The 171,814-nt window shown below is 57.6% G+C and carries 125 protein-coding genes and 1 pseudogene; 62 read left to right on the forward strand and 64 right to left on the reverse strand.

Features of this window, described 5'->3' with window-relative positions; all coding sequences use genetic code 11:
• The 7 genes from ACUNV4_RS19025 to ACUNV4_RS19055 form a co-directional block, all read right to left on the reverse strand.
• On the reverse strand, positions 1-8,962 hold an 8,962-nt coding region (locus tag ACUNV4_RS19025; protein WP_430880183.1), incomplete at its 3' end, for a BspA family leucine-rich repeat surface protein.
• Positions 8,963-8,970: 8 nt separating this feature from the next.
• Positions 8,971-9,876, reverse strand: a complete 906-nt coding sequence (locus tag ACUNV4_RS19030) for an efflux RND transporter periplasmic adaptor subunit (protein ID WP_430880184.1) — start codon at positions 9,874-9,876, stop codon at positions 8,971-8,973.
• Between the two features lie 26 nt (positions 9,877-9,902).
• Positions 9,903-11,915 (reverse strand): preprotein translocase subunit SecA, encoded by a 2,013-nt coding sequence (locus ACUNV4_RS19035; RefSeq protein ID WP_430880185.1) that lies wholly within the window; start codon positions 11,913-11,915, stop codon positions 9,903-9,905.
• Positions 11,915-14,062 carry a biotin/lipoyl-binding protein gene (locus tag ACUNV4_RS19040; protein ID WP_430880186.1) on the reverse strand — a complete coding sequence of 716 codons (2,148 nt, stop codon included), beginning with the start codon at positions 14,060-14,062 and terminating at the stop codon, positions 11,915-11,917. The genes ACUNV4_RS19035 and ACUNV4_RS19040 overlap by 1 nt, the downstream gene beginning before the upstream one ends.
• Positions 14,059-15,528 carry an efflux RND transporter periplasmic adaptor subunit gene (locus ACUNV4_RS19045; protein WP_430880187.1) on the reverse strand — a complete coding sequence of 490 codons (1,470 nt, stop codon included), beginning with the start codon at positions 15,526-15,528 and terminating at the stop codon, positions 14,059-14,061. Before ACUNV4_RS19045 ends, ACUNV4_RS19040 begins: the two co-directional genes overlap by 4 nt.
• A gap of 609 nt (positions 15,529-16,137) precedes the next feature.
• On the reverse strand, positions 16,138-16,668 hold the full coding sequence (locus ACUNV4_RS19050) for a ricin-type beta-trefoil lectin domain protein (RefSeq protein ID WP_430880188.1): 531 nt from the start codon (positions 16,666-16,668) through the stop codon (positions 16,138-16,140).
• A 323-nt stretch (positions 16,669-16,991) separates the two neighbouring features.
• Positions 16,992-17,900, reverse strand: coding sequence for an AEC family transporter (locus tag ACUNV4_RS19055; protein ID WP_430880189.1), 909 nt, complete (start codon positions 17,898-17,900; stop codon positions 16,992-16,994).
• A gap of 828 nt (positions 17,901-18,728) precedes the next feature.
• Between ACUNV4_RS19055 and ACUNV4_RS19060 the strand changes: the two genes are divergently transcribed.
• The 3 genes from ACUNV4_RS19060 to ACUNV4_RS19070 all read left to right on the forward strand — a co-directional run bounded on the left by ACUNV4_RS19060 (position 18,729) and on the right by ACUNV4_RS19070 (position 22,773).
• A complete protein-coding gene (locus ACUNV4_RS19060) occupies positions 18,729-19,190 on the forward strand; it encodes a GNAT family N-acetyltransferase (protein ID WP_430880190.1) in 462 nt (153 codons plus the stop codon).
• Positions 19,191-19,835: 645 nt separating this feature from the next.
• Positions 19,836-22,211 (forward strand): membrane-bound PQQ-dependent dehydrogenase, glucose/quinate/shikimate family, encoded by a 2,376-nt coding sequence (locus ACUNV4_RS19065; protein WP_430880191.1) that lies wholly within the window; start codon positions 19,836-19,838, stop codon positions 22,209-22,211.
• Between the two features lie 196 nt (positions 22,212-22,407).
• On the forward strand, positions 22,408-22,773 hold the full coding sequence (locus ACUNV4_RS19070; RefSeq protein ID WP_430880192.1) for a hypothetical protein: 366 nt from the start codon (positions 22,408-22,410) through the stop codon (positions 22,771-22,773).
• Positions 22,774-23,050: 277 nt separating this feature from the next.
• Here the strand turns inward: ACUNV4_RS19070 and ACUNV4_RS19075 are convergent, their stop codons facing one another.
• From ACUNV4_RS19075 to ACUNV4_RS19085, 3 genes are all read right to left on the reverse strand, one after another.
• Positions 23,051-24,679 carry a family 16 glycosylhydrolase gene (locus ACUNV4_RS19075; protein WP_430880193.1) on the reverse strand — a complete coding sequence of 543 codons (1,629 nt, stop codon included), beginning with the start codon at positions 24,677-24,679 and terminating at the stop codon, positions 23,051-23,053.
• Between the two features lie 170 nt (positions 24,680-24,849).
• Positions 24,850-26,439: an ABC transporter substrate-binding protein gene (locus ACUNV4_RS19080; RefSeq protein WP_430880194.1), complete on the reverse strand. Its 1,590-nt coding sequence runs from the start codon at positions 26,437-26,439 to the stop codon at positions 24,850-24,852.
• 138 nt (positions 26,440-26,577) lie between these two features.
• Entirely contained in the window at positions 26,578-27,168 is a 591-nt protein-coding gene (locus tag ACUNV4_RS19085; RefSeq protein ID WP_430880195.1) for a 2-hydroxychromene-2-carboxylate isomerase, read from the reverse strand.
• 231 nt (positions 27,169-27,399) lie between these two features.
• Here ACUNV4_RS19085 and ACUNV4_RS19090 point away from each other — a divergent pair, with 231 nt between their 5' ends.
• Positions 27,400-28,761: an MFS transporter gene (locus ACUNV4_RS19090; protein ID WP_430880196.1), complete on the forward strand. Its 1,362-nt coding sequence runs from the start codon at positions 27,400-27,402 to the stop codon at positions 28,759-28,761.
• Here ACUNV4_RS19090 and ACUNV4_RS19095 read toward each other — a convergent pair.
• A complete protein-coding gene (locus ACUNV4_RS19095) occupies positions 28,743-29,630 on the reverse strand; it encodes a DMT family transporter (protein ID WP_430880197.1) in 888 nt (295 codons plus the stop codon). The genes ACUNV4_RS19090 and ACUNV4_RS19095 overlap by 19 nt on opposite strands.
• 327 nt (positions 29,631-29,957) lie before the next feature.
• Between ACUNV4_RS19095 and ACUNV4_RS19100 the strand changes: the two genes are divergently transcribed.
• Complete coding sequence (locus ACUNV4_RS19100) at positions 29,958-30,104, forward strand: hypothetical protein (RefSeq protein WP_430880198.1); 147 nt, start codon at positions 29,958-29,960, stop codon at positions 30,102-30,104.
• A 286-nt stretch (positions 30,105-30,390) separates the two neighbouring features.
• Here the strand turns inward: ACUNV4_RS19100 and glmS are convergent, their stop codons facing one another.
• Both glmS and glmU read right to left on the reverse strand, forming a co-directional pair.
• Positions 30,391-32,223 (reverse strand): glutamine--fructose-6-phosphate transaminase (isomerizing), encoded by a 1,833-nt coding sequence (gene glmS / locus ACUNV4_RS19105; protein WP_430880199.1) that lies wholly within the window; start codon positions 32,221-32,223, stop codon positions 30,391-30,393.
• Positions 32,224-32,271: 48 nt separating this feature from the next.
• Positions 32,272-33,630 (reverse strand): bifunctional UDP-N-acetylglucosamine diphosphorylase/glucosamine-1-phosphate N-acetyltransferase GlmU, encoded by a 1,359-nt coding sequence (gene glmU / locus ACUNV4_RS19110; protein ID WP_430880200.1) that lies wholly within the window; start codon positions 33,628-33,630, stop codon positions 32,272-32,274.
• Between the two features lie 327 nt (positions 33,631-33,957).
• Here glmU and ACUNV4_RS19115 point away from each other — a divergent pair, with 327 nt between their 5' ends.
• From ACUNV4_RS19115 to ACUNV4_RS19135, 5 genes are all read left to right on the forward strand, one after another.
• Positions 33,958-34,881 (forward strand): helix-turn-helix domain-containing protein, encoded by a 924-nt coding sequence (locus tag ACUNV4_RS19115; protein ID WP_430880201.1) that lies wholly within the window; start codon positions 33,958-33,960, stop codon positions 34,879-34,881.
• Between the two features lie 242 nt (positions 34,882-35,123).
• Positions 35,124-36,767, forward strand: a complete 1,644-nt coding sequence (locus ACUNV4_RS19120; RefSeq protein ID WP_430880202.1) for a flavin-containing monooxygenase — start codon at positions 35,124-35,126, stop codon at positions 36,765-36,767.
• A 46-nt stretch (positions 36,768-36,813) separates the two neighbouring features.
• Positions 36,814-38,007, forward strand: a complete 1,194-nt coding sequence (locus ACUNV4_RS19125) for a serine hydrolase domain-containing protein (RefSeq protein WP_430880203.1) — start codon at positions 36,814-36,816, stop codon at positions 38,005-38,007.
• A gap of 226 nt (positions 38,008-38,233) precedes the next feature.
• Positions 38,234-38,617 carry a DUF6394 family protein gene (locus tag ACUNV4_RS19130; RefSeq protein WP_430880204.1) on the forward strand — a complete coding sequence of 128 codons (384 nt, stop codon included), beginning with the start codon at positions 38,234-38,236 and terminating at the stop codon, positions 38,615-38,617.
• Between the two features lie 10 nt (positions 38,618-38,627).
• Entirely contained in the window at positions 38,628-40,340 is a 1,713-nt protein-coding gene (locus ACUNV4_RS19135) for a potassium channel family protein (RefSeq protein WP_430880205.1), read from the forward strand.
• 88 nt (positions 40,341-40,428) lie between these two features.
• Here the strand turns inward: ACUNV4_RS19135 and ACUNV4_RS19140 are convergent, their stop codons facing one another.
• The 10 genes from ACUNV4_RS19140 to ACUNV4_RS19185 all read right to left on the reverse strand — a co-directional run bounded on the left by ACUNV4_RS19140 (position 40,429) and on the right by ACUNV4_RS19185 (position 48,926).
• Positions 40,429-40,887: an OsmC family protein gene (locus tag ACUNV4_RS19140; RefSeq protein WP_430880206.1), complete on the reverse strand. Its 459-nt coding sequence runs from the start codon at positions 40,885-40,887 to the stop codon at positions 40,429-40,431.
• A gap of 30 nt (positions 40,888-40,917) precedes the next feature.
• Entirely contained in the window at positions 40,918-41,622 is a 705-nt protein-coding gene (locus tag ACUNV4_RS19145) for an ABC transporter ATP-binding protein (RefSeq protein WP_430880207.1), read from the reverse strand.
• Positions 41,609-42,364 (reverse strand): ABC transporter ATP-binding protein, encoded by a 756-nt coding sequence (locus ACUNV4_RS19150; protein ID WP_430880208.1) that lies wholly within the window; start codon positions 42,362-42,364, stop codon positions 41,609-41,611. The genes ACUNV4_RS19145 and ACUNV4_RS19150 overlap by 14 nt, the downstream gene beginning before the upstream one ends.
• Positions 42,361-43,281 carry a branched-chain amino acid ABC transporter permease gene (locus ACUNV4_RS19155; protein ID WP_430880209.1) on the reverse strand — a complete coding sequence of 307 codons (921 nt, stop codon included), beginning with the start codon at positions 43,279-43,281 and terminating at the stop codon, positions 42,361-42,363. Before ACUNV4_RS19155 ends, ACUNV4_RS19150 begins: the two co-directional genes overlap by 4 nt.
• Positions 43,278-44,174 carry a branched-chain amino acid ABC transporter permease gene (locus tag ACUNV4_RS19160; RefSeq protein WP_430880210.1) on the reverse strand — a complete coding sequence of 299 codons (897 nt, stop codon included), beginning with the start codon at positions 44,172-44,174 and terminating at the stop codon, positions 43,278-43,280. Before ACUNV4_RS19160 ends, ACUNV4_RS19155 begins: the two co-directional genes overlap by 4 nt.
• 141 nt (positions 44,175-44,315) lie before the next feature.
• Positions 44,316-45,515 (reverse strand): ABC transporter substrate-binding protein, encoded by a 1,200-nt coding sequence (locus ACUNV4_RS19165; protein WP_430880211.1) that lies wholly within the window; start codon positions 45,513-45,515, stop codon positions 44,316-44,318.
• Between the two features lie 64 nt (positions 45,516-45,579).
• Positions 45,580-46,467, reverse strand: a complete 888-nt coding sequence (locus tag ACUNV4_RS19170) for an SMP-30/gluconolactonase/LRE family protein (RefSeq protein ID WP_430880212.1) — start codon at positions 46,465-46,467, stop codon at positions 45,580-45,582.
• Entirely contained in the window at positions 46,464-46,673 is a 210-nt protein-coding gene (locus ACUNV4_RS19175) for a tautomerase family protein (protein WP_430880213.1), read from the reverse strand. Before ACUNV4_RS19175 ends, ACUNV4_RS19170 begins: the two co-directional genes overlap by 4 nt.
• A gap of 277 nt (positions 46,674-46,950) precedes the next feature.
• Complete coding sequence (locus ACUNV4_RS19180; RefSeq protein WP_430880214.1) at positions 46,951-47,688, reverse strand: response regulator; 738 nt, start codon at positions 47,686-47,688, stop codon at positions 46,951-46,953.
• On the reverse strand, positions 47,685-48,926 hold the full coding sequence (locus ACUNV4_RS19185; protein ID WP_430880215.1) for a GAF domain-containing sensor histidine kinase: 1,242 nt from the start codon (positions 48,924-48,926) through the stop codon (positions 47,685-47,687). The genes ACUNV4_RS19180 and ACUNV4_RS19185 overlap by 4 nt, the downstream gene beginning before the upstream one ends.
• Positions 48,927-49,277: 351 nt before the next feature.
• Here ACUNV4_RS19185 and ACUNV4_RS19190 point away from each other — a divergent pair, with 351 nt between their 5' ends.
• From ACUNV4_RS19190 to ACUNV4_RS19245, 12 genes are all read left to right on the forward strand, one after another.
• Positions 49,278-50,135, forward strand: a complete 858-nt coding sequence (locus ACUNV4_RS19190) for a hypothetical protein (protein ID WP_430880216.1) — start codon at positions 49,278-49,280, stop codon at positions 50,133-50,135.
• Between the two features lie 187 nt (positions 50,136-50,322).
• Positions 50,323-52,134, forward strand: coding sequence for a PDR/VanB family oxidoreductase (locus ACUNV4_RS19195; RefSeq protein ID WP_430880217.1), 1,812 nt, complete (start codon positions 50,323-50,325; stop codon positions 52,132-52,134).
• 36 nt (positions 52,135-52,170) lie between these two features.
• The gene (locus ACUNV4_RS19200; protein WP_430880218.1) at positions 52,171-52,812 is read left to right on the forward strand and encodes a glutathione S-transferase family protein; all 642 of its coding nucleotides are present in this window, start codon (positions 52,171-52,173) and stop codon (positions 52,810-52,812) included.
• Positions 52,809-54,338 carry an ABC transporter ATP-binding protein gene (locus tag ACUNV4_RS19205; RefSeq protein WP_430880219.1) on the forward strand — a complete coding sequence of 510 codons (1,530 nt, stop codon included), beginning with the start codon at positions 52,809-52,811 and terminating at the stop codon, positions 54,336-54,338. Before ACUNV4_RS19200 ends, ACUNV4_RS19205 begins: the two co-directional genes overlap by 4 nt.
• Positions 54,338-55,405 carry an ABC transporter permease gene (locus tag ACUNV4_RS19210; protein ID WP_430880220.1) on the forward strand — a complete coding sequence of 356 codons (1,068 nt, stop codon included), beginning with the start codon at positions 54,338-54,340 and terminating at the stop codon, positions 55,403-55,405. The genes ACUNV4_RS19205 and ACUNV4_RS19210 overlap by 1 nt, the downstream gene beginning before the upstream one ends.
• Positions 55,405-56,328, forward strand: coding sequence for an ABC transporter permease (locus ACUNV4_RS19215; RefSeq protein WP_430880221.1), 924 nt, complete (start codon positions 55,405-55,407; stop codon positions 56,326-56,328). The genes ACUNV4_RS19210 and ACUNV4_RS19215 overlap by 1 nt, the downstream gene beginning before the upstream one ends.
• A gap of 59 nt (positions 56,329-56,387) precedes the next feature.
• Complete coding sequence (locus ACUNV4_RS19220; RefSeq protein ID WP_430880222.1) at positions 56,388-57,473, forward strand: BMP family ABC transporter substrate-binding protein; 1,086 nt, start codon at positions 56,388-56,390, stop codon at positions 57,471-57,473.
• 26 nt (positions 57,474-57,499) lie between these two features.
• A complete protein-coding gene (guaD, locus tag ACUNV4_RS19225; protein WP_430880223.1) occupies positions 57,500-58,912 on the forward strand; it encodes a guanine deaminase in 1,413 nt (470 codons plus the stop codon).
• A 321-nt stretch (positions 58,913-59,233) separates the two neighbouring features.
• Positions 59,234-59,827 (forward strand): DUF6484 domain-containing protein, encoded by a 594-nt coding sequence (locus ACUNV4_RS19230; RefSeq protein ID WP_430880224.1) that lies wholly within the window; start codon positions 59,234-59,236, stop codon positions 59,825-59,827.
• A gap of 16 nt (positions 59,828-59,843) precedes the next feature.
• Entirely contained in the window at positions 59,844-61,103 is a 1,260-nt protein-coding gene (locus tag ACUNV4_RS19235; RefSeq protein WP_430880225.1) for a TIGR02270 family protein, read from the forward strand.
• A 1-nt stretch (position 61,104) separates the two neighbouring features.
• Complete coding sequence (locus ACUNV4_RS19240) at positions 61,105-62,217, forward strand: DUF2169 family type VI secretion system accessory protein (RefSeq protein WP_430880226.1); 1,113 nt, start codon at positions 61,105-61,107, stop codon at positions 62,215-62,217.
• Complete coding sequence (locus tag ACUNV4_RS19245) at positions 62,214-63,236, forward strand: hypothetical protein (RefSeq protein WP_430880227.1); 1,023 nt, start codon at positions 62,214-62,216, stop codon at positions 63,234-63,236. Before ACUNV4_RS19240 ends, ACUNV4_RS19245 begins: the two co-directional genes overlap by 4 nt.
• Before the next feature lie 120 nt (positions 63,237-63,356).
• On the opposite strand, the gene ACUNV4_RS19250 is transcribed toward ACUNV4_RS19245, so the two are convergent.
• Complete coding sequence (locus ACUNV4_RS19250) at positions 63,357-63,557, reverse strand: CsbD family protein (RefSeq protein WP_430880228.1); 201 nt, start codon at positions 63,555-63,557, stop codon at positions 63,357-63,359.
• Between the two features lie 611 nt (positions 63,558-64,168).
• Between ACUNV4_RS19250 and ACUNV4_RS19255 the strand changes: the two genes are divergently transcribed.
• Positions 64,169-73,561, forward strand: a complete 9,393-nt coding sequence (locus tag ACUNV4_RS19255; protein WP_430880229.1) for an OmpA family protein — start codon at positions 64,169-64,171, stop codon at positions 73,559-73,561.
• 91 nt (positions 73,562-73,652) lie between these two features.
• Entirely contained in the window at positions 73,653-74,339 is a 687-nt protein-coding gene (locus ACUNV4_RS19260) for a cupin domain-containing protein (RefSeq protein WP_430880230.1), read from the forward strand.
• Between the two features lie 8 nt (positions 74,340-74,347).
• Here ACUNV4_RS19260 and ACUNV4_RS19265 read toward each other — a convergent pair whose 3' ends face one another.
• The gene (locus ACUNV4_RS19265) at positions 74,348-74,848 is read right to left on the reverse strand and encodes a DUF4150 domain-containing protein (protein ID WP_430880231.1); all 501 of its coding nucleotides are present in this window, start codon (positions 74,846-74,848) and stop codon (positions 74,348-74,350) included.
• A 345-nt stretch (positions 74,849-75,193) separates the two neighbouring features.
• On the opposite strand from ACUNV4_RS19265, the gene ACUNV4_RS19270 reads away from it, so the two are divergent.
• Both ACUNV4_RS19270 and cueR read left to right on the forward strand, forming a co-directional pair.
• Positions 75,194-77,650: a heavy metal translocating P-type ATPase gene (locus ACUNV4_RS19270; protein ID WP_430880232.1), complete on the forward strand. Its 2,457-nt coding sequence runs from the start codon at positions 75,194-75,196 to the stop codon at positions 77,648-77,650.
• The gene (gene cueR / locus ACUNV4_RS19275; protein ID WP_430880233.1) at positions 77,647-78,036 is read left to right on the forward strand and encodes a Cu(I)-responsive transcriptional regulator; all 390 of its coding nucleotides are present in this window, start codon (positions 77,647-77,649) and stop codon (positions 78,034-78,036) included. The genes ACUNV4_RS19270 and cueR overlap by 4 nt, the downstream gene beginning before the upstream one ends.
• Positions 78,037-78,215: 179 nt before the next feature.
• Here the strand turns inward: cueR and ACUNV4_RS19280 are convergent, their stop codons facing one another.
• The 14 genes and pseudogenes from ACUNV4_RS19280 to mnmG all read right to left on the reverse strand — a co-directional run bounded on the left by ACUNV4_RS19280 (position 78,216) and on the right by mnmG (position 91,848).
• Positions 78,216-79,388: an aminotransferase class V-fold PLP-dependent enzyme gene (locus tag ACUNV4_RS19280; protein ID WP_430880234.1), complete on the reverse strand. Its 1,173-nt coding sequence runs from the start codon at positions 79,386-79,388 to the stop codon at positions 78,216-78,218.
• A gap of 127 nt (positions 79,389-79,515) precedes the next feature.
• A complete protein-coding gene (locus tag ACUNV4_RS19285) occupies positions 79,516-79,935 on the reverse strand; it encodes a F0F1 ATP synthase subunit epsilon (protein WP_430880235.1) in 420 nt (139 codons plus the stop codon).
• A 2-nt stretch (positions 79,936-79,937) separates the two neighbouring features.
• Positions 79,938-81,320, reverse strand: coding sequence for a F0F1 ATP synthase subunit beta (gene atpD, locus ACUNV4_RS19290; protein ID WP_430880236.1), 1,383 nt, complete (start codon positions 81,318-81,320; stop codon positions 79,938-79,940).
• Positions 81,321-81,356: 36 nt separating this feature from the next.
• Entirely contained in the window at positions 81,357-82,220 is an 864-nt protein-coding gene (gene atpG / locus ACUNV4_RS19295) for a F0F1 ATP synthase subunit gamma (protein WP_430880237.1), read from the reverse strand.
• 6 nt (positions 82,221-82,226) lie between these two features.
• A complete protein-coding gene (atpA, locus tag ACUNV4_RS19300; RefSeq protein ID WP_430880238.1) occupies positions 82,227-83,771 on the reverse strand; it encodes a F0F1 ATP synthase subunit alpha in 1,545 nt (514 codons plus the stop codon).
• Between the two features lie 76 nt (positions 83,772-83,847).
• Positions 83,848-84,381 carry a F0F1 ATP synthase subunit delta gene (locus ACUNV4_RS19305; protein WP_430880239.1) on the reverse strand — a complete coding sequence of 178 codons (534 nt, stop codon included), beginning with the start codon at positions 84,379-84,381 and terminating at the stop codon, positions 83,848-83,850.
• A gap of 116 nt (positions 84,382-84,497) precedes the next feature.
• On the reverse strand, positions 84,498-84,968 hold the full coding sequence (locus ACUNV4_RS19310; RefSeq protein WP_430880240.1) for a F0F1 ATP synthase subunit B: 471 nt from the start codon (positions 84,966-84,968) through the stop codon (positions 84,498-84,500).
• A gap of 31 nt (positions 84,969-84,999) precedes the next feature.
• Positions 85,000-85,257, reverse strand: coding sequence for a F0F1 ATP synthase subunit C (gene atpE, locus ACUNV4_RS19315; RefSeq protein WP_088921587.1), 258 nt, complete (start codon positions 85,255-85,257; stop codon positions 85,000-85,002).
• A gap of 63 nt (positions 85,258-85,320) precedes the next feature.
• Positions 85,321-86,166 (reverse strand): F0F1 ATP synthase subunit A, encoded by an 846-nt coding sequence (atpB, locus tag ACUNV4_RS19320; protein WP_430880241.1) that lies wholly within the window; start codon positions 86,164-86,166, stop codon positions 85,321-85,323.
• A 61-nt stretch (positions 86,167-86,227) separates the two neighbouring features.
• Positions 86,228-86,599: an ATP synthase subunit I gene (locus ACUNV4_RS19325; RefSeq protein WP_430880242.1), complete on the reverse strand. Its 372-nt coding sequence runs from the start codon at positions 86,597-86,599 to the stop codon at positions 86,228-86,230.
• A gap of 268 nt (positions 86,600-86,867) precedes the next feature.
• Positions 86,868-88,070: a ParB/RepB/Spo0J family partition protein gene (locus ACUNV4_RS19330; protein WP_430880243.1), complete on the reverse strand. Its 1,203-nt coding sequence runs from the start codon at positions 88,068-88,070 to the stop codon at positions 86,868-86,870.
• Between the two features lie 370 nt (positions 88,071-88,440).
• Positions 88,441-89,220: pseudogene (locus ACUNV4_RS19335) on the reverse strand (ParA family protein); the annotation flags it as partial.
• Positions 89,221-89,237: 17 nt separating this feature from the next.
• Positions 89,238-89,912 carry a 16S rRNA (guanine(527)-N(7))-methyltransferase RsmG gene (gene rsmG / locus ACUNV4_RS19340; protein WP_430880244.1) on the reverse strand — a complete coding sequence of 225 codons (675 nt, stop codon included), beginning with the start codon at positions 89,910-89,912 and terminating at the stop codon, positions 89,238-89,240.
• Between the two features lie 25 nt (positions 89,913-89,937).
• The gene (gene mnmG / locus ACUNV4_RS19345) at positions 89,938-91,848 is read right to left on the reverse strand and encodes a tRNA uridine-5-carboxymethylaminomethyl(34) synthesis enzyme MnmG (protein WP_430880245.1); all 1,911 of its coding nucleotides are present in this window, start codon (positions 91,846-91,848) and stop codon (positions 89,938-89,940) included.
• A gap of 192 nt (positions 91,849-92,040) precedes the next feature.
• Here mnmG and ACUNV4_RS19350 point away from each other — a divergent pair, with 192 nt between their 5' ends.
• Positions 92,041-93,924, forward strand: a complete 1,884-nt coding sequence (locus tag ACUNV4_RS19350) for an ABC transporter transmembrane domain-containing protein (RefSeq protein WP_430880246.1) — start codon at positions 92,041-92,043, stop codon at positions 93,922-93,924.
• A 23-nt stretch (positions 93,925-93,947) separates the two neighbouring features.
• Here the strand turns inward: ACUNV4_RS19350 and ACUNV4_RS19355 are convergent, their stop codons facing one another.
• Entirely contained in the window at positions 93,948-94,655 is a 708-nt protein-coding gene (locus ACUNV4_RS19355; RefSeq protein ID WP_430880247.1) for a helix-turn-helix transcriptional regulator, read from the reverse strand.
• Positions 94,656-94,732: 77 nt separating this feature from the next.
• On the opposite strand from ACUNV4_RS19355, the gene ACUNV4_RS19360 reads away from it, so the two are divergent.
• Positions 94,733-95,326: a glutathione S-transferase family protein gene (locus ACUNV4_RS19360; protein ID WP_430880248.1), complete on the forward strand. Its 594-nt coding sequence runs from the start codon at positions 94,733-94,735 to the stop codon at positions 95,324-95,326.
• Between the two features lie 180 nt (positions 95,327-95,506).
• Here the strand turns inward: ACUNV4_RS19360 and mnmE are convergent, their stop codons facing one another.
• The 5 genes from mnmE to rpmH all read right to left on the reverse strand — a co-directional run bounded on the left by mnmE (position 95,507) and on the right by rpmH (position 99,644).
• On the reverse strand, positions 95,507-96,847 hold the full coding sequence (mnmE, locus tag ACUNV4_RS19365; protein WP_430880249.1) for a tRNA uridine-5-carboxymethylaminomethyl(34) synthesis GTPase MnmE: 1,341 nt from the start codon (positions 96,845-96,847) through the stop codon (positions 95,507-95,509).
• A gap of 57 nt (positions 96,848-96,904) precedes the next feature.
• Positions 96,905-98,743, reverse strand: coding sequence for a membrane protein insertase YidC (gene yidC, locus ACUNV4_RS19370; protein WP_430880250.1), 1,839 nt, complete (start codon positions 98,741-98,743; stop codon positions 96,905-96,907).
• Positions 98,743-99,027, reverse strand: coding sequence for a membrane protein insertion efficiency factor YidD (gene yidD, locus ACUNV4_RS19375; protein ID WP_430880251.1), 285 nt, complete (start codon positions 99,025-99,027; stop codon positions 98,743-98,745). Before yidD ends, yidC begins: the two co-directional genes overlap by 1 nt.
• 3 nt (positions 99,028-99,030) lie before the next feature.
• Entirely contained in the window at positions 99,031-99,435 is a 405-nt protein-coding gene (gene rnpA, locus ACUNV4_RS19380; RefSeq protein WP_430880252.1) for a ribonuclease P protein component, read from the reverse strand.
• A 74-nt stretch (positions 99,436-99,509) separates the two neighbouring features.
• Positions 99,510-99,644: a 50S ribosomal protein L34 gene (rpmH, locus tag ACUNV4_RS19385; RefSeq protein WP_430880253.1), complete on the reverse strand. Its 135-nt coding sequence runs from the start codon at positions 99,642-99,644 to the stop codon at positions 99,510-99,512.
• 556 nt (positions 99,645-100,200) lie between these two features.
• Between rpmH and dnaA the strand changes: the two genes are divergently transcribed.
• The 7 genes from dnaA to ACUNV4_RS19420 all read left to right on the forward strand — a co-directional run bounded on the left by dnaA (position 100,201) and on the right by ACUNV4_RS19420 (position 110,754).
• A complete protein-coding gene (gene dnaA, locus ACUNV4_RS19390) occupies positions 100,201-101,595 on the forward strand; it encodes a chromosomal replication initiator protein DnaA (protein ID WP_430880254.1) in 1,395 nt (464 codons plus the stop codon).
• A gap of 264 nt (positions 101,596-101,859) precedes the next feature.
• Positions 101,860-102,966, forward strand: coding sequence for a DNA polymerase III subunit beta (dnaN, locus tag ACUNV4_RS19395; RefSeq protein WP_430880255.1), 1,107 nt, complete (start codon positions 101,860-101,862; stop codon positions 102,964-102,966).
• Positions 102,963-104,039: a DNA replication/repair protein RecF gene (gene recF / locus ACUNV4_RS19400; protein ID WP_430880256.1), complete on the forward strand. Its 1,077-nt coding sequence runs from the start codon at positions 102,963-102,965 to the stop codon at positions 104,037-104,039. Before dnaN ends, recF begins: the two co-directional genes overlap by 4 nt.
• A gap of 30 nt (positions 104,040-104,069) precedes the next feature.
• Positions 104,070-106,481: a DNA topoisomerase (ATP-hydrolyzing) subunit B gene (gene gyrB, locus ACUNV4_RS19405; RefSeq protein ID WP_430880257.1), complete on the forward strand. Its 2,412-nt coding sequence runs from the start codon at positions 104,070-104,072 to the stop codon at positions 106,479-106,481.
• A 57-nt stretch (positions 106,482-106,538) separates the two neighbouring features.
• Positions 106,539-108,563 carry a M3 family metallopeptidase gene (locus ACUNV4_RS19410; protein WP_430880258.1) on the forward strand — a complete coding sequence of 675 codons (2,025 nt, stop codon included), beginning with the start codon at positions 106,539-106,541 and terminating at the stop codon, positions 108,561-108,563.
• An 8-nt stretch (positions 108,564-108,571) separates the two neighbouring features.
• Positions 108,572-110,029, forward strand: a complete 1,458-nt coding sequence (gene ubiD / locus ACUNV4_RS19415) for a 4-hydroxy-3-polyprenylbenzoate decarboxylase (protein ID WP_430880259.1) — start codon at positions 108,572-108,574, stop codon at positions 110,027-110,029.
• Positions 110,030-110,232: 203 nt separating this feature from the next.
• A complete protein-coding gene (locus tag ACUNV4_RS19420; protein WP_430880260.1) occupies positions 110,233-110,754 on the forward strand; it encodes a hypothetical protein in 522 nt (173 codons plus the stop codon).
• Here the strand turns inward: ACUNV4_RS19420 and ACUNV4_RS19425 are convergent.
• Together ACUNV4_RS19425 and ACUNV4_RS19430 are read right to left on the reverse strand one after the other, a co-directional pair.
• Positions 110,674-113,403 carry a bifunctional diguanylate cyclase/phosphodiesterase gene (locus tag ACUNV4_RS19425; protein WP_430880261.1) on the reverse strand — a complete coding sequence of 910 codons (2,730 nt, stop codon included), beginning with the start codon at positions 113,401-113,403 and terminating at the stop codon, positions 110,674-110,676. The genes ACUNV4_RS19420 and ACUNV4_RS19425 overlap by 81 nt on opposite strands.
• 279 nt (positions 113,404-113,682) lie before the next feature.
• The gene (locus ACUNV4_RS19430) at positions 113,683-114,420 is read right to left on the reverse strand and encodes a uroporphyrinogen-III synthase (protein ID WP_430880262.1); all 738 of its coding nucleotides are present in this window, start codon (positions 114,418-114,420) and stop codon (positions 113,683-113,685) included.
• Positions 114,421-114,502: 82 nt separating this feature from the next.
• On the opposite strand from ACUNV4_RS19430, the gene argH reads away from it, so the two are divergent.
• Positions 114,503-115,969 carry an argininosuccinate lyase gene (gene argH, locus ACUNV4_RS19435; protein ID WP_430880263.1) on the forward strand — a complete coding sequence of 489 codons (1,467 nt, stop codon included), beginning with the start codon at positions 114,503-114,505 and terminating at the stop codon, positions 115,967-115,969.
• Here the strand turns inward: argH and ACUNV4_RS19440 are convergent.
• A complete protein-coding gene (locus tag ACUNV4_RS19440) occupies positions 115,954-116,631 on the reverse strand; it encodes an alpha/beta hydrolase (RefSeq protein ID WP_430880264.1) in 678 nt (225 codons plus the stop codon). The two genes, argH and ACUNV4_RS19440, sit on opposite strands and share 16 nt — an antisense overlap.
• Before the next feature lie 73 nt (positions 116,632-116,704).
• On the opposite strand from ACUNV4_RS19440, the gene lptM reads away from it, so the two are divergent.
• The 5 genes from lptM (at position 116,705) to xerC (ending at position 120,902) form a co-directional block, all read left to right on the forward strand.
• Positions 116,705-116,938, forward strand: a complete 234-nt coding sequence (gene lptM / locus ACUNV4_RS19445) for an LPS translocon maturation chaperone LptM (RefSeq protein ID WP_430880265.1) — start codon at positions 116,705-116,707, stop codon at positions 116,936-116,938.
• Positions 116,939-117,043: 105 nt separating this feature from the next.
• A complete protein-coding gene (gene lysA, locus ACUNV4_RS19450) occupies positions 117,044-118,291 on the forward strand; it encodes a diaminopimelate decarboxylase (protein ID WP_430880266.1) in 1,248 nt (415 codons plus the stop codon).
• A complete protein-coding gene (gene dapF, locus ACUNV4_RS19455; RefSeq protein ID WP_430880267.1) occupies positions 118,288-119,127 on the forward strand; it encodes a diaminopimelate epimerase in 840 nt (279 codons plus the stop codon). Before lysA ends, dapF begins: the two co-directional genes overlap by 4 nt.
• Positions 119,128-119,133: 6 nt before the next feature.
• Positions 119,134-119,913, forward strand: a complete 780-nt coding sequence (locus tag ACUNV4_RS19460) for a DUF484 family protein (protein ID WP_430880268.1) — start codon at positions 119,134-119,136, stop codon at positions 119,911-119,913.
• Between the two features lie 2 nt (positions 119,914-119,915).
• Entirely contained in the window at positions 119,916-120,902 is a 987-nt protein-coding gene (xerC, locus tag ACUNV4_RS19465) for a tyrosine recombinase XerC (RefSeq protein WP_430880308.1), read from the forward strand.
• A gap of 24 nt (positions 120,903-120,926) precedes the next feature.
• Here xerC and ACUNV4_RS19470 read toward each other — a convergent pair whose 3' ends face one another.
• Positions 120,927-122,474, reverse strand: coding sequence for a hypothetical protein (locus tag ACUNV4_RS19470; RefSeq protein ID WP_430880269.1), 1,548 nt, complete (start codon positions 122,472-122,474; stop codon positions 120,927-120,929).
• A gap of 279 nt (positions 122,475-122,753) precedes the next feature.
• Here ACUNV4_RS19470 and hslV point away from each other — a divergent pair, with 279 nt between their 5' ends.
• The 7 genes from hslV to ACUNV4_RS19505 all read left to right on the forward strand — a co-directional run bounded on the left by hslV (position 122,754) and on the right by ACUNV4_RS19505 (position 128,692).
• Positions 122,754-123,293 (forward strand): ATP-dependent protease subunit HslV, encoded by a 540-nt coding sequence (gene hslV / locus ACUNV4_RS19475; protein WP_430880309.1) that lies wholly within the window; start codon positions 122,754-122,756, stop codon positions 123,291-123,293.
• 6 nt (positions 123,294-123,299) lie between these two features.
• The gene (gene hslU / locus ACUNV4_RS19480; protein ID WP_430880270.1) at positions 123,300-124,631 is read left to right on the forward strand and encodes an ATP-dependent protease ATPase subunit HslU; all 1,332 of its coding nucleotides are present in this window, start codon (positions 123,300-123,302) and stop codon (positions 124,629-124,631) included.
• A 24-nt stretch (positions 124,632-124,655) separates the two neighbouring features.
• A complete protein-coding gene (locus ACUNV4_RS19485) occupies positions 124,656-125,009 on the forward strand; it encodes a gamma-butyrobetaine hydroxylase-like domain-containing protein (protein WP_430880271.1) in 354 nt (117 codons plus the stop codon).
• A 115-nt stretch (positions 125,010-125,124) separates the two neighbouring features.
• Positions 125,125-125,871, forward strand: coding sequence for a bifunctional demethylmenaquinone methyltransferase/2-methoxy-6-polyprenyl-1,4-benzoquinol methylase UbiE (gene ubiE, locus ACUNV4_RS19490; protein WP_430880272.1), 747 nt, complete (start codon positions 125,125-125,127; stop codon positions 125,869-125,871).
• Between the two features lie 52 nt (positions 125,872-125,923).
• On the forward strand, positions 125,924-126,604 hold the full coding sequence (locus ACUNV4_RS19495) for a ubiquinone biosynthesis accessory factor UbiJ (RefSeq protein ID WP_430880273.1): 681 nt from the start codon (positions 125,924-125,926) through the stop codon (positions 126,602-126,604).
• Positions 126,601-128,271: a ubiquinone biosynthesis regulatory protein kinase UbiB gene (gene ubiB, locus ACUNV4_RS19500; RefSeq protein WP_430880274.1), complete on the forward strand. Its 1,671-nt coding sequence runs from the start codon at positions 126,601-126,603 to the stop codon at positions 128,269-128,271. The genes ACUNV4_RS19495 and ubiB overlap by 4 nt, the downstream gene beginning before the upstream one ends.
• A 109-nt stretch (positions 128,272-128,380) precedes the next feature.
• On the forward strand, positions 128,381-128,692 hold the full coding sequence (locus ACUNV4_RS19505) for a hypothetical protein (protein ID WP_430880275.1): 312 nt from the start codon (positions 128,381-128,383) through the stop codon (positions 128,690-128,692).
• A gap of 40 nt (positions 128,693-128,732) precedes the next feature.
• Here the strand turns inward: ACUNV4_RS19505 and ACUNV4_RS19510 are convergent, their stop codons facing one another.
• On the reverse strand, positions 128,733-129,383 hold the full coding sequence (locus tag ACUNV4_RS19510) for a carbonic anhydrase (protein ID WP_430880276.1): 651 nt from the start codon (positions 129,381-129,383) through the stop codon (positions 128,733-128,735).
• 203 nt (positions 129,384-129,586) lie between these two features.
• Here ACUNV4_RS19510 and ACUNV4_RS19515 point away from each other — a divergent pair, with 203 nt between their 5' ends.
• The 3 genes from ACUNV4_RS19515 to uvrD all read left to right on the forward strand — a co-directional run bounded on the left by ACUNV4_RS19515 (position 129,587) and on the right by uvrD (position 133,937).
• Positions 129,587-130,426, forward strand: a complete 840-nt coding sequence (locus ACUNV4_RS19515; protein ID WP_430880277.1) for a mechanosensitive ion channel family protein — start codon at positions 129,587-129,589, stop codon at positions 130,424-130,426.
• On the forward strand, positions 130,419-131,414 hold the full coding sequence (locus tag ACUNV4_RS19520; protein ID WP_430880278.1) for a zinc transporter ZntB: 996 nt from the start codon (positions 130,419-130,421) through the stop codon (positions 131,412-131,414). Before ACUNV4_RS19515 ends, ACUNV4_RS19520 begins: the two co-directional genes overlap by 8 nt.
• Before the next feature lie 351 nt (positions 131,415-131,765).
• Positions 131,766-133,937 carry a DNA helicase II gene (gene uvrD / locus ACUNV4_RS19525; RefSeq protein WP_430880279.1) on the forward strand — a complete coding sequence of 724 codons (2,172 nt, stop codon included), beginning with the start codon at positions 131,766-131,768 and terminating at the stop codon, positions 133,935-133,937.
• A gap of 119 nt (positions 133,938-134,056) precedes the next feature.
• On the opposite strand, the gene ACUNV4_RS19530 is transcribed toward uvrD, so the two are convergent.
• The 4 genes from ACUNV4_RS19530 to ACUNV4_RS19545 form a co-directional block, all read right to left on the reverse strand.
• Positions 134,057-134,527: a flavodoxin family protein gene (locus ACUNV4_RS19530; protein WP_430880280.1), complete on the reverse strand. Its 471-nt coding sequence runs from the start codon at positions 134,525-134,527 to the stop codon at positions 134,057-134,059.
• Between the two features lie 21 nt (positions 134,528-134,548).
• A complete protein-coding gene (locus tag ACUNV4_RS19535; protein ID WP_430880281.1) occupies positions 134,549-135,472 on the reverse strand; it encodes a hypothetical protein in 924 nt (307 codons plus the stop codon).
• A gap of 127 nt (positions 135,473-135,599) precedes the next feature.
• Complete coding sequence (locus ACUNV4_RS19540; protein ID WP_430880282.1) at positions 135,600-136,433, reverse strand: DUF6502 family protein; 834 nt, start codon at positions 136,431-136,433, stop codon at positions 135,600-135,602.
• Between the two features lie 254 nt (positions 136,434-136,687).
• Positions 136,688-137,092, reverse strand: a complete 405-nt coding sequence (locus ACUNV4_RS19545) for a hypothetical protein (protein ID WP_430880283.1) — start codon at positions 137,090-137,092, stop codon at positions 136,688-136,690.
• A gap of 505 nt (positions 137,093-137,597) precedes the next feature.
• Between ACUNV4_RS19545 and ACUNV4_RS19550 the strand changes: the two genes are divergently transcribed.
• The 3 genes from ACUNV4_RS19550 (at position 137,598) to ACUNV4_RS19560 (ending at position 142,077) form a co-directional block, all read left to right on the forward strand.
• Positions 137,598-138,695 (forward strand): TRAP transporter substrate-binding protein, encoded by a 1,098-nt coding sequence (locus ACUNV4_RS19550; RefSeq protein ID WP_430880284.1) that lies wholly within the window; start codon positions 137,598-137,600, stop codon positions 138,693-138,695.
• Positions 138,696-138,845: 150 nt separating this feature from the next.
• A complete protein-coding gene (locus tag ACUNV4_RS19555; RefSeq protein ID WP_430880285.1) occupies positions 138,846-139,973 on the forward strand; it encodes a TRAP transporter small permease subunit in 1,128 nt (375 codons plus the stop codon).
• A gap of 1 nt (position 139,974) precedes the next feature.
• Positions 139,975-142,077, forward strand: coding sequence for a TRAP transporter large permease (locus ACUNV4_RS19560; RefSeq protein WP_430880286.1), 2,103 nt, complete (start codon positions 139,975-139,977; stop codon positions 142,075-142,077).
• 206 nt (positions 142,078-142,283) lie between these two features.
• On the opposite strand, the gene ACUNV4_RS19565 is transcribed toward ACUNV4_RS19560, so the two are convergent.
• The 4 genes from ACUNV4_RS19565 to ACUNV4_RS19580 form a co-directional block, all read right to left on the reverse strand.
• On the reverse strand, positions 142,284-143,624 hold the full coding sequence (locus ACUNV4_RS19565; protein WP_430880287.1) for an ISNCY family transposase: 1,341 nt from the start codon (positions 143,622-143,624) through the stop codon (positions 142,284-142,286).
• Positions 143,625-143,855: 231 nt separating this feature from the next.
• Positions 143,856-148,307: a PEP/pyruvate-binding domain-containing protein gene (locus ACUNV4_RS19570; RefSeq protein WP_430880288.1), complete on the reverse strand. Its 4,452-nt coding sequence runs from the start codon at positions 148,305-148,307 to the stop codon at positions 143,856-143,858.
• Between the two features lie 13 nt (positions 148,308-148,320).
• Complete coding sequence (locus ACUNV4_RS19575; RefSeq protein WP_430880289.1) at positions 148,321-150,627, reverse strand: response regulator; 2,307 nt, start codon at positions 150,625-150,627, stop codon at positions 148,321-148,323.
• A 69-nt stretch (positions 150,628-150,696) separates the two neighbouring features.
• Positions 150,697-151,854, reverse strand: a complete 1,158-nt coding sequence (locus ACUNV4_RS19580) for a PhnD/SsuA/transferrin family substrate-binding protein (protein WP_430880290.1) — start codon at positions 151,852-151,854, stop codon at positions 150,697-150,699.
• A 368-nt stretch (positions 151,855-152,222) separates the two neighbouring features.
• Between ACUNV4_RS19580 and ACUNV4_RS19585 the strand changes: the two genes are divergently transcribed.
• Positions 152,223-155,279 (forward strand): response regulator, encoded by a 3,057-nt coding sequence (locus tag ACUNV4_RS19585; protein ID WP_430880310.1) that lies wholly within the window; start codon positions 152,223-152,225, stop codon positions 155,277-155,279.
• 192 nt (positions 155,280-155,471) lie between these two features.
• Here ACUNV4_RS19585 and ACUNV4_RS19590 read toward each other — a convergent pair whose 3' ends face one another.
• Positions 155,472-156,191 carry an LOG family protein gene (locus ACUNV4_RS19590; protein ID WP_430880291.1) on the reverse strand — a complete coding sequence of 240 codons (720 nt, stop codon included), beginning with the start codon at positions 156,189-156,191 and terminating at the stop codon, positions 155,472-155,474.
• A 92-nt stretch (positions 156,192-156,283) separates the two neighbouring features.
• Between ACUNV4_RS19590 and polA the strand changes: the two genes are divergently transcribed.
• Entirely contained in the window at positions 156,284-159,076 is a 2,793-nt protein-coding gene (polA, locus tag ACUNV4_RS19595) for a DNA polymerase I (protein WP_430880292.1), read from the forward strand.
• A 3-nt stretch (positions 159,077-159,079) separates the two neighbouring features.
• On the opposite strand, the gene ACUNV4_RS19600 is transcribed toward polA, so the two are convergent.
• The 3 genes from ACUNV4_RS19600 to ACUNV4_RS19610 form a co-directional block, all read right to left on the reverse strand.
• Positions 159,080-160,291 (reverse strand): MFS transporter, encoded by a 1,212-nt coding sequence (locus ACUNV4_RS19600; RefSeq protein WP_430880293.1) that lies wholly within the window; start codon positions 160,289-160,291, stop codon positions 159,080-159,082.
• A 78-nt stretch (positions 160,292-160,369) separates the two neighbouring features.
• Positions 160,370-161,380, reverse strand: coding sequence for a CobW family GTP-binding protein (locus tag ACUNV4_RS19605; protein WP_430880294.1), 1,011 nt, complete (start codon positions 161,378-161,380; stop codon positions 160,370-160,372).
• 46 nt (positions 161,381-161,426) lie between these two features.
• Complete coding sequence (locus ACUNV4_RS19610; protein WP_430880295.1) at positions 161,427-162,560, reverse strand: zinc ABC transporter substrate-binding protein; 1,134 nt, start codon at positions 162,558-162,560, stop codon at positions 161,427-161,429.
• Between the two features lie 120 nt (positions 162,561-162,680).
• Here ACUNV4_RS19610 and ACUNV4_RS19615 point away from each other — a divergent pair, with 120 nt between their 5' ends.
• From ACUNV4_RS19615 to ACUNV4_RS19625, 3 genes are all read left to right on the forward strand, one after another.
• A complete protein-coding gene (locus ACUNV4_RS19615) occupies positions 162,681-162,971 on the forward strand; it encodes a hypothetical protein (protein WP_430880296.1) in 291 nt (96 codons plus the stop codon).
• Positions 162,972-163,563: 592 nt separating this feature from the next.
• A complete protein-coding gene (locus ACUNV4_RS19620) occupies positions 163,564-164,640 on the forward strand; it encodes a glycoside hydrolase family 16 protein (RefSeq protein WP_430880297.1) in 1,077 nt (358 codons plus the stop codon).
• Positions 164,641-164,810: 170 nt separating this feature from the next.
• Entirely contained in the window at positions 164,811-165,293 is a 483-nt protein-coding gene (locus ACUNV4_RS19625) for a hypothetical protein (protein ID WP_430880298.1), read from the forward strand.
• Positions 165,294-165,388: 95 nt separating this feature from the next.
• Here ACUNV4_RS19625 and ACUNV4_RS19630 read toward each other — a convergent pair whose 3' ends face one another.
• Positions 165,389-166,657: an MFS transporter gene (locus tag ACUNV4_RS19630; RefSeq protein WP_430880299.1), complete on the reverse strand. Its 1,269-nt coding sequence runs from the start codon at positions 166,655-166,657 to the stop codon at positions 165,389-165,391.
• Between the two features lie 552 nt (positions 166,658-167,209).
• On the opposite strand from ACUNV4_RS19630, the gene ACUNV4_RS19635 reads away from it, so the two are divergent.
• From ACUNV4_RS19635 to ACUNV4_RS19645, 3 genes are all read left to right on the forward strand, one after another.
• The gene (locus ACUNV4_RS19635; protein ID WP_430880300.1) at positions 167,210-167,818 is read left to right on the forward strand and encodes an HAD family hydrolase; all 609 of its coding nucleotides are present in this window, start codon (positions 167,210-167,212) and stop codon (positions 167,816-167,818) included.
• Positions 167,819-168,554: 736 nt separating this feature from the next.
• A complete protein-coding gene (locus tag ACUNV4_RS19640) occupies positions 168,555-169,784 on the forward strand; it encodes an IS91 family transposase (RefSeq protein WP_430880301.1) in 1,230 nt (409 codons plus the stop codon).
• 166 nt (positions 169,785-169,950) lie between these two features.
• A complete protein-coding gene (locus ACUNV4_RS19645) occupies positions 169,951-170,883 on the forward strand; it encodes a restriction endonuclease (RefSeq protein ID WP_430880302.1) in 933 nt (310 codons plus the stop codon).
• 337 nt (positions 170,884-171,220) lie between these two features.
• Here the strand turns inward: ACUNV4_RS19645 and ACUNV4_RS19650 are convergent.
• Positions 171,221-171,814: IS91 family transposase (locus ACUNV4_RS19650; RefSeq protein ID WP_430880303.1), on the reverse strand; the 594-nt coding region annotated here is incomplete at its 5' end.

Consider the following 171,814-nt stretch of genomic DNA (forward strand, 5'->3'; position numbering starts at 1 on the left):
TGCTTGAATTGATGCTGAATGCAGTTTGGTCTGCACCACCAGTCACGCTATAAGTCTGTGTATCACCGTCATCCACATCGCTGGCGGCGATCGTGGTCACTGCAGTTTGATTTTCATCCACAGAGACGGTAGCGGTGACTCCAGCACCATCACTGATGATCACTGGCGCTTCATTTACATCGTTGACCGATACTGTCAACGTTTGCACATCGGTAAATCCGTCGCTGTCAGTGACCGTGACTTCTACCTCGTAAGTGCCTTGAGCTTCATGATCTGGCGCAGTAACAAAAGACAATTCACCGGTGCTCGGATTGATACTGAATGCAGTCTGGTCTGCTCCACCGGTCAGACTATAAGTCTGTGTATCACTGTCATCCACGTCGCTGGCGGTAACTGTAGTGACAGCCGTCTGGTTTTCATTCACAGACACAGCGCCAATCTCACCACCCCCATTACTGGTGATCACTGGCGCTTCGTTCACGTCATTGACCGACACGGTCAGCGTCTGAACATCGGTCAGCCCATCGCTGTCAGTGACCGTGACTTCAACGTCGTAGACATCCTGGACTTCATGATCTGGCGCTGTGACAAAAGACAGCTCACCGGTGCTAGAGTTGATGCTGAATGCAGTTTGGTCTGCACCACCAGTCACGCTATAAGTCTGTGTATCACTGTCATCCACGTCGCTGGCCGTAACTGTAGTGACAGCCGTCTGGTTTTCATTCACAGACACAGCGCCAATCTCACCACCCCCATTACTGGTGATCACCGGTGCTTCGTCCACGTCATTGACCGACACGGTCAGCGTCTGAACATCGGTCAGCCCATCGCTGTCAGTGACCGTGACTTCAACGTCGTAGACATCCTGGACTTCATGGTCTGGCGCAGCTATAAAAGACAGTTCGCCCGTGCTTGAATTGATGCTGAATGCAGTTTGGTCTGCACCTCCACTGAGGCTGTAGGATTGCGAGTCACCGTCATCCACATCGGTGGCGGCGATCGTGGTCACTGCGGTTTGATTTTCATCTACAAAGGCGGTAGCGGTGACTCCACCACCATCACTGATGATCACTGGCGCTTCGTTCACGTCATTGACCGACACGGTCAGCGTCTGAACATCGGTCAGCCCATCATCGTCCGTGGCCGTGACTTCTACCTCGTAGGTATCCTGAGCTTCATGGTCTGGCGCAGCTATAAAAGACAGTTCGCCCGTGCTCGAATTGATACTGAATGCAGTTTGGTCTGCACCTCCACTGAGGCTGTAGGATTGCGAGTCACCGTCATCCACATCGGTGGCGGCGATCGTGGTCACTGCGGTTTGATTTTCATCTACAAAGACGGTAGCGGTGACTCCACCCCCATCACTGATGATCACTGGCGCTTCGTTCACGTCATTGACCGACACGGTCAGCGTCTGAACATCGGTCAGTCCATCATCGTCCGTGGCCGTGACTTCTACCTCGTAGGTATCCTTGATTTCATGATCAGGCGCTGTGACAAAAGACAGTTCACCGGTGTTCGAATCAATGCCAAAAGCTGTCTGGTCAGCACCACCAGTCACACTATAAGTCTGTGAGTCGCCGTCATCCACATCCGTGGCAGTGATCGTGGTTACTGCCACCTGATTTTCATCCACAGAGATAGTGGCCGTATCACCACCACCATTGCTTGTGATCACCGGTGCATCGTTGACAGCATGTATTCCAACCATCGTGCTGCCAGTGCCAGTCAGAGCACCGCCGCTACCTTGAACACCACTGTTGTCATCATCAAAGGTCCAATCGATTTGTACGCTGGCTGGTGGAGCTTCGCTATTGTTGCTATAGGCAATTGACTGCACTACATTGTTGACAGAATCATTGTCGGCCGTACCGTTGAATGTCACCGACAAGGTACCGTTGCTGTTGATCGTCACCGTGCCGACCGTGACGCTGTTGTACACAAGGCCAGCACCTTCGGTCAGCGTGCCCAGCAAACCCGTGGCACTGAACACGTCTTGTTGTGACGCACCGCCACTTCGTGCCAATGTCAGCGTGGTGTTCTCAAACGTATCAACACCGTTTGACAGCTCTTCGTCAAAAATCTCGACATCAGCATCCAGAACAACAGGAGAGCCATTTTCCACATAGGCCGTTTCACCCATGAGGCCTGACGCATGAATCACGGAAAAGTTATCCACAGATCCATCCACTCCAGCTGTACCGTCTGACACACCGGCGGTATCTGACGTGTCGGTGAAGGCAATGGTGGTTGTGTCCGAGTCTGCAGTGAAGCTATAGGTGTAGCGAACGAAACTGTTTCCACCGGCGTCCGAGACTATCTGCGGTACCATCAGAAGATTGACGGTTCCATCAACGCTGACTTGCAATGACTGGGTGCGGCTGGTACTCGTATCGCGATAGTCAAATGACATCTCGTAGGTAGTGCCAGCAATGGTAGTGATGGTTCGAGCAGCCGTGTGCGGGCCGACCTGATCACCGGATCCGAATCGCAGCTCTGCCTGCAATACCTGCACCTGACCCGAGGTCATCCAATTGCCCAGACCGGAATCAAAGGTTCCTTCGGGAATGAAGTCGGGCTGGGAAAATATGGGAGCATCATTGATCGCTGTGATATCGATCGTCGTGTTGCCAACAGTACCCAGTGCTCCACCAGTCCCCTGAGCTGCGGTATTGCCGTCACTGAAGGTCCAGTCCATCTGCACACTATCGGGCGACGACTCGTCACTACTCTCGTAGGTAATCTGGCGTAGTACATTGTCAACATCTGACGACGTTGGAATTTCCCCACCCGCATCGGTAAATGTCAGGACCAACTGGCCTGCCGTCGTCATGGTGTCAAAGGTGGCGATGACACTGCCATTCTTGAACAACTCGCCATCAACGAGCGTGATGCCATTGCCATCATTCATCCACAGCATGTCATCGGCAACGACCCCTCCGTTTCGGACCAGAGTCAGTGTCGCCCCGGCATAGTTGCCGTTTCCACCATTGAGAGAATCCAGCTCGGTATCGGTGATTGTGACATCCGAATCAACCACAACCGCCGAGCCGCCTTCAATGAAGTTCGGATTGCCATCCAGCGTACCATTGAATGACGGTGCATCATTGACGGCCGTGAAGGTAATGTCTCGACTTTGCGGAATACTGTTGGACTCTCCGTCATTGACGGTAAAGCTGATGGTTCTTTGCGCATCCGATGATTCGGAACCATTCGTGTAGGTGATGCTGCGCAACGCTGCCTCATACTGTGCAACAGTTGCAGTTCCGGTCAGCGTCAGAACGCCCGTCGCTGCATTCCAGCTACCGCTTATACCGTTCTGATTGGCGAATGACAATACGTCGGCGCTAGTGTCAAAGCCCGATGCGATCTGTATCACAGCCGCTTCCAGAGCGGTATCATCGACATCACCAACCGTGAGCGTCGAACTGATTGCAATGGCTCCCTGATTTTCCGTGTAAGGCAGCGCTGAACTTTCAATGCTGGAAATTTCCGGCGGGTCGTTGACATCCGTTACATTGATGATGGCGGATCTTGTTTGAGCGCTGAAAGCACTTGAGGCACCAACACCGGTGCCGGAAATATCAAAATAGTTTCCGCGGGTTCCACTACTGTGATCCCAGGCTCTGAAGCCAAAGTTGGCAGTTCCTCCGTCCACACCATCAGGCACGTAGCGCACACGGTCGGCTTCCCCCAGCAGTAACGCATTGCCAGCGGACACAGCCCCGAAATCCAACCAGGACGAGCTGCCATTCAGCTGGTATTGCCAGGTACCGGTGAATTCATTGCTGACAATGATCGCAATACCTTCAGGATCACCGTCAACATCGCTAATCGCATCTGCTCCCATACGAGCAACCAGTGTGGCAACTGTTTCTCCGGTATTGTTGACGTCGTCTTCACTGATAGTCGACATCACAGAGTTTGTACCGGACAGCAGCGGTGCATCGTTGACGGCCGTTATGGTGACCGTGGAGGCTGCCCCAACGTACGTGGTATCGTTCACACCATCCAGGTCGGAGTCCGATACCGATGCCAGGGTGACTGTTCTGCTGGAACCACCTGGGGACTCACTGGTATTGTTGTACTGGGCATCGTCGACGAGTGTTTGGGCAGCGAAAGCTGAAATACCGGCCCCGGCAGATATGGTTACAGTTGCCGTCGAACCGGCAATCACCACGGCAACGTCGTACCCCAAAGCAGCCGTTACCACGGAGAAGCCGTCCGTCAGTTCGACGACCTCGCCATCAATGATCAATCGTTCGTTCGCTCCGTCAGCAATATCCTCGACAGTGAAAACCAGTGACGATATCTGCTCGCCCGCTTCAACCGGGTCGATCGACGCAGCGTTGAACAAGCCCACCGGCCCACCGTTCTCTGTCCAGACTGGCGAATCTGTGATTACCGAAACGAGGGGTGCATCGTCCACTGCCTCGACTCGCATGATGAGCGTGTTCGACACCGAATCATCATCACCATCGTTGACGACGAAGCTGATCGTACGATTCGATGTCTCCGGATCGTCACTGGTATTTTCGAAGGTGATCTCCCTTAAAGCGTCCTCATAGTCCTGAAGAGTCACCGAGCCGGCAACGTCACTGCTCAGCGTCAGTGTGATTGTGCCATCACCAGTCAGGGCCGCTGCAGGTATACCGCCGACCGATATCCCCAGCGCGTTCATGGCGGATTCATCAACCCTGAAGATGTCACCGGCCTTGCCACCGGAGAGTGTCACCGTCAGACTTTCAGCATGGCTATCATCGACGTCTGTCAGTGTAAAATCGTCGTCGATGATGGCCGCTGGCACTCCACCTTCCGTGAAGATGGTCGTACCCACCGACGAGGTAATCGTGAAATCACTGAGATTCAACCGGTTGCCAGGACCACTGCCATAGTCATATTGAAAATTCGCCAACACCAACGGACTGATGTAGGCGGTCCCGTGACGGAACAGCGTCTGACTCGTCGCCCCAATATCGATTCCGCCGCCAAGCGTTGTGGAGAAATCGGTGGCAGTCTCACTGATGGAACCATTCGACAGTAACGGATACTGGTAAGTCCCCCCAGTGGGCGACATGTTGCGAACCGCATCCCCGGCAAGGATGGTTGGTCCTGCCCAGGGTGTGCGCAAGGTGATCACATTCCCGACAATGGCATTTGCATCCCACAGGTTGTATTCGACGTTGCGCGTGTAGGTATAGTCGGCATAGGTTTCACCATGACTGTTGGTGTAGCCGTACCAGACGAAGGATCGATTGCCGCCAGCAGCTCCATCGTACCAACCGCTACCATCGGTCAGTACGATTTCCGTTGCTCCGGCTACCAGATCGACAGCCAGGGTGGTATCCACTGCGCCGGCCATCTTGCCAACATGCTGCGCATTGATGCTGTGACCATCGATATCGAAGCTGGAGAATCCCAGATACTGTCGCGCCGCCGGGTCATGGTTGCCGTCCGCACCATCACCGGAAAACGCGGTGACCGAGATATCGTAGGTCTGGCTCGGATCCACCGCTATCCAGTTGCTGGTGGAAAGATTGGAAGTGGTATCGATCGAGATTGACGTCGAACCGGAATACTCCCCGATGAATTCTTCAAACCCGCTTCGGATAACCGGTGCATCGTTGAGCGCATCAACCGTGATGGCAACGCTGTCGATGTGTTCGGTCTGGTCGGATGCCAGAGCCGAGATCTCATTGGCCGACAATGCCCGACTGTAAACGCGGGCATCATCGATCAGTCCATTGAAGTCGAATTCGGTGTCTGAGTAGCCGTGATTCCCGATGTAGGTATCACTTCCCAGCGAATAGGCTATGGAACCTGTTGTAGACGAAGATGCAAGCAAGCCTCCGTTCAGATACAAGGCGTGCGTGTCGTTCGCATCATCGAAGACATAGGCCACATGATTCCATCCTGTACCCGCAATGGTGGTTCCATTGACGAACAACTTGTTCCAGGTTGAGCCGTCATGGTAGAACCCGGTGATTCCCTTGCCACCCGTACCATCAGCACGCAATACGACATTGTCACCCAGACTGATGATATCCGCACCATTCGTATCTGCCGACGTCAGATTGACCCAGGCAGACAGTGTCACGTTGGCCGGATTCGAATAGGTGCCGCTGACGAAAACGCCATCGCCTGTTCCATCGACACTCAGCACCTCTCCGCGCATTCCGTCGACAACACTCGTTGCATCACCCACGAATGCACCATCGTTAACCGTACCGACACTCTGGTCATCAGCGTTACCACCAGCAAAGGTATAGTGCCCCTCAAGCTCGGTGGCGACAGCTGTTGTCATTGTCAACGTAACGCTGCCGTTGAAGTCGGCATCGGGCGTGAATGTCATGCCGTCCAGTGCCACGTTGATGTCAGACTCTGTGCCGTTGATCGTGATGGAAGCGCTGCCCTGGCTCCCTTCTACAAAGGAGATACCGGTGAGCGCTGCAAGGTTCAACACACCATTGTTGGCAGACAAGCTTACCTGCATGAGGGGATCATCTCCCCCTGTCAGCCTGTAGACGGTGATCGCATTGGCGCCCGAGAACGTCAGCACCTCATCTTCATTGATACTCTGTGGACCGGGAAACTGATATCGAGCATCCCCTGTGATGGCCCAACTGTCGTCGTTGATCAATGAGTCTCGTGCGGCGGCGGCCGCTGCACTATAGACAAGATCAGATGCACTCAACGTCACACCGGATTGCACGTTTTGACTTGCCCACCCAATCAGTGCTGCATCGTAGTGGGCTATTGACAAGCCACTATTGTTCAGCATCGAGTTCATGTCGATGACACTTGTCACATCCCATGTGCCAATGTCCTGATTGAAGGCAGCAGCGTTGCGAAACATGTGAGACATCGCTGTGACATTGCCAACATCCCACCCACTGATATCCTGATTGAATGCTGTCGCATCAAAGAACATCGACGTCATCAAGGTGACATCGGAAACATTCCAGGATCCGATATCCTGATTGAAGGCACTTGCTCGGAAGAACATCGAATTTGTTCTGGTGAGACTGTCAGTATTCCACCCTCCGATGTCCTGGTTGAAGGCAGTTGCTTCATAGAACATCGCACTCATCAATATGACACTGGATGTGTCCCACGCACCAATGTCCTGATCAAAATGACTGGTTCTTGCCAACATCCATGACATGCCCGTCACGTTGCCGGTATCCCAGCCGCCAATATCCTGATCAAACACGCTGGCGTTATCAAACATGAAAGCCATATTGGTGACGCTGCTCGTGTTCCATGCGCCGATATCCTGATTGAATGACGTTGCATTCTGAAACATGCCGTTCATGACGAGAACACTGGACGTATTCCAGGAGCCAATGTCCTGATCGAAAGCAGTGGCACCTGAGAACATCAGATTCATGTGGGTAACATTGCCGGTATTCCAGGCGCCGATATCCTGATTGAACGCAGTGGCACCAGCGAACATCGAACTCATGCGAGTGACGCCGGATGTATCCCAACTACCGATATCACCGTTGAATGCAGAGTCCTTGAACATGTCGGATAGATCGGTCACTCCGGTCAGATCCGGTGCATCGCTGGCGTTGTAAACCAGGTTGCTGGCACCATCAAAACCGTCCGACCAGTTCTCAAAAGCCACATTGCCCCACTGCTCGATGCTGGTCAGCTTGTCAACGTCTCCTCCATTGTCAAAGGCAAAGCCTGCGAAATCACCGACAATCGCAATCGTATAGCTACCAGACGACGCGTAGGTGTGACTGATATTGCCACTGATATTCGAATCGCTCGTGCCGTCGCCCCAGAAGACCGTAAAGTCATCACTGCCCGCGTTGGTCAGCAGCTCGATGGTATCGTTGGCACTGGTGCCGGCCAGTGTGGTATCCCACATCGTGACAAACCCCACCGCCTCAGCAGTGGCCTGATCGCTGGCAGATGTGATGGTCACCGTTTGCGTTTCGGTATCAACACCTTCTGACACACGGTAGTCGAAAGACTCCGTCCCATCGGCAACGCTGAGCACCTCCAGCCGACCATCAGCACGCAGCGTGATCGTCATGCCTGAGGCCAGGGTTGCAACATCCCCCGGATTGTTCAACGCCGTGACAGTATTGCCGCTGGCTGTATCGATGATCTCGGTCACACTCAACGGGTCACTCTGTGCATCGCTGTCATTGGCGAGCACGTCCACGACAGTCGGTGCCCCGGTGATGACCGTGGCCGCGTCAGCCAATGCCGTGATGTCGCCAGGCGCCAGTACAGCTACCCAGTCATCCTGCAATTCGGTACTCACGACCACGTCACTCTCGATGCGGCCTTTCCGGTATTCGAGTTCCCAGTCGCCGCCCTTTGCTGCAGAGCCCGTAAGGTCACTGGAGGCCGTCACATCAGCCCCCGTCAGACGTGCCATCGTGTCCACAAAAAGCCGTCCAGCACCGTCCCCGGCGATCTCGCAACCGTATAGCAGAATGTCCGCGTCCGGCGTCAGTGCATCCCGCCAGGCAGAGACCTCCTGCGCTCGGGACAGCAAGTGCACCGTCTCGATACGCTCACCCGCCAGTTCCAGCGTTCCATTGCTACCATGGGACAACAGGTGTACGGCGGTCAGGCCACGCTGCTCTGCCAGAATCCCACTGATCTGGCTCAAGGCATCCGTATCGGCATCCAGCACAAGAATCTGCCGCTCTTCCTGTCCGGCACGCAACAGATCGGCCAGCACCGTGTCCAGATCCGGCAAGCCCGAATCCAGAATCACCAGTTCCCGAGTCTGGACTTCCTCGGCTTGTGCTTGCCCATCAATAGCGATCTCTTCACTCTCGGCGCTCTGCAACACCACCAGCTCCGCCAGGGGTTCCGGGACGAATTCCAACGCCGCCAAAGCGGCATCGGCAGAGAACAGTATTCGCTTCTCCAGGGTCTCCAGATGAAACTCCGGCGGCGAAGTCTGTCCGGATGGATTGAGTCTGCGCGCCATTGCCGTGGCTACTGCTCGGCAGGGTCGGTTTGAGCAGACCTGTCGTCGGAGTTGGCTGCAGCCACGACCGGCTCGAACACGATACGACAGCGCTGGCCGGCCGGTATCCTGTGATCCGGATTGGGGACCTTCAGGCGCACGCCGAAAGTGCCGCTACGCGAATCCAGCATCGCATCCACGACATCCACGGTAGCGGGCAAGGCAGCGTCTCCACCGAGTTCCGGATACAGCTGTGCGATGTCACCAACCGCGATGGTGCCGAACAGCCGGGCTGGCAGCATGACTTCGACACGCAAGGGGTCCAGAGCGGCGATCGTCATCACCGGGTTGTCGTAGACGAATTCTCCGGCGAATGCCAACTGTGCCACCACGACACCGTCCACCGGGCTGGTCAGGATACGTCGCGCGTACAATCTCTCCGAACGCCTGAGTTCCAGTTGCTGGATTCTGCGATTCTCCTGAGCCTGTTTCAGGGTCGCTCTGGCAATCCGGTAACGCGCGGTAGCCTCATCACGTTGCTGAGCCGAGATGATTTTCTGCTGATACAGATCTTCAAGCCGGTCCCGCTCCAGCTTTGCCAGTGTCAGATCAGCCTCGCGTACATCGATTTCGCTCTCTGTCTCCGCGCTGGTCTGGGCCAGTGCCACCTCGGCACTCTCCACACTTGACTCCAGCTGAGCAAGCGGCTGCCCTCGGCTGACACGCTCACCACGATCTACCAGCAGCTTGGCGATCACGCCCTGTACCGGGCTGCCGACATCGGACACCACCCACGGCTCGATCAGGCAGTCCATGGCATCTTGCGCGATGGATTCCGATGCACCGGCTGTGGAAGTGAGGCTGATCAGCAGCAGGATCGAGGCGACAAGCAGCGTTGGTCCAGGGGCCGACCAGTCGACGCCGCTCGCTGTCATGCATTGATGTTGGTTTACAGGATTATTCATGATAAGTGGTGCCGTCGCCCTCCATAGGCAAGTTGACGCTCCAGTGTTTCTCGAGATTGATACAGCGCTCGTCTCTGCTGTCGATGTCGCCACTCCATCCGACGCTGTGCCAGACGAATCAGTACCATGGCAGTTCGATGCCGGTTTCCAGCTGCCAGGAGGCTCGCCAGCTTGCGATAGGGCAAGGGCATCGCTTCCTTCAGATAGACATCGTCCAGATCAGGCAATGCCTGCCAGGACCCTGGATCTCCCTGACGGGCGGCGCGTCCGGCCAGTTGGCGATCCAGGCGTCGAGCATCATTGAAGGCCAGCGAGATCACGTGCAATCCGCCGCGCTCGGCAACGTTATCGCCCAAGGGAATATCGGTACCGCGTCCGGCCATGTTGGTGGCAACCGTTATCTGCCCAGCCTGGCCCGCTGTCGCCACTATCGCGGCTTCGTGGGCGTCCTGATAAGCATTGAGCACCTGATGGTCGAGACCATGTGCCTTCAGCATGGCGGACACACCCAACGATTGTTCCACACTGCGAGTACATACCAGCACCGGCTGTTGCCGGCCATGGCGCAGCTGTATGTCCTCAACCATTGCCCGCAACTGGGTCGAGCGATTCACGAAGACACGCGCAGGCAGATCCACCCGCTGACTGGGACGATGCGAAGGAATACGAACAAGCAATCGATCATACACATGGTGCACCTCGGCGCTCACTTCCTGCAAGGTGCCGCTGATACCGACCAGGCCGATATAGCGTCTGAAAAACTGCTGAAACGGCAGTGAAGCGACGGTTTCCTGTCCGGGTGAGGTCTTGCATTTTTCCTTCAGCTCCAGCATCCGGTGCAGACCATGCGGCAGTCGTCTGTCCGGCAGTGCACGACCCGTATGTCCATCGAGCAACTCCAGAGAGCCATCACGCACGATATAGTCACGATCACGTTCGAAGCCATGCAAGGCCGTCAGCGCCTGCCCAACGCTTTCCTCTCGATACCGGGAAGAGCGCCATAGTTGGGCAATGCCTTCCGCGAGACGTGACAGCTCGGCCCGCCCGCTGTCGGTCAGCTGCACCTTGCGATGGCTCGACTGCACGATGAAGTCCGTGCCTTCCAGTAATTGCTCGGCAAGTCCCAGAGCCACGACAGCCTCGGCGTCTGCCGCCGCACTGTCCTTCTGTGCCCTTGCCAGAACCAGCGGAATGCGCGCTTCATCCACCAGAAGACTGTCAGCCTCGTCGATAATCGCCAGACACAAGCCGCGTAGCAGCGGCGTGCCTGCCGAGCGCGATGCTGTCGGAATCAGCGCACTCCAACTCGCACGCAATGAGTCGGGTTCGGTACCGGTTTGCAGGGAATCATTCAGCCAGTCGAACGCCACCTGCTTTGCCGTGACATAGACGATGTCGGCGGCATATGCCTGACGACGTTCAGCCGCGTCCTGGGTCGGCAGCGCGCAAGCGACTCGCAGCCCCAGATGGCGGTACAAGGCTTCCATACTCGCCGCATCACGCTCTGCCAGATATTCATTGGCGGTCATGACATGCACCGGGGTTGCGCTGAGTGCGGCGGCACTGGCCGCCAGGGCCACACTGAGCGTCTTTCCCTCTCCCGTAGCCATCTCCACAAGATACCCACGCAACATGGCTCGTGCCGCCAGACACTGATTCGCACGAGGCACCAATTGCAAGGATTCTTCCACGGCCAGACAGGCCATGGCCAATGCCTCATCCAGACAAGAGTCGCTGGCTGCCGCGTGACGCATGCGATGGGCCAGAACGATGAGCTGAGCGCGACGCTGATCTGGTGTCAGCTCCGCCAAAGCCCTTGTGCGCTGGGCCAACTGATGCAGCCAGCGGGTAGACCCCTTCTCGGTATATCGACACCTGCCGGGCCAGCTGAGGCTACGGACCAGCACACGATCCAACCAGCTTCGTCGATCCGGCAATTCACGCTTCAGTGGCGATGACCCATAACGCAGACCAGGACGACAGAAGGAAAGGTTTGAGTACCGAGTCATCACGACGCTACCCGCCCGGCAAGGGTTTGTCGCAACTTCGTGCCCATGCGCTCCAGCAGGGGTGCTGGAGCATAGACCAGGCGTACCCCGACATGCGAACCGACAGCTGCGAACTCCGCCACCTGCGGCCATGCCAGTTCGACATCGAATACGGCATTCTTCAGCAAAGTGCCGTCTCCGGCCGGATCGGCCTCATGCATGCCACCACCGTAGGTACTCAAGGCGGCACTGCTCACCATCCGAGTGGCCTTGGGCATGCGGCGCAACACCGCCGTGTCGAATACCCGAGCGCGGCCATGAGGTCCCTGAATACGCAGTTGGACCGCTTGCAGATCCTCGTCGAAACGCGCTATGGCGCGCTCATCGATTGCCAGCCTCACCGTGCGAGTGGTGGGCGGGATGACAAAGGCCACCACATCTCCGCGCGTCAGCGCTCGGCCCTGCAAGGCCGCCGTGCCAACCACATCGAACAGACCATCGAAGCCGGCTCGCTGGGTAATGGCTGCCATGCGTTCCCGGGTGTCCTGTATCGCCGCTTCACTGGCTTGCAGTTCCGCGTCCAGGGTACCCAGTTCCAGAGGATCTCGGGCCGCAGCGCCCGCTCGACGTACCTGCAGTTCGTCGACCCGCGCCACCAGTTCGTGCAAGCGAGCCTGCAGCTCCGGCTCTTCACAGGCAAACAGGACATCGCCAGCCTTGACCTGCTGACCGGGCTGCACGAACACATCATTGATATCGCAGTTGCTGCTGACCCGAATCTCCGCTTCCTCCGGTATCCAGACCACACCGGGTACCACACTGGTATGAGGTACCGGGACCCAGACAGCCATCATCAACAGCAGCAAGGGAAGCGCTATCGCCAGCACAACCGCGCGCCTGCAGTGATAGGCCGGATCCCTGAACAATGCCGACACCGCGCGCCACAGCGGTAGAACAACGGACAGAATGACGACCAGAACGGCCAGCATGACACCCATGAAGAACCATCGGTCGCTGAGCACCCAGGCAATCGACAGCATCAGCAGGGTTCTGTACGTTGCCGAGAAGATTCCGTAGGCATGCAACCAGGCCTTCTCGGCGCGATCCTCGGTGCGTCTCTGTCGTGATGACTTGCCGGTCAGCAGTGATCGCAGACCATCGAGCACGGTACGGCGTGAACGGCTCGCCAGATTGGGAATCTCGATCCAGTCGGCCAACAGATAGTAGCCGTCGAACTTCAGTAGTGGATTGCCATTGAGCAACAGGGTGGAGATGCCGCCGGTCATGAACAGCACCAGCCCGATCTCCTGCAGCAGCCCATCCGTAGTAGCCCACAGCAGCAGGCCGATGGCCGCCGCTGACAGCTCCACGAGAATGCCGGCCGCACTGACCAGCATGCGATCCTGCTTGTCGGGAAACAGGGCACTGGCGCTGGCATCCACATAGGGCAAGGGCAGAAGAATCATCAATGCCATACCCGTTTCGTGCACCTCGCCACCCGCTCGCTTGACCGCCAGAGCATGCGCAAGCTCATGCAGGAACTTCAAGGGTGGATAGACCAGCACAAACAACAGTGTGGTACGGGCACTCAATAGTGTGGCGTCCGTCAAGGCATCCCACAACCGAACACCTTGCGAGAATGCACTGATGCAAGCCACGGCCATCAGCATCAACCACAGCAGGCCCGCCGTGCGGGAGAACAAGCGCTTCGCCAGCGGGGTCAAGGTCGTCAGCCACTGGTCAGGATCATGCAGCGCAAAGCGCAGGTACAGAGGGTTCAGATAGCGTTGTTGTCGCTCGCTGGCGCGATGCTTCTGTCGCCGATCAAACAGTCTTTCTTCCGCTATGTGTCGATCAACCACCATCAGATCGGCCGCGTGCAAATCGGCAAGCAATGCGATCCATTCATCCTGAGTGGGCGCATCCTTGTCACGCTCGACAATCGCCTGATCCCATACCTGACCGACACTGGTTTCACCATCGAGCCGATCCACCAGCTCGAAACCGGCCACATCCAGACGGTGACAATCAGCCGTGTCACGACGGTGCAACACGTACGCCGTGCGGCCGCGATACACATGCCGTGACACCGTGACGTCACTGGCCAGTCGCGGGCACACATCACGAACACGGTGCCATTGAGCGCTGAACAGGGAGCCCTGGCTCATCCGACCCACCGCCACCACAGTTCAGCCAGAGCACGGTTGAACCGGCGGGTCAGTACGCCCATGGCGCTCATGCGACCAGCCTGCAGGCGTGCTACACCACTTTGCCCCGGACGCAGCCGTGATTCGGGTTCGGAAAGACTGGCTTTCACCCGAAAACGATTCCTGCCATCCTTTGCCTCGGCCACCGGGTAGACCGACTCCACGACAATGGGCAGGCTCTGCCTGGGCATGGCGCGCAGGGACAGCGTCCCGAGCTGACCTTCGAATACATCATAGACATCTGCCTCATCCACCAGCACATGGACTTCGAAATCTGCATTGGGAGCGATCTCGAACAGGGTTTCACCTCGGGTTACTGCGCTGCCACTGGTACGGGACGCTTCAGCGGCAATCACGATGCCGTCCATGGGAGAGACCAGCTCGGTACGGCTCAAACGCTGCTCCACACCCTCGCGTCGCGCCCGAGCCTGGGCCAGACGGGCCCTCGCAATGCCGGTGGCCTGACGATCGTAACTGGCCATGGCCGCCCGAAACTCGGCATCCGCCATGGCAATATCGCTGTCACGGCTGGCGATCTCGAGTTGCAGTTCACGTGGATCAAGACGTGCCATCACCTGCCCTTCGTTCACCCGATCTCCGGCGACCACCAGCATGTCGGCGACAAAGCCGTTCTGGGGCGCGGTAACCAGGCGACGCTCATGGGATAGCAGTTCGGCCGAAGCCACGATATGCCAGGGCATGGTCACGACGAATGAGCCGAGCAGCACGATAACGGCCAGACCAGCCAGTGCTCGCATACCGGGGCGTTCGCCACCCAGATAACGTTGCAGAGTTGCACGGCAGCGACGGCGCAAGACGGCCCACCAGCTGCGATCCGCTTGCTGATGCAAGTCGAGCACAGGGGCAAGACCCACGGACAGACGTTCCAGTGCCGCAACCGGAAATGCGCGTCTTTCGCGCCGCTCCAGCAGGAATACCCCAATGAGTTTCTGCTTGTCATACAACGGTACGCTGCAGATCGCGCATGACACACGCCTACCGGCCAATGCGCGATGGGCCGCCAGCACACCGAGTGAATCGGACGTCGGTGGCCAGCACACGATGGATTCCTGCGCACAGGTTTCGCGCATGGCATCCACCAGCAGACGAGCCTCGGATGAAGACGCATCGAGCACCGCTTGCTGCGAGATGGCGGCCAGTGTCAGATCCTTGCCATCCGCCAGGGCGACAGCCACTCGGTCGCAGTCGAACCGTGCCTTGAGCGCTGCGGCCAGGGCATCGAGCGCGCCCTGCAGAGTATTGCTCGCCAGCAACTCGGCCAACACACCCAGCAGCATGGCCTGATGCCCGGCAAGCCTCTCGGCACGCACGGCACGGACATGCAGCGCGGCAATCTCTGGTGCGGGTAACTCCTTCGAGCTTACCGGCGCGGCGTGATCACTGTGCTTCCGAACGTGGCTGTTCATCACGTACCAAACGAGCTCGAATGCAACGAGTCGTAGAAAATGACGCTGTCCATTTCAATGCCTGAAGTCCTGTATTGGTGTCGTGAATGGAACTCATGTGCATACTCGACAGCAACCGCCGTTCCAGCACACATCTCCATTCAGGACATGCGTCACAAATCAGGAGAAAGCCATTCAATTTGAACCGGATTACATGAGCCGTTGTTCGCCGGCAGTCCGTGACAAGTTCGCGAAGCAGAGCATCAAGACCGATTCGCAGCTGCGCGTATGCAGGTGCGACAGACTTCGGCAAGCTCAAGCGAGTCCATTGCTGTTTCAGCAAAGGTTGTTTGCGGGCATGGAAACCCTCGGACACTTCATGCCTCCTGTCAGCTCAGTGGCGTTCGATTCGGTACTGAGGGTGGACAGAACATTGTCTGCCAGACAGACCATGAGCTCCGTCTGATCGGCATTGGCAAAACAGTCGGACGAATACGTGTAATCGTTATTCGTATCTTCAGTGTCACCGGAAACAGTGACATCCGAATCCGATGAGCCGGAGCTGCTGCAGGCTGAAAGCAATACTACAGGGACTGACACACGGAAAAGCAGTGTAATCGGCTTCTGGATTCAGTCATCGGTCTCTCTGGTTCGCCACAACTGCTGCGGAGCCAGTTCGTCGCTACAGGACTCGAGAGTCAGTGCCTTGATCTGATGCTGAGAGCCCTTGCCCATGCGTGTGTCTTGTGCAACCGTCAGACACAAGGCAGGGGCTGCCTTCGCGAAGATTCGTCCATCATCATCAAACACGAACTGCTGCGGCTCGCTACCATCACAATCAGCCAGGCCCACTGTCGCACCAGCCTCAAGACCCGATAATGTGGCACAAACATCGTAATCCGTCATGTACAACTCATTGTCGGCAAGATGTGCGGTATCGAAAATCTGATCGGTTCCCAGAGAGCCTCTGTAGCTGTAACAAGTATGAGCCTGCAGACCCTTGTTGATGTCAACATTTTCATTGCCGCCGGCAATATCAATGCAATAGCCATTGAGGATGCCATCGAGCTCATCGTCCAGCGTGATTTCCACATTCGCAGCATTGACCAGCGATGCGAGCAGGCAGCTGCCAGTGGCAAGCAATACAATGACAGGGCGCATGTATTCTGTTTCCGTAGTCATGAAAGAACGGTGATGTGAGGTAACCCACTTAAGCGTTAGTTGAACGGGCGCGAGTTCGTCCCCCAGGTTATCACCTGCCGTGCGATCAAATTTGCAGATATTGTGAAAGTTCGTCGCGCGATGAATGGCAGCCTTGCTGGTCACATCGAACGACGGTTGACTCTGGCTTGTCTGCTGAAGTCCTGATACGATTTTCAACCATGACGGCCAGCATGGATTCGACCGCACTAGTCATCTCATCGGCCTATCCGACGGGCACTATTCTTTGCACTGGACTGCCAGTGACCCGCTCTTGTATTCTCCTACTCCACCAGACGGGCCGCCAGCGCCGTCCAGACGGGCAAAGTCAGCAAACCCAGAGCGGTTGACTGCATGACCACGATGGCCACACGCGAGCGATCTGCGCCATAGCGAGCTGCCAGCACATGCGCCGCCGACGCCGTGGGCAATGCTGCGAATATCAGCAAGGTGGCCGGCACAATGCCGCGAGCGCCGGTAATCAGTACCACCAGGGATACCAGGCCGGGCAGTGCCAGCAACTTGATGGCACTGATGGCCAGCGAGTAACGATCAGGAGGCCAGATACGTGATTGACGCAAGGCCGCACCCAGCGACAGCAAGACCACCGGTATGGCCGCGTCGGCCAGCCTGCCAATGAATGCCGAGGCACTGGCTGGTACCGTTTGCCCGGTAAGGCCGACCACGACACCCACCAGACTGGCGAGCAAGAAAGGGTTCATGGCGATTTCACCCAACTGCGCCATACGCGAGTGCGACTGACCGCGGGTCAAACCGAATACCGCATACAGATTGGCCAATGGAATGGCCACCCCGACAACAATCGCCAGAATGGCAGACGCTTCCGATGGCAGAGCCGTGATGGCGACGAATCCCAGAGCCGTGTTGAAGCGCCAGGCATTCTGCGAGATACCCGCCTTGTTGGGAGAACCACCCTCACCCGACAGTGAACCGACACTCAATGCCAACACAAAACCGACACTCACCAGCAATGCCGCCAGCAGCCCGATGACCAGCAGTGAATCCAGTTCGATGGGCCGCTGAGATGCGGCGTTGAACAACAGCGCCGGATACAGCAGGTAATAGCACAGCCAGTCAATATACCGCCACCCGTCGTCACTGATCTTCTTACCGACCAGCGCCCCCAACGCAATGACAGCGAAGTCTGGTAGCAATACATGCAGGCTGTTCAATGGAAGAAGTGATTCCGATGGTGATTCAGAGGGAGCCGATGATACCGGAAGGGGTTGAGCGGTGGAGGTTGGGGGTGGGTGATGTGACTGTTTGCGTTCGCCTATTGTTGTAGTGCTTTGGAAATTGACCAGCACAGTGACTGATGACGAGTACCTGGAAAGACTATATCTTGAAGAAAAAGACGGTGTTATTTTCCAAGTTGGAATATGGACAGATTAGTAGGCGAGGATTCCCTGTTTGGAACAATATCAGATCAAGGCACCTTTGCGACCTCCTTACCTCAGGGGACTGCCAAGGGTTCTGCGAGCAGCTACATGTGGCGTGCAATAGTGCAAAACGAATCGGGTAAAGGCTGGTGTCTAGCCAACCCTCCCCACAACATCCTGCATGCGGGTTCGCCCAAGACGCTTCATACTGAACTATAAAGCGATATCCACCCGTGGCGTGGTGAGGTCAAGCGTTCAGCCTTCAAATATTCGCCAGATAACGTCTGTTGCAAACCCGAGAAGCTCGAAGCTACGACAAGGTAATTTACTCGTGTGACCGCACACAGTGGCTGTTTGTATGTTCAACACCCAGCTTCAACAGCTTTCCTGTTCCGGTACGCACCAAACACCACTGTCAGCAGCAGGCCATACGAAGGCGGCGACGAATACACCGATCCAGTTCGATACACTTGTTGTAGCAGTTGGCAATCCCAGAATAGTGTGTTCAGCCACGAATGTACGGGCGGTGAAATCATCTGCGTAGTGATCTGACCAATGGCCGCGTCTTTAAAGTACCTTGTCCACAGGGACAAGCATGCAATTCTACAGTAGCGGAGAAACATGAAGAAATTCGACATTCGAACAGCAACCACCAATGACATCTCCGTCTTGCGCGGGTTCGAACAAAAACTGATTGCTCTGGAACGCAAGTTTGACGCTGAACTCAAAAGCAGTGGTGCAACATACTATGACCTTGAACACCTGATCTCGGATGATGACTCCTATCTGGTCGTTGCGGAATCTTCTGGTGAGGTCATTGGATCTGGCTATGGCCAGTTCAGGGAGTCCAAATCATGTTTTGATACAGGCAAGCACTGCTATCTTGGATTTATCTTCGTGGATGATTCCTGTCGAGGCTTCGGTGTTGCAAAACGAATCATGGATGCAGTCTGTGACTGGTCTGAGGAGCGGGGAGTAAACTACTTCCTGCTTGAGGTGTACAGTGAGAACGAAACTGCAATTAGTGCCTATGAAAAGCTGGGATTCAAAAGTCTGAGCGTTACAATGGAACTCAGACGTTGAGTAGAGAGATTTGGAAGAGACCTTGAGTCAGTGTCTCACAACAGCTTGTGAAGTAGACAGTTGCAGAACCGGTAGCCGGAGGTGTCTGTTCCTCTGCTCAGACAGCACCCTGCAAGCGGCTTTGCACAGGGCGTTTCATGTCGAATGAAACAGGCTGTATCCACCCTTGGTGTAATAACAACACGCCCTGGAACAGTCCTGTGAATACGCTTGTTGGCTGCCAGGGGTCGCGTAACCACGACGGGGCCGTTACTCTGGGCCACAAGCCAAGACTGCTGGTACACCTACACCCAGCTGCAACAAGCTTCCTGTGTTGATACACACCAATCGTCACTACAACCAGCAAGCCACGCACAGACAGCGACGATTCCGGCAATCCATTTCGACACATCTCGTCGTAGAGGTCGGCACTACCCAAAAGGGATACCCAGCCACGAAGATGCTGCCTCAGCCTGTAAATTCGGGATCACCCTGCCCAATATTTACAAGCGAACCACTGTAGCGCCTTCGAAGAGTAGCCTTCGAACTCTCGAGGAACCACTCGATAGTGCTGTGTCTGCGTGGCTGGCTTGCAGAGTTCATTGTCGCTGCAACGCTGCGAGACGCAAGCAGAGTCAATGAACGACAAGCACAGGGTACGCAAAGATGATTCTACTCGCGCTCATTCTTGCATTGATGGGATTGTCCCTGCTCGCCGGCGGTGTCTGGCTGGTAATGTTGGGAGGCAGTATCTACTACGCCCTCGCAGGCCTTGTCTTGCTGGCAACAGCCGCTCTGATTCGCTCAAGACGCAGCGCGGCGCGACTTCTGTATGCCGCCCTGCTCGCCGTTACGGCCACATGGGCCTTGTGGGAAAGTGGTTACGATTGGTGGCCCTTGGCAACTCGTCTGGGAGTACTGCTTTTACTGGCGATTCCGCTGCTGTGGCCGATTCGGAAAGCTGATGACTTGTCCCCCAGGGTACTCCAGGGCGTCTGGTTGCTTGTTGGTGTATTCCTGATTGGCAGCCTCTTCCACGATGCACACCGTGTTGAAGGCATTGCGACAACCAATGCAGTCGTAAGTAATCCCGACACTGGCCTGTCAACCGATGAGGGCGAATGGACGAGTTACGGGCGCAACAACCATGGGCAGCGCTATTCACCACTGGATCAGATCACTCCCGAAAATGTTGCTCAGCTGGAGCTGTCATGGCAATACCAGACCGGCGACCTGCGAGGACCCGAAGACGTCACCGAGACCACCTATGAAGCAACTCCACTGAAGATCGGCAACAGCCTTTATCTGTGCACGCCGCATAACTGGCTGGTTGCTCTCGACGCAGATACTGGTGAAGAACAATGGGTCCATGATGCAAAGGTGCCTGCCCAGAGCCAGCGCCAGCATCAGACGTGTCGGGGCGTCTCCTACCTGCCATCGGCTTCCGCAGATCAGGCCGACACCCTGTCCACGACGAACAATGTGTTTGCGGTTCCCGCCGAGGTATTGTCCGAACCTGCGGAATCCCTACCGCCCATCAGTTGCGATGCGCAACTGTTCATGCCCACCTCCGATGCACGCCTGATAGCCGTAGATCCGACCACCGGTGCGCGCTGCAGCAATTTCGCTCGGGCTGGCGTGCTGGATTTGATGCACAACATGCCCCACACCCAGGATGGCTACTACTACTCCACCTCTCCCCCTGTCGTAGCAGCCGGACTTGTCGTGGTTGCCGGTGCCGTGAACGATAATTACGACGTCAACGCGCCGTCCGGTGTCATCCGGGCTTACGACGCCCGCAGCGGGGAATTGCGCTGGAACTGGGATGCGGCCAACCCTGACGACACTTCGCCGATTGCCGACGATGAAACCTACGCCACCAGCTCACCCAACAGCTGGTCGGTGGCCAGTGCCGACGAAGAGCTGGGCTTGATCTACTTTCCGATGGGCAATCGCACCCCGGATCAACTCGGCATGTACCGCACGCCGGCAGAGGAGAAGTATGCCAGCTCCGTGGTTGCTCTGAGCCTCGAGACCGGTGAAGCGCAGTGGGTACAACAGTTCGTGCATCACGATCTGTGGGACATGGATACACCTGCACAACCCAGTCTCGTCGATATTCAGACAGACAAGGGACTGCGGCCCGGCCTGGTGGTGCCCACCAAGCAGGGTGATGTCTACGTTCTCGACCGCCAGACTGGCGATCCCATTTTGCCGATCTGGGAAGTACCCGCCCCTCAAGGCACCATCGAAGACGACTGGACGGCCCCCACGCAACCGGTATCCGCGCTCAATTTCAATCCGGAACCACTACGTGCTGCAGACATGTGGGGTGCCAGCCTGCTGGACCAGATGATGTGCCGCATCCAGTTTCAGTCTCTGCGTTACGAAGGTCGGTATACGCCCCCTTCCGAACAAGGCACGCTGGTATACCCCGGTAACTTCGGCGTTTTCAATTGGGGCAGTATTGCCGTGGACCCTGAACGACAGCTCATGTTCGGTATGCCGCTGTATCTTGCCTTCACCTCCCGGCTGGTACCCAAACAGGAAGATGCCTCTGCTACCGGGCCAACCAACCAGGGTGAGCAGGGCCTCAATGAAAACGCAGGCGGCGATTACGCCGTGGAACTCAGCCCGTTTCTGTCGCCACTGGGAATCCCCTGCCAGCAGCCTCCCTGGGGTTACGTGGCAGCCGCCGATCTGCGTAGCGGTGAGGTCCAGTGGAAACACAAGAATGGCACTATTCAGGACATGACGCCCCTGCCTTTGAAGATAAAGATGGGTGTGCCCGGTATTGGTGGGCCCATCATTACCCGGGGAGGCGTGGCCTTTCTGGCCGCAACGGTCGATAACTACTTTCGCGCGTATCGCCTGTCCGACGGTGAGCAGCTATGGGAAGCGCGACTGCCGGCGGGTGGTCAGGCAACCCCCATGAGCTATATGAACAGTGAAGGCGAACAGATGATTGTACTGGTTGCCGGAGGACATGGTTCCATCGGTACGACAGCGGGTGATTACGTCATGGCCTACAAGCTGCCCTGAGCAACATGACAGTGGCTGCGCGGCTTCACGGGACAGCGCTCCGACACAGATAGCTTTTGACATATCATCGGCACAACGCCGTGCTGGCGGCACAGCGAACCGGATAATTGTTACACCGGCAGCAATGTGGATGCGTCATTCAGAGAGACTGGTCGACACCAGCAGGCTGCATGCCTGCGAATTGATGGGAGAAGACATGACAGTAACAAAGTCCGACAGAAACACACACGCTCCGCATCTTTCCGACAGCGATCCGGCAAGGCAAGCAGTCCCAGCTGATGACATCCCCGACGATGAGAACCTCGTGGACGAACCATTGGCCGACAAGAGCAATGTCAGCGCTCCGATGCACGATACGGCGGACCCGGCCAACAATAGTCGTCGGGTACCCGGCGTCGATCCCGATCAGCTGGATACGATGCGCGATGAAAGTCGACAAGAACTGGATCTGTCAACAGGTCGTCTTCGGGATGCTGACCTGACGCAAGGCCGTAACGTCGTTGATGCCGAGTTCGATGATCGGGGTCCTGCCACGCATACGCACCCGGACAAGGAAAAATGAGCGGCGCGTCGGTTTTCGAAAGAATCCTGTGAAAACGGTGTACGGATAAACGACGCGCTTCCACTATGCAGACCGTTGGAGTTTCTGCTGACTATAGACTCCGAGCGCTGAAAAGAAGATTCGGCAAGAACCTGACACTCAGCATGCAGATGGAAGTGCGGCCGTTCTTACGGAACAAAGAGGCCGACTTTCGGCGGCCCCTTCAGTGCGCAAGGAAACTTTACCAAGGATCGGCAACCGCAATATCGTGAGTGACAGGTGCTTCGCTCCCGAATTTCTACCGCTGCCACACCCGTATGTAGTCAATCTCGAATAACGCCGGAAAAGGCGTCATGCTGTCTGCCGGTCCGGGAAAATTGCCACCCACCGCCAGGTTGGCAATCAGGTACATCTGCTCGTCCGACACCTGTTCACCTTCCACGCGTCCGGTTTCCACATCATCCACATACCAGACGATGCGCTGTGGTTCCCAGTCCACCCGGTAAGTGTGAAAATCAGCGGAGAAATCGCTGATCGAGGCGCGCATTTCGGTAGATTGGCGATCGGTGAAGAAACCATCGCCATCCAGATCGTCCTGATAGTGATAGGCATGATTCGCCGTGGTGACGCGATCACCAATGGCCTCGATGATATCGATCTCCGGATCTTCCGGCTGGTCCTGCTTGTAGTAGGCGTTGAGCAACCAGAAAGCACTCCATAACCCCTTGCCCGCCGGCATTCGAGCACGCGCCTCGACCCGACCATAGCGAAAGCGCAACGAGTTGTAGCTGGTGATGATGCCGGACAGATAGGGCTGGCGGTTCAACGCAAAACTGTTGTCAGCGGTGTTCAGTACGCGTGTCGTGCGGTCCAGTTCATTGCCATCGGCATCCAGAGCAATGACCAGAAAACGACGATCGACCCCGGGTACCAGGTCATCGATGAACAGGGAGCGACCATCGGTATCAGCTACCAGAGCTCCATTGTCGTGAATCAGATAGCGACGTGCTCCCCGCACCGCATTCCAGCCGATATCGGCAGTGGAGTCCGAGTAGATGCTGGAGCGAACCACCAGACGCTCGCTGGCGGTGACCGGCGGTGTGACGCCACTGCCGGTATTGAGAGTCAGACTCTGTTCGATGATGCGTTCATCGCAGCGGTCATAGGCCACCACGCGATACCGATAGTCACGTCCCTCGACCAGGCCGACTTCGTAAAGGCTCTTGTAGTCACTGCCACTCAGAGAACGATACAAGGCCCCATCGCGATATACCTCGTAACGCGACGCACGATTGGGAGACAGCCATTGCAACTCTGCCACCGTCGGGGAATAGACGCTGGCGGCCAATCCCAGCGTGAATGCCTGCTGCGTGCCCGGCGTGGGCCGGTCTGCCGTATTGACCGTCAACTGCGCGGTCACCAGGACATTGCCGGCGCGATCCAGCGCCCTCACCTCGTAGGCGTAGTCTATACCATCACGCAAGCCGGTCTGCAGGAAGGAGCCGCCACTGGCACTGCCCTGCCTCTGCCCATCGCGGTAGATACCATAGCTCACGGCACCTTCCGGGGCTCGCCACAGCAATTCAATGGCGCTGGAGGAATAGATGGAACGCGTCAGATACAATTGCGAGCGATCAAACGGCGCCTTGTCAGCCTTGATTGTCAGCACACCATCACTCACCGAGAACGGCTCATAGCCGAACTGCCCATCATTGACGTAGTACTGGGATTCGTTGTTGATGATGACGCCGGGCCCCCACAGGAACTCCGTGTCCCAACGCCCGCGATCCAGTCCGCTGCCATCGAAGTTCTCTTCGAATATCAGGCGATAGTCAGCGTTGGCATCGGGAAGGCCGCAGGTATCTGCTGCTGCCCGGGCGGACAGAAACAGTACAACCACGGAAAGCAGAGTACGGGATATCAACATGAAGCTGCACGCAATGGCGATGTACAGCCCCAGTCTAGCGTGGTACCGGCATTCCCGGCCAGGGTAGCAATACCGCTCTGCCGTCAACACAGGAGCAGCAGCACGACTAGCCGGTCAGGTGACACATGAGGCAAGTCGCACCTGCCTCATGTGCCGATCACGTCAGTGGCTCAGTTGACGCTGACCCAACGCAGGATGAAGAAGTTGTCGCTGCGCTGCGTCAGTGAAATGGAATCCTTCGATGCCCAGATCAGCGGCTGCACATACAGGGGAATGTAGGCTGTCTCGTCCTGCATCAGCTGATTGACTTCGTCGATCATGGCCTGACGCTTGTCGGCATCCAGCTCCACCTGGATCTGCGGCAGCAATTCATCGATTCGTGCATTCGAGTAGCCACCGAAATTCCAGCTGCCCAGCTTCTTTTCTTCATTGGGCGTGGCTGCCAGAAAACGAATCGGATGCTCGGCATCGAAGGTACCGGGCGACCAGCCCAGCAGATACATGTCGAACTTGTCCTCACGCAGTTCTGGCCAGTAGTTGCGCACCGGCATGCTGGACAACTTCGCGTTCAGACCCACCTTGGCCATCATGGAGGCAGCTGCCTTGCAGATGGACTCATCGTTGATGTACCGATCATTCGGGCATTGCAGGCCGAAGCTGAAACCGTCCGGATAACCGGCTTCGGCCAACAGGGCCCGGGCCGCCTCCGGGTCATAAGCGAAACGCTCGCTCAGACTCGTGGAGTAGCCACTCATGTCCTCGGACACCAGCTGCGATGCCGGCTGAGCGTTGCCACGCATGATCTTCGCGATCAGGGTGTCCACATCGATGGACTGATAGGCCGCACGACGCACGCGAGGGTCCTGGAAGGGGTTCTTGCCCTGCACGTCCTGCGAGAACATCAGCGCATCGCCATCGTGCTTGAAGCCGAACATGATGACGCGAGCCTCGATGCCTTCATGAACAGTGAAGTCGCTACGCTCCTTCATGCGCGGCACATCCTGCAGCGGTATGGGGGAAACGAAATCGATCTCGCCGGACAGCAATGCTGCCATGGCGGTGGCACTCTGGCCGATCGGGGTGAAGACAGCTTCTGTGATATTGCTCTCCAGCGTATCCCACCAACCATCGAAAGGCGCCAACTCGGTACGTACACCCGGGTCGCGTGCGGTGACCCGAAAGGCGCCGGTGCCGTTGGCGTTGCGCGTGGCGAAGTTCTCGGCCTCCTTGGACGGCCTTTCGGCCTGATTCTTCTCCGACCAATCCCGATCCATGATCATGAAATTGGCAATGGAGCCGGGGAACAGGGGATTGGGCTCACTGGTCAGAAAGTCGATGGTGTAATCATCGACCACACGCACTTCACTGACCGAGGCAAACCATGAGCGCGCGTCCGACTCTTCGGACGATGCGCGCTCGTAAGAGAACAGCACATCATCGGCATTGAATGTGGACCCATCATGAAAGGTGACGCCTTCACGCAATTTGAAACGCCAGCCATTCTCTTCCAGCTGTTCCCATTCAGTGGCCAGTGCCGGCTCCACCTGCATCTGCTTGTCACGGCGCACCAGCCCTTCGTAGACGTTGTTCAGGAAGCCCAGTACGGGGGCCGTATTGCTGGCATGCGGATCCATGGTCTGTGGATCGGTCGTACCGGCCCAGCGAAAGGTCTCGGCCTGACCGGCCAGCGGCAACATCAGCGCCACACCGGCTGTCAGGGTCGCGGTACGTCGCAATGACGTCCTCAGGAATTCAAGCATCGAATTGTGTCCTCTTTTGGGTAGGTCTGCGTGGGTAATCAATGTTGTGTCGTGAAGCCGACACGGCGATGCGCCCCGGCACGGCACTGTCACTACGACCGGACAAGGCACATCGCCCCACAAGCGGCGTCAGCCTGCTCAACCGCGAATGGCGCGCTCCAGAAAGTCCAGTCTGTCCTGACCCCAGAAAAGTTCCCCATCCAGAGCATAGGTAGGCGAACCGAATACGTCCTTGCTGTGAGCATCGGCCGTCACGTCCATCAACTTCTGGCGCATGGCATCATTGTCAGCGGCTGCCAGCAGCGCCTTGCCATCAATGCCGCAGTCGTTCGCAATCTCGACCAGTGTTTGGGGGTCGGCAATATTCTTCTCGTCGCGCCAGACAGCGGTCAGAATGGCATCGCTCAGGGCAGCGGACTGATCGGCCGTGGCGGCGTAAACCATACAGGCCGCCAGCGTCTGGTCCGCCGGAAAATGGGCGGGGGTCAGGTTCATCGGTACATTCAGGTAGCTGGACCAGCGCTTGAGCTCGTCCATGCGGAATCGCTGGCGCGAGGGATGGCGCTTGGCCGGTGGCTGACCACCCATGTTGCCGAAGGTAGAGGCCACATCAATGGGCAGATAATTCACGGTTATACCCGTGCGCGCCTTGAGTTCATTGAATTTGCCGATGGCCAGATAGCTCCAGGGCGATATCAGGAAGTGATAGTAATCGACTGTCTTGCTCAAGTGAATATTCTCCAGGCTGTGAAGGAAAAACGGCATCCGAATCCTGCAGGAGACCCCGGACACCCTTTGCGGGGATAGCCATACCGCCTGCTCCCTGACGGACTGACGATAGCGAGTATACGCATTGCCGTGTCGCAACCAGAACACCGGATTCCCCATTCCGGGGTAATCCCGCTGCCAGCGAGTGTCGTGGACCCGTACAATGTGGGCACATTCTGCCAGACTCCCCTCATGCTGCTCGTACTCAAACATTCCTGGGCCCTGATGCTCGGTGTCCTGCTATTGATGCTGGGCAACGGCCTGCAAGGCACCCTGCTGGGCGTACGCGGTTCGCTGGAACAGATCAACTCGTCCACCATGGGTTTCATCATGGCGGGTTATTTCGTCGGTTTTCTGGGTGGCTCCAGACTGACACCCATCATGTTGCAGCACGTCGGCCATGTCAGGGTCTTTGCGGCACTCGGCTCTCTGGTGTCGGCGGCCTTCATTCTCTATGCCGCCGTGGTGGACCCCATTGCCTGGTGGTTGCTGCGTGTGCTGGTCGGCTTCTGCTTCTCCGGCATCTATGTCGTGGCCGAGAGCTGGCTGAATCACTCCGCGTCGAATGAATCCCGCGGGCAGGCCCTGTCTCTGTACCTGATCGTGCAAATGGCTGGCATGGTGCTTGGGCAGTTGCTGCTCAATGTCGCCGATCCCGCTGGCTATGATCTGTTCGTGCTGATCACGGTACTGGTCTCTGTCTCCTTTGCCCCCATGCTGCTCTCCTCCTCGTCCAGTGCGCCGCGAATCAGCGCGGCCCGGCCGATGTCTCTCAAGGAACTGATCAAGACCTCACCACTCGCCTGCTTCGGCATTCTGTTGCTCGGCGGCGTGTACGCCGTGCTCTATGCCATGTCGCCGGTCTATGCCACCGAACGCGGCCTGAGCATTGCGCAGACGTCCTATTTCATTACCGCCATCTTTCTGGGTGCCATGGTCTTCCAGTTTCCCATCGGCTGGCTGTCAGACAAGATCGACCGACGCCTGCTGATCATCGGCGTAACCGCTGTCGGGGCGCTGGTCTCCATGATGGGCATGTACCTTGGCGACAACTATCTGGTGCTGTTGCTGGCAGCCTTTCTGCTCGGCGGCGCGGCCAATCCTACCTACTCGCTACTGGTGGCCTATGCCAATGACTATCTGGAACAGGACCAGATGGCGTCGGCTGCCGGCGGACTGTTGTTCATCAACGGATTCGGCGCCATGACCGGTCCCGTCATCGTGGGTTTCCTCATGACCAAATTCGGCATCGAGTGGTATTTCATCACCCTGTTCCTGTTGCTGAGTTGCATCTGCCTGTACGGCATCTACCGGATCAGCCAGCGCGCCCACGATGTGGTGCACGAGGCCTCACCCTATCTGCCGATCTCGGCTCGCACCAGTGGCCTGGCAACCGAATTTGCCCTGTCTGCCGCCGAGGAAGAACAACTGGAAGAACTCGAAGATGCCGAAGAGGTCTTCGAATCACGCCTCTATGACGACGAGGTGATACAACGCATGGACGACGGCAGTGACGGCGAAACCCCGAGCACACCTCAGGGCAAGACCGACTGACGCAAGCGTCTGGTCTGCGTGAGCTCCCGATAAAGCGTGAACAGCCCCATCGCGATGACGACCCCCGATCCCAGCAGGGTGAAGCCGTCGGGGACTTCATCGAAGACCAGATAACCGAGCATGATACTCCACAGCAAACTGGTGTAACGATAGGGCACCACATAGGCCACATCTCCGGTTCGCATCGACAGGACGATGAACTGATAACCGACGAACAGAAAGGCGGCGGCCAGGGACAGGATGCCCAGCTGCGGCCACGACATGCCTGTCCAGTTGCCGGCCAGATATACCATGACGAAGCCGAATACGGACACCAGCACGGTAGTGGCGCCACTGACCAGCAGTGAAGGCAGGGATGCCGGCAGGGCGCGGGTAGACAGATCCCGTGCGGCGGCAAACAGTACCGAGATGACCACCCACAGCGATGCCGGTGCAAACCCACCAGTGCCCGGGCGAATGATGATCATGACCCCGGCAAAGCCCACGGCAATGGCCGTCCAGCGCCGCCAGCCGACCGCTTCTCGAAACACCAGTGCCGCGCCCAGAGTTACCGCCAGGGGTAGAGCCTGAAGAATGGCCGAAACATTGGCAAAGGGTAGCGCCACCAATGCCATCAGAAAGCAGTAGGCCGCCGCCAGCTCCATGCTGGCCCGCAATCCGACCAAGGGTGTCAGCGCTTCCCTCAGACGTGGCAACAGACCCCTCTGCCACAGCACCAGACCGATGAGAATACTCAGAATCAGGCCGCGAACCGCCAGTACCTGCGTGGTCGGCAAGGCACCGTCAAGCGACTTGACCAGCGCATCATTGACGGCAAAGCCCGCCATGGACGATACCATGTACAGGCTCGCACGCAGATTGGGGGACATGTCGGTACATCAGCATCAAACAGGGGCATGAATCATAATCCCTTGTCGAGCGACTGGCTGTCTGAAATGCGTCGCTGACACTCGTCAATGCGATTGTGATCGGATCCATACGCCACATTGGCGAGCGGCAGGATTGGGAGGGATGAGCGCATTGCTCTGATTCATGAGCACCGCCAGTACCTGTGCTTCAAAATCTGTCTAGATGCTTTTGCATTTCACCCACTCTTCCAATGATCTTTCGTTTTTCAGGAAGCTGTAACAGCAAATGTTGCATCACTTCCTTGCACCCGCGTTCTTTATTGTGGTTAAGCAACGTATAAGCTGCTTTTGAAAGACAAGTCCGATACTGGTGAGGTGATTCCGGGAATTGGTGGAAATGTGTATCAGCGTCTTGGCTTTGGTGATCAAGAAAGCAAGAACAGATATACACCTGATTTTGTCAAAGAACGCCGAGCTGCAATCCTCAGCGCATAAGCGTTCCTTGTCGACAAGACCAAGAGGCGCAGCTATCGACTACGAGACCTTGACCGAGTAACAAGCGAAAAGCGCACGAGCTTCAACGTTGGGTTCTTTCATGCCCCGACAACTGGAAGTCAGGGCATGGAAAGAGGCCAGATCACATCAACGAAGTGAGTGATTCATACCGACAAATACGATACGACGAAATTCGCCCAAGTGCTTGTGCTTGTGCTTGTGCTTGTGCTTGTGCTTGTGCTTGTGCTTGTGCTTGAGGCAGGATCTCGCTCGACAGCCATCGAACCTACTCCACCGTCACGGACTTTGCCAGGTTCCTCGGCTGATCCACATCGGTCCCCTTGATCAGCGCCACGTGGTACGACAGCAACTGCAGCGGAATCGTGTAGATGATCGGTGCAATCAGCGGATCGCAATGTGGCACTTCCAGCACGGTCATCGTCTGATCACTGACAAACTGAGCCTGCTTGTCGGCGAAGACATACATCAGACCACCGCGTGCACGCACCTCTTCGACGTTGGACTTGAGTTTCTCGACCAGCTCGTTGTTTGGCGCGACAACGATGACCGGCATGTCCGCATCAATCAATGCCAGGGGGCCATGCTTGAGTTCACCCGCAGCATAGGCCTCGGCATGGATATAGGAGATTTCCTTGAGCTTCAATGCTCCTTCCATGGCAATCGGATACTGATCTCCACGCCCCAGGAACAGGCTGTGATGCTTGTCGGCAAAATCCTCGGCCAGATCCTGAATGGCCTCATCCATGCTCAACACCTGCTCGATCTTTGCCGGCAGACTCTGCAAGGCGGCAACCACCTGCTTTTCCTTCTCGGCGCTCATGCCCTTGTGATGCCCGACAGCGGCGGCCAGCATCAGCAGAGCCGACAGCTGTACGGTAAATGCCTTGGTCGAGGCCACTCCGATTTCAGCGCCGGCCTTCATCAGGTAGGTCATGTCGGATTCACGGGTCAGCGATGAGCCCGGCACGTTGCAGATGGTCAGGCTGGTCATGTAGCCCTGCTTCTGCGACAGGCGCAGCGCGGCCAGGGTATCGGCCGTTTCGCCCGACTGGGAAATGGTGACCAGAAGGCTGTTTGGCCGCACGTGGGACTTTCGATAACGATACTCGGACGCAATCTCCACATTGCATGACACACCGGCGAAATCCTCGAACCAGTAGCGTGCCGTCATGCCGGCGTGATAGCTGGTACCGCAGGCAATGATCTGCACATGCTCCACCTGACTGAGCAATTCCTCGGCATTCTCGCCAAAGGCCGTGTCCAGCACCCGGCCCGCTGCCATGCGATCTTCCAGTGTGCGCTGAATGGCCACCGGCTGTTCATGAATTTCCTTCTGCATGAAGTGCCGGTAGATGCCCTTGTCACTGGCATCGTGGGACAGGGTCGATTCTTCCACGGCACGTTCGACGGCATTGCCCTCGACATCCACCACCTCGACACTGGTGCGGGTAATGCGTGCCACATCACCTTCTTCCAGGAACGCAAACCGCCGGGTGACCGGCAACAGAGCCAGCTGATCCGAGGCAATGAAATGCTCGCCCACGCCGTAGCCTATGACCAGCGGGCTACCGGAGCGTGCCACGATGAGCTGATCGGGTTCGGTTCGATCCATGATCACCGTACCGTAGGCGCCCTCGAGCTGCGGTACGGCCTTTTGCACGGCCTCGAACAGGCTGCCCGAGGTTTTCAGTTCATGGTCCACCAGATGGGCAATCACTTCGGTGTCGGTATCGGAGGTGAAGTCATAGCTCAGCGCCTTGAGTCTGTCGCGCAGCTGCTGGTGATTCTCGATGATGCCGTTGTGCACCACGGCGATTCGATCGACCGAGACATGCGGATGGGCATTGGCCTCGTTCGGCTCACCGTGTGTGGCCCAGCGAGTATGGGCAATACCCGTACCACCCATCATGCCGAACTGCTCGACCGCCTCGACCAGTTGCTTGACCTTGCCGACCCGACGCAGCCGGTTGAGCGAGCCATCCCCGTCCACCGTTGCTATACCAGCAGAATCATAACCCCGGTATTCCAGGCTTTGCAGCCCCATCAACAGAATACCTGCCACGTCTCGCTGAGCTACAGCGCCTACAATTCCGCACATAGATTGTCGTCCTGAAAGTTGATCTGCTGGCGTCGCAGCGACGCCTGACTACTTGTTCTTGATGGGTCGAGACCAGTTCTCGATATCGGTCTGCCTGGCACGCGTCAGTGACAGACGATCCGCCGGTACATTGCGGGTGATGGTCGATCCAGCACCCACGGTTGCGCCTTCACTGATGGTGACCGGCGCCACCAGCGCGGAATTCGAGCCAATGAAGGCGTTGTCACCAATAATGGTCTGATGCTTGTTGACGCCATCATAGTTGCAGGTAATGGTGCCCGCGCCCACGTTGACATTCCGCCCCAGGGTGCTGTCTCCGACATAACTCAAGTGATTGATCTTGCTGCCTTCACCCACGTGGGTGTTCTTGGTTTCCACGAAATTGCCGATGCGGATGCCACTCTCCGTGCGAGTACCGGGACGTAACCGTGCGAAGGGCCCGACCGTGGCGTCACTGCCCACTTCTGCATTTTCGAGAACGCAGTTTGCCAGTATCGTGCTGCCATCGGCAATGACACTGCCCGAAATCAGGCAGTTTTGACCGATTTTCACATTATTGCCGATGACGCAGTCACCTTCGAACACGCAATTGACGTCTATCGTGACATCGGTTCCGGTCTTCAACGTACCGCGAATGTCGATCCTGGCCGGGTCTGCCACGGTCACACCGTTGTTCATCAGCTCTTCCGCCAGATGCTGTTGATGCAATCGTTCAAGCCTCGCCAGCTGCACTCGGCTGTTGACCCCATCGACTTCCCATTCATCCTGTGGGTGAACCGCCTGCACGCGCAGACCGTCCTTGACCGCCAGCTCGTGTATGTCGGTCAGGTAGAACTCACCTTGAGCGTTGTTGTTGTCGATTCGACTGAGCAGATCGCGCAGACTGCCACCCTTGATGGCCACGACACCGGCATTGACCTCTGTGATACCCAGTTGATCCGGTGTGGCATCCTTCTGCTCCACGACACCGACGATCGCGCCGCCTTCGCGCAGGATGCGACCATAACCGGTCGGATCGTCCATCATCAGGGTCAACAGGCCAATGGTCTGTTCGTCACAGGCATCCAGCAAGGCCTGGTAGGTGGATGCCCGGGTCAATGGCACATCACCATAGGTAATCAACACGGTATCCGAGTCCTCGATGCCGTCGAGCCCCTCTCTCACTGCATGCCCGGTGCCCAGCTGCTCGGATTGCAGCGCCCATTTCACCGGCTGCTCGATGGTGCTCTGGACCTGATCGGCACCATGCCCGATGACAACCGTGATGCTGGCAGGGTTCAGTTGCAGGCCCGTATCGAGGACATGCCCCAGCAAGGGCTTGCCTGCCAGGCGATGCAATACCTTGGGCATCGCTGATTTCATTCGCGTGCCCTTGCCGGCTGCAAGCACGATCAGTCGAGTGGTCATCAGTCAATCCTGGTTGAGAAAACTGCTCATTATCTCACTTGTTAGCGGGTGTCGACCAAATCGGGTTGAGCCCTGCCCGATAACAGAAATCGTCTGCTTGCTCAAAAGCAGCTTCAGCTCACAGGATCAGAAAGAATCTGGACAGCGATTTGCTTGCGGTGCCAATCGAGCCTGAATTGCACAAGGCGGGGATTCACACCGCCACGAAGGATGACAGAGAGTCACAAAACACTTGAATTGACGGCAAGACAGGGTGACACTACAAGTCGGCCCAAGACCATCAGAGTGGTTCATCACCGAATCCGCGCCGATGACGACTGTTTGATCATGCCCACGCCCTGCAAGCCCGACAAACTGATCTCGCCGGAAGAACTACCTCTTTGGGTACCCGGCGTCGCGACCTGTTCCAGTCACCAGCTGGACTGGAAAGACGTGTCCCAATGCAGTTATCGCTACCAGGGACAGGATGTGGAAATCCCGGCCATGGAGCGCTTCATGGTCGTACGCTACCACGTGGGCGAGACGCCCATGGACCGTCAGTTCGACGGGCAGTGGACCCGCACGAAATGCCAACCCGGCCATTTCTCACTGTTGTCACGTGCCGCCGATTCTCACTGGCACTGGACCGATGACGTCGAAGTCTCTCACCTGTATCTGTCCAATGAATTGATGTCTCGAGTCGCCAGCGACATGCTGGACAAGGAGGTCGGGGAGATTCTGTTACACGATGTTCTCAGAGGCACAGACCCGGTGGTCAATGGTATTGTCGACATGATGACACTGGAGGCAGGCCATCAGAAAAAGGGCAATGCCTTGTACGCAGAGGCACTGGGGGTTCAACTTGCAGTTCATCTGCTGCGCTTTTATGCCAGCTGCGCCGAGCGGGCAAAACCCCGAAACGGACAACTGAGTCCATTGCAGTTATCACGTCTGCGGGAGTACATCGACGCACACTTGCAGGACAGCATCACACTGGCCGAGTTGGCCGAGTTGCTCAATCTGGGTGTCTGGACGTTCGGGCGTCAGGTACAGCGAACACTCGGCTGTACGGCCCAGGCACTGGTCATGCAACATCGCATCGATCGGGCCACGGCATTACTGAGGGCCGATCAATTGCCCCTGAAACAGGTTGCCGCCGCCAGTGGATTTTCCGATCAGGCACACATGACACGCAGCTTCCGCGCTCACCATGGCGTCACGCCGGGGGCATTCCGTAAGTCCCGGCGGACACGACAGCTCACGCAGGATTGAGTTATCAAGCACCACCCGGGGCCTCCGGGAATAGAGCTGCCAACCCCATTCAATGAATTCACCGAACGATTCAATACCAACCCTTCTCGATTGCCTACAGTGACATTCCGCAGGCGCACAAGTGTTGTGACAGGATCTGCCACTTGATCGTGGCAAGCCGCTGATTCTGCCAACACCTGATTCAACGCCAGATCAGTATCCGCTTGCAAGAGCGGTCTCACAGACCATCGAGGAATGTCATCATGAATTCGCACACCAGCACATCGGAAAACGCCTCTGTCAATCTCCCAACGAGAACCCTGGACGCCCTGATCATCGGCGCGGGGGTGGCCGGACTGTATCAGCTGCATCAGTTACGCGAGCAAGGCCTGTCGGTTCGCGCCTACGATGCTGCAGGTGGTGTAGGCGGCACCTGGTACTGGAACCGCTACCCCGGAGCCAAATTCGATTCGGAATCCTACATCTATCAGTACCTGTTCTCCGAAGAGCTGTACATGGGCTGGCAATGGAGCGAACGCTTCCCCGGGCAACCCGAAATCGAGCGTTGGATGAACTATGTCGCCGATGAACTGGATCTGAAGAAGGATATTCAGTTCAACACTCAGATCGTCAGTGCTCACTTCGATGAGAACCGACAGCGTTGGAGCGTCACCACCGACTCGGGCGAGCTTATCGACACGCAGTTTCTCGTCACCTGTTGCGGCATGCTCTCCGCCCCACTCACCGACATGTTCCCGGGTCAGGACAGCTTCAACGGTGAGATATTTCACACTTCACGCTGGCCGCACGACCCGGTCAAGCTGGCTGGAAAACGCGTGGGTGTGGTCGGCATCGGTGCCACCGGCATCCAGGTCATCCAGACCATCGCCGACCAGGTTGATCAACTCAAGGTCTTTGTCAGAACACCACAGTATGTGCTGCCGATGAAGAACCCCAGCTACGGCCCGGAGCAGGTGAGCGATTACCAACAGCGTTTCAGGGAACTCAAGGACACCCTGCCACATACTTTCGCAGGTTTCGAATACGATTTCGAAGTGACCTGGGCTGAGCTGACACCCGAGCAACGCCTTGCTCGTCTCGAAGACACCTACGCCAATGGCTCACTGAAACTATGGCTGGCCTCGTTTGCCGAGATGTTCTTCGATGAAACGGTGAGTGAGGAAATATCCGAATTCGTGCGCGAAAAGATGCGCAAGCGTCTGGGTGATCCGCAACTGTGCGACCTGCTGATACCTACCGACTATGGCTTTGGCACCCATCGTGTTCCACTGGAAACCAACTACCTCGAGGTTTACCTGCGCGATAACGTGGAAGCCGTTCCGGTAAGGGACAACCCCATCGAGCGTGTGTTGCCAGAGGGCATACAAACGGCTGACGGTACCGTGCATGAACTGGACGTGATCGTGCTGGCCACCGGTTTCGACGCAGGCTCCGGCGCCTTGACCCGCATCGATATACGCGGACGTGACGGGCGCTCTCTCAAGGAGGAATGGGGCCGGGATATTCGTACCACCATGGGTCTGCAGATTCATGGCTATCCGAACCTGTTCACCACCGCTGTGCCCCTTGCCCCATCCGCCGCCCTGTGCAATATGGCTACCTGCCTGCAACAGCAGACCGAGTGGATCAGCAACTGCATTCACTACCTGCGACAGAACGCACATCGCGTTATCGAACCATTGGCAGAGACCGAGGAACAATGGGTGCAGCACCATGACGAGACGGCCAATGCCACGCTGATTACCAAGACCGACTCCTGGTACATGGGCAGCAACATACCGGGAAAACCCCGACGCTTGCTCTCCTACTGCGGCGGTGTCGGCACCTACAAGGCCAAATGCGACGATGTCGCGCAACGCGAATACGAAGGTTTTGCCATGCAATAAGGCTCGACTCGAACAGAGCCATTACCGACAACCACGGAGAATCCCCTTGAACAAGACATTCACACAAACTGCTGATGACATTCTGACCAATACCGTCGCCGCCGACCCGGGTGTACCCGGTGTCGTCGCCATGGTCACTGACAGAGAAAGCAATCTCTATGAAGGCGCCGCTGGCAAGCGCTCGCAGGGTAGTGATACGGACATGACGACCGACAGCGCTTTCGCCATTTTTTCCACCACCAAGGCCATCACCGCGACGGCCGCCCTGCAGCTGGTGGAGCAGGGAAAACTGGACCTGGATGCACCGGCCAGCCAGTACGCTCCCGATATCGGCAAACTGCAGGTCATCGAAGGCTTTGACGATGACGGGACACCTCGACTGCGCGCTCCGAAACGGGACATCACCACTCGAATGCTGCTTCTGCATACTGCTGGATTCGGTTATGACTTCTTCAACGAAACCTATCATCGCCTGGCTCAGGAACAGGGCCAGCCCAGTGTCATCACGGCATCGAAGGAGGCTTTGATGACCCCCCTGCTGCGTGACCCCGACGAGCAATGGGAGTACGGCAGCAACATGGACTGGTGTGGACAAGTTGTGGAAGGCATCAGCGGCATGCGGCTGGGTGAGGTGTTTCAGAAACGCATCTTCGACCCCCTGGGTATCCAGGACATGACCTTCGAGCTCAATGATGATCTGCGCGCGCGACTGGCCATCATGCATGCGCGCAACGAAGATGCTTCACTAACGCCCATGGAGTTCGAATTACCGGACAAACCGGATATTCACATGGGCGGACACGGCCTCTACGGCACGGTCGGCGACTACATGCGCTTCATTCGCATGTGGCTCAACGATGGTCAGGGAGAGCACGGTCAGGTGCTGAAACCCGAGACCGTGAAGATGGCAGAACAGAACCATCTGGGTAGCCGCAAGATCTGCGCCCTGCCGGGCGTGATTCCCTCACTGTCCAACGATGCTGAGTTCTTCCCCGGTCAGGAAAAATCCTGGGCGTTCAGCTTCATGGTCAATGATGAAACCGCACCCACAGGTCGTCCGGCCGGTGCCCTGGGCTGGGCGGGGCTTGCCAATCTGTTCTACTGGATTGACCGTCAGAACGGCTATGGCGGTTTCTGGGCGACGCAGATTCTGCCCTTTGCCGATGTCGCCTCGTTTACCGGCTACATGCAGCTGGAAACCGCCTTCTATGATTCTCTGAAAAGCGCTCAGGCAGCCTGATAGCGTAGCCAGGCAACTAACAGGTCTGGTCGATAGACCAGGCCTGTGCCAAGAACGGTAGACGCAATCGCTCGACGCATCGCGTACTACAACAGGGATACAAGGACAGAATGATCCGAGGTTACCCAAAGTCAGCGTCGTTCATCCGCGGGTGTACACTGGCAGTGTCGATGGCGTCATCCACGTCCCACGTGCATGACTTGGCCACGGTCTACGGGGAACAGGCATGAATCTGGAACGGGTAGTCTTCGGTTTTTTCACGATCCTGGCGTTGACCTTCAATCTGGTCTTCGTCATGGGTGAGATCGACAACCCGAATCATCACGATGTCTGGGTACTGACCATTGCCATACTGGTCAACCTGATTGCAACCGGCCTGAAACTCGGAGATCGCTCCCAGATCGGCGCTCTGCTGCTGGCCGCCAGTCTGGTTGCCGACCTGCTGCTGATCACGGCCCGAATCTTCTGGATCGTTGCCGAGAGCGATTCGGCCACCGGACCCAGTGCAGATGCCACGGTGAATATCGTGTCGCTGGCCGCCGGTGCCCTGGTGGCGAATATCGTCTCGGCGGTCATCCTCGTCGGTGATGCGCTGATGTCTCGCCGCTAGGCACACGCCCGTGACCTCGACCTCCGATCTGGACCGAGTCACCATGGTGGTATTGCGCCATATGCGCAAGCCGGTATTCGCCCTGATCATCGTCTACGCCATCGGCATCAGCGTGATGGCGCTGATCCCCGGGGTGGACGCCGAAGGCAATCCGGAGAAAATGAGTCTCTTCCATGCCTTCTATTTCTTCACCTACACCGCGACCACCACCGGCTTTGGTGAGATTCCGCACGCCTTCAGCGATGTGCAACGTCTGTGGGCCGTGTTCTGCCTGTACATGGGCGCCATCGCCTGGTTGTATGCCATCGGTTCCATCATCGGTCTGGTACAGAATCCGCATTTCACACGGGCGGTGAATGAACACGGTTTCGCCCGGCGGGTGCGTCAGCTGCGAGACCCGTTCGTCATCGTCTGCGGTTTTGGTGATACTGGCAGCCTGTTGGCTCGTGGGCTCAGCGACCATCACCGCCGAGCCACCGTGCTCGATCGCGATCCGGAACGCATCAAGGCCTTTGCCGTACGCGACTATCGCGTCAGAATGCTGGGCCTCTGTGCACACCCGGACGTCCCCCGCCACCTGATCGATGCCGGTGTCAGACAGCCGGAATGCAAGGCTGTCGTGGCACTCACCAATGAGGAAGACGCCAATCGACAGATAGCGATTGTCGCCAAATTGCTGAACCCCGCTGTCAAGGTCATCGCGCGCTCGACCTCGGAGCGCCACTGCAAGCATCTGAACGCCTTGCAGGATGTGCAGGTCGTCAACCCTTTTGCCGTATTCGCCGAACTGCTGGACATGGCCATCATCTCTCCACTGTTGCATAACCTGAATAGCTGGCTGGTTGGCGTGCCGGGGGCGCGTCTCGGGCATCCACTGGATGTACCGCGCGGGATCTGGATCCTGTGCGGCTATGGGCGCATGGGGCAGGAGTTGCATAGTCGAATGGTACGTCATGGCATAGAGACCGTGGTGATCGATCCGGAGGTCACTGCCTGTGAATTCCCCGGACGTATCGTTCGTGGTTATGCCGACTACGATACGCTCAGAGAGGCTGGTGTCGAACAGGCTGCCGGTATCGTGGCAGGCACCGACAGTGATTCGGACAATCTCGGCATACTGGTGTGTGTCCGTCACCTGAATCCCGAGGCGTTCACGGTCGTTCGTCAGAACAAGCACGAGAACCAGCTGGCTTTCGATGCAGCACAAGCCAATCTGATTCTGCAGTCCAGCCTCACCACCGCACGCCGCATCCTGAAAACGCTCATTTCTCCGCTGATTCAGGAGCTGATCGAGTATCTCTACGAGCGAGATCAACAAACCGAAGCAATCGTGCAGCGGCTGCGCACAACCGTGGGTGGGCACTCCCCCCATCTCTGGCGGGTCGCCATCACCGTCGAGGACGCATCGGCCGTCATGGAGTTTCTCGAATCCGGCAAGCGCTTGACGCTCGGAGAGCTGATTCGCCACCCCGACCGTCCGGAAGGCACGCTGCCTTGTGTGCCTCTGGTCATCCGGCGACGGCAGGAACTGCTGATGCTGCCAGCTGACAGCGAAGTCGTCTTGCCTGACGACGGCATCCTGTTCTGCGGCAGTGAGCGCAGCGAAAGACTGTTGCAAGCCACCCTGAACAATCCCTACACCCTGCACTATCTGATCACAGGTGTTGAAGAGCCTCGTGGGCTGGTGTTCCAGTGGTTTGCTCGCTGGTCCGGCCAAGCCTGACATCAGGCGACGAGGACCAGCGGCATCGGCAACATCAACATCAACAACGGCAACGGCAACGGCAACGATGCAGCAGGCTGTCTATCGGCTACTTTGCCAACACCCACTGCTCCTCGATTCGGCATCCCGCCTGACGCAGGATGACCGACACTGGGCACTTCCTGCCGACCAGCTCACGCAAGCGCTGCACCGCCTCCTCACTGGCATCCGTGTCGAGCTCGACCCGCAGCCGTACATCCGGAAAAGGCACCGTCACATCTGCCCTGCCGAACACGCCCCGTGTGTCGAAATCCGCGCTGACCGACATCTTCAGGTCGCGCAGCTTCACACCCATTTGTCCGGCCACGAAATGCGTGATGACATTGGTGCAACCCAGAAACGCTGACAGCAAGGTCTCCAGTGGCGTGGCATGAAGATCGGTACCACCGCGTTCCTTGGGCTCATCGGTAATCACCACATGACCTCTGGCGAGCATGTCGGTGCGTGCGGCGGTCACGGCAGCGGCCGTGACATCGATCCTGAACAGATCAGGCATGGATACAGTCATGGATAGTTTCCCTGTGGATAAGGTTGATCATCAGACCGACAGATAGCGCGACACCAACTCGGGTGACTGGCGCAGTTCATCGGATGTGCCTTCGAACTTCACTTCACCCTTTTCCAGGATGTAAACCCGATCACTGAGATCCAGCACGAAGTTCAGGTTCTGTTCGGCAAGCACCAGGGACAGACCTGCAGCCTGGAGGGCAGCAATCTGCTCCTTGAGCTTGTCCACCACCAATGGCGCCAGCCCTTCGGATGGTTCATCGAGCAACAGCAATTCGGGGTTGCCCATCAGACTTCTGGCGATGGTCAGCATCTGCTGCTGCCCACCCGACAGATGCCCACCGCGACGATCCCTGAATCGCTCCAGCTCGGGAAACAGGGCGTACACCTTTTGCTCATCCCACTGCTCGGCATCACCGTGCATGCGCCTGGCAATATCCAGATTTTCCCAGACCGTCAGATCAGGAAACACCCGACGGTCCTCAGGCACGAAACCCACTCCCAGACGGGCAATGTCGGAGGTCGGCATGCCGTTGACCTTTTGCCCCTTCCAGCTGACACTTCCCTGCGAAGGCGGCGTCAGACCCATGATGGAGCGCATGGTCGTACTCTTGCCCACGCCATTGCGTCCGAGAAGGCCAACACTCTCACCCGCCTCGACCCGTACCGAAATATCGAACAGAACGTCCGAGATACCATAGGAGGTATGTATTCCATCGACCTCAAGCAGCGTCATCAGCGTAGCCTCCCAGGTATATCCTGCGCACATCGTCGTTGGCCCGAATCTCCTGTGGCGTGCCACTGGCCACCAGCTCGCCGTGGTGCAGAACCGAGATCCGGTCGGCGATGGTGAAGACCACATGCATATCATGCTCGGTGAACAACAGAGTCAGTTGCCGCTGTTCGGCGATGTCGGCAATCAGCGCAATTGAATCCAGCGTCTCCTGCGGCGACATACCTGCCGTGGGTTCATCCAGCAACAGCAGTTCGGGTTCGGAACACAGGGCTATGGCCAACTCCAGCTGCTTCTGCTTGCCATAGGACATCAGCCCGGCGGTCACGGTCTCGTCCTCGGTGAGATTGACCAGTTCCAGCATCTGCAGGGTCTCCTCCCGGAACAAGGCTTCGGCCTTGCGAAACAGTCGAAAGCTCATGCCTTTGTGAGCAATCATGGCGACCTGCACGTTCTCGAACACACTCATCTGCGGATAGATATTGATACGCTGGAAGGAGCGCCCGATACCACGCCGGACAATACGACTCGGCGAAAGCCCCGTGATTCGGCGCCCCTTGTAACTGACCACTCCCCGGGTGGGAATGATCTGTCCCGTCAGACAGTTGAAGAAGGTCGTCTTGCCCGCTCCGTTAGGCCCGAGAATGGCGTGTCTTTCGCCTTCCTGCAATGTCAGGGATATCCCGTCCAATGCCTGAAAACCACTGAAATTCATGCCCAGATCGTTGATCGTCAGCACACTCATCGTCGCGTTCCTCCTCGACGTCGATTCAGGAAGCCGGCAATGCCCGTTGGCATGAAAAACAGGACAGCCAGTAGAATCACGCCCATGACCGACGGCCAGTACTGCGTGTATTCGGTGACGGTGCGATCCAGAAAGATCAGAACGGCGGCACCAATGACGGGGCCAACAAAGCTTCCCACGCCGCCGAGAATCGACATGATCATCACTTCCGCGGAGGTGGACCACCAGGCGGTTTCCACGAATACCGAGTGATTGAATACGGTAAACAGGGCACCGGCCACACCGGCAAAGGTACCGGCCAGCGTGAAGGCCACCAATTGCACGCGGCGCACATTGACACCGATGAATTCCGCACGGTTGCGGTTCTCTCGTGTGGCCACCAGTGTCATGCCATAGGCTGAACGCACGATGACCCACAATACGCTGGCACACAGCAGAACGACACACAGAGAGAAATAGAAGAAGCGCACCGGTGAATCGAGAAATTCAGGCACAGCCACACCGATGAATCCGGTATCTCCCCCCGTCACACTCACCCACTTGAAAGCGATGGCCCAGACCAGTTGTCCGAAGGCCAGCGTCAGCATGGAAAAATAGATTTCAGTGAGCTTGACGCAGAAGTAGCCGACGAGAGCCGCTGCCAGAGCGGTCACTGCCACCGCCGCCGGAAAGGCAAGCAGAAACGGCCAGCCCAGCGTAGTCAGCAGAATGGCGCTGGCGTAGGCGCCTATCGAGAACCAGGCGGCATGACCGAAGGATATCAATCCGCCATAACCCAGCAGCAGATTGAAACTCAGCGCAAACAGCGCGAATATCTGTATTTCAATGACCAGATAGATCAGATAACGACTCCCTGCCAGCGGCACCAGCGCCAGTAGCAATACCAGCAAAGCCGCTCCCGTAATTGACTTGTTCATCGATAGCCCGCCTCGGGTTTGCCCAACAGCCCCCAGGGGCGTATCAACAGCACCAGCACCATCATCAGATAGATGAGCACTATCTCGAACTCGGGTATCAGCAAGACGCCGAAGGCGTTGAGCAAGCCCAGTATCAGGGAACCGAGAAAGGCCCCACCAAGACTTCCCAGACCACCGATGATGGCGATGATGAAGCACTCCACGACGATCTCGGCATCCATGCCCGGTGCCAGCGCGATCGCGGGTGCGGCCAGCGCCCCGCCCATGCCGGCTATTGCAGAACCGGCCACGAACACCCACAGATAGATGCGCCCGACATTGATGCCCAGAGACTCCAGCATCTCGCGATCCTGCCGCGCCGCCCTGACCAGTCGCCCAGCCCGGGTTCGATTGACGAAATACCACAAGCCCAGCCCCACCAGCACCCCGATGACACACAGCAGGAGACGATAGCTCGGGTAGTAGGCCACACCCAGATTGGTGGCACCGTCCAGACCCGGCGGGAACGACACCGACAGAACCGAACTACCCCAGCCAACCTTGACCAGGTCGCCAATGAGCAGCACCAATGCATAGGTGAAGAGCAATTGATACAGGTGATCCCGATGATAGAGATGACGCAGCATCAGGCGCTCGATGATCCAGGCGAGCGCACCCAAGGCCAGCGCAGAACCGATGACCGCCAGCCAGAATCCCATGGGGCTCATGTCAAAGGCGCCGACCAGCGTGAAGCAGACATAGCCGCCCAGCATGAAGAAGGCACCATGGGCGAAATTCAAGACGCGTAGCACACCCAGAATCAGCGTCAGTCCTGACGAGATGATGAACAGATTCATCCCCAGCGATAGTCCGTTCATCAGCTGGATGAAAAGTAGAACCGGATTGTCGAACATGTACAGGCACTCCGATGGTTGCTTGACCGTATAGGCAGGGGGAGCAGCGACAAGTGGTCGCCGCTGGCCCGCGGGGAGCGGCGCGATGATCATCGCGCCGGCACCGAGTGTTTACCCCGGGGTCTGACCCCGGGGCAGCGGTCAGTCCATCAGGTCGTCGGCCGGCACATACTCGACCGGATTCAGAACCTTGAAGGGGTAGCTCTCATCTTCCGAGTCACTCATCTGCCCCCAGAATTGCCCCCGATTGGCCTGATGGTCGGATGCGCGCATGGTCTGCTTGCCAATGGGCGTATCGATGGTCAAGCCTTCAAGCGCGGCAATCACGGCATCCGCGTTCACATCGCCCGCGGCCCGGACACCTTCCAGAACCCATTTGGCCGCGATATAACCGGTACTGGGCCAGGATGGCGGATGCTCGCTACCCAGATAGGCCTTCAGCTCCTTCACATAGGCGTTGTGCTCAGGAGTATCCGGGTAGTAGAAGAGCTCGTAGCTGTTGGTCCAGATGCCTGCCGGCATGTCCTTGCCCATGTTCTCGGATACCAGCGGGGCACCCACTTCGCCGGCACTGACGAATTCCAGCTGATCGAAGAAGCCGAACGGTTTGGCCTGTTTGGCAAAGGCGGGGAAGATGCCACCCCAGATATTGGAGAACACCCCGTCACAACCGGCCCCCATGGTCTTGGTGATATAGGCGGTGTAGTCTGTGGTACCGAACTTGGGCCACTCCTGATTGATGATCTGCGCATCAGGGCGAATCTTCTGCAGATGGGCCGTGAAGGATTCATCGAGACTGTAGCCATAGGAGTAGTCCAGCAGCAGGGTACAGACCTTGTCCCAGCCCAGCTTGTCGACAATGATGGCTGCCGATTTTCCTTCGGTATTGGTATTGGCAGCTGCCCGGAAAAGATGTCGGTGAAAATACTCGGGGCTTGTCATTTCGGTGGTCTTGGGAATCGACGCGACATAGATCACGCCTTCCTGTTTGGCCACTTCCGAAATCGCCTGCCCTTCCGAAGAGCTGATGCCACCGACCAGGAAATCCACCCCGTCCTTGGCAATCATGTCACGGGCAGCAGCCGTGGCCTCTGCAGGGTTGCATTTCGAATCCCGATGAACCGTGACCACCTTGCGCCCATCAATGCCGCCTTCGGCATTGACCTTGTCAACGAGCATCTGGTGCCCCTTGAGTGCCGACTCACCAAATATCAGACAGGGTCCAGAAGTGGCATACAGAGCGCCTATCCTGATTTCCTGCTCCTCCGCCAGGGCGGGATGTGACGCCATCGCAGCGGTAACTGCGGCGCACACGAGAAGTGCTGTCGTTTTCTTCGACATGGTATTTTCCTCCATTATTATAAGGATATTGATGCTGAGCTCGCGCCAGCGCCTGCCAGCAATTTCAGAAAGCCGGCAGACCTGCAGTGCGCGTTTCGCAGCGGTACAACGAGGTGGATGAGGTAAAGAACAGTTGTCGCAGATCCTCACCCCCCCAGGTGAAGTTCGCGGTCAGCTCGGCCATCAGAATGACCCCGAGACAAACCCCATCCGGTGTGAACACATGCACTCCCCCGGGGCCCGTGCAGTAGAGATTGCCGAGGGAATCGATCTTCATGCCGTCCGGATGACCTTCGGCTTCCCCGTCAAGGGTCACCCAGACATCACCACCACTGGCGTCACCCTGTGCGTTCACGTCGAACACGCGCACATGGGACCGCTCGGTATCGTTGACATAGAGACGCTGCTGATCGAGCGACAGGCACAGGCCATTGGGTTGTGCGAAATCATCAGCCAGCAAGGACAGGCCGCTACCGTCAGGCTTCACGCAATAGACTCCGCGGAATGACAACTCCGGTTCTCGAGGGACACCGAAGAACTCCATACGCCCATAGGTGGGATCGGTGAAGAACACCAGACCATCTCGACGCACCACGATGTCATTGGGGCTGTTCAACTCCTGCCCATCGTAATGCGAAGCAAGCACCGTGATGGATTGATCGGCTTCGGTGCGGGTGACGCGACTGGTGGCATGCTCGCAGGTGAGCATACGACCCTGTGCATCGTAGGCATTGCCGTTGGCCATGTTGCTGGGTTGGCGCAAGGTGGTCACACCGGTACTCGGCGACCAGCGACGCATGTGATCGGCCGGCATGTCCGAAAAGGTCAGATGATGCTCTTGCGTATGCCAGATGGGCCCCTCGGTGAACGTGAATCCACCGGCCAGTCTTTCCAGCTCAACCGTATCGCCGATCATCTCGCGGAAGCGTTCATCGCGTATCTGAGCACTCACGATTGCGCCCTGAGTTCCTTGACGCGTTGACCCCCGGAAAACCAGTCGGATTCGGACACTTCATCGAATACGATCCAGACATTGCTGGCGGGAATTCCTGCAGCCTCAGCGATGGATCGTGTCACGTCCTCATTGATTCTTGCCTTGATTCCCACCGGATCTGCAGCAATGACTTCCTTGACAATTCGAATGTTCACAAATGGCATGGCGCTCTCCGATACGTGGTTGCCGAACCGGAATCTGTTCGGTTGCCAGCAGTCTACGGATGACGTTCTGGCGGTATACGCAGAGGTACGCAGACTATGCACGGAAGGCCGCACATCGGCTGCGGGAACCCGCAGGTGTTGCTCGGCCATGGGTGTAGGGGCCTGAGCTGCATTGAGCCGCACCCTGCTCGATTCGAAGCGGTCCGGCTTGCGTTGACTCGACGAAGCTGCAACAACATCAGCAACGCTGGCACCGTCCGCGTACCGCCACGCAAACTCAGTCCTGTCGCCCCTCGCGCCTGAACCATTCCTGCAGCAAGGCATCCTCGTTCTTCAGCGAGTCCGAGTTCAGCAGGCCGCGCGACATGGCCAGAAAGACAGCCCGCGTCCGCGCGTTGTAGCAGGGGCCGTGAGTTCCGGAAGGAATCTCGGAACGATCCAGACCCAGCTTCAGATACAACTGTTGCAGACGACTCTGAGCACCTCGCAGCGAGACATTGCGCCGGGCTGCCATGACCTTGTCGGTCAGGCCCAGACTCAGATCCACCAGTGCCTCGTATTCGCACTCCGACAAGCCGGCATGCTGATCACGACTGCGACGCTGAACACCGCGCACTTCCCTGTCCACGATGCATTGCTCCTCGAGAAACACGCCCTGGATAGCCAGATGCAGGCGATCCTCGGAGGCGGACTTCAGAATATAGCCGTAGACTGCCTGTTCCGGCACGATGCGCGTGATGCCCCGAATGTAGGCCTCTTCGGCATAGTTCGACCAGAACAGAATCCGTGTCTCCGGTCGGCAGCGCCAGATATGTCTGGCAACATCCACGCCGGTGACCTTCGGCATCTGCAAGTCGAGAATCACGCGATCGTGGTGGTAGCGGTCGAAGCTGCGCATGGCCTCGGCACCATCGGCCGTTTCCTCGACATGCTGCAGATCGGGCAGAACCGTCAGAGCGATCGATTTCAGAAATGTGCGATGCAGGGCATCGTCCTCCGCGATGAGCAGACTCACCGGGCAACCTCCAGCGTCTCGAGCATGTCGGCAGGCAACGGCATGCAGAGCTCCACCTGTGTACCGCAGCCCTGGTCGACTTGCGTGATGCTGACCGTGGCAAAGACCAGCGCCGCGCGGGTGTGGATGTTGGCGATGCCACCGTGCTGGACATGTTCAGGGCTGGCGATGCCGATGCCATCATCGCGTATGCGGATATACAGACACGGCGCCTCCACCACAAGCTGTACCTCGATACGACGCGCCTCGGCGTGTTTCACCGCATTGTTGATCGCTTCCTGAACCATCCGATACAGCGACACGGTGACCGACTCGGGCAGGGTGTCGACAATCCCCCGGCTGGCATCGATCAGCTGGGTCTCCACTGCGGACTTCAGATTGGCAGTACAGCGCTGCAGATGCGCCTCGATGGCATCGGCAAAACCGAACAACTGCAACACGCCGGGTTTCATGTCTTCGACAATCCCTCGCAGCTCCACCAGACTGTTCTCCAGATCGTGTTCGATCGAGAGCAGCATCTCTTCATCAAATCGCCCGGCGGATCGCACCTTGGCCAGTCGTCGCGAGAGCCTGGCCAGATCGGCCAAGGTCTGATCGTGCAGGTCCATCCCCAGACGTTGTCGCTCCTGCTCCATGCCTTCGGTCAGATTCTGGGCCCCCAGACGCAAGGCTTCCTCACGGCCGCGCGCTTCACTCTCAGCGACCGCCGCATCCCGCGCTTCACGACCTCGCTCCAGCGCGAACAGATAGGCGGCGACCAGATCAGCGGCTCCCTGGGCGATCTCCACCAGGCGCTCGTCATATTGCGCCGTGCGATGACTGCTGATGGCCAGCGAGCCGGTGATCTCGCCCTTGACCCGCAGGGGAACGATGATCCGGCTGTGCAGATTCGCCTCGAAAATGGGGGCATTATCCGCCCCGTCGAAATGAAAGCGATCATCCTGCCAGGCATCGTCGGTCAGGATATGGTCCGCATTCCCCCACAGGACGTCTCGAATCGGACTGCACTCGGTGGGCTTCAGACGGTTTTTCAACTGGCTCCAGGACGTGTGCAATCTGGCCTCGTAGCAGATCTGGATACCCGAGGCATGCAGAAGGACGATGTCGAGATGATCATGCGGTATGAGGCTGCGCAAACCGTTAGCGAAATTTCTGAGAACCGTGTCATATTCCGTCGGCCCGGCAATGGTGCGGGCAATCGACAGAAAGCAGGCCAGTGCCTGGGCAGGATCGGGCAAGGTACTCTGCCTGTCGTCCTGCGAGGACCTTCGTGCGCTTGTCAGCTTTCCGGACAATGGTGCCAATACCTCGTTCAGACAGTGAAAACGACAGGACATCTGCCTTCGGCGGCAGCACTCGTCATCGTCGACAGGCTCGTGCAGCTGCTGCGAGCACCACCCAACACGGCGCGAGTACGCAGAGTCACAGCTCGGACTCTGGTGGTAAAGCGTAGTTTACGCCAAACTCTTGCGGGAACCCGCAGAGCGGCCCTGCCCTGTTGATGCGGGCTGGTCGACAGTGTTTGACAGATGCCAGACCAGTTGGCACAGTCTGAAATCTTCCTGTTGCCGACCGTCTGACAGCCTACGATGAGCACTCCCTGTAGCGACCCCGTGGCCCTCGGGCTCTGGCATCCACTGGCTGCCATCGAGGATATTCCGCCATCGAGCGATCAGCACACCCGGCTACTGGGTCAAGCGCTTCGCTACCGCAAGGATGCCGGCAATCAGGTGGCGGTATTTGACGGAGATCGCCCCTTGCCGGTGACACAGGCCTACGGTTATGCCTGGACCTGTCTCGGCACGCCGGCCAGACCGCTTTTCGATCTCCCTGAATACGCAGAACCTGACCGACGCAACGTCTGTGCGGCCACGGTGGGCGTTCGAGTCTCCGCACCCCGCGCCGTCGAGAATTTTCTGGACATGGGACATTTTCCGTTCGTGCATACCGGCATTCTGGGTGTCGAACCACACACCGAAGTGCGTGAGTACCGCGTTGAATTGAACGAGGAACGAGACGAGATTCTGGCCACCGAATGCATCTTCTATCAGCCCCAGGCCGCCGCAGGTGCCAGTGGTGGCATCATGGCCGACTACATCTATCGGGTACCGCACCCCTACTGCGGCGTCTTATACAAGTCCTGCCCCACGGACGAATCCCGCCTGGATGTCATCGCCCTGTTTCTGCAGCCGGTGGATGAAGAAACCGTCCGGGCCCACGCCCTGGTCAGTGTCATCGACAGCCAGAGCAGTGATCTGGACATTCGTCTGTTCCAGCAGACCATCTTCGGCCAGGACAAACCCATTCTGGAGAACCAGCTACCCAAACGCCTGCCACTGGACCCCAGAGCCGAAACCCCCATTCGTGCCGACAAGGCGGCAATCGTCTATCGACGCTGGTTGCGCGCCAAGGGTCTGCAATACGGGGTCATCCCGGCGGCGGCCTGAGCCCTCGACTGAACCCTCCAGCCGCGCGCCGCAAGCGCCGCAGTCAGGCTGTCGAACCGAATCTGTCGTGCCGGATCGACGACAGATTCCCATTGATTCAGGCGCCGATTTCTGGTTACCTAGATAGCTGTTCGAGAATTTCCCGAACCCGCCAAACTACCCGGAACATGCTCCAATTCAGTGCCGTATGATCGATCTTGAAGCAGCTCGTTATCTCTGGCACCCGATTGCAGCATCATCGGATCTCGTGCCACGTCATGTCTTCCATGCCCAGATTCTGGGACGGGAGCTGGCACTGTGGCGCGCCGACGACGACAACGTCAATGCCTGGGAGAATCGCTGCTTGCATCGCGGCGTGCGACTCTCCATTGGCATCAACGATGGTACCGAACTGCTGTGTCAGTATCACGGCTGGCGCTACGCCAATCGCACCGCGGGCTGTACCTACATACCGGCTCATCCGGCGGATGCTCCAGCGCGTACCATCTGCAACAACACCTACCCGGCGATGGAGCAATACGGTCTGGTCTGGAGCGGTGAGTCGCCCGAGGGCCCATTGCCGGTGCTCTCCACCGTGGACACCTCCTTTTTCACGCCACTACGCGCGGTCACCGTCAATGCCGCCAGTCAGGACCTGCTGCTGCCTCTGATCCAGGGCTACACAGCCCAGTTACCGGCAACAGGTGACAGCAGTCCGCGTTATGGTGCCGACACACCGGATGGCTTCACCATCATCCTGCGTGTCGCTGACCGAAGCCAGTCCGGGTCGACGCCTGTTCCCGATATCGCCTTCTTCCTGCAACCGGTCGACGCCGCCCGTACCACCATCCGCGGCATTCTGTGCGGCATCGATGAACACAACACGGATTCGCAGACGTTGAACGACCTGTTGCGATTTCACAATCGTCTGTTGTGCAACATCCGAGACCAACTGGAAAGCATGCTGGCAGATGAATCGACGCCCGCCCCCTGGATACCGATCATTCCCTCGGTCAGCGAAAATCAGGCGTCACTACCTGCATTGAGCCATTCCGGCGACAGCACCCCTCTGCGTGTACGTGTCGCGTGCATCGAATCGGTAAGTCCGAGCGTCCGCCAATTTCGGTTCGAGCCGCTGGGCGATCTGCCGGAGTCGCAGCTACCAAATGCGCAACCCGGCGCTCATATCGACGTACAGCTGCCCAACGGCCTGGTTCGTCAGTACTCTCTCATCAACGGACCGGGAGAAACCGATCACTACGCCATCGCCGTCAAGCGCGAGGCCAGCTCCGGTGGCGGCTCACAGGCGCTGCACGAGCATCTGCGAGTCGGCGACCTGCTGGCTACCTCCGTACCCCGCAACAATTTCACCCTGCGACGCGATGCCGAGCACACCCACCTGATTGCCGGCGGTATCGGCCTGACGCCACTGCTGGCCATGGCCAGAGCCTTGCACCACATGGGACGCGCCTACACGCTGCACCACTTTGCGGCTCAGGAATCCGAGCTTCTGTTCCGGTCGGAGCTGCTGGCCATGAGCGGTGAGTACCAATGCCATGTCGGCCTGACGCCCTCGCAGACGGCCACCAGGCTGGAAGAACTACTCGCCACGCCGGACGCGCACCAGCATCTGTACCTGTGTGGTCCTGCGCCCATGCTGCAATGCGCGCGCGACACAGCCGCTGCTTGCCAATGGCCCGAACGCAATGTGCATTTCGAGTATTTCAGCAATCCGGAGGCACGTGATGATTCATTGGCATTCGAGGTGGACCTGGCTCGCTCCGGTCTGAGCCTGAACGTGCCAGCCGGGCAGAGTCTGTTGAGCGTGTTACGCGAAAACGGCGTCACCCTGCCTTCGTCCTGTGAACAGGGCGCTTGCGGCACCTGCCGCGTCGCCGTGCTCGACGGCACGCCGGATCATCAGGATGTCTACCTGAGCGAGACCGAGAAGGCGCGTGGGGATTGCCTGATGAGCTGCGTATCCCGCGCCCGTTCGCAGAAGCTGACCCTGGACCTGTAGCCACACCATGCACGATACCCTGCAACAATCGCCCTCATGATGACACTGTACGACTACGAACTCTCGGGCAATTGCTACAAGATCCGGCTGTTGCTGAGCATGCTGGGCATCCGTCATGAGAAGCACGCCATCGAGTTCTACCCGGCAGCAGAGCATCGCCGGGAAGCGTTTCTGGCCATCAACCCGCTGGGCGAGTTGCCGGTGCTTCAGGATGGTGACCTGACCCTGCGTGATTCCCAGGCCATCCTCGTCTATCTGGCCACCGAATACGATACCGGGGGCAACTGGTATCCCCTGCTGGAACCGCGAACACTGGCGACGGTCACGCAATGGCTGTGCTTCGCCAATGCAATCACTACCTCGGCCGGCGGTGCCCGGCTGGCCGATGGCTTCTTCCATCCACTGGATGCCGATGCCTGCCGGAGCGCAGCACACCGCCTGTTTCGTGTGCTCGATGAGCACCTGTGGTTTCAGGAACGGGAGCGGCAGGACTGGATCGCGACCGCCTCCTCTCCCAGCATTGCCGATATCGCCTGCTTTCCCTACATCATGCTGTCCGAAGAAGGCGGTATCTCTCGCATCGACTACCCGGCGATCCGTCGCTGGACCGACCGTGTGAAACGCATTCCGGGCTTCGTCGTCATGCCGGGTGTGTTCCCGGCAGGACCCGGCCTTTGAGCGCGCTGCTGCGCCTGCGGGGGATCACCAAGGTCTATCCCGCTGTGGTTGCCAGCGATCGTATCGACCTGGATATCCAGCCCGGAGAGATCCACGCCATTCTGGGTGAAAACGGTGCTGGAAAATCCACCCTGATGAAACTCATCTACGGTGTCAGCCAGCCGGATGAGGGCGAGATCCAGTGGCAGGGTCAGACCGTGCATATCAAGAGTCCTGCACAGGCACGACAGCTCGGTATCGGCATGGTGTTCCAGCATTTTTCCCTGTTCGAGTCATTGACGGTTGCCCAGAACATTTCCCTGGCCGTGAAAGGCTCCATTCGACAGCTCTCGGCGCGCGTCGAGGAAACCGGAGCCAGGTTCGGTCTGCCGATCAAGGCCGACACGGTCGTGCACTCCCTGTCGGTGGGCGAACGGCAACGGGTAGAGATCATTCGCTGCATTCTGCAGAATCCGAAACTGCTCATCATGGATGAACCGACCTCCGTTCTTCCGCCCCAGGGTGTTCAGCAGCTGTTCGAAACCCTGCGCAGACTGCGGGATGAGGGTTGCAGTATTCTCTATATCAGTCACAAGCTCGAGGAAATCCGCCAATTGTGCGACAAGGCCACGGTACTGCGAGCCGGCCGGGTTGTGGCCAGTACCGATCCGGCCAGTCACAGCAATGAGTCGCTGGCCAACCTGATGATCGGTCGCGCCATCGAACCGCCACCCCATGCACCGGCCAATGCCGGGGACGCCAACCGACTGCTGATACAGTCACTCGACCATGTACCGACCGACCCATTCGGCACCGTTCTGAAAGGCATTTCCCTGCGCGTTTCACCCGGTGAGATAGTCGGTATTGCCGGTGTCTCCGGTAATGGTCAGAACGAACTGATGCGACTGGTCTCCGGTGAGGAACTGCACAGCATCCACCATGCCGGCGAACTGCGCATCGACGACACCCGCGTCGACCGGCTCGACCCACTGCAACGCCGGGCGAAGGGTCTGGGCTTTGTTCCCGAAGAACGGCTTGGCCGAGGCGCCGTGCCCGAACTCAGTCTGTCACTCAATGGCCTGTTGACCGCCTACCGTCACGGCCTCACCCGGTTGGGCATGATCCGCTTCGGTGCTGCACGCAAGTTTGCCCGCCAGTGCATCAGCAACCACGATGTGCGCTGTGGCGGTGAACAGTCACTGGCAGGCAGTCTGTCGGGCGGCAATCTGCAGAAGTTCATCGTCGGTCGGGAGATTGCCTTGCAACCGAGCCTGCTGGTCCTGTCGCAGCCCACCTGGGGGATGGATGTGGGCGCTGCAAGCAATATTCGTCGTGCCCTGCTGCAACTGCGGGACAGTGGTGCCGCCGTGCTGGTGGTCTCCGAGGAACTGGAAGAACTGTTCGAGATCAGCGATCGGCTGTATGTCATGTTCGATGGTCATCTGTCGCCCTCTCTCACCACGCGAGATACCAGTACCACGCAGATCGGCCGCTGGATGAGCGGTGAATTCCTGCAAGAGACGATTACCGGAGCCTCTGATCACTGATGGCCTATCGACTCGTTGCACGAACAGAGACCTCCTTGCGTGCCCAGCTGCTGGTGCCACTGGCAGCGATCACCCTGACCCTGCTGGCCGGTTCCGTATTGTTCAGCCTGCTGGGCAAGAGCTCTCTGGCAGCCTTTCATGCCTTCTTCATCGAACCGCTGAGCACACGCTACGGCATCGGGGAGGTCCTTCTCAAGACTGGCCCACTGCTGCTGATTGCCCAGGGTCTGGCCATCGGTTTCCGGGCACGCGTCTGGAATATCGGCGCCGAGGGTCAGCTGCTGGCCGGTGCCATGGCAGCGTCGGCTCTCGCCTTGCATTTTGACTCCACGGAATCTGTCTGGCTGCTGCCAGCCATGGTGTGCATCGGCACTCTTGCGGGTGCCGCCTGGGCAGGTATCGCCGCCTGGCTACGCACCTCGTACAACGCCAACGAGATTCTGGTGACCTTCATGTTGTCGAGCATTGCACTGCAATTGCTCTATTACCTGGTCAGCGGTCCATTGCGCGATCCAATGGGATTGAGCTTTCCGCAATCGGCCCTGTTCAGTGATGCGGCCATGTTTGCACCACTGCTGGAGCACACCCGGGTCAACAACTCTCTCTACCTGTCCTTCGGCGCCACGATCCTTGCCTGGATCTTCGTCCAGCGCAGCCTGTCCGGCTACAAGCTGCTGATCGGTGGGCTGGCACCCCAGGCTGCCCGCTATGCCGGTTTTTCCGAGAAGAAGGCCGTCTGGCTGGGATTGCTGATCGGGGGAGCTGCCGCCGGCATGGCCGGTGTGGGCGAGGTGGCAGGTCCGCTGGGTCTGCTGCAGCGAAGCATCTCACCCGGCTACGGCTTCGCGGCGATCATCGTTGCCTTTCTGGGAGGCTTGCATCCGGTTGGCATTGTATTCGCCGCCTTCTTCATGGCCCTGATCTATGTTGGCGGGGACATGTCGCTGGTATCAGTGGGTCTGCCCAACTCTTCTGCCACCATCTTTCAGGGCATGCTGCTGGTCTTCTATCTCGCCTGCTACCTGTTTGCCAATCACCGCCTGCAGAAAGTGGAGATCAGACACTGATGCTCGACTCCCTCATATTCCTGCTCGCCGGCACCCTGGCGGCGGCCACTCCCCTGCTGTTCGCTGCCATGGGTGAAGCCGTGGTCGAAAAGGCCGGTGTACTGAATCTCAGCATCGAAGGCATGATGGCCATCGGTGCAGCCACCGGTTTTGCCGTGACCACAGCCAGCGGTTCCTACATCGGTGGTTTTGCCATGGCCGCGTTGGGCAGCGCCATCCTGTCATCGGTGTTTGCGATACTGGTTCTGTTCTTTCTGGCCAACCAGGTGGCAGCCGGATTGGCTGTCGGCATACTCGGTCTCGGCTTTTCCGTGCTCATCGGCAAGAACCACGAAGGTCAGACCATCAAGGCCATCTCGGATCTGGATATGGGCTATCTGGCCGAACTGCCATTTTTCGGTGATGTACTGTTTTCCCACGATCCCATGCTCTATGTGGGTATCGGCTTGATCTTTCTGGTGTGGTGGGTGCTGAGCCATACACGGCTCGGCCTGATCATTCGCGCCGTGGGTGAATCGCCCGATGCCGCCAGTGCCATCGGCTATCCGGTCATTCTGATCCGCTTCCTGGCCATTCTGTTCGGCGGCGCCATGGCCGGTCTCGGTGGCGCCTATCTGACTCTGTCGTATACCCCTCTGTGGGCAGAAGGCCTGGTCGCCGGTCGCGGCTGGATTGTCGTGGCTCTGGTGGTGTTCGGCATGTGGCGGCCTTTGCGTATTGCCGTTGGTGCCTATCTGTTCGGCGCTGTCTCTCTGCTGGAACTGTTCATACAAGGGCAGAGCTACTCCATCCCTTCGCAGCTGCTCTCCGCCTTGCCCTACATCATCACCATTGTCATTCTGGTCATCATGTCGCGCAACCCACGACTGATCCGACTGAACCATCCGGCCTCTCTGGGGCAGAGCTGGCATCGCAGTGCCTGAACCTGCCACCGCTTGTATCACCGGCTTCTTTTTCCTTCACTGACAGGTAGACCATGATCATGAAATTCCAGACACGACCCTTGCGTAACGCCGCCCTGGCATTGGCGGCAACACTGACCCTGGGAACCGCACAGGCTCAGGAGACCTTCCGTATCGGTTATATCTACCCCTCACCGGCTGCCGACGTCGGCTGGGCCCACGAACTCGATGAAGGTCGCCGAGCCGTGGAAGAGCACTTCGGCGACAAGGTGGAGAGCATCATCGTCGAGAACATTCCGGATGGACCCGATGCCGCACGCATCATGAATCAACTGGCCGCACAAGGTGTGAACATGATGATGCTGGGCTCATTCGGCTACATGAACGACGGTCTGAAAACGGCGAAACGCTACCCGGACATCGACTTCATCCATGCCAGCGGCTACAAGACTCTCGAGAACATGGGCAACTTCCTGACGCGCAACCACGAGAGTGCCTATGTGTCAGGGATGGCAGCCGGTTACGTCACACAGTCGGGAGTCATCGGCATGGTCGCCTCTTACGCCATTCCCGAGGTCATCGGCATCATCAACGCCTTCACACTCGGCGCCCAGGAAGTCAATCCCGATATCAGCGTCAAGATCGTCTGGCTGAACTCCTGGTTCGACCCCAGCAAGGCACAGGAGTCAGCGCGCTCACTGATCGCACAGCAGTCCGATGTGATCTTTTCCATCTATCAGGACACCCCCTCGGTTGTAACCGTAGCCGAGGAAGAAGAGGTGTACGTGGTCAACACCAGCTCCGACATGAAAGCCTACGCACCAAAGTACCTGCTGGCTTCCATGAAGGTCTCCTGGGGCGACTACTTCATCGAACAGGTACAGGCCTCCATGGATGACAGTTTCACCGGCTCCTCGTTCTGGGGTGGCATGGCCGACAATGCCGTCAGCGTCGAATCCATCAGTGACGACCTCAGTGAAGAACAGCGCGCAGCACTGGACGAGAGAATAGCGGCCATCACCGCCGGTGAATTCCAGCCGTTCGCCGGCCCTGTCGTGGGACAGGATGGCAAGGAAATCGTGGCCGCAGGCGACACGCTCAGCGATGCGGACTTGCTGGGTATCAGCTGGCTGGTGCAGGGCATCGAAACCAGATTGCCGCAGTAAGGGCATACACCACCAGAGACGGTCGAATGAGACATTCCACGACACACTCGGAATCACCGATTGTCAGCTGGTATCGAGGACTGTTCATGCACATGCCGTGCATGGACAGTCTCGATGTTCTGGAAGAGACTTTGATCGGGGTGGATCAGAACGGTACCATCGCATCGATCCTCTCCCCCACTGCAGACAACTATCAGCAGACACTGCAGATGGTTCGGCAGAACGGCAGCCTGCAGCAGATGACACCGCGTCAGCTGATGATTCCCGGCCTGACAGATCTGCATGTTCACGCGCCGCAGTGGCCTCAACTGGGAATGGCACTTCACCTGCCACTACAAGACTGGCTCGAACGCTACACCTTTCCGCTGGAGGCTCGCTACAGTGACCTCGACTTCGCCCGTCAGGTCTATGCCTCTCTGGTGAGCACCTTGCTGGCCAACGGCACCACCACGGCCATGTACTTTGCCACGCTGCACGAAGAAGCGACCGAACTGCTCGCCTCGACCTGCCTGGAACTGGGGCAGCGAGCCCATGTGGGCCGTGTGGCCATGGACCACGCCGGCCAATGCCCGGATTATTACCGCGACGCCGATGCACGAGCGGCCATCGCCGCCAGTGAACGCAGTATCCGTGCGATACGAGGACTCGACAACAATCGGTCTGCACTGGTCAAGCCGGTCATCACACCCCGCTTCATTCCCAGTTGCACCAATGAGCTGCTGACAGGGCTTGGTGAACTGGCGTCGGACACTCACTGTCATGTCCAGACACACTGCTCGGAGAGTGACTGGGAACACGATCATGTCCTGCAACGACTGGGCAAGAGCGACACACAGGCCCTCGCCGACTTCGGCCTGTTGACTCGGCATACGGTACTGGCACATTCGAATTTCATCAGCGACCACGACATGGCCCTGATCCATGAGGCTGGCGGTGGCATTGCCCACTGCCCCCTGTCCAACAGCTACTTCGCGAACAGTGTCTTTCCCCTGCGCAGAGCCCTGCAGAAGTCCCTGCGTGTCGGTCTGGGTACGGACATTGCCGGCGGTCACAGCGCATCCATGTTCGACAGTTGCCAGCATGCGGTAGCGGTCTCGCGTCTGCTGGAAAGCGGCGTGGATACTCGTCTGCCCACCACTGAGCGCGGAAGCAGCGCAAGCCGTATCGATTTTCTGGAAGCCTTTCATCTGGCAACTGCCGGCGGCGCAGAGGTGCTGGACAATCCGACAGGCTCTTTCCAGGTTGGCAGGCAGTTCGATGCTCTGCTGCTGGATCTGGACAATCCGGATAACCGACTGGATGAATTCCAGCATGCTGCCAGTTGGGAGGATCTACTCGGCTGTATCATCCACAATGCACAGCCTTGCAATATGCAACAGGTATGGGTGGCAGGTCATTGCGTAGCCGCCGGTTCCGGCGACGGCTTCGCCAGATCCTGATTGATGCATCGGCGGCATGACGCATTGGTGTTCGATCATACGGCCAGGATCTGACGAATACATGCAAGGTGTGCCTTGTCGACAGCGCCTGATCAGCGAAATTGTGTCACAAATGTTTACCGCTACTTCGAGCAAAGCGCTGAGCCTGAACTGGTCAGACCGGTTGTACGTGCACGACAGACTCCGAAGGGGCAGGAGAAAAAATGTAAGGATTACCGGCAACAGACGCGATCACTAGCCTTCAGTCGGGGGTACGATGCACTGTCTCTGATGGCCTGACTGTGGTTATATGAGTGTCATTGATGTCAAGGGAGCCAGTTCATGACAAATGCTGAGGACAAGGATAAGCGCGACTCGGCCAGTTCAGGCGATAAGCGCAGTGACAGCGCCGAGTCGGGAATGGCTGTTCCCCGGCAATCGATTCATGGCCTGCTCGTCGGAAAACTGTTGAAGTTGAACAACGAGGGTCTGCCACAAGTCAGTTACCCCGGGAGTCTTTCCCCACCTGTGGCAGCTCGATCGATCATTCAGCTCTCAACCAGTATCGTCGGAAAAGAAGTCGCCCTGCAATTCGAGAATGGGGATATCGATCGTCCCATCGTCATGGGTGTTTTGCAACATTCTGCATCTGCAGACGCCCTCGAGGAGCCAGACACTCGCTCCTCGGAAGACGCTGTCGAGGAATCCGGTGATTCATCCATTGTTCTGCAGGACACGATTTCATCGCCAGACAGTGAGCTGATCATCGATGGCCGCAAGATCGAATTGCAAGCCCGCGAACAGATTGTGCTGCGATGTGGAAAATCCAGCATTACTCTGACCCGCGCCGGCAAGGTGATCATTCGCGGTGCCTATATCAGCAGCAAGTCGTCGGGGGCCAACCGGATCAAGGGCGGCTCGGTGCAGATCAACTGATCACCCATTGCGAATCATGACCCGCATCATCGACAATATCGTTTACCAGCATGCCGAGAATGCCTGCGCTCTGCTGTGGCAATGGCAACGAGCCCTGAGCGAGCCACATTACGACTTCAATGACCTGTGCTTGCTGGAAAACAGCATTGATGCAAACCTCGATGGTCTGACACTTGCCGGCGATGCGGCTACGCCGTTCATTCGGGAAATGCATGATGCCGGTGACGAAGGCGCCGTATTCGTCTCAGCCATGCAAGCCCTGTGTACGGACAAACCCTGCGCCTTCATGGACCAGGTAGCTGCCTGTCAGGAATCGGAACAGACAAGGTATGAATTGAGCCTGGCGCTGACCTGGATGGCTGACCAGGCGACAAAACCCATCCTCGACAATCTGGCGGAGCAGCCCGGGCCGACAAGTCTGTTATTGCGCCTGTCCGTCGGCCTGGCTCATCGGCAAGTCCCCGACCACCTTGTCCGCTCAGGGCTGTCGCACGAGGATACGCGGGTCAGAACCGCTGCACTGCGCGCCGTGGCCGACCTGCCCGACCAGCGTCTACGGAACGATCTGCCCGCGCAGGCAAGTCACGAACCGCGAGAATGTCTGCAGCTGGCCCGCGCCCTTGTGTCTCAGGGGGAGCACGGCAGGGGATATGATCTTCTCGAGTCACTGGCCCTGAGTGAGACAGAACAGGCGTCGGATGCCGTGCGATTGGTCATGCTGGGAGCCGAGCCCGAGCGATCGCGCAAGCTGCTACAGCAGCTCGACACCCTGGGTGATCGTCAACGTGATGTCATCCGGGGACTCGGACTGTTGGGCGATCCCGGCAACCTGGACCGACTACTGCAAGCGTGCATCAATCCCCAGCTGGCACGTCTCGCCGGTGAATCCATCAGCATGATCACCGGTGCCAGACTGTCAGAACATGATCTCGATCGTGACGACGAAGTGGGCATGGCGACATCGTTACTCAACGACGATCCGACAGATGACAACGTGCGTCTGGATGAAGATGAAAATCTTCCCTGGCCGGATTCGGATCGTCTCGCTGACTGGTGTCTGTCCGCCGTTCGTGACACAAGCGCAGACATGCCCCTGCTATGCGGCTATCAGCGCACAGCTGAATTACTGCAACACGTGTTGCAGCAGGGACTGCAAAGGCAGCGCAGCGTTGCTGCCGATCTGATGAAGAGCCGGCAACCCGGTAAGCCCTATTGCAATACCTGCCTACCGACCAGCAGGCAGAGACATTTCATGACAGCCATGGACTATTGCTGACATGCAGCTCATCAATCACACACCACTGCTTGCCGGTTGTACCCAGAGCATGGCACCCAACGGACAGGAATCCCTGGTCGTGGCCATCAAGGGCAGCTTTTCCATTCCCGCCACGATGGGCAAGGCGGCCACGTTGCTGGAGCAGCAGTTGCCACTGCTGGAATCCGACCGGTTTCTCGAACAACCCGGATTCTCCTCACCTCTTTATGAAGCCGACTACGCCCCATTCAAATCCCGATGTGATGTGACCGTCGTCGGTTCCGCCTACGCGCCTGCAGGCAAGGCCAGCGAATGCGTGGCTGCCCGACTCGAGCTCGGCCAGATCAGCAAACGCTTGCATGTTCTCGGAGATCGCCACTGGGTCGCGAATGCCAGCGGCTTCAGCATCAGTCAGCCAGAAACCTTCGAAGTACGGGCAATTACCTATGACATCGCCTTTGGTGGTACTGACAGCGCCCATGAGGATGTCCGAATGCACGGTAGCTATCTTGCCAACCCAATCGGCATCGGTTTTCACAAGAGCATCGATGCAACTCTTGTGGATGGTAGTCCGGCTCCCTCGACTGAGGAACCCGGCATACCGGTCCTGCATCCCAACGGCGTCTACCGCCCCATGTCCCTGGGTCCCATTGCTCGTGGCTGGAGCCCCAGAATCGACTACGCCGGTACCTACGACGATGACTGGATGGATGAACGATTTCCGTTCCTGCCACAGGACTTCGATACCCGCTTCTACCAGAGCACTCTGGAGGACCAGCAATGCGATTACCTGGTCGGCGGCGAAATTGTCAGGCTGACGAACCTGACGCCTCAGGGGCACTGCGAGTTCACTGTGCCAGTGCTGGAAGTCCCGGTCTGCTTTTTCCGGAGAAAATCGCAGCGCTTGCTGGTCAAGGCGGTCATCGACACCCTGGTCATCGAGCCGGATGAACAGCGTTTTTCACTGGTCTGGCGCACACGGCTGCCGCTGCGGAGAAATCTGTTCGAAGTGCCCGAGGTGAGGATAGGTACTGCCAGTGCAGGCCGAAACCCCTGCCGGGTAACACCGATGTTCGAGAAGTCGCATCCATCAGATCAGACGGTCGCCGGGAAACCGTTGAGCGACAAGCCATGAGTGCCTACGTCGCGATCACAGGATCCGGTCTGGTCACCTCACTGGGCAACGATAGTCCATCAACCTGTGCGGCTATCCGCTGTCATCTGGACAACATACAGGAGACACCGTATACCGACTCCTCCGGCCAGGCCATCAGAGCCAGTCTGGCCACGCTTGTTGGTGATATCCAGGGAGAGCAGCGCCTGATCTGGCTTGCGGCGGCGGCATTGCAGGAGTGTCTGGACACGGATACCACCATCCACGTCCAGTCGACCCCGCTGATTCTCTGCCTGCCCCAGCGGGAGAGACCCGGTCGCCCGATCGAGAACGATGACGATTTCCTGGTCAGCATTCAAGACCGGCTGGGCAGGCAATTTTCACCACACTCGCGAATACTCGATCAGGGACATGTCGCGGTGGCAATGGCTCTGCGAAACGCCCGCCAGTTACTCGACAATGATGCGTCAATCCAGCATGTGCTGATTGCCTCTGCCGACACCTTGTGTAATTCGGAGAGTCTTTCCCATCTGGAGGAGCACGACCGACTGCTGACCCACAAAAATTCGGACGGTCTGATTCCCGGCGAAGCGGGTGCAGCACTCATCGTGAAGCGTACCTCTGCAACAACAACATCCATGCATTGTCTCGGCCTGGGCTTCTCCATGGAACCTGCACCCATTCTCTCGGACAAGCCCTGTCGCGCTGATGGTCTGGCCACGGCAATACGCGGCGCTCTACAAGAGGCGCAGATACCCATGCAGGATCTGGCCTATCGCATCACCGATCTGTCTGGGGAGCATTACTACTTTCGTGAAGCCTCGCTGGCCCTGTCCAGAACACTACGAGTAGTTCGCGATGACTTCGATCTGCTTCACCCTGCGGAATACACCGGTGATACCGGCGCTGCACTGGGGCTCATCATCCTGGCCTACCAGCAATACATCTTTCTAATACAGCCACCCAGACTCCCGCAGGTACTCGTGCACCTGGCGAACGATGACGGCAGGAGAGCTGCCATTATACTCGGCAGTGAGTAAGCTCGATCACGGTTGTGAACGGCAGTGCCGACTATCAGCACTGCCGTTGGCAACCGACCGGCAGGCCAGTGAGTCGATACTCGACTACAACCGGCATGCCAGTTTCGTACGCAGCCTTGATCAGGCTTCTTCTTTCATCAGGCGGTCCACTTCTTCCCTCGCCTCTTCCTTCGATTTACCGTAACGCTCCTGAATCTTACCTTCGAGCACTTCACGGTTACCGTCGATCTGATCAAGATCATCATTGGTCAACTCACCCCATTGGGCTTGAACGTTGCCTTTGAACTGCTTCCAGTTACCTTTTACTTGGTCCCAATTCATACGAATTCTCCTTACTCTGGTTTCAGTCCAGTTCGGACAGGGAACATTATTACCGGGTAAAACGGCACCGCATGGCGGCTGAAATTTCTGCCAGTCGGCAGTGTAAATGCTGCAACTCTCCAACTGGCAATATTGTCAGGACGACTGTTCACAGAACCTCGGCCAGACGATGAACCCGACAACCCTGTGGGCTGTTGCTCATTCGAGGTTATATCTGAAACAGGTTATTTCCTAACCTGTTCGGCAAAGGCATACGCATTGCTGAATCACATCGAGACTTCATGCCCAGAGCCGACGATTCGGATCTTCGGGCAGGGAGCTGACGGGACGATCCAGGACGGGAGCATCTCGCGCACTGCGTACGTGTGACGAAACCGGTAGCAAGCGAGCTGATCAGCTGGCAGGAGGCAAACGGTTTCCAGTTTGACATGCAAGACAACCTTGGCCCCGACAGGAATATGACGATCTGCTGGCACATGAGAAAGGTGAATCGTCCTGGCAAACCCATGAGCGATTGGCCCGAAATAAATCCGATGAAGTCGACAGAAGACACTACGATTCATACCAATTCGAAGCTGTCCCGCAAAGGATTTTCACGCCCAGGATTCGGTTTGAAGATTCTGCTTTGGTTTGCAGTTGTATTGTTCACTCTGCACATGCCTGCGCAGGTCATGGCAGCGGATCCCGATGGGGACGGTATAGACAGCAGCCGCGATCTGGATGACGATGACGACGGCATTCTGGATGAAGACGAGATCGCCTGTACAGCCTTCGGCAACCTGGACTGGGTTTACGATTCTCTGTTGGGCGCATTGCTGGGCAGCGCCAGCATTGAGGCATCCATTGGCAGTTCGATCACGGCTGCCGCCGACATTTCCTTCGGACCAGGATTTCAGGAGCTGAGCAGTCTGACCGAATATCTGCTTCTCGGGGGCGGTTCAAGCACCTTGGTCAGCGCGAAAGCCAACGACGAATACGTTGAAGTCGGTATCAACGTCAACACCCCCACTTATCTGTTGGGAAGCGGCACCAACCTCATTTCGTCCTTGCTCGGCAGTGTCGTCGCGGCCGACTACGAGATTGCAGCAGAAATCTCCGCTGATGGATTCACCTCTTCCACCCTGCTGTTCGATGATGGTTACCTTGCGGGTTCCATCGATCTGAATCTGGGGTCGAGCCAGGAACGATCATTCAGCCCCTATCGTCTTGAACCCGGCATCAACTACACCTTGAGGCTGTACCTGTTCAATGAGCAGAACAGTTTTCTGACACCCGGAGTCATGAGCTTCGGCAACCTGTTTCTCGAGCTGGGAACCAACTGCAATTCGGATAGCGACTCGGATTCGATCTTCAACAGCGATGATATCGATTCGGACAACGACGGCATTGTCGACAACAGGGAGGCGCAGACAACGGCAGCCTATACAGCACCCGCTGGAATCGATACCGATCAGGACGGCATAGACGATAGCTATGATGCTGACAACGGTGGCACGCCCCTGACACCTGTGGATACGGATGCGTCAGGTGCGCCAGATTACCTGGATACCGATAGTGACAACGATGGCGTGCCTGACTCGATCGAGGCCTTCGATGCCAATGGTGATGGTATCGCAGAGATTCTGCCTGCCGCCAATGATGCCGATGCGGACTCGGACGGATTGAACGACAACTATGACACCATTGCGGCTCCGGCGTCCGGAAACGCAACCGGTGCCAATACGCTGTTTCCCAACCGCGACGGTCTGGATGCGCTGGATTGGCGTGACACCGATGACGATAATGATGCGACGCTGACCCTGGCCGAGGATGCCAACAACAATGGCAGCCCGATCGACGACGATTCCGACAACGACGGCAAACCGGACTACCTGGAATCATCCAGCACCGATGTCGATAGTGATGGCAGCGTGGATCAGAACGATGGCGATGACACCGACGTCTGCGTTCCCTCCACCTTCGCCACGGGTTGCACCACCGACACGGACGACGACGGTACACCCGATAGCGTCGAGACTGAAACCGCCGACAGTGATAACGATGGCACCGCCGACTATCTGGAATCCTCCACGGCGGACGCAGACGGCGACGGTACGAACGATCAGAGCGATGCCAACGACAGTGATGCCTGCCTGCCTTCGCAGTTCGGCACCGGTTGCACCACCGACACGGATAGCGACGGTACACCTGACAGTGTCGAGACCGAGAACGCCGACAGTGATGGCGACGGCACGGCCGACTACCTGGAGTCCTCGTCAGAAGACGCGGACGGCGACGGTACGAGCGATCAGAACGATGCCAATGACGGCAACGCCTGCCTGCCCTCGCAGTTCGGTACCGGCTGCACCACCGATACCGATAGTGATGGTACACCCGACAGCGTCGAGACCGAAACCGCCGACAGCGACAATGACGGCACCGCCGATTATCTGGAGTCTTCCGACGATGATGCAGACGGTGATGGCACAGTTGACCAGAACGATGGTGACGACAGCAATGTCTGTCTGCCCTCACCCTTCGGTACAGGTTGCACCACCGATACGGATAGCGACGGAACACCCGATAGCGTCGAGACTGAAAACGCTGACAGTGACAACGATGGCACCGCCGACTACTTGGAGTCTTCCAGCGCTGATGCAGACGGCGACGGTACCAGCGATCAGAACGATGCCAACGACAGTGATGCCTGCCTGCCCTCACAATTCGGCACCGGCTGCGCTACCGACACCGATAGCGACGGTACACCCGATAGCGTCGAGACCGAAAACGCCGACAGTGACAATGACGGCACTGCCGACTACCTGGAGTCCTCGTCAGAAGATGCTGACGGCGACGGAACGAGCAATCAAAACGATGCCAACGACAGTGATGCCTGCCTGCCTTCGCAGTTCGGCACCGGTTGCACCACCGATACTGATAATGACGGCACACCCGATAGCGTCGAGACCGAAACTACTGATAGCGACAGTGACGGCACCGCCGACTACCTGGAGTCCTCCACCGCAGATGCTGACGGCGACGGAACGAGCGATCAAAACGATGCCAATGACAGTGATGCCTGCCTGCCTTCGCAGTTCGGTACCGGCTGCACCACAGACAGCGATGCTGATGGCATCCCGGACAGTGTCGAAGGCGAACTGACCAACAGCGATGGTGATGCCCTGGCCGATTACCTGGACAGCGACAGTGACGGCGATGGCATTACCGACCTGGCCGAGACCCAGGGTTCAGCAGGTATTCTGGACAGCGATGCCGACTCCGTACCCGATCATCTGGATATCGATGCCGACAATGATGGCATCACCGATAGCGTCGAAGGGCAGAGTATCGCGAACTTCACGACACCGCTCGACAGTGATACCGACAATGACGGTCTGGATGATGCCTTCGATACCGACAACGGAGGCACCGAACCGGCGCTTCCGAACTCGGACAATACCGACCAACCGGACTATCTGGATACCGACAGCGATAATGACGGTGTACCCGATGCCGTGGAAGCCCATGACGCCAACGGCGACGGGGTGGCCGATACACTGCCGGCAGCCAACAATGCCGATGCGGACAATGATGGCCTGAATGACAACTACGACACCGTCGTGGCTCCGGCCAACGGCAATGCCTTTGGCAGCAATGCCGCCCTGCCGGACCGGGATGCCCAGGGCGACGGAGACTGGCGTGACAATGACGATGACAACGACGGCACCCTGACCGCCGCCGAAGATGGCAACGGTAACGGTAATCCGCTGGACGATGATGCCGATGCCGATGGCAAGCCGGATTACATCGAGTCCTCCATTGCCGATACCGATGGTGATGGTACGGTGGATCAGAATGATGGCAATGACACGGATACCTGTCTGCCGTCCCAGTTCGGTAACGGTTGCAGCACCGACACCGATGGCGATGGCACACCCGATAGCATCGAGACCGAAACGGCTGACACGGACAACGACGGCACGCCGGACTATCAGGAGTCTGCCAGCGCCGATGCCGACAACGATGGCGTCACGGATCAGAACGATGCGGCCAACAACGACGTCTGCATTCCCTCGACCTTCGCCACCGGCTGCACCACCGATACCGACAGTGACGGCACGCCCGACAGTGTCGAGACCGAAACCGCTGACACGGACAATGACGGTACGCCGGATTACCAGGAATCTCTGCTGACCGATAACGATATCGATGGCGCCCCGGATCAGATCGATCCCGATGATGCCAATGCCTGTGTACCCAGTACTTTTGGTGCCGGCTGCACGGAGGATAGCGATAACGACGGTCTACCCGATCACCTGGAAACTGTCGGTGCCGACAGCGACAACGACGGTAAACCCGACTATCTGGAATCCTCCACGGCGGATGCAGACGGCGACGGTACGAACGATCAGAACGATGCCAACGACAGTGATGCCTGCCTGCCCTCACAGTTCGGCTCCGGTTGCACCACCGACACGGATAGCGACGGCACACCTGACAGTGTCGAGACCGAGAACGCCGACAGTGATGGCGACGGCACGGCTGACTACCTGGAGTCTTCCAGCGCCGATGCAGACGGTGATGGCATTCCTGATCAGAACGATGCCAATGACAGCAATGCCTGCCTGCCCTCGCAGTTCGGTACCGGCTGCACCACCGATACCGATAGTGACGGTACACCGGACAGCGTAGAGACTGAAACTGCAGACAGCGACAATGATGGCACCGCCGATTATCTGGAGTCTTCCGACGATGATGCAGACGGTGATGGCACAGTTGACCAGAACGATGGTGACGACAGCAATGTCTGTCTGCCCTCACAATTCGGTACAGGTTGCACCACCGACACGGATAACGACGGTACACCTGACAGTGTCGAGACCGAGAACGCCGACAGTGACAACGATGGCACGGCTGACTACCTGGAGTCTTCCAGCGCCGATGCAGACGGTGATGGCATTCCTGATCAAAACGATGCTAACGACAGCAATGCCTGCCTGCCCTCGCAGTTCGGTACCGGTTGCACCAACGACACCGATAGCGACGGTACACCCGACAGCGTCGAGACTGAAACCGCCGACAGCGACAATGATGGCACCGCCGATTATCTGGAGTCCGATACCGCTGATGCAGACGGTGATGGCACAGTCGATCAGAACGATGCCGACGACAGCGATGCCTGCGTCCCTTCCACCTTCGGCACGGGTTGCACGACCGATACGGACAATGACGGCACGCCCGATAGTGTCGAGACTGAAAATGCCGACGGTGATGGCGACGGCACGGCCGACTACCTGGAGTCCTCCACCGAAGATGCTGACGGTGATGGCACGGCCGATCAGAACGATGCCAATGACAGCAATGCCTGCCTGCCTTCGCAGTTCGGTACCGGCTGCACCACAGACAGTGATGCTGATGGCATCCCGGACAGTGTCGAAGGCGAGCTGAGCAACAGCGATGGTGATGCCCTGGCCGATTATCTGGACAGCGACAGTGACGGCGATGGTATCCGCGATATTGTCGAAGCCAATGGTTCCGGCGGCATACTGGACAGCGACGGCGACTTCATACCTGACCATCTGGATATCGACAGCGACAACGATGGCATCACCGACCTGCTTGAAGCACAGAGCGATGTCGCCCTTGTTCTGCCGTTGAACAGTGATACGGACAATGACGGACTCGATGACGCCTACGACACTGACAACGGTGGCACGGAACCGGCGCTTCCGAACTCGGACAATGCCGACCAACCGGACTATCTGGATACCGACAGCGATAATGACGGTGTACCCGATGCCGTGGAAGCCCATGACGCCAACGGCGACGGGGTGGCCGATACACTGCCGGCAGCCAACAATGCCGACGCGGACAATGATGGCCTGAATGACAACTACGACACCGTCGTGGCTCCGGCCAACGGCAATGCCTTTGGCAGCAATGCCGCCCTGCCGGACCGGGATGCCCAGGGCGACGGAGACTGGCGTGACAATGACGATGACAACGACGGCACCCTGACCGCCGCCGAAGATGGCAACGGTAACGGTAATCCGCTGGACGATGATGCCGATGCCGATGGCAAGCCCGATTACATCGAGTCCTCCCTTGTCGATACCGATGGCGATGGCACTGTTGATCAGGCAGACGCGGATGACAGCAATGCCTGTGCACCTTCAACATTCGGTAACGGCTGCAATACCGACACCGATGGCGATGGCACGCCCGATAGCATCGAGACCGAAACCGCAGACACCGACAACGATGGCACACCGGACTATCAGGAGTCTGCCAGCGCCGATGCCGACAACGATGGCGTCACGGATCAGAACGATGCGGCCAACAACGACGTCTGCGCACCCTCGACCTTCGCCACCGGCTGCACCACCGATACCGACAGTGACGGCACGCCCGACAGTGCAGAAACCGATTCAGCCGACAGCGACAAAGATGGTACAGCAGACTACCTGGAGTCCGACACTGCCGATGCAGACGGTGATGGCACTGTCGACCAGAGAGATGCTGATGACAGTGATGCCTGCACACCGTCAACATTCGGCACAGGCTGTACAGTCGATACCAATGCCAATGGCATTCCTGACAGCGTTGAAGGTGAGTCGACGGATACGGATGGTGATGGCACCCTCGACTATCTGGACAGCGACAGTGACGGCGATGGTATTCCAGATGTGGTCGAAACCAATGGATCGGTCGGCAATCTGGACAGCGACGGCGACTCCATACCCGACCATCTGGATATCGACAGCGACAATGATGGCATCACCGATCTGATTGAAGCCCAGAGCGATGTCGCCTTTGTTTTGCCACTGAACCGTGATACGGACAATGACGGACTCGATGACGCCTATGACACTGACAACGGTGGCACGGAACCGACCTTACCCAATACCGACAATGCCGACCAACCGGACTATCTGGATACCGACAGCGATAATGACGGTGTACCCGATGCCGTGGAAGCCCATGACGCCAACGGCGACGGGGTGGCCGATACACTGCCGGCAGCCAACAATGCCGACGCGGACAATGATGGCCTGAATGACAACTACGACACCGTCGTGGCTCCGGCCACCGGCAATGCCTTCGGTAGCAATGCCGCCTTGCCGGACCGGGATTCTCGCGATGGCGCTGACTGGCGTGATGATGATGATGATGGCGATGGCGACCCGACAGCGGCGGAAGATGCCAACAGCAACGGCATCCTGCTGGACGACGACTTCGACACGGATGGCAAGCCGGATTACGTAGAGTCATCCTCGGCTGACGCCGACGGTGACGGGCTCACTGATCAGAACGATGTCGACGACAATGATCCTTGCACCCCTTCCTCTTTCGGGATGGGATGCACGATCGACTCGGACAACGATGGCACACCCGACGTGGATGAATCATTCGACGCCGACTCTGACCTGGACGGCATCCCCGACTACCTGGAGTCTTCAACCGAGGATGAGGATGGCGATGGAGTTGTCGACGAGCTCGACCCGCAAGAACAATCAGCCTGCGACTTCGGTGATTCACAAGACGGATGCACGCTGGACTCGGACGGCGATGGTATTCCTGATGTACTGGAATCCGACTCCGATACGGACGGCGATGGCATCGCGGATTATCTGGACGATGATACCGACAACGATACGATTCCTGATGCCATTGAAGGTGCCATCGACACCGACGGGGATGGCTTTGCCAACTACAAGGACCTTGATTCGGACGGTGACGGCATCTCCGACAGAGCTGAAGCCGGTGCGAACCCGGCCACTCCTGCCGACAAGGACAGGGATGGTCTGGCCAACTACATCGATCTGGATAGTGACAATGACGGCCTTACCGATGAAACGGAATCTCTGGGTTCCACGCCGCTGGCAGACAGCTTCGATGATGCAGGTAACGAGGGATCACCCATGATCAATCGTCTGACTACCAGAGCCGTGACGGATTCACCCATTGATTTTGATGATGACATCGTTCCCGACTATCTGGATCTGGACAGCGACAACGACAGTCTCAGCGACCTGGTGGAATCTCAGGGTACAACTGCGGACGCTAACGGCGATGGCATGGTGGATGATTTCATCGACAGTGACGGCGATGGCCTGGACGATGTCATCAAGCGATTTCCGGTAACAGCGTCAGACAATGACCGCGATGGCATGCCCGATTATCTCGACCTGGATTCCGATGGCGATGGCACGCTGGATCTGGTCGAGGCCGGTGGCACCGATGAGAACGGGGATGGAATCGTTGACGCCATGGCTGATAGTGATCGAGATGGCATACCCGACCTGGTCGATGTTGATTCCACCGGCGGTCATGATGCCGATGGAGACGGTATCGATGACAGTGCCGATATCGATTTCGTTACCGGTGCACTGGACTTCGACGGCGATGGCATCATCGATCAACGCGATCCGGACGTGGATGGTGACGGTTTTGCCGATTCCTTCAGCGATCGGGCCGTCTCACAGTTGCCTGATACCGACGGTGATGGAATTCCCGACTTTCAGGAGGCCAACCCCACCGGGTTCGCGCGAACCGGCATCGAGGGTAGTGGCTGCTCGATAACGACGCGCTCCTCGGCGAAGGATCCGGTATTCCTGATTCTGATCATCGCTGCCCTGATGTATCGGTGTCGTCGACGCATGGCCCTGCCCATACTGGCATTGTCCGTGAGCGCTGGGCTGGCCACCCTTGATTCCGCTCTGCATCCGGCCCTTGCCCAGAGTGGCGAGCTCGATGATCCGATCGTATCCGACTCGCCAGACACGACCACGGTCGATGACACAACGCCCTCAACCAGCGAGAAACAGCGCAAAGTTCAGGCGATCAACACCGGCTCCAATGCCGATACCGATACCGATGCCGATGCCGATGCCGATGCCGATGCCGATGCCGATGCCGATGCCGATGCCGATGCCAGTGATGGTGATGGTGATGGTGATGGTGATGGTGATGGTGCCGACATTGACGGCGATGCTGCTGGCGAAGCGGCGGCCGAGCACCCCTTCCGTCGTCGATTTCATGCCGGCGTCGGTTTCGGTTTCAGTCAGCTGGAACCGGATACCCGTGATCTGCTCGACAACGATACCAATGACACCTCCGATATCGGAGTACAACTGTTCGTCGGGGCTGATCTGAGCAAATGGCTTTCCCTGGAAATGCATTTCAGCAATCTGGGGGCAGCCGGTTTCGACAATGGCGCGAAGATCGATTATCGAGTATTCGGTGCCAGTGCTCTGGTGCATGTCGGCAAGAGCCGTCAGCGACCCGATCGTCGAGGGTTGACAGCCTATGGCCGGCTCGGCTTCGGCGTACTGAAAAACAGCTCGAGCGGCGATATCGATTACAGACAGATGGAATCCAACCATATCCTCTACGGCGCAGGCCTGGAGTATTCAGTCAAACACCAACTTGCCATACGACTGGAGGCCGTCGGTTTCGATGCGGATGCGCACGCTGTTCAACTCAGCCTGTTGAGACGTTTTGGCAAACAACCCGATCAAGGAACCGCTGCGGTAGTGCAACAGACCAATGCCGAGGAACCGGTACTGGCGAAAGCTGCAGAGACAGTAGCAGACGCAACCGCCAACGACGAAGTCCGTGACCTCGAGATGGCCTGTCTGGACAAGGGCATGACATACCATGAAGACAGGGGCGTCTGTGAGCAACCGGTAGAAACCCTGCATGGCGTCACGTTCCACTCGGGCTCGGCGTCGTTGCGTCAGACATCACGCTATATCCTGGACAAGGTGGCCTTGCAGATGAAAGAGAATCCGAGCAGACGGTACGTCATATCGGCACACACGGACAGTCAGGGCGCTGCCGCGTTCAATCTGCAGCTATCCAAACAACGTGCAGAAGCCGTCGCTGACTATCTGGTTGCCGCTGGCGTGAAAGGTTCGCGATTGAAAACCGTGGCACTTGGAGAAAGTCAGCCCGTGACCTCGAACGCAACGAAGGAAGGTCGTGCCATCAATCGGCGAGTCGAACTCCAGATAGCACAATAGCCAATCGAATCAGGTCGGCTGTCTTGAATGCAAGGCCACCAGCGCCAACATTAAACGGATCATCCGTCGAACGCCACAGGAGCCCTCCTTCATGGAAATCAATGCCGATTTCTCGCAACGTTCACTGTTGCATACACCCCAGCTGGACTGGCAGGACTCCCCCATGAAAGGTGTTCGTCGCCGTGTTCTGGACCGGGTTGGCAACGAGGTTGCCCGTGCGACGACCATCGTCAGCTACGCGCCGGAGAGCCATTTCTCATCCCATGTACACACGGGAGGCGAGGAATTCATCGTGCTTGAAGGAGTCTTTCAGGATGAACATGGGGACTTTCCCGCAGGCCATTACGTTCGCAATCCGCCGCAGTCGAGCCATACGCCCCGGTCAGACAAGGGCTGCACCATTTTTGTCAAGCTCTGGCAATTCGATTTGCAGGATCGGCAATCGGTCGCCATCGACATGAACACAGCCCCGCTGGAACCCGACAATTCCCGGCAAGGCGTGCAGTTCAACACGCTGTTTCAGGATGATCGTGAAACCGTACGGCTGGAACAATGGCAAGCCGGTGCCATGGTGAGCCTGGATACCAGCGGCGGAGCCGAACTGCTGGTGCTCGACGGCCACTTCAGCGACGGCGATGACAAGGTCGAGACGCTCTCCTGGTTACGCCTGCCGGTCGGCTCCGACATTCAGGCCATAGCCGGGCCGACCGGCGCACGAGTCTGGGTAAAGACCGGGCACCTGCGCTTCACCGAGCAGGAAAAGGCGCGACTGCCCTGAGCCCATCGTCATTGATCGTGGTGGCCGGGACTGCCGTCCAGGTCTTCCGGTTGCCGGCCTTCGTGATCCGACAGATCCAGATAGGGCAAGGGCGGTGTATTGCCCGGCACACTCGCCCTGTGATTGCTGGTTGTCAGATCCATATGTCTGACCACGTTACGGCCTTCAATCCTGACATTCATCGACCACATGGCAAAGTGGGCCCTGCCCCGATTGGTACCGCTGAGCAATCCTTTCCGGCTGGCGACACCGGCTTCGTCCCCTGTCGATTGCCTGAAGAATGACTGATTCTTCAGCATGATTTCCTTGCCGCCGATCTTGACCGTCTTGCTGCCTCTGGCAGTACTCGATGCTTTCGTTGTGTTCGGATAAGGCACTGGCACACCGGGCGGCGTGGCCGGTATCTGTTCAGGGGGAGTGAAGCACACATCAGGGAAGGCACAGATGAGCTTGCCTGCGGCTTTCTTGCAGGCGATCAATCTGCCATTCGCGTAGACCCTTATCGTCATCCCTACACCCCCTGCCGCTGGCAGCAGTATCCTTCCGCTTAGCCGCTCTGACTATTCGCTGACATCCTGCTTTTCGAAATGATCATCACATATTCCCCACTTGATCCGCAAACCGGCCAGCACCGCTTGTTACAACTTGACGCCGCCCGAGGCCGCCCGAGGCCAACCGAGGCCGCTTTTTACCGCTGATTGCTGCTTGTTGCCGCTTGTTGCCGCTTGTTGCCGCCAGCCGGCATGTCCGAGGGGTAACGACACTTTTCGCAAGTCTTTTCCACACAGCCCTTGACCTTCCATCCACTGGAACACCCATGATGCAGTCAGTGGCGCAACGGGGAAATCAGCGTGATGGCTGCCAGACAGTATTCCATCAACATCAAGGGGATGAATTGCGCCTCCTGCGTCGGTCGGGTGGAAAAGGCCCTGCAGGCCGTAGTCGGGGTGGACACGGCAACTGTCAACCTGAGTAGCGAGCGTGCCACCATTGTCGGACATGCACGGATCGAGGACATCCTCCAGGCGCTGGAAGGTGCTGGTTATCCGGCAAGGCAGGAGACACGGGTGCTGAACATTCGTGACATGAGCTGCGCCTCCTGTGTGGGTCGAGTCGAAAAGGCTCTGCTGGACCAAGCCGGCGTTCTCGATGCCAGCGTCAATCTGGCCACGGAATCGGCCAGTATCACATTCCTCAACGGCACCATCACACCACAGGATATCGCTGCCATACCCACAGCCATGGGCTATCCGGCGAGTTTTGCCGTGGCAGAACAGTCGGACCAGGCCGCGCACAAGGAGATCGAGGCGCATCAGCTCCGTCAGATGACACTGATTGCCGCATTACTCACGCTGCCCGTGTTTCTGATGGAAATGGGTGGTCATCTCTTCCCCGGCGTGTCGGTATGGATAGAGCGTTCGATAGGGCTGCAGACCAGCTGGATACTACAGTTCTGTCTCAGTTCAATCGTCATGGCCTGGCCCGGACAAACCTTCTATCGCAGAGGCCTGCCGGCGTTGTTCAAGGGTACACCCGACATGAACAGCCTGGTCGCCATCGGCAGCCTCGCGGCCTGGGGATATTCAACGGTAGCCACCTTCCTGCCGTCGTTATTGCCTGAAGAATCGCGTGCGGTGTATTTCGAGGCGGCTGCGGTCATTGTGACGCTGATCCTTCTCGGCCGTTATCTGGAAGCTCGCGCCAAGGGTCGAACCGGTGAGGCCATCCGATCCCTGATCGGCTTGCAGGCCAGATCCGCACGGGTGGAGCGCGACGGCGAGGTGACCGAGATCGATATTGACGACATCAGATCCGGCGATCTCATCCATATCCGGCCTGGTGAAAAGATACCGACCGATGGCCAGCTGATTCGGGGCCACAGTTATATCGACGAGAGCATGATTACCGGCGAACCGGTACCGGTGGACAAGTCTGTCGGGGACGAGCTGGTAGGCGGCACGATCAATGGTACCGGAGCCCTGCAGATGCGGGCCGAAAGAGTCGGCGCCGACACCATGCTGTCCCAGATCATCCGCATGGTGGAACAGGCCCAGGGTGCCAGGCTGCCGGTACAGGATCTGGTCAATCGGGTGACAGCGTGGTTCGTACCTGCTGTACTGGTGATAGCCGTTCTGACCATGCTTGTCTGGCTCGTCGTCGGCCCCGAACCGACACTGACACGAGCACTGATCGCCGGAGTCTCGGTATTGATCATCGCCTGCCCTTGTGCCATGGGCCTGGCAGTACCCACGTCCATCATGGTGGCCACCGGTCGAGCGGCTGAAATCGGTGTCCTGTTTCGGCAGGGCAGCGCCTTGCAGACGCTGGAAAATGTCAGCGTCATCGCTCTGGACAAGACAGGCACCGTGACCCAGGGTCAGCCTCGACTCACGGATCTGCAAGTCGTCAATGACATGAACGAGGATGAGCTTCTTGCCATGGTGGCAGCGGTCGAGGACAACTCGGAGCACCCGATAGCAAGAGCCATCGTGCAGGCAGCCCGCACACGTGAACTGACGTTTCCAGCCGTCACCGACTTCGTATCACACACCGGCATGGGTGTTTTCGCCACTGTCTCAGGCCAGCAGATTCTGGTGGGAACACACAGGCTCATGAGCGCGAATGACATTTCCCTGGGCTCATCACCCGATGACGTCCAACGATTTGCAGAAATGGGTAAAACACCTTTGTATGTGGCTATCGATGGCAAGCTGGCAGCGTTACTGGCCGTTGCCGACCCGATCAAACCGAGCAGTCCGGCGGCCATCAGGGCATTGCATGCCCTGGGACTCAAGGTCGTCATGATCACCGGTGATAATCAGGCCACCGCAGACCATATCGCTCGTGAGTCGGGTATTGATGATGTCGTAGCGCAAGTCATGCCCGATGGCAAGGTCGATGCCATCAGGAAGCTGTCCGCCAGTGGTGCCACTGTTGCATTTGTTGGTGATGGCATCAACGATGCACCGGCACTGGCTGCAGCCGACGTTGGTATCGCCATCGGTACCGGTACTGATGTGGCGATTGAAAGTGCGGACGTGGTGTTGATGTCCGGCGATCTTCTGGGCGTCGTCAATGCGTTGGAAACCAGTCAACGCACCATGAAGAACATTCGGCAGAACCTGCTGTGGGCCTTCGGCTACAACGTACTGCTGATACCGGTAGCCGCCGGGGCACTCTACCCTCTCAATGGCATGACCTTGTCACCGATGCTGGCAGCACTGGCCATGGCCCTGTCCAGCGTATTCGTCCTGAGCAACGCCCTGCGGCTGCGCTGGATCAAACCTGAGCACACGGAGACCTACGCATGAATATCGGTAAAGCAGCAGCGCAATCCGGTCTGCCGGCCAAGACCATTCGCTACTATGAAGACATCCGGCTGATCGCCCCCAGACGCGACGACAACGGCTATCGAGACTTCTCGGATGCAGATGTCCACAAGCTGGGGTTTCTTAGCCGTGCCAGAGCGCTCGGCTTTACCATCGAGCATTGTCGTGCGCTGTTGGGCCTCTGGGAAGATCAGTCGCGTGCCAGTGGTGACGTCAAGCGTATTGCAGCGGAGCATCTGGCCGTGATCGAATCGAAAATCGCCGATCTGTGCGAGATGCGCGATACGCTGGATCATCTGATGAACACCTGCCAGGGCGATGATCGTCCGGATTGCCCGATCATCAATGAACTGGCCGCTCGCGATTGAGAGAATGGTCGCGGCACGGGTCGGGCAATGATGTTCGTCGATAGACTGATTGCTAAAGTTCGAGCGGACCAGCACCTTGACTCACGAGGGCATGAGCTTTACCGACAGGCTTTAGGCGCAAGATCAAGCAAGTTGGCACCGGTGCCTGTCAGGCACCGTTTGCAGCTGATACGAGACGGTCAGTCCCTGAGTGTGTTCAAGGCCTGAATCAGTACATCGATCTCGTCAGACGTGTTGTAGTAATGAGGCGCCACTCGCAGCAGCGCCGGAAGGTTTCGCGATTCCGCATCCAGACGGGTGCTGGATGGCTGCGAGGCACCGATATTGATGTGCTGAACACGCAGTGACTGCACCGTCTCGGCAGGGTCCAGGCCGTTGATGGTGAAGCTGACGATTGCACAGTGGCGTTGCCCGAGATCATGGACCGTGGCACCAGGGATATCTGCAATTCGGGTTCTGGCGTAATCCGCCAGCTCCCAGGCACGTTCCTGTATACGTTCCAGACCTACCGACATGGCGTGACGAATGGCCGCACCCAGACCGGCCCTGAGGGCATAGGAATTTTCCCAATTTTCGAAACGTCTCGCATCCTCACGCAATTCATAGCGATCGCTGGCAACCCAGGGTGCAGCAAAATGGTCGATCATGGCCGGCTCCAATCGGCTCACCCATGGTTTTCTGATGTACAGAAAGCCTGTGCCCCGTGGTCCGCACAGAAACTTTCGCCCGGTTGCCGAAAGAAAGTCACAACGCAATGCCTGCACATCCACCGGCATCTGGCCAATGGCCTGACAGGCATCCAGCAGATAGGGAATACCTCGTTCACTGGCTACCCTGCCCACCGCTTCTGCCGGATTGACCAATCCACCATTGGTGGGTATCCAGGTGATCGCAATCAGTTTCACTCGTTCGTCGATCATCTGCTCCAGTGCCTGCACATCCAGTTCACCGCTGGCAGTACCGGGGATGACATCGATCACGATGCCATCGCGCTTCTTCCTCTGCAGAAAGGCCACGTAATTCGCGGCATACTCAGCCTCACAGGTCAGAATCCTGTCGCCAGCCTTCAAAGGCAATGCATAGAACGCCTGGCACCAGGCTGCAGTCGCATTTTCCAGCAGTGCGATCTCCTCTGGTTGGGCATTCAGCAGAGATGCCACATCTGCATAAACGGCATCCAGCTCATCTGCTCTCGCCGCATGCGCTTCGTACCCACCCAGGCGTTGTTCCAGTTCCAGATGCGCTGACATCGCTGCCGTCACAGGCAATGGCATCAGACCGGCTCCCGAGGCAATCAGGTGAGTCACCGAGGAGGTGCCGGGGAACTGTGATCGTATCTGGTCGATGTCCATGTGCTTGTTCGTTCCGTTGATGGTTTCCTGGTAAAACTTCCCTTTTCGACGTGTCGAATACCGGGCAAAAAAAAGCCCGGACACCTTCGCAGGCTCCGGGCTTCTTCTTGCTGTCTGCAGTCGAGAACTAGCGACGCAGTTTCTTGATCAACTGCAACTGAGCAGAGGCTTCTGCCAGCTGCGCCTGTACGGCCTTGAAATCGATCTCGCCAGGCGTTCCGCCGGCCAGAGCCGCTTCGGCTTCGTCCTTGGCTTTCTGCGCAGAGGCTTCATCGAGTTCTTCGACACGCAAAGCGGTATCGGCCATGATGGTGACGATATGCGGCTGGACTTCCAGAATGCCACCGGATACGTAGATATCCAGCTCTTCACTGTTGTCCAGAGGCTTTACCCGAACCTCACCCGGCTTGATGCGGGTGATGAACGGTGCGTGGCCAGGCGCAATACCAACCTCACCCATCTGGGCAGAAGCGCTGACCATCGAGGCCTCGCCACTCCAGATCTCGTTCTCGGCGCTGACGATCTCGACTCTGAGAGAGGAGGCCATGATTACGCGGCCTCTTTATTATGCTTCTCAAGCACTTCTTCGATCGTGCCCTGCATGTAGAAAGCCTGCTCTGGCAAATGGTCGTACTCACCGGCAACGATGCCGTTGAACGCACGAATGGTGTCTTTCAGTGAAACGTACTTGCCAGGTGAACCGGTGAATACTTCTGCCACGAAGAATGGCTGAGACAGGTAACGCTGCACCTTACGGGCACGGGATACGACCTGCTTGTCTTCCTCGGACAATTCATCCATTCCCAGGATCGCGATGATGTCACGCAGTTCCTTGTATCGCTGCAGCGTGTTCTGAACACCACGAGCACAGTTGTAGTGTTCTTCACCAACAACCAGAGGATCCAGCTGACGAGATGTGGAATCCAGTGGATCCACCGCAGGGTAGATACCCAGCTCGGCGATGTTTCGAGACAGTACAACCGTTGCATCCAGGTGAGCAAAAGTGGTTGCTGGAGAGGGGTCGGTCAAGTCATCCGCCGGTACGTATACCGCCTGGATGGACGTGATGGAACCAGTCTTGGTAGAGGTGATACGTTCCTGAAGAGCACCCATTTCCTGAGCAAGTGTTGGCTGATAACCTACCGCAGAAGGCATACGACCCAGCAGTGCCGATACTTCGGTTCCGGCCAGTGTGTAACGGTAGATGTTGTCGATGAACATCAGAACGTCACGACCTTCGTCACGGAAGAATTCCGCCATGGTCAGACCTGTCAAGGCAACTCGCAGACGGTTGCCCGGTGGCTCGTTCATCTGACCGTATACCAGGGATACCTTGTCCAGTACGTTGGAATCCTTCATTTCGTGATAGAAGTCGTTACCTTCACGAGTTCGCTCACCAACACCTGCGAAGACCGAGAATCCGGAGTGCTCGGCAGCGATGTTACGAATCAGTTCCATCATGTTGACGGTCTTGCCTACACCGGCACCACCAAACAGACCAACCTTACCGCCCTTGGCGAACGGGCAAAGCAGATCGATTACCTTGATGCCGGTTTCCAGCAGTTCGGTAGAACCTGACTGTTCTGCATAGGTAGGTGGCTCTCTGTGGATCGGCATGCGCTCTTCGGTGGCAATCGGACCCGCTTCATCAATGGGCTGTCCCAGAACGTTCATGATTCGACCCAGTGTCGCCTCACCGACCGGAACCGAAATGGGAGCACCCGTGTTGCTGACTTCCAAGCCACGCTTGAGTCCGTCAGAGGTACCCATTGCGATGGTTCGCACAATACCGTCGCCCAGCTGACCTTGCACTTCAAGAACCGTTTCGTTGTTGGCAACGGTCAGTGCATCGTAGATCTTCGGTACGGCATTACGCGGAAATTCGACGTCGATGACCGCGCCGATGATCTCCACTACTTTTCCTGTACTCATGCTTGTTTCCGCCTGTAATTTATTCTGTAGTCGGATCTAGACAGCCGCAGCGCCGCCGACGATCTCGGATATCTCTTGGGTGATAGCCGCCTGACGAGCCTTGTTGTAGACCAGCTGCAAGTCGTCTATCAGCTCACCTGCATTGTCCGATGCACTCTTCATCGCGATCATGCGAGCAGCCATCTCACAGGCCACGTTCTCGACAACGGCCTGGTAGACCAGCGACTCCATGTATCGCTCCATCACATGATCGAGGACTTCAGCCGCATCGGGCTCGTAGATATAGTCCCAGCCGTAATCCGTGTGGCTCTCCAGAGTTGCCACTGCAGGAAGCAGTTGCGTCACTGTCGGTGTCTGAGTCATCGTGTTGATGAATTCGTTCTCGACGATGAACAGTCTGTCGATCTCACCGGCATCGTACTTGTCCAGCATGACTCGAATGGCACCGAGAAGAGTCGCCAGTTCGGGGGCATCGCCCAGATCCGTCGTGCTACCCACGATATTGGCACCAATACCTCGGAAGAAATTCTGAGCTTTCTTGCCGATGGTGCAGATATCGATTTCGATGTCCTGCTCACTCCACTGTTTCATGGAGTTCACCGCTGTCTTGAATATATTGGTGTTCAGACCGCCGCACAAACCGCGGTCGGTCGACACGACGATATATCCAACACGCTTCGGCTCAGGACGTTCGATCAGGTAGGGGTGCTTGTATTCGACACTGGCCGATGCAATATGACCCACTACCTTCCTGAGCTTCAACGAGTAAGGCCGGTTCGCACGCATGCGATCCTGGGCCTTGCGCATTTTCGACGCAGCTACCATTTCCATGGCTTTGGTGATCTTCTGAGTATTCTGGATACTCTTGATCTGCGTGCGTATCTCCTTACCGGAAGCCATGAGCGCTTACCAGCTTCCGCTAGCCTTGAACGCATCAAGACCCTTCTTGAACGCTGCCTGGATATCGTCGTTCCAGTCACCGGATGCATTGACCTGATCAAGCAGCTCCTGATGGTTGGAAGCGAAGTAGTCATGCATTGCTTCTTCGAATGACACGATCTTGTTGACGGCCACGTCGTCGAGGTAACCTTCGTTGGCAGCGAACAGAGAGACACCCATCTGCCCGATTGACAGAGGCGCATACTGCTTCTGCTTCATCAGTTCGGTCACTCGCTGACCACGTTCGATCTGCTTTCTGGTCGTTTCGTCAAGGTCGGATGCGAACTGGGCAAATGCCGCCAGTTCACGATACTGGGCCAGTGCCAGTCGAACACCACCACCGAGCTTCTTGATTATCTTGGTCTGTGCTGCACCACCAACTCGCGATACCGACAGACCAGCGTTGATCGCTGGGCGAATACCGGCGTTGAACAGATCGGTTTCGAGGAAGATCTGACCATCGGTGATGGAGATGACGTTGGTCGGTACGAAAGCCGATACGTCACCCGCTTGAGTTTCGATGATCGGCAGAGCAGTCAGAGAACCGGTCTTGCCTTTCACTTCACCGTTGGTGAATTTCTCGACGTACTCGGCATTGACGCGTGAAGCACGCTCAAGCAGACGTGAATGCAGGTAGAAAACGTCACCGGGATAGGCTTCACGACCTGGAGGACGACGCAGCAGCAGAGATACCTGACGGTATGCCCAGGCCTGCTTGGTCAGATCGTCATAAACGATCAGAGCATCTTCACCGCGGTCACGGAAGTATTCACCCATGGTGCAACCGGCGTAAGGAGCGACGAACTGCATCGCTGCAGAATCCGCTGCGCCTGCTGCAACAACGATGGTGTTCTCCAGAGCACCATGCTCTTCCAGTTTCGATACCACGTTGGCGATGGTTGACTGCTTCTGTCCGATGGCCACGTAGACACATTTGATGCCTGTGCCTTTCTGGTTGATGATGGCGTCGATGGCAACTGCCGTCTTACCTGTCTGGCGGTCACCGATGATCAGCTCTCGCTGTCCTCGGCCAACCGGTACCATCGCATCGATGGCTTTCAGACCGGTCTGTACCGGCTCATCAACCGATTGACGGTCGATTACGCCCGGTGCAATCTTTTCGATCGGGGAAGTCTGTGCGGCGTTGATGGGGCCCTTGCCGTCGATGGGCTCACCCAGAGCGTTGACCACACGACCGAGCAGTTCATTGCCGACCGGTACTTCCAGTACCTTGCCGGTGCAACGTACCTTGTCGCCTTCTTTCAGGTGTTCATAGTTACCGAGTACAACCGCACCGACAGAGTCACGTTCGAGGTTCAATGCCAGACCATACAGGCCATCATCAAACGCGATCATCTCACCGGACAGTGCATCCGTAAGGCCATGGATTCGAACGATACCGTCATTCAGACTGACGATGGTACCTTCGGTTCGAACGTTGGCAGCAGTATCGGTATTACCGATTTTCTCCCGGATCAGGTCACTGATCTCGGATGGATTCAGTTGTTGCATGGGTCTATTTAGTCTCTTGAAATCTGCAGGGTCGGGTCAGCGTGCGCCATCGGTCAGTTGCCTGACATCAGGTGCATCAGCTGGCGACGGATTGTTCCAGTGCTGCTAGACGGCCGCGAATGGATCCGTCGATGACCAGGTCTCCGGCACGTATGACGGCACCACCGATCAGATCAGGATCAACCTCGCTGGTGATCTTGACCTTGCGTGAGAGCCTTTTACCCAGCGCTTCTTCAATGCTGGAGGCCTGCTCATCGGTCAGTGCGTACGCGCTGATGACATGGGCTTCCTCTTCACCCTGAGCTTCGCGCCGGAGCTGCTCGTATTGTTGATACATGTCCGGCAATGAAGCCAGTCGGTCGTTTTCAGCAAGCATCTTCAGCAAGTTGAGGCTGTCGCCATCAAGCCCGTCAGACACCTTCGCGATGAGATCGGCTTTCGCCTGGGCAGTGATGCCAGGCTCAGCCAGTCGAGTACGAATGGCCTCGTCCTGAACGACCGATGCCCAGTAACCGAGACGGCCTGACCATTCGTCATAGCCACCGCGCTCTGAAGCCAGTTCGAAAATGGCTCTAGCGTAGGGTCGTGCTGTTGTCGATTCGGATGCCATGTTTCGTACCTGCTTGTCGTTGCCGCTGTTCTGTGACGCTATCTCGTGCTACCCGGTTTACAGACGAACTCCCCGGGTCGCGATTCAGTAGTGCCTGCGCTGTTGTATCGGTCGATCTAGATCTGCTTGACGAGGTCGTCGATGACCGCGTTGTGCTTTTCCTGATCAACTTCACTGCCAAGAATTCGTCTTGCTCCTTCTACAGCGAGCAAGCCAACCTGCTTGCGCAGACCTTCTTTTGCACCGACCACTTCCTGATCGATTTCTGCCTGGGCACTTTGCTTGAGTCTTTCACCTTCGGTGCGTGCTGCATCCTTGGATGATTCGACCATCTCGTTACCACGTTTGTGTGCTTGAGCCACTATCTCTGCTGCTTGCGCCTTGGCGTCCTGAAGCAATGCAGCGATTTCAGCCTCTGCTTCTTCGCGCTTCTGGGAGCTTTTTTCAGCATCAGCCAGTCCGCCCGCTATCATCGCCTGCCTTTCGCGCAGGCCATTGATAATCGGTGGCCAGACATACTTCATGCAGAAGAGAACAAACACGGCAAACGAAATGGCCTGGCCGAGCAATGTCAGGTTCAGGTTCATATGCCTTGCCTCTCGTTAGTCGATTGTTTGATCAGCCTGCGATCTGGCCGACAAACGGGTTAGCGAATACGAAGAACAGGGCGATACCAACACCGATCATGGGAATCGCATCAAGCAGACCCGCAACGATGAACATCTTGACCTGCAGCATTGGCACCATTTCAGGCTGACGAGCTGCACCTTCGAGAAAGCGACCACCAAGCAGCGCGAAGCCGATAGCAGTACCCAGAGCAGCTAGGCCGATCATGATCGCGACGGCGATGGCAGTTGAGGCTACGACAGTTTCCATGAGAACTCCAAGAGATTTAAAGGGTTAAAAAGTAAAGAGTAGGACTGGTGGAAAAAACTACGTTTAATGATGCTCGTGCGCCATGGCCATGTAGACGATGGTCAACATCATGAAGATGAACGCTTGCAGGGTGATAACAAGAATGTGGAAGATCGCCCAGGGCACTGACAGCATCCACTGAGCCCAGAAAGGCAGCAACGCTATCAGAATGAAGATCAGCTCGCCCGCGTACATGTTACCGAAGAGTCGAAGCGCCAGAGAAATGGGCTTCGAAATCAGACTGACACCTTCCAGCAACAGATTGACCGGGACGAGAATTGCCTGGATGACAGGATTACTGCTGCCAAACGGCATGAGCGTGAGTTCCTTGACGAAACCCATGGCGCCCTTGACCTTGATACTGAAGTAGATCATCAGTGCAAAGACCGACAACGACAGGCCCATGGTGACGTTGACATCAGTGCTCGGTACGATTTTCAGATAGGGGATACCAATGGCTTCGCCCAGACGTGGCACGAAGTCCACCGGGATGAGATCCATGAGGTTCATCAGGAAGATCCAGACGAAGATCGTCAGCGCCATCGGCGCGATCATGGGGTTCTTGGCGTGAAACGTATCGCGCACATTGGTATCGACAAATTCGACAATGACCTCGATGGACGCCTGCAGCAGTCCCGGGACACCGGAAGTGAAGCTGTCAGCAGCCTTCTTGAACAACCAGATGAAGAACGCGCCCAGAACGATGGAGAAGAACATGGAATCCAGGTTGATTGCCCAGAACCCCATCTCCGCGGCTTCAGTGCCACTGTGGGCAATGCCCAGGCCGTTTTCAGGGTGATAGCCGAACACCAGATTCTGCAAATGGTGCTGAATATACTCTGTGGATGTTGGTGCGCTGTTGCTGGCCATGGTTTCGTTGCTTGAGTCTGGACTGGAGTCTATAACGGCTACTGAATTCTACAACTACAACTTATTTTTCTGAAACACTCAAACTGACTTCGGCAGCTTCCTGCCTGCTTATGACCAACGGCACGACCCAGCTGAGTGTCTGCACCAATGCGAAGCCGATGAATACTGCCGGAGCATTCAACGGGTTCAGGTTGATGAACACCAACGTGAACATACCGGCTGTAAGCAGCATCTTGCCCGCAGCCCCTGCGTAAAACGACCGCACAATCAATCGTGCAGCTCTTGCCACTCGATACCGGAAGGCACGATAGGCAAAATAGGAATTTGGCAGGACGACTGTCAACCCACCCAGGAATGCCGCAAGAGCCACATCCCGATTCCAGAAAAAACCTGCTAAACCTACTACCACTGCACCAACGAGTTGCCAGATCAAGATTAGCCTGATAACGCGCAACCGCCGTTCAGCCTGTTGCATTACACCGCCCTGGGTATCTGCTTTGGTTCAGGACCTGACGTGAAGTCCTACACCTGATTTCGAACAGCGAAATTATAACAGCGTTTTCAAACAGAAGGACGCAATTCGGGCTAATTGTTGATCATAGCCTGCGTCAATACAAGGCGTGGCAAGCACTGCGCTGCAGGCATCAGTGCATGAAAATACCTGACGCTGGCAAGGGTGTCACTCCGGTGGCGCCTGACCACTACTTGATATGGGCGAGTATGCCTTGCAGTTCGGACACCGAGGCGTAATTGATCTCCAGCTTGCCGCGGCCGCTGCTCTTGTGCTGTATGCGTACGGTCGCACCCAGTGTCTCGCCGAGCTTCTTGCTCAGCCGCTCGATGTCGGGATCGGCCATGGTTGCGGATTTGCGAGCCTGCGCCTTGTCGCCTTCCTCGGTCATCTCACGAACCAGTTTCTCAACGGCTCTGACCGTCAGACCACGCTTGATCACATCCTTGGCCAGTCCATGCTGGCGATCCTTCGGCGCACCCAGTATCGCTCGGGCGTGTCCCATCTCGAGTTCACCCTTGTCGACCAGCACCTTGACCTCGTCATGCAGCTCCAGCAATCGCATCAGGTTTGTCACGGATGCCCGCGAACGCCCTACAGATTCGGCCACCGCCTTGTGCGTCATGCCGAACTCATCGCACAGGCGCTCAAAGGCTGCAGCTTCCTCCAGCGGGTTGAGATCCTTGCGCTGAATGTTCTCGATGACGGAGACCGCTGCCACGGACTTGTCCGGCATGTCGCGAATGATGGCAGGAATCTCCGCCATGCCTGCCAGTTGTGCTGCCCGCCAGCGCCGTTCTCCGGCCACCAGCTCATAGGCACCGGCAAAGGGTCGTACGATAATGGGCTGGATCAGACCTTCGGCCTTGATCGAGTCAGCCAGCTCCTGCAACAGTTCCTTGTCGAACAGTCGTCTGGGCTGGTAGCTGCCGCGACGGATCTGGTCCACACCGACCATGCGAAAGCGATCATCGGTACCGGCAATGACTTCCTCTGCCACGGCCCTCGCGGCGTCGTGGTTCGACTTGGCAACTGCAGCTTGCGAGGCGGTCTCGGCCGCTGCCGCGGAATTGTCCACGGCCTCGGACTCAGCCGGCTCGGCCACAGGGGTAACGGTCGCCTCGGCAGCTGTTTCCTCCTTCGGTGCCGTGGCTGGCGGCGTCAGCGCGAAATCTGCTGCATCCGCCTGAGGGTCGGTGAGCGTGCGGTCGGTTGCAGCGCCATCGTTAGCCGAGCCTGTCTGATCAGCCTGCTCCGTGATGGTATCGCCGGAATCATCGGCACGCTCCGTTGCAGCAGCTTGCGCTGCACTGGATTGTCTGCCTTTTCGCTCGCGAGTGGACCCTCCCAGCAAGGCATCCAGATTGCGGCCCATGCGGGGTCGTTTAGCCATCGGCGGATTCGGTATCTGGCTTCAAGGTAGCGTGTCTGGACGAATCTGTGGCGTCTTCTTCCCGGGAACCGGTCTCGGACTGATCCGGCACACCGATATCGATGTGTTCGGCATTGGCGAATGCCGACTCATCATTGTCAATTTCTGCCGATTGCGGATAGTCCTCCGCGGTCGTATCGCCAGCGGCCGGGTTCGCAGCGTCGTCCACCGCTGGTTGTTCCTGCCCGCCCGTGCCCTGCCCGGCCTCTCCATCCGGTTCGGCAGCCGAGTCGTTCTCCTTACCCGGTGGCTGGATCAGCTGAGTCTGGTCGGCTTCGGCATCGCTCTGCGTGCCAGCAGCCACTGCCGCTGCGGCTGTCTCAGTACTGGTTGCCGACTGGGCAGCGCGGCTGCGATTACGCAGGATTTCGCCAGCCAGGGCCAGATAGGCCAGAGCGCCCCGGGAAGTGCCATCGTATTCCATGATCGATATGCCATGACTCGGCGCTTCGGCCAGCCGCACATTGCGTGGTACCACGGTACGAAAGACTTGCTCGCCGAAATGTTCGATCAGTTGTGCCGAGACTTCGCTGCCCAGACGATTGCGACCGTCATACATGGTTCGCAGCAGGCCTTCGATGGCCAGATCGGGATTGACGCTTTCGCGAACCCCTTCGATGGTCTCCAGCAGCGCCGACAGACCTTCCAGTGCGTAGTATTCGCATTGCACCGGCACCAGTACGCTATCTGCCGCCACGAATGCATTCAAGGTCAGGATATTCAGGGACGGAGGGCAGTCGATCAGCACGAAGTCGTAATCCTGACGAACGGCTTCCAGGGCCTGATGCAGACGTTGTTCACGCTGCTCCATGTTCATGAGCTCGATTTCAGCCGCGGTCAGATCCGAATTGGCGGGCAGCACGTCACAGCCGTTTTCCGGTGATTTCTGGCTGGCCTCGGGCACCGACATGCCATCGACCAGTACTTCAAAAATTCCCGCCTCGACCTCGTACTTGTCAATGCCACAGCCCATCGTGGCATTGCCCTGAGGATCGAGGTCGATGAGCAGCACGCGCTTTTGCATACTGGCAAGCGCAGCAGACAGATTGACTGTCGTTGTGGTTTTTCCAACCCCACCCTTCTGGTTGGCTACGGCGATGATTCGACTCATTGGCGCAGTGTAATCCATTATCCGTACTGTCGTTGGCACAGGGCGACATGTCGCGCCGAATCCGTGCCAGGGACCGCGACTTCCACCAGTTCCCGCAACTCGTAATGAGGCTGCAGGCTGTCAGGCAGGCGTTCGGCTCGTCCCAGCATGACGGCAACCTTGCCCTCGGGCACACACAGCGCCTGCGCGATACGCAGAAAATCCACCGGCGCCGTAAAGGCTCTGGAGAGAACCAGCCGTGCGCGATCGTTCACGTTCTCGATGCGCTCCTGCAGCACGGTGACATTGGTCAGTCCCAGTTCGAGGACGGCCTGTTGCTGGAATCGGGTTTTCTTGCCATTGGATTCCACCGACAGAAAACGCAGATCCGGGCGAACCAGCGCCAGTGGCAACACCGGCAGACCGGCCCCGGTCCCCACGTCCATGACGTCGTACACCGCTGGATCGCCTGCCTGCGCATCCGGCAGCCAGCGAGTCATCACCAGACTGTCCAGCAGATGCCGGTCGACCATCTGCCGCGCATCCCTGACCGCTGTCAGGTTGTAGACCTTGTTCCACTTGCCCAGCAATGCCACCAGCCGGATCAGACGATCGCGCTCCTGTTCGCCGATATCCCCAACCGGCGTACCGGCATGGGCCAGTGTCCGCAGACCTCGATCCAGTGCTTCACGCAGATGACTGTCAGGACTCACGTTCGGTTTCGATCCGCCAGTGGTTTCAGGCACTTTGCTTCAATGACTGCTTTTTCAGATGCACCAGGAGCAGTGAAATGGCCGCCGGGGTGACACCGGAAATACGCGACGCCTGACCAATGGTGCCTGGACGGTTCTCGCTGAATTTCTGACGCACCTCGTTGGACAGACCGACCACGTCGCTGTAATCGAGGGAGTCGGGCAATCGGATTTCCTGTTGTGTCAGTGCCTTGTCGATATCCGCCTGCTGGCGATCCAGATAACCGGCGTACTTGCCCTGAATCTCGACCTGTTCCACCACCTGCGGCGGCAGATCGGACAGCTCGGGGGCAGCGATGTCCAGCAGTTCGGCCAGATGAATTTCCGGCATCTTCAGCAATTCGGTGAACCGTCGTTCTCGCGCCAGTTTCATGCCGGTGCGCTCGATCAGCGTAGCTGCCTCCGGTGTACCGGTACGTACCCAGCGGTCATGAAGAGCCGCTTTCAGCGATTCGATGGCCTCGGCCTTCTCGCTGAAGGCCTGCCAGCGATGCTCATCGACCAGACCCATTGCCCTGCCGAGCTCTGTCAGACGAAGATCGGCATTGTCTTCACGCAGTTTCAGACGATATTCGGCGCGACTGGTGAACATGCGATACGGTTCACGTGTGCCCCGGGTGATCAGATCATCGATGAGAACACCGATATAGGCCTCATCGCGTCTGGGCGTCCAGGGCGCTTCGTCCCGCACCTGCCGGGCGGCATTCAGACCAGCCACCAGACCCTGTGCGGCTGCCTCTTCATAACCGGTGGTGCCATTGATCTGCCCGGCAAAGAACAGACCATTGACGGTCTTGGTCTCCAGGGATGCACGCAAGCCTCTCGGGTCGAAGAAATCGTATTCGATGGCATAACCGGGACGTGTGATGTGGGCCTTTTCGAACCCGCGAATGGATTGCACATAGTCGATCTGCACATCGAAGGGCAGACTGGTGGAAATCCCGTTGGGATAGACCTCATGGGTATTCAGGCCTTCCGGTTCGATGAAGATCTGATGCGAATCCTTGTCGCTGAAACGCACCACCTTGTCCTCGATGGACGGACAGTAGCGTGGTCCGACCCCTTCGATATCGCCCGAGAACAACGGCGAGCGATGCAGGGCACCCTGAATGATGTCGTGGGTACGCTGGTTGGTTTCGGTGATGTGGCAATGCACCTGCTCGGGATGATCAGCGGTGCTGCCCAGATAGGAGAACACCGGTCTTGGTGAGTCACCGGGTTGTGCCTGCAGCGTGCTGTAGTCGATGCTGCGACCGTCGATTCGCGGCGGCGTACCGGTCTTCAGGCGACCGATCTCGAACGGCATGTCGCGCATGCGTTGTGCCAGCGTCATTGCAGGCGGATCTCCGGCACGGCCAGCGGCATGATTGGCCTCGCCCACGTGAATCTTGCCAGCCAGGAAGGTACCGACCGTCATGACCACGCTGCGCGCCTGAAAATGCACCCCCAGCTGCGTGATGACGCCCGTGACGCGTGCGTCACCGGAACCGGCAGCGGACTCCGGGCTCATGATCAGATCGTCCACGGCCTGCTGGAACAGAGTCAGGTTCGGCTGGTTCTCGATGATCCTGCGAATGGCTACGCGATACAGCTGGCGGTCCGCCTGTGCCCGTGTGGCACGAACCGCCGGCCCCTTGCGCGAATTCAGCGTTCTGAAATGGATACCGGCCTGGTCAGCCGCCTTGGCCATGGCCCCGCCCAGCGCGTCTATTTCACGAACCAGGTGGCCCTTGCCGATACCACCGATGGCCGGATTGCAGCTCATCTGGCCCAGGGTATCGATATTGTGGGTCAGCAGCAGTGTGCTGGCGCCCGAACGCGCAGCCGCCAGAGCGGCCTCTGTGCCGGCATGGCCACCACCGACCACGATCACGTCAAAAACTGTTGGGTACTGCATGTCAGTGCTCACTCGCTACAGCCTGCCATTATAAGGCCAAGGGGGCTGAAAGAAAGCGCTCCGGGCACGCGGAACCTTGCCACACCTCGCACAGCCCCCATACTCTGCATGTTTTGTCACCGACATCCACACCTGATGCACCCGTGTCGGCGAATTTCAGGCGGAGGCCCGTCAGCAGGCACCGCACCAGTCATGCTCCATAACGAGTGCCCGCATACCGTGTCAGACGTCGATGAAAACAACAGCAGGGAGGCGTCAGCGGCGTCGCATCGCTCTGCGTGGAAAACCCTGTTCCGACTGCAGCCCTTTCTGGCACCTTACCGCGGGCGCGTCATGCTCGCAGGCACGGCCTTGCTGATTGCGGCCGCTGCCACGCTCACCATCCCCACCGCATTCCGCTTTCTGATCGACCGTGGTTTCAGCCAACCGGACGCCGCGCTCGGGAGCGCCATCGATGCCGGGCATGTCAACAGCGTGTTTCTGGCACTGTTTGCGGTGGCTCTGGTTCTGGCCGTGGCCACAGCCGTGCGCTATTACTGCGTCGCCTGGCTGGGTGATCGCATCACGGCCGACCTGCGCCAGGCGGTCTATGACCAGGTATTGCGGCAAGACCCGGTGTTCTTCGAAACCCTGCGCACCGGTGAAGTCCAGTCTCGCTTGTCGAGCGACACCACCCTCATTCAATCGCTGATCGGCTCCAGCATTTCACTGGGCTTGCGCAACAGCCTGCTGTTCATCGGCGCCTTGCTGATGATGATCTGGTCAAGCCCGCAACTGGCCAGCATCATCGTCGGGCTGCTGGTGGTCGTGGTCGTGCCCATTCTGGTGTTCGGTCGCCGCGTTCGCAAACTCTCCCGCGACAGTCAGGATCGTCTGGCAGATACCGGTGCGCTGGCCAATGAAACACTCAATGCCATGTCGACCGTGCAGAGCTATGTGCGCGAGGACATGGAAAGCAGTCGTTACCAGGTTGCCACGAATGCCGCTTTCCACAGCGCGATCCGGCGCAATCGCAACCGCTCCTACCTGACCGCATTGGCCATCACTCTGGTTTTCGGCTGCATCGTCTTCGTGCTGTGGCTGGGCGCTCAGGCGGTGCTCGAGGGCCGCATGTCACCCGGCCTGTTGACGCAATTCATGCTGTATGCCGCACTGGTTGCCGGCTCCACGGGTGCGCTGGCCGAGGTTCTGGGTGATGTGCAACGCGCTGCCGGTGCCACCGAGCGCCTGCTGGAATTGCTGGATGCCCGACCAGGCATCATATCCGGCAACCGTCATCTGGAAAAACCTGCGAATGGCGCAGCCGGTGCCAGGATAGCGTTCAATGAAGTGTCGTTCAGATATCCCAGTCGGCCAGACGAGCTGGCACTGTCCGATCTGGACTTCACGTTGGAACCGGGCCAGACGATCGCACTGGTCGGACCTTCGGGTGCCGGCAAGACAACCGTATTGCAATTGCTGCTGCGTTTCCATGACCCGCTGACGGGCAGCATCACGTTCGATGGCACGCCGATCGCCGACTTGCAGTTGCACGAACTGCGCGATGCCATCGGCTTCGTGTCACAGGATAGTGTCGTGTTCTCGGAGGATGTTGCCACCAATCTGCGTTACGGCAAGCCGGATGCCAGCGACGAGGAAGTCAGGCAGGCGGCCAGCGATGCGCAGGCACTGGAATTCATCGAGCGTCTGCCGGCCGGTTTCAACACGTATCTGGGGGAGAAAGGGGTGCGCCTCTCCGGTGGCCAACGGCAGCGATTGTCGATTGCGCGGGCCTTGTTGAAGAACCCGCCGCTATTATTGCTCGATGAAGCGACCAGTGCTCTGGATGCCGAAAGCGAGCGCAAGGTGCAGATGGCACTGGATCGAGCCATGAGTGGTCGGACCACGCTGGTGATCGCTCATCGCCTTGCCACCATCATCAATGCCGACAGGATACTGGTACTGGATCAGGGCCGAGTCATCGAATCCGGCACGCATCGTGAGCTGTTGAACGGCAATGGGCTGTATGCCAGACTTGCATCCATGCAGTTCGATGCCTCGAAGTCCCTGAAGGTCGCCGAGGCTGGCATTGGATGATCAGGCGGTGGGGTCGCTGCGTATCACAATCTGGCTGAATCCTCACGGCTGGCCAGTTGCTGCAGGTATTCGCGCAGCAAGCTTGCGCGGCGGGGTTGAAAGCTCTCGTCGCTGGGTGCGACATCGAGAATGCGTGAGACGCGGAACATGCGGAAATCTCGACGCAATCTGCACCAGGCAAGCAGCATGATGGACTCTTCGAGATAAACCACCGACAGTGGAAATATGCGTCTTTCGGTACGCTGCTCCGTAGCCGATAGATAACGCATGTCCAAGGCCATTTCCGACCAGCTGGCTTCCCGAATCAGTTCCAGCGTAGGCCCGTCCGGCTCTTCCAGGGCCGGACAGGGTCGATAGACTTTCAGTACCGCGTGCGCTACCTGCCTTTGCAACCGCTCCGGCAGGGTTGCAGTAATCTTGGACAGTGCCAGCTGCCCGGCTTCTGCCAGTGCTGCGTCACCGCGTGAACGCACATAGCCCAGACCCAGTACCAGCGCTTCGATTTCCAGTCTGGAGAAATTCTGCGGTGGCAGCGAAGGATCTTCCGTCAGGCAATAACCGTAGCCGGGAGAACCGTCGATCAGGACACCCGACAAACGCAGGCTGTTGATATCCCGGTACAGGGTACGTTCCGACACACCGGTTTCCCGAGCCAGAACGGCCGCAGTTACCGGCGGTGGAAAGGTTCGTATTGCCTGTAGCAGGCGCAATAGTCGATCGGAACGGGCCATGCGGTTACTGACAGAAATTGACAGGAGGCTGCTGCATACTGTACCTGCATTCACACCATCGGGAGAATCGGATTGCCATGCTGACCTTGTTTCATTCGCCAATGTCCCGCTCGACGCGGATCATGCAACTGCTGCACGAACTCGATGCGCTCGATCAGGTCGAGATTCGACAGGTCACGATTCCGCGTCAGGATGGATCCGGCCAGGTCGATCCCGACAACCCACACCCGGAAGGCAAGGTGCCAGTGCTGGTTCACGATGGCTGCATCATTCGTGAATCCAATGCCATCATCCTGTATCTGACCGATCTGTTTCCATCGGCACTGGCCCCGGTAGTCGGCGCTGCCGGCAGAGGCAGCTACCTCAGCTGGCTCGCCTACTACGGCAATGTGGTTGAACCCGTGTTGGTGCATCACTTTGCCGAACTGAGTCACCCGGTTCTGGACAGTACGTTTCGTGGTGTTCCGGAACTCAAACGGCAATTGGAGAACACGTTGAACAGCAACGACTTTCTGTTGGGATCCGAGTACTCTGCCGCTGATCTTCTGGTCGCTTCACCCTTTGCCTGGTTTCCGGATCTGGCCCCGGATGTACCATCAATCCAGGGCTGGTTGAAACGGTGCGAAGCTCGACCATCGAATGCCGCCGCTGCGGCTTTCGATGGACAATAAAGACAGCGCTGCCACACAATCCGGCTGAAGCCCAGCTGACAAGGCGAACAATGCAATGTCGGGATTGCGCCCGACTTGCCAGACTTGCCAGACTTGCGTTATCAAGGGCCGGCCAGGCAGTCAAGGCGAGCGCCACCAGCGTCGATCGATCATGGACCGGTATCGACCGTGGCAGCTCCCTTACTTGCCGATGCAGAAGTCGGAAAATATCCGACCCAGCAGATCCTCACTGTCGAAACGCCCGGTGATCTGATCCAGTGATTGCTGCGCCAGGCGCAATTCCTCTGCGGCCAGCTCCGGCATGGTGGATTCTCGCAAACGGTACAGGGCGGCATCTGTTGCCTCGCGGGCGTGATACAGCGCATCGAGATGACGCCGACGTGCGCTGTAGACACCTTCAACCGCACTGTCGTGTCCGGCCAATGACAGCAGGTGCGCCTTCAACGCATCCAGACCCTGCCCGTGTTTGGCTGAAATGCACAAGCTGGCACCGTATTCGTCCCGCAGCGCGCTCAGCCTGTGCTCATCGACCTGATCACTCTTGTTGATGATGACGCTCTGAGCGACCCTGTCGGGCAGTTCGACTGGCGGCAATTCGGGTCGTGTTGCATCGATGATCACCAGCACGTGATCGGCATTGTCCATCTGTACACGGGCTCGCCGGATGCCTTCCAGCTCGACCAGGTCCTCGGTGCTGCGCAGGCCGGCCGTATCGACCACATGCAGCGGAACACCGTCTATGGATATTTCTTCGCGCAGCACATCTCGGGTTGTTCCTTCGATATCCGTGACGATGGCCGATTCGACTCCTGCCAGTGCATTCAACAGGCTCGATTTTCCCGCATTGGTGACACCAGCAATGACGATGGTCAGACCGTCGCGCAAACGCTGGCCCTGCTCCGCTCTGGCCAACAGACTATCGAACTGGCTGATCAGATTGATGGTTCGCTGCTGCAGAACCGGTTCCGCCAGAAAATCGATCTCCTCCTCACTGAAATCCAGTGCGGCTTCCAGCCAGACGCGCAGCGCTATCAGTTCTTCCTGAATGATTGCCACATGCGCGGAGAATTCACCGCTCAGGGATCGTACGGCGGCTCGCGCGGCAGCCACACTGCTGCTGTCGATCAGATCGCTGATGGCCTCAGCCTGAGCAAGATCCAGTTTCTCGTTGAGAAAGGCCCGTTCCGAAAACTCGCCCGGCCTGGCAGGACGTGCGCCGAGTTGCAGCGCGCGCTGCATGATCATGTCCAGCACCACAGGACCACCATGTCCCTGCAATTCCAGCACATGTTCACCGGTAAAGGAATGGGGAGCCTCGAACAACAAGGCGATGCCTCTGTCCAGCACCTCGCCATTGTCGGCCAGAAACGGCAGATAGCAGGCTTCTCGAACCGGCAAGTCCCGGTCACAAATGCTCCTGCCCATCGCCGGAGCCAGTGGCCCGCTGATACGGACCACTCCGATGCCAGCACGTCCTGTGCCGCTGGCAATGGCAGCGATCGTATCGCCGCTAGTGCTCACCGCGCGAACCAGACCGGGGAACCAGCCGGATGGCTGCCCCGGTTCCGGAACCAATGACTACCTGGACGGCTTGTCGTCCTTGTCGGAATCATCGGTAGAAGGCTCGCTGTCGGAATCGTTGGCGCTGACTTCCGGCTTGTCGACGTCAAGAGCCTTTGTCTCCGTGTCGGACTTATCGGACTTGTCGGACTTCTTGCCTTTCTTCTTCGTTTTCTTGCTGTCCGTATCGTCAGCCAGAACATGCCGCGTGATGTAGTACTGCTGGGCAATGGACAGACTGTTGTTGACCACCCAATACAGCACCAGACCAGCCGGGAAGAAGGCAAAGAATACACCGAAGATCAGTGGCAGGAACTGAAACACCTTGGCCTGGATGGGATCAACCGGCGCCGGATTCAGCTTCTGCTGGAAGTACATGGTGGCTGCCATGATGATGGGCAGGATGAAGAACGGATCACGCAGGGACAGATCCTGGATCCACAGCATGAACGGGGCCTGACGAAGTTCGACACTTTCCAGCAGGGCCCAGTACAGTGCGATGAACACCGGTATCTGAATGATCATCGGCAAGCAGCCACCCAGTGGATTGACCTTCTCCTTCTTGTACAGCTCCATCGTCGCCTGGCCCATCTTGGTGCGATCGTCGCCATAGCGTTCCTTCAGTGAAGCCAGTTTGGGCTGCAGCAGCTTCATCTTGGCCATGGAGCGATAACTGGCTTCGGAGAGCTTGTAGAACACCGCCTTGATGATGAAGGTGGTGAAGATGATGGCCCACCCCCAGTTGCCGATGAGACCATGGATGGTCTTCAGCAACCAGAACAGCGGCTGGGCGATGATGGTCAGCCAACCGAAGTCGACAGTGAGTTCCAGATGCTCGGCGGCAGCAGACAACTTGTCCTGCACCTTCGGACCGATATACGCCTTGGTTTCGAACGTACCCTGCTGACCCGCCGGTACGACCTGGCTGCCGGACACCATGCCGATCAGGTAATGGTTCTCTTGCGCAAGGTAACGACTGTATGCGGTGTTCTGCTCACCCGCCTTGGGAATCCAGGCCGCGGCGAAGTAATGCTGAATCATCGCAACCCAACCATCGGTTACCGATACATTCAGATTCTCGTCTTCCATGTCGCCGAACTTGACCTTGCTATAGCGCTCTTCGTCGTTGCTGACTACCGCACCGATATAGGTATTGACGAACTGTTGCTTCTCATCCTTGGTACCCGGCTTTCGCTTCAACTGGCGATACTGATTGACCGTCCAGTCCGAGTCCGAGGCGTTGTTGATCAGATAGTTGACGCCAACCTCGTAACTGCCGCGGGTGAACGTCAGCGTCTTGGTGACGGTAATGCCGTTTCCGGAATCCCAGACAAAAGGTATTTCCAGCGTGTTCTGCCCATCCTCGAGGTTGTAACTGTCCTGTGCTGCCTGCATCAGTTCACGATGCGTCGGTGCGGGTTCATTGGCACGCGCCTGCAACCCCGATTCAGCCACCAGGTAATGCAGTGGATCGTCGCTGACCAGAGTGAACGGCGTATCTGGCTGTTCGATGGACACCGGATAGTCTTTCAGATCGACACCGGTGATGGTGGCACCCAATGCGCTGATGGTCGCATTGAAGACATCGGTACTCACGGAAACCACCGGTACATCCGCTGCGGCCGTTGGCGCTACAGGTGTTGCTACTGGTCCGGCCACCGCCCCGGGCATGTCGTTGGCATTGGCCGCCGAACTGTTTCCGGGCAATCCGTCAGCAGACGTGGGTGTGGCTCCGGGCGTATCCGTCGAGGTTTGCACCACGGGTGCCGGTGTGTGGTAATCCTGCATCCACGTCTGATAGATGATCAGACTCAGAAAACCGAATGCGAGGTACAACAGCAGTCGTTGGGTGTCCATTAACTCTTGAATTGGTCGAGTGAAGGGGAATCGGAATCGGCAGGACGAACAGACTCTTCTTGTCCCACCAAGTGATTTCTGGTTTGCGGAACCGGGTCAAAGCCACCCGGATGAAAAGGATGACAGCGACACACTCGCAGCACCGCCAACTTTCCGCCCCGTAGTGTACCGTGAGTTGCTATCGCTTCCGCAGCGTATTCTGAACAACTAGGCACAAAACGGCAGCGAGGTGGCAACAATGGGCTCACCCATCGGCGATAGAAAGCGATGAGCCGGAGAATCACGGATCAGTTATCCGTGGGAACCGTGAGGTGTCCATGCCTGGGTGCCGTGCGGGCCATCTTGCTCAACAGGCGGTCGATTGCATCACGCAGATCGCGAGCAGAGGCATGACAGGCGGCATCCCGGTTCATGACAACCAGTTCCAGTCCTGACAATGATGGTCGCTGTTCACGAAAGGCTTCTCTGGCAACTCGTTTGATCCTGTTTCGATCAACCGCTCTCTTTGCCCGTTTCTTGGCGATGGCCAATCCCAACCGTGACAGCCCACTTTCATTCCGCCTGACCAGTATGGTCCAGTACTTGTCGGAGTAACGCTTGTTCTGTTTGAAGACCTGACTGTAGTCAGCTCCGGTCAACAGCCGTGCAGAACGAGGAAAGGATCGATCGACACTATTGCGGGAGGCAGTCACTTCAGCCTCCCGCCTGACATATGCTGAAGAGTCGCAAGCTGACACGTCGTCAGTTTGCGACGTCAACATACGACTCAAGCGCTAAGGCGAGCCCTGCCCTTGCGGCGGCGTGCTGCCAGCACTGCACGTCCACCACGAGTGGCTTTGCGTGCGCGGAATCCATGGGTGCGAGCACGCTTGATCTTGCTCGGTTGATACGTTCTTTTCATGTCGGCTGTACTCGAATAGCAGCCAGTGGGCTGCGCGTGTCGTTAACGAACCCCCAATCATAATCTGACTTTGTCTCTGGGTCAAGCCATGTCTGGGGAATATCTTCACTACACCGTCTGCAGCGGCTCGGGGTCCGGAAAAGTCGGTGCGACAAGTGTTCTCGGGGGGTCTCCCGAGCGGCTGCCTTGCATGCAATGGCAACGCCAGTCGCCACCGCACGGCACGATCCGATCGGCGACTTGCCGTCTGCGTCGCATTTCAGTTCCGCCACGATGCTCAGACAGTCGAACAGAGCTGACAGTCATGGTCTGGACCGAAGAAAAGGAACAGCGACACAATGACCCCTTGTCCGCCTTGCGGACAAAGCCTGTGCAAAGATCGGGAAATCACGGATCCTTTGGTGCATCAGGCGTATTCATCGTCAAAACATCGAGTAAGATTAGACGTTGAATATTGGATTGCTCTTACGTAGAGTTCACTCCCCCCTGCAGACAAACCTCGGTCAACCGAGCATTGCCGTCTGCCTACCCCTGTCATGCCTCGGAGATCACACAGTTGAGAGCACCACTTTGGGATCGCTGTCTGTTGAAGCTCGAAGAAGAGCTATCCGACCAGCAACTCAACACCTGGATTCGTCCGCTGCAAGCCTGGCATGAATCAGACCAGCTACGCATACTGGCCCCGAATCGATTCGTGCTGGACATGGTGCAAAGCAGTTTCCACGCCCGCATCCAGGAAATTGCCAGTGCTCTGACGGCACCGGAAGATATTCAGGTCAAGCTGGTCATCGGATCGGGTCAACCGAACGAGGCGCAGCAAGCCTTTCAGGAAAAGAACGAGACGACCACGTCCTCTCGCGCCAGTGAACGCGAATCGGGACGAATGTCCGCCCCCGCTCACTCACAGGTGGCCAAGAGCACGCCGCCAGTCGACTCTCATCTGAAACCCGAGTTCAGCTTCAACACGCTGGTCGCAGGGAAAAGCAATCAGTTGGGTCGCGCCGCTGCCCTGCAGATCGGTGGCAGTCCGGGCACAGCCTACAATCCCTACCTCATCTACGGGGCCTCCGGACTGGGCAAGACCCACCTGATGCAGGCCATCGGTAACGAAATTCTGGCCAACAAGCCCGATGCCAGAGTCTCCTATATCAATTCGGAAACCTATGTGCATGAGATGGTCCATGCACTGCAGCATGGCAAGATGAATGAATTCAAGGCCTATTACCGGGGGCTGGATGCCTTGCTGATCGACGATATCCAGTTTTTCGCAGGCAAGGAACAGACTCAGGAAGAGTTCTTCCACAACTTCAATGCGCTGTTCGAGGGAAATCAGCAGATCGTTCTGACCTGCGATCGTTACCCGAAGGAGATCAATGGTCTCGAAGAACGTCTCAAGACCCGATTCGGCTGGGGACTGTCCGTGGCGATCGAACCGCCGGAACTGGAGATGCGAGTCGCGATTCTCAACAGCAAGGCCGAGCAGCGCGGTGTCACCCTGCCCTCGGAAGTCAGCTTCTTCATCGCCAAACGCATTCGCAGCAATGTTCGTGAACTGGAAGGTGCGCTGAAGCGTGTCATCGCCAACTCACAGCTGATCGGCACCCCCATTACGCTCGACTTCACGCGCGAAGCCCTGGCAGATCTGCTGGCGGTACAGGCCAAGACGGTCAGCGTCGAGAACATCCAGAAGACCGTAGCCGAGTATTACAACATCCGCCTGGCGGATCTCTCCGGCAAGAGCCGGTCTCGATCCGTTGCCAGACCCCGTCAGATTGCCATGGCCCTGGCCAAGGAACTCACCAGCAAGAGCCTGCCAGAGATCGGCAAGGCATTCGGTGGCAGAGACCATACGACCGTATTGCACGCCTGTCGCAAGGTGGTAGAGCTGCAGGAATCCGATGAAGGCATTCGCGAGGACTACAGTAATCTGCTGCGAACTCTTTCCAGCTGACGTTAGCTACCCTTTCAGGAACCCCTGTCTTCCGGTATAACCCTGTGGATAACTTATCAGCAATGTGTGCAAGCTATCAGAGGCTCTGACTTATCCACATTTCTCTCACAGGAAGAGCGTGTTGAGTCAAGCCAGTTATACAGACCGAATTTTATCCACAAGCGATTGTTTTAATTACTAAAAAAGCGGTTATCCACAGACTTTGCCCGCAGTAGTAGTAATAAACATAAACACACAATACAAACACACCTTTTTCTATCAGCCATGAAATTCAGTGCACAACGCGAGACTTTGCTGACGCCTTTGCAGCACGTAGTAGGCGCTGTTGAACGCAAACAGACCTCTCCAATACTTGGCAATGTCTTGATGGTTGCCGACGATGGCTACCTGACTCTGACGGCTACCGATTCGGAAATCGAAATGCAGGCAAGAGTCGAAATGCATATCGATCAAACCGGCTCTACCACGGTGCCTGCCAGAAAATTGCTGGAAATCTGCAAACATCTGCCGGATTCAGCTCGAGTGGATTTCAATTTCCAGGGTGACAAGGTCATCTTCAAATCCGGTCGCAGCAAGTTCACGCTCGCTACATTGCCTGCCAACGAATTTCCTCATGTCGATGCCCTTGACGCACCGCAACAAGTGATTTTGACGGCCTCTGTTTTATTGCAGTGCATCAAGAACACAGCCTTCTCCATGGCACAACAGGATGTGCGTTTCTATCTGAATGGCATGCTGCTGGAAATCGGTGCGGATCGACTCTCCTGCGTTGCCACTGATGGACATCGACTGGCCTATGCTCAATGCGCAACGGATGCCGAACCCGAAACCCCAGTCAGAGCCATCATTCCTCGCAAGACAGTCGGTGAATTGCAACGCCTGTTGGCCAGCGTCGAATCCGAAGATCCCGTGACCCTACTGGTAACACCTCAGCATCTTCAGGTTCAGGTGGGTGGGGTTCGATTGACCACTAAACTGATCGACGGTCGCTTTCCCGATTACAACCGCGTCATTCCCATAGATGGCAACAAGGAATTGCTGATCGATTGCCAGACCCTGAAGCAGTCACTCACTCGTGCATCGGTATTGTCCAACGAGAAATACCGCGGTGTGCGAATCGCACTTCAAAGTGGCACCCTCACTATTTCCAGCAACAACCCTGAACAGGAAGAAGCCATTGATGAACTGGAAGTCGACTACTCCGGGGATTCTGCAGAAATCGGTTTCAACGTGACCTATCTGCTGGATGTCCTGAACTCGCTGGAAAGTGTCAACGCGCGAATTCTGCTCAAGGACGGAAACAGCAGTGCCTTGATAACACCGGAAACCAACAGTGACAGCAAGTACGTTGTCATGCCGATGCGTTTGTGATTCTCGGCAAACTGGACGTCAGTGATTTCAGAAACATTCAGACACTGTCACTGACTCCCCACCCTCGCCTGAATCTCATCACTGGAAACAACGGATCAGGCAAGAGTTCAATACTCGAATCCATCCAGTGCCTTTCAACCGGACATTCATTCCGCACTCGAAAGGCACGCGAGTTGATCAACCGAGAAGCTCAGTCATTTACCTTGACTGCCCTGTTCTCCGATCCTCAAACCTCACGCGAACACAGAACCGGATTATCACGACAGCGCGATGGATCTGTAGAGCTGCGTCTAGACTTCGAAGAAGTCAAAAGCATCGCCGAAGTCACGCGATTACTCCCCGTAAAGTCTCTGACTCCTGATAGTCACAAACTGATTCAGGACGGTCCCGACGAGCGTCGTCAATTTCTGGATTGGGGTGTGTTCCACATGGAACATGGCTTTCTCGACACCTGGAAACATTTCAAGCGTTCTTTATCCCAACGGAATCAGTTATTGCGTGACACAGGTTCTTCCGCAGAACTGAAAACGTGGGATTCCCTGTTTGTCGAATCATCCGAAGCCATTGATCAATTTCGCAGTCGCTATGTCAGCGAACTATCCGTTGCTCTGACACAACGAATGCAGGACATGGATGCCAGGTTCCACGTGGAACTTGGCTACCGTCCCGGTTGGTCAGACGATTTCTCTTTGGCAGAACTGTTGACCAGAAATCTTGATTATCACCGGCGCATGAAGACCACCACCGATGGCCCCCACCGAGCCGAGATGACCCTGACCACTGAAGGAACAGCCGCCAAGCAGATATTGTCCAGGGGCCAGCAGAAGGTCCTGGTCTATTTACTGCATCTTGCGCAACTGGATCTTCTTGAACAGCGGAATGCCCGCCAGGCTGTTGTCCTTTGTGACGACCTGACTTCTGAACTGGATTCGGAACACTCTCGTGAAATCATCAACCAGCTTCTCAAATTGAACGGGCAGGTGTTCGTGTCCGGTGTCGACCTCGATGTACTGCGTCATCACGATCACTCAGTGTTCCACATGGAACACGGTAGTCTCAAAAACGTAGTATGATTAACAAGTTACGCTACGAAGACCGAACGAATGAGCGACTCTCCCAGTTATAACTCCACCAGTATCCAGGTCCTCAAGGGACTCGACGCTGTTCGCAAGCGTCCGGGGATGTACATAGGCGATACCGATGATGGAACCGGCTTGCACCATATGGTGTTCGAAGTCGTTGACAACTCCATCGATGAAGCCCTGGCAGGACATTGCAGTGCCATCAATGTCACGATCCACAGCGACGAATCAGTCAGTGTCTCTGATGATGGACGCGGTATCCCCGTCGATATTCACGAAGGAGAAGGAAAATCCGCTGCAGAGGTCATCATGACGGTGCTGCATGCGGGTGGAAAATTTGACGACAATTCCTACAAGGTGTCTGGTGGTTTGCACGGCGTGGGCATATCAGTCGTCAATGCCTTGAGTGAATGGCTGAAACTCACCATTCACCGCGACGGATTCATTCACACGCAGGAATACCGGGAAAGCAAGCCACTTGCGGATCTTCAAGTCGGAGAACCGACTGATACGACAGGCTCGAAAATTCACTTCAAGCCCAGTGCCGACACCTTCAGCAACATTCACTTCGAGTACGAGGTTCTGCGCAAGCGTCTGCGTGAACTCTCGTTCCTGAATAGTGGTGTTCGCATCATCCTCACCGATGAACGAACCGATCAGACAGATACCTTCGAATACGAAGGTGGAATCAGTGCATTCGTGGAGCATCTGAACCGCAAGAAGACGCCGGTTCATGGCACTGTGATCCATACACTGGGCAGCAAGGATGACGTCGCGGTGGAAGTTGCTCTGCAATGGACCGACAGCTACCAGGAAAACATCTTCTGCTTTACCAACAACATTCCGCAACGCGATGGCGGTACGCACCTGGCGGGTTTCCGCACAGCCATGACGCGTACGCTGAATCAGTACATGGAAGCAAGCGGTGTGAGCAGCAAGGCCAAGGTCTCGGCCACGGGTGACGATGCTCGCGAGGGACTGACTGCCGTACTGTCCGTCAAGGTACCGGATCCCAAGTTTTCCTCACAGACCAAGGAAAAACTGGTGTCATCCGAAGTGAAGGGCATCGTGGAATCCGTGCTGGGCGAATTCATGCATGACTTCCTGCAGGAAAACCCCAACGAAGCGCGTGAAATCACCGCCAAGATCATCGACGCCGCACGCGCCAGAGAAGCCGCTCGCAAGGCTCGGGAAATGACCCGTCGCAAAGGCGCTCTGGACATTGCCGGATTGCCCGGAAAACTGGCGGATTGCCAGGAAAAGGATCCGGCCAAATCCGAGATCTATCTGGTGGAAGGAGACTCGGCAGGTGGGTCCGCGAAGCAGGGGCGTGACCGACGACGACAGGCCATATTGCCGCTCAAGGGCAAGATCCTGAACGTCGAGAAGGCCCGATTCGACAAGATGCTGCAGAGCGCGGAAGTCGGCACCCTGATTACCGCACTGGGATGCGGCATCGGTCGTGACGAATTCGATGTCGACAAGTTGCGCTATCACTACATCGTCATCATGACCGATGCCGATGTCGACGGCTCACACATCCGGACCCTGCTGCTGACTTTCTTCTATCGCCAGATGCCAGAGCTGATCCGTCGAGGTCACATCTACATAGCTCAACCACCTCTGTTCAAGGTCAAGAAGGGCAAGCAGGAGCGATACGTCAAGGATGATGCCGAACTCAATGCCTACCTGCTGCAACTGGCGCTGGATGGTGCCCGGCTGCACGTCACCGCGGATGCACCCACCATCAGCGATACCGGCTTCGAATCGCTGGCCCAGGAATACATGCGGGTGGGACTGCTGATGAACCGGATGGAGCGCCGCTTCAACCGTGACGTGCTCGAGGCCATGATCAATCAGACACCCATCTCGGAAGACGATCTGACATCGGCTGACAAGGTGGCAGAATACGGACGCCAATTGGTTGACACCTTGAATGGCCAACTGTCAGTCACATCGCAGTACTCATCGTCACCTGTCGAACGCGACGGCAAGCACGGCCTGCAACTGGTCCGACGGGTCCATGGCAATGACAAGGAAATTCAGCTGGATCCCGGTTTCTTCCAGTCGCCGGATTACCGCACACTGGCAAGACTCGCCGAGAAGCTGGTCGGCATGCTGGGAGAGGGCGCCTATGTTGCCCGCGGTGATCGCGAGTTGCCGATCAGCAGTTTCAAGGAAGCCATGGACTGGCTGATTGCCGAATCCAAACGCGGTCTGACCATCCAGCGATACAAGGGACTTGGCGAAATGAATCCGGAACAGCTGTGGGAAACCACGATGGATCCGGAAGCCCGGCGAATGCTGCAGGTCAGCATCGAGGATGCCATTGCCGCCGATGAGGTCTTCGATACGCTGATGGGGGATCAGGTTGAACCCCGACGTGATTTCATCGAACGCAATGCCTTGTCGGTCTCCAACCTCGACGTCTAGAAAACCGGCCTGCCTGGTGCAGTCCCTGCCATTCACTCGATAGCCTGATTCGTTCTCATGTCTGATTTACTGGTGCAACGCCCCGACTTCTCGGCCATTGATGTCGAGACCATCGAACAGCAACTGGATGATCATCTCGCCGCCTGCCAGACCGTTGTCGATACCGTTTCAGGCATCGACAAGCCGGACTGGGAGTCGCTGATGCAGCCCCTGAGCGAAGTTCACAATCGTCTCTCGCTGTTCTGGTCGCCCATCAGTCATCTGAACTCGGTGATGAACAATGATCGTTTGCGCGACGTCTACAATCGCTGCCTGCCAAAGCTGAGCGCCTATTACACGCAACTGGGACAGAACAGCGCGCTGTACAACGCCACGCTGGCCTTGCGGGACAACCCGGATTTCTTGCAGATGTCGGCTGAACGGCAACAGCAGGTGCGTCATGAATTGCGGGATTTCGAACTGGGTGGCGTATCACTCAATGCCAGCGACAAACAGCGTTTTGGCGAGATCGCTCAGGAATTGTCCAGGCTGACGACCCGCTTTTCGGACAATGTTCTGGACGCCACCAATGCCTGGCACAAGTCGATCGACTCGGCCGAGCAACTGGATGGACTGCCCGACTCCGCGATTGCGGCAGCTCGACAACGCGCAGAGAGCAAAGGGCAGGCGGGCTATCTGCTGAACCTGGAGTTTCCCTGCTACATGGCGGTCATGATGTTCGCCAACGACCGGGGACTGCGTGAAGAGATGTATACCGCCTTCAGCACCCGAGCGTCCGATCAGGGGCCACACGCCGGGCAATTCGATAATTCCACGCTCATCCAGGACATCCTGTCACTGCGAGCGGAAAAGGCCGCCTTGCTCGGATTCGAATCCTATGCCCATCTGTCGGTGGTGCCCAAGATGGTCGAAACGCCGCAACAGGTTCTCGATTTCCTGGAGGACCTTGCGGTACGCGCGCGCCCCGCCGCCAAGGCCGAGTTCGATGAATTATCTCGCTTTGCTCGTGAGTCACTGGACCTACCTGAGCTGGCTGCCTGGGATGTGGCCTACGCCAGCGATCGACTCAAGAAGCAACAGCACGATCTGTCCGACGAGGAACTGAAACCCTACTTTCCGGCCGACCGTGCCATCCCCGGCATGTTCAAGGTTGTCGGCAAGCTGTTCGGTCTGCAGATCGAGCCGGTTGAGGACGCCGCGGTCTATCACCCGGACGTGAAGTTGTACGCCATTACCGATGAGCAGGGCGAAGCTCGTGGCGAGTTCTACCTGGACAACTACGCGCGTGAAAACAAGCGCGGAGGCGCCTGGATGGACGTCTGCGCAACCCGTCAGCGAGTCGCCGATGCCGTGCAGCAACCCATTGCCTACCTGACCTGCAACCTGACGCCGCCGGTTGGCGATGACCCGGCACTGCTCACACACATGGAGGTCACGACACTCTTCCACGAGTTCGGTCACGGCCTGCATCACATGCTCACCCGGGTGGAGACAGCGGGGGTCTCCGGCATCAACGGTGTGGAATGGGATGCTGTCGAGTTGCCCAGTCAGTTCCTGGAGAACTGGTGCTGGGAACGCGAATCCATCGACATGATCAGTGGCCACTACCAGACCGGTGACGCCTTGCCCGATGAGCTGCTGGAGAAGATGCGCAATGCCCGCAATTTTCAAAGTGCCATGCAGCTGGTCAGGCAACTGGAATTCTCCCTGTTCGACATGCACCTGCATCTGGAATCGAGCAGCGACAAACCGGCCGATGTGCAGGCAACACTGGATCGTATCCGGCAGCAGGTGGCCGTCGTACCGGCACCGTCCTTCAACCGTTTCCAGCACAGTTTTTCGCATATCTTCGCCGGTGGATACAGTGCGGGATATTTCAGCTACAAATGGGCTGAAGTCTTGTCGGCTGATGCGTTTTCCCGATTCGAGGAAGAGGGCATCTTCAACGAGGAAACGGGACGCTCCTTTCTGCAGAACGTGCTGGAGGTGGGCGGCTCGCGCGATGCCATGACATCGTTCAGTGCCTTTCGTGGACGTGAGCCGGATGTCGCCGCCTTGTTGCGCCATTCCGGTCTGACCTGACTGACATCATGAAATACAAGGATCTGCGCGATTTTCTGGCCGGGCTGGAAGCGCAAGGTGAACTCAAGCGTATCAGTGAGCCGGTGGATCCGAATCTGGAAATCACGGAGATCTGCGATCGCACCCTGCGCAGTCAGGGACCTGCGCTGCTGTTCGAGAATCCGATCGGTTCCGACGTGCCCCTGCTGGGTAATCTGTTCGGTACCCCGCAAAGAGTTGCACTGGGGATGGGTGAGGACTCCGTAGAGGCCTTGCGAGAGGTCGGCAAGCTGCTGGCCTTCCTGAAGGAGCCGGATCCGCCCAAGGGCATCAAGGACGCCTGGAATTCCTTGCCCATCTTCAAGAAGGTGCTGGACATGGCGCCCAAGACAACACGCTCACCCGCCTGTCAGGAAGAGAGCTGGGATAGCGTCGATCTGTCTCGTCTGCCGGTACAGACCTGTTGGCCGGGTGATGCCGGTCCGCTGATTACCTGGGGCCTGGTCATCACCCGCGGTCCTCACAAGAAGCGGCAGAACATGGGCATCTACCGCCAGCAGGTGATAGCGCCAGACAAGACCATCATGCGCTGGCTGAGTCATCGCGGCGGGGCACTGGATTTTCGCGAGTGGCAACAGGAACACCCGGGTGAACCGTTTCCGGTGGCTGTGGTTCTCGGTGCCGATCCGGCAACGATCCTCGGCGCCGTGACCCCGGTGCCTGACAGTCTTTCCGAACACGCCTTCGCAGGTCTGCTGCGCGGGGAGCGCACCGTGCTGGGCAAGGCGATGTTGTCGGATCTGCAGGTTCCTGCCTCCGCGGAATACGTGCTGGAAGGCTATCTGTATCCCGGGGAGACGGCACCGGAAGGCCCTTTCGGTGACCATACCGGCTATTACAACGAGGTGGATGAATTCCCGGTCTTCACGATCGAGAAGGTCACGCATCGTCGCGACCCCATCTATCATTCGACCTATACCGGCAGACCACCGGACGAGCCGGCCATTCTGGGGGTGGCACTCAACGAGGTGTTCGTCCCCATCCTGCAAAAGCAGTTTCCCGAGATCGTGGACTTCTACCTGCCACCGGAAGGGTGCTCCTATCGCATGGCGGTGGTCAGCATGAAGAAGCAGTACCCCGGGCATGCCAAACGCGTGATGATGGGGGTGTGGTCCTTTCTGCGGCAATTCATGTACACCAAATTCGTGATCGTGGTGGACGACGATGTCGATGCGCGTTCCTGGGAAGATGTGATCTGGGCTATCACGACACGTATGGATCCGGCGCGAGACACCACCCTGATCGAGAACACGCCTATCGACTATCTGGACTTTGCTTCCCCCGTCTCCGGGCTGGGCTCCAAGATGGGGATGGATGCGACCAACAAGTTACCTGGTGAAACGGATCGGGAATGGGGTGAACCCATCGAGATGAGCGCAGCGGTGAAAGCCCGTGTCGACGCGCTCTGGGAACGACTCGGCATCTGATTGAAGCCTCCGGCAAGGGGCAGGGCAACTCTGCTGAGCTGCGATATGCTGCTGCTTCGTATTACGTCGTTTTACCTACCCGTTTACCTGCTGATCCATGCCTGTCGTAACATGCCCTGGCTGCCGTTGCCGCGTCCTTGCTGGCGACAATCACGGCAACGGTTGTCGATGTCATTTCCTTGGGTCACCAACTAGAGGTCTGGATGGAAGGTAGGGCTGCGTGGTTACATCAACAGCAATCCTGCATCGGGTTTGATGAACTGACATCCATGGTGTCCGAACTGATGAGTCTGTTCGTGCGAGAACAGGACCATGCCTGTGTCAGCAGTGGGGCCGCCTCAGCGGACTGGGTCTCACCCAGCGGGCTGACTCGCGTGATTCGTCACGGCAGCAGTGCCGCCTTGCACAGCGTGCTCAATCAGGTACCTGATGCCATCGCGGCGGAATTCGAAGTGATTCACTGTGACATCCCGGAATTCTCGTGGTGCGAGTACCTGTGGCCCCATCTGCAGCGCAGCAATGCCTGTCAGAGGCAATCGATGCAGATCAGTCTGCCGGCGACCTGTCTGGTCGAATTGATGAATTTTCACGAGCAGCACCAGACGTCATGGTTGCGTCGCTACATGATGGCCAATCCGGAAAGCTCACTGACGGTTTCCAGACGTCGTGCCCAGGTCAACAAAATTGGCATAGTGGCTGAGCCTGACCGGTTCCAGTTGCTTTAGGCGAGCAGCCATCTCACGAGCCGGCAGCGGTTGCGAGAAGTGATAGCCCTGGTAGCCTTCGCAACCTTCCATGGCGAGCATGGGCAGGATCTCGCCATCTTCCACACCTTCGGCAATCACCCGGATACCCAGCGTTCTGGCCAGGGCGATGATGCTCTTGATGACCGTGATGGCATGCGGAAAACGCGATATATCGGCAATGAAGGAGCGATCGATCTTCAGATGGTCCAGAGGCAACTGGCTCAGATACGCCAGGGAAGAATAGCCGGTACCGAAATCATCGAGTGATATCTGAACTCCCAATTGCTTGATATCATTGATGATATTGGTTTCTATCGTTTGCACCAGAGCCGACTCGGTTATTTCCAGAATCAGGCTGTCCGGCCGCATGGAATGCTTGTCCAGAATCGCCGCCACCCGTTGTGCAAAATGTGGCATTCCCAGTTGACGCGCCGACACATTCACCGACATGGTCGTTGCCGGTCCGATCAGTCCCTTGCGCAGCCAGATGCGGTGCTGACCACAGGCCTGACTGATGGCCCATTCCCCCAGCTCACCGATCAGGCCGGTTTCCTCGAGAACATCGATGAAGGCGCCGGGACTGACATGTTCGCCGGTATCCTGCGGCCAGCGCAGCAGGGCTTCAAAGCCCAGCAGGCGTTGTTCCCTGATCAACAGCTGCGGCTGGTAGAACAGTTCGAAGTCCTGGCGGTCGACCGCTCGGCGCAGGCTGGTGATCATGACAGAGCGATCACGCTGTGCCTGGTCCAGCTCCGGTGTGAAGAATACATGTCGTGAGCGACCGGAGAGCTTGGCTCTGTACAGGGCCACGTCGGCCTGCTTGATCAGACTGTTGGCATCCTGGACACCTCTGTTTTCCATACCGGTTGCCAGAGCGATGCCGACACTGGCAGACACATAGACCTCTTCCATCTGCAGCAGGAAAGGCTGCTTCAGCACGTGGACGATGGCGTCAGCCACGATGCTGGCATCCTGGCTGTTGTCCAGCGTGCGCAGGGTGACGGTGAATTCGTCGCCACCGAGTCGCGCCACGATATCGTCTTCACGAACCGTGTGGCGGATCCGGTGAGCCACCTGTTGCAGCAATTCATCGCCGGCATCATGCCCGAGGGTATCGTTGACGGCCTTGAAACCGTCGAGATCGATGAACAGCAGCGCAAGGATTCCATGGGGCTTGCGTTCTTCCAGCGAGCTGTGCAGCTGGTCGAGAAAACTGGTGCGATTGGGCAATCCGGTCAGCGCGTCGTGGTGTGCAATCTGCGTCAGTCGTCTTTCAGCCAGATACTGCTCGGTGATGTCCATGATCACGACCAGACTGCCAGTCAGCATCTGCAGGGAATTCATCAATCCGGTGGCATTCATGCTGACCCACAGCGAGCGCTGGTCCGGAGGGGTCAGTCTCACTACCTGACGATAGGTCTGACCATCGAGCAGTGCCCGACGCATGTCCATCAGGGTCTGCGGTCGCTGGTCCTCGTGCAGGGCATCGATCCAGCCGCTGCCCATGTTCTTTTCCAGCGACTGTCCCGTCAGCTGGCACCACATGTCATTGGCGTAGTCACAGGTCCATTCCTGGTTGAGCTTGACGATGCCTACCGGCGCCAGTTGTGTCAGCGTCTGGTACTGCACGGCAGCACTCTGCAGTTCGTGAGCTGACTGGACACGGTCGCTGATATCGTTGAATACCAGCGTGGTGAAGACGCTGTCCTTGACGCGGGTATGAAACATCGACAGCTCCACGGCGAAGCTGTGTCCATCGGCCCGGCGGGCTGTCACTTCGCGGATCACGAAGGGACGTTCATCATGCGATTGCAGACTGTTGTAGTACGTGGCAGCCCGGCGAGTCAGTGTTCCGATGACATCCTCCGGCAGAAACACGCTGACGGGTGAGCCCAGTGTCTGATTGATGTCTACACCGAACAAGGTCTCGCAGGCCCGATTGAATGCCGTGATCCGGCATTGGTCATCCACGGTCATGACACCATTGAACGTGGCATCCAGCAGTGTCACCAGCTGTCGACTGGTTTCTCCGATATCGGCAATGACATTGTTGATACCGCGGTTGACGATACTGTTGATGTGCACCCGCATGAAGGCATCGAGCATCGATTGCAGGCGGTTGACCAGTACCAGGTCGAAGCGCAGGCGGGCATTCGCCACGAACAGCAAGGCTCGCAGCTCCGATTTCTCGCAGATCGGCAGCAGGGCATAGGAATGGATACGCGGATGGCAGCTGGGCAGGTTGATGCTGACCTTGTCTTCTGCCGCATTGCTGAACACCGACTTGCCGGTATCGATGACGTCCTGCAGCAGCTCGTCAGCCTGACGATGCAACAAGGTGTCGTGTTGTCGTGACAGCACACTGCTGGCATCCACCGATACCACGGCGTCGAGTATGACTCGGGTTCTTGCCTTGGCATCCGATGGGGAGGTATCGATTCGCAGTACGCAGCCGTAGGCTGCATCCACCAGCCGCAAGGCTTCGATGATCAGTTCTTCACCCAGATCGCGCGGTGACAGGCCCCGTGCCACACGGTCTCCGACGCGATTCAGAAATCGTTTCTGAATGTTGTCTACCGCTTGCCGTACTTCGAAATCAGCACGCCGTTCTGTTTCGATTTCGCTCACACGAATCAGTATTCCTCGACTCCGCGGATGCGGGTTTGCAACTCCCCGGAGCCGGGAACACCATTCGGCTGATACATGGATTTCGGGGGCATGGCCTACTCTGAGTGGATAGTGTAGTTCACGCAACTTATTGTGGGCTGAGGAAACCCGTTATGCAGCTATCAGATATGTACTGTCGCCAGAGAGCAAAATGAACTAGCCGGTTTTCCCGGTCGGCTTGAACAGCGAAGATCTGTACCACCAACGCAGGTTGGCAGGCAGTGCGCCCTGCAGAAGGACTCAGCGGTGCAACCAGCGACGGATGCAGTCAAGCTGACCCTGATCACCCGGTGGAACGGCAATCATGGCGGCCTGGCGGAATCCCAGTTCCTGGGCCAGTTCGGCGGCTCGGGCACTGTTGACCACCAGGGGCAGTGCCTGCAGTCGGGGCAGGTGTGCTGCCGCCAGGGTCACCAGATTCTCCAGGGTTTCGTTGCTGGTGATGCTGATCAGGTCGGGTGGCTGGCGCTCGACAATTCGTGTCACCTGCGCTGCGGGTATACGGGGAAGTCGGCGTCGATAGACTTCTGCACTGGCAACCTGCCAGCCCAGTTTCTGCAAGCCGGGGCCCAGCAGACCACGACCGGCACAGCCCTTGACCAGTAGCAGCCTACCCGCTCGGCAGGTGCTTATCTGCGCCAGAAAGGATTCACTGTTGTAGGGAGAGTCCGGCAGGAAGGCCAGTGGTTGGCCAAGACGCTGCAGCGCTGCTCCGGTGGCCGCCCCGATGGCATGAACGGCAAGCCCGACCCAGGGCAGGGGACGCTGCCGGTGGGCCTGTCTGACCGCGTTGACACTGGTGAACAACACGCTGTCATAGCGTTCGGCCAGGTCCGTATCCAGCGTGGTATCGCGCAGGGCTTCGATTTCCAGACAGGGAAGATGGCTGACCGACAGGCCCAGAGCCTCCAACTGCTCGATGAAGGGCTGCTGCTGGCCGAGCGGTCGGGTGATCAGGATATGGGGCGTGGCGCTCATGGTGTCGATAGTCTACCTGCGCTATCCGAGTCCGGCGCTTCCCAGTACACTTGCGTGGTTTTCTGCACACGACGATTTCATCATGAGTTCTAAAGATTCATCCAGTGGCACCCCTGCGGCAGCCGGTGTCGACGGGCAAGGCAAGGACAAGGCAGCAACCAATACACAGTGGGGCGGCCGCTTCAGTGAGTCCACCGATCAGTTCGTCCAGGCTTTCACCGCCTCGGTGCAGTTCGATCAGCGCATGTATCGCCAGGATATCGAGGGCTCACGTGCCCATGCGGCAATGCTGACCCGTATCGGCGTACTCGATGAAACCGATCTGACAGCGATTCGCCAGGGGCTGGATGCGATCGAGAAAGAAATCGAAGCCGGCAATTTCGACTGGTCGGTGGCCCTCGAAGATGTGCACATGAATATCGAAGCGGCGCTGACAGCGCGCATCGGTGATGCGGGCAAACGTCTGCACACGGGTCGCTCGCGCAACGATCAGGTGGCCACCGATATTCGCCTGTACATGCGTGATGCCTGTGACGCGGCGGCGGCAGAGTGCACACGCCTGCTGGAAGGCTTGTTACCTCTGGCACAGACGCATGCTGCGACGATCATGCCCGGTTTCACCCACTTGCAGACGGCGCAGCCTGTGACCTTCGGCCACCACGTCATGGCCTGGTTCGAGATGCTGCTGCGTGATCTGGAGCGCCTTGGCGACACGCGCCGACGGCTCAACCGCATGCCGCTGGGCGCTGCTGCGCTGGCTGGTACCTCCTATCCCATCGATCGGCAGATCACCCGCGAGCTGCTGCACTTCGATGCCGTTTGCGAAAACTCCCTGGATGCGGTCAGTGATCGCGATTTCGCCATCGAATTCTGTTCGAACACTGCCATCTGTCTGATGCACCTGTCCCGCATCGCCGAGGAACTCGTGCTGTGGATGTCGGCCCAGTTCCGCTTCATCGATCTGCCCGATCGCTTCTGCACGGGTTCATCCATCATGCCGCAGAAGAAGAATCCGGACGTGCCCGAGCTGGTGCGAGGCAAGACCGGCCGCGCCTATGGCAACCTGATGTCCCTGCTGACCCTCATGAAGAGCCAGCCTCTGGCCTACAACAAGGACAACCAGGAAGACAAGGAGCCACTGTTCGATTCAGTGGACACCCTGTTGGGCAGCCTGCGCGCCTTCGCCGACATGCTGCCGGCCATTCAGGTTCGTGAGGCAGAGATGCGGGCGGCGGCGCGAGATGGATTCTCCACGGCCACCGATCTCGCCGATTATCTGGTGCGCAAGGGCCTTGCGTTTCGTGATGCCCATGAGGTCGTCGGTCTGGCAGTAGCCCACGGCATCCGCCATTCACAGGATCTGGCCGACATGTCGCTGGAAGTCCTGCGAGGCTTCAGTGATCACATCGAAGCCGATGTCTTCGATGTACTGACGCTGGAAGGGTCGGTCAATGCCCGCAGCCATATTGGTGGCACCGCCCCGGCCGCCGTGAAGGAGGCCATCGAGCGTGCCCGCGGGCGACTGGCCAGTGCCTACATGCCGAACTGAAGCTTCAGCCAGTTGGAGACGTCGGCGACTTCGTCGGCGCTCACACTGTGCGGGATGGGGTAGCTGTGCCATTCCAGCGCCACCTTGTGTTCGAGCATCACATCGCGTGATTGCTCGGCATGGCGAATCTGGATGACGTCGTCGTAGAGCCCGTGAGCCATGAAGACCGGGACCGACTGGCGCTCTGGAGTGATCGCCGGCAGAGAGGTTTCCTGAATGGGCAGATAGGTGGACAGGGCCAGAATGCCGCCGAGGGTGTGCTTGCCGGTCAGGCCTTCGTACAGGGCAATGGCGCCGCCCTGGGAGAAACCGGCCAGGGTGATGTTGCGCGCCGGTATGCCGGCCTCGATCTGGCTGTCGATCAGTTCACTGACCAGACTGGCGGATTCGGTGATACCGGCCGTGTCCTGCTGGCGACTGCCGAAGTCCATGGAGTTGATGTCATACCAGCCCCGCATGGCCGCCCCGCCATTGACCGTGATGGGTCGGACAGGCGCATGGGGAAACAGGAAACGCACGCCGGGGCGTTGCAGCAACTGCAGTTCAGGGACAATGGGCTCGAAGTCATGACCACTGGCACCAAGTCCATGTAGCCATATGACGGCGTATTCCGGTTGGTCGGCGGTGTTGATCTCGATGCAGTCGAGCAGTTTCCGGGTCATGGGTGCTGGCGGTTTCAGGGTATCGAGTGGGCGAGGCGAGTATACTCCAAAGCCCCCGATCGAAAGTGCCGGCATGATTCTGCAACCACCGATAACACTGATTTCCAGCCTCGTCGTGCTGTTGGCCCTGTCCGGCTGTGGCAACAAGGGAGACCTGTACCTGCCGGATGATCCGGTCATTCAGCAGGATATGGAACAATTGCAGCGTGTCCTGGATATCGACGAAGTACCGGTGGCGGAGCCAGTGGAAGTGGACGATGAGCAGATCGAGGACAAACCGGCAAAGAAGGATACCGCGAAACCCTGAACCGACAGGCTGGACGCCGCGGCGGCCGCCAACCCGAATACCGACGCCTCGACTGTCGATCGGCAGACTCGAGCCCAAACCGATTTCACCTGAAGACCCCATCGCATGACTGCCTTCTACCGTCAATCCGGATCGATGATGAGCGACCGGAAATCCCTGAGTTCGCTGGCTGATGAGTTCGGCACACCCCTGTATGTCTACAATCGGGGTGCCATCGAGCATGCCTGGCAGGAATTCGAAACGGCCCTGCAGGGGCATCGTCATCTGATCTGCTATGCCGTCAAGGCCAACAGCAATCTGGCCATCCTGAATATTCTGGCCCGCCTCGGATCAGGTTTCGACATCGTCTCGGTGGGCGAGCTCAGACGGGTGCTGGCAGCCGGCGGACAGGCCGATCGCATCGTGTTCTCGGGGGTGGGCAAGAGTGCTGCGGAAATGGCCGCCGGACTGGAAGCGGGCATTCGCTGCTTCAATGTCGAGTCCGATGCCGAGCTCGATCGCCTGGCCGAGGTGGCGGCGGCTCACGGTGTCGTGGCACCCGTTTCCCTGCGCATCAATCCCGACGTCGATGCCCAGACACACCCCTATATCTCCACCGGTCTGAAGGAAAACAAGTTCGGTATCGGCATGAGCCATGCCATGGACAGTTACCGGCGCGGTGCGGAGCATGCCAGCCTGGCGATCAAGGGCATCGACTGTCACATCGGCTCCCAGTTGACGAGACTCTCACCCTATGCCGATGCCGTTGCATTGCTGATCGACATGGTCGATCGACTGGCCGATGAGGGCATTCGACTGTCACACCTCGATGTGGGGGGCGGCCAGGGTATAGCCTACTCCGAGGACGAGGCCAGCCTGGATATCGGTGCCTGGGCGGATTGCGTGATCCAGGGCATCGGCGACAGGGATCTGGAAATCATGGTGGAGCCGGGGCGTTACGTGGTCGGACAGGCCGGCGTGCTGCTGACACGGGTGGAATATCTGAAGAACAATGAAGATCGCCATTTTGCCGTGGTCGATGCGGCCATGAACGACCTGATTCGCCCGGCCTTGTACAGCGCCTGGCAGGCCATCGAGGAAGTGGAGACACTGCCGCGAGAGTCACAGGTGTATGACGTGGTGGGGCCGATCTGCGAATCTGCCGATTTTCTCGGCAAGCAACGTTCGCTGGCCATTGCACAGGACGATCTGCTGTGTGTGCGATCGGCCGGTGCCTATGCCGCAGTCATGAGCTCCAACTACAACACGCGGGCACGTGCAGCCGAAGTCATGGTCGATGGTGACGATGCCCATCTGGTGCGTGCCCGGGAAAACATCGAGGACTTGTTTGCCAACGAGTATCTGTTGCCATGACAGCGATCACCTTCACCAAGATGCACGGCCTGGGCAATGACTTCATGGTCATTGACAATCAACAGCAGAACATCCAGTTCGAGCCCGAGCTGATTCGCAGGTTGTCGGACAGGCATACCGGCATCGGTTTCGATCAGCTGCTGGTGGTCGAGCGTCCCTCGGTGGCAGAAGCCGAGTTCGACTATCGGATCTTCAATGCCGATGGCGATGAGGTGGAGCATTGCGGCAACGGCGCGCGCTGCTTTGCACGTTTTGTCAGCGATCGAGGCATGACGCAGAGCCGTGTCATCCAGGTCAACACCAGCGGCGGTCTGATCACCCTGCGGCTGCAGGACGACGGGCAGGTAATGGTGCAGATGGGGGTACCGGTCTTCAACCCTGCCGGTGTGCCGTTTCTGTCCGAGGACGTGGAGGCCGCCCTGTATCACGATCTGCAGGTGGGTGGGGAGCTGTATCGGGTCGGGGTGGCCAGTATCGGTAATCCGCATGTACTGCTGCAGGTCGATGATGTCGACCTGGCTGATGTGGAAAGACTGGGACCGTTGGTGGAGAGTCACCCGCAGTTTCCGCGACGCGTCAATGTCGGATTCATGCAGATCATCGATCGCCAGCATGTGCGTCTGCGCGTGTTCGAACGCGGTGTCGGCGAGACGCAAGCCTGTGGCAGCGGAGCCTGTGCTGCCGTGGCCATTGCGCATCGTCAGGGCCTGCTTGACAAAACGGTGTCCGTGACCTTACCCGGTGGTGAGTTGAAAATACATTGGCCAAATGAAAACTCATCAATTGAAATGACGGGCCCATGTTCTACAGTCTTTGAAGGACACACGAGAATGTAGAAAAAAATGCAATCCGAACAATCTGATCTGGGCCACGCTTTGAGCGATGAAGACGTGCTTCGGTATCTGGGGGGCAACCCCGAGTTCTTCGTCAACAACCAGGACATCCTGCCCAGGCTGCGAATTCCCCATGAGTCCGGCAAGGCCGTTTCTCTGATAGAAAGGCAAGTGAGCGTACTGCGTGGCAAATGCAGCACGCTGGAAAACAGTCTGCGGGATCTGATTGCGGTTGCCCGCGAAAACGAATCCCTGCATCAGCGGTTGCATCTGCTGCTGCAGGAAATCATCTCCACTCGCTCACTGGACCAGATCGTCACGCTGACCCGCAACAGTCTGCGGGAGAATTTCAATGCCGATGATGTGCATGTGCTGCTGTTCGCCAGCAAGCCCAGGGCACCGAGAAAGTCGGCCAGCAGCAAGGCCGGTGGCAAGAGCACCACGCCTCGAACCCGCAAACAGAAGCCGGTGGAAGGCATGCAGATCATCGCTCACGATGATCCATCCATTGCGCTGTTCGATGAGCTATTTGCCGGTACGGACACGCTGTGCGGATTACCCAGTGAAGAGCATCTGGCCTGTTTCGTCGGTCAGGACTACGCCAACATTGCCTCGGCGGCGATGATTCCCCTGCAGCACAAGAACCGACTCGGTGTGGTCATGCTCACCAGTCGTGATGAATCACGGTTTGCCTCCGGCAAGGGGGTGATGTTCCTGAATCAGCTGGGACAGCTGCTGAGCCGGCGGCTGCAGACCTACGGCACCATCGTGCCAGTGACGCCCGAGTGAAAATGGACAGCGGCGAGCAGTCTGGCGGCGGTGTCACGGCGGACCTGTCGCCCGACGGCGCCGAGTCCGAGGCGGTATCGGTGTTCGATTCAGCGATCGAGCGATACCTCGAGGAGTTGCGAGTTGCCCGGCGCAGCTCGCCACATACGGTAAGCAATTACGCTCGTGACCTGCGAGCTGTCGCAGGCTCGGCGCTGAGCAGGGGAATCGACGGCTGGCAGTCACTGCGCAGCGATGACGTGCGGGCCATCATTGCCGAGCAGCATCGCAGCGGCATTTCCGGACGCAGTCTGGCGCGTCGCCTGTCAGCGTTGCGCGGTCTGTACAACTTCCTGCTGGGAGCCGGTGAGTGTGATCTGAACCCGGCCCAGGACATCCTGGCCCCCAAGGACAAGAAAGCCCTGCCGTCCACGCTCGATCCGGAGGAAGTCAGCCGACTGCTGGCGCAGAATCTCAATGATCCGATGATCTGTCGGGATCTGGCCATGTTCGAACTGATGTACTCCTCCGGTTTGCGACTGGCCGAACTGGTCGGCATCGACCTGGCCGATCTGGATCTGAGCGTTGGTCAGGTTCGGGTCACCGGAAAAGGCGGCAAGGTGCGTGATCTGCCCGTCGGCGAACATGCGGTCAAGGCGATCAACAAGTGGCTGGGCTATCGTCGCAGTCTGCCGGGCGCTGATGAACGGGCTGTCTTCCTCAGTACCCGCGGCAAGCGCATTGCCCCCAGAACCGTGCAGATGCGACTGAAGAAGCTGGCCGAGTCCCAGGGACTGGATCGAGACTGCTATCCGCACATGCTGCGTCATTCCTTCGCCAGTCATCTGCTGGAGAGCAGCGGTGATCTGCGCGCAGTGCAGGAGCTGCTGGGCCATGCCGACATCAGTACCACCCAGATCTACACCCATCTGGATTTCCAGCATCTGGCGCAGGTGTACGATGAAGCGCACCCGCGGGCACGGCGCAAGAACGTGAAGGAAGACAGCTGACCGAGCTGGACGGCGTTGGAACGCTCAGCCGTCGGTCAGTGAGAACTGGCTGAACAGACCGTTGGTCTGCAGGCACTTGCGCAGCTGTACCTTGCGCGAGCGTCCGCCCTGGGAGGCGGTGAGGCGATCGCCGGATTGATAGAGATAGCAGGGCAGCAGAATGGTCTGCATCACGGCCCGCTGCACCTTGCAGGCAATGATCAGTGCATTTTCCCCGACTGCACGGGAGTCGACTTCGTTCAGAGCACTCGATGATGGCGGCTGAATGCCGGCATCCCGTGGACGTTCCCGGGTGACATTGACCGGCAGAACGCTGATGGCCAGTATCTCCACGCCCATGCTGATACCTTCGGTGCCGCGGGCATGCACCCATCGCACGACCCCCAGCAGCGCATTGATCTTGCTGCTGTTGCGCTCTTCCGGCGTTCTGAGTGGCTTGTTGGGTTCGGTGATGCTGATCAATTCGCCCACCTGAACCAGTCCTGCCCGACACTGTTCATTGATCAGGGACATGCCTTGAGATGACTGGTTGACGACTATCCAGCCGGACTGTTCCTGACTGGGGGTGTCGTCAGGGCGGTAGAGCAGGTGAGCGCAGACTTCCTTGTGGCCGAACACGACTCGGCGCGGTGCATGCTGGATCTGCCTGGCAGTGCGACGATGCCGGGCACGTGACAGGGCCACATGCAGACGGGCCAGCGACTGTCGCTCGAGCACATCGCTGCCCAGAACACCGGTCGGGTTGGGACGAATCCGGGCGGAAAACTTGTCGATCCGGTACAGCAGAGGCGCCACGCTGAACCAGCGCAGCTGTTCCGGATGTTCCGCCAGCAGACTCCTTGCCGGTTCCGGTCTGGATCCCTGAATCAGATTGACGGCAAAATCGGTCGGTTGCAGCGTGTCGCTGCTGCGTCCTTTCTCGATATGAATGTCGGCCACGCTGCTGCGCAGGAAATCCAGCACCAGTTGCAGCTGACGGGCTCGTTGCTGGGTCAGGTCGGCCACGCTGACCAACAGGATGAAACGGTAGTGATCCTGCAGCGACAGCAGTTCGGAACCCTGACGAGCCGACAGCAATCGGTGCTCTTCGGCCAGTGCGTAGAGCTGATGGGCATCCTGGATGAGGGCATCGGGGATGCGCCGGTAGGCGTGTGCAACGGACTCTGCCTGTCGGGCAAGAGCCTGCATGGCACGACGTGCATCATCGGCCAGCGGTGCTTCACTGTCAGAGAGCAGGATCTTGAAGGCAAAGGCCTCTTCGCGCAGCAAGGCATCACGCAGCCGGGCATTGCGGGAGAATTCGCGAGTCAGCGGCAGGGGCTGGGCATGACTGAGTTCGCTCAGATGCACATGCAGCTCACGCAGCACCGGTATGAAACAGCTGATGACAGCGCGTCGCTGGTCGACATCGTTGTGCAGGCGGTTACTGTGCTTGAGTCCGCGATACACTTCACGGGCATCCGATTCCGCCTCCAGAGGACGCAGATCCTTCAGCCAGGCGGCCACACCATCGGGATTGACCGGAAAGCTGCCGGTATCGGCTACCGTGCGGTGTGGGACAGTGAGTTGCATGGCGATGAGGCTATCACACGCAACAGTGCCTGGTCCGGCACCAGAACACGCACTTGTGTGAGCTTGTCGGAATATTCTGCACTGGCCGGCCTGATGCCGCGACTCTGGTGTCCTGTCCGAGGCAGAAATGGCGGATCTGGCCGGTTCGGACAGGGTGTCGTGCAGTTTCGCTTGCCGCTGTCCGGGCGAGCAACAGGTACACTGCACGTACTTGCAGCAGTAGACTGCCAACGACTTGCGCATTTTCGTCCGAAAATGTGCCCAATGAGGATTGATGCAGTGGAACAGTTCCGCGGAACCACGATCTGCTCCGTACGCCGGGGCAACCAGGTGGTCATCGGTGGCGATGGCCAGGTGAGCATGGGCAATGTGATCATGAAAGGCAACGCCCGCAAGGTGCGACGCCTGTATCGCGACAAGGTGCTGGCAGGCTTCGCCGGCGGTACGGCCGATGCCTTTACCCTGTTCGAACGCTTTGAAGCCAAGCTGGAAGCACACGGAGGTCAGCTGACGCGCGCCGCCGTGGAGCTGGCAAAGGACTGGCGAACCGATCGCATGCTGCGTCGGCTGGAAGCCCTGCTGGCGGTTGCCGATGATACGGCATCTCTGGTGATCACCGGTAACGGTGACGTGATCGAACCGGAAAATGGCCTGATTGCCATCGGCTCGGGGGGAGACTATGCCAAGGCTGCGGCACGAGCCCTGCTGGATCACACCGAATTGTCTGCACAGGAGATTGTGCGCTACAGCCTTGAAACGGCGTCAGACATCTGTATCTATACGAACAACAATCTGACGATAGAAACTCTGGATTTTTAGATCACCATGTCCAACATGACTCCGCGCGAGATCGTACAAGAGCTCGACAAGCACATCATCGGTCAGGCCAATGCCAAGCGTGCGGTGGCAATTGCCTTGCGCAACCGCTGGCGTCGGCAACAGCTGGACGAGACTCTCAAGAACGAGATCACGCCCAAGAACATCCTGATGATCGGGCCGACCGGCGTTGGCAAGACGGAAATTGCCCGACGTCTGGCCAAACTGGCGAATGCCCCGTTCATCAAGGTGGAGGCCACCAAGTTCACCGAAGTGGGCTACGTCGGACGCGATGTCGAATCGATTATCCGCGATCTGGCCGATGTCGCGCTCAAGGAAACGCGCGAGCAGGCCATGCAGAAGCAGCGCAATCGCGCCGAGGATGCAGCCGAGGAGCGTGTACTGGATGTGCTGCTGCCGCCGGCCAGCAATGTCGGATTCAATGTCACCGAGACCCCCGAAAGCAGCACGCGGCAGAAATTTCGCAAGAAGCTGCGCGAAGGCGATCTGGATGACAAGGAAATCGAGATAGAGATCAGTCAGCCACAGAGCGGCGTGGAAATCATGGCACCGCCGGGCATGGAAGAGATGTCGCAGCAACTGCAGGGCATGTTCCAGAACCTGGGCGGTGGTCAGACTCGCAAGCGCAAGCTGCCGATCCGCGAAGCCATGAAGCATCTGGTGGAAGAGGAAGCCGCCAAGCTGATCAACGATGAAGAGCTCAAGGCACAGGCACTGGAGAACATCGAACAGAATGGCATTGTCTTCATCGATGAGATCGACAAGGTGGCACGCGGCGGCGAGCGTGGCAGCGGGGTGGATGTCTCGCGTGATGGGGTGCAGCGCGACCTGCTTCCCCTGATCGAGGGCAGTACCGTGTCCACCAAGTTCGGCATGGTCAAGACCGATCACATCCTGTTCATCGCCTGTGGTGCCTTCCACTTGTCCAAGCCCTCCGATCTGATTCCCGAACTGCAGGGACGGCTGCCGATCCGGGTGGAACTGGAAGCACTCAGCAGCCAGGACTTCCAGCGGATACTCAGTGAACCCGATGCCTCCCTGACCGAACAGGCTGTGGCCTTGCTCGGTACCGAGGAAGTCGGACTGGAATTCACCAGCGATGGCATAGCGCGCATTGCCGAGGTGGCCTGGCAGGTCAATGAAAGTACCGAGAACATCGGTGCACGGCGTCTGCACACGGTCATGGAACGACTGCTGGAAACCGCCTCCTTCGAAGCGTCCGACTCTGCCGGTACGACCATCAAGGTCGATGCCGACTATGTCGACGGTCATCTGGGAGATCTGGTGCAGGATGTCGATCTGAGTCGTTACATCCTGTAAACATCGCCGAGCAATTCAATCGACATGGCAAGACCTACCGACATCAAGCTGCATCAGAAGAGCCGGGTTCTCGAGTTGCATTTCGACGATGGGTTCGAGTGCAATCTGCCCTGCGAATATCTGCGGGTGCACTCACCTTCGGCCGAAGTGCAGGGTCATGGGCCGGGACAGGAGGTACTGCAGCATGGCAAGCAGGATGTCGGTATCTCGGCTCTGACGCCCAGCGGCAACTATGCCCTGAAGATACACTTCGACGATGGTCACGACTCGGGGCTGTTTACTTGGGAGTATCTGTACGGACTGGGCAGGCACTACGAGGAAAACTGGCAACGCTATCTGCAACGATTGGAAGCGGCTGGCAAGACCCGTCAGAGCTGAAGACTGGTCTGGCGAGATGTCAGGCCCGTATTCGGATACAAGACGAACAACATTTGGCTGAATAGCCGGACATACCAGCCATGATGCTGGTCTTTCAGGACAGGGTGGGCAGGGCGTGAGCGATAACAAGACACATTTCGGCTATCAGACTGTGGACGCGGAAGCCAAGGCGGGCATGGTCGGACAGGTCTTCGACTCGGTGGCTGCCAAGTACGATGTCATGAACGACCTCATGTCCTTTGGTGTGCACCGTGTGTGGAAGCGCTTCACCATCGATCAGTCCGGTGTTCGGCTGGGACAGAGTGTTCTGGATATAGCCGGTGGTACCGGGGATCTGGCTGGCAAGTTTTCCCGTCGGGTCGGCAAGGATGGCCTGGTGATACTGGCCGATATCAATGCCTCGATGCTGAACGTCGGACGCGACAAGCTGATGGATGGCGGCGTCGTGGGCAATATCGACTACACCCAGGCCAATGCCGAGTGCCTGCCCTTCGAGGACGATACCTTCGATTGCATCACCATCGCTTTCGGTCTGCGCAATGTGACGGACAAGGACAAGGCGCTGGCGTCGATGAACCGGGTACTCAAACCCGGTGGCAGATTGCTGATACTGGAATTTTCCAAACCGGTGCTGCCATTGCTGAGCAAGGCCTACGATGCCTATTCCTTTTCGGCCCTGCCGATCATGGGCAAGCTGGTTGCCAACGATGCTGACAGCTATCGCTATCTGGCGGAATCCATCCGCATGCACCCGGATCAGGAAACGCTCAAGTCCATGATGGACGATGTCGGCTTCGGCATGACGAGTTATCACAATCTGACGGGCGGCATCGTGGCCCTGCACAAGGGCTTCAAGTTGTAGACAGACTGCCAGATCAACCCTTCCTCGACACCTGCACCCGGCCCTCCAGAGCATGTCACTGCCCACACCGCTGAATGTCGCCATCGAACAAGCCATAGAGGCGCTGCTGGTACTCGATCCGGAAACTCGGGCCAGATTGTCCGCCATCGAGGGCAAGCTGATCTGCATCAGGGTGTCCGCGCCTGCACTGTCTCTGGCCCTGTCCGTGGTGGACGGCAAGGTGCATGTCGTGGGCGACGCCGATGACGCTGCCGATACCACCATCAGTGGCAGTGCCCGGGCGCTGCGTTCGCTGACGGCAGGCAATGAGGCGCTCTACCGGGGGGAAGTCAGCATCGAGGGAGATCTGCACACCGGTCAGCAACTCAAGGACATTCTGGCCGGTCTGGACCCTGACTGGGAAGAGTTCATGGCACCGGTGCTTGGCGATGCCGTGACGCATCGTCTGGGCACGCTCGGTCGACAGTTCGGTGGCTGGCTGACGAGAACCCGCTCGTCCCTGCAGCAGAACAGCCGGGACTATCTGCAGGAGGAATCACAGTTGCTGGCCGTCGACACGCAAGTGCGCGATTTCTGTTCGCAGGTGGACGAGGTCCGGGCGGCGGTGGATCGTCTGGCTGCTCGCGTGCAGCGACTCGAACGTCAAGGGAATGCGACGGGCACGATATCCATCTCCAACGAGTCTGACGAAGGCTCGACCGGTTCGCCTGCTGCGCCGGAGTCCGGGGCATGATGGTGAGAATTGCCCGACTGGCGCGTATCGAACACGTGATGGTCAAGTACGCGCTGGAAGAGCTGTTTCTGGAAAATACGGCAGCGCACCCTCTGCGTCATCTGTTTCTGCTGTCACCCACGCGCTGGATGAACAGCGAGACTCGTGCCCTGCCGCGGGGCCAGCGTATCCGTCTGGCACTGGAAGAGCTGGGTCCGGTATTCGTCAAGCTGGGTCAGGCCTTGTCGACCCGACGCGACCTGTTGCCGGATGATATCGGTGATGAACTGACATTGTTGCAGGACAACGTCAAACCCTTTGCCAGTGAGCTGGCTCGTATCGAGATCGAACGGGCACTCAACGAGAAGGTCGAGGTCTTGTTCCAGAGCTTCGAGGATCAGCCGATCGCATCGGCCTCGGTCGCTCAGGTCCATGGGGCCGTCATGCACGATGGCAGTGAAGTGATCGTCAAGGTTCTGCGCCCGGGTATCAGTGAAACCATACGCCGGGATGTCAGCCTGATGTATCTGCTGGCCGACATCGCAGCCGCAACCCTGCGTGACGGCAAGCGCTTGCGCCCGCGTGAAGTCGTGGCAGAGTACGACAAGACCATTCACGATGAACTGGATCTGGTGGCAGAGGCAACCAATGCCGTGGTGCTGCGCAACAACTTCAAGGACTCAGATACGCTGTATATTCCGGAAATCCACTGGGATTACACGCGCAGTTCGGTCATGGTGCAGGAGCGCATCAGTGGCATCCCCATTCGGGATATCAAGGCCATGGAAGCCATCGGCATGGACATGAAGAAACTGGCCGAGCATGGGGTGGAAATCTTCTATACCCAGGTGTTCGATCACAACTTCTTTCATGCCGACATGCACCCGGGCAACATCTTCGTGTCGCGGGAGCATCCGGACAATCCGCAATACATTGCCGTCGACTTCGGCATCGTCGGTTCGCTGACCGATGAGGATCAACGGTACATGGGCGAGAACCTGCTGGCCTTCTTCCAACGGGATTATCGTCGGGTGGCACAGTTGCATATCGATTCCGGCTGGGTACCACGGGGGACGCGTGTCAGCGAACTGGAAGCGGGGGTGCGCGCCGTCTGCGAACCGATCTTCGAAAAGCCCCTGGCCGAAATCTCGCTCGGCGATGTGCTGTTGCAGCTGTTCAATATTGCACGTCGATTCGACATGGAGGTACAGCCGCAGCTGGTCCTGCTGCAGAAGACCCTGCTGAACATCGAAGGTCTGGGGCGACAGTTGTATCCCGACCTTGACCTCTGGGCCACCGGCAAGCCGTTCCTGAAACGCTGGGTGGTCAAGCGCAACAACCCGCAGACCATCCTGCGCCGCTTTGTCGACCAGGCGCCGCAGATGCTGAAGGCGATGCCCGAATTGCCCATGATGGTGCATGATCATGTCGATCTGCAGAACCAGCTGCTGCGCAGGGAGCTGGCGTCCGGGTCCGTGAAGCGCGCCCCCGGAACCGGCTGGCGCCAGGGGGCTGATACCGCGGACAGAGGCCTGCGCTACAGCATCACCGGAGCTGCCATTGTGCTGTCAGCGGCGCTGCTGGGCAGTGCAAACGTCATGGCAGGGTCCGACACGGTTCCCTGGTGGGTGCTGCTCACGGCACTGCTGGGTGCTGCATTTCTCATGGCGGGATTGCGTCGCCGCTGATAATCGCTACCTGTCCACACTTCCGGACACGGGGGCCATTGCCGGCAGGGTACTGGCAGCATGTTTGCTGCGTCTTCGACACGACCAATTGCCCATCAGTGAAAGACGCATGCAGCAACCTCAGCTTGACCCGTTGTGGGACGAAGGAATCTCCTCATTTCTCTATGGGGAATACGAGAAACGTCAGCAGGCCCTGACGATCGATGATCTGCAGATGTTCGCCAATGAACACGCCGTTCGTATCGGCGATATTCTGGAGACTCTGTTTCTGATGGCGATCTATGGCGAATGGATCTATGCCGACGCCGAGGGCAGGGAGCGGGTGCTGGATGAAGATGCACTCAACGAACTGTATGCCAAGGGCCGTCTGGGACCAGAGGATCTGAGCGCCTTTGACGGGGTCTGGATACCGATTTCGTGACAGTGGCGGAAGGCAGTCAGCCTGCCTTCCACCGGTAGCATCAGTGTTCGATGACGGGCAACTGATCCGTACCCTCGTCATCGGTAAAGAAATCGACCTTGCCGGTCTGCAACGAGTATTCTGCACCGACGATTCGCAGGCCATCATTGGCCACCAGATTTTCCAGAATCTGTGAGCCATGTTTGAGGTGTGCCACGGATGCGCGGATGTTGGCACGGGTGGCCAGCTTGGTCAGGCGCTCATCATCGTGCCCCAGGCCGGCCTCCATCAGCGTCTGCACCGAAGGCTGGATGCGATTGACAATGGATTGCAGGTTGGGTGAACGATTGGCCGAGGGCTGCTTGAGCTCACTGATCGTTGCCTGTATGGCGCCGCACAGGGTGTGGCCCAGTACGACAACCAGTCGGGCACGATGTTGAACGGCCGAGAACTCGACGCTGCCGAGCAGCGAGGGTGCAACGATATTGCCGGCGACGCGAATCACGAACAGGTCACCCAGACCCTGATTGAATATGATTTCGGCGGGCACGCGAGAATCGGAGCAGCCCAGAATGATGGCGAAAGGTGTCTGGGCCTCGATCAGATTGGCACGACGACTCTGATTGGTCAGGTCCGCCAGATCGTGTTTGTCGGCGACGAACCGGTCATTACCGGTCTTGAGTCGCTTCAGGGCTTCATCTGCAGATATCATGTCGATTATCGTATCGGTATGGACGGGTCTGTTGAACCAGGCAGGCCAACTCCGATCGCATGGGCGAACCCGGTGATGGGAGCGTGCTGCCGTTCTACGGGCTATTCTGACTGTTTTTCGCTGTCCGTGGTTCGACTAGCTGTGTTTCCGGTAAAACTGCATCATGCAGATGGGTCGGAGAAACGAGAGCTTGCAGGAATGAAATGACCTACGCCGTTCTACAGAACCTGTTGGCTCATCGCGTGACGCTGACCATTGTCATCATCCTGGGCGCCTTGCTGTTGCGCGGTCTGGTCATTCGCCGGATTCGCCGCACCCGCACTATCCTGACGGTGTCGGAACACCGTGCCATGTCGACCGTGCATGTCACGACCGTGATGGTGATCCTGCTGACCGTACTTGTGTTATGGCTGCCTCAGATCCAGGAATTCATCCTGTCCATCACGGCCATCGCCGTGGCAATCGTGATTGCAACCAAGGAGCTGTCTCTGTGCCTGCTGGGAGCATTCGTGATCCGTACCAGCCGGGCATTTGCCATCGGCGACTGGATATCTCTGGGGCCGCATTTCGGCGAGGTCATCGAGCGCAATTTCATGACCACCACGATCCAGGAAATAGAGCGCCGCGGTTATACCTATACCGGCCGAACGGCGGTGTTGCCGAACAGTCTGTTTCTGACCAGTACCGTCACCAACCAGAACTTCCTGCGGCGCTACCAGTTTCACAGCTTCGATATCACCATCGAACCTGATGCGTTTCCGATCGATGCCGAGGACAAGCTGCAGGCCAGGATCGAGGCCATCACCGGGCATTTCATCGAAACAGCCCAGCGTTACAACAAGATGCTGGAGCAGCGAACCGGCATCGACATACCCGATGCACAGCCAACCGTGGAATTCTCCACCAATGAGGCGGCCAAACTGGTGACGACCCTGTCGGTATTCTGTCCGACGGATCAGATCATGACCCTGGAAAAGGCAATGATGAAGGAATTCTTCGAGTGGTATCGCGCGAACCGGGAATCGCGTGCCTGCAATGGTTGATCCGATGACGACTCAGGTCGATGCGCTGATTCACGGCTTTCGCGTGGATGCACATGGGCGGGTCATCGAGCTGGACTGGGAAGCCATGCAGCATCTGCAGATCGACAAGCCGGGGCAATGGTGCTGGGTGCATCTGAATCGTCGCTCGGCGGATGCCGAACACTGGTTGCGAACGGTGGCCGAGGTCGACAGCCAGGTGCTGGCCGCCTTGCTGCAGGATGATACACGGCCGCGGATCGTGCGCCATGAACACGGTTACCTGCTGAACCTGCGCGGTGTGAACCTCAACCCCGGGGCTGATCCGGAGGACATGATATCCCTGCGTCTGTGGGCAACCGGGCGGTTTGTCATCAGCACTCGTGCCACCCGGATTCTGGCGGCTGAAGACGTCCGCGACATGCTGCGCGGTGGCACCGCGGTGCATTCCAGTGGCGCACTGATTGCGGCGATCAGTCGACAGCTGGTAACCCGCATGAGTTCGGTGATTGCCGAGCTGGACGACAGGGTGGATGAACTCGAAGAGCAACTGTTGCAGACTTCCTCTGCCTCGTCGCGCAGCAGCATCAGCAGCTTCCGTCGCATGGTGCTGACACTGCGACGTTACATGGCGCCTCAGCGCGAAGCGCTCGCCGGTTTCCTGCGCGAAAGTGAAGACTTTCTCGTGGGCGATGACCGGCATTCGCTGCGGGATACCCAGGATGCCCTGGTACGCTTGCTGGAAGATCTGGACATGATCCGCGAGCGTGCCCTGCTGCTGCAGGAGCAACTGGTGGAGGATCGTGCCGAGGCCATGAACGATCGGCTCTTCGTGTTATCGGTGATCTCGGCGGTGTTCCTGCCTCTGGGGTTCTTCACCGGCCTGTTCGGGGTCAATGTCGGCGGCATGCCGGGCATCAACAGCCCCTTTGCCTTCACGCTGCTGTGCCTTGGCATGCTTGGCTTCGCGGTACTGGTCATCTGGCTGTTCCGACGGCTGAAGTGGATCTAGCCTCAGTGAGACATAAGTCCACGACCAGAAACCGCCTATGGCTCGCGCTATACCGGCGTCTACAGCCGCGTACTCGTTTTTTCGGGGCGGCCCTCCGCAAAGCTCACTTGGAGTAACCAAGCCACGGTTCGGAAAACACTCCGTGCGCGACTGTATTCACCGGTCTGACACATTTCCGAGTCGCGTCTGCATGTCTTCATCGAGGCTGACACGCCGAGTCTGCCAGGGGGCTCGTTCAATGGCTGGGCGGTCTGTCGCCGGTTCGCTGGCAGTAATCATCCTGATCCGGTTAACTGGATAAATACTCAGCGGATGGGTGCGTTCCGGGCTGTGCATTGCTACCATGCGATGATGGACGTATCAGACCTCATCGATTCACTGAACGACGCACAGCGTCAGGCCGTCACGGCACCTCCCGGGCACCTGCTGGTGCAGGCCGGCGCCGGTAGTGGCAAGACCCGTGTACTGGTGCACCGCATCGCCTGGCTGAACCGGGTGGAAGGCGTGTCTCCCTTCAGCATCATGGCCGTGACCTTTACCAACAAGGCAGCCCGCGAGATGCGTCTCAGGGTGGAGCAGCTGCTGGGTCAGACGGTCGGGCCCATGTGGATCGGCACCTTTCATGGCATCGCGCACCGTTTTCTGCGTACCCACTGGAAAGAGGCTGATCTGCCTCAGGCCTTTCAGATTCTGGATTCCGACGATCAGCTGCGTCTGGTCAAGCGAGTCGTTCGCACCCTGGAGCTGGATGAAACCCATTTTCCACCTCGCCAGGTGCAGTGGTTCATCAATGGTCACAAGGATGAGGGGCGTCGGCCAGAACACATCGACGACGAGAACGACCCGATCACGGCACAGTACATCCGGGTCTATACAGCTTACGAGGCGGCCTGCAAGCGTGCTGGCGCCGTGGATTTTGCCGAACTGCTGCTGCGCTCGCTGGAAACCCTGCGGGATACGCCTGCCCTGCTGGCGCACTACCGCAAACGCCTGCAGCATCTGTTGATCGATGAGTTCCAGGATACCAATGCCATCCAGTACGCCTGGATCCGCTTGCTGGCCGGTGAGACCGGACATGTGTTTGCGGTGGGTGATGATGACCAGTCCATCTATGCCTGGCGCGGCGCGAGAGTCGAGAACATTCTCAATTTCGACAAGGATTTTGCTGGTGCCGATCTGGTCAGACTGGAACAGAACTACCGTTCCACCAGCACGATTCTGAATGCGGCGAATGCGCTGATCGACAAGAATCAGGGACGGCTGGGCAAGAACCTGTGGACGTCAGGGGCAGAGGGTGCCCCGATTACCCTGTACAACGCCTACAACGAAACCGATGAAGCCCGATTCATTGTCGAGACCATTGTCGATCACGTCGCTGACGGTGGACAACGGCGCGACTGTGCGGTGTTGTACCGCTCCAATGCACAGTCACGCGTGGTCGAGGAATACCTGGTGGCGGCAGGCGTTTCCTATCGCGTCTATGGTGGCCTGCGATTCTTCGAACGGGCCGAAATCAAGGATACGCTGGCCTATCTGCGGCTGGCCACCCACAGCTATGACGATGTGTCGCTGGAACGCATCATCAACCAGCCCGCGCGAGGCATCGGCGACAAGACCGTCGGTGACATTCGCGCCGAAGCCCGCGCACGCAGCATCCCGTTGTGGCAGGCGGCAAGCGATCTGGTGCGGGAAAAGAGACTCAGCGGACGGGCCAATACCGCTGTCGGCAAGTTCCTGTCCCTGATCGAATCGATACGCGAGGCCATCGACGAGCAGGCCTTGCCCCAGCAGGTACAGACCGTGACCGAGCTCAGCGGTCTGCTGGAGCACTTTCAGAAGGACAGCAGCGATCGTGGCCAGAGCCGGGTGGAGAATGTCGAGGAACTGGCCAATGCAGCACGCACCTTCGTGCATCAGCAGGATGAAGACCCCGACATGAGTGCCGTCGATGAATTCCTGGCACACGCCGCGCTGGAGGCCGGGGAAGGTCAGGCGGAAGCGGACGACAATGCCGTGCAATTGATGACCCTGCATTCGGCCAAGGGACTGGAATTTCCGATCGTGTTCATGGCGGGCATGGAGCAGGGGCTGTTTCCCCACCAGCGGTCGGCGGAAGACCCGCTGCGCATGGAAGAGGAGCGGCGTCTGTGTTATGTCGGTATCACCCGGGCCGAGCGCAAGCTGTACATGACCATGGCAGAGCAGCGCCGTTTGCACGGTCGCGACCAGTACAATCCCCCGTCGAAGTTCGTGACCGAACTGCCCAACCACCTGGTGGAGGAAATCCGGCCACGCATGCAGGTCAGCATGCCGGTCTATCGCCCCCAGCAATCCACCCGGTTTGTCGAAGAGGCCAGCGATACCGGCCTGAGCATCGGACAGAGTGTGCGCCATGGCAAGTTCGGCATGGGGGTGGTGCTGGATCAGGAAGGGCGTGGCAAGCAGGCTCGCGTACAGGTCAATTTCGAGGACGTTGGCAGCAAATGGCTGGTGCTGGCCTATGCCAAGCTGGAGCCGGCCTAGCGCGAGCGGAGCGCCATCGGCCGAAGGCGGTTTCCGGTCATGGACTCATGTCTCATCGAGGCTGACCCGGGTTCGAACAGATACGCGTCGTTCCGGCGGATGGGTCTGGCAATCGGGTCTCAAATGATGCCGGCCTCAAGGCTGGCAGCCATGCTCATGCCCAGCTCCTCGCACTGCGTCACGAAGGTGTCACTGAACTCGCCGCGGCAGATCAATGGCTCTTGCACCAATCGCCAGCGCAAGCCGGTGCTGATGCTCTCGATGGCACGTCGTGTACCGGTACCATCATGGCCTGCGCGAACATAGAAGGTGAACGGCAGGCCCTGAGTGCGTTCCAGACAAGGGTAGTAGCAGCGGTCGAAGACGTCCTTGATCAAGCCTGCCATGTAACCCAGATTCTCGGTCGTGCCGATGACGAGCGCCTGAGCTGACTGGATATCTTCCGGGTGTGTTTCCAGCGGGGCGCGGCAGCTGATCTCGACCTTGTCGATATCGGGATGCCTTGCGCCGCGGATGACAGCGTCGAGCAGCAGTTGCGTGTTCTCGGAAGGGGCGTGAGACACGACAAGCAGTTTCTTTCTCGCGGTCATGGGATCGAGACTCCTGGGAAACTATCGGGGATCACCCGATTCACTGTCCTGCACGATCATGATCACGTCATCGCTGCCGTCTAGTATCAGAGTATAGGACTGACTTGCTGCCAGCGTTACTGGTACAGGGGAGAAGCGTTGCAGGGAATCCTGCACTGCATAGCTGCCAGCAGTCACTTCGCGATAATCGGGTATCTGCTGGAAGTCTGCCGGCGACACGGACCCCAGGGAAACCTCGCTGCCGCCGGGATCGTCGCCCGCGGGCAGCAACAGCATCTGCGCCGATCGCGTATCTCCGGCAATGGCATAGGCTTGCAGTATGCGCACGCGTGCCAGTGCATCGCTGCCGGGCGATAGCCGAGAGGGCAGGGCCAGTATCTCCACCAGCGGGGCAGGCGAGTCGGGCTCAGCGCCACTGGTATCCGAATCGGTATCGGTTTCGTCGAATCGATCCCTGACGATGAGAGTGCTGACCGATGACACGCCAAGATTCAGTGGGGAGAGCAGCAACTGCGGACGTCCCTCGTCCGCCTCGATGAGGCTCAGGGACTGACTGTTCAAGGGCACGGCGACCAGCGACGACACGTCACCGGGCTGGATGGCCGGGGTGAACAGGGCTGTGGTATCGGCATCGGCGAAGGCAGTGATGGGGGACTGACTGAGGTTGATCAGGGACAACAGCGGGGTCTCACGATCACTGCCTGCCAGCAGGTTTTCGAAGCCACGTGCCTGCGGTGCGGTCTCGCTACCGCCGGCAGTGCCTCCGTTGTCGGCATCATCCGGCCCGGGCGTGTCGCCCGCATCGGTCTGGCCGTCGCCATCACCGGCACCATCTGTCGGATCGGAACCCTCGACATTATCCGGATTGATGATATCGCCACCATCGCCGGTACCGAAGATTCCGCCGTCGCAGGCGCCGAGAAATGGCAGCAACCACAACAGCAAGAGCAGCGTGCCGAGGGTTCTGCCAGGGGACTTGCGTTGGGTCCTGCCCCCGGTTGCGGGTACTGTTTGGATTCTCAGCAGGCCCACGCTTGTGGCAGAGCGACATTCAGACCGGGTGTTGTACATGTCAGTCATCCTTCTTGTCTGCCTTGTGCACAGTGTCTTGTGGCGGTTCGATATCTTCGATCCAGTAGAGTCCCAGACCGACCCGGTGGTGTCCCTTGTCGGCCTCGCCGGTATCGCTGCCCTGATCGTGCACGGACAAGGCAGCATCGAGCGAGCGCAACAGCTTCAGTCCCTCGGTGGCACTGAGCTGACGAAACTGTTCCCGACCTTCGCTCGTGACATTGTCATAGGCCACGCTCATCTGCAGGCGTCGCTGATCATGGCCATTCAGGTTGTAGTCCAGGGTGGTCAGCAGGTCGGTGGCACTGGTGGCAAAGATATCCAGCAAGGCCGATTCGCTCTGCTGCGGTACGTAACCCTGATGCAACAGTGACACCTTGCCGGCCTCGTGTTGCACGGTTCCCACGCGTTCCAGTTCATCGAGCAGGGCACGGGCTGGCACATCACCGCCATGGCGCTTCACCAGCTGATTGAAGCTGTCGCTGCTGTCGCCGTAGGTCAGCACCCGCGGTTTGCCCTGAGCGGTCTGAAATTCCTGGTCCTGCAACCAGCCGGTGACGACCCGAACGGCACGATTGTGCTTGCTGACGCCGGTATTGACGTCACTGGGCAGTTCGCGAATGCGCTTGACCTCCTTGCGGTTGATGCCGGTGACAATGGCAATGCGTGAAAGCGTGGGTGTCTTGCCATCGATGCCGAAATGTTCCTCCGCTTCCCTGACGTAGGCCTGTTTCGCCCAGTTGGCAAATTCTGCATGCGAGACACCATGACGCAGCAGCAGTCGCACCAGTGGCGAGAGTACTTTGGTCACGGCTTGTTGCAGGCTTTCGTTCATGCTTTTCCGGTCATGGACGGTGATGCTATCGGGCTATGCGCCGGTTTTTCCATGGTGAGCAATTGACAGACCGGAGCAAGTAGTTCGCCGGTTCATGTGCCGCCACGTCGAAAAGTTGGGATATTTATCCCAGCTATGGAAAATACTAACAGGAAAGGGCGCGGGATCGACAGACGAATTCGGCATCTGCCACCGATGTCACCCCTGCTGATCGTCGGGTTGGCAACAGGGAAAGCGGTGGCCGGGAAAATCGATCAGGGGCTGGACGAGGAGAGGTAGAGATCGGTGAAGGTCGGTTTGCCGTCCACACACTGGCTGGCATCCAGCGGCACTACCACCACCACCAGCGAGCCCGAGAGCATGGCTGACAGGGCCAGCGTCTCGATTTCCTCCTGGCGAGCCGCACCGGCTGCGCTGCTGGTATCCATACGCAGTATATTGCTGCGACAACCGGACGGGCCGATCTCGTGTCCGCCGATGTGCAGCGTCAGATAATCCCGGCCATCGAAGGTGCCTCGCTGGACCTCGGTCAGCTGAGTGGTGATGGTGATCTGCGGAGGTGTCAGTGTATTGGCTGCCAGTGGCAGACAGAATAGCAGCGGAAACAGGCATGAAACTGCATGCACAAGGCGGGCAATCGATGGGCGCGTGGGTTTCATGGCTTGCTGGTGTCTATCCGCAGTTCGGTCTGTCCGCTTCGGGCGATAAGAGGCTTGTCGCAGTGTAACGTTCCCCGAGTGTCAGACGAGAGGGAAAATTGCCCTGAACAAGGTTATCCCGATCATAACGCCGGCCGTGTCTCCGACCTGTGCTGCAAGGCTCATTCCAGTGTCAACAGCGGGTTCCGCCAGTCCGAATCACCGTTACGCGAGAAACTGTCGAACCTCTCGGGGGAGGGTTACGGGGCCTCGACCGAGCGGTTCGATACCCTGAACCAATACTCATTTGCAAATTCAAGGATCACAGCACTTGTTCTCTAGGTAGACGGCAGTTTGTCTATTGAGCTACATTACACGCCGCTGACCGGTGAGTAATTGTTGTGCCGGACAAGAACAAGATGGCGTTGCGGGGAATCGGAATCCGCAGACACCACAGGGACGACCCGCTTTTCATTGCCATATCACCTTCATTGATTCTGTCAATCACTCTAAAGAGAATTGCAACATGTCAAGACGTCACTTTCTGAAAACAGGCGCTGGAGCAGCAGGAGCTGCCGCCGTCGCCGGTACTGGTCTCATCACATCGGCACCCGCTATCTCGCAAGGTCGTGAGAAGCTGGTCATGGTCACCACCTGGGGGCGTGGCCTGGCGGGTGTATTCGACGCAGCGCAGCGCGTAGCGGATTCCGTCAACGCCATGTCCGATGGCACGCTGGAAATCGAGATCAAGGCACAGGGCGAGCTGGTCTCCGGACTGCCGGCCGTCTTCGATGCGGTCACCACCGGTCAGGCGGACATGTACCATGGTGCCGATTACTACTGGGTTGGCCAGCACCCGGCCTTTGCCTTCTTCACCGCGGTGCCGTTCGGTATGACAGCGCTGGAACTGAACAACTGGTACTACCACATGGGTGGACACGAGCTGCATCGTGAACTGGGTGAGGAATTCGGTCTGGTATCTTTCCAGGCAGGCAATACCGGTGCTCAGTCCGGTGGCTGGTTCCGCAAGGAGATCAACAGCGCGGATGACTTCAAGGGTCTGAAGTTCAGAATGCCGGGTCTGGGTGGAGCGGCTCTGGGCAAGCTGGGCGCCTCCGTACAGACGCTGCCGGGTTCCGAGGTGTATCAGGCTCTGGCTTCAGGCGCCATCGACGGTACCGAGTGGATCGGTCCATGGGCCGACGAGAAGGCCGGTTTCCAGGAAGTCACCAAGTTCTACTACACCTCCGGTTTCCATGAGCCGGGCGCCGGTCTGCAAGTCGGCATCAATGCCGATCGCTGGGCATCGCTGAAGCCGCATCATCAGAAGATGATCGAAATTGCCTGTGGAGACGCCAACTCCTGGAACCTGCATCAGTATCTGGCGAACAACGCGATTGCGCTGGATCGTCTGGTGGCTGGTGGTGTGCAGACACTCGAATTCCCCGATTCCGTGTGGGATGCCTTCGGAGCCGCTTCCCAGGAAGTGCTGGATGAGAACATGGATGACGAATTCTTCGCCAAGACCCATGATTCCGTCATGAAGAGCATGAAATTGTCCGCTCGCTGGGCTGATCTGTCCGATGGCATCTATACTCGCCAACGAACTCGCGTCGCAGGCTGATACAGGCCTGAATCGCTGGTAACAGCGGTAATGACTGCAGCGTCCGGTACCGGGGTGCACCATGGCGCCCCGGTATCACTCCTCTTACCGATGAGGAGCCCTGACGCTGCGGTTTTCCGGTTTTTCTGATCACGTTTTTCGGAGGCTCGCTTGGCGGCACTCTTATCGATTCTGGCTGGCCTGGGACAGGGTTTCATCGATCTGGTGATGTTGCCGTGGACACTCTGGCAGTGGTTCCACATGGATGTACTCAAGGAACGCATGGTCGCCATGACGCTGGCAGGCATGTCGGTGCAGTTCCTGTACATGGTGCTGAGCACGGTACTGCTGCTGTTGCTGTTGAGCCTGATCAGTCGCCGATTCCTGAAATCGACAGTCCTGTCGCTGGAAGCCTTCAACCGTCGCATCGGGCAACTGGCCTCGTGGTTCGTGCTGCTGCTGATGATGCAGCAAGTCATGATCATCATCATGGGTCAGGTATTTCGTGGCAACGAACTGCTGTTCTCGCCGTTCGGCATGCAGTTGTCGAACGCCGAACTGCAGTGGATGTCCGGTCAGCTCAAGCTCTACAACGCACTGCTGATTGCGCTGGCATCGGCCTATACCTTCATCGAAGGGGGTCATGTGCGGGTCGATCTGGTGTACGGCAATCTGGGCTACAAGGCCCGGCGATTCATCGATTTTCTGGGTTCCATCCTCTTCATGATGCCGTCAGCCATTCTCATGTGGTGGTTTGCCTGGCCACTGGCGATGAACTCGATCTTCGCGCAACGTCCCATGAACATCTTCTCCGACAAGGCCAGCTGGCGTGGCGTTCGTCTGGAGACTTCCGGTACGGCTGAATTCACCTGGGTCTGGACCTTCAAGGTACTGATACTGGTGTTTGCCGCCCTGCTGTTCCTGCAGGCAGTTGCCTTCATGCTGCGCAATCTGTGGGCCCTGCTCGAGAGCAAGGCAGAGATAGAATCGCATCCGGTTGATCCAACCGATATTGCGCAGGCAGAGCCCGACATCAATCTCGGCAGTCCACTGCCGGATTCATCCCAACCGGACGATGCCCGTCAGAGTGTGCGCTCCGGCGATGCCACAGTGGCCGCGGCGGCCTACCCGGATGCCACGGCCTCCGCCAATGAACAACTGGAACGCCTGCGGGAGACCGAACATCAACGCCGCCGAATCCGAACCGACAGCAGACAGAGCGTGAACCTGAACGACAACATTTCCACACCTTCCCTGGCGCCTGCTGGCGGATCCAACAAGCCATCCGGAGGCCAATGACATGTTCTTTGGTCTCAATGGCGTTGAAATATCGCTGATCATCACCTTTGCCTGTCTGTTCATCGGCATCCTGTCCGGCTTTCCCGTGGCCTTTGCCATCGCCGGCTCCGCTATCGTCAGTTTCGGCATCATTGCCGTGATGAGTCACGCCGGCCTGCTGTACACCCTGGTGGAAGGCAATGCGGGAACCGAAATCATTCCAGTACTGCCCCAGGGCTGGGACGGGGCCTTCCTGTCCATACTCTCCACCTGGTCGGGTGGCATCTTTTCGCGCGCCTTCGGTGGCAACGTCGAGACCCTGCTGGCGGTACCGCTGTTCGTGCTCATGGGCATCGCGCTGGAGCGTTCACGCATCGCCGAAGACCTGCTGACCACCATGGCGCGCACCTTCGGCACTCTGCCCGGTGGACTGGCTATCGCCGTGGTGCTGGTCGGTACCCTGCTGGCAGCCAGTACCGGTGTGGTCGGTGCCACGGTTGTCACGATGGGGTTGATCGCCCTGCCAACCATGTTGCGCGCGGGTTATTCGAAGTCGCTGTCGACGGGGGTCATCGCCACCTCAGGCACACTGGGTCAGATCATTCCGCCCTCGATCGTGATCGTGTTGCTGGGTTCCATCGTGGGCGACATGTACTCCATCGGTCAGGAGAACCGAGCCAAGGAAATGGGGCAGACGGTCATGGAAATGCTGGGTGAACCGGCAGTTCTGTCCACCGGTACCCTGTTCAAGGCAGCATTCATACCGGGTGTGGTACTGGCCCTGATGTATGCCCTGTACGCACTGGGCTATGCGCTGCTGAAACCCAAGTCGGCGCCTCCGATCAAGCTGGATGAGGCCGACTCCGGCAAGTTCGATGTGGCGGCACACTACGGCCACCGCACCGGCTTGCTGGTGCTGCTGACGCTGGGCCCGGTGATTCTGCTGGTAGCCTTGTGGCTGGCCCTGACCAACATGGGCTTCATCACCTCGCAAGCCTTCGCCGGTGATACGGGACTGATCTCCCACGGTACGGCTCTGGTGACGCTGGCGTCGCTGACCATCCTGTTGCTGTCGATGACCCTGCAACCTCAGTACCGGCCCCTGCCATTGCTGATCGGTATCGTGGGCGTTGCAGCCTATGTACTGGTGGATATCTTCGTTCTGGGACCCGAGAACACGCCGGGCGAGCGCTTTGTCAATTACGGTATTCCCGTTCTGCTGATCCTGTTCGGCGTCAAGGCGGCGCTGACCAGGCTCAGCAACATTGACGTGCTGCGCGTGGTATCGCCCCCGGTCATTCTGATCGTGTCGGTACTGGGCTCCATCCTGGGCGGCGTGACCAGTCCGACGCCGGCTGCGGCTCTGGGTGCGGCGGGTGCCATCATGCTGGCAGCAGCGCGACTGTCCGAAGGCAATCGCAGTGCCACGCGTATCATTCTGTGGGCCGCATTTGCGGTCGTCATCATGCTGCTGATGCGTGGCAACTTCGATCTGCGCATGTCACTGGATGACGTCAATCTGGAGAACAAGGTTGCCGTATGGGTGACCATCGCCGCCTATCATGTGGCGGTATTCGGTCTGCTGTTTTCCTGCTTCGTGCTGATCAGCAAGAAGGTCATGACCTCCGTGGTTCGCGAAACCACCAAGGTCACCAGCATGGTTTTCATGATTCTGGTTGCCTCGCTGTTCCTGAGTCTGTCGATTCGTGCCTACGGGGGTGAGCACTACATTCAGGAGGTGCTGCGCAGTATCGAGGATCCCCGCACGCTGTTGCTGGCAGTCATGGCGGTGCTGTTCCTGCTGGGCTTCGTGCTCGATTTCATCGAAATCATCTTCATCGTGATTCCGATTGTCGGACCGGTCATCTATGCCGCAGATCCGGCACTAATGCCACCGGAGTGGATCACCATTCTCATCGCGGTGAATCTGCAGACTTCCTTCATCACACCGCCGTTCGGCTTTGCGTTGTTCTATCTGCGTGGGGTAGCACCGCCATCGGTCACCACGGGGGATATCTACCGAGGTATCTGGCCTTTCGTTCTGATCCAGATAGTCGGCCTGGTGCTGTTGTGGAATTTCCCGCAGATCACGACCTTCCTGCCGGATCTCCTGCCGGCCAATTAGTGCCCATCCACAAAGCCTGCTTTTACGGTCGACGATGAATCTTGCTACCCAGAGCCGGAACCTGATTCTGAACATGTTCTCGCTTGACTGAATTTTAGCGCCCAATTCCACGATTTACCCTCTTTGGCTCGTTTTCAGGGCATAACCGTCCGTCGCACTATCTGATTTCGTGCGATTTTCATGACCCATAATGCTTACCTGTGTGGCTAGGCCGATGAAAACCGGACCATCCGGATCAGGTTGTAACTCAATACCGATGACCAGACGAAGGCCTTGAAGCCATCAAGGCCTTTCCAGGTCGCCTTGCCTGCGCCAAATGCACGTTTGAGTTCCGATATGTTGCCTTCGATACCTGCGCGAAAGTTACGCAGGGCGTCGAACGTCTTCTTCTTCACCCCCATGTCGCCCAGTGCAAGTCCGACCGGTTTGCTGAATATATTTCGCTTCACGCCCAACGCCTTGGCAGACTCAACGTTGGCTTGGCTGGCATAGCACCCATCGGCAACAACTGCGCTGGGAAGTTTCTCGTAGTCAGCCCGGCAGGCTTCGAGTACGCACACGTACAGCACGGCGTCAGCCGGGTTGCCATTCTCGATTTTGCAGTAGGTAATGAAACCATCTTCTTGGGTCGCCAGATTGATCTTGTGGCCGAACTGAACATCGCGCAGACCCTTCACGATGATGTCGGTATGTGGCTCAAAAATACTGACAATCTTCTGCGATGCCGGAACATCTTCTTCATCGTAAACACGTCGTTGAGTTTGATCGATGACCTTGAGTAGCAAGGCGATGTAGTGCTCAACCTTGTCGACCCATCGTTCTGCATTTCCAGAATTGTTTGCGTTAAGCCTGACCTTTTCAATGGCGCTTCGTGATTGTTTAAACACAACTGTGGCACAGCCCAGTAATGCTGGGTAGAGTTCGTCTTTTTCAGCCTTTTTAGCGTGAAAAATGCGATAGGACAACGATTTCGATTTATCGCGTTGATCTGTAAAACGGATTTTTACACCTGTCATTTCGTTGCTCTGAAACAGTAACCGGCTCAGCACACGAATACTATCGGCCAGCAGCTGACTGTCTCTGGGCGCTGCTATGTTGCTGTCGGTCACAGTGCTGTCAATACGTAACCGATCCACTTTGAGCGTGTTGTCTTCAACCAGGTGTGACAGGAACAACTGGTTCGCCTGTTCGAGTGTCTCTGGGCTGATGTGACGGATAGTGGATTGGAGGCCAGAACGACTGGGATATTGATCCACCTGCAGTCGAGCAAACGTCCGATACGTCGGCGAGTCGGCCAAGTGGAATGATAACTTCTCGTAGCTCACCTTGAGGATCTGCTTGAGCAACAGGCAGCAAAAGACGCTGTCCACGCTCAACCCGCAGGCGCCGGTTGCCGTGGTATCGGGTACACGGAAATCGCGCTCCACTGCATCGAGAATAAGCGGGTAATCATCGAGCAAATCTGACAAAGCACTGAGCTGATCGCCCAGCGCATGTTCGGCATAAAAATGGAATATACTGACCTGAGCATTGCGGGTCTCTCGCATGCGGGAATCCTCTTGGTGTGTGTTTAAGCTTCGCAACTCAAACATACCAAAACCAAGAGGATTTTTTACGTCCGCCGCCAAAATTTTCTCGTCAACTCAAATAGTTACGGGTTTGTGGATGGGCACCAATTAGGCTGACGGGTCACTCCGAGTGCTGTGTCCCGCGCAAGAGCGACATGACAAGCCCCGCCCTCAGGGGGGGGGGTGCATCACCAGGCAGAAGATGGCAAATCAGCTGGCCTTTTTCATCATCGCGATGTTCGCTGCTCGATTGGCTGCGCGTCTGTCCCGTTCGATCTCACCGCTGGCGGTGAGTCGCGGTTGGGCGCGGCGGTCACCCAGTCGATTCTTCATGGCACGGCGCTCGACACCCTGCTGGTAGCGGTACATCTTGCGGGAGGTCAGCTGATAGATATTGATCAGCGATTCATCGCTGCTGGCATCGTCATTCGCCGCTTCGCCCTCGGGCACCACGATGCCCGTCGTTTCATCCACCGTGACCGTCTGCAGGCGAGCGTGCTCGTTCGCTGCCGGTGCCGTTGGACCGGTGGTTGCCGCATTCATGATCTCGACCGATCCTGACAGACTCATGCGCACGATGTCGCCGCTTTCGAGTCGTTGGCAGACGCGTGGCACACCCACGATGGCCGGCAGATCGTATTCACGAGCGACGATGGCGGCGTGACTTAGCCAGCCACCGACTTCGGTGATGATGCCGCGAGCCTGAGCAAACAGCGGATACCAGGTGGGATCGGTCATTCGAGCCACCAGAATCTCGCCTTCCTGGAAGGTATGAATCTGATCGATGTCGGTGATGACACGAACCGTACCGATCACTTCCTGCTCGCCGGCCACGCGCTTGCCGGCCAGGTCATTCTGTTCGACCACATCGGGGCGAGTACCGGTCAGCATGTCGATGCGTTCCAGATCGCTGACCGACAGGGATGCCGGCAATTGCAGTCCCTTCCAGGCTTGCGCATCCGCGAAGCGCTGCCTGGCAAGCGCCATCAGTGCATCGCGCTGAGCGGAGTCGGTCAACTGCGTGACTTCATCGATGCGCAGCTGGAAGACCAGTCCACCCAGCTGACACCTGGCATCGATGGCCAGCAGCAAGCGGCGTATCTGAGCCAGTTCGATGAGGCAGTAATGCTTGGCTTCTTCCTTCAGGCGCATGAAGTTGCGGGCGCGCTGCACGGCAATGGTCAGCACCTTGCTGTCCGGCAGCGATGGATGATCCTCGTCCAGCTGGGTGTGAGCCGCCTGTGTCGAACGCTCGATGTACTGGCGTACCAGTTCCATGTCCTCGTTGAAGCGTGGTTCGGAGAACTCGTAATCCAGCGGCGCGCGGTGACCGAAGATCAGCAGGAACTCCTCGATGTGTTCGGCCCTCACGTTGTTGCCGCTCAACAGGGACATGGCATGGCTGACCACCGTTTCCTCGCTGTCGTTGAGGTAGCGGGTGGGCTCCAGGTTCGCGGCGGCGAGCTTGTCCAGCGCAGTCTTCATGTGGAAGTCGGCGCTGATGTTGATGCGCTCTGCCGTGCAGTACGTCTCCTCGATGAAGCGATGGACCCAGCTGGACAGCAGCTTGGTGGCGGCTTCCAGACTCAGGCGGTCCATGGCCACGGCGTTGCGCTCGACCATCTCGTCCTGGAATGTCGGCAGGAATTCGTCACGGAATTCCGCCTCGGTCTTCTCGGCATCTCGGGCCAGCCTGAACGAGGAGAGTGCGCCGGGCCCCTTGCCCAGGCGACGTCGTTCCTCGAGCTTGTTGACGTACGTCCAGCCGAACACGGTGTTCAGATAAGGCGCCGATCGATAATGGACGCTGTAGGGAATGCCCAGATCCTGGCAGGCCAGATCGGTACTACCGCCGGCGGCCCACAGACGTTCCATGAAATCGGCACTGAAGGGAGTGGGACGCGGCAGCAGCTCCGACAGCTCGCTCTGCACGAAGACGGCTTCGTCAGGAACCATCTGCTCACTTCGCCGGACCCGCTTGCGCTCGCCCAGCAGGCTTTGCAGCAGCTTGCTGCGTTCGCGTTCCGCCAGGTTCTTCAGCGAGTTGCCATTGCTGACCGAGCGGGTGATGTCGCGTGCCTGCAGCAGATAGTATCTGCCCTTGGCATAGGCCCACTCGATATCCTGCGGGTGATCGAACATGGCCTCGAGCTCGCGTCCCAGGGCCAGCAAGGGCGCCAGGTCGATGGGTGGCAGCTCGATACTGCTGGATTCCTCTTCGAGTAGCTGACTGCTCAGTTTGCCGAAGGCGAAGGTGTCGGGCGTGACATTGCCGCTGACAAGATCTTCACCCAGTCCGGTCACCATCTCGACCATCATGGCACCGGTGGTACCGGGATGCTCGGTGAACATCACACCCGCGTATTCGGCCGGGACCATCTTCTGTACCACGACACCGCCCTGATCCAGCACGATCGGCAGGCCAACATCCACGGTGCTCTGTGTATAGGCTGCGGAACGTTCGGAGCACAAAGACTGATAGACCTCTCTGACCGCGTCCTCGAGCTCGTCGCGCGAGACATTCAGAATGGATTCGTAGACTCCGGCAAAACTGCTGTCGGCGCCATCTTCATTGGCTCCCGAGCTGCGCACGGCAACCTTGCTGGTGGAGAGCTTCCTCCACAGTTTGCCGAGCTGCTTGCCCTGTGAGCGACTCAGCAGCGGCTTGTCCGGCGTGCGACGTGTCTTGTTGGTGATTTCGCTGGTGAACACGAAGCCGTCCGGTACGTTGTAACCGGCCTCGATCAACTGTCCGAGTCGGGCGGCCTTCTTGCCGGTGGACTCGGGCAGATAGTGAGCATGGGCCAGTGGTATCAGGCCAGTGTCCTTGATGGACCCGGTCTTGTCAGCACCCGCGGTATCCCACTCCAGCGCATTGCCGATGACCCGAAACAACATGCCCTGCATGATCAGAAAGGCCATGCTGATGGCCAGGTAGAGGTTCACTGCAGCGCCCAGCGCCTGCAGCAACCAGAACAGGGCAGCACCCGCCAGACCATACAACAGGCCCTTGCGCAAAGTCCTGGCCGGGCTCTGCGAGGCGAGCACACCGACGAACAGGGCAGCTGCCAGAGCCGGCAGGATCAACAGGGGATCGGTGTCAGCGGCGGAGGTGAACCACAGGAAGCTGTGTTCCCAGCCCAGACTGCTCTGGTTCACCGCAGAATAGAACAGCAGCATCAGTGACAGCTGGAACAGACTGGCCAGCATGTTGATCACGGGACGGATGTTGAATCGCTTGTACAGCTGCAGGGTGGCATCGGACAGGGCACGTGGATGCTCGGACAGTTCATCCTTGAGATCGGCAATACGACCCGACAGGGATTTCTGCACGCGGGTATCACGTTCGGCCTTCAGGGCCAGGGGCAGCAGCAGCAGGCGGATCATCAGCACGACACCCAGCAGTCCCAGTGCGTAGTGCCCACTGACATCGACCATGTAGTCCAGAATGGCACGCAGCGGCGTGACGACATAGCTGGCCAGCGTCAACTGTTCCTGATTCTGTTTCCAGTTCTCGACATGGGCGCGTTCGGATTTCTTCTCGATGTAGTACTCGTGCGGCACGGTGTAACGGCCACGAAAATCCAGTCCGGCACGTTCCAGACGCAGGCCGATCAGCTGCGAATAGAAGCAGCTGCGCTTGTCATAGCAGGCAGCGATATACGGGACATCGTCCAGCGCCGAGATTCTCTCGGCCAGTGCCGGGCTGCTCAGCGCGCGCATGGTGATATTGGTGGCGTCCGGCAGATGTCCCTTCACGAAGTCGTTGGGGTAGCGCACATCGAGAAACTGCGCGCCTTCTTCGGTGACCAGTCGGTGTACATCGGGTGTATCGAGCAGCACGTCCTTGTTCTTGAAGTCCGGCAGCTGTCGCAGGTCTTCCTTGGAGATATCGATATCGGAGGACAGAGGGCGTGATTCGGTCAACCACTTCTCGTAGCCGCCCATCATGAAATTGCATTCCTTGCCCTGCTTGGTCAGTTCACCGCACAGCTCCGAGCTGCGATTGCCCGAATAGCACAGCAGCAGGGTACGGGCATTGTCCGGCAGCAGCGATGAGCGCGCCAGGACGTCGGGATAGCGAAGATGGGCCGCGCCCTCGATGGCGCCGGTTTCGAACTCCTCGTTCTCACGCACATCGATGATGTTCAGAGGTACATCGTCTTCCAGCCATTCGGCCAGCGTCTCGGTCGAGATGCCCTGCGGATGATCCAGCTGTTCACTGAAGGACAGCGTCTTCAGACTGGTATCGCCAACGGCCTCACCGTTCTCGATGGACTTTCGCACCAGATTGGTATGCAGACGCTGGTTCTTGGCATCGATCGAACTGGTGTATTGCAGGACATTGGCTGCCAGAGAACCCAGCAACATCAGACCGGCAACGCCGAGCATGAGCTTGCCACCGACACCGGGTCCCCGATTCTTCTTGCTGGCCTTCTTCTTGGCCGACATGGCAAAGCCGCCGAAGACCACGCTGAGCAGTCCCAGCAACTGGGCCACACTGGCAGACAGATTGATGACCAGGTCGGGCGAAGGTATGGCCAGTGCCTGCGTGCTGCCGAGCAGCAACAGCAGAGACAGGATCAATGTGCCGGGCTTGCAACAGGTCCGGAACACCCTGTACGGCTTCGGTCGTCCCTGATTTTCTGGTGTTATATTCATGGTGGATTCCGGATCATGCAGCCTGATCGAAAGCATCTTCCTCAGGTGCCATCAGTTCTGACAGTCTGGTAGATAGCCAGAACACGATCTTCTCTTCCAGAGCGTGTTCTTCGAAGGGTTTTGAAAGGTAGTCGTCCATGCCTGCTGACAGGCATTTCTCGGCGTCGCCAGTCATGGCATTGGCAGTCAATGCAATGACCGGCATGCGTGAACCGGCATCGGGTCGGTCCTTTTCACGTTGTCGCAGTTCGCGCGTTGCGGCATAGCCGTCCAGCACTGGCATCTGGCAATCCATCAGCACCAGGTCAAAATGCCCGGTGTCGATCAGATCCAGACCTTCCTGTCCATTGTCGGCGACATCGGCGCAGAAGCCGATTTTCTCCAGCATGCCCAGCGCCACTTCCTGATTGACGGCATTGTCCTCGACCACCAGAATCCGGATGTGCGCATAGGCATCCCGTCTGGCCTGGAGGGAGAGATCCTCTATCTCGATCTCATGAAAATCCTCGCTCATGGCGCGATCCAGAATCTGGCCGAGCTCGGAGCGCTTGAACGGTTTGGTAATCTGTGCGGCAATGCGCGAGTTCTTGTGCGGATACAACTCCTGTACCTGTTCGGTGACGTAGGCCATCGGTACCAGACGGATGCCATCGAAGGCAGGATCCGCCTCGATGCAACGTGCGAAGACGTCTCCCGGCATGTCCGAGAGGCTGGCATTGAACAGAATCAGATCGGGCATGTTGCCTTGTCTGGCAGCGTTGCGAATGGCCTTCAGTGCCTCGCTACCGCCATTGACCGTGACAGTGGACAGCGACAGCTCGGCCAGCAGCATCTGCATCAGTTCGGCCGAGGAAGACTTCTCTTCGATCAGCATGACCTGACGGGCACTGACCAGTTGCTGTTCTGCCTTTTCGGTGAGCGTGCAGCCACGGCAGGGCAGGGTAAGCTCGAACCAGAATTCACTGCCCTTGCCGACTTCTGAGTTCACGCCGATCTTGCCGCCCATGCCCTCGATCAGGCGACGGCTGATGGCCAGGCCGAGGCCGGTGCCACCGTATTTCCGTGTGGTGGAACCATCGGCCTGTGCAAAGGAGTCAAACACCGTCTGCAGGGCATCCTGTGGAATGCCCACGCCGGTATCGATGATGCTGAAACGCAGGTTTGTCCCCTCGGCCAGTTCCTCGATGATTCTCACTCTGACCTGGACATTGCCCTGGGTGGTGAATTTCACGGCGTTGCCCATCAGATTGGTCAGCACCTGTCGCAGGCGTGTGGGGTCACCCTTGACGGTATGGCGGATATTTCCCTGTATGTTGCACAGCAGTTCCAGATTCTTGCCATTGGCCTGTTCCGAAAGCGCAATGGCGCAGCCTTCAACCAGCTCTTCCAGATTGAAGTCGATGGTTTCGAAGTCCAGTTTGCCTGCCTCTACCTTGGAGAAATCCAGAATGTCGTTGATCAGTGTCAACAGTGAGCGGCCCGAGGTGGTGGCTATCTTGACCTGTTCACTCTGCTCGGGGTCCAGGCTTGTACCTTTGAGTAGTGACAGCATGCCGAGCACGCCATTCATGGGGGTACGCAATTCGTGAGACATATTGGCCAGAAACTCGGATTTGGCCCGCGAGGCCTGTTCCAGCTCGTGTTCCTTCTGCTTGCGTAATTCGAGAATATTGCCCAGTTCATTGACCGAATTGCCCAGGTCCATCAGTTCTCGCGCGGCAACTACCTCCAGCTCATCGTTGCTCTTGTTGGCCTGCAGCAATAGCAGATGATTGTGTATGAGACGAATGGGGGTGACGACCAGGCCATTGATCAGGCCGACGACGATCAACGCCAGGATCACCGATATACCCGCGGCATACAGGTAGATCTTGGTGGCGTAGGCGCGGATCTCTGCCTGCTGGCGCTGCACATTCCACTGTACATCGATGTGACCGAAGGACTCGCCTTCGAGCAGAACATCATGCGAGAAATTCATGCACAGCTCTGGATCGATGTAGTCGCTCTTGGTCCACTGAGTCAGCACTTCCTCGTTTTCGTTGTAGATGTGAACGGCTTCGACATCGGCATCGTTCTGCACCAGTTGCTGGATGGTGGTATCGAGTACCGGTCGATCTTCACTCAGAATGGCGTCCAGAGAGGTGGCCGAGAGCATGGAGACCAGCTTCTGGGTCTGGTCTCTGAAGTTTCGTTCAAAGGCGCGGTTCTCGTTGAAACGCACGAATTCCGCCGCCGACAGGCCCACTGCCAGAATGGTGCAGCCCATGACCAGGATGATTTGCTGGCGCAATGGCCAGTTTCTGAAGAATCTTGCAAACACGGATAGGGGCGCTCTCTATGGGTCAGGTCGTGAACGGACGGGCAGACGGAATACGGACTGAGAGGTGTCTCAGTCACCCACGGACTGAGGTACCGGATCGTCAATGGCGTGTTCGGGAATTCTCAGATTGATCGTCAGCGCGTGACCATTGCGATTGGCTTCGAAGAGGCTGCGAGGCAGGGTGATATTGACGGTCAACTGATGATGATCGCCTTCTTCGGAGGCATGATGCAGATCGGGGGAATGCTCGATCTTGACGGCATTGCCCATGTCCACCTGCAACTGGCCGCCTGCCACTGCGGCCTGCATGCCGGGTTCTGCGTGACCGGCGGGGCGACTGCTGATCAACACCTCTTCACGGTCTTCAAAGAAGATGCTGTTGTTGTCCATGGCCTTGCGGATGACCTTGTAGTCATCGTCACTGCCTTCGAGAAAGCCGTCGATCTTCAATGCGGCCAGCGTTTTCTGATCCTTGACCTCCAGCAGTGATTCACGCAGTGCAGCGAGAATCTCGTCGTCCAGACCTGAACGCGCTATCCAGGGTTTGGTGACATTGGGAAAGCGGGTAAGTTCGCGGATGGGTTCTCCGGCTTCAACCAGTTTCTTGAAGGTCTTCTCGTTCAGAGCGCCCGCATCGAAACTGCCAGCACCCACGGCCGTGCCAACCTTGTCATGTCTTCCCAGATATTCGTACCGGTTCAGGTCACCTGCGCGGATGTCGGCCTGTTCCAGTTCCAGCTGTGACAGAAAGCGACCGATGGTCGAGCCTTCGTCACCGAAGGCAAAGGACTTGCCGCGCAGTTCGCGGATATCGCTCATGGTGCTGTTCTTGTTGACGGCAATGATGCCGTAGAACACCTTGGAATTCTTGACGTTCTCCACCGCCAGGATGTTGATGCCCTGATTCATGCGTTTGGCTTCGACATAGGAGGCCGGGCCGAAGGCCGAGAAGTCCACACGACCGTTGATCAGGTGAGAGATTCCCTGGTCATAGTCCTTCGCGATCTGCATGCGGATGTCGACGTTGCGGTCCAGACGCCGCGTCATGTTCTTTTCCAGTTCCTTCAGGATCGGTCGGTAGACCTTGACCATGGCAGAGGGCTTGTTGGAGCTGTAGACACCGAAATTCAATCGGATGGTGCCGTCGGCCAGTGCCGGGATACTGAAACTGGAGGCCAGCAATCCTGTCAGCAGAAGACCGGCGCGAGTGAGTGAAAGTAGTGACATGGAACATCTCTCGGCAATGGGTGTGTGGCTATCAGAGAGGAAAACGGCTTCAGCCCACATTTCTGAAGTGGACGAGGCGTTCGGCAGGGGCAAACTGTGACGCAAGAGTTCAATTGCCACGGTTATTGCAGGCCGTTGGCGAGGCGAGCCCATTCTCCCGCTGACTGTGTCGGCAGACAGAACCGAGCGATCGCATGACATGAAGTCCATGTACAAGCGGCTCCGGGCAGGGCAGCGCGGTCAAGGAATGCCTGCGATGGCCGATAGGTGGACAAATGAGGATAAGCGGCACAGCAAGATGCACCGATACCCGGCGTTACCGCTGACCGAGCTCGACTCGGCTCGACAGACAAGAGGCAGCCTTGATAGTGGAAGCACAGAATGACACTCACCTGCATGCATCGCCGGAGCGCCATGCCGCAGGCATGACAGATCGCAGTGGCAGCAGGTCGATACACCTGCGCGTGTTGCTGGTCCTGCTGACCTGCGTCGCAGCCATTGTTGCGCTCGTCAGCATGCGACTGGATACGCCCGCCTGGGATATTGTCTGGTTGACCGACGGCAGTATCAGTGCGCCGGTACTGCAGGCGCTGGACAAGATGCGTTACGAATTGGCCGCGCTGGTGCTGGTCGGCCTGAACTTCATTCTTTATGTGTTTCGTGCCGGGCGCGATTCCCTGCCAAGCGAGCCCCGGCGGGCAGCCGTGAGTGCCGAGTGGCCGGAGCATGACGCGGAGTTGCGTGATTCTGCCGATACCGACCTGCTGGAGCAGACCATCGCCATGCCGGATGAGGACCTTCCCGCACGCAGACCGGTATCAGTGAATCCGCAGTCAACCCTTCAAGGTGTCACCATGGCCAATGCCGAGGCCCAATTGCAGATTGCGAACAGCGAGGTCACTCGTTTGCGCAAGGAGCTGGTCGCCTGTCGGCAACAGCTGGAAACGTCCAATCAGGCCAAGTCCCAGTTTCTGGCCAATATGAGCCATGAATTGCGTACACCGATGAACGGCATCATGGGCATGACGGACTTGCTGCTGGGCGGTACGCTGTCGGCGCGGGAAGAGCGATTCGTCAATTCCATTGCGGCCTCGTCCAGTTCACTGCTGGCCATCATCAATGATCTGCTGGATTTCTCGAAGATCGAGTCCGGCATACTGCAACTCGAGAACGGTCGATTCTCGGTGCGCGATTGTGTCGAGGATGTCTGTGCTTCCCTGGCCAGTTCAGCGCACGCCAAGAACATCGAGCTGATCTGCTACGTCGACTCCAACGTGCCGGTGCAGATGGATGGTGACCCGGGTCGCGTCCGGCAGATACTGCACAATCTGATTACCAATGCCATCGCCTTCACTCAGCAGGGCGAAGTCGTGGTGCGCGTGACGCGCAAGCAGGAAGGCAAGGGCAAGTCGGTGTATCTGTGCGATGTGCAGGATACCGGTGAAGGTATTACCCCGGAAATGCAGATACAGCTGTTCGATGCCTTTACCCAGGCAGATCCGAGCAATACACGTGGCCACGGCGGTATCGGCATGGGCCTGGCCATCACCAAGCAGCTGGTGTCGATGATGAACGGCAATATCTCGTTTCGCAGCCGCCTGGGCGAAGGCACACGATTCAGCTTCACGATGGAACTGGAAGATGTGGCCGAGGATGTACCCGGTGCCTCACGGCGGCGTTCACTGCACGGTGCACGGGTGCTGGTGGTGGATGACAATGAAACCAACCGCACGATCCTGTACCACCAGTTGTCCAACTGGGGTGTGCTGGTGGAAACCGTGGAAAGCGGCAAACTGGCACTGCAGGCGCTGCGGGCTGCACATGATCGGGATCAGGGCTTTGATGTACTGATCCTGGATCTGCACATGCCGGAAATGGATGGCATTCAACTGGCCAAGGCCATACAGGCCGAACCGGATTTTCGGCATATCCAGGCAATCATGCTCACTTCCGCCATACTGCAACTCGATGGCATGGAGCTGCGCAAACTCGGTATCTACAAGTACGTCAGCAAGCCTGCGCGACAGTCGGTACTGCACGATTCACTGGCATCACTGATGCCCAGCGAGAGCGGCAATACGCGATTGCGCGAGCAACCTGTCGCCGCCATCAGCCAATCCGGGGTCAATGCGAGGGTACTGCTGGTGGAGGACAATCCGGTGAATCAGGACGTGGCCATGGGCATGCTGGAGCAACTGGGTTGCGAAGTGACACTGGCCACCGATGGCCAGGATGCCGTTACACGCGGCGAGGCCGAGAAATACGACATCGTGTTGATGGACTGCCAGATGCCAACCATGGACGGCTACGAGGCCACCCGGCGCCTGAAATCGGATGGTGGGCTCAATGCACCGACACCGGTGGTCGCACTGACGGCCAATGCCATGGAAGGTGATCGGGAGAAGTGTCTGTCTGCCGGTATGGATGACTATGTGTCCAAACCGGTGCGTACACAGGTGCTGTCGCACATGATTGCCAAATGGGTCGGCCGTCCGGGCGGCGAGCCGTTTGACGAGACTCAGCACAGCCAGACACCAGCCCTGAGGCCATCGGGTGGCCGAGAGGATGATCTGCCGGAGAATCATCTCGAGAAGGTAGAAGAGACCTTCAGACAGATCCCCGGTTCTGCCTACGCACAGAGCGAGCACGCTGTCGGCCCACAGGGCAGTGTGGCTGGCGGCAAGCCTCAGAGCGATTCGGGGAGGCAGGCCGATCAGCTGGCAGCGTCTGACGCGGATCCCGATGCCGGCGCGGCGTTGCGTGACGCTGCCAATCATCGAAGCGCAGACAGTGCAGTCGACACGAGTCCGAGAGAAAGCGTCGCCGCTACCGGGACACCGACTGACGCAGATGTGCCGGACAATGGTGTGCAGGCCGAGGTCGCGGGCAGTGATGACGTTGCTGCTCGGCCAGTGGATCAGGCCGCCAGGGCCACCGCAATGCCGGACGATCAACAGCAAGCCGAACGGACGCCTGAACCGACAACCGGCCGTCAGGCCGATGCGTCAGCTGTTTCCGCCAGCGTTGCTGTGGACTCGCCAGACGAGAGCGATGGCAGTGACGAGACATCCGCCTCGGTCATCAACCTCAAGGCCATCAATACCATTCGTGGATTGCAGCGTCCCGGCAAGGCCTGTCTGCTGACCAAGGTGGTGGGTGTGTATTTCAACAAGACACCCGAACTGATAGCCTCGATGCAGAGCGCGATGCAGGACAATGATCTGGACGCCGTGGCTGCCTGTGCGCATAGCCTGAAATCCAGCAGCGCCTATCTGGGAGCCGATACCCTGACACGGCGTTGTCGCCTGATCGAGGATGCCATCAAGGATGGCAGCCATGAGGGTCTAGCATCACTGGTGGAAGGCTTCGATGAGGAATACGCCCTGGTATCGCGGGAACTGGACAGCATGATCAAGGCCGCGTGAAGGCCCTCTGATCGAGGCCTGCTGCCGCCATGGCAGGCCTCAGGCCTCGCGACAGATCAAGGTTTGCCGCGTATTCCCACGGCGAACGAGCGTCGTGTCGTGATACGCCCTTCAGGTCCGTGGCAGGCAGCTAAGCGAGAGGGCGTATTTTCCCGAGTCGGGAGTCGGGAGGCAGGCTCCCGGGCAAGGCCCTCAGAGATCCATCATCAGTTTCGAATCGTCGATGTGATCCAGCTCCACGCCTTCGTAGAAGTCGAAGATGGCATCCACCACGAACTGCGGATCGTCGGTGATCTGGAACAGATCCATGTCACCGGGACTGATGGTGCCGGCCTCCACCAGTGAGGTCTCGAACCAGTCCAGCAGACCCTTCCAGAAGTCGGTGCCGAACAGGATGATGGGAATGCGCTTGGACTTGCCGGTCTGCACCAGGGTCAGGATTTCCGCCATTTCATCGAGTGTGCCGAAGCCGCCGGGCATCACCACATAGGCCGAGGCGTATTTGACGAACATGACCTTGCGTGCGAAGAAGTACTTGAAGTTCAGGCTGATGTCCTGATACGGATTGCCGGATTGCTCATGCGGGAGCTTGATGTTCAGGCCCACGCTGGCCGACTTGCCGCTGAAGGCACCCTTGTTGGCCGCTTCCATGACGCCCGGCCCACCACCACTGACCACCGCAAAACCGGAGTCGGACAGCAGGCGACTGATCTCTTCGCTGTACTGGTAGTAGGGGTTGTCCGGCTTGAAGCGGGCGGAACCGAAGATACTCACCGACGGACTCAGATCGGCCAGCTGCTGGAAGCCTTCGACGAACTCGGACATGATCTGGAAGATCTTCCAGGAATCGCGTGTCAGAGCCTTGTCTCGGGCATCCCGGCGCATCTGATTGTGAGTGGGTAGCTTTCGCATCGATCCGTCCCTTGCCGACTATCGGCGTGTTTTCGAAATGACAGGCCGAGTGAATAGGTACACTATCCCTACAGCCCAAGCAGGTTATTCGTATGTCCAGCACCGCCAAATCCGATACTGCCACCGATAGCCCCGTTATTCTGGTTGACGGCTCAGCGTACCTGTATCGGGCATTTCATGCGATGCCACCGTTGAGTAATGCAAAAGGCCAGCCGACCGGCGCCATCTACGGGGTCGTGAACATGCTGCGCAAGCTGGTAGCAGACTATCAGCCGAGCATCATGGTGGTGGTATTCGACGCCAGCGGCAAGACGTTTCGTGACGACATCTACACCGAGTATAAGGCGAACCGTGCGCGCATGCCCGATGACATGCGCTCTCAGATCAAGCCACTGTACGAGGTGGTGGAGAAGATGGGCTTCCCGATGCTGATCGTGGATGGCGTCGAGGCCGATGATGTCATCGGTACTTTGTCGGTACAGGCCACCCGGGCGGGCCTCAAGACCATCGTCTCCACCGGTGACAAGGACATGGCGCAGCTGGTCAACGAGCAGGTGACGCTCGTCAATACCATGACGAATACGGTCATGGACGTGGAAGGCGTGATCGAGAAGTTCGGGGTGCCGCCGGAGCAGATCATCGACTACCTGGCCCTGGTGGGCGATACCTCTGACAACATTCCCGGTGTGCCCAGCTGCGGCCCGAAAACGGCGGTCAAGTGGCTCAGTGCTCACGGTTCCCTGCAGGGCGTCATCGACAATGCCGATGCCATCAAGGGCAAGATCGGCGAAAAACTGCGTGACTCTCTGGCGCATCTGCCGATGTCGCAGGATCTGGCCACGATTCGGCTGGATGTGGAGCTGCCGCAGAAGCTTGAGGATCTGAGTATCGGCGAGCCGGATGTCGAGGGTCTGGGCGCGTTGTACCAGGAGCTGGAGTTCAACACCTGGTCGCGTGAGCTGGCCGAGGGCAAGTCTCCGCTGTTGAATCGCCGGGCTCGCGAAGCCAATGGCGATGAGGACGGTGATGCGGCAACTGGCAATGGCGATGCGGCAGCTGGCTCCGATGACTCGGTAGATCGTCAGTACGAGACTGTGTTCACCCTGGAGGAGCTGGATCGCTGGATAGCCGAGCTCGAAGCGGCCGAGCTGTTCGCCTTCGATACCGAAACCACCAGCCTGGACTACATGCAGGCCGAGGTGGTCGGCATCTCCTTCGCCGTGGCCGAGGGGCGCGCCGCCTATGTACCACTGACTCACGATTACGAGGATGCCCCCGAGCAGCTGGATCGAGAACAGGTGCTGGAGCGTTTGCGACCGTTACTCGAAGGCAAGCAGCGCAATCTGGTAGGGCAACACATCAAGTACGACATCAATGTGCTGCGCAATCACGGCATCGAGCTGGTCAACGTGGCACATGACACCATGCTCGAGTCCTATGTGCTGGACAGCACCGCCACCCGGCACGACATGGATTCCCTGGCGAAGAAATATCTGGGTGTGTCCACGGTGAAGTTCGAGGACATCGCCGGCAAGGGCAAGAAGCAACTGACCTTCAACCAGATAGACGTGGAAGCGGCCAGCCACTACGCCGCCGAGGATGCCGACATCACATTGCGTCTGCATCAGGCGCTGTGGCCGAAGCTCTGCGCCGAGGCAACGCTGAAGACGCTGTACGAGGACATCGAACTGCCGGCATTGCATGTGCTGTCACACATCGAATGCACCGGTGTGCGCATCGATGCCGACATGCTGGCCAAGCAGGGCAAGGTGCTGGCTGCGACCATCGAGCAGGTGAAGAGCGATGCCTATGAGGATGCCGGTCGGGAATTCAATCTGGGTTCCCCCAAACAGATCGGCGAGATCTTCTTCAACGAAAAGCAGTTCCCGATCATTCGCAAGACACCCAAGGGGCAGCCATCAACGGCCGAGGATGTGCTCGAGCAGCTGGCCCTGGATTATCCGCTGCCGAAACTGATACTGCAGCACCGCAGCCTGACCAAGCTGATGTCCACCTATATCGAGAAGCTGCCAGAGCAGATCGACCCCGGGACGCATCGGGTGCATACCTCCTACAACCAGGCCGTAGCCTCCACGGGGCGCCTGTCCAGTACCGATCCGAACCTGCAGAACATTCCGGTACGCACCGAGGAAGGTCGTCGCATTCGTGAAGCCTTCATTGCCGAGAAGGGCTATCGCCTGCTGGCGGCAGACTATTCGCAGATAGAGCTGCGCATCATGGCCCATCTGTCGGGTGATGAGGGACTGGTCACGGCATTCGAGCAAGGTTTGGATGTGCACAGAGCCACCGCTGCCGAAGTGTTCGGCGTACCGCTGGAAGCGGTGGAGGACGATCAGCGCCGCTCGGCCAAGGCGATCAACTTCGGCCTGATCTATGGCATGTCGGCCTTCGGTCTGGCCAAGCAACTGGACATACCCCGCGGTGAGGCGCAGAGCTACATCAATCTGTATTTCGAACGCTATCCGGGTGTGAAACGCTACATGGACGAAACCCGCGCGCTGGCGAAGGAACAGGGCTATGTGGAAACCGTGTTCGGCCGTCGCCTGTACCTGCCGGACATCAATGCCCGCAATGCGCAGATGAGAAACTATGCCGAGCGCACGGCCATCAACGCACCGATGCAGGGTACTGCGGCGGATATCATCAAGCGTGCCATGATCGATGTGGATGACTGGTTACGCAAGGACGGTATCGATGCACGGATCATCATGCAGGTACACGATGAGCTGGTGCTGGAGGTCAAGGCCGGTGAGCTGGAGAGTGTGGGCGAGCAGGTGAGTGGCCTGATGGTGAAGGCGGTAACCCTGAAGGTGCCGCTGGAAGTGGATGTGGGTGTGGGCAACAGTTGGGAAGAGGCGCACTGAGCATCAGATGCGAGCGTTGTCTCCGGGCAGTTGCGCGCGCCCCGGGGGAGCATCCCGGGCACTGAGATAGACCAGCAGAGCCAGCAGCAGCAGAACTGCATAGCTGCCGAACAGCAATTGATAGGTCATCGGAGAACTGGAATCGGCTTGTGTGGCGACCAGCTGGCCGGTGACGAACTGCATGACCCCGGCGCCGAATATCGAACAGAAATTGACCAGTGTGACACCACGGCCTACCAGCTCGGGCGGCAGAAAGGCACGACCATGCGCCATGACCACGCCATAGCTGGTACCGGCAGCACCGATGATGATGAACAGGACGGTGGCAACGCCGATGCCGGGTATCGGTTGCAGCACGAATACCAGCAAGGCCAGCAATACCAGGGCATTACCGCCGAACACGACCCATTTGCGCGTGTTGAGCAGCTTGTCCAGTGGGCCGTAGATGAGGTTGCCGACAATCATCGCAATGGCCATCCACAGCGTCACCTTGCCGATGAGCAGACTGTCAGCGGAGAACAGATCGGTCAGGTAAGGACCCGTCCAGAGCCCGCGAATGCCAGCCACCGGTGCATAGCACAGCAGCGTCATGATCATGATGGGCCACAGTACCGGGGTTTTCAGCAGAGTCAGATAGCCGGACAGACCGGCATTGCCCGGAGCGTCGACTTCCGGATCTTCCACCAGCAGCAGAATGGCGGCAGCCACCAGCACGGTCAGGCCGCCGAGTCCGGCCATGACCGCTCGCCAGCCAAAGGCATCCACTGCGCTGGCCAACGGACTGCTGCCCACCACATTTCCCAGGTTGCCGAAAGCCACCAGCCAGGAGGTCATGACGGCAAACTGCCGGCCGTCGAAGCGTTGCGCGAAGATGAACAGAGAGGCCATCAGCACTGGCGAGCAGCCGATGCCGATGAGTGTCATCGCGATCACGATGGCCTGAGGTGATTGAGCCATGGCGAAGATGAAGGCACCACCACCGCCTGCGAGACCGAAGATCAGGGTGGCGGTGCGACGAGGGCCGAAACGATCGAGTCCGACACCGACGGCAAACTGCATCAGGGCGAAGCTGATGAACCACAGACCGGACGCCAGTGACAGATCTGCCTTGTCGGCGCCGAGCTCGGCACTGAGCTGCGGTGTCAGTACCGCAAGGAAGGAGCGGTAGAACTGCGAGAGAACGTAGGCAACTGCCAGTGCAACAAGTCCGGACATCGAAACCAGCACTACCGTGGTGCAAAAGGGTAGCCAGTGTAAGCGAGTCTTGCCGCGTTGGGAAACCCGGCCGCTCGATCAGTCTGCCAGGCACTGCAACAGTTGGTCTTCCCAATTGTCGTCGATGGCTGGACTGATGATTTCGATTCGGCTTTCGTCACAGTACTGCAGCTTCATTTCGGTCAGCGAACTGCTGGCCAGGTTGTAGCCGAATACCCCCTTGTCCGTGCGGAAACAGGCTTTCATGCGATCCGCGTCGATGCCACTGAGAAAAGCGAACAGGCACTCGCGGCGGAAGACCCTGTCAGCTGCGAATCGCCAGCCGACACTGCAATAGCCTTCACCGCTGTTCTCGGCCTTGAGATAGCCACAGGCAGGCAAGGGCTCATCGGCCACGAGGACAGCAGACTCATGGGACTCATGATGAGGGTGATGGGGCGTGTGTTCCCTGCCCGAATCACGTTGGGCGTCCTCTTTGCGATTCAGGATGGAACGATCCAGTTGGCCGTTGCTGGCAAACAGCACTTGCGCCGAGGTGCGTCCATGGTCCTGTACATATCGTTGCAGCCTGTCTCTGTCCTCGGGTTGATACAGTTCGCTCTTGCTGCCGATGACACAATCGGCGATTGCGATCTGCTGATTGAAGGTGTCATGGCTGGTGTAGCGATGATCGCTGAGATGACGGGCATCCACCAGGGTCAGTATCTGCTGCACATCCAGTACGTCCCGATAGATGCCCGACAGTACCTGTAGCACCTCCTTCGGGTGTCCGAGCCCGGTGGGTTCTATCAGCAGGCGATCCGGCCTGGCAAGGATCAACAGCTGGTTGAGGGCCACCTGCATCGGCAAACCGGCTGCACAACACATGCAGCCGCCCGGCACTTCGCGTACGTAGACACCGCTCTCCTTGTTGTGACGCCCCTGCAACAAGCCACCATCGACACCGATTTCACCGAATTCGTTGACCAGCACAGCCCAGCGCTGATCTGCCGGCTTGTGCTGCAGCAGGTGCATGATGGCCGTGGTCTTGCCCACACCGAGAAAGCCCGTGATGATGTTGGTGGGGATGTTCTGTAGCGGAGCCGCCATGCGTGTCATCGGTCATGAGTCAGTGGTGGCAGAGAGCGTACTGCGTTCAAACGCAATCGGCCAGTGCCGTGGCGAGTCCACGCAGCATGCTCGGATACAGCTCTGGCCCACTGTCGATGCCGAAGCCCAGTGGATCGATCTCGCTCGACCGCGCTTCGGTGCCATCGAGTACGGTTGCCACCACACCGGGATTGAACTGAGGCTCTGCCAATACGCAGGAGACACTGGCCTGCTTGACGCGATCCTGAATCTGCTGAATGCGTGCAGGACCCGGTTTGGAAGCATCACCAAGCGCGATGGCGCCGGAGGCCGGGAAATCGAAGGCGCTTTCGAAGTACTGGTAAGCATCGTGGAAAACGATGAAGCTCTGGCCTCGTGCACCAGCCAGGATCGACTCCACGTCTGATCTCGCCGATTGAATCTCGGCCTTGCCAGACTTGGCATTGGCTGCATAAATGGCTGCGTTTTCCGGATCGGCGCTGGATAGTTCATCTGCAATGGTATCGAGCCAGATCAGTGCATTGGCAGGGTCAAGCCAGGCATGAGGATCGCGCTCGTCGTGAGAACTGTCTGAGTGTTTGTCGTGATGTTGGTCTTCGTTGTGTGCTTCGTTGTGTGCTTCGTTGTGTGCTTCGTTGTGTGCTTCGTCGTGTGCTTCGTCGTGTGCTTCGTCGTGTGCTTCGTCGTGTGCTTCGTCGTGTGCTTCGTCGTTCGGTTGGTGGTCAGATTCATCATGCGCCTCGGTGTGGTTTTCACCTTGGTTTTCGTCGTGTTCTTCGTCGAGGTCGTCGCCATGTTCGTCGTCGTGATGATGAGCCTCGAACAGCGCGTTTTCCCGTCTTGCCAGGATCGTGTTCCCGGGAATCTCCAGCATTTCCACATGACTGGCATCGGGAGACAGCGTGTCGATGGTTTCCGCAAGCCAGGGCGTCAATGCAGGACTGACCCAGAAGACAATGTCAGCTTCTTGCAGGGCCTGTGCTTCTGATGGACGCATCGAATAGCCGTGGGGCGATGCACCCTGAGAAACGATCAGCTTCGGTTCGCCCAGTGAGCCCATCACCTGCGAGACCAGAGAATGTACCGGGGCAATATCCACGGCCACAACGGGTACAGCGGCGCGGCTGACACTGGAGGTAGCGAGCACTGCCAGTACCAGAGGGAAAACGGTCTTGATCATCGGTTTTCTGCAATCGTTCATCAGGAAGCGGTGCAGCATACATTGAATGTTATAACATATCAATTTGATGCTGGAGACGATGCTGCACGGGTGTGTTGAACGTTCATCAGGGTGTCGAGTTTGACACCGACGCCGACGCCGATGCCGATGCCGATGCCGATGCCGATGCCGATGCCGATGCCGATGCCGATGCCGATGCCGATGCCGATGCTGATGCTGATGCTGATGCTGATGCTGATGCTGATGCTGATGCTGATGCTGATGCTGATGCTGATGCTGATGCTGGTGCTGATGCTGGTGCTGGTGCTGGTGCTGATGCCGGTGCTGATGCCGGTGCTGGTGCTGGTGCTGGTGCTGGTGCTGGTGCTGGTGCTGGTGCTGGTGCCGGTGCCGGTGCCGGTGCTGGTGTGATTTCAGCTGCGAATGCCAATACGAGTACGGTACACACGGTTTGCGAAGTGCGATGCGCAGCAGGAATCGGGATTGAAGGACCGGTCAGTCCACGGACGTCGTCGAGCGGGAAATATCTACTCGAATTCAGACGCAAAATAATGCGGCGCAATATAAATTGCAGTGCTGAAATCTGAATATAAATCGTGATCTGGCTCTCAGGGAAAATATGACTACGTGCATGCAAAAGACCTGTCAAATCCATCAATAACAGGTGTTTGGCGTAAATACAACAAGTTTCATGGATTTATGGATAGCTTTCCGGCTGGTTATCATATCCGGATCTTCATGAATCACGTCGTGAAATTGCGTGGTTTTTACAAATTTGTCCCGTAGAATCCGCTCCAGCAACAAATCGTGTTGCAGTGCATTATCAACGGAATTACCCCGATCAAATCTATTCGATATTAATAGACCACTCGTCGCGAGAGGATTTTCAAGGCGTGAGGTTTTCGATAATTACATCAACAGGTGACGTTCAACATCAGGTGGCCCCAGACGGAGTCTTCCCCTGACAACAGACATCATCGAATGAGAGTTCAGAAGACACACCATGACTATCAAGTATTTCGCGAAGAAGTCCCTTTTATCCATCGCCATGACGGGACTGATGTCACCCATGGCCTTCGCTCAGGATGTGTCAGTGGACACCTTTGTTGGTGATGTGGATGCTGCCAGCGTCGAGAGTCTGATCGACCCGGCCACGTATGACTATCCTGAGGCCACACAGATCAGCGGTTACGAGCTGGTTTTCAGTGATGAATTCAACGGCACGGCACTGAATCCCTATCGCTGGAATTCACAGCTTCGCTGGGACGGCGAATTCAACGGAGAGCGTTACGAATATCGTGTCATCAACGGTGAAGACCAGCTGTACGTGAATGTACTCAGCGAGGATCAGGAACACCAGAATGAAATCGTATCGGTATACAACCCGTTTCAGTTCGATGGTTCCACACTTGCCATTCGTGCCGCCAAGAACCCGCTGCAGACAACGACGAACAAGCGTACCTGGGGTTCACTGGACGAAATAGCCGCGCAGCAGACCTTCCTCTCGGGCGCCATTTCCACCCATGAAAAGTTCAGTCAGAAATTCGGATACTTCGAAGCACGCATCAAGATTCCCAGTGCCACCGGTACTTTCCCGGCTTTCTGGCTATTGCATGACAAACAGGCCGATGAAGGTACACAGCGTACGGAAATCGACATCATGGAAAATCTGGGTCATGCCCCTTGGTATGTCTACAACTCCTTCCATTATTTCAAGAACGTGAGTTCCTCCTACTTCGGCGATGCTAACTTCATCAAGCCCGAGCCCAGTGGTCAGGTTTACACCGGAACCGATTACAGTGAGGAGTTTCATACCTACGCTGTGAAGTGGACCCCCGGTAGCGTGGTCTGGTACATCGACGGCGTGCAGATGAGTGAAATGCTCAATGACGAAGCCGATTTCGAAGAACTGTATGTGATTCTGAATCTGGCCATGGGTGGCAACTGGACCAATTTTCCAACCACTGCCGGTGGCCTGGGGCGTGATTCCAATGCTCGATTCCCGAACGCCAACGATCTGATCGAGTTCGATAATCCGGCACTCGAAATCGATTATGTGCGCTTCTACAAGGCGCAGTAACTTCCACTCCTGATTTGTCAGGGGCCTTGAACAAACGGGCCTCTGACAGTCAAAAGTACCGACCTTGAGACCATCGGCTCTGATTTTTCATCGGGTATTCGCCAAGGCACATGGACCTGCCATGCCGAATTGAATTCGCCTGACTACTCGAATTTTCCAGAAGAAACATCGTGAAACTCCGGTTTGTCATGTTCATTGCGCTCTTGTCTCTTTCTGCTTGCAGCGCTGACAATGATGATGCGCCCGCGGAACAGAGACTGCTGGACCGCACCTGGTTACTGGTGCGCTATACGCAGCTAAATGGCAATGAGGTGGATATCGTCACGGGAAGCCAGTTTCGGTTTCAGGCATCTGCCGATACGGGGGAAGTGACCGCGCAGCTCGATTGCAATGTGTCCTCGGGTGGGTCTTATCAGCTCGGAGATGGGTTCATCGCGTTGCAATTCGGTCCGTTCACAGAGCTGGATTGTCCTGTTGCGTCTGAGGATGGGCATGCTGAACAACTGTCCTCGATACAGAGTCTGGCTTTCCAGAGTGGCGTGCAAGACGGCGGCGATGGCAAGCTGATGGTGGAAATGCACGAGCACGGGCTGGTTCTTGTAGCGCCCAACGGCCGATGGCTTGCGTTTACCGAGCTGATGGATCAGGACTGATCAGCATGCGGCATGATTGGCAAGACTCCGCATTGGCAAGACTCCGCCGTTGAATTGCCGCAGTGGCAGAGCGAGAATATCGAGTCAGAAAGTGATCACTCCTGAGTGCTACCGGCCTCCTCCTGATAGGTAGTGGACAATTCTGCCCCCTGAAAGGATGATGGTACAAAGGGTATCTGTTCGTCACTGGGCAGGGGCGCGCGTTGGCGCATTCGCCAGATGGCAAACAAAACGAAAGAGGCATGGCAGCTTGCCAGCCACAGGAAGAAACCGGCCGGCCCGAACAGACCCAGTGCGGTACCGGTGACGATGGGCCCGATTACCGACCCGGCTCCCAGGATCAAAACCAGACTACTGCTTGCCCCGACCATCTGCTCCGGCTTCAGGTAGCTATTGGTATAGGCCAGCGACAGAGAGTGTATGGACAGGGTAAGCCCGCCTGTCAAAATGATCACGATGATGGAATAGCCGCTGTCTACCGACTTGATGCCTGTCGCGGTCAATGAAGCCAGCACAGCGAGGGCGGCTACGACGGCCATGACGATACGTCTGTCGAAGCGATCTGACAGCTTGCCGATGGGCCACTGCAAGAGCGCTGCACCGATGGTCAGCAATGCCACGAACAGGGCTGTATCAGGCACCGAGAAGCCAGCGCTACGCGCATAGACGGCAGCCATACCGAAGACCGTGCCATTGGCGAGTCCGGCGATGAACATGCCGAAGACGCCCAGAGGAGATGCCATGACCACTTCGCGCAGGGAAATGGAAGCATCGGCCTCGACATTCGGTAACGGGGTCGAGCGCAACAGCAAGGGTACAACGGCAAGCGAGATGAGAATGGAGACCAACATGTACAGCGTTGCCTCTTCACTGCTTGCCAGATTGAGCAGCATCTGACTGGCTGCCACCCCACCGAAGGATACTGCCATGTACAGCGCCAGAATCTGACCGCGAGTTTCCTCCGGTGCGCGATTGTTCAACCAGCTTTCCGCAACCACCAGAATTCCCGCGTAACAGAAACCGGTGATACAGCGTATGGCCCACCAAGCAAGTTCATCCACAAACAGTGCATGCAGCAGGATGGACACGGATGCAATGGCAGACATGGCCGCAAACACCCGAACATGCCCCACCAGACGTACTGCCCTTGGCGTCCACAGGGAGCCTGCCAGCAAGCCGACAAAGAAACCCGACATGATCAGACCGATGGTGGCCGGCGGAAACCCCTCGGCCTCTGCCCGAATGCCCAACAGGCTTCCCTGCAAACCATTGGCGACCATGAGCAAGCCGATACCGAACAACAGGGTCCATACCGCACGCAGCGTGAACAGGAGCGTAGGTTCTGACGAACGTGAGGTAGGCATGCGATGGATTTGCGATGGGGTGAGCCGGTAAGTCTTGCATGGTAATCACTCTGGCTCACGAAGTACTGATGCCAGGCGAATCATCTGACGGATATGGGTGGAAGCATTGCTTCAGGTTGAGCTGTGACTCGCCTTGATCAGGTTCGCCATCAGTTGGTTGTATTACTCCGGAACCTGGCGAATCGACACTCAGTGATGTTATCAAGAGAGCATTGCTGCAAAGTCATCATGTAGTACGGTTCCTTACCTGCGTTACGAGAATCCGCAACAATGACTACACTACGAGAATCATCCGTATTGCGATACGAATGAGTGTTTACGTATTGAGGGATTTGTGGTGTAGCCATGGGGTTGGCTTAATACGGCTGAGTGGGTGCATGCGGTGCATACTTGAGTCAGTCTAATAGTTGTTCGATCCCTAAAAATGAATTTCCTTCCACGAACGGGGAGTAGAATTCGAATCGACATTAATAAAATTATGATTTTACACTCGGTGAATTGAAATAAGAATTCATGGGGTGACACACCATAACGTATATAAAGGAAATACGGATGACGCAACGAATAACCCACTTAGTGTTTGATCTTGGCGGAGTCATTGTAGAATTAAATGGCACACCAATTTTGGACGCCTGGATATCCGGTGAAACCACATCGGAATTGTTGTGGCGGAAATGGTTGACTTCTGAATCGCCTCGCTCATTTGAGTCAGGGCTGATAGGAGTGGATGAGTTTGCAGAAAAAATAGTTCGAGAACTATCTTTGGGTGTATCGAAAGAGCAATTTATTGAGCATTTTGCAGGACTCCCTATCGGGCCATACCCAGGCGCACTTGAGTTACTACACTCTCTAAAAAATAGATATACGACTTCACTTTTCTCAAATTCAAATGTACTTCATTGGGAACGGAAAATGAATGAAATGAAACTGGATGATGCGTTCCATCATAAATTTGCATCTCACCTGATGGGAAAGGTAAAACCTGACTTGGACGCTTTCCAGGAAGTGGAAAGAAAGTTAGGAGTCCCTTCATCACAAATTTTGTTCTTAGATGATAATCAGCTTAATGTGGACGCGGCAAAATCTGTTGGTTTCATTGCATCAAGGGTGGTTGGTTTTAATTCATTGAAAGATGTATTAAAGGAGCGCGGAATTTCGTAGGCAAGTAGGCACGCACCCTAGGCACAAGGGGTGTAGAGTGGAATGTGAGAAGCATTGCAGAGGTAAGCTATAGATTTCTCCAACACTGATCGAACAAAACGCTGCAGCTGTCACTTGACAGCATCACGCCTGCGCTGCCGCTCCGCCGCGTTGCTATCAAGTGCAGCTGAGCGCTGGTGTTCTGCCAGTAAGGCATCTTTTCGTAAAGTGGGTTCTCAAGTGTTCGAGCGACTAGTGAGTTGTGAGTCTGTAAACAGGATGCCACGAGTAGGAAGATCAGCCAGGATCTGAGCGTTTACCCAATCTGATTCTGCTCCGCACAAGGTTTTTCAGAAGGTCAGTTCAGATCAGATGAGACATAAATGTTGTTGTTTGCTTTTTGAGAGCGCGTAAGTATTGTTTCTACCGAAGAAATTTTGAACTGGATATTTAAACTGTATCCAGAATATGGGATCAGGGTATGAGCCTAAACTCTGCAAGTTCTGGGTTTTGGCAGTATCGAGCAATGAGCTTAGAAAGCTATTTCGTACCGGCAGTGTTTAGCTTTGCCAGAACATTACATTGCAGCTGTCATTGGACCCGCCACCGGAACGTGGCTACGCCACAACCCGGCGTCGCCTCCAATGCAGCTGAATGTTTTGTTGGACATGCCGGCTACCGCCGGAGCAAAGCGTCTCTTGACAATCGGTGCTGTCATGGAGTCTGATGTTCTGACCCAAGGATGGGATAAGGATACATGGAAGCTTCAAGTCGTTATCGAGTGCAGAACATTGTTCGCTGTTACAAGGAACAGTGGTTGGCAAAACCACTGCCTTTGAAGCACATCAAGGCAATCGAGGCCATTGCCGGTTGCCAAAGTGAAGAGCGAGGTGTGAGTGCCTATGAATGCAGTCACGAGCAGCGCCACTTGAGTCTGATTGCTCATTCGTGCCGGCACCGTAGTTGTTCATTATGCGCCGCGCGAAGTCGAGTTAATTGGCTTGAAGAGCAGAAGAAGAGATTATTGGATTGCGCCCACTTTCACTGCGTATTCACACTGCCCCAGGAATACCGGGTGCTGTGGCAATATAATCAGAAGTGGATGACGGCCACGTTTTTCGATGTGGTGCGCAGCACCCTGATGGATATGATGAAGAACACATCGGGTCATGCAGTGACGCCCGGTATCTTGATGGCAATGCACACCTGGGGTCGGCAATTGACGTTGCACCCGCATATTCACTGTGTGGTGACAGCAGGAGGGTTGGATGCGCAGAATCAATGGAAGGAGACAGGCCAGTTCCTGCTGCCTGGCCGACAAGTGAAGGCACTGTATCGAGGACGATTCCAGGCAAGGATACTCGACGCATTCAAGACAAGGGAGCTGAAGCTACCGCCCGATCATGGAAAGAGAGAATTCTACACGCTGTACAAGGCCACCTATCGCAAGAGCTGGTGTGTACGAATAGAAGAGCAGTATGCGCACGGAAACGGGGTTCTGGTCTATCTGTCACGCTACCTGAAGGGAGGTCCCTTGCATCCGTCTCAGATCGTGCGATGTGATGATGACGCGATAGGGTTCCGGTACAAGGATCATCGAGATAAGCGCATGAAGGTGCTGACGGTGAAGCCAAAGGAGTTCATACGACGGCTGCTGCAACATGTGCCAGAACCAGGACAGCATATGGTGCGGCATTATGGACTGTATGCGGGGGCGGCAAAGCACAAGAGAGCGCTCTGCCGAGAACACCTGGGAGGGCTACTGGAGTCGATAGGACCAGACAAGGCAAAGGCGGAAAGCAGGCTATTGTGCGGTACCTGTGGAGAGTCGCTGAACTGGAAGTGGTCGGTGTATCCGACGAGAAAAAAAGCAAATTCCTATGGAGTAGAGTCGGTGGCCGAAACGCCGGGATTATGGCAAGTCCAACAACCAGATGAACCTGTCATTGGACGGGTCAAAAAAAAGATCACTGCACTGAGGCTATGATCTTTTTTTTGACCCGTCCAACGCAGGTTATCTAAGCGTTATGTTGCTAATTATGAAAAACAGGCACTGTTACAGTGCGCTAAAATATGTAAGATTAAAAAATAGATTTGAATCTGTGTGCTTTGGAAATAGCCATATAGGTTGATCTATAGGTAATACATATCCTATGCAAAACAATCCTTCGAATAGCCCGACATGGGATGAGTTTCTTAGGCCGCTATTGGAGATGGCAGAGAAGGAGCCGATAACACGTAGAACGGCGCTAGAAAGAATTTCTGATAGATATAACTTTTCTAAAGAAATTAGGAATAGAAAGCTTAAGAGTGGGCAAACCCAAGTGCAGAACAGATCTGGATGGGCGATGAGTGCACTCGTGAAGGCTGAATTTATTGAGAAGCACCCTAGCCAGAAGTTTACCTATCAGATTACAGATAAGGGCCGCAAGTACTTACAAAGCCACATTGGGCCGATTACTGACAAAGATCTAAAGAACTTGGATGGATATTTAGAAGCCTGGGAGGAGGCGAGTCGAAGAAAACAAGAATCAAAAACAAATACGCTCGCAAAATCTGATCAGCATACTAGCACGCCGGACGATTTAATCGAAAGTGCTACTCAAGAGCTAGACGCAAAACTTCGAGATCTATTACTGGAGAACTTGCTTGGTACAGACCCATATCACTTCGAACAGATAGTTGTTGATGTGCTCGTTGCCATGGGGTACGGAGGTTCCAAAGATGAGGCCTCGCAAGTCACTAAGAAATCTAATGACGGAGGTATTGATGGAATTATCAATGAAGACCGTCTTGGCTTGGATGTGATATATGTGCAGGCAAAACGCTGGCAGAACAATATTGGGAGGAAAGAAATACAGAGTTTTGTCGGTGCGCTTGCCGGCTACCAGGCTCATAAAGGAATCTTCATCACAACCAGCGATTTCATTCCAAACGCTATCGATTACGCAAAATCGGTAAGTCAGAAAATCGTTCTGATTGACGGCCCACGACTTGCGGATTTGATGATAGAGCACAATATTGGCGTGTCAACAGTCCAGACTATTGAGATAAAGCGACTGGATTCAGACTATTTTGAGATTTAGCTTTTCAGTTGTGGCTGCTTTTAGAACGCAGTTATAGACTGAAGCCTGGCTATATACCTATCGAGAGGTAGGTATGAACATAACGACTAAGGATAAGTCGCGCCACGCCGCGACTTGATCCGTTGGTTGAACGAGCCCGACGATGTATCGGTAGCTCTTCTTTTATAGTAGATAAATAGAATGGGGCGTTGTCTTGCCGGCGGCTTGGCATTGTTCCGGGCGAACGCGACTCTCACCCAGATGGGTGATCATTCGTGCGACTATGATCATAATGCAGCCAAGACCCTCAGTGGAATGAACCAATGTTGTGTTGTTGCACAGTGGCAGGCTTGAGTGCCTACCCCGAGAGACGCTTTGGCAGGGAAATGCCGGTGAAACGCATCGGGATCGTGCAATGTGGACAGTGAAGTTCCGGGCGGGGTCTTGGCGGTGCGATTGCCGCTAACGACACTTTCAGGACCCACTGCACAAGAAGCAGTTTTCGCCGAGAATTGCCATGAAGAAAGCCGTAATCGCGCACACGGCGGAATCCACGTGGCAGCACATGCTGGATCAGCAGCCACAGGAAGTGGGCGCCGTCGACAGTGCGGGTTTTCCACTGCTGTGTCTGGGCATCGAGGTAGCGAAACGTGACCATTTCTCCGTCATCGCACAGCAGCTGGCTTTCGCTGATCACGCCACGGTAGAGGTATCGTGCGAGGTACTTCAATGCTGGCAGACCGTTTCCGACGGCACGACAATCGACCACCCAGGTCTCGGGAAGAGTGCTCTGGGGTAGTAGTTTTGCCTGTTTCATTCCCTCAAGCATGCGTGCTCGGAATACCGTGGCCAGAGCCTTGTGGGAGAACAGGAATTTCCCTTTGGGTGTACGCCAGCGGTGCGCGGCAGCATCGATGGCGCCACCGGGGATGATCAGGTGCACGTGCGGATG

Source organism: Granulosicoccus sp. 3-233, from assembly GCF_052681095.1.

Excerpts from the sequence above, each read along its gene's own strand:
- ACUNV4_RS19030 (WP_430880184.1), bottom strand. The coding sequence starts at position 9,876 with ATGACAGCGAGCGGCGTCGACTGGTCGGCCCCTGGACCAACGCTGCTT.
- ACUNV4_RS19035 (WP_430880185.1), bottom strand. The coding sequence starts at position 11,915 with ATGACTCGGTACTCAAACCTTTCCTTCTGTCGTCCTGGTCTGCGTTAT.
- ACUNV4_RS19040 (WP_430880186.1), bottom strand. The coding sequence starts at position 14,062 with ATGAGCCAGGGCTCCCTGTTCAGCGCTCAATGGCACCGTGTTCGTGAT.
- ACUNV4_RS19045 (WP_430880187.1), bottom strand. The coding sequence starts at position 15,528 with ATGAACAGCCACGTTCGGAAGCACAGTGATCACGCCGCGCCGGTAAGC.
- ACUNV4_RS19050 (WP_430880188.1), bottom strand. The coding sequence starts at position 16,668 with ATGCGCCCTGTCATTGTATTGCTTGCCACTGGCAGCTGCCTGCTCGCA.
- ACUNV4_RS19060 (WP_430880190.1), top strand. The coding sequence starts at position 18,729 with ATGAAGAAATTCGACATTCGAACAGCAACCACCAATGACATCTCCGTC.
- ACUNV4_RS19065 (WP_430880191.1), top strand. The coding sequence starts at position 19,836 with ATGATTCTACTCGCGCTCATTCTTGCATTGATGGGATTGTCCCTGCTC.
- ACUNV4_RS19070 (WP_430880192.1), top strand. The coding sequence starts at position 22,408 with ATGACAGTAACAAAGTCCGACAGAAACACACACGCTCCGCATCTTTCC.
- ACUNV4_RS19075 (WP_430880193.1), bottom strand. The coding sequence starts at position 24,679 with ATGTTGATATCCCGTACTCTGCTTTCCGTGGTTGTACTGTTTCTGTCC.
- ACUNV4_RS19080 (WP_430880194.1), bottom strand. The coding sequence starts at position 26,439 with ATGCTTGAATTCCTGAGGACGTCATTGCGACGTACCGCGACCCTGACA.
- ACUNV4_RS19090 (WP_430880196.1), top strand. The coding sequence starts at position 27,400 with ATGCTGCTCGTACTCAAACATTCCTGGGCCCTGATGCTCGGTGTCCTG.
- ACUNV4_RS19095 (WP_430880197.1), bottom strand. The coding sequence starts at position 29,630 with ATGTCCCCCAATCTGCGTGCGAGCCTGTACATGGTATCGTCCATGGCG.
- glmS (WP_430880199.1), bottom strand. The coding sequence starts at position 32,223 with ATGTGCGGAATTGTAGGCGCTGTAGCTCAGCGAGACGTGGCAGGTATT.
- glmU (WP_430880200.1), bottom strand. The coding sequence starts at position 33,630 with ATGACCACTCGACTGATCGTGCTTGCAGCCGGCAAGGGCACGCGAATG.
- ACUNV4_RS19115 (WP_430880201.1), top strand. The coding sequence starts at position 33,958 with ATGCCCACGCCCTGCAAGCCCGACAAACTGATCTCGCCGGAAGAACTA.
- ACUNV4_RS19120 (WP_430880202.1), top strand. The coding sequence starts at position 35,124 with ATGAATTCGCACACCAGCACATCGGAAAACGCCTCTGTCAATCTCCCA.
- ACUNV4_RS19130 (WP_430880204.1), top strand. The coding sequence starts at position 38,234 with ATGAATCTGGAACGGGTAGTCTTCGGTTTTTTCACGATCCTGGCGTTG.
- ACUNV4_RS19140 (WP_430880206.1), bottom strand. The coding sequence starts at position 40,887 with ATGACTGTATCCATGCCTGATCTGTTCAGGATCGATGTCACGGCCGCT.
- ACUNV4_RS19145 (WP_430880207.1), bottom strand. The coding sequence starts at position 41,622 with ATGACGCTGCTTGAGGTCGATGGAATACATACCTCCTATGGTATCTCG.
- ACUNV4_RS19150 (WP_430880208.1), bottom strand. The coding sequence starts at position 42,364 with ATGAGTGTGCTGACGATCAACGATCTGGGCATGAATTTCAGTGGTTTT.
- ACUNV4_RS19155 (WP_430880209.1), bottom strand. The coding sequence starts at position 43,281 with ATGAACAAGTCAATTACGGGAGCGGCTTTGCTGGTATTGCTACTGGCG.
- ACUNV4_RS19160 (WP_430880210.1), bottom strand. The coding sequence starts at position 44,174 with ATGTTCGACAATCCGGTTCTACTTTTCATCCAGCTGATGAACGGACTA.
- ACUNV4_RS19165 (WP_430880211.1), bottom strand. The coding sequence starts at position 45,515 with ATGTCGAAGAAAACGACAGCACTTCTCGTGTGCGCCGCAGTTACCGCT.
- ACUNV4_RS19175 (WP_430880213.1), bottom strand. The coding sequence starts at position 46,673 with ATGCCATTTGTGAACATTCGAATTGTCAAGGAAGTCATTGCTGCAGAT.
- ACUNV4_RS19190 (WP_430880216.1), top strand. The coding sequence starts at position 49,278 with ATGAGCACTCCCTGTAGCGACCCCGTGGCCCTCGGGCTCTGGCATCCA.
- ACUNV4_RS19195 (WP_430880217.1), top strand. The coding sequence starts at position 50,323 with ATGATCGATCTTGAAGCAGCTCGTTATCTCTGGCACCCGATTGCAGCA.
- ACUNV4_RS19200 (WP_430880218.1), top strand. The coding sequence starts at position 52,171 with ATGATGACACTGTACGACTACGAACTCTCGGGCAATTGCTACAAGATC.
- ACUNV4_RS19210 (WP_430880220.1), top strand. The coding sequence starts at position 54,338 with ATGGCCTATCGACTCGTTGCACGAACAGAGACCTCCTTGCGTGCCCAG.
- ACUNV4_RS19215 (WP_430880221.1), top strand. The coding sequence starts at position 55,405 with ATGCTCGACTCCCTCATATTCCTGCTCGCCGGCACCCTGGCGGCGGCC.
- ACUNV4_RS19220 (WP_430880222.1), top strand. The coding sequence starts at position 56,388 with ATGAAATTCCAGACACGACCCTTGCGTAACGCCGCCCTGGCATTGGCG.
- guaD (WP_430880223.1), top strand. The coding sequence starts at position 57,500 with ATGAGACATTCCACGACACACTCGGAATCACCGATTGTCAGCTGGTAT.
- ACUNV4_RS19230 (WP_430880224.1), top strand. The coding sequence starts at position 59,234 with ATGACAAATGCTGAGGACAAGGATAAGCGCGACTCGGCCAGTTCAGGC.
- ACUNV4_RS19235 (WP_430880225.1), top strand. The coding sequence starts at position 59,844 with ATGACCCGCATCATCGACAATATCGTTTACCAGCATGCCGAGAATGCC.
- ACUNV4_RS19240 (WP_430880226.1), top strand. The coding sequence starts at position 61,105 with ATGCAGCTCATCAATCACACACCACTGCTTGCCGGTTGTACCCAGAGC.
- ACUNV4_RS19245 (WP_430880227.1), top strand. The coding sequence starts at position 62,214 with ATGAGTGCCTACGTCGCGATCACAGGATCCGGTCTGGTCACCTCACTG.
- ACUNV4_RS19250 (WP_430880228.1), bottom strand. The coding sequence starts at position 63,557 with ATGAATTGGGACCAAGTAAAAGGTAACTGGAAGCAGTTCAAAGGCAAC.
- ACUNV4_RS19260 (WP_430880230.1), top strand. The coding sequence starts at position 73,653 with ATGGAAATCAATGCCGATTTCTCGCAACGTTCACTGTTGCATACACCC.
- ACUNV4_RS19265 (WP_430880231.1), bottom strand. The coding sequence starts at position 74,848 with ATGACGATAAGGGTCTACGCGAATGGCAGATTGATCGCCTGCAAGAAA.
- ACUNV4_RS19270 (WP_430880232.1), top strand. The coding sequence starts at position 75,194 with ATGGCTGCCAGACAGTATTCCATCAACATCAAGGGGATGAATTGCGCC.
- cueR (WP_430880233.1), top strand. The coding sequence starts at position 77,647 with ATGAATATCGGTAAAGCAGCAGCGCAATCCGGTCTGCCGGCCAAGACC.
- ACUNV4_RS19280 (WP_430880234.1), bottom strand. The coding sequence starts at position 79,388 with ATGGACATCGACCAGATACGATCACAGTTCCCCGGCACCTCCTCGGTG.
- ACUNV4_RS19285 (WP_430880235.1), bottom strand. The coding sequence starts at position 79,935 with ATGGCCTCCTCTCTCAGAGTCGAGATCGTCAGCGCCGAGAACGAGATC.
- atpD (WP_430880236.1), bottom strand. The coding sequence starts at position 81,320 with ATGAGTACAGGAAAAGTAGTGGAGATCATCGGCGCGGTCATCGACGTC.
- atpG (WP_430880237.1), bottom strand. The coding sequence starts at position 82,220 with ATGGCTTCCGGTAAGGAGATACGCACGCAGATCAAGAGTATCCAGAAT.
- atpA (WP_430880238.1), bottom strand. The coding sequence starts at position 83,771 with ATGCAACAACTGAATCCATCCGAGATCAGTGACCTGATCCGGGAGAAA.
- ACUNV4_RS19305 (WP_430880239.1), bottom strand. The coding sequence starts at position 84,381 with ATGGCATCCGAATCGACAACAGCACGACCCTACGCTAGAGCCATTTTC.
- ACUNV4_RS19310 (WP_430880240.1), bottom strand. The coding sequence starts at position 84,968 with ATGAACCTGAACCTGACATTGCTCGGCCAGGCCATTTCGTTTGCCGTG.
- atpE (WP_088921587.1), bottom strand. The coding sequence starts at position 85,257 with ATGGAAACTGTCGTAGCCTCAACTGCCATCGCCGTCGCGATCATGATC.
- atpB (WP_430880241.1), bottom strand. The coding sequence starts at position 86,166 with ATGGCCAGCAACAGCGCACCAACATCCACAGAGTATATTCAGCACCAT.
- ACUNV4_RS19330 (WP_430880243.1), bottom strand. The coding sequence starts at position 88,070 with ATGGCTAAACGACCCCGCATGGGCCGCAATCTGGATGCCTTGCTGGGA.
- mnmG (WP_430880245.1), bottom strand. The coding sequence starts at position 91,848 with ATGCAGTACCCAACAGTTTTTGACGTGATCGTGGTCGGTGGTGGCCAT.
- ACUNV4_RS19350 (WP_430880246.1), top strand. The coding sequence starts at position 92,041 with ATGCTCCATAACGAGTGCCCGCATACCGTGTCAGACGTCGATGAAAAC.
- ACUNV4_RS19355 (WP_430880247.1), bottom strand. The coding sequence starts at position 94,655 with ATGGCCCGTTCCGATCGACTATTGCGCCTGCTACAGGCAATACGAACC.
- ACUNV4_RS19360 (WP_430880248.1), top strand. The coding sequence starts at position 94,733 with ATGCTGACCTTGTTTCATTCGCCAATGTCCCGCTCGACGCGGATCATG.
- yidC (WP_430880250.1), bottom strand. The coding sequence starts at position 98,743 with ATGGACACCCAACGACTGCTGTTGTACCTCGCATTCGGTTTTCTGAGT.
- rpmH (WP_430880253.1), bottom strand. The coding sequence starts at position 99,644 with ATGAAAAGAACGTATCAACCGAGCAAGATCAAGCGTGCTCGCACCCAT.
- dnaN (WP_430880255.1), top strand. The coding sequence starts at position 101,860 with ATGAAATTCAGTGCACAACGCGAGACTTTGCTGACGCCTTTGCAGCAC.
- gyrB (WP_430880257.1), top strand. The coding sequence starts at position 104,070 with ATGAGCGACTCTCCCAGTTATAACTCCACCAGTATCCAGGTCCTCAAG.
- ACUNV4_RS19410 (WP_430880258.1), top strand. The coding sequence starts at position 106,539 with ATGTCTGATTTACTGGTGCAACGCCCCGACTTCTCGGCCATTGATGTC.
- ubiD (WP_430880259.1), top strand. The coding sequence starts at position 108,572 with ATGAAATACAAGGATCTGCGCGATTTTCTGGCCGGGCTGGAAGCGCAA.
- ACUNV4_RS19420 (WP_430880260.1), top strand. The coding sequence starts at position 110,233 with ATGGAAGGTAGGGCTGCGTGGTTACATCAACAGCAATCCTGCATCGGG.
- ACUNV4_RS19430 (WP_430880262.1), bottom strand. The coding sequence starts at position 114,420 with ATGAGCGCCACGCCCCATATCCTGATCACCCGACCGCTCGGCCAGCAG.
- argH (WP_430880263.1), top strand. The coding sequence starts at position 114,503 with ATGAGTTCTAAAGATTCATCCAGTGGCACCCCTGCGGCAGCCGGTGTC.
- ACUNV4_RS19440 (WP_430880264.1), bottom strand. The coding sequence starts at position 116,631 with ATGACCCGGAAACTGCTCGACTGCATCGAGATCAACACCGCCGACCAA.
- lptM (WP_430880265.1), top strand. The coding sequence starts at position 116,705 with ATGATTCTGCAACCACCGATAACACTGATTTCCAGCCTCGTCGTGCTG.
- lysA (WP_430880266.1), top strand. The coding sequence starts at position 117,044 with ATGACTGCCTTCTACCGTCAATCCGGATCGATGATGAGCGACCGGAAA.
- dapF (WP_430880267.1), top strand. The coding sequence starts at position 118,288 with ATGACAGCGATCACCTTCACCAAGATGCACGGCCTGGGCAATGACTTC.
- ACUNV4_RS19460 (WP_430880268.1), top strand. The coding sequence starts at position 119,134 with ATGCAATCCGAACAATCTGATCTGGGCCACGCTTTGAGCGATGAAGAC.
- xerC (WP_430880308.1), top strand. The coding sequence starts at position 119,916 with ATGGACAGCGGCGAGCAGTCTGGCGGCGGTGTCACGGCGGACCTGTCG.
- ACUNV4_RS19470 (WP_430880269.1), bottom strand. The coding sequence starts at position 122,474 with ATGCAACTCACTGTCCCACACCGCACGGTAGCCGATACCGGCAGCTTT.
- hslU (WP_430880270.1), top strand. The coding sequence starts at position 123,300 with ATGTCCAACATGACTCCGCGCGAGATCGTACAAGAGCTCGACAAGCAC.
- ACUNV4_RS19485 (WP_430880271.1), top strand. The coding sequence starts at position 124,656 with ATGGCAAGACCTACCGACATCAAGCTGCATCAGAAGAGCCGGGTTCTC.
- ACUNV4_RS19495 (WP_430880273.1), top strand. The coding sequence starts at position 125,924 with ATGTCACTGCCCACACCGCTGAATGTCGCCATCGAACAAGCCATAGAG.
- ubiB (WP_430880274.1), top strand. The coding sequence starts at position 126,601 with ATGATGGTGAGAATTGCCCGACTGGCGCGTATCGAACACGTGATGGTC.
- ACUNV4_RS19505 (WP_430880275.1), top strand. The coding sequence starts at position 128,381 with ATGCAGCAACCTCAGCTTGACCCGTTGTGGGACGAAGGAATCTCCTCA.
- ACUNV4_RS19510 (WP_430880276.1), bottom strand. The coding sequence starts at position 129,383 with ATGATATCTGCAGATGAAGCCCTGAAGCGACTCAAGACCGGTAATGAC.
- ACUNV4_RS19515 (WP_430880277.1), top strand. The coding sequence starts at position 129,587 with ATGACCTACGCCGTTCTACAGAACCTGTTGGCTCATCGCGTGACGCTG.
- ACUNV4_RS19520 (WP_430880278.1), top strand. The coding sequence starts at position 130,419 with ATGGTTGATCCGATGACGACTCAGGTCGATGCGCTGATTCACGGCTTT.
- uvrD (WP_430880279.1), top strand. The coding sequence starts at position 131,766 with ATGGACGTATCAGACCTCATCGATTCACTGAACGACGCACAGCGTCAG.
- ACUNV4_RS19530 (WP_430880280.1), bottom strand. The coding sequence starts at position 134,527 with ATGACCGCGAGAAAGAAACTGCTTGTCGTGTCTCACGCCCCTTCCGAG.
- ACUNV4_RS19540 (WP_430880282.1), bottom strand. The coding sequence starts at position 136,433 with ATGAACGAAAGCCTGCAACAAGCCGTGACCAAAGTACTCTCGCCACTG.
- ACUNV4_RS19545 (WP_430880283.1), bottom strand. The coding sequence starts at position 137,092 with ATGAAACCCACGCGCCCATCGATTGCCCGCCTTGTGCATGCAGTTTCA.
- ACUNV4_RS19550 (WP_430880284.1), top strand. The coding sequence starts at position 137,598 with ATGTCAAGACGTCACTTTCTGAAAACAGGCGCTGGAGCAGCAGGAGCT.
- ACUNV4_RS19560 (WP_430880286.1), top strand. The coding sequence starts at position 139,975 with ATGTTCTTTGGTCTCAATGGCGTTGAAATATCGCTGATCATCACCTTT.
- ACUNV4_RS19565 (WP_430880287.1), bottom strand. The coding sequence starts at position 143,624 with ATGCGAGAGACCCGCAATGCTCAGGTCAGTATATTCCATTTTTATGCC.
- ACUNV4_RS19570 (WP_430880288.1), bottom strand. The coding sequence starts at position 148,307 with ATGAATATAACACCAGAAAATCAGGGACGACCGAAGCCGTACAGGGTG.
- ACUNV4_RS19580 (WP_430880290.1), bottom strand. The coding sequence starts at position 151,854 with ATGTCACTACTTTCACTCACTCGCGCCGGTCTTCTGCTGACAGGATTG.
- ACUNV4_RS19590 (WP_430880291.1), bottom strand. The coding sequence starts at position 156,191 with ATGCGAAAGCTACCCACTCACAATCAGATGCGCCGGGATGCCCGAGAC.
- polA (WP_430880292.1), top strand. The coding sequence starts at position 156,284 with ATGTCCAGCACCGCCAAATCCGATACTGCCACCGATAGCCCCGTTATT.
- ACUNV4_RS19600 (WP_430880293.1), bottom strand. The coding sequence starts at position 160,291 with ATGTCCGGACTTGTTGCACTGGCAGTTGCCTACGTTCTCTCGCAGTTC.
- ACUNV4_RS19605 (WP_430880294.1), bottom strand. The coding sequence starts at position 161,380 with ATGGCGGCTCCGCTACAGAACATCCCCACCAACATCATCACGGGCTTT.
- ACUNV4_RS19610 (WP_430880295.1), bottom strand. The coding sequence starts at position 162,560 with ATGATCAAGACCGTTTTCCCTCTGGTACTGGCAGTGCTCGCTACCTCC.
- ACUNV4_RS19620 (WP_430880297.1), top strand. The coding sequence starts at position 163,564 with ATGACTATCAAGTATTTCGCGAAGAAGTCCCTTTTATCCATCGCCATG.
- ACUNV4_RS19630 (WP_430880299.1), bottom strand. The coding sequence starts at position 166,657 with ATGCCTACCTCACGTTCGTCAGAACCTACGCTCCTGTTCACGCTGCGT.
- ACUNV4_RS19635 (WP_430880300.1), top strand. The coding sequence starts at position 167,210 with ATGACGCAACGAATAACCCACTTAGTGTTTGATCTTGGCGGAGTCATT.
- ACUNV4_RS19640 (WP_430880301.1), top strand. The coding sequence starts at position 168,555 with ATGGAAGCTTCAAGTCGTTATCGAGTGCAGAACATTGTTCGCTGTTAC.
- ACUNV4_RS19645 (WP_430880302.1), top strand. The coding sequence starts at position 169,951 with ATGCAAAACAATCCTTCGAATAGCCCGACATGGGATGAGTTTCTTAGG.